This is a genomic window from Shouchella oshimensis, from assembly GCF_002019765.1.
In the GTDB taxonomy this organism is placed as follows: Bacteria; Bacillota; Bacilli; order Bacillales; family Bacillaceae_D; genus Shouchella; species Shouchella oshimensis.
Genome location: NZ_KV917380.1, coordinates 2,328,667 through 2,559,352, shown reverse-complemented (window position 1 = coordinate 2,559,352; position 230,686 = coordinate 2,328,667). Strand labels below are relative to the sequence as shown.

General features: G+C 39.9%; 240 protein-coding genes, 5 tRNA genes, 1 other RNA gene and 2 riboswitches (1 of these 248 cut by a window edge). Of the genes, 181 read left to right on the top strand and 65 right to left on the bottom strand.

What is annotated here, in order from left to right; genetic code table 11:
- From glyQ to BK583_RS12800, 10 genes are all read left to right on the top strand, one after another.
- Positions 1 to 240: the end of a glycine--tRNA ligase subunit alpha gene (glyQ, locus tag BK583_RS12840; protein ID WP_038478935.1), read on the top strand. The gene continues 642 nt to the left of window position 1, outside the view; the window shows 240 of its 882 coding nt (coding positions 643-882); the start codon falls outside the window, past its left edge; it ends in the stop codon at positions 238 to 240.
- On the top strand, positions 240 to 2,327 hold the full coding sequence (gene glyS, locus BK583_RS12835; protein WP_055736025.1) for a glycine--tRNA ligase subunit beta: 2,088 nt from the start codon (positions 240 to 242) through the stop codon (positions 2,325 to 2,327). Before glyQ ends, glyS begins: the two co-directional genes overlap by 1 nt.
- Before the next feature lie 30 nt (positions 2,328 to 2,357).
- A complete protein-coding gene (gene ccpN, locus BK583_RS20485) occupies positions 2,358 to 2,993 on the top strand; it encodes a transcriptional regulator CcpN (protein ID WP_084167413.1) in 636 nt (211 codons plus the stop codon).
- Positions 2,994 to 3,008: 15 nt separating this feature from the next.
- Positions 3,009 to 3,821, top strand: a complete 813-nt coding sequence (locus BK583_RS12830; RefSeq protein ID WP_038478946.1) for a pyruvate, water dikinase regulatory protein — start codon at positions 3,009 to 3,011, stop codon at positions 3,819 to 3,821.
- Positions 3,822 to 4,061: 240 nt separating this feature from the next.
- On the top strand, positions 4,062 to 4,508 hold the full coding sequence (locus BK583_RS12825) for a YaiI/YqxD family protein (RefSeq protein WP_055736024.1): 447 nt from the start codon (positions 4,062 to 4,064) through the stop codon (positions 4,506 to 4,508).
- 19 nt (positions 4,509 to 4,527) lie between these two features.
- The gene (gene dnaG, locus BK583_RS12820; RefSeq protein ID WP_055736023.1) at positions 4,528 to 6,339 is read left to right on the top strand and encodes a DNA primase; all 1,812 of its coding nucleotides are present in this window, start codon (positions 4,528 to 4,530) and stop codon (positions 6,337 to 6,339) included.
- A gap of 31 nt (positions 6,340 to 6,370) precedes the next feature.
- Positions 6,371 to 7,492 carry an RNA polymerase sigma factor RpoD gene (gene rpoD / locus BK583_RS12815; protein WP_038478955.1) on the top strand — a complete coding sequence of 374 codons (1,122 nt, stop codon included), beginning with the start codon at positions 6,371 to 6,373 and terminating at the stop codon, positions 7,490 to 7,492.
- 250 nt (positions 7,493 to 7,742) lie between these two features.
- A complete protein-coding gene (locus BK583_RS12810) occupies positions 7,743 to 8,114 on the top strand; it encodes a c-type cytochrome (RefSeq protein WP_035399030.1) in 372 nt (123 codons plus the stop codon).
- A 50-nt stretch (positions 8,115 to 8,164) separates the two neighbouring features.
- Positions 8,165 to 8,863: a tRNA (adenine(22)-N(1))-methyltransferase gene (locus BK583_RS12805; protein WP_038478960.1), complete on the top strand. Its 699-nt coding sequence runs from the start codon at positions 8,165 to 8,167 to the stop codon at positions 8,861 to 8,863.
- Positions 8,863 to 9,984 carry a Nif3-like dinuclear metal center hexameric protein gene (locus BK583_RS12800; protein ID WP_055736021.1) on the top strand — a complete coding sequence of 374 codons (1,122 nt, stop codon included), beginning with the start codon at positions 8,863 to 8,865 and terminating at the stop codon, positions 9,982 to 9,984. The genes BK583_RS12805 and BK583_RS12800 overlap by 1 nt, the downstream gene beginning before the upstream one ends.
- A gap of 46 nt (positions 9,985 to 10,030) precedes the next feature.
- Here BK583_RS12800 and BK583_RS12795 read toward each other — a convergent pair whose 3' ends face one another.
- The 3 genes from BK583_RS12795 to vrrA all read right to left on the bottom strand — a co-directional run bounded on the left by BK583_RS12795 (position 10,031) and on the right by vrrA (position 12,237).
- Positions 10,031 to 10,975, bottom strand: a complete 945-nt coding sequence (locus BK583_RS12795) for a 4-hydroxy-3-methylbut-2-enyl diphosphate reductase (protein ID WP_038478966.1) — start codon at positions 10,973 to 10,975, stop codon at positions 10,031 to 10,033.
- Positions 10,976 to 11,086: 111 nt separating this feature from the next.
- Entirely contained in the window at positions 11,087 to 11,578 is a 492-nt protein-coding gene (locus BK583_RS12790) for a CarD family transcriptional regulator (protein WP_038478968.1), read from the bottom strand.
- Between the two features lie 104 nt (positions 11,579 to 11,682).
- Positions 11,683 to 12,237 carry a VrrA/YqfQ family protein gene (gene vrrA / locus BK583_RS12785; protein WP_055736020.1) on the bottom strand — a complete coding sequence of 185 codons (555 nt, stop codon included), beginning with the start codon at positions 12,235 to 12,237 and terminating at the stop codon, positions 11,683 to 11,685.
- A 139-nt stretch (positions 12,238 to 12,376) separates the two neighbouring features.
- Here vrrA and BK583_RS12780 point away from each other — a divergent pair, with 139 nt between their 5' ends.
- The gene (locus tag BK583_RS12780) at positions 12,377 to 13,735 is read left to right on the top strand and encodes a DEAD/DEAH box helicase (protein ID WP_055736019.1); all 1,359 of its coding nucleotides are present in this window, start codon (positions 12,377 to 12,379) and stop codon (positions 13,733 to 13,735) included.
- Between the two features lie 15 nt (positions 13,736 to 13,750).
- Positions 13,751 to 14,629, top strand: a complete 879-nt coding sequence (locus BK583_RS12775) for a deoxyribonuclease IV (protein WP_055736018.1) — start codon at positions 13,751 to 13,753, stop codon at positions 14,627 to 14,629.
- Between the two features lie 81 nt (positions 14,630 to 14,710).
- Here the strand turns inward: BK583_RS12775 and BK583_RS12770 are convergent, their stop codons facing one another.
- Positions 14,711 to 14,974, bottom strand: a complete 264-nt coding sequence (locus BK583_RS12770; RefSeq protein WP_038478976.1) for a DUF2624 family protein — start codon at positions 14,972 to 14,974, stop codon at positions 14,711 to 14,713.
- A 223-nt stretch (positions 14,975 to 15,197) separates the two neighbouring features.
- Between BK583_RS12770 and BK583_RS12765 the strand changes: the two genes are divergently transcribed.
- From BK583_RS12765 to BK583_RS12740, 6 genes are all read left to right on the top strand, one after another.
- Positions 15,198 to 16,250: a two-component system sensor histidine kinase NtrB gene (locus BK583_RS12765; protein WP_236702377.1), complete on the top strand. Its 1,053-nt coding sequence runs from the start codon at positions 15,198 to 15,200 to the stop codon at positions 16,248 to 16,250.
- A gap of 139 nt (positions 16,251 to 16,389) precedes the next feature.
- Entirely contained in the window at positions 16,390 to 17,097 is a 708-nt protein-coding gene (locus tag BK583_RS12760; RefSeq protein ID WP_055736017.1) for a lytic transglycosylase domain-containing protein, read from the top strand.
- A gap of 125 nt (positions 17,098 to 17,222) precedes the next feature.
- The gene (locus BK583_RS12755; RefSeq protein WP_038478985.1) at positions 17,223 to 17,993 is read left to right on the top strand and encodes a metal ABC transporter ATP-binding protein; all 771 of its coding nucleotides are present in this window, start codon (positions 17,223 to 17,225) and stop codon (positions 17,991 to 17,993) included.
- Positions 17,986 to 18,870, top strand: coding sequence for a metal ABC transporter permease (locus tag BK583_RS12750; RefSeq protein WP_055736016.1), 885 nt, complete (start codon positions 17,986 to 17,988; stop codon positions 18,868 to 18,870). The genes BK583_RS12755 and BK583_RS12750 overlap by 8 nt, the downstream gene beginning before the upstream one ends.
- A 46-nt stretch (positions 18,871 to 18,916) precedes the next feature.
- Positions 18,917 to 19,333 (top strand): Fur family transcriptional regulator, encoded by a 417-nt coding sequence (locus BK583_RS12745; RefSeq protein ID WP_038478991.1) that lies wholly within the window; start codon positions 18,917 to 18,919, stop codon positions 19,331 to 19,333.
- Positions 19,334 to 19,438: 105 nt separating this feature from the next.
- Positions 19,439 to 19,642: a DUF1540 domain-containing protein gene (locus tag BK583_RS12740; protein ID WP_038478994.1), complete on the top strand. Its 204-nt coding sequence runs from the start codon at positions 19,439 to 19,441 to the stop codon at positions 19,640 to 19,642.
- A gap of 25 nt (positions 19,643 to 19,667) precedes the next feature.
- On the opposite strand, the gene BK583_RS12735 is transcribed toward BK583_RS12740, so the two are convergent.
- Positions 19,668 to 20,243, bottom strand: coding sequence for a 5' nucleotidase, NT5C type (locus BK583_RS12735; protein WP_055736015.1), 576 nt, complete (start codon positions 20,241 to 20,243; stop codon positions 19,668 to 19,670).
- A 78-nt stretch (positions 20,244 to 20,321) separates the two neighbouring features.
- On the opposite strand from BK583_RS12735, the gene BK583_RS12730 reads away from it, so the two are divergent.
- Positions 20,322 to 20,738 carry a hypothetical protein gene (locus tag BK583_RS12730; protein ID WP_055736014.1) on the top strand — a complete coding sequence of 139 codons (417 nt, stop codon included), beginning with the start codon at positions 20,322 to 20,324 and terminating at the stop codon, positions 20,736 to 20,738.
- Positions 20,739 to 20,776: 38 nt separating this feature from the next.
- Here the strand turns inward: BK583_RS12730 and ispG are convergent, their stop codons facing one another.
- Positions 20,777 to 21,880, bottom strand: coding sequence for a flavodoxin-dependent (E)-4-hydroxy-3-methylbut-2-enyl-diphosphate synthase (gene ispG / locus BK583_RS12725; protein ID WP_038479000.1), 1,104 nt, complete (start codon positions 21,878 to 21,880; stop codon positions 20,777 to 20,779).
- Between the two features lie 107 nt (positions 21,881 to 21,987).
- On the bottom strand, positions 21,988 to 22,320 hold the full coding sequence (gene yqfZ / locus BK583_RS12720) for a protein YqfZ (RefSeq protein ID WP_038479003.1): 333 nt from the start codon (positions 22,318 to 22,320) through the stop codon (positions 21,988 to 21,990).
- A 242-nt stretch (positions 22,321 to 22,562) separates the two neighbouring features.
- Between yqfZ and BK583_RS12715 the strand changes: the two genes are divergently transcribed.
- The 13 genes from BK583_RS12715 to BK583_RS12660 all read left to right on the top strand — a co-directional run bounded on the left by BK583_RS12715 (position 22,563) and on the right by BK583_RS12660 (position 31,690).
- Positions 22,563 to 23,444 (top strand): DUF1002 domain-containing protein, encoded by an 882-nt coding sequence (locus BK583_RS12715; RefSeq protein ID WP_055736013.1) that lies wholly within the window; start codon positions 22,563 to 22,565, stop codon positions 23,442 to 23,444.
- Between the two features lie 103 nt (positions 23,445 to 23,547).
- Positions 23,548 to 24,219, top strand: coding sequence for an NfeD family protein (locus BK583_RS12710; protein WP_307188672.1), 672 nt, complete (start codon positions 23,548 to 23,550; stop codon positions 24,217 to 24,219).
- A 241-nt stretch (positions 24,220 to 24,460) separates the two neighbouring features.
- A complete protein-coding gene (locus BK583_RS12705; protein WP_055736012.1) occupies positions 24,461 to 26,086 on the top strand; it encodes a Na/Pi cotransporter family protein in 1,626 nt (541 codons plus the stop codon).
- Between the two features lie 113 nt (positions 26,087 to 26,199).
- Positions 26,200 to 26,274: transfer RNA gene (locus BK583_RS12700), tRNA-Asn, on the top strand.
- 3 nt (positions 26,275 to 26,277) lie between these two features.
- Positions 26,278 to 26,354, top strand: a tRNA-Met gene (locus BK583_RS12695).
- Positions 26,355 to 26,373: 19 nt separating this feature from the next.
- Positions 26,374 to 26,449 (top strand) — tRNA-His (locus BK583_RS12690).
- Positions 26,450 to 26,467: 18 nt separating this feature from the next.
- Positions 26,468 to 26,544, top strand: a tRNA-Ile gene (locus BK583_RS12685).
- Between the two features lie 3 nt (positions 26,545 to 26,547).
- Positions 26,548 to 26,637 (top strand) — tRNA-Ser (locus BK583_RS12680).
- Between the two features lie 174 nt (positions 26,638 to 26,811).
- Complete coding sequence (sodA, locus tag BK583_RS12675) at positions 26,812 to 27,420, top strand: superoxide dismutase SodA (RefSeq protein ID WP_038479012.1); 609 nt, start codon at positions 26,812 to 26,814, stop codon at positions 27,418 to 27,420.
- A 100-nt stretch (positions 27,421 to 27,520) separates the two neighbouring features.
- The gene (locus BK583_RS20745; protein WP_166740312.1) at positions 27,521 to 27,670 is read left to right on the top strand and encodes a hypothetical protein; all 150 of its coding nucleotides are present in this window, start codon (positions 27,521 to 27,523) and stop codon (positions 27,668 to 27,670) included.
- Between the two features lie 353 nt (positions 27,671 to 28,023).
- The gene (locus BK583_RS12670; RefSeq protein ID WP_055736011.1) at positions 28,024 to 29,310 is read left to right on the top strand and encodes an MFS transporter; all 1,287 of its coding nucleotides are present in this window, start codon (positions 28,024 to 28,026) and stop codon (positions 29,308 to 29,310) included.
- A gap of 51 nt (positions 29,311 to 29,361) precedes the next feature.
- Positions 29,362 to 29,543, top strand: a non-coding RNA gene (ssrS, locus tag BK583_RS12665) — 6S RNA.
- A gap of 68 nt (positions 29,544 to 29,611) precedes the next feature.
- Entirely contained in the window at positions 29,612 to 31,690 is a 2,079-nt protein-coding gene (locus BK583_RS12660) for a peptidoglycan D,D-transpeptidase FtsI family protein (protein WP_055736010.1), read from the top strand.
- Positions 31,691 to 31,918: 228 nt separating this feature from the next.
- On the opposite strand, the gene yqgA is transcribed toward BK583_RS12660, so the two are convergent.
- From yqgA to BK583_RS12645, 3 genes are all read right to left on the bottom strand, one after another.
- The gene (gene yqgA / locus BK583_RS12655; protein WP_055736009.1) at positions 31,919 to 32,347 is read right to left on the bottom strand and encodes a cell wall-binding protein YqgA; all 429 of its coding nucleotides are present in this window, start codon (positions 32,345 to 32,347) and stop codon (positions 31,919 to 31,921) included.
- A 200-nt stretch (positions 32,348 to 32,547) separates the two neighbouring features.
- Positions 32,548 to 33,015, bottom strand: coding sequence for an MltG/YceG/YrrL family protein (locus tag BK583_RS12650; RefSeq protein WP_055736008.1), 468 nt, complete (start codon positions 33,013 to 33,015; stop codon positions 32,548 to 32,550).
- On the bottom strand, positions 33,005 to 33,388 hold the full coding sequence (locus BK583_RS12645) for a hypothetical protein (protein ID WP_035398116.1): 384 nt from the start codon (positions 33,386 to 33,388) through the stop codon (positions 33,005 to 33,007). Before BK583_RS12645 ends, BK583_RS12650 begins: the two co-directional genes overlap by 11 nt.
- 308 nt (positions 33,389 to 33,696) lie before the next feature.
- Between BK583_RS12645 and BK583_RS12640 the strand changes: the two genes are divergently transcribed.
- From BK583_RS12640 to BK583_RS12605, 8 genes are all read left to right on the top strand, one after another.
- On the top strand, positions 33,697 to 34,377 hold the full coding sequence (locus BK583_RS12640) for a hypothetical protein (RefSeq protein WP_055736007.1): 681 nt from the start codon (positions 33,697 to 33,699) through the stop codon (positions 34,375 to 34,377).
- Positions 34,378 to 34,463: 86 nt separating this feature from the next.
- A complete protein-coding gene (rpmG, locus tag BK583_RS12635; protein WP_035398113.1) occupies positions 34,464 to 34,613 on the top strand; it encodes a 50S ribosomal protein L33 in 150 nt (49 codons plus the stop codon).
- A 56-nt stretch (positions 34,614 to 34,669) separates the two neighbouring features.
- A complete protein-coding gene (locus BK583_RS12630) occupies positions 34,670 to 35,221 on the top strand; it encodes a 5-formyltetrahydrofolate cyclo-ligase (protein ID WP_055736006.1) in 552 nt (183 codons plus the stop codon).
- Entirely contained in the window at positions 35,215 to 36,006 is a 792-nt protein-coding gene (locus tag BK583_RS12625; RefSeq protein WP_055736005.1) for a DUF92 domain-containing protein, read from the top strand. The genes BK583_RS12630 and BK583_RS12625 overlap by 7 nt, the downstream gene beginning before the upstream one ends.
- 16 nt (positions 36,007 to 36,022) lie before the next feature.
- Positions 36,023 to 37,027: a ThiF family adenylyltransferase gene (locus tag BK583_RS12620; RefSeq protein WP_055736004.1), complete on the top strand. Its 1,005-nt coding sequence runs from the start codon at positions 36,023 to 36,025 to the stop codon at positions 37,025 to 37,027.
- Between the two features lie 70 nt (positions 37,028 to 37,097).
- On the top strand, positions 37,098 to 37,298 hold the full coding sequence (gene yqgO / locus BK583_RS12615) for a protein YqgO (RefSeq protein ID WP_038479034.1): 201 nt from the start codon (positions 37,098 to 37,100) through the stop codon (positions 37,296 to 37,298).
- Between the two features lie 89 nt (positions 37,299 to 37,387).
- Positions 37,388 to 38,956 carry a rhomboid family intramembrane serine protease gene (locus tag BK583_RS12610; protein WP_055736003.1) on the top strand — a complete coding sequence of 523 codons (1,569 nt, stop codon included), beginning with the start codon at positions 37,388 to 37,390 and terminating at the stop codon, positions 38,954 to 38,956.
- A 111-nt stretch (positions 38,957 to 39,067) separates the two neighbouring features.
- On the top strand, positions 39,068 to 40,528 hold the full coding sequence (locus BK583_RS12605; protein WP_055736002.1) for a spore germination protein: 1,461 nt from the start codon (positions 39,068 to 39,070) through the stop codon (positions 40,526 to 40,528).
- A gap of 16 nt (positions 40,529 to 40,544) precedes the next feature.
- Here BK583_RS12605 and BK583_RS12600 read toward each other — a convergent pair whose 3' ends face one another.
- The gene (locus BK583_RS12600) at positions 40,545 to 40,940 is read right to left on the bottom strand and encodes a YueI family protein (protein WP_055736001.1); all 396 of its coding nucleotides are present in this window, start codon (positions 40,938 to 40,940) and stop codon (positions 40,545 to 40,547) included.
- A gap of 113 nt (positions 40,941 to 41,053) precedes the next feature.
- Between BK583_RS12600 and BK583_RS12595 the strand changes: the two genes are divergently transcribed.
- The 12 genes from BK583_RS12595 to BK583_RS20475 all read left to right on the top strand — a co-directional run bounded on the left by BK583_RS12595 (position 41,054) and on the right by BK583_RS20475 (position 49,571).
- Positions 41,054 to 41,563: a hypothetical protein gene (locus BK583_RS12595; RefSeq protein WP_038479042.1), complete on the top strand. Its 510-nt coding sequence runs from the start codon at positions 41,054 to 41,056 to the stop codon at positions 41,561 to 41,563.
- A gap of 19 nt (positions 41,564 to 41,582) precedes the next feature.
- On the top strand, positions 41,583 to 41,786 hold the full coding sequence (locus BK583_RS12590; protein WP_055736000.1) for a YqgQ family protein: 204 nt from the start codon (positions 41,583 to 41,585) through the stop codon (positions 41,784 to 41,786).
- On the top strand, positions 41,786 to 42,742 hold the full coding sequence (locus BK583_RS12585) for an ROK family glucokinase (protein ID WP_055735999.1): 957 nt from the start codon (positions 41,786 to 41,788) through the stop codon (positions 42,740 to 42,742). The genes BK583_RS12590 and BK583_RS12585 overlap by 1 nt, the downstream gene beginning before the upstream one ends.
- 43 nt (positions 42,743 to 42,785) lie before the next feature.
- Positions 42,786 to 44,201 carry an aspartate ammonia-lyase gene (aspA, locus tag BK583_RS12580; protein ID WP_038479052.1) on the top strand — a complete coding sequence of 472 codons (1,416 nt, stop codon included), beginning with the start codon at positions 42,786 to 42,788 and terminating at the stop codon, positions 44,199 to 44,201.
- 33 nt (positions 44,202 to 44,234) lie between these two features.
- Positions 44,235 to 44,345, top strand: a riboswitch (TPP riboswitch).
- Positions 44,346 to 44,415: 70 nt separating this feature from the next.
- On the top strand, positions 44,416 to 45,045 hold the full coding sequence (thiE, locus tag BK583_RS12575; protein ID WP_055735998.1) for a thiamine phosphate synthase: 630 nt from the start codon (positions 44,416 to 44,418) through the stop codon (positions 45,043 to 45,045).
- Positions 45,042 to 45,239, top strand: a complete 198-nt coding sequence (gene thiS, locus BK583_RS12570) for a sulfur carrier protein ThiS (RefSeq protein ID WP_038479061.1) — start codon at positions 45,042 to 45,044, stop codon at positions 45,237 to 45,239. The genes thiE and thiS overlap by 4 nt, the downstream gene beginning before the upstream one ends.
- Positions 45,240 to 45,241: 2 nt before the next feature.
- Positions 45,242 to 46,009, top strand: coding sequence for a thiazole synthase (locus tag BK583_RS12565; RefSeq protein ID WP_038479064.1), 768 nt, complete (start codon positions 45,242 to 45,244; stop codon positions 46,007 to 46,009).
- Between the two features lie 21 nt (positions 46,010 to 46,030).
- Complete coding sequence (thiO, locus tag BK583_RS12560; RefSeq protein WP_078440173.1) at positions 46,031 to 47,131, top strand: glycine oxidase ThiO; 1,101 nt, start codon at positions 46,031 to 46,033, stop codon at positions 47,129 to 47,131.
- A 9-nt stretch (positions 47,132 to 47,140) separates the two neighbouring features.
- The gene (gene thiD / locus BK583_RS12555) at positions 47,141 to 47,938 is read left to right on the top strand and encodes a bifunctional hydroxymethylpyrimidine kinase/phosphomethylpyrimidine kinase (RefSeq protein ID WP_055735996.1); all 798 of its coding nucleotides are present in this window, start codon (positions 47,141 to 47,143) and stop codon (positions 47,936 to 47,938) included.
- A 12-nt stretch (positions 47,939 to 47,950) separates the two neighbouring features.
- Entirely contained in the window at positions 47,951 to 48,511 is a 561-nt protein-coding gene (locus BK583_RS12550; RefSeq protein WP_055735995.1) for a hypothetical protein, read from the top strand.
- 31 nt (positions 48,512 to 48,542) lie between these two features.
- Positions 48,543 to 49,241 (top strand): DUF1385 domain-containing protein, encoded by a 699-nt coding sequence (locus BK583_RS20480; protein ID WP_160319281.1) that lies wholly within the window; start codon positions 48,543 to 48,545, stop codon positions 49,239 to 49,241.
- Positions 49,242 to 49,244: 3 nt separating this feature from the next.
- On the top strand, positions 49,245 to 49,571 hold the full coding sequence (locus BK583_RS20475) for an MTH1187 family thiamine-binding protein (protein ID WP_055735993.1): 327 nt from the start codon (positions 49,245 to 49,247) through the stop codon (positions 49,569 to 49,571).
- Between the two features lies 1 nt (position 49,572).
- On the opposite strand, the gene BK583_RS12540 is transcribed toward BK583_RS20475, so the two are convergent.
- Genes BK583_RS12540 through BK583_RS12530 form a run of 3 tightly spaced genes read right to left on the bottom strand, consistent with a single transcriptional unit; the run spans position 49,573 to position 51,270 of the window.
- Positions 49,573 to 50,007, bottom strand: a complete 435-nt coding sequence (locus BK583_RS12540) for a GNAT family N-acetyltransferase (RefSeq protein WP_055735992.1) — start codon at positions 50,005 to 50,007, stop codon at positions 49,573 to 49,575.
- Positions 50,004 to 50,528 (bottom strand): 2'-5' RNA ligase family protein, encoded by a 525-nt coding sequence (locus BK583_RS12535; protein WP_038479081.1) that lies wholly within the window; start codon positions 50,526 to 50,528, stop codon positions 50,004 to 50,006. The genes BK583_RS12540 and BK583_RS12535 overlap by 4 nt, the downstream gene beginning before the upstream one ends.
- Before the next feature lie 13 nt (positions 50,529 to 50,541).
- The gene (locus tag BK583_RS12530; protein WP_055735991.1) at positions 50,542 to 51,270 is read right to left on the bottom strand and encodes an alpha/beta hydrolase; all 729 of its coding nucleotides are present in this window, start codon (positions 51,268 to 51,270) and stop codon (positions 50,542 to 50,544) included.
- 160 nt (positions 51,271 to 51,430) lie between these two features.
- On the opposite strand from BK583_RS12530, the gene BK583_RS12525 reads away from it, so the two are divergent.
- Together BK583_RS12525 and BK583_RS12520 are read left to right on the top strand one after the other, a co-directional pair.
- Entirely contained in the window at positions 51,431 to 51,619 is a 189-nt protein-coding gene (locus BK583_RS12525) for a hypothetical protein (protein WP_035394150.1), read from the top strand.
- Between the two features lie 23 nt (positions 51,620 to 51,642).
- The gene (locus BK583_RS12520) at positions 51,643 to 51,861 is read left to right on the top strand and encodes a helix-turn-helix domain-containing protein (protein WP_038479087.1); all 219 of its coding nucleotides are present in this window, start codon (positions 51,643 to 51,645) and stop codon (positions 51,859 to 51,861) included.
- Between the two features lie 39 nt (positions 51,862 to 51,900).
- On the opposite strand, the gene fumC is transcribed toward BK583_RS12520, so the two are convergent.
- The 3 genes from fumC to msrA all read right to left on the bottom strand — a co-directional run bounded on the left by fumC (position 51,901) and on the right by msrA (position 54,517).
- Positions 51,901 to 53,289: a class II fumarate hydratase gene (gene fumC, locus BK583_RS12515; protein WP_038479090.1), complete on the bottom strand. Its 1,389-nt coding sequence runs from the start codon at positions 53,287 to 53,289 to the stop codon at positions 51,901 to 51,903.
- A 260-nt stretch (positions 53,290 to 53,549) separates the two neighbouring features.
- On the bottom strand, positions 53,550 to 53,984 hold the full coding sequence (gene msrB / locus BK583_RS12510) for a peptide-methionine (R)-S-oxide reductase MsrB (protein ID WP_055735990.1): 435 nt from the start codon (positions 53,982 to 53,984) through the stop codon (positions 53,550 to 53,552).
- The gene (msrA, locus tag BK583_RS12505; RefSeq protein WP_038479095.1) at positions 53,981 to 54,517 is read right to left on the bottom strand and encodes a peptide-methionine (S)-S-oxide reductase MsrA; all 537 of its coding nucleotides are present in this window, start codon (positions 54,515 to 54,517) and stop codon (positions 53,981 to 53,983) included. Before msrA ends, msrB begins: the two co-directional genes overlap by 4 nt.
- Positions 54,518 to 54,834: 317 nt before the next feature.
- On the opposite strand from msrA, the gene BK583_RS12500 reads away from it, so the two are divergent.
- Positions 54,835 to 56,496: an ATP-binding protein gene (locus BK583_RS12500; protein ID WP_055735989.1), complete on the top strand. Its 1,662-nt coding sequence runs from the start codon at positions 54,835 to 54,837 to the stop codon at positions 56,494 to 56,496.
- On the opposite strand, the gene BK583_RS12495 is transcribed toward BK583_RS12500, so the two are convergent.
- Entirely contained in the window at positions 56,426 to 57,046 is a 621-nt protein-coding gene (locus tag BK583_RS12495) for a LysE family translocator (protein ID WP_055735988.1), read from the bottom strand. The genes BK583_RS12500 and BK583_RS12495 overlap by 71 nt on opposite strands.
- Positions 57,047 to 57,196: 150 nt before the next feature.
- Between BK583_RS12495 and BK583_RS12490 the strand changes: the two genes are divergently transcribed.
- From BK583_RS12490 to BK583_RS12480, 3 genes are all read left to right on the top strand, one after another.
- Positions 57,197 to 57,919 carry a YqcI/YcgG family protein gene (locus BK583_RS12490; protein WP_038479104.1) on the top strand — a complete coding sequence of 241 codons (723 nt, stop codon included), beginning with the start codon at positions 57,197 to 57,199 and terminating at the stop codon, positions 57,917 to 57,919.
- 67 nt (positions 57,920 to 57,986) lie between these two features.
- The gene (locus BK583_RS12485; protein WP_038479107.1) at positions 57,987 to 58,970 is read left to right on the top strand and encodes an aromatic acid exporter family protein; all 984 of its coding nucleotides are present in this window, start codon (positions 57,987 to 57,989) and stop codon (positions 58,968 to 58,970) included.
- Entirely contained in the window at positions 58,971 to 59,504 is a 534-nt protein-coding gene (locus tag BK583_RS12480; RefSeq protein ID WP_051667474.1) for a L,D-transpeptidase, read from the top strand.
- A 74-nt stretch (positions 59,505 to 59,578) separates the two neighbouring features.
- Here BK583_RS12480 and prli42 read toward each other — a convergent pair whose 3' ends face one another.
- Entirely contained in the window at positions 59,579 to 59,677 is a 99-nt protein-coding gene (gene prli42, locus BK583_RS20740; RefSeq protein ID WP_152980813.1) for a stressosome-associated protein Prli42, read from the bottom strand.
- Positions 59,678 to 59,748: 71 nt separating this feature from the next.
- On the opposite strand from prli42, the gene BK583_RS12475 reads away from it, so the two are divergent.
- Entirely contained in the window at positions 59,749 to 60,156 is a 408-nt protein-coding gene (locus BK583_RS12475; RefSeq protein ID WP_055735987.1) for a VOC family protein, read from the top strand.
- A gap of 61 nt (positions 60,157 to 60,217) precedes the next feature.
- Positions 60,218 to 61,336, top strand: a complete 1,119-nt coding sequence (locus tag BK583_RS12470) for a M20/M25/M40 family metallo-hydrolase (protein ID WP_038479113.1) — start codon at positions 60,218 to 60,220, stop codon at positions 61,334 to 61,336.
- A gap of 31 nt (positions 61,337 to 61,367) precedes the next feature.
- Here BK583_RS12470 and BK583_RS12465 read toward each other — a convergent pair whose 3' ends face one another.
- Complete coding sequence (locus tag BK583_RS12465; protein ID WP_038479116.1) at positions 61,368 to 61,565, bottom strand: hypothetical protein; 198 nt, start codon at positions 61,563 to 61,565, stop codon at positions 61,368 to 61,370.
- A 120-nt stretch (positions 61,566 to 61,685) separates the two neighbouring features.
- Between BK583_RS12465 and BK583_RS12460 the strand changes: the two genes are divergently transcribed.
- Positions 61,686 to 62,126, top strand: a complete 441-nt coding sequence (locus tag BK583_RS12460; RefSeq protein WP_158318515.1) for a DUF327 family protein — start codon at positions 61,686 to 61,688, stop codon at positions 62,124 to 62,126.
- Positions 62,127 to 62,142: 16 nt separating this feature from the next.
- Positions 62,143 to 62,559, top strand: a complete 417-nt coding sequence (locus tag BK583_RS12455) for an SRPBCC family protein (protein ID WP_055735986.1) — start codon at positions 62,143 to 62,145, stop codon at positions 62,557 to 62,559.
- On the opposite strand, the gene cbpB is transcribed toward BK583_RS12455, so the two are convergent.
- The 4 genes from cbpB to BK583_RS12430 form a co-directional block, all read right to left on the bottom strand.
- Positions 62,556 to 62,993 (bottom strand): cyclic-di-AMP-binding protein CbpB, encoded by a 438-nt coding sequence (cbpB, locus tag BK583_RS12450; protein WP_035394123.1) that lies wholly within the window; start codon positions 62,991 to 62,993, stop codon positions 62,556 to 62,558. The two genes, BK583_RS12455 and cbpB, sit on opposite strands and share 4 nt — an antisense overlap.
- A 505-nt stretch (positions 62,994 to 63,498) precedes the next feature.
- Positions 63,499 to 65,268 (bottom strand): S8 family peptidase, encoded by a 1,770-nt coding sequence (locus BK583_RS12440; RefSeq protein ID WP_055735985.1) that lies wholly within the window; start codon positions 65,266 to 65,268, stop codon positions 63,499 to 63,501.
- Between the two features lie 16 nt (positions 65,269 to 65,284).
- Entirely contained in the window at positions 65,285 to 66,070 is a 786-nt protein-coding gene (locus BK583_RS12435) for a divergent polysaccharide deacetylase family protein (RefSeq protein ID WP_055735984.1), read from the bottom strand.
- 114 nt (positions 66,071 to 66,184) lie between these two features.
- Positions 66,185 to 66,487, bottom strand: coding sequence for a MerR family transcriptional regulator (locus BK583_RS12430; RefSeq protein ID WP_035394121.1), 303 nt, complete (start codon positions 66,485 to 66,487; stop codon positions 66,185 to 66,187).
- Positions 66,488 to 66,666: 179 nt separating this feature from the next.
- Between BK583_RS12430 and BK583_RS12425 the strand changes: the two genes are divergently transcribed.
- Together BK583_RS12425 and BK583_RS12420 are read left to right on the top strand one after the other, a co-directional pair.
- A complete protein-coding gene (locus tag BK583_RS12425) occupies positions 66,667 to 66,963 on the top strand; it encodes a hypothetical protein (RefSeq protein ID WP_051667476.1) in 297 nt (98 codons plus the stop codon).
- Positions 66,964 to 67,131: 168 nt separating this feature from the next.
- The gene (locus BK583_RS12420; RefSeq protein WP_055735983.1) at positions 67,132 to 68,502 is read left to right on the top strand and encodes an aspartate kinase; all 1,371 of its coding nucleotides are present in this window, start codon (positions 67,132 to 67,134) and stop codon (positions 68,500 to 68,502) included.
- Between the two features lie 46 nt (positions 68,503 to 68,548).
- Here BK583_RS12420 and BK583_RS12415 read toward each other — a convergent pair whose 3' ends face one another.
- Positions 68,549 to 69,361, bottom strand: coding sequence for an ion transporter (locus BK583_RS12415; protein WP_055735982.1), 813 nt, complete (start codon positions 69,359 to 69,361; stop codon positions 68,549 to 68,551).
- A gap of 115 nt (positions 69,362 to 69,476) precedes the next feature.
- Here BK583_RS12415 and BK583_RS12410 point away from each other — a divergent pair, with 115 nt between their 5' ends.
- Complete coding sequence (locus BK583_RS12410; protein ID WP_055735981.1) at positions 69,477 to 70,229, top strand: SDR family NAD(P)-dependent oxidoreductase; 753 nt, start codon at positions 69,477 to 69,479, stop codon at positions 70,227 to 70,229.
- A gap of 160 nt (positions 70,230 to 70,389) precedes the next feature.
- The gene (gene asnB / locus BK583_RS12405) at positions 70,390 to 72,240 is read left to right on the top strand and encodes an asparagine synthase (glutamine-hydrolyzing) (protein ID WP_055735980.1); all 1,851 of its coding nucleotides are present in this window, start codon (positions 70,390 to 70,392) and stop codon (positions 72,238 to 72,240) included.
- A 38-nt stretch (positions 72,241 to 72,278) separates the two neighbouring features.
- Here asnB and BK583_RS12400 read toward each other — a convergent pair whose 3' ends face one another.
- Positions 72,279 to 72,914, bottom strand: a complete 636-nt coding sequence (locus tag BK583_RS12400) for a TVP38/TMEM64 family protein (RefSeq protein WP_055735979.1) — start codon at positions 72,912 to 72,914, stop codon at positions 72,279 to 72,281.
- A gap of 64 nt (positions 72,915 to 72,978) precedes the next feature.
- Between BK583_RS12400 and BK583_RS12395 the strand changes: the two genes are divergently transcribed.
- The 5 genes from BK583_RS12395 (at position 72,979) to BK583_RS12375 (ending at position 77,969) form a co-directional block, all read left to right on the top strand.
- On the top strand, positions 72,979 to 73,278 hold the full coding sequence (locus tag BK583_RS12395) for an MGMT family protein (protein WP_038479147.1): 300 nt from the start codon (positions 72,979 to 72,981) through the stop codon (positions 73,276 to 73,278).
- 70 nt (positions 73,279 to 73,348) lie between these two features.
- Positions 73,349 to 74,842, top strand: coding sequence for a phytoene desaturase family protein (locus BK583_RS12390; RefSeq protein WP_055735978.1), 1,494 nt, complete (start codon positions 73,349 to 73,351; stop codon positions 74,840 to 74,842).
- Entirely contained in the window at positions 74,839 to 76,290 is a 1,452-nt protein-coding gene (locus BK583_RS12385; RefSeq protein WP_038479153.1) for a phytoene desaturase family protein, read from the top strand. The genes BK583_RS12390 and BK583_RS12385 overlap by 4 nt, the downstream gene beginning before the upstream one ends.
- 17 nt (positions 76,291 to 76,307) lie before the next feature.
- Complete coding sequence (locus BK583_RS12380) at positions 76,308 to 77,144, top strand: phytoene/squalene synthase family protein (RefSeq protein ID WP_055735977.1); 837 nt, start codon at positions 76,308 to 76,310, stop codon at positions 77,142 to 77,144.
- 186 nt (positions 77,145 to 77,330) lie between these two features.
- Positions 77,331 to 77,969 (top strand): sugar O-acetyltransferase, encoded by a 639-nt coding sequence (locus BK583_RS12375; RefSeq protein WP_055735976.1) that lies wholly within the window; start codon positions 77,331 to 77,333, stop codon positions 77,967 to 77,969.
- A 121-nt stretch (positions 77,970 to 78,090) separates the two neighbouring features.
- Here the strand turns inward: BK583_RS12375 and BK583_RS12370 are convergent, their stop codons facing one another.
- Genes BK583_RS12370 through BK583_RS12355 form a run of 4 tightly spaced genes read right to left on the bottom strand, consistent with a single transcriptional unit; the run spans position 78,091 to position 82,150 of the window.
- A complete protein-coding gene (locus BK583_RS12370; RefSeq protein ID WP_055735975.1) occupies positions 78,091 to 79,566 on the bottom strand; it encodes a phytoene desaturase family protein in 1,476 nt (491 codons plus the stop codon).
- A complete protein-coding gene (locus BK583_RS12365; protein ID WP_055735974.1) occupies positions 79,563 to 80,678 on the bottom strand; it encodes a glycosyltransferase family 2 protein in 1,116 nt (371 codons plus the stop codon). The genes BK583_RS12370 and BK583_RS12365 overlap by 4 nt, the downstream gene beginning before the upstream one ends.
- 27 nt (positions 80,679 to 80,705) lie before the next feature.
- On the bottom strand, positions 80,706 to 81,374 hold the full coding sequence (locus BK583_RS12360; protein WP_055735973.1) for a lysophospholipid acyltransferase family protein: 669 nt from the start codon (positions 81,372 to 81,374) through the stop codon (positions 80,706 to 80,708).
- Positions 81,371 to 82,150 carry a carotenoid biosynthesis protein gene (locus BK583_RS12355; RefSeq protein ID WP_055735972.1) on the bottom strand — a complete coding sequence of 260 codons (780 nt, stop codon included), beginning with the start codon at positions 82,148 to 82,150 and terminating at the stop codon, positions 81,371 to 81,373. The genes BK583_RS12360 and BK583_RS12355 overlap by 4 nt, the downstream gene beginning before the upstream one ends.
- A 198-nt stretch (positions 82,151 to 82,348) precedes the next feature.
- On the opposite strand from BK583_RS12355, the gene BK583_RS12350 reads away from it, so the two are divergent.
- From BK583_RS12350 to BK583_RS12340, 3 genes are all read left to right on the top strand, one after another.
- Positions 82,349 to 82,840: a PTS sugar transporter subunit IIA gene (locus BK583_RS12350; protein ID WP_055735971.1), complete on the top strand. Its 492-nt coding sequence runs from the start codon at positions 82,349 to 82,351 to the stop codon at positions 82,838 to 82,840.
- Positions 82,841 to 83,051: 211 nt separating this feature from the next.
- Positions 83,052 to 83,618: a DUF2179 domain-containing protein gene (locus BK583_RS12345; RefSeq protein WP_035394095.1), complete on the top strand. Its 567-nt coding sequence runs from the start codon at positions 83,052 to 83,054 to the stop codon at positions 83,616 to 83,618.
- A gap of 84 nt (positions 83,619 to 83,702) precedes the next feature.
- Positions 83,703 to 84,824, top strand: a complete 1,122-nt coding sequence (locus tag BK583_RS12340) for a 2,3-diketo-5-methylthiopentyl-1-phosphate enolase (RefSeq protein ID WP_038479172.1) — start codon at positions 83,703 to 83,705, stop codon at positions 84,822 to 84,824.
- Between the two features lie 23 nt (positions 84,825 to 84,847).
- On the opposite strand, the gene BK583_RS12335 is transcribed toward BK583_RS12340, so the two are convergent.
- Complete coding sequence (locus BK583_RS12335; protein WP_038479175.1) at positions 84,848 to 85,681, bottom strand: undecaprenyl-diphosphate phosphatase; 834 nt, start codon at positions 85,679 to 85,681, stop codon at positions 84,848 to 84,850.
- A gap of 86 nt (positions 85,682 to 85,767) precedes the next feature.
- On the opposite strand from BK583_RS12335, the gene BK583_RS12330 reads away from it, so the two are divergent.
- Positions 85,768 to 86,289 carry a TlpA family protein disulfide reductase gene (locus BK583_RS12330; RefSeq protein WP_055735970.1) on the top strand — a complete coding sequence of 174 codons (522 nt, stop codon included), beginning with the start codon at positions 85,768 to 85,770 and terminating at the stop codon, positions 86,287 to 86,289.
- A 2-nt stretch (positions 86,290 to 86,291) separates the two neighbouring features.
- On the opposite strand, the gene BK583_RS20735 is transcribed toward BK583_RS12330, so the two are convergent.
- Positions 86,292 to 86,456, bottom strand: a complete 165-nt coding sequence (locus BK583_RS20735; protein ID WP_158318516.1) for a hypothetical protein — start codon at positions 86,454 to 86,456, stop codon at positions 86,292 to 86,294.
- A gap of 75 nt (positions 86,457 to 86,531) precedes the next feature.
- Here BK583_RS20735 and BK583_RS12325 point away from each other — a divergent pair, with 75 nt between their 5' ends.
- From BK583_RS12325 to lhgO, 9 genes are all read left to right on the top strand, one after another.
- The gene (locus BK583_RS12325; RefSeq protein WP_055735969.1) at positions 86,532 to 87,068 is read left to right on the top strand and encodes an NUDIX hydrolase; all 537 of its coding nucleotides are present in this window, start codon (positions 86,532 to 86,534) and stop codon (positions 87,066 to 87,068) included.
- Between the two features lie 56 nt (positions 87,069 to 87,124).
- Positions 87,125 to 87,766, top strand: a complete 642-nt coding sequence (spoIIM, locus tag BK583_RS12320) for a stage II sporulation protein M (RefSeq protein WP_038479181.1) — start codon at positions 87,125 to 87,127, stop codon at positions 87,764 to 87,766.
- Positions 87,767 to 87,883: 117 nt separating this feature from the next.
- Positions 87,884 to 88,369 carry a ferric iron uptake transcriptional regulator gene (gene fur, locus BK583_RS12315; RefSeq protein ID WP_038479184.1) on the top strand — a complete coding sequence of 162 codons (486 nt, stop codon included), beginning with the start codon at positions 87,884 to 87,886 and terminating at the stop codon, positions 88,367 to 88,369.
- A gap of 192 nt (positions 88,370 to 88,561) precedes the next feature.
- On the top strand, positions 88,562 to 89,575 hold the full coding sequence (locus tag BK583_RS12310; RefSeq protein WP_055735968.1) for a TAXI family TRAP transporter solute-binding subunit: 1,014 nt from the start codon (positions 88,562 to 88,564) through the stop codon (positions 89,573 to 89,575).
- Positions 89,572 to 91,536, top strand: coding sequence for a TRAP transporter permease (locus tag BK583_RS12305; RefSeq protein ID WP_055735967.1), 1,965 nt, complete (start codon positions 89,572 to 89,574; stop codon positions 91,534 to 91,536). The genes BK583_RS12310 and BK583_RS12305 overlap by 4 nt, the downstream gene beginning before the upstream one ends.
- A 17-nt stretch (positions 91,537 to 91,553) precedes the next feature.
- On the top strand, positions 91,554 to 92,258 hold the full coding sequence (locus BK583_RS12300) for a FadR/GntR family transcriptional regulator (RefSeq protein ID WP_055735966.1): 705 nt from the start codon (positions 91,554 to 91,556) through the stop codon (positions 92,256 to 92,258).
- Positions 92,259 to 92,311: 53 nt separating this feature from the next.
- Positions 92,312 to 93,718: an FAD-binding oxidoreductase gene (locus BK583_RS12295; RefSeq protein WP_055736072.1), complete on the top strand. Its 1,407-nt coding sequence runs from the start codon at positions 92,312 to 92,314 to the stop codon at positions 93,716 to 93,718.
- Positions 93,711 to 94,982 carry a (Fe-S)-binding protein gene (locus BK583_RS12290; protein ID WP_055735965.1) on the top strand — a complete coding sequence of 424 codons (1,272 nt, stop codon included), beginning with the start codon at positions 93,711 to 93,713 and terminating at the stop codon, positions 94,980 to 94,982. Before BK583_RS12295 ends, BK583_RS12290 begins: the two co-directional genes overlap by 8 nt.
- Positions 94,975 to 96,180 (top strand): L-2-hydroxyglutarate oxidase, encoded by a 1,206-nt coding sequence (gene lhgO, locus BK583_RS12285; RefSeq protein WP_055735964.1) that lies wholly within the window; start codon positions 94,975 to 94,977, stop codon positions 96,178 to 96,180. Before BK583_RS12290 ends, lhgO begins: the two co-directional genes overlap by 8 nt.
- Before the next feature lie 73 nt (positions 96,181 to 96,253).
- Here lhgO and BK583_RS12280 read toward each other — a convergent pair whose 3' ends face one another.
- The 4 genes from BK583_RS12280 to BK583_RS12265 are packed head-to-tail and all read right to left on the bottom strand — an operon-like array spanning position 96,254 to position 99,081.
- Positions 96,254 to 96,730 (bottom strand): thioesterase family protein, encoded by a 477-nt coding sequence (locus BK583_RS12280; protein ID WP_055735963.1) that lies wholly within the window; start codon positions 96,728 to 96,730, stop codon positions 96,254 to 96,256.
- Positions 96,699 to 97,685 carry a 3-hydroxyacyl-CoA dehydrogenase NAD-binding domain-containing protein gene (locus BK583_RS12275; RefSeq protein ID WP_055735962.1) on the bottom strand — a complete coding sequence of 329 codons (987 nt, stop codon included), beginning with the start codon at positions 97,683 to 97,685 and terminating at the stop codon, positions 96,699 to 96,701. The genes BK583_RS12280 and BK583_RS12275 overlap by 32 nt, the downstream gene beginning before the upstream one ends.
- A 15-nt stretch (positions 97,686 to 97,700) precedes the next feature.
- Positions 97,701 to 98,585, bottom strand: a complete 885-nt coding sequence (locus BK583_RS12270) for a beta-keto acid cleavage family enzyme (protein WP_055735961.1) — start codon at positions 98,583 to 98,585, stop codon at positions 97,701 to 97,703.
- A complete protein-coding gene (locus BK583_RS12265; RefSeq protein WP_371836645.1) occupies positions 98,575 to 99,081 on the bottom strand; it encodes a GbsR/MarR family transcriptional regulator in 507 nt (168 codons plus the stop codon). Before BK583_RS12265 ends, BK583_RS12270 begins: the two co-directional genes overlap by 11 nt.
- Positions 99,082 to 99,413: 332 nt before the next feature.
- On the opposite strand from BK583_RS12265, the gene BK583_RS12260 reads away from it, so the two are divergent.
- The 14 genes from BK583_RS12260 to BK583_RS12195 all read left to right on the top strand — a co-directional run bounded on the left by BK583_RS12260 (position 99,414) and on the right by BK583_RS12195 (position 113,725).
- Positions 99,414 to 100,580, top strand: coding sequence for a betaine/proline/choline family ABC transporter ATP-binding protein (locus tag BK583_RS12260; RefSeq protein ID WP_038479204.1), 1,167 nt, complete (start codon positions 99,414 to 99,416; stop codon positions 100,578 to 100,580).
- A gap of 20 nt (positions 100,581 to 100,600) precedes the next feature.
- On the top strand, positions 100,601 to 101,251 hold the full coding sequence (locus BK583_RS12255) for an ABC transporter permease (protein ID WP_236702385.1): 651 nt from the start codon (positions 100,601 to 100,603) through the stop codon (positions 101,249 to 101,251).
- A gap of 14 nt (positions 101,252 to 101,265) precedes the next feature.
- Positions 101,266 to 102,189, top strand: coding sequence for an osmoprotectant ABC transporter substrate-binding protein (locus tag BK583_RS12250; RefSeq protein WP_055735959.1), 924 nt, complete (start codon positions 101,266 to 101,268; stop codon positions 102,187 to 102,189).
- Positions 102,189 to 102,842, top strand: coding sequence for an ABC transporter permease (locus BK583_RS12245; protein WP_055735958.1), 654 nt, complete (start codon positions 102,189 to 102,191; stop codon positions 102,840 to 102,842). Before BK583_RS12250 ends, BK583_RS12245 begins: the two co-directional genes overlap by 1 nt.
- 213 nt (positions 102,843 to 103,055) lie before the next feature.
- Positions 103,056 to 104,843, top strand: a complete 1,788-nt coding sequence (locus BK583_RS12240) for an IucA/IucC family protein (RefSeq protein ID WP_055735957.1) — start codon at positions 103,056 to 103,058, stop codon at positions 104,841 to 104,843.
- Positions 104,827 to 106,569, top strand: a complete 1,743-nt coding sequence (locus BK583_RS12235) for an IucA/IucC family protein (protein WP_055735956.1) — start codon at positions 104,827 to 104,829, stop codon at positions 106,567 to 106,569. Before BK583_RS12240 ends, BK583_RS12235 begins: the two co-directional genes overlap by 17 nt.
- Positions 106,556 to 107,782: an AMP-binding protein gene (locus BK583_RS12230; RefSeq protein WP_055735955.1), complete on the top strand. Its 1,227-nt coding sequence runs from the start codon at positions 106,556 to 106,558 to the stop codon at positions 107,780 to 107,782. The genes BK583_RS12235 and BK583_RS12230 overlap by 14 nt, the downstream gene beginning before the upstream one ends.
- The gene (locus tag BK583_RS12225) at positions 107,779 to 108,048 is read left to right on the top strand and encodes a phosphopantetheine-binding protein (RefSeq protein WP_055735954.1); all 270 of its coding nucleotides are present in this window, start codon (positions 107,779 to 107,781) and stop codon (positions 108,046 to 108,048) included. Before BK583_RS12230 ends, BK583_RS12225 begins: the two co-directional genes overlap by 4 nt.
- Before the next feature lie 31 nt (positions 108,049 to 108,079).
- Complete coding sequence (locus tag BK583_RS12220; protein ID WP_236702375.1) at positions 108,080 to 109,015, top strand: DUF6005 family protein; 936 nt, start codon at positions 108,080 to 108,082, stop codon at positions 109,013 to 109,015.
- Positions 109,016 to 109,028: 13 nt separating this feature from the next.
- Positions 109,029 to 109,853: a sugar phosphate isomerase/epimerase family protein gene (locus BK583_RS12215; protein ID WP_055735952.1), complete on the top strand. Its 825-nt coding sequence runs from the start codon at positions 109,029 to 109,031 to the stop codon at positions 109,851 to 109,853.
- A 179-nt stretch (positions 109,854 to 110,032) separates the two neighbouring features.
- Positions 110,033 to 110,251, top strand: a complete 219-nt coding sequence (locus tag BK583_RS12210; RefSeq protein WP_055735951.1) for a DUF4227 family protein — start codon at positions 110,033 to 110,035, stop codon at positions 110,249 to 110,251.
- Positions 110,252 to 110,274: 23 nt separating this feature from the next.
- Positions 110,275 to 111,165, top strand: coding sequence for a site-specific tyrosine recombinase XerD (gene xerD, locus BK583_RS12205; RefSeq protein WP_371836644.1), 891 nt, complete (start codon positions 110,275 to 110,277; stop codon positions 111,163 to 111,165).
- Positions 111,166 to 111,201: 36 nt separating this feature from the next.
- Positions 111,202 to 112,392: a phosphopentomutase gene (gene deoB, locus BK583_RS12200; RefSeq protein WP_055735949.1), complete on the top strand. Its 1,191-nt coding sequence runs from the start codon at positions 111,202 to 111,204 to the stop codon at positions 112,390 to 112,392.
- A gap of 19 nt (positions 112,393 to 112,411) precedes the next feature.
- Entirely contained in the window at positions 112,412 to 113,725 is a 1,314-nt protein-coding gene (locus BK583_RS12195) for a pyrimidine-nucleoside phosphorylase (protein WP_055735948.1), read from the top strand.
- Positions 113,726 to 113,780: 55 nt separating this feature from the next.
- On the opposite strand, the gene BK583_RS12190 is transcribed toward BK583_RS12195, so the two are convergent.
- Positions 113,781 to 114,206: a pyridoxamine 5'-phosphate oxidase family protein gene (locus BK583_RS12190; RefSeq protein WP_055735947.1), complete on the bottom strand. Its 426-nt coding sequence runs from the start codon at positions 114,204 to 114,206 to the stop codon at positions 113,781 to 113,783.
- 135 nt (positions 114,207 to 114,341) lie between these two features.
- Here BK583_RS12190 and BK583_RS12185 point away from each other — a divergent pair, with 135 nt between their 5' ends.
- From BK583_RS12185 to BK583_RS12115, 15 genes are all read left to right on the top strand, one after another.
- A complete protein-coding gene (locus BK583_RS12185) occupies positions 114,342 to 114,755 on the top strand; it encodes an organic hydroperoxide resistance protein (protein WP_038479246.1) in 414 nt (137 codons plus the stop codon).
- Between the two features lie 15 nt (positions 114,756 to 114,770).
- Entirely contained in the window at positions 114,771 to 115,562 is a 792-nt protein-coding gene (locus BK583_RS12180; protein ID WP_038479249.1) for a VLRF1 family aeRF1-type release factor, read from the top strand.
- A 136-nt stretch (positions 115,563 to 115,698) separates the two neighbouring features.
- Positions 115,699 to 117,087, top strand: coding sequence for an MDR family MFS transporter (locus tag BK583_RS12175; RefSeq protein ID WP_055735946.1), 1,389 nt, complete (start codon positions 115,699 to 115,701; stop codon positions 117,085 to 117,087).
- 79 nt (positions 117,088 to 117,166) lie between these two features.
- Entirely contained in the window at positions 117,167 to 117,364 is a 198-nt protein-coding gene (locus BK583_RS12170) for a DUF2188 domain-containing protein (RefSeq protein ID WP_035394053.1), read from the top strand.
- Positions 117,365 to 117,506: 142 nt separating this feature from the next.
- A complete protein-coding gene (locus BK583_RS12165; protein WP_055735945.1) occupies positions 117,507 to 118,676 on the top strand; it encodes a D-alanyl-D-alanine carboxypeptidase family protein in 1,170 nt (389 codons plus the stop codon).
- A 109-nt stretch (positions 118,677 to 118,785) separates the two neighbouring features.
- Positions 118,786 to 119,130 carry an anti-sigma F factor antagonist gene (gene spoIIAA, locus BK583_RS12160; protein ID WP_055735944.1) on the top strand — a complete coding sequence of 115 codons (345 nt, stop codon included), beginning with the start codon at positions 118,786 to 118,788 and terminating at the stop codon, positions 119,128 to 119,130.
- 3 nt (positions 119,131 to 119,133) lie between these two features.
- Complete coding sequence (gene spoIIAB, locus BK583_RS12155) at positions 119,134 to 119,574, top strand: anti-sigma F factor (protein WP_038479261.1); 441 nt, start codon at positions 119,134 to 119,136, stop codon at positions 119,572 to 119,574.
- A gap of 12 nt (positions 119,575 to 119,586) precedes the next feature.
- Positions 119,587 to 120,345: an RNA polymerase sporulation sigma factor SigF gene (gene sigF, locus BK583_RS12150; protein ID WP_038479264.1), complete on the top strand. Its 759-nt coding sequence runs from the start codon at positions 119,587 to 119,589 to the stop codon at positions 120,343 to 120,345.
- 131 nt (positions 120,346 to 120,476) lie between these two features.
- Positions 120,477 to 120,935 carry a SpoVA/SpoVAEb family sporulation membrane protein gene (locus BK583_RS12145; RefSeq protein ID WP_038479267.1) on the top strand — a complete coding sequence of 153 codons (459 nt, stop codon included), beginning with the start codon at positions 120,477 to 120,479 and terminating at the stop codon, positions 120,933 to 120,935.
- A gap of 15 nt (positions 120,936 to 120,950) precedes the next feature.
- Positions 120,951 to 121,958 carry a stage V sporulation protein AD gene (gene spoVAD / locus BK583_RS12140; RefSeq protein WP_055735943.1) on the top strand — a complete coding sequence of 336 codons (1,008 nt, stop codon included), beginning with the start codon at positions 120,951 to 120,953 and terminating at the stop codon, positions 121,956 to 121,958.
- Entirely contained in the window at positions 121,959 to 122,312 is a 354-nt protein-coding gene (gene spoVAE, locus BK583_RS12135) for a stage V sporulation protein AE (RefSeq protein ID WP_055735942.1), read from the top strand.
- Complete coding sequence (gene spoVAEA, locus BK583_RS12130; protein ID WP_055735941.1) at positions 122,312 to 122,899, top strand: stage V sporulation protein SpoVABEA; 588 nt, start codon at positions 122,312 to 122,314, stop codon at positions 122,897 to 122,899. Before spoVAE ends, spoVAEA begins: the two co-directional genes overlap by 1 nt.
- The gene (locus BK583_RS12125) at positions 122,889 to 124,349 is read left to right on the top strand and encodes a spore germination protein (protein WP_055735940.1); all 1,461 of its coding nucleotides are present in this window, start codon (positions 122,889 to 122,891) and stop codon (positions 124,347 to 124,349) included. Before spoVAEA ends, BK583_RS12125 begins: the two co-directional genes overlap by 11 nt.
- Positions 124,350 to 124,456: 107 nt before the next feature.
- On the top strand, positions 124,457 to 125,788 hold the full coding sequence (gene lysA / locus BK583_RS12120; protein WP_055735939.1) for a diaminopimelate decarboxylase: 1,332 nt from the start codon (positions 124,457 to 124,459) through the stop codon (positions 125,786 to 125,788).
- A 66-nt stretch (positions 125,789 to 125,854) separates the two neighbouring features.
- Complete coding sequence (locus BK583_RS12115) at positions 125,855 to 126,289, top strand: peptidylprolyl isomerase (RefSeq protein ID WP_035394036.1); 435 nt, start codon at positions 125,855 to 125,857, stop codon at positions 126,287 to 126,289.
- A gap of 356 nt (positions 126,290 to 126,645) precedes the next feature.
- Here the strand turns inward: BK583_RS12115 and BK583_RS12110 are convergent, their stop codons facing one another.
- On the bottom strand, positions 126,646 to 127,497 hold the full coding sequence (locus tag BK583_RS12110) for a LysR family transcriptional regulator (RefSeq protein ID WP_055735938.1): 852 nt from the start codon (positions 127,495 to 127,497) through the stop codon (positions 126,646 to 126,648).
- Positions 127,498 to 127,722: 225 nt separating this feature from the next.
- Between BK583_RS12110 and mmgD the strand changes: the two genes are divergently transcribed.
- The 5 genes from mmgD to BK583_RS12085 all read left to right on the top strand — a co-directional run bounded on the left by mmgD (position 127,723) and on the right by BK583_RS12085 (position 133,648).
- Positions 127,723 to 128,838, top strand: a complete 1,116-nt coding sequence (gene mmgD, locus BK583_RS12105) for a citrate synthase (RefSeq protein ID WP_038479290.1) — start codon at positions 127,723 to 127,725, stop codon at positions 128,836 to 128,838.
- A gap of 24 nt (positions 128,839 to 128,862) precedes the next feature.
- Complete coding sequence (locus BK583_RS12100) at positions 128,863 to 130,299, top strand: bifunctional 2-methylcitrate dehydratase/aconitate hydratase (RefSeq protein ID WP_055735937.1); 1,437 nt, start codon at positions 128,863 to 128,865, stop codon at positions 130,297 to 130,299.
- An 18-nt stretch (positions 130,300 to 130,317) separates the two neighbouring features.
- Positions 130,318 to 131,226, top strand: a complete 909-nt coding sequence (prpB, locus tag BK583_RS12095; protein WP_055735936.1) for a methylisocitrate lyase — start codon at positions 130,318 to 130,320, stop codon at positions 131,224 to 131,226.
- A gap of 62 nt (positions 131,227 to 131,288) precedes the next feature.
- Positions 131,289 to 132,194: an NAD(P)-dependent oxidoreductase gene (locus BK583_RS12090; RefSeq protein WP_269083166.1), complete on the top strand. Its 906-nt coding sequence runs from the start codon at positions 131,289 to 131,291 to the stop codon at positions 132,192 to 132,194.
- A complete protein-coding gene (locus BK583_RS12085; protein ID WP_055735934.1) occupies positions 132,191 to 133,648 on the top strand; it encodes a CoA-acylating methylmalonate-semialdehyde dehydrogenase in 1,458 nt (485 codons plus the stop codon). Before BK583_RS12090 ends, BK583_RS12085 begins: the two co-directional genes overlap by 4 nt.
- Before the next feature lie 37 nt (positions 133,649 to 133,685).
- Here the strand turns inward: BK583_RS12085 and BK583_RS12080 are convergent, their stop codons facing one another.
- Together BK583_RS12080 and BK583_RS12075 are read right to left on the bottom strand one after the other, a co-directional pair.
- Complete coding sequence (locus BK583_RS12080; RefSeq protein WP_055735933.1) at positions 133,686 to 135,275, bottom strand: ABC-F family ATP-binding cassette domain-containing protein; 1,590 nt, start codon at positions 135,273 to 135,275, stop codon at positions 133,686 to 133,688.
- Positions 135,276 to 135,452: 177 nt separating this feature from the next.
- Positions 135,453 to 136,277 (bottom strand): aldo/keto reductase, encoded by an 825-nt coding sequence (locus tag BK583_RS12075; RefSeq protein WP_055735932.1) that lies wholly within the window; start codon positions 136,275 to 136,277, stop codon positions 135,453 to 135,455.
- Positions 136,278 to 136,386: 109 nt separating this feature from the next.
- Here BK583_RS12075 and BK583_RS12070 point away from each other — a divergent pair, with 109 nt between their 5' ends.
- From BK583_RS12070 to BK583_RS12060, 3 genes are all read left to right on the top strand, one after another.
- Positions 136,387 to 137,496, top strand: a complete 1,110-nt coding sequence (locus BK583_RS12070) for a PQQ-dependent sugar dehydrogenase (RefSeq protein WP_236702382.1) — start codon at positions 136,387 to 136,389, stop codon at positions 137,494 to 137,496.
- Positions 137,497 to 137,565: 69 nt separating this feature from the next.
- Entirely contained in the window at positions 137,566 to 137,889 is a 324-nt protein-coding gene (gene ytxJ / locus BK583_RS12065; RefSeq protein WP_055735930.1) for a bacillithiol system redox-active protein YtxJ, read from the top strand.
- 336 nt (positions 137,890 to 138,225) lie between these two features.
- A complete protein-coding gene (locus BK583_RS12060) occupies positions 138,226 to 138,447 on the top strand; it encodes a hypothetical protein (RefSeq protein WP_038479314.1) in 222 nt (73 codons plus the stop codon).
- Positions 138,448 to 138,590: 143 nt separating this feature from the next.
- On the opposite strand, the gene sda is transcribed toward BK583_RS12060, so the two are convergent.
- From sda to BK583_RS12035, 5 genes are all read right to left on the bottom strand, one after another.
- Positions 138,591 to 138,731, bottom strand: coding sequence for a sporulation histidine kinase inhibitor Sda (sda, locus tag BK583_RS12055; RefSeq protein ID WP_078440168.1), 141 nt, complete (start codon positions 138,729 to 138,731; stop codon positions 138,591 to 138,593).
- Positions 138,732 to 138,830: 99 nt separating this feature from the next.
- Positions 138,831 to 139,325 (bottom strand): hypothetical protein, encoded by a 495-nt coding sequence (locus BK583_RS12050; protein WP_055735929.1) that lies wholly within the window; start codon positions 139,323 to 139,325, stop codon positions 138,831 to 138,833.
- Between the two features lie 131 nt (positions 139,326 to 139,456).
- On the bottom strand, positions 139,457 to 140,293 hold the full coding sequence (locus BK583_RS12045) for a 5'-3' exonuclease (RefSeq protein ID WP_055735928.1): 837 nt from the start codon (positions 140,291 to 140,293) through the stop codon (positions 139,457 to 139,459).
- Complete coding sequence (bshB2, locus tag BK583_RS12040) at positions 140,290 to 140,973, bottom strand: bacillithiol biosynthesis deacetylase BshB2 (RefSeq protein ID WP_055735927.1); 684 nt, start codon at positions 140,971 to 140,973, stop codon at positions 140,290 to 140,292. The genes BK583_RS12045 and bshB2 overlap by 4 nt, the downstream gene beginning before the upstream one ends.
- Positions 140,974 to 140,995: 22 nt before the next feature.
- The gene (locus BK583_RS12035; RefSeq protein ID WP_038479323.1) at positions 140,996 to 141,343 is read right to left on the bottom strand and encodes a YojF family protein; all 348 of its coding nucleotides are present in this window, start codon (positions 141,341 to 141,343) and stop codon (positions 140,996 to 140,998) included.
- 164 nt (positions 141,344 to 141,507) lie between these two features.
- Between BK583_RS12035 and ytvA the strand changes: the two genes are divergently transcribed.
- Positions 141,508 to 142,305, top strand: a complete 798-nt coding sequence (gene ytvA, locus BK583_RS12030) for a YtvA family blue-light photoreceptor (protein ID WP_038479326.1) — start codon at positions 141,508 to 141,510, stop codon at positions 142,303 to 142,305.
- Positions 142,298 to 143,047, top strand: coding sequence for a S1 family peptidase (locus BK583_RS12025; RefSeq protein WP_055735926.1), 750 nt, complete (start codon positions 142,298 to 142,300; stop codon positions 143,045 to 143,047). Before ytvA ends, BK583_RS12025 begins: the two co-directional genes overlap by 8 nt.
- Here the strand turns inward: BK583_RS12025 and BK583_RS12020 are convergent.
- Positions 143,041 to 143,448, bottom strand: a complete 408-nt coding sequence (locus BK583_RS12020; protein ID WP_038479331.1) for a DUF2188 domain-containing protein — start codon at positions 143,446 to 143,448, stop codon at positions 143,041 to 143,043. The genes BK583_RS12025 and BK583_RS12020 overlap by 7 nt on opposite strands.
- 134 nt (positions 143,449 to 143,582) lie before the next feature.
- On the opposite strand from BK583_RS12020, the gene BK583_RS12015 reads away from it, so the two are divergent.
- The 21 genes from BK583_RS12015 to BK583_RS11920 all read left to right on the top strand — a co-directional run bounded on the left by BK583_RS12015 (position 143,583) and on the right by BK583_RS11920 (position 165,550).
- Positions 143,583 to 144,728 (top strand): acyl-CoA dehydrogenase family protein, encoded by a 1,146-nt coding sequence (locus BK583_RS12015; RefSeq protein ID WP_038479333.1) that lies wholly within the window; start codon positions 143,583 to 143,585, stop codon positions 144,726 to 144,728.
- A 14-nt stretch (positions 144,729 to 144,742) separates the two neighbouring features.
- The gene (locus BK583_RS12010) at positions 144,743 to 145,051 is read left to right on the top strand and encodes an antibiotic biosynthesis monooxygenase family protein (RefSeq protein ID WP_038479336.1); all 309 of its coding nucleotides are present in this window, start codon (positions 144,743 to 144,745) and stop codon (positions 145,049 to 145,051) included.
- On the top strand, positions 145,044 to 145,445 hold the full coding sequence (locus BK583_RS12005; RefSeq protein WP_055735925.1) for a hypothetical protein: 402 nt from the start codon (positions 145,044 to 145,046) through the stop codon (positions 145,443 to 145,445). The genes BK583_RS12010 and BK583_RS12005 overlap by 8 nt, the downstream gene beginning before the upstream one ends.
- A gap of 266 nt (positions 145,446 to 145,711) precedes the next feature.
- Positions 145,712 to 147,223, top strand: a complete 1,512-nt coding sequence (arfA, locus tag BK583_RS12000) for an arabinosylfuranosidase ArfA (protein ID WP_055735924.1) — start codon at positions 145,712 to 145,714, stop codon at positions 147,221 to 147,223.
- 73 nt (positions 147,224 to 147,296) lie between these two features.
- A complete protein-coding gene (locus BK583_RS11995) occupies positions 147,297 to 148,559 on the top strand; it encodes an extracellular solute-binding protein (RefSeq protein ID WP_055735923.1) in 1,263 nt (420 codons plus the stop codon).
- 33 nt (positions 148,560 to 148,592) lie between these two features.
- Positions 148,593 to 149,474, top strand: a complete 882-nt coding sequence (locus BK583_RS11990; RefSeq protein ID WP_038479345.1) for a carbohydrate ABC transporter permease — start codon at positions 148,593 to 148,595, stop codon at positions 149,472 to 149,474.
- Positions 149,471 to 150,313 carry a carbohydrate ABC transporter permease gene (locus BK583_RS11985; RefSeq protein WP_035394021.1) on the top strand — a complete coding sequence of 281 codons (843 nt, stop codon included), beginning with the start codon at positions 149,471 to 149,473 and terminating at the stop codon, positions 150,311 to 150,313. The genes BK583_RS11990 and BK583_RS11985 overlap by 4 nt, the downstream gene beginning before the upstream one ends.
- A 25-nt stretch (positions 150,314 to 150,338) precedes the next feature.
- Complete coding sequence (locus tag BK583_RS11980) at positions 150,339 to 150,986, top strand: YesL family protein (RefSeq protein WP_055735922.1); 648 nt, start codon at positions 150,339 to 150,341, stop codon at positions 150,984 to 150,986.
- On the top strand, positions 150,983 to 152,443 hold the full coding sequence (locus BK583_RS11975) for an alpha-N-arabinofuranosidase (RefSeq protein WP_055735921.1): 1,461 nt from the start codon (positions 150,983 to 150,985) through the stop codon (positions 152,441 to 152,443). The genes BK583_RS11980 and BK583_RS11975 overlap by 4 nt, the downstream gene beginning before the upstream one ends.
- Positions 152,440 to 152,676, top strand: a complete 237-nt coding sequence (locus tag BK583_RS21395; RefSeq protein WP_236702374.1) for a DUF6171 family protein — start codon at positions 152,440 to 152,442, stop codon at positions 152,674 to 152,676. The genes BK583_RS11975 and BK583_RS21395 overlap by 4 nt, the downstream gene beginning before the upstream one ends.
- 76 nt (positions 152,677 to 152,752) lie before the next feature.
- The gene (locus BK583_RS11970; protein WP_055736070.1) at positions 152,753 to 153,658 is read left to right on the top strand and encodes an ArsR/SmtB family transcription factor; all 906 of its coding nucleotides are present in this window, start codon (positions 152,753 to 152,755) and stop codon (positions 153,656 to 153,658) included.
- 50 nt (positions 153,659 to 153,708) lie between these two features.
- Entirely contained in the window at positions 153,709 to 154,602 is an 894-nt protein-coding gene (locus BK583_RS11965; protein ID WP_055735920.1) for a helix-turn-helix domain-containing protein, read from the top strand.
- Between the two features lie 254 nt (positions 154,603 to 154,856).
- Positions 154,857 to 155,075, top strand: coding sequence for a hypothetical protein (locus BK583_RS11960; RefSeq protein ID WP_055735919.1), 219 nt, complete (start codon positions 154,857 to 154,859; stop codon positions 155,073 to 155,075).
- 25 nt (positions 155,076 to 155,100) lie between these two features.
- Positions 155,101 to 156,291, top strand: a complete 1,191-nt coding sequence (locus tag BK583_RS11955) for a sn-glycerol-1-phosphate dehydrogenase (protein WP_055735918.1) — start codon at positions 155,101 to 155,103, stop codon at positions 156,289 to 156,291.
- Complete coding sequence (locus BK583_RS11950; protein WP_055735917.1) at positions 156,260 to 156,955, top strand: L-ribulose-5-phosphate 4-epimerase; 696 nt, start codon at positions 156,260 to 156,262, stop codon at positions 156,953 to 156,955. Before BK583_RS11955 ends, BK583_RS11950 begins: the two co-directional genes overlap by 32 nt.
- Before the next feature lie 6 nt (positions 156,956 to 156,961).
- Positions 156,962 to 158,650: a ribulokinase gene (locus tag BK583_RS11945; protein WP_055735916.1), complete on the top strand. Its 1,689-nt coding sequence runs from the start codon at positions 156,962 to 156,964 to the stop codon at positions 158,648 to 158,650.
- Positions 158,643 to 160,106, top strand: a complete 1,464-nt coding sequence (gene araA, locus BK583_RS11940) for an L-arabinose isomerase (RefSeq protein ID WP_055735915.1) — start codon at positions 158,643 to 158,645, stop codon at positions 160,104 to 160,106. Before BK583_RS11945 ends, araA begins: the two co-directional genes overlap by 8 nt.
- 94 nt (positions 160,107 to 160,200) lie before the next feature.
- The gene (gene chvE, locus BK583_RS11935) at positions 160,201 to 161,283 is read left to right on the top strand and encodes a multiple monosaccharide ABC transporter substrate-binding protein (RefSeq protein WP_055735914.1); all 1,083 of its coding nucleotides are present in this window, start codon (positions 160,201 to 160,203) and stop codon (positions 161,281 to 161,283) included.
- 57 nt (positions 161,284 to 161,340) lie between these two features.
- Positions 161,341 to 162,879, top strand: coding sequence for a multiple monosaccharide ABC transporter ATP-binding protein (gene mmsA / locus BK583_RS11930; RefSeq protein WP_055735913.1), 1,539 nt, complete (start codon positions 161,341 to 161,343; stop codon positions 162,877 to 162,879).
- Positions 162,876 to 164,036, top strand: coding sequence for a multiple monosaccharide ABC transporter permease (gene mmsB, locus BK583_RS11925; RefSeq protein ID WP_038479371.1), 1,161 nt, complete (start codon positions 162,876 to 162,878; stop codon positions 164,034 to 164,036). Before mmsA ends, mmsB begins: the two co-directional genes overlap by 4 nt.
- Positions 164,037 to 164,044: 8 nt before the next feature.
- Entirely contained in the window at positions 164,045 to 165,550 is a 1,506-nt protein-coding gene (locus BK583_RS11920) for an alpha-glucosidase/alpha-galactosidase (protein ID WP_055735912.1), read from the top strand.
- 113 nt (positions 165,551 to 165,663) lie between these two features.
- On the opposite strand, the gene BK583_RS11915 is transcribed toward BK583_RS11920, so the two are convergent.
- From BK583_RS11915 to BK583_RS11905, 3 genes are all read right to left on the bottom strand, one after another.
- The gene (locus tag BK583_RS11915; protein ID WP_038479377.1) at positions 165,664 to 166,506 is read right to left on the bottom strand and encodes an STAS domain-containing protein; all 843 of its coding nucleotides are present in this window, start codon (positions 166,504 to 166,506) and stop codon (positions 165,664 to 165,666) included.
- Positions 166,507 to 166,761: 255 nt separating this feature from the next.
- The gene (locus BK583_RS11910; RefSeq protein ID WP_038479380.1) at positions 166,762 to 167,088 is read right to left on the bottom strand and encodes a hypothetical protein; all 327 of its coding nucleotides are present in this window, start codon (positions 167,086 to 167,088) and stop codon (positions 166,762 to 166,764) included.
- A 102-nt stretch (positions 167,089 to 167,190) separates the two neighbouring features.
- Entirely contained in the window at positions 167,191 to 167,496 is a 306-nt protein-coding gene (locus tag BK583_RS11905; RefSeq protein ID WP_055735911.1) for a hypothetical protein, read from the bottom strand.
- A 309-nt stretch (positions 167,497 to 167,805) separates the two neighbouring features.
- On the opposite strand from BK583_RS11905, the gene zwf reads away from it, so the two are divergent.
- Positions 167,806 to 169,287 carry a glucose-6-phosphate dehydrogenase gene (gene zwf / locus BK583_RS11895; protein WP_055735909.1) on the top strand — a complete coding sequence of 494 codons (1,482 nt, stop codon included), beginning with the start codon at positions 167,806 to 167,808 and terminating at the stop codon, positions 169,285 to 169,287.
- 217 nt (positions 169,288 to 169,504) lie between these two features.
- A complete protein-coding gene (locus BK583_RS21015; RefSeq protein WP_180316897.1) occupies positions 169,505 to 170,272 on the top strand; it encodes a hypothetical protein in 768 nt (255 codons plus the stop codon).
- Positions 170,273 to 170,459: 187 nt separating this feature from the next.
- Here the strand turns inward: BK583_RS21015 and gnd are convergent, their stop codons facing one another.
- Together gnd and BK583_RS11880 are read right to left on the bottom strand one after the other, a co-directional pair.
- Positions 170,460 to 171,866, bottom strand: coding sequence for an NADP-dependent phosphogluconate dehydrogenase (gene gnd / locus BK583_RS11885; protein ID WP_038479392.1), 1,407 nt, complete (start codon positions 171,864 to 171,866; stop codon positions 170,460 to 170,462).
- Between the two features lie 123 nt (positions 171,867 to 171,989).
- A complete protein-coding gene (locus BK583_RS11880; RefSeq protein ID WP_055735908.1) occupies positions 171,990 to 172,715 on the bottom strand; it encodes a class I SAM-dependent methyltransferase in 726 nt (241 codons plus the stop codon).
- Positions 172,716 to 172,893: 178 nt separating this feature from the next.
- Between BK583_RS11880 and BK583_RS11875 the strand changes: the two genes are divergently transcribed.
- Entirely contained in the window at positions 172,894 to 173,973 is a 1,080-nt protein-coding gene (locus BK583_RS11875; protein WP_139366189.1) for a peptidoglycan-binding domain-containing protein, read from the top strand.
- A 41-nt stretch (positions 173,974 to 174,014) separates the two neighbouring features.
- Here the strand turns inward: BK583_RS11875 and BK583_RS11870 are convergent, their stop codons facing one another.
- On the bottom strand, positions 174,015 to 174,887 hold the full coding sequence (locus BK583_RS11870; protein ID WP_055735907.1) for a cation diffusion facilitator family transporter: 873 nt from the start codon (positions 174,885 to 174,887) through the stop codon (positions 174,015 to 174,017).
- A 159-nt stretch (positions 174,888 to 175,046) separates the two neighbouring features.
- Between BK583_RS11870 and BK583_RS11865 the strand changes: the two genes are divergently transcribed.
- The 6 genes from BK583_RS11865 (at position 175,047) to BK583_RS11840 (ending at position 180,549) form a co-directional block, all read left to right on the top strand.
- A complete protein-coding gene (locus BK583_RS11865; protein ID WP_038479401.1) occupies positions 175,047 to 176,129 on the top strand; it encodes a branched-chain amino acid aminotransferase in 1,083 nt (360 codons plus the stop codon).
- Between the two features lie 20 nt (positions 176,130 to 176,149).
- Positions 176,150 to 176,962, top strand: coding sequence for an HAD family hydrolase (locus tag BK583_RS11860; protein ID WP_055736069.1), 813 nt, complete (start codon positions 176,150 to 176,152; stop codon positions 176,960 to 176,962).
- Between the two features lie 24 nt (positions 176,963 to 176,986).
- Positions 176,987 to 177,084, top strand: a riboswitch (TPP riboswitch).
- Positions 177,085 to 177,181: 97 nt separating this feature from the next.
- Positions 177,182 to 177,760: an ECF transporter S component gene (locus tag BK583_RS11855; RefSeq protein ID WP_038479404.1), complete on the top strand. Its 579-nt coding sequence runs from the start codon at positions 177,182 to 177,184 to the stop codon at positions 177,758 to 177,760.
- Positions 177,757 to 179,187: an ABC transporter ATP-binding protein gene (locus BK583_RS11850; protein WP_055735906.1), complete on the top strand. Its 1,431-nt coding sequence runs from the start codon at positions 177,757 to 177,759 to the stop codon at positions 179,185 to 179,187. Before BK583_RS11855 ends, BK583_RS11850 begins: the two co-directional genes overlap by 4 nt.
- Positions 179,171 to 179,959, top strand: a complete 789-nt coding sequence (locus BK583_RS11845; protein WP_236702371.1) for an energy-coupling factor transporter transmembrane component T family protein — start codon at positions 179,171 to 179,173, stop codon at positions 179,957 to 179,959. Before BK583_RS11850 ends, BK583_RS11845 begins: the two co-directional genes overlap by 17 nt.
- 17 nt (positions 179,960 to 179,976) lie before the next feature.
- Positions 179,977 to 180,549 (top strand): DNA-3-methyladenine glycosylase, encoded by a 573-nt coding sequence (locus tag BK583_RS11840; protein WP_055735904.1) that lies wholly within the window; start codon positions 179,977 to 179,979, stop codon positions 180,547 to 180,549.
- A 52-nt stretch (positions 180,550 to 180,601) separates the two neighbouring features.
- On the opposite strand, the gene kynA is transcribed toward BK583_RS11840, so the two are convergent.
- From kynA to kynU, 3 genes are read right to left on the bottom strand one after another with little or no spacing between them, the layout of a single operon-like run.
- The gene (kynA, locus tag BK583_RS11835; RefSeq protein WP_038479415.1) at positions 180,602 to 181,426 is read right to left on the bottom strand and encodes a tryptophan 2,3-dioxygenase; all 825 of its coding nucleotides are present in this window, start codon (positions 181,424 to 181,426) and stop codon (positions 180,602 to 180,604) included.
- 2 nt (positions 181,427 to 181,428) lie between these two features.
- On the bottom strand, positions 181,429 to 182,058 hold the full coding sequence (kynB, locus tag BK583_RS11830; RefSeq protein ID WP_055735903.1) for an arylformamidase: 630 nt from the start codon (positions 182,056 to 182,058) through the stop codon (positions 181,429 to 181,431).
- Positions 182,059 to 183,330, bottom strand: a complete 1,272-nt coding sequence (gene kynU, locus BK583_RS11825) for a kynureninase (RefSeq protein ID WP_055735902.1) — start codon at positions 183,328 to 183,330, stop codon at positions 182,059 to 182,061.
- A 181-nt stretch (positions 183,331 to 183,511) separates the two neighbouring features.
- On the opposite strand from kynU, the gene BK583_RS11820 reads away from it, so the two are divergent.
- Entirely contained in the window at positions 183,512 to 184,849 is a 1,338-nt protein-coding gene (locus tag BK583_RS11820) for a YheC/YheD family endospore coat-associated protein (RefSeq protein WP_055735901.1), read from the top strand.
- A gap of 31 nt (positions 184,850 to 184,880) precedes the next feature.
- Here the strand turns inward: BK583_RS11820 and BK583_RS11815 are convergent, their stop codons facing one another.
- Together BK583_RS11815 and BK583_RS11810 are read right to left on the bottom strand one after the other, a co-directional pair.
- Positions 184,881 to 186,992 (bottom strand): ATP-dependent Clp protease ATP-binding subunit, encoded by a 2,112-nt coding sequence (locus BK583_RS11815; RefSeq protein WP_055735900.1) that lies wholly within the window; start codon positions 186,990 to 186,992, stop codon positions 184,881 to 184,883.
- Positions 186,993 to 187,200: 208 nt separating this feature from the next.
- Positions 187,201 to 188,409: a GNAT family N-acetyltransferase gene (locus tag BK583_RS11810; RefSeq protein WP_038479428.1), complete on the bottom strand. Its 1,209-nt coding sequence runs from the start codon at positions 188,407 to 188,409 to the stop codon at positions 187,201 to 187,203.
- 136 nt (positions 188,410 to 188,545) lie between these two features.
- Here BK583_RS11810 and BK583_RS11805 point away from each other — a divergent pair, with 136 nt between their 5' ends.
- The 7 genes from BK583_RS11805 (at position 188,546) to BK583_RS11780 (ending at position 194,883) form a co-directional block, all read left to right on the top strand.
- A complete protein-coding gene (locus tag BK583_RS11805) occupies positions 188,546 to 189,541 on the top strand; it encodes an LLM class flavin-dependent oxidoreductase (RefSeq protein WP_055735899.1) in 996 nt (331 codons plus the stop codon).
- Positions 189,542 to 189,823: 282 nt separating this feature from the next.
- Positions 189,824 to 190,585: a type II toxin-antitoxin system SpoIISA family toxin gene (locus BK583_RS11800; RefSeq protein WP_055735898.1), complete on the top strand. Its 762-nt coding sequence runs from the start codon at positions 189,824 to 189,826 to the stop codon at positions 190,583 to 190,585.
- Positions 190,586 to 190,632: 47 nt separating this feature from the next.
- Positions 190,633 to 190,785 carry a hypothetical protein gene (locus tag BK583_RS20730; protein ID WP_158318519.1) on the top strand — a complete coding sequence of 51 codons (153 nt, stop codon included), beginning with the start codon at positions 190,633 to 190,635 and terminating at the stop codon, positions 190,783 to 190,785.
- 90 nt (positions 190,786 to 190,875) lie between these two features.
- Positions 190,876 to 191,874, top strand: a complete 999-nt coding sequence (locus tag BK583_RS11795) for an LLM class flavin-dependent oxidoreductase (RefSeq protein ID WP_055735897.1) — start codon at positions 190,876 to 190,878, stop codon at positions 191,872 to 191,874.
- 133 nt (positions 191,875 to 192,007) lie between these two features.
- Positions 192,008 to 192,934, top strand: a complete 927-nt coding sequence (locus tag BK583_RS11790; RefSeq protein WP_038479437.1) for a PLP-dependent cysteine synthase family protein — start codon at positions 192,008 to 192,010, stop codon at positions 192,932 to 192,934.
- On the top strand, positions 192,931 to 194,064 hold the full coding sequence (locus BK583_RS11785) for a bifunctional cystathionine gamma-lyase/homocysteine desulfhydrase (RefSeq protein ID WP_038479440.1): 1,134 nt from the start codon (positions 192,931 to 192,933) through the stop codon (positions 194,062 to 194,064). Before BK583_RS11790 ends, BK583_RS11785 begins: the two co-directional genes overlap by 4 nt.
- Before the next feature lie 54 nt (positions 194,065 to 194,118).
- Positions 194,119 to 194,883, top strand: coding sequence for an exodeoxyribonuclease III (locus BK583_RS11780; RefSeq protein WP_055735896.1), 765 nt, complete (start codon positions 194,119 to 194,121; stop codon positions 194,881 to 194,883).
- Here the strand turns inward: BK583_RS11780 and yxiS are convergent, their stop codons facing one another.
- Positions 194,884 to 195,183, bottom strand: a complete 300-nt coding sequence (yxiS, locus tag BK583_RS11775; RefSeq protein ID WP_055735895.1) for a protein YxiS — start codon at positions 195,181 to 195,183, stop codon at positions 194,884 to 194,886.
- 130 nt (positions 195,184 to 195,313) lie between these two features.
- Between yxiS and BK583_RS11770 the strand changes: the two genes are divergently transcribed.
- Positions 195,314 to 196,036 (top strand): YebC/PmpR family DNA-binding transcriptional regulator, encoded by a 723-nt coding sequence (locus BK583_RS11770; RefSeq protein ID WP_055735894.1) that lies wholly within the window; start codon positions 195,314 to 195,316, stop codon positions 196,034 to 196,036.
- Between the two features lie 425 nt (positions 196,037 to 196,461).
- On the top strand, positions 196,462 to 197,175 hold the full coding sequence (locus BK583_RS11765; protein WP_243839539.1) for a DUF3784 domain-containing protein: 714 nt from the start codon (positions 196,462 to 196,464) through the stop codon (positions 197,173 to 197,175).
- Here the strand turns inward: BK583_RS11765 and BK583_RS11760 are convergent, their stop codons facing one another.
- Positions 197,176 to 197,886: a 5-formyltetrahydrofolate cyclo-ligase gene (locus BK583_RS11760; RefSeq protein ID WP_055735892.1), complete on the bottom strand. Its 711-nt coding sequence runs from the start codon at positions 197,884 to 197,886 to the stop codon at positions 197,176 to 197,178.
- 91 nt (positions 197,887 to 197,977) lie between these two features.
- Between BK583_RS11760 and BK583_RS11755 the strand changes: the two genes are divergently transcribed.
- The 3 genes from BK583_RS11755 to BK583_RS11745 all read left to right on the top strand — a co-directional run bounded on the left by BK583_RS11755 (position 197,978) and on the right by BK583_RS11745 (position 201,117).
- Complete coding sequence (locus BK583_RS11755; RefSeq protein ID WP_055735891.1) at positions 197,978 to 198,916, top strand: ATP-grasp domain-containing protein; 939 nt, start codon at positions 197,978 to 197,980, stop codon at positions 198,914 to 198,916.
- A 187-nt stretch (positions 198,917 to 199,103) separates the two neighbouring features.
- A complete protein-coding gene (locus BK583_RS11750) occupies positions 199,104 to 200,063 on the top strand; it encodes an acetamidase/formamidase family protein (RefSeq protein ID WP_055735890.1) in 960 nt (319 codons plus the stop codon).
- 10 nt (positions 200,064 to 200,073) lie between these two features.
- The gene (locus BK583_RS11745; RefSeq protein ID WP_055735889.1) at positions 200,074 to 201,117 is read left to right on the top strand and encodes a P-loop NTPase family protein; all 1,044 of its coding nucleotides are present in this window, start codon (positions 200,074 to 200,076) and stop codon (positions 201,115 to 201,117) included.
- A gap of 34 nt (positions 201,118 to 201,151) precedes the next feature.
- On the opposite strand, the gene BK583_RS11740 is transcribed toward BK583_RS11745, so the two are convergent.
- Positions 201,152 to 201,487 (bottom strand): metal-sulfur cluster assembly factor, encoded by a 336-nt coding sequence (locus BK583_RS11740; protein ID WP_055735888.1) that lies wholly within the window; start codon positions 201,485 to 201,487, stop codon positions 201,152 to 201,154.
- A gap of 39 nt (positions 201,488 to 201,526) precedes the next feature.
- A complete protein-coding gene (locus BK583_RS11735) occupies positions 201,527 to 202,972 on the bottom strand; it encodes an NAD(P)H-binding protein (RefSeq protein ID WP_055735887.1) in 1,446 nt (481 codons plus the stop codon).
- Positions 202,973 to 203,233: 261 nt separating this feature from the next.
- Between BK583_RS11735 and nhaC the strand changes: the two genes are divergently transcribed.
- Positions 203,234 to 204,607: a Na+/H+ antiporter NhaC gene (gene nhaC, locus BK583_RS11730; RefSeq protein WP_055735886.1), complete on the top strand. Its 1,374-nt coding sequence runs from the start codon at positions 203,234 to 203,236 to the stop codon at positions 204,605 to 204,607.
- 438 nt (positions 204,608 to 205,045) lie between these two features.
- On the opposite strand, the gene katG is transcribed toward nhaC, so the two are convergent.
- Positions 205,046 to 207,271: a catalase/peroxidase HPI gene (gene katG / locus BK583_RS11725; protein ID WP_124741983.1), complete on the bottom strand. Its 2,226-nt coding sequence runs from the start codon at positions 207,269 to 207,271 to the stop codon at positions 205,046 to 205,048.
- A gap of 606 nt (positions 207,272 to 207,877) precedes the next feature.
- Between katG and BK583_RS11720 the strand changes: the two genes are divergently transcribed.
- The 9 genes from BK583_RS11720 to BK583_RS11680 all read left to right on the top strand — a co-directional run bounded on the left by BK583_RS11720 (position 207,878) and on the right by BK583_RS11680 (position 219,363).
- Positions 207,878 to 209,131 (top strand): extracellular solute-binding protein, encoded by a 1,254-nt coding sequence (locus tag BK583_RS11720; protein ID WP_055735885.1) that lies wholly within the window; start codon positions 207,878 to 207,880, stop codon positions 209,129 to 209,131.
- A gap of 57 nt (positions 209,132 to 209,188) precedes the next feature.
- A complete protein-coding gene (locus BK583_RS11715; RefSeq protein ID WP_038479479.1) occupies positions 209,189 to 210,073 on the top strand; it encodes a carbohydrate ABC transporter permease in 885 nt (294 codons plus the stop codon).
- Positions 210,073 to 210,987: a carbohydrate ABC transporter permease gene (locus BK583_RS11710; protein ID WP_236702369.1), complete on the top strand. Its 915-nt coding sequence runs from the start codon at positions 210,073 to 210,075 to the stop codon at positions 210,985 to 210,987. The genes BK583_RS11715 and BK583_RS11710 overlap by 1 nt, the downstream gene beginning before the upstream one ends.
- Positions 210,988 to 211,011: 24 nt before the next feature.
- Positions 211,012 to 212,538 (top strand): beta-N-acetylhexosaminidase, encoded by a 1,527-nt coding sequence (gene nagZ, locus BK583_RS11705; RefSeq protein ID WP_055735884.1) that lies wholly within the window; start codon positions 211,012 to 211,014, stop codon positions 212,536 to 212,538.
- A gap of 26 nt (positions 212,539 to 212,564) precedes the next feature.
- Positions 212,565 to 213,722, top strand: a complete 1,158-nt coding sequence (locus BK583_RS11700) for an ROK family protein (RefSeq protein ID WP_055735883.1) — start codon at positions 212,565 to 212,567, stop codon at positions 213,720 to 213,722.
- A 232-nt stretch (positions 213,723 to 213,954) separates the two neighbouring features.
- A complete protein-coding gene (locus BK583_RS11695; RefSeq protein WP_055735882.1) occupies positions 213,955 to 215,493 on the top strand; it encodes an AbgT family transporter in 1,539 nt (512 codons plus the stop codon).
- Between the two features lie 23 nt (positions 215,494 to 215,516).
- Entirely contained in the window at positions 215,517 to 216,710 is a 1,194-nt protein-coding gene (locus tag BK583_RS11690) for a M20 metallopeptidase family protein (RefSeq protein ID WP_055735881.1), read from the top strand.
- 3 nt (positions 216,711 to 216,713) lie between these two features.
- Complete coding sequence (locus tag BK583_RS11685) at positions 216,714 to 218,006, top strand: amidohydrolase (RefSeq protein ID WP_055735880.1); 1,293 nt, start codon at positions 216,714 to 216,716, stop codon at positions 218,004 to 218,006.
- A gap of 34 nt (positions 218,007 to 218,040) precedes the next feature.
- On the top strand, positions 218,041 to 219,363 hold the full coding sequence (locus BK583_RS11680; RefSeq protein ID WP_055735879.1) for a hypothetical protein: 1,323 nt from the start codon (positions 218,041 to 218,043) through the stop codon (positions 219,361 to 219,363).
- Between the two features lie 27 nt (positions 219,364 to 219,390).
- Here BK583_RS11680 and BK583_RS11675 read toward each other — a convergent pair whose 3' ends face one another.
- The gene (locus tag BK583_RS11675; protein ID WP_055735878.1) at positions 219,391 to 220,317 is read right to left on the bottom strand and encodes an RNPP family C-terminal domain-containing protein; all 927 of its coding nucleotides are present in this window, start codon (positions 220,315 to 220,317) and stop codon (positions 219,391 to 219,393) included.
- A 390-nt stretch (positions 220,318 to 220,707) separates the two neighbouring features.
- On the opposite strand from BK583_RS11675, the gene putP reads away from it, so the two are divergent.
- Both putP and BK583_RS11665 read left to right on the top strand, forming a co-directional pair.
- Positions 220,708 to 222,204 (top strand): sodium/proline symporter PutP, encoded by a 1,497-nt coding sequence (gene putP / locus BK583_RS11670; RefSeq protein ID WP_055736066.1) that lies wholly within the window; start codon positions 220,708 to 220,710, stop codon positions 222,202 to 222,204.
- Between the two features lie 122 nt (positions 222,205 to 222,326).
- Positions 222,327 to 222,725: a hypothetical protein gene (locus BK583_RS11665; RefSeq protein ID WP_055735877.1), complete on the top strand. Its 399-nt coding sequence runs from the start codon at positions 222,327 to 222,329 to the stop codon at positions 222,723 to 222,725.
- A 281-nt stretch (positions 222,726 to 223,006) separates the two neighbouring features.
- Here BK583_RS11665 and BK583_RS11660 read toward each other — a convergent pair whose 3' ends face one another.
- Complete coding sequence (locus BK583_RS11660) at positions 223,007 to 224,242, bottom strand: pyridoxal-phosphate-dependent aminotransferase family protein (RefSeq protein WP_055735876.1); 1,236 nt, start codon at positions 224,240 to 224,242, stop codon at positions 223,007 to 223,009.
- A 12-nt stretch (positions 224,243 to 224,254) separates the two neighbouring features.
- Positions 224,255 to 225,487, bottom strand: coding sequence for an allantoate deiminase (gene allC / locus BK583_RS11655; protein ID WP_055735875.1), 1,233 nt, complete (start codon positions 225,485 to 225,487; stop codon positions 224,255 to 224,257).
- A gap of 146 nt (positions 225,488 to 225,633) precedes the next feature.
- Between allC and BK583_RS11650 the strand changes: the two genes are divergently transcribed.
- The 3 genes from BK583_RS11650 to allB all read left to right on the top strand — a co-directional run bounded on the left by BK583_RS11650 (position 225,634) and on the right by allB (position 230,334).
- A complete protein-coding gene (locus BK583_RS11650; RefSeq protein ID WP_055735874.1) occupies positions 225,634 to 227,259 on the top strand; it encodes a PucR family transcriptional regulator in 1,626 nt (541 codons plus the stop codon).
- A 263-nt stretch (positions 227,260 to 227,522) separates the two neighbouring features.
- Positions 227,523 to 228,962 (top strand): YfcC family protein, encoded by a 1,440-nt coding sequence (locus BK583_RS11645; RefSeq protein ID WP_038479507.1) that lies wholly within the window; start codon positions 227,523 to 227,525, stop codon positions 228,960 to 228,962.
- A gap of 22 nt (positions 228,963 to 228,984) precedes the next feature.
- Positions 228,985 to 230,334, top strand: a complete 1,350-nt coding sequence (gene allB, locus BK583_RS11640; protein ID WP_055735873.1) for an allantoinase AllB — start codon at positions 228,985 to 228,987, stop codon at positions 230,332 to 230,334.
- The last annotated feature ends 352 nt before the right edge of the window (positions 230,335 to 230,686 follow it).

Below are 230,686 nucleotides of genomic sequence, written 5' to 3'. Positions count from 1 at the left end.
ACGTACGAAAAAGAAGCAACCCGTGTGCTCGATCGTAACCTTGTTTTCCCGGCTTATGATTATATTTTAAAGTGTTCTCACGTATTTAATTTGCTTGATGCTCGTGGAGCGATATCCGTAACGGAACGAACAGGCTACATTGGTCGTGTACGTACTCTCGCTCGAAAGGCAGCTAAGCATTATTACGAGGAACGCGAAAAACTTGGATTCCCCATGTTGAAAAAGAAGGAGGCAAACTAATGGATAGTAAACCATTTCTCCTTGAAATAGGATTAGAAGAACTTCCAGCCAGATTTGTAACAGATGCAGTGAAACAACTAGAACAGCATGTGCAGCAGTGGTTAAAAGAGAAAAAGCTTCCGTATAGCCGCACACAAGCTTTTTCAACGCCGAGAAGATTAGCCATTATCATCCATGACCTTGCTTCAAAACAAGAAGATGCATCTAGTAAAGCAAAAGGACCAGCAAAGAAAATTGCAATAGATGACAATGGTGACTGGACAAAAGCAGCTTTAGGTTTTGCACGATCACAAAGTGTGGAACCAGACGCTCTTACTATTGAAGCCCATAAAGGTGTTGAATATGTTTTTGCCACCTCTTTTTCAGAAGGCGTGCAAACTGTCGACATTTTACCAAGCTTAGAGAAAGTCATTATGAGCTTAAATTTTCCAAAGCGTATGAAATGGCATACCTTTGACTTACGCTATGCCCGACCGATACGTTGGTTAATTGCTATGTACGGTCAGCATGTGATTCCGTTTTCCATTGCGCAAGTGAAAACTAGTCAAATAACAAGAGGTCATCGTTTCTTAGGGGATAAAGAAATCACGATAGCAACTCCTGAAAGTTATGAAGCGCGCTTACTGGAGAACTATGTCATTGTTGATGCGGATAAAAGGAAGCAAGCGATCCGTTCTCAACTAAAGGATATGGAAGCAACAAAAGATTGGATTATTCCTGTAAATGAAGATCTTCTTGAAGAAGTAAACAATTTGGTTGAATATCCGACTGCTTTAAGTGGTAGTTTTGAAGAGAAATACCTTCAATTGCCTAAAGAAGTCTTAATTACGACTATGAGAGAACATCAGCGTTATTTCCCTGTTGAATCAACCGAAGGCACATTACTTCCGTTCTTTGTAACCGTAAGAAACGGGAATGAAGAGCATATTGAAAATGTATCAAAAGGGAATGAAAAGGTACTTCGGGGACGGTTTGCTGACGCTGCATTCTTTTATGAAGAAGACCAAAAGCTCTCTATAGAAGAGTGGAATAAAAAACTCGAAACCGTGGTGTTCCATGAATCGATTGGAACGATTGCGGAAAAGGTGAATCGTACAAAAGAGCTTGCGGTATGGTTAGCAAGAGAAGAGCGATTACCTGCTGAAGAAGTATCATTAGTGGAACGTGCTGCAACAATTGCAAAATTTGACCTTGTAACAAATATGGTTGGTGAATTTCCTGAGTTACAAGGACAGATGGGGCAGGATTACGCGTTGAAGTCGAATGAACCTGTTCAAGTGGCGAGAGCGATTTATGAACAATATTTACCGCGATTTTCAAATGATCATCTCCCGCAAACTGCAGTGGGGTCTATGCTATCTCTAGCAGAAAAGCTAGATACCGTATTATCTTGTTTTGCAATTGGATTAATTCCAACAGGTTCTCAAGATCCTTATGCGCTAAGAAGGCAAGCAAACGGTGTAGTCCAAATTTTATTAGAAACTAAATCCGCTCTTTCTCTTGACGTAATCATTGAACATTGGGTGAACACATTAAATAATAAAGGATTTATGACGGCTGGTGTCGAATCTACTAAAGAAGAAGCCATTCAATTCTTTTTAAGTCGTTTTAAGCATCTTATGATGGATTCAGGCTATCGATACGATGTTGTAGAAGCTGTATTAGCGGCTCCAATTGTAGATGTGTATTCCATGTTTGCTAAAGCAGAAGCTGTTAACGAACAGCTTAATGAGCCTGCATTTAAAAAAGCCGTTGAAGCGTTAAGTCGGGTAACCAATTTAGCCCAAAAGGCAGAAACAGATACAACAATTGATGAATCGTTGTTTGAGAATGAATCGGAGACAAAGCTATTAGCAGCAACGGTTGAAGTGGAGATGAGTTTAGTAGAAGCATGGAAGCAACATGATGCTATTTCTGCATACAACATCTTAGAGACGTGTCAAGATGCGATTCACTCATTTTTTGAGCAAACGATGGTTATGGTTGAAGACCCAGACGTTCGATCCAATCGACTAGCGTTATTAAAAAGGTTAGCACGTTCCATTGAATCCTTTGCTGATTTCCAACAAATTGTCTTTTCTTCGTAACTAGTGTTCAGGTTAGAGAGGTGAGTTCAAATCGAACTTTCAATTAGACAGCAACACATTATTGATATTGTCAAAGAAAATGGACCGATTACGGGTGAACATATAGCGGAGCGCTTGTCTTTAACTAGGGCAACCCTCCGCCCTGATTTAGCTATATTAACAATGTCTGGTTTTCTCGACGCCAGACCGAGGGTTGGTTATTTTTATACTGGTAAGACGGATTCACCTGCTTTGTCGGATGAGATTCAAAAGATAAAAGTTCATCATTATCAATCAAGGCCTGTAATTGTTGAGCAATCCACCTCTGTATATGAAGCCATCTGTACCATGTTTTTAGAAGACTGTGGCACATTGTTTATTGTTGATAAACAGACGACCCTCGTAGGCGTTGTATCTCGAAAAGACTTATTACGAGCTAGTATGGGTGGGCAAGCAATTGAAACAACGCCAGTTAGTATTATTATGACGAGAATGCCTAATATTACGATGTGCGAAAAAGAAGACTCAATTATTGAAGTTGCTCATAAGCTCATTTCAAGACAGATTGACGGTTTACCGATTGTGAAAAAAGTGGACGTAGGTTCAGGATATGAAGTAGTTGGGCGTATAACAAAGACGAACATGACTTCTTTATTAGTGGATCTTGCTAAGAATGAAGGAACATAAGGAGGGCTGTTCTTAATGACGCAAACAGAACGCTTAATTGTATACATTGTATCGGATTCAGTTGGAGAAACGGCTGAGCTGGTTGTGAAAGCAGCGGTAAGCCAATTCAACGGATCGAATGTTGACATTCGTCGTATTCCTTATGTAGAGGATAAAGGAACAATTCAAGAAGTGGTTCAAATCGCTAAAAAAGCGAAAGCACTTATTGCCTTCACACTCGTTGTCCCAGAAATTAAAAATTACTTGCTTGAGGCGGCAAAAGAAGCCAAAGTTGAAACAGTTGACATCATTGGACCGGTATTAGGGAAGATAAATCAACTGACGAATGAACAACCTCGCTATGAGCCGGGCTTAATTTATCGTTTAGATGAAGATTATTTTAGAAAAGTCGAAGCCATTGAATTTGCGGTTAAATACGATGACGGACGAGATCCTAGAGGAATTATTTTAGCGGATGTTGTGCTTATTGGTGTGTCAAGAACATCGAAAACACCATTATCTCAATATTTAGCTCATAAGCGTTTGAAGGTAGCGAACGTTCCCTTAGTTCCAGAAGTTGAACCCCCTGAAGAGCTATTTAAAATCTCAAATAAAAAATGCATAGGCTTACGCATTAGTCCAGAAAAGCTTAATAGCATTCGTACAGAACGTTTAAAAGCTCTTGGATTAAAATCAGAAGCAAATTATGCGAACATTAATCGCATTAAACAAGAGCTGGCATATGCGCAAGAAGTTATGGAACGAGTAAACTGCCCTGTAATTGATGTTTCGAATAAAGCAGTAGAAGAAACAGCGAATTTGATTTCTAATATGTTCCAAAAACATTGATTGGAAACTGTTTACTGTTCAAACGCTATGTTTTGAAGTATAATTGCCAATTGGGACTCTAATTTTGCAGATTGTATGTATAAATAGGGTGTAGATCAAATAAATTTAAAAAGTCAAGACTTTTTCTCGTTTTTTTGGTAATGATAGTAAAGAAGATGAAAGAGCAATGGGTTTCGACAGTTTCTTGTTTTTTTCGTCAAATAAGAAGGAGATCAAACCTTACATGTTGAATGATACTGTATGAGTTCAACGGTGTACGTTGATGCAGATTCTTGTCCTGTAAAAGAAGAAATCATTAAACTTTGTGGTCAATACGAAAAAGAATTGGTCTTTGTGTTTTCATATGCACATAATATGGTCTTGCCTGAGCATGTGAAAACCGTACAAGTTGATGTGGATAAAGAAGCAGCAGACCTGTACTTACTGCAAGCTGTTTCTCGTGGTGACGTATGTATCTCTCAAGATCACGCACTTGCTTCTTTATTGCTTATTAAAGGTGTGACTGTCTTATCGCCTCGTGGCCATGTATACATGGAAGAAGAGATGGCGAGCATGTTACAGTCTCGCTATGCAGCACAAAAGGCTAGAAGAGCGGGAAGAAAAACAAAAGGCCCGCGGAAGTTTACTGCCACAGACCGAGAGCAATTTGTGCATGCACTTGAACAAGTTCTTAGCACTGGTAATTGAAGGAATAGGTGAGAGCTGTATGTCTGTGAAAATTCCTGAAGAGAAATTAGCCGAGATAAGGAACGCAAGCGATATAGTTGATGTTATCGGCGACTATGTACAATTAAAGAAAAACGGTAGACAGTATGGTGGTCTATGTCCTTTTCATGATGAGAAAACCCCTTCTTTTTCAGTTTCTGAAGAAAAGCAGGTTTATCATTGTTTTGGCTGTGGTGCCGGTGGGAACGTTTTTACCTTCCTACAGGACTTGGAGGGATGGTCTTTTGCAAAGACCGTAGCTCACTTAGCAGGAAAGGCGAAAATTTCTTTACCTCAAGTCGTTGAATCGAACGAGTATCAGGTTTATGAAGATACGTCAAAAGTTGATGCAATGAAGAAAGCTCACCAGTTAGCCGCTTCAACGTATCACAGTATTTTTATGTTCACGGAAGAAGGTTCTCCAGGGCGCGTTTATGCTCAGGAGCGTTATTTTACTGAAGCTCAAATTGACCATTTCAAAATAGGGTATGCCCTGGATGAGTGGGAGACATTAGCGAAGGTGCTTGAGCAAAATGAGTTTGATTTAACAATAATGGAGGAAGCTGGTCTAGTAGCAAAGCGAAAATCAAGTGGTTACTATGATTTATTCCGCAATCGTTTAATTTTTCCTATATCGGATAATAATGGTGACATTGTTGGTTTTGGAGGAAGGATTGTTGGTGAAGGACAACCAAAGTATTTAAATAGTCCAGAGACACCGATTTATCAAAAAGCAAAAACCCTGTTTCATATGTTTGAAGCACGGCCAATTATTCGCAAAAAAAATAAAGCCTATTTGTTTGAAGGTGCATTGGATGTAATGGCTGCCTGGAAATCGGGAATTGAAAATGCTGTGGCAACATTGGGTACAGCTTTAAGTCAAGATCATGCAAAGCTACTTCGGCGTAATGCTGAAGAGATTATTCTTTGCTATGACGGTGATAGAGCGGGCCGTGAAGCCATTCGAAAGACCATTCCTGTGCTCGAAAATGTTGGTTGCCAGATTCAAGTCTGCTTATTGCCAGATGGCTATGATCCAGATGACTATGTGAAGGAATTTGGCGAAGAAGCCTTAAAAGCTTATTTGGAAAAAGAGCTTTTATCCGTAATGGCTTTTAAAATGTACGATGCGAAACAAACAAAAAACCTTCAAAATGAAGGAGAACGGCTTAAGTATATTGAAGACATGCTTGAAGCTATTGCACAATTAGAATCGATTGAGCAAGAACATTATTTAAAGCAGCTATCTAAGGAATTTAATCTTTCATTCCAAGTTCTTCATCATGAGATGATGCGTAAAGAAAGAAAGGCTGCGCCGGTCCGTCAGCAACAACAGGCAGAACGGTATGGAGACACGGTTAAAGCCCATCATACATTTCAAACAGCTCGTCCAATAGCTGCCCACATTAAAGCAGAACGAATGCTTCTTGGGTATATGCTACAAGACGAAGAGATGATTTGGCGAGTAACAGAGCGTTTGCAAGATGGCTTTAATATAGATGAACACCAGGCGCTGTATGCCTACTTAATCTCCTTTGTTTCGCAACATCCAGAAAAGGGAATAAAGGAATTTATAGAGAGTCTAGAAGATCAAAAGCTTGCAAAACTAGCCGCTTATCTGCTTATGCAAGATGTTAAAGTAGAGTGTACAGATGCAGAGTTAGACGATTATATTAAGAAAATTGAACAATACCCTAAACTATTACAAATTAAAGAACAACAGCAAGCAGCTCGCTTAGAGCAAGATCCAGTTCTTGCTGCGCAGAAACAAATGGAGCTCATACGCAAAAAAAGAGAATTGCTAGGTAAGTAACTCGTCGTTAATTTTGGAAGGAGGGGATCGAGTGGCTGATAAACCGTTACGTCCAGTGACAGAAGGTGATCTATCCATCGATCAAGTAAAAGAACAATTAGTAGAATTAGGTAAAAAGCGTGGGACCTTAACGTATGCCGAAATTACAGAGAAAATGGCTTCGTTTGAACAGGACGCGGATCAAATGGATGAGTTCTATGAGTACCTTGGTGAGCAAGGGGTAGAGCTTGTGAATGAAGCCGATGATGAAGTCCCATCTATGCAGCAAGTTGAAAAGAATGAAGAAGAATTTGATTTAAACGATTTAAGTGTCCCTCCAGGAATAAAAATAAACGATCCAGTTCGTATGTATCTTAAAGAAATTGGTCGTGTACCGCTTTTATCTGCAGAAGAAGAGATCGACTTAGCGAAACGTATTGAGCAAGGTGATGAAGAAGCGAAAAAACGTTTAGCAGAAGCGAACTTGCGTCTTGTTGTGTCCATTGCTAAGCGCTATGTTGGTAGAGGAATGTTGTTCCTTGATTTGATTCAAGAAGGAAACATGGGCTTAATTAAAGCTGTTGAAAAGTTTGATTACGATAAAGGGTTTAAGTTTAGTACCTATGCAACTTGGTGGATTCGTCAAGCAATTACTCGTGCCATTGCTGACCAAGCGAGAACCATTCGTATCCCTGTTCATATGGTAGAAACCATTAATAAACTCATTCGTGTTCAACGTCAACTTTTACAAGACTTTGGTCGTGAGCCAACCCCTGAAGAGGTTGGAAAAGAGATGGAGCTAACGCCTGATAAAGTGCGGGAAATCTTAAAGATTGCTCAAGAGCCAGTTTCTCTTGAAACACCAATTGGTGAAGAAGACGATTCTCATTTAGGTGACTTTATTGAAGACCAAGAAGCTCTTGCACCTTCAGACGCTGCGGCCTATGAGTTATTAAAAGAACAGCTAGAAGATGTGTTAGATACACTAACTGATCGAGAAGAAAATGTTCTTAGACTTCGTTTTGGACTTGATGATGGTCGAACCCGTACTCTTGAAGAAGTAGGTAAAGTCTTCGGTGTTACGCGCGAGCGTATCAGACAAATTGAAGCAAAAGCACTGCGCAAATTACGTCATCCAAGCAGAAGCAAACGATTAAAAGACTTTCTTGATTAATGAGGTGCACACGGATTCAGCATAGACTGATTTCGTGTGCCTTCCTTGTTTCTATTTTACTTCTTCTTAAAACGGAATGCAAATTGTTGTTGTGAATTTTCTTATAAATCAATTTGAATTTTTTGTGCTATTTTGGGGAAATGTAAATTGAAGCCTTTTCATAATGGGCGATTTGAAGTAAACTATAGTAGATTCGTGCTTTTTTATACATATCTAATGGTTAGTTCTAACGAGAAAGGAGAGCACCTATATGAAGGGACGTCCGTTAATTCCGTTTGCTTTTATAGCATTATTAGGAATCGTACTTATCGTTGCAATGTCTGCAATTGGTGTTGATCAACGTGCTAGCATGGATGAAGAAGAAGAAGAGCCTGTTGACATTGGGGATCCGGTTGAATATGGACAAGGTATTGTTGAAAGTTCATGTATAACATGTCATGCAAATGATTTAGGTGGTACTGCTAGTGCGCCAGCGATTAACAATTTAGAGGGACAATTGTCTCATGATGAAATCGTTGACATTGTAACAAACGGTCAAGGAAATATGCCGGCATTCGGTGGTCAGTTACAGCCTGAAGAAATTGATGCGGTAGCTGAGTATTTATTGTCGATGTCAGAGTAGGAGAGCGGGGGGATAACCCTGCTTTTTTCTTTTGGAAGGAGACACAACAAATGAACACAAATCAACTTTCACATAGGCTAGAACGTGTTGCGTCTTATGCAGCAGGTTTTCACATAGTAGCGGATATTGGTTCCGATCATGCTTATTTGCCTTGCTATCTTTGTTTAAAAGATGATTCGTTAAAGGCGATTGCAGGTGAAATTAATGAGGGTCCTTATCAATCGGCATTGAAACAAGTAAGGTTGTCTCAATTGGAGGATCAGATTGATGTACGAAAAGGCAGTGGATTAAATGTCTTGCATCAAGGTGAGGAGATTGATGTACTAACGATTGCTGGAATGGGTGGGCCACTCATTGCTTCGATTTTAGATGAAGGAAAAGACAAACTCATGGGGGTGAAGCGATTGGTGCTTCAGCCAAATGTTGCCTCTCATGCGGTGCGTCAGTGGATCATGGATCATCACTATCGAATTGTAGCAGAAGATATTCTTGAAGAAGACGAAAAGATCTATGAAGTTATTGTTGCTGAACCTTCTGAAGCTAAAGTGGCATATACAGAAACAGAGTTATGGCTTGGTCCTATACTAATGCAGCACCAGACGTCTGTTTTTAAGAAAAAATGGGAGCACGAAAAAACAAGCTGGAAACGTGTATTAAAGCAAGTACAGTTAGGGAATAAATCAGTAGAGCTTGAAGAGAAACAAGCTGACTTAAACCGAAAAATTAAAATGGTTGAGGAGGCCTTATGATGACAAAAGCAGTTACGGCTCAGGATGTAATTAAAGAATTTGAACAGTTTTCTCCACGAACGTACGCAGTTGAAGGAGATCGTAATGGTCTCATGGTGGGAACTCTAAACAAACCGATTCATACTGTAATGATTGCGTTGGATGTTTTAGAGGAGACAATAGATGAAGCGATTGATAAAAACGTTGATCTTATTATCGCACATCATCCATTATTGTTTAGACCCCTTAAACAAATAAATGTGGATACAGCAATGGGGCGAATTGTTGCAAAGGCAATCAAGCATGAAATTACGATATATGCGGCACACACTAATTTGGATGTTACAGAAGGTGGAGTGAATGACTTATTAGCCGAAAAATTAAAGATTCATTCTGCTGATGTGCTTGTGCCAACATATAAAGAGAACATGTGGAAGTTTGTTGGATTTGTTCCTCGAGATCACGCAGAGAGTATACGACAAGCGCTAGGTGAAGCAGGGGCAGGTTTGATTGGAGAGTATAGCCATTGTGCGTTTTCTGTTGTAGGGGAAGGAACGTTTCGACCGACAGATCATGCAAATCCCTATATTGGTGAGTTGAATAAACAGGAAGTGGTAGAAGAGGAACGAATTGAAACGATTGTGCCGAAAAACAGCCTACAGTCAGTCCTTAACGCGTTTCTCGCTGCTCATCCATATGAAGAACCAGCTTACGACCTTATTCCATTAGAGGAGCCTTCGCTCGTTCGTGGACTTGGACGTATTGGTAATTTAGAGCAGCCACAATCATTGCGTGACTATGTGAAGGTGGTAAAAGAGGCACTTGGTTTGGATGGTGTTCGTGTAGTTGGTAACTTAGATAAAAAAATAAAAAAAGTTGCTGTACTTGGCGGCGATGGGAACAAGTATGTGAATCAAGCGCTACACAAAGGAGCAGACGTATTTGTAACTGGAGACCTTTACTATCATGTGGCTCAAGATGCAAAAATGGACGGCCTAACGATTATTGACGCTGGTCATCATATTGAATCAATTATGAAAATAGGCGTTACTGAAGAATTGAATAAGCGAATGAAAGCAATGGGGTATGCTATTTCCGTTTTTCCATCAACGGATAGCACGGATCCCTTTCAATTTATGTAAACAAGCAAACCCCTCTTACAAGCCGTAAGAGGGGTTCTTGTTAGTATTATTTTTTAACACGAACTTTTGGTAAGATTTTTTCAATCGGAACTTTTTTCGTTGTATCCCAAGTCGATTCATTATTTGGATCATAGTTTTCAATAAACGTAATAACTTCCTTTGTAATCGGCGTTGGTGTAGAAGCCCCGGAAGTGACGCCAACTTTAGTTGCGTCTTTAATCCAGTCTAATTCTAGCTGAGAGAGGTCACCAATCCGATAAGCCGGCGTGCCAGCAATTTGTTGTGATACTTGAGCTAAACGATTTGAATTGTTACTTTTTGGATCGCCTACCACGATCACAACATCGCACTGGGAAGCTTGCTCTGCGACAGCCTCTTGACGAACTTGAGTTGCTAAACAAATCTCATTATGAACTTCAGCTTTTGGATAAAGAACCATTGCACGCTTCATGATATCAGATACATCCCACTGACTCATCGTGGTTTGGTTCGTAATAATAATATCACGGTCATCTAACGTTAATGACTCAAGGTCTTCCATTGTTTCAACTAAGTGTACAGCGCCAGGAGCAACACCAATCGCACCTTCTGGTTCCGGGTGACCTTGCTTTCCTATATAAATAAATTGATGCCCTTCAGCTGCTTTATCCCGAATTAAATCATGAGTGCGAGTAACATCAGGGCAAGTAGCATCAATACAGGTTAGCCCTTTTTCTTTTGCTAAACGGCGAACTTCTGGAGAGACGCCGTGTGCAGTAAAAATAACGGTCCCGTGTGTGACTTCCTTGAGGATTTCAAGACGATTGGGGCCGTCAAGAGAGATGATACCATCCTCTTCAAATGCATCTGTAACATGTTGATTGTGAACAATCTGCCCTAGTATATAAAGAGGTCTCGGCAAGTCCAAATTTTGTGCAGCTTGACGTGCCATAACCATCGCGTCAACAACGCCATAACAATAGCCTCTTGGTGAAATTTTTAATACGTCCATAGAAATTAATGGCCTCCTATTAAAAACAGGCCTTCGTTTAGTGAAAGCCGTGTTTTGAATTCATCTTCTATTGTAAAGGAGTTCTGCGCAGGTGACAATCAAGACGCGTTATTAATTTGCTTCTTCTAATAAATTTGTGTCAATAAATTCATAGGCTTGCTCTTCGGAGTATTCTTGAACAACAGCCAACTCGCTTGCAACCATTTGTCTCGCTTTTTGGAGGTGGTGTCGATCTTGAATATGAAGACCGTTCGATCGTTCGGTTTGCTTCTTTGATAAAGAAGAAACGAGGTGAGCAGCATCAATAATACTTCCAGTCTTAAGTAAATTCTCTGTATCTCTAGAAAATTGACTGGAAGATAAAGGTGTCTCAGGGCCCGTTTTTAAAGCATCCGCTACTTGATTAACTTCAGAGGAGGAGATGACCTTTCTAAGCCCGGATTGATCGATACGAGATTCTTGAAGCATGAGGGTAACGTCAACAAGCGGGAAATGCAGAATATAGTATGATTGTGTTTCTCCTAGAACATTCTTTTCTTCAATATCTTGGATCTTTCCGGCCCCATGATAAGGGTAAACAACGTTGTCTCCGACTTTAAACATGGACATTCCTCCAATCGATTTATAAAGATCAGTATAACACATTTGAAGGCAAATATCAAATTATACTATCGTTATAGGAGGCTTGTCAACAACTAAAAATCAATTTATATATAAAGTTTTGGTAGGGACGCGCCTTGTGTTTCTGGTCTTTGCCGGCGTGGAGGTCTCGGATTACTCGCAACAGGTGATGGACTAGGTTGAGCTACATTAGTGGTAGCGGCAGGTTCTGGAACATGTTGCACAGTAGAGGCCCTTTCTTCCGTTATTTCATTAGGCGTTTCATTCATTGGCGTTTGTCGCATGGTACGCATCATTCTCCAGAGAGTCGGTACATTTTTAATAAAAGGACCGTATTGCTGAACCATAGGCGCAACTTGTTGAGTAATACCCATTACTCGTTGCGTATTCTCAAGGATGGTGGCGAAATTAAGACCTCCAGAAGCGGCGGATGTTCCTAAACTAGTCAAGCGCCCTCCTCCCAGTAAACGAGCTAAAATACCTCCTCCTCGTGTTGCTCCTGCTAGATGCTGAATAGGTGCTGAAGCCATGGAAGCAGTAGGCTGCATAAAACTCGAAGCGGTTCCTAATAACCGACTTGAGCCGCTCGATAACGGTTGCATTGGAATAGAACTAGCGGGTGGTCCGTAATAAGGCTGCATAACATTCGCTCCTAATAAAATCTAATAATAATAGCCTATGCAAAGATAGGTGATCGGTGCATATTTAAGCCTTGGACTTAGTATGAAATTATGATAAAATGAACTATTGCACGAAGGAACTGGAAAAGAGGAAATGATTATGAATGCAGAAAATTTTTCAAGACTCGGAATAACGGATAAATTACAACAAGCACTTGTTGATGCCAACATATCTAAACCAACGGAAATACAAGAACGGTTGATCCCAGCAATTTTAAACAAAAAGGATGTTATCGGCCAGTCTCAAACAGGTACAGGAAAAACGTTTGCGTTTCTGTTACCGCTTATTGAACAAATAACGGTTACGGAAACACATTTACAAGCTATTGTGACTGCTCCAACAAGAGAATTAGCTAACCAGCTTTATAATGAAGTGGTAAAGCTACTAAAGCCCTTTGAAGGGGAGATTCAAGCACAGTTATATGTTGGGGGTACAGATCGCCAAAAGCAGATGGATCGTTTGAAGTCAAAACAACCACATCTTGTTGTTGGTACACCAGGAAGAATTAATGATTTAATCCAGCAAAATGCGCTATTAGCACATACAGCCACTACTCTCATTGTAGATGAGGCGGATCAAATGCTCGACATGGGCTTTATTGAGGATGTAGACAAAGTAGCTGGTAAAATGGCGGAAGAGCTACAAATGTTGGTTTTCTCGGCCACTATACCGGAAAAACTTCAGCCATTTTTAAAGAAATATATGTCCCAACCACGTCACGTTCATGTACAGCCTGAAGCATTAGCTGCAAAAGCAGTTAAACATCAGCTTGTTCCAGTGCGACATAAAGATAAAATGACTGTTCTTAAAGATGTTGTGAAGCACATTAATCCATATTTAGCAATTATTTTTGTGAACACAAAAGAGCAAGCGGATTTTGTGGCGGATGAATTGGCAAAAGAATCGTTAAATGTTGAGCGTTTGCACGGAGGCCTTGCATCGAGAGAGCGACGGAAGGTAATGAAAAAAGTTGATGATGCAAGTGTTCAGTTCCTTGTGGCTTCAGATTTAGCTGCTCGAGGGATGGATATCAAGGGTGTCACTCATGTTATTAACTTTGAATTTCCAGCGGATTTAGATTTTTATGTACATCGTGTTGGACGTACAGCTAGAGCTGGTGCAGATGGTATAGCCTTATCGCTATTTGAAAAAACAGATGAATACGCGTGTGGTAAGCTATCAAGTAAAGGCATATCCTTTACATTTGTCGAGTTTAAAGACGGGGAATGGCAACAAGTAAAAGGTCCAATTGGTAGTGGCGGCTTTTCACAACAGAAACCTCAGTCTGGGGAAAAGAAAAAAGCAGATAAAACGGCAACAAAGCCACAAGAGCGAACAGGTGGAAAAGCTAAAGCAAAACCAAAAAAGGTAAAGCCTGCTTATAAAAGAAAAGCACGTGTTGCTCAAGAGAAGCGCAATAAGAGAGATAACAAATTACGTTCCCGTAAAAGTAAGTAAAGGAGAGGTTGAACGATGTCTTTATTAATTGGATCACATGTATCAATGAGTGGAAAAAAGATGTTGCTTCAATCAAGTGAAGAAGCAGCAGCATATGGTGCAAGTACCTTCATGATTTATACAGGTGCACCACAAAATACACGTCGTAAAGCGATTGAAGACTTAAATATTGATGCAGGGAAACAACATATGCAGGAACACGGGATTCGTGATATCGTTGTTCATGCCCCTTATATCATCAATATTGCCAATACCCAAAAGCCAGAAACATTTCAATTAGGCGTTGATTTTCTTCGTTCTGAAATAGAGCGAACGGAAGCTTTAGGCGCAAAGCAAATTGTTCTTCACCCTGGAGCTCATATAGGAGCAGGGCCAGAAGCTGGTATCGCGAAAATTATTGAAGGATTAAATGAAGTACTTACGGAAAAGAGAGATGTTCAAATTGCGCTTGAAACGATGGCTGGTAAAGGATCTGAATGTGGTCGTTCATTTGAAGAACTTGCCAAAATTATTGATGGTGTGACTCATAATGAACGGCTCTCTGTATGTTTTGATACGTGTCATACTCATGACGCTGGCTACGATATTGTGAATGATTTTGATGGGGTGCTCGAATCATTTGACCATATTATTGGTGCAGATCGAATAAAAGTCGTTCATGTTAATGATTCAAAAAATGAAAGACATGCTCAAAAGGATCGTCACGAAAACATCGGGCATGGATTTATTGGCTTAAAGGCTTTAGATTACATTGTTCATCACGATCAATTTAAACACGTGCCAAAAATCTTAGAAACGCCATTTATTGGAGCAGATAAAAAAGATCGTAAACCTCCATATAAACATGAAATTGCGTTACTTCGAAGAGAACATACAGAGCCAATAGAAAAATAAATAAAAAGAGCACCGCTAGTTTTTAAAAACTAGGGTGCTCTTTTTATTATCTAATGGTAAAATAATGGCAAGATCAACTTTTTATAACATATGACTATATTTTTGGAACAATTGTGACACTGTAGTCGAAACATAGGAATCGGTTTCATTCGTCAGTTGATTAATAATGGCTTCCACTTGTTTTTTATTGCCAACGTTTATCGTTTGTTGCCTGAGTATGCGTAAAACGCTATCTGCTTGTTGGCTTGTTAAAGGGTATCCTTGCTTCTCGGCAAGCTGAAGAAATTCCTCTTTACTAATCGAATTAATTTTCTGATTGATGAGCTGTTGCATGATGAAGTTCATGTTGGCACCGCTCCTTAAATAGAAAGTCACTTTTACTATATGATTTAAAAGAAAAAACAGAACAAAAAAAGGAAATAGTGCGCCTTTTCACGAATAAGAGTTAATTATACGGAGATTCGGAAAAAAGTATGATGAGTTGTTATTCTGATTAATGACAAGGGGGGGCGTGAGTACGATGATTCAAAATTTTTTATTAAAAAATGCCCCTAATAGGAGTACTGATATGTTGCACAAAGAGATAAACGGAAAGCATGAGTATCATAACCAAACGATGTTTACACTTATTGAGGAGTTAAACTTGCCGTATCTAAAAGTGGACCAAGCTTTAAATGTACTTTCTTGGAATGAAATGTTTAGTTATTTAACAGATATAAAAGCAGACGAACTTCAACACTCTTCAATTAGTGAGCTCGCCATTACACATAGCATTGCAGAGTTCTTCCAGGATCAAATGGCACTTAGTACGAAGTATGTACAAATTACGAAGAGTGTATATGAGAATGGTGGAAATGTACTTAATGTTACATTCATTCCAGAAGTGGAAGATAATCATGTCTATTATTTTATTATGCTTGAAGATTTATCATTACAAACTAAATATGAGGAATTACTAACGTTCCAACATCAAATGCAAGCTGTCTCGCACATTGCCGCTGGCGTTGCTCACGAACTAAGAAATCCTCTTTCCGTTATAAAAGGGTTTTTGCAACTATCGCATTTAACCTGTGATTTCCAAAAATATTACAATACGATCATTTCAGAGCTAAACCGAATGAATATTATTATTGAAGATTTTTTATCTGTTTCAAGGAAAAAAACAAATCGCAAATGGCAATCCCCCTCTAACTTAATCGAATCTCTAGTTGAATTAATGAAAGCGGAATGTTTACTGCATAGTGTGGAATTACAAGTGGACTTTGATAAATCTTTTTCAATATGCCATATTAATGAATCAATGTTTAAGCAAGTTATGTTAAATTTGTTACGTAATGCAATTGAAGCATTTGATGAAGGAGCGTCATACAAGTATTTAAAAGTTTCAAGTAAAGAAATAGGCGAATATGTACATATTGAACTTATAGATAATGGAAAAGGAATGCCTAAAGACGTACTTGAACAGTTAGGAAAACCATTCTTCACTACGAAAGAAAAAGGCACAGGAGTGGGTATTCCGTTGTGTAAGAAGATTGTTGAAGATCACGGAGGGAAATTTCAAATACTAAGCGAACGAGACGTTGGTACAAAAGTCATCCTTACATTTCCGCTTCTTGTGTAGCGTGACGAAACGAGTTCATTTCTTTTTAGCCTTTTAGAAGGCTTTTTGTTTTCAGTTTGAGCATTGGAAGATGTTAGTTGTTGACGAATGTAAGAAGATCGTCTATCCTACTTTGGAGCTGAAGGAGGAGGACGTTTGTATGAAGCGTAATCAAAAAAAGCTTATTTTATTGAGTATACTAGGTTTACTAATAGGCCTATTTCTATATGCAAACAGGGTAACTAATGGGCAAATGCTCGCTCATGCAGAGAAGCTTGAACGGGATGCCTATTTAGCCGAATATCAGAAAATCGAGAAAGCAACGGCTTTCTTTAAAACCGACGGGCTAGACACATCCTTTAATGTGGAAGGCAACGGTGATACATGGAAAAAAGCAAAGCAAGTTAGTGATGCTTTGTATCAAGATAGTGATGGTCACTTTGAGCAATCGTGGGGTCTCTACTTAGGGTTAATCGCAGATCAAAAAGACGTAGACCCATTTCTTGTCTATGAGCTGCTGAAAGTAGAAAGTGGGACGACTTTTGATGAAAAAGCTGTAGGGCCAGAAACGAAGTATGGACATGCATATGGAATGGCGCAATTTATGACAAACACCGCTCCATGGATTGCGGACATGGCGGAGCTTAAGTACGAACAGGAGTATTTATTTAATCCTTACTATGCTATCCATCTATCTGTACAATATTTACAGTTTTTATATGATCAATATGAGGATTGGGATAAGGCACTTACAGCTTATCACAGAGGAATGGGCGGCTTACAGACGTATCTTGCTGAAAATGGACATGCAAAAAGTGACTATGCAGTAACGATTCAGCAGCAAGCTAGAACCCACGACTCTTTATAAAAACGGCGCTTTTTGCAGCCGTTTTTCTTTTGTTTAAAAAAACAACTCATGACTGGACAAAATAAAAAAAAAGAGTATAATAGTGTGGAGATAAATCGGAATCATTCTGAATGAGGGGGATAGAAATGATTCGCGAAAATTACGTAACGTTAGATCATATTACATTCGCATATGGACGTCGTCCTGTTTTAAGCGATGTATCGTTAACAATAAAACAAGGTGATTTTTTAGGGTTGGTTGGTCCAAATGGCTCTGGCAAATCAACATTAATAAAAATGATGCTCGGTCTATTACAACCAAACGATGGAGCAGTAAGGGTATTTGACGAACCGATTGATTCGTTTCAGCAATGGGATCGGATTGGATACGTCTCTCAAAAAGCCAACAGCTTTAGTAGTGGCTTTCCAGCAACGGTGTATGAAGTTGTATCAATGGGGCTATTTGGAAAAATCGGTTTGTTTCGCTTTATGAAAAAAAAGCATAAAGAAATGGTATATCGTGCCATTGAGCAAGTGGATATGATGGATTACCTATATGAAAACATTGGTGAACTATCTGGCGGTCAACAGCAACGAGTCTTTATCGCCCGAGCACTAGTCAGTGAACCTGATTTATTAATTCTAGATGAGCCGACGGTAGGGATTGACGCAAAAAGCGTTGCTTCTTTTTATGAATTACTACACACCTTAAATCGTGATCTAGGCAAAACGCTTCTGTTAATTTCACATGATATCGGAGCAATGACCGATCACGTTAACAAAGTGGCATGTTTGAACCGTACGATTCACTTTCATGGAAAAACAGAGGAGTTTGCTGCGAAAAAAAATAAGTTGGACTTTTATGGACATGATGTTCATTTGCTAACTCATAGCCATGAAGGAGTGCATCATGCTTAATGCGTTTTTAACTTATGACTTTTTACAATATGCTCTTTTCACTGGCGTAATGATTGGGTTACTTGCTCCTTTACTAGGAGTCTTTTTAGTTGTTAGACGAATGTCTCTCATTGCAGACGCCCTTTCACATATTACGCTATCTGGAATTGCATTTAGTTTATTACTTGGCAGCTACATTCCTTTTATGCAGGGTGTCAACCCGCTTTATATGGGTATGGCTTTCTCTGTCAGTGGATCTTTGTTTATGGAAAAGCTCCGTCAAGTCTATATTCACTATAAAGAAATTGCGATACCGATTATTATGTCAGCAGGAATTGGTTTAGGAGTCGTTTTTATTTCAATGGCAAATGGGTTTAATACCGATTTGTTAAATTATTTATTCGGGTCAGTTATTGCTGTAAATCGAAGTGATTTTATTACAATTACAGTTATTACAGTCATTGTATTAGCTATTTTAGTGACGTTTTATAAAGAATTGTTTTTCTTATCTTTTGATGAGGAGCAAGCAAAGGTATCTGGAATTAATCGACGTCTGGTTCATTTAATCTTTATGGTCATGGTGGCTCTTGTTATTGCCGCTTCTATGAGGGTAGTAGGCATTTTGCTTGTATCAGCTTTAATGACGCTACCAGTTGCAAGTGCTATGCGCTTCGCTAAAGGGTTTAAGCAATTGTTTTTCTACGCGGTACTCTTTGGTGAAGTGGCTGTTATTGGTGGACTTATGCTCGCGTTTCAATTAAACTTAGCACCAGGCGGTGTCATTGTATTACTTGCTGTTCTTATTTTGCTGCTGTCGATTTTATTTGGTCGAAATCGTAAAACAATCGGACGATTTCCTCTTAAAAAAAGAACACATTCCACTAGCCAATCGAGCTGAAATTCGGTACACTGGTAAGCAGAAGTCAAAGAAGAGGGTTGATTGAATGGATGTATCCCATGCACTTAATCGCTTAAAAGAACAAGGATACAAATATACAGGAAAACGTGAAGATATGCTTCGCTTATTTGCGGAGGATTCAAGGTATATGACAGCTAAAGACGTGCTTGAAAGCATGCAGGATCAATATCCGTCTTTAAGTTTTGATACCATATACAGAAACTTATCGTTGTTTGCTGATCTTGAATTGTTGGAAACTACAGAGCTTGATGGTGAAAAACGGTTCCGCTTCAGTTGTCGAACGTCTGAGCATCATCATCACTTAATTTGTTTAGACTGTGGAAAAACAGAGCATTTTCATAATTGCCCTATGGATGAAGAATTGTTTAAACGATTCCCTGATTTTCAAGTAACTGGTCATAAATTTGAAATTTACGGAATGTGTCAAGCTTGTCGACAATAAGACAAAACAGAGGTGACGTCGTCATCTCTGTTTTTTTTATTCCCATCATTTAAGCGTTATGAATAGCTAGGAAAAAGAGAACCCTACTGATAAGGAGGGGAATGCATGACACCAATTGTAATGTGTAATGTATCTAATTGTCGCCATTGGAAAGAGGAAAATCGTTGTGGGGCAGAGGAAATCCTAGTTCAAACCGACAAACTAGAATCAACATTTTCAATGGAAGCGAGTAAGGAATTTGTTTTAGACCAGCTTGGAAAAGTGCGGAAAAGCGAAGAGACATGTTGCCACACGTTTGAACCAAAATAATAACCAAAAAGGCTTTAGGGAGCACCTAAAGCCTTTTTTCTTTTAACCAATTTTCGACCCAGCTCTCGGCTTCTTGCCAATTTGAAACACGAATCACGTCATCAGGTATCGGTAATCGATTGTAAGGGGTATCGAACAAAATGACGGGAATGCCACATTCTTCGGCAATCATAACGGCATTATCATGTTTGTCTTCAAAGAACAGCTCAACCCCTTGCTCTTTTACTGCAGCAAGCTTATTGTGATGGCCAATTAATTCAACATGTTGATAGGGGATATCATGTTGCTTTAACCAATCAACGGTAATCGCCTCGTATTGTTTTTTTCTTGCTGTAATAAAGATTAATTCATGGTCTACGTGCCAACGCTTTAAAATGTGGTCAACTTGTTTAATTAACGGTGCATCCCGATAAATAGTGGGTTCATTAACAAGCATCCATTCCCAAAATTTGCTTTCGTCAATCTTTAATAATTTTGAAAGATCATAATCAGAAATATCGTCTAATGTAAAATTCTTATGGAAGTCTTGGTTAATATATGGAATAAAAGTTGCAGGATCTGTGATGGTTCCGTCAATATCGAACCCTAAACGCCTTTGCATGCTATACACCTCAATATAAATAATAAGAATGATTGCTTCTAATACGAGAAATACTATTCGTATGGAAGGGGATGTCATATGAGTGATCAAAAGAAAGAAAACAAACAACCGTTAACATTAGTGGATAAAGATGATCCTTCATTAACTTTCGTAAATACCCACGTTGATGGCCATGATGGTGAAAAAGGATCTGAATACCTTTATGATGCAAAAGATAAACAAAACTATGATGAAGAGTATGCCTCTGAATTTGCAGCTGATTCACTAGAGGATAGCCAAGACGACTTCGAGAATAGTTCTGGAAAAGGTATTGGGACAATGGGCATTGTATTTGCTATCACGTCTTTATTCTTAGTCCCACTTCTTTTAGGCCCAATAGGGATTATATCAGGCATTATTGCGATTGTAAAAGGGCGAAAAACATTAGGAGTTTGGGCGATTGCTATAGGAGCCATATCCGTTCTTTCAACCCTTATCTTTACTCCGCTCTTATAAAAGATAAAACCGACTCTGGTTGAGAGTCGGTTTTTTAATTAATTCGGCTGAGCTTCACGTTGTTTTGCATAGTGTTCTTCAGCTAATTTATCAATTTCTTTCTTTAGTTCCTCAACCATTGTCTCTTCAGGTACCTTACGAACAATTTCACCTTTCATAAACAATAAACCTTCGCCTCTGGCACCTGCAATACCAATGTCAGCTTCTCTCGCTTCACCAGGGCCGTTAACCGCACAACCAAGTACTGCTACTTTAATTGGCGCTTTAATGCTTGAAATGTATTCTTCGACTTCATTGGCAATGCTAATAAGGTCGATCTCAATTCGTCCACAGGTAGGGCACGAAATTAACGTAGCAGCATTAGCAGCTAACCCAAATGATTTAAGTAATTCACGGGCAACTTTAACCTCTTCTACAGGATCTGCTGACAATGAAATTCGAAGTGTGTTACCAATACCCATGTTTAGAAGAACGCCAATTCCCGCAGCACTCTTAACCGTACCGGCAAATAGTGTTCCAGACTCGGTTATACCTAAGTGGAGCGGATAATCAAATGCTTGACTTGCCTTGTCATAGGCTTCAACAGCTAAATGAACATCTGACGCTTTCATGGAAACGATGATGTCGTGAAAATCAAGATCTTCTAGAATTTTAATATGGTGAAGGGCGCTTTCAACCATTGCGTCCGCAGTTGGATAACCATACTTTTCTAGTAAGTGTCTTTCAAGTGAGCCTGCATTGACACCAATTCGAATCGGAATTCCTTTTTCTTTTGCTGCTTTTACAACAGCTTCTACATTCTCTCGTTTTCCAATATTGCCTGGGTTGATACGAATTTTATCCGCACCACCTTCAATAGCTTTTAAAGCAAATTTATAATTGAAGTGAATGTCTACAACTAAAGGAATGTTAATCCGTTTTTTAATTTCCGCAATCGCTTCAGCAGCACGCATATCAGGGCAAGCTACTCGAACGACTTGACAACCTGCTTCTTCTAATCGTTCAATTTCTGCAACGGTAGCATCAACATCATGTGTCTTTGTTGTTGTCATGCTTTGAATGATTACTTCATCATTACCGCCAATTGTTAAATTTCCCACTTTAACGGGACGAGTATGTTTTCGATGAACTCTTTCGGTCATAGACCATATCGCTCCTTTGAGAGGCTCTTTGCCCGTCTTTTTCTCCAGTCAATGGAGACTCATGCTTATTTTATCAATCACTTGTGCGTTCTGGCAAGGAAATTCACTTACGGATTCTGATAAAGGGGAAACCGATACGTTTTCCCGATTTGGATCGCATTTGGATTCGTTCCATCATTTAGTAAGCTGAAATCTGCCAATATGTCTTCAATTGAGTGATTGACTTGTCCGTCATGTAAATGTTCAACAATAGATAAAACCGTTTGCCCGCTTTCAATAATGACCTCTTGAAAAGGAAGGGGAGGAGGATTTTCTTGTTCACTGTTCATACTTGCTTTCTCATCGGTTGGAAGTTGTGCTGATAAAGTTGAACCTGTTAAATCGTTTTGAATACCAAGAATAACGATGATCCCAATGGCAATGTACAAAAGGCGTTTCACCAGTCACACTCCTTCTTTTATTAAAGAATGGGCACTCTATTTGGTATGACTCCACTTTATGTATTCAAGATAAAAAAGGCATATTCCTGCTTCACAACATTCACGTAAGTTTACTTAATTTATACATAGTTAAGAGAAATCATACACAGGATTAAACAACAAACTAGGTCTTTTGTCGCTTTTCTAAAAAAGAGGAAACGGGTAACGTTTTACGTAGGAACGTTAGGAAGGTGGAGTTTTATTTGAAGCCATTTTTAAAAGTATTCAGTATTTTTCTGACACTATCATTGCTTATGCACCCACTGGGGAATGTGGCTAAGGCAGATGCTGTACCAGGGGATGTTTTTGTTACATTAGGACAAGATTTGAGTGAGTCTCAAAAAAATGAGATGTTGGAGAGAATGGAAGTAGACTCGGATGTGCCAACACTTTATGTTACAAATGAAGAAGAGCATAAATATTTAGGTGACTATATTAGTGCGCAAACAATTGGAAGTAAAGCCTTTTCATCTTCAAAAATAACATTAAGTGAACCAGATACTGGTATTCATGTAACATCTGACCGAATTACATGGGTGACAAATGAAATGTATGCAAACGCGCTTATTACAGCCGGAATAAAAGACGCAGAGGTTTACGTAACAGCCCCATTTAATGTTTCGGGAACTGCTGCTTTAACAGGTTTAATTAAAGCCTATGAGTCCGCAACGGATCAAGTAATCCCAGAAGAACAGAAGAATGTTGCGAATGAAGAAATGGTTCGTACAGCAGAACTTGGAGATGCGATTGGTGAAGAAGAAGCCGCTGAACTTATCACATTAGTGAAAGAAAAAATTGCAACAACGTCCATTGAATCTGAAGAAGAGATGCGTACGACTATCATTCAGCTAGCAGAAGAAATTAATGTTACGTTAACCGACTCCCAAGTAAATGAACTGTCAGCACTGTTTATGAAAATGAAAGATTTGAATATTGATTGGGATACCGTTTCGAATCAGCTTGATAAAGTACGTGACAATTTAAGTGGTTTTTTAGAAAGTGAAGAAGCTCGCTCATTTTTTGATCGAATGATTGAGGGAATTAAAAGCTTTTTCAATTCCATTCGCAGCTTTTTTAGTTCATAATAGGGGGGAAGCCCCCTCTTTTTTATTTTTTGAAACGTTTTAGAGCGATGATACGTAAAAAGGGGAGAGTAGTAGTAAATTTCTATGAATGGAGGTTACTGACTTGATTGACTGGTTAGATTCAGCAACAGTTGGATTCCTTGTTGTTACCCTTGGAACACTATTTTTAATTGGAGAATTACTTGTCCGGGCAAAGGGATTATTTGGTCTACTTGGTCTTGGGTTAATTAGTGTGTACTTCTTGCATCATTTGAATGGTGATGCCAGCACTTGGGTTATTATTTTCTACCTTATTGGCCTAGCACTCATTATTTTTGATGGGAATGTCACGTCTGATGGAACCATTGCCGCAATTGGAATTCTATTTATGATTGTTGGTCTGGCAACGCCTGCTCCAGATCTGATTTATAGTATTTTAGTCGGTATGGGGACTGTTATTGGTGCTGTTGCTTCTTTACTTTTCTTAAAAATTTTCCCGCATCGAAATATGTGGTCGAAAATGACTCTTAAAGAATCTCTTTCATCAGAGGCTGGATACAATTCCATTAATGAAAGCTATAAAAATTTAGTCGGGAAAAAAGGGAAAGCGTTAACAGCTTTTCGACCAACAGGTACCGTGGAAATAGAAGGTGAACCTTATAGTGCTACAAGTGGAAGTACATGGATTGAAGCAGGGACAGAAGTCGATGTTATTTCTGTTGACGGTACAAGGATTTTAATAAGACGTGCAGAAAATGGGCAACAAGAAAATGTAACGACAGAGGAAAATAGCTAAAACCAGCTTGTGTAAACAAGCTGGTTTTTTTGTTGGATAGGAATAGCTAGGTATTAAATCCTATCTTGAAGGAAACGACTGATGAGTAGGACTGTAATTTATTTGTTTTGTAAAAAAAGTGTAAAGATATTTAAATGCATATTTACAAATTCTTTATGATCGTTTAATAATAGATGCGGAACATCATTGTTGAGGTTTGTCGAAAACCTAAAAATGAGTTTTTTATGAAGGGATGAGATGAGTGAGTGAGTTTCAAGTATTGCTGTTTACGTTCCTAGGGGGGATCGGAATCTTCCTATTTTCCGTAAAATATATGGGAGATGGGTTGCAAAAAACAGCAGGAGACGGATTAAGAGGGTTATTAGATAAATACACAACCAATCCTTTTATGGGTCTACTTTCAGGTATTGTTGTAACCATATTGCTTCAGAGCAGTACAGCGACAACGGTTTTGACAATCGGGCTTGTAAACGCCGGATTTATGACGTTGCGCCAAGCAATTGGTGTTATTATGGGTGCGAATATTGGTACGACAACAACGGCGTTTATTATTGGTTTGCCTATTAAAGAATATGCATTACCGATTATGGCGATTGGTGCATTCTTGCTTTTCTTTTTTAAAAAGAAAAGAATCACCGCTATTGGTCAAGTTATCTTTGGTTTCGGAGGATTGTTCTACGGTTTAAACTTAATGGGACAAAGTTTACGTCCGTTGGCAGGCTGGGAGCCATTTGTTGATTTTACGGCACGTATGAGTGATAATCCGCTACTAGGGGTTGTCGTTGGTGTTATTCTCGCGGTTGCTTTACAAAGCTCAACTGCAGCAATTGGGCTCGTCCAGCAATTGTATGAACAAGGTGCCATGGATTTAGCGGCGGCCTTACCTGTTTTAATTGGCGATAATATTGGAACGACTTTAACCGCTGTTTTAGTCGCCATTGGTGCAACGGTATCAGCTCGGCGTGCTGCATTAACCCACGTTGTCTTTAATTTAATTGGTGCCATTTTAATTATGTCTGTTTTTCCTTTTTATGTAATGTTTATAGACTTTTTAGGAAATCAATTTAGTTTAAGTAACACGCTACAGATTGCAGCTGCACACGGGGTGTACAACGTAGCGAATGTTATTGTTCAATTTCCGTTAATTGGTGTACTTGCTTATATTGTAACGAAGCTTGTGCCAGGTCAGGAACTTGATCTAGATTATAAGCCAAAGCATCTTGATCCGATCTTTATTGGAAGCTCACCAGCTATTGCGCTTGGACAAGCTAAACAAGAAGTCATTCACATGGCTGACTACTCGAAAAAAGCTTTAAAACAGGCTATAAAGTATATGGAGACAGGGGAGAAGAAAGATGCTGACCTTGCTCTTCAATATGAACTGGCAATTAATAACCTGGATAAAGAGATTACCGATTACCTTATAAAAGTATCTTCACGCTCTTTGTCAGCATCTGATTCAAACTTGCACTCCACCTTATTCAACGCTGTAAGGGATATTGAGCGTATTGGTGATCATATGGAAAACATTGTCGAGCTAAAAGACTATCAAAAAGCAAATAAAGTAAGCTTATCCGACATTGCCTTGAAAGACTTGAATGAGATGTTCGAATTGACCTATTCAACGTTAGAAGAAGCGATGGAATCATTAGAAAGAGATGATTTGGATAAAGCAAACGATGTCTTGAAGCACGAAGAGTTAATTGATAAAATGGAAAGAAAGCTTCGAAAGCAACACATTAAACGAATGAATGATGGGGAATGCTCTGGAGCTGCTGGAATTATTTTCGTTGACATTGTTTCTAACCTTGAGCGAATTGGTGACCATTCTGTAAATATTGCCGAAGCAGTCATTGATGAGCAATAAATTCAAAAAAGGTCGGACGTTTGTCCGATCTTTTTTGAAAAAAGTATTGCACTATGCAAAAATACATGATAATATAACTCTTGTCCTTAACAGATTGGACAAATGATGATTATTCCACAGTAGCTCAGTGGTAGAGCTATCGGCTGTTAACCGATCGGTCGCAGGTTCGAATCCTGCCTGTGGAGCCATTTGGCGGTGTAGCTCAGCTGGCTAGAGCGTACGGTTCATACCCGTGAGGTCGGGGGTTCGATCCCCTCCGCCGCTACCAACTCTTACATAATATTTTGGCGATCGTGGCGAAGTGGTTAACGCACCGGATTGTGGTTCCGGCATTCGTGGGTTCGATTCCCATCGGTCGCCCCATCATAGTTTTAGATAAGTGGACCCTTAGCTCAGTTGGTTAGAGCACTCGGCTCATAACCGATTGGTCGTAGGTTCGAGTCCTACAGGGTCCACCACTTGGAGGAATACCCAAGTCCGGCTGAAGGGATCGGTCTTGAAAACCGACAGGGGTGTTAAAGCCCGCGGGGGTTCGAATCCCTCTTCCTCCGTTCCGTAACCTTGTTGCAATCAATTGCAACAAGGTTTTTTCATGTTTAATCCTCTTTCTCAAGGGAATAGTAATCAGTAAAACAGATGTGAGCATATTCGTTGCCGTTTGTTTTTTTTAGTGGTAATCTAATTGAGAAGTAAAATCAGTTTAGTATTGAAGGGAGAGCTTTAACATGGCTTACAAATTACCAGAATTACCTTATGCAGCAAATGCGCTAGAACCACACATTGATGAACAGACGATGACGATTCATCACGGTAAACACCACAACACCTATGTTACAAACTTAAACGCTGCTCTAGAAGGTCACGAAGATCTTGCAAGCAAAGACATCGAGGATCTTGTTGCAAACTTAGATTCTGTACCAGAAAACATCCGTACAGCAGTACGCAACAACGGCGGTGGACATGCTAACCATGCATTATTCTGGCAGTTATTAAGCCCAAATGGTGGCGGTGCTCCAACAGGTGCGTTAGCAAATGATATCGATTCTACATTTGGTAGCCTTGACGAATTCAAAACAAAATTTGCTGATGCAGCAAAAGGTCGTTTTGGTTCTGGTTGGGCATGGCTTGTTGTAAACAATGGCAATTTAGAAATCACAAGCACACCAAATCAAGATTCTCCTCTTACTGAAGGGAAAACACCTATTTTAGGATTAGATGTATGGGAGCATGCATACTACTTAAATTACCAAAATCGCCGTCCTGATTACATTTCAGCATTCTGGAATGTGGTAAACTGGGATGAAGTGGCTAAGCGCTACGAAGCAGCAAAATAAGAAAGTATGGTTAAGACTACAAGGGAATTTCCTTGTAGTCTTTTTTGCATAGTTTTTTCCTTTACGGTGGCATACTAGTTAAAAGAATGGGGGGATTGTATTGAGTAACCATGATAAAAAGAAAAACAACCAGTTTAAAGAGAATAAGAATCACGGTGAAAAGCGTACAGGGAGATTAAGTCAATTTAAAAACCACTCAGCTCATGGTGATACGCTTGATGAATATACAACAGCAAAACGCGAGGAATAAACCATTAAGAGGCTGGGACATAACGAAAAGTAGTATTTGAAAAGACGAATAGTCTAAACTATGCTGAGTAGCACCGCTACAGGAGAATCCTTCGCTTTCCGGGGACACGGCCTCAGCCTCATTCGTGGAAAACCGCCACTTCAGAGTCTTCAGACACGTGTTGAACCCCCAGGAGTCTTCGGATTCTCATTCCGCTAATGTTCATATAAAACAAACGACGAACGTTCCTATTTTCAGGAATGTTCGTCATTTTGGTCTGTCTACCTACTTTTGTCCTAGCCTCTTTTTTTATTACAAAAATCTATGCATAGCCCAAAATGAAACAGACACACTACTGGTAAGGTGGTGAGGTCATGCCAAAAAAGTGGATGGACAGTATTTTTGGGCACGTCGTTGCATCAAAAGATTTAAAATTATTATTATCCATTGGCGGACTTTATGCGTTGAGCGTGGCTTTATCGAATACGTTTGTCAATGTTTTCTTATGGAAGCAATCAGGTCAATTTATAGATCTTGCCCTCTACAATTTAATGTCTGTTATTTTTCAACCGCTTGCGTTTTTAATGGCTGGAAAGTTATCGAAGCATATTGATCGCGTTTATGTGCTTCGTATTGGAATCAGTTTGATGTCTTTATTTTATATCGCCGTATTAGTTGTAGGAGAAAATGCGGCTCAACATTTGCTATTACTCGGCTCTCTCATTGGTCTCGGTACCGGTTTCTACTGGCTTGCCTTTAATGTACTAACGTTTGAGGTAACAGAGCCAGAAACAAGAGATTTTTTTAATGGCTTCTTAGGGTTATTAACCTCTTTTGCAGGAATGACAGGTCCTTTAACAGCAGGTTTTATTATTACGAAACGAACAGGCTATCAAGGATACTTCTTTATATTTGCGTTATCCCTAACTTTGTTTTTACTAGCGGTGATTTTAACCATATGGCTAGGAAAACGCCACGCCAAGGGTAATTTTAATATTAGGCATGTGTTAAACGAGCGTAAACGAAATAAAGATTGGAGGAAAGTGACATGGGCGCATGTTACCCAAGGGCTACGTGAGGGGACGTTTGTGTTTGTCATCGTTGTTTGGGTCTTTGTTGTAACGAATAACGAACTTGCTTTGGGGACGTATGGACTAGTGACTTCAGGTACCCAATTTATATTTTATTATTTAACTGCGCGTTTACTTAAAGTGGCGTATCGAAAGCGAGCCATTCTTGTCGGTGGATTGTTGTTATATGGAGCGATTTTTCTACTTTTGTTTCATCTAACGTTTCCTAAATTGATTCTTTACGGAATTATTATATCGGTGGCGTATCCGCTTTTACTCATTCCTTATGTATCGTTAACATACGATGTTATTGGCAAAGCGAGTAGAGCAGCTGAGTTACGAGTGGAATATATTATTGTCAGGGAATGGTTTTTAAATATTGGTCGAATTGCATCGATTCTCTTCTTTATTGCAATCATCTCCATTTTTCCTGAAGAACACGCCATTCCATATGTACTGTTAATTGTAGGGTCAGGGCATTTATGGATTTATTTTTTTGTTAAACGCATTCAGCCCCCGGATGCTCATTCGGATGTAATGCCAAATGTGAATGAATCAGAAGGGCAGAGTAGTCCTGATAAAACTGTGTAAAATCTCTACATGCTTTGACAGGATTCTTGTTCTATTTTATAATAACAAGTGTATTACCTGCCGTGTTCGTAAGCTTTTTTATGCTTTGAACCTTGAATGTTAAAAGGGAGTTTTAAATGAGTAAAGCAACGCTAAGCTAGCAAGTACTAGACAGCGAACCTTTAACTGCGAACACCCACCTACCGATGTAGGTTCATAAAGCATTCACTTGCAACGGCACAAGCGGGTATGACTACTTTAATTAAAGGCATCCGGAGTACGGGTGTCTTTTTACCTGTAATAGAGTCAGGGAGGTTGTCTAATGGGCGAATCGAAAAGCAATAAGAAGCATCACGTCTCATTGCGATTAAATATTTTATTTCTTGCTGTGTTTTTACTTTTTTCTGCATTAATTTTGCGGCTTGGTCTTGTGCAAATTGTAAACGGTGAGGAATATGAAGAAGAGTTAAAGCATGTATCAAACCAAACAGCTCTTATTGATGCACCACGAGGGATCTTTACAGATCGCTATGGGTATCCTGTCGTAGAAAATAGCTTAGAACTATCGGTTACATATACGAACCCAGGAAATCAAAGCGGTGGAGATATGATTGAAATTGCCGAAGAAGTGGCTAAATTTATTACGGTAGACACCGAAAATTTACGTGACCGTGATAAAAGAGAATATTATTACACAAAATTGGAACCTCAAGAACGTAGAGCTCTCATTGAAGATATTGATTACAGCGACGAAGATGAAACAACGGAGTATCAGCGTATGATTGACGCTATTTCCGATGAGATGATTGCGAATTATTCAGAGGAAGAAGAGCAAGTTATTGCTATTTTTTCTCATATGCTAAGAGGGACAAACGGCTCCCCACAGCGAATTAAGCAAGGACTAACGGATGAAGAAGCGCCTAAGCTTGCTGAGCATTTAGACCGTTTACCGAACATTAATATTCAGCGGGATTCTGTTCGAGAATACGTGTATGGTGATACGCTAAAAAATATCTATGGAAGAGTAGGATCAATCCAAACAGAATCCGTTGATGATTATTTAGCAAGAGGCTATATGCGCTCAGACTTAGTAGGTAATAGTTTTTTGGAAAAACAGTATGAGGATGTACTACGCGGCCAAAAAGCGGAAGTCGTTCGAACGAATACCCGTGAAGGCAGTGGCCCAATGGAACAGCTTATTGAAGAAACGCCAGGAAGCCGAGGCAATGACCTTGTGTTAAGCATTGATATGGAATATCAGCAAATCCTTGATGACATTGTGGAAAGCCGCGTTCTTCAAAACCAAGGAATCTTTGTACAGGATGCGTCTTCTTATGCAGTTGTAATGGACCCAAAAACTGGGGATATTTTAGCGATGAGTGGCTTCCAGAAAGAACGTGGGGAGGAAGGATTTAGCAACCCAACAGGCGTCTTTCAAAACGCCTATATGCCAGGTTCAGTTGTAAAAGGTGCCTCTGTACTAGCTGGTCTAGAAGAAGGTGTTATCACTCCAAGCACGGTTATTCATGACAGACGACTTGAATTTAGCGATGGTACAAGAAAAGCTTCGTTAAGTACATCTATAGGCCATGTTGCCCTTCGTGAAGCAATGGCACGCTCGTCCAACGTCTATATGTTTGAAATTGCCATGCGGATGGCAGATTTTAATTATAGTCCTCGCGCAAGTATCTTCAGTCACACTAAAGCAAATGAAGTTTTGGATCAAGTGAAGTATTATTTTCATCAATTTGGTCTTGGAGGAGAAACAGGCATAGACCTGCCAAATGAAGCGACAGGCTTTGCTTCGGAAGGTGTTCAGGAATCAGGTAATTTACTTGATTTTATGATTGGCCAGTACGATACGTATACGACCCTTCAGCTTGCGCAGTATGTTAGCACAATTGCCAACGATGGCGTACGGATGCGTCCTCGCCTCGTTACAGAAATTGTAGAAGCGAACCCGAATGGTGATGGTGATGGTGCTGTTGTTCGCACAAATACCCCAGAAGTGTTAAATACCGTTGATATGAGCCAAAGCGATATTGCAGCAGTACAAGATTCATTCCGAGCCGTTGTAACGAATGCAAATGGTACAGCGAGTGGTGTATCAAATAATTTAAATATCGCTGCAAAAACCGGTACAGCTCAGTCATTCTTAAATGGTAGACCGACGAACAATTTAAGCTTTGTTGGTTACGCTCCTTACGATGATCCGGAAATTGCGTTTGCAATTATGACGCCAGATACGAATGTTCCTCCTTCAGGAACATCCGGTAATAAAATCTCTGAAAAAATCGCAACAGATTTAACCGAAGCTTACTACGACTTGCAAGATGAACGGAACGGTCCAGAAGAAGTGGATTCTGTTGTCGAAGAAGTCGATTTGTTTGAAGAGCAATAAAAGTTATTAAGCATGACTGAATTTCAAACAAAATAATTTTATCTTTATACAATAAAACACAAAAAAACACCTTAACAAAATAAAATTTGAAGGTGTTTTTTTGTGTGCAATTTTCATTAGAAAAAAACAGGTTATCATCACACGAGTGAAGAATGCTTGATAATAGCCTAAAGATCTTTTTTTTAAGTTAGTTAGATAAGTCTTTTAAATATAAAGCTTTATTAAGAATTAATATCTAAATGTAAGCACATTGCCCTTATTATAATCGGCATAAATTTTTCCCTTTGTTAATCTCGCAACTAACGTTCCTTTTTCTGTAACTCCGGTGACACCGCTAAAAATTCTAGATTTTTTAACAGGAGTACGGTTTGCAAAGCTCCCTGTTTCTAAAGATGAAATAGCGTTCCAGTAGCTCCCCTCTACACCGGCAGAATAACTTAATGTTCCGCAGTTACCCCTTTGTTCTAAAAAGAAATCTACTGTAGTTGCTGTTCTTCCATAAGACAAGTAGTCCGTCCATGCTCTAACTTCACATGTACTTCCAAACTCTTTAAATTTCTGCCACGGATGGTAAGCGGCATCTGCTTTTTCCGTAATAGAAAAACTAATTAAAAGGAATAGTGCAGTAAGAAAACTTGAAATAATAATTTTTTTCATATTATATGTAACCTCCTTGTTATATATTGTAATAATAATGGTTTAATATGGTAATGTCAATATTATAATAATCAATCGAGAAGCTTAAATAGAAAAAGCTCGGCTATCGCCGAACTTCCGATAAATGATTCGTAGAACATGTAGATTTTTGTATTTTTTTAAAGGATATATATGCTATCTGTCGAATAGAAGTTGTAAGCTTAGAAAAATTCATCTACAACTTCGCTTAAGCTCATCTCACTCGTTAACTCTCCTGTAACTTGCGGACGTAAGTCATTGGATAACCCACGATTGTCAACTTCTTCATAAAAATCATAGGCACTATCTACAATACCAGCTTCTTCTAACATTTCACCTACGTCAATACTTGTCATTCCTGGTACAACGTGAAGAATTGTTCTATACGCAATTTCTCCTTCATTGTTATCAGAGGGTTCTTCTTCAGCATCAGTGTTTTGCGCTTCAGCAAGTTGTGCCTCTAACTCATCCCAAGCAGCCTGTGTCTCAACGGCGTAACCATTTTCCTGTAAGTGAGCGACCATTTCTTCTTCTGTAAAATCCGAACTAGAAGCAGCCTCTTGATCGTTTCCAATAAAGTATGTGATCCCCAAGACACCAGAAGCAATCAATAATCCACCAGCAAAGCTACGAATAGTTTTACGCGTCATTGGCAACTTTCGTCCTTTCTTCTACTTGTCCGTCGAGGTAAGGGGATAAGAGACGATCGACTTCATGTGGTTCAAGGGACGTTTCCAACGCAATACCCTCTACAGAATAGCCACGCTTGTGCAAATCTAGAATCTCTCTTAATAGCTGTTGATGTGAATTGGAGCGATTTTGCTGCTGTGCATCTTTGGCTGCAATCTCCGCATCTAATTCAATATCTCTCAATTGATTCTTCACTTGATGAAGCTCTTGCATAAAGGAAATTGATAAATGTTCGATTTGATCTTCTATTTTTGAACCTTTGTCCTCTTTAACAAAAGAAACAATGAGCAGAACAATAGCTGTTCCTAGCAAGAGCGCTAACATCCATTCCATGTGTTGTTCCCTCCTATGGATTGTTTTCGCAATCTCCATTATACATGAAATTACGTACGTTTCATCAGCTTAATGAAAATTTATCAATTCATGCGTCATTTTTTGACAGCTTTAGTCATAATCTCTATCGACCAAGTTGTTTTTAAGCGATTAGGAGGTGAGAACAGTTGATGTAACGATAAAAAGAACGATTACAAAAACATACAATTTGCACTCATTGTGGAAATGGCGAGAAGCCAGTATGCTTAATAGACAGAGAATCGATGGAAAGTAAAAAGAACCAACATTTTACTAGAAGGAGTGAAAATATGAATACAAACAATCATATATCAAACATTTTTTATGCTATTGGGACAAAGCCGGTTTTTACGGTTGATATCCATTTGCGCTTACGGTCTACTCTGCATTCTCAGCATTTATCTAAAATTGGCCTCTGGTATGATGGGAAAACAACGTGGATTGGCGAAGAAGGCTGGATTGTCAATGCGGCTTTTTCTAGTACAAACACAGTTATTGTAAGTCAGGCATACCATAAAGGCTTAAATATAAAATTAACGATCCGTGATGAGTCATTAGAAGATGAACTCGGTGTTAAACGAATGATTTCGATGAAAAATGAAGGAGCTTCCGACACTAATGTCAAATTATTAGCCCAGCAAGTCACGTACACACAAGAAGGGCTTTCGTTTTATTCGCCAGCAGAGAAAGCACTTATTCATTATTCAGATGAGAAATATTCTTTATTTTCTATACAAATGCCAAAGGCTCAATCTATTCAGTATGGTGTTGGCTTAGTGAACCAAATTTGGAATGACCCGTTAGGCAAATTGTTTTTTGCGCCGTTTTCTGCAACGAAAACCGAAAGTCTTATGGTATGCACTTGTTTAATACAGTCTAACGAAACGGTTAACGCATCTCTAATACAAATGAGTAGTGAAAATATGGTTCATTTAAAACGATCGAACTATTTAGCGCAACAGACTGTTTGATAACGTTCGTTAATTAAGTCTTGATTTTACGGTTAGCTTTTGCTATTCTATGTAGGTATGTAAGAGAGAGTTTGGAGGGATAGCACATGCGTGTTCAAGTTACTTTAGCTTGTACTGAAAACGGTGACCGTAATTATATTACAACAAAAAACAAGCGCACAAACCCAGAGCGTATTGAACTTAAGAAATATAATCCGCGTTTAAAGCGCCATACACTTCATCGTGAAACAAAGTAAGCAGACGGTTTACCGCTGCTTCTTTTTATTGACTTTTTTAGTGAGGAGCTGAGGTGTTGAAACAACAATTACGACAACGTTTGCAAAAACAGCTCGAACAAATGAATAAGACAGAGTATTTAGAACGATCACAAGGGCTGGCAAACCAGCTTTATCAAACAGAAGAATGGAAACAAGCTGGCACAATCGGATTAACGTACGCGCGTTTCCCAGAAGTGGCGACATTGTCAATAATGGAGTATGCTCGCGAGCAAGGAAAGAAAGTGGCATTACCACGTACTAATATGAAAGCACGCGAAATGCATTTCTACGTTATTCAAGACTTAGACCAGATTGAGCTCCGCCCCTACAATTTGTATGAGCCAAAAGAAAACCCACGTTTTTATGTAAGCCCAAAAGAGCTAGATTTGCTTATTGTACCAGGGCTTGCTTTTTCAAAAGACGGATCACGGCTCGGGATGGGTGGCGGTTTTTACGATCGGTATCTACCTTTCTTTAAAGGAGAGACGGTATCGTTATGTTTTAAAGAGCAACTCATTGAATCCATTCCTGTTGAAGCTCATGACATGAGGATCGACCTCGTTCTTAGTGAGAAATCGACATGTTAATCGGATGGCTTAGCTTTATTTTATTAGTATGTGTGTCATTATTTATGTTACAGAAGCTAACGATTTCTGGGGCGGTTGCCGCTTTTGTAGTCGGTACAGTAACGGTTATTGGTGTAGGCCCTGCTGGTTTACTCTTATTTGCAGTTTTCTTTGGAAGTTCTATTATATTGGGCAAATTAAAAGGGGCACATGTTGATCATGAAGTCGTTGAAAAGCATGGCAAGCGTGATGCATTTCAAGTGATAGCCAATGGAGGTTACGCAGCCATTTGTTCACTCTGTTTAGTGATTTTTCCTTCGCTGGCTACTCTTTTTATAGCTGGTTTTGTAGGGTGTCTAGCAACAGCCATGGCTGATACGTGGGCATCAGAGATTGGCAAACTTAGCCAAGACAAGCCGTTTGATTTATTCTCAGGAAAAAAGGTCGAAAAGGGCGTATCTGGAGGCATCACAAGCTTAGGGATGGCAGCTGCGTTTGCTGGTAGCTTTTTGTTAGCAGGTACAGCTATCGTCATCTGGTGGAATGAGACAAGCGTTAGCTATCTTTGGTTGTTTTTCTTTACACTAATTGGTTTTTTAGGAAATGTATTAGACAGTGTACTAGGCTCGACGGTACAAGGCCTATATCGTTGCCCGTCTTGTGGTTTAGAGACAGAAAAAACGTACCATTGTGTAAAAACGGTACGGATAAAAGGGTTATCGGTTGTCACGAACGATGTCGTTAACTTATGCTGTACAGGAGCAGGTGCACTAATGGGTGTCATTGGTGCGGTTATCTTTTTTTAAAGGAGAACGGTAGGTCATGGAACGCTATTCACGACAAGTATTATTTAATGGTATTGGTGAAGAGGGACAAACGAAATTACTACATAGTAGCGTACTCATAGTCGGTCTTGGTGCGCTTGGTACAGTTATTGCTAATCATTTAGCAAGAGCAGGGGTTGGCTCTCTTCGTTTAGTAGACCGTGATTTTGTTGAAATGAGTAATTTGCAGCGACAAATGCTCTTTACTGAAGAGGACGCACATCAACTTGTACCTAAGGCAATTGCAGCAAAACGTGCACTTGAAAAAGTGAATTCTGACATTCAAATTGAAGCATTTGTAGAAGATGTATCGGTGGAATCGATAGAACGGCTTATGGATGGTATTGATGTAGTGTTAGACGGGACGGATAATTTTGAGACGCGCTTTCTTTTAAATGATGCATGTTTTAAATGGAAGGTTCCTTTTAGCTATGGTGGGGCTGTTCGTACGAGAGGCATGGGTGCATTCTTTATTCCAGATGAAACGCCATGTCTTCGCTGTTTTATTGAAAGTGGTGGTACAGCAGGAGAGACTTGTGATACCGTTGGTGTTCTTGCGCCAATCATTGATATAGTGGCGTCACTACAAGTGATTGAAGCGATGAAATATTTGGTAGGAGCAGGTGAAAAACAACGATCAACGTTAGAGTCATTTGATATTTGGGCGAACACACATCAATCGATCAGGTTTTCTCAAAATCGACCTAATTGCCCAACGTGCGAAAAAGCAGAGTTTCCTGCTTTAAATGAACGTTCTCATTCTCAAACAACCCTTTGTGGGCGTGAATCGATCCAAATTACTGCATCTGCCCCTTTTGATCTTAATCACATGGCGAAGCAGTTAGAAGCAGTTGCACAAGTAAAAGTAACACCTTTCCTTATACGTGCCGCTATCAATGAAACGGAAACGATCGTTGTATTTCCAGACGGACGTGTTCTCATTCAAGGAGTGGACGATCATACACGTGCGAAGACGATTTATAGTAAGTACATTGGAAACTAATTCATAGTACTCTTTAAGGATGAAATAAGTTTGTCCGTCACATCCTATATTAATATATGGAGGTGTTGATATGAAACAAGCCTGTTCCATTCTTTCCATTCTTGTCATTGGAATAAGCATTTATAAATATCGTTATAAAATCGTAAATGGAATGATGAGACAACCAGGATTAAGAAGAGTGCTCATTCGGTTTGCACTTCGAATCCCATTTGTCCGTCAAAAGTTGATGGGCTCATTATTCTCTTTTCCACACACGACGGAGAAGCTCTGACAATTGAATCAGAGCTTTTTTTGTAAGCAAGAAAGATTCTTATTCTGTAAGAATTTGCTATAATGACAGTCAGGAAGGAGGGGATAAAGGTGAACGAAATAGCCCACCGTTATCTATATTGGCAATTAATCGAACATTATGTGCTACATAAACAGTTTCGTTTGCTTGCTCTTCATGATACACAAGCTTGGTTGGAAGACGATTCTGTAAAACCGAGAAGAATTATACGTCTTGTCTATTCAGAAGTGGATTGGTCCAATCGTTTAAAGCGTGATATATCCCATGCAAAACAACAATTTGAATCTATTTATAAGCAGCTTGGTATATGGAAGATGCAAGGTGAAAATATTTATGTAATGAGTCAGCCTCCAATTGACTCTTGGGAGGATGCCCTTACGCCGTTTGAGGTCAAAGGGAGCAAAGGAACAATTCGTAACCTTGCGTTGCATTCAAGCGTGGAGGAGTACCAAACGGTGCTAGATCAGGAATTAGCAAATGATGGTGTTCCTCCATTACGCATATTGTCATCAGAGGAAGACATGATGCAAGCCATTGAACGAATTCGGGGACAGGTAAAACAAATCAACAGCACACGCCGCCAAAATGAAGAAAAAATGCTCCAATTTGGTAAACCGCGTTTTATTTATGCCCTACTGCTCTCTTTTGTCGTGATGTTTTTTCTTTTAGAGACCAATGGTGGAAGTACCAATATCCAAGTGCTCATTGATTATGGTGCTAAATATAATCCATTGATTGTAGAAGGAGAGTGGTGGCGATTGGTCACCTCTATGTTCTTACATATCGGATTAATGCACTTAGCTTTTAACGCAATGGCGCTGTTTTTTCTTGGGACAGCAGTAGAGCAGCTTTTTGGTTCATTCCGGTTTTTAATCATTTATTTTGCGGCGGGTTTGTTTGGCTCCATTGTTAGCTTTGCCTTTAATGATTACGTCTCCGCTGGTGCATCAGGTGCGCTTTTTGGCTGTTTTGGGGCACTTCTCTATTTTGGCAAAAAGCACCCAACATTGTTTTTTCGCACGTTAGGAAAAAATATTTTATTGCTTCTCGGATTTAATCTTGTGCTAGGCTTTATCGTTCCGGGAATTGATAATGGGGCGCACATAGGTGGTCTAATAGGAGGTTTTCTTATGGCCGCTTTAGTGAAGATGCCGAAAGAAAAAAAGAAAACGCCTTTCTACCTTTCTATGAGTGCCCTCATACTATATGTTATCGCTTCTCTGACGCTTGTTTATTTCGGACAACAACAAGCGAATGCTTCGCCTGAATTAGCGGTATTAGAAGGTCAACGTTTGCTTGAAGCAGGGCAATATGAAGAGGCGCAAGTGTTTATTACGAATGGGTTAGAAATAGATGGTCGGCAGCCTCAACTTTTGTTTATGCAAGCGTATCTTGATATTCAGCAAGAACGGGTTCAGGAGGCAAAAGAACATTTGGAAAAAGCGCTTCAAGAGCAGCAAGCATTTCCAGAAGCTTGGTTTAATTTAACGCTTATTCATATTGAACAAGAAAACTATGAGCAAGCGAAAGAAACAATCCAGCAAGCAATCCAATATGGAGAAGACAGTCAAATTCCAGATATGGATTATTATTATGAGATTGAACAACAGATTAATGAACAACTCGCCTCTTCTTCGTAGGCATGACAATCTGGCATGATGTATGACAAGACTGCCTTTCTTTTCGATTCCCATCTTACATAGATTTTGACATGAACGAGCAACCTATCTGAAGAGAATAGGGGGTTCAAGATGAGTAGTGAAGATAAAGGAGTAACAAGTCATTCATCTTATGGAGATAAGCTCGTTTATGTAAAAGAAGAACTGGCTGTTGATAAGAACTTTGATATTATCTGTTTGGAAATGGTTCACGCAAACCGAAAAATGGCGCTTTTTCTTGTGGATGGATTCGGGAAAGATAGTGCACTCACACAAATTCAACGTGAACTTTCACATACAACGGAGGAAGAAGTAGACGAATCCTACGACGCTCTCATAAAAAGTCGGATTCCCTATGCAGAAATTGAACAAGAAGAAGATCTTGATACTGCTATAGATCAAGTCTTATCCGGGCCTGCGATCCTTCTTGTAGAAGGTCTTGCTTACTGCATTATTATTGATACTAGAGAATATCCTGTTCGCGGTCCCGAGGAGCCGGATACGGAAAAGGTTGTTCGTGGCTCAAGAGATGGTTTAGTAGAAACATTAGTTATGAGCGCAGCTTTGATTCGGAGACGTATTCGAGATCGAACATTCCGTGTAGAATATCAGCAAATTGGGCGTCGTTCTAAAACGGATACCGCTTTGCTTTACATTGCGGATATTGCCGATCCGGATTATGTCCATCAGATTCGAGAATCCATTAAAGCAATTGATACCGACGGATTGCCTATGGCCGATAAGACGATTGAAGAGTATGTATTTAAAGAAGGTGGAAATCCATACCCACTTGTACGATACAGTGAGCGACCCGATGTATGTGCAACACATTTATATGAAGGTCACGTCATCTTGCTAGTTGATGGCTCTCCAAGTGCGATGATTACGCCAACAACATTTTGGAATTTGCTTCAACATGCAGAGGAATACCGACAAAAACCTGTAATAGGAGCGTTACTTCGGATTGTGCGCTTTTCTGCAGTGTTCATCTCACTCTTCTTATTACCTATCTGGTACATGTTAGCAACTCATCAAGAGTTGGTTCCAGAAGCGTTTTCTTTTATCGGAACGCAAGAAGAGGGCAGTATCCCTCTTTTTATTCAATTTTTGATAGCCGAAGCTGGGATAGAGATGCTAAGAATGGCATCCATTCATACACCTAATGCGGTAGCCGAAGCACTAGGGTTAGTGGCGGCGCTTCTAATTGGTGATATTGCGATTCAAGTAGGCATGTTTTCACCTGAGGTTATTTTATACTTAGCTATTGCTGCAGTAGGAACATTTGCAACACCAAGTTATGAACTTTCGTTGGCAAATCGCTTTATGCGACTGTTATTTTTAATTGCAACTGCAGCGTTTGGACCAGTTGGCTTCGTTAGTAGTGCGACCATATGGTTTATCGCTTTAGTGCGACTACGAGGGCTTCGTGTTCCATATATGTGGCCGTTTATTCCTTTTAACATGAAAGCGTTGCGAGATGTCTTCTTCCGAATTCCAATGCCTCTAAAAAATCGTAGACCTGCTATCAACCATCCGCAAGATCCGGATAGGTAGCAGGTCTACCTTTTTTTTAATAACGTTCAATATCTTGCTTGTGTATATCATCTTCTATATACGGATGACTTGTTTCGACAGGCATATTCTGATTTGCAATCACAAGGCCAAACGGAGTGTCTGTTGTTGCAGAAACAACTGTATAGGGGATGTTGTTTATCATCGCAAGCTTTACATACTCGTTGTAATCGGAATAGGCTAATTGCCCGTTTATAAACATTTGTATGTTTGGCTTTGCTTTTAGGACACGCTCTACTTCTGAATAAATTACGTTAGAACGAACTTGATTTATGGTTAAAGCGAGATGAAGACGCTCAGCGATGGTTGTTAAGAAAATACGTCTTTCTGCAGGCTTTGTCTCCAAACCACCTCGAATAGCATGCTCTAGTACTTCATTTACATCTCTTGCCATATTGATGCCACCTCTTTCCTAATCAATCTCCTCTATCATCGCAAACCTGTCCTGAAATCTCAAATAAAAACATAGGATGGTAGAAACGAGAAATTAGCACAGGGGTTGATGAGATGTGGATTTGGTTTGTCATTGTATTTTTTGTTTTAGCAATTGGGCTGACGTTAGGAGGGCTATCAACGTTTATGCGTGGACTTCCGCCCATTGTTGTACTCATTGTCCTAAGCTTTTACTTTTTATTCTTTAGCTATATTGGCATGTTTGTCGCCCTCGTTAGTTTTTCCTGGTTCGGCTTTCGTTTTTTTGATATTGTGATTGTGATTTGTTCCTTTTTGTTTATTATCGCCATGATACGTTCATACCATCCTGCTTTTGGCTATCAACTTTTTTATAAACCAATCGCCTGGATTTTGGCCAGTTTGTTTTTCTTTATGGGTTTACAGTGGGGAACGCTCGGTTATGGAACTTTTTTTACGATTACAATGACTTTTTTCTTCACGTTAGCGGTTTTTATCGGCATTTTGCTGTATAATTCTATGTTGATGTGGGTAAAAAACGCATACGTCGCTGCCGTTATTCCACTTGCTTCATTCCTTTTAGTTACAGTTATAAAGCTGTTATAATGGGATGTGAGGTGTATAGATGGAAACGATCGTAGACATTAGAGACTTATTAAAGCAATATGGTTCTTTTATTTATACAAGAGACCGCGGAATGGATTTGCAGCTTATGCAAAAGGAAATAAAAGATTTATATCAATATGGAATGATTTCTAGCCAATTGTATCAAAGCGCACTGTTGATTTTAAAACAAGAGAAAGCAAAACTGGGAAATGGGGGATTCTAATGGGGAATGAGCTTTTTGCAGGAATTGACATAGGGGGAACGTCCGTTAAGCTTGCGTTTATTACAAATGAAGGCGATTTATTGAAAAAATGGGAAATTCCTACTGACACAACTAATAATGGAATGAACATTGTTAACGACATTTCGGAGACGGTTAAAGCAAATTTAGAGGTTCATCAGACGTTAATGGGTGCAGGAGTAGGAGCACCTGGTTTTATCGAGATGGAAACTGGCTTTATCTATCATGCTGTTAATATTGGCTGGCGTGATTACCCGTTAAAAGACGAATTAGAAAAAGCTTTAGGCGTTGTTGTAAGAGTGGATAATGATGCGAACTTAGCAGCTCTTGGAGAAAAATGGCAAGGTGCTGGCGATGGCGCTAATGAACAATTGTTTGTTACGCTAGGAACAGGTGTTGGTGGTGGAATTATTACGCGAGGCAAAATTCTCCATGGCGTAGGTGGTATGGGTGGAGAAATCGGTCATATTACTTCTGTTAAAGAAGGAGGATCTCTTTGTAACTGTGGAAAAACAGGGTGTTTGGAAACCGTGTCTTCTGCCACAGGTATGGTCCGTTTAGCGAAAGAAAAACTTGAAGCAGGAAGAGCATCAACTCTATCTCAGAGTGATTCTTTAATCTTAACAACAAAAGAAATTTTTGAATCAGCGAAAGCTGGAGATCTAGTAGCGGCAGAAGTGATTATGGAAGCGATTGATCACTTAGGCTATGCCATCGCTAATTTAGCAAATACGTTAAATCCTGCCAAGATTGTTATTGGTGGAGGCGTTTCAAAAGCTGGAGAAGATCTTTTAGCTCCTCTCCGTGTTGTATTTGACCAGTATGCTCTGCCACGAGTAGTGGAGCAAGCGGAAATAAAGCTGGCTCATTTAGGAAATGATGCAGGTATTTATGGTGCCGTGTGGTTAGCGATACAAGCTGTTAAAGCAAACAAATAAGAAATAAAAGCAATTAAGAATTGAAAGTTGAGGTTAACATCAGATGGTGGATTACCGTATTGAGCGAGACTTACTAGGAGATAAACAAGTACCAAGGGATGCGTATTATGGCATTCAATCGTTGCGAGCAAAAGACAATTTTCCTATTACAGGCTATCCGCCGCACCCGGAACTTATTCGTGCGTTCGGCTATGTAAAGAAAGCAGCAGCAATGGCGAATCGTGATGTAGGGGTTCTGCGTCCACATATTGCTGATGCGATTATTAAAGCGAGTGATGATGTCATTAATGGGCAATTAAACGAACAGTTTATTGTTGATTCCATCCAAGGTGGTGCAGGAACTTCCTTTAACATGAATGCAAATGAAGTTATTGCCAATCGAGCTATTGAGATTCTAGGCGGGGAAAAAGGCGATTATTTAAAAGTTAGTCCGAATACACATGTTAACATGGCTCAATCGACAAACGACGCGTTTCCGACTGCCATTCACATCGCTGCTCTGCATATGACTCAAGGCTTAACAGATGAATTAAGAAATCTGATTGCGGAAATGCAAGGGAAAGCAGACGAATTTGATGACGTTCTTAAAATGGGGCGCACCCATTTACAAGACGCTGTACCAATTCGATTAGGACAAGAATTCGGTTCCTATCGAAAAGTATTGGTGCGCGATTTAAAGCGAATTAGTCGATCTGCTGATCACTTGCATGAAGTGAATATGGGTGCTACTGCTGTTGGTACTGGATTAAATGCTAAGCCTGAGTACATTGAAAAAGTATCTACTCATCTAGCTACCGTCACAAATTTACCATTCAAAACGGCAGAAGATCTTGTTGACGCGACTCAAAATACAGATGCTTATACAGAGCTATCTAGCTCCTTAAAAATATTAGCGATTAATTTATCTAAAATAGCAAATGATTTACGCTTAATGAGTTCAGGGCCTCGTACAGGGTTAAACGAAATTAATTTACCAGCACGACAGCCTGGTTCTTCTATCATGCCAGGTAAAGTGAATCCGGTTATGTGCGAAGTCATTAATCAGCTGTCTTTCCAAGTAATCGGAAACGATCACACAATTAGTCTTGCGTCTGAAGCTGGTCAGTTAGAGTTAAATGTGATGGAGCCAGTACTGGTATTTAATTTATTACAATCCCTTACCATTCTTGAAAATGGGATGCGAGTGTTCCGTGAATACGCGATTTCTGGCATTACAGCCAATATTGAACGGTGTAAAGAGCTTGTGGAAAATAGTGTAGGGATTGTGACTGCCATAAATCCGCATGTTGGGTATGAAGTGGCTACAAGAATCGCGAAAGAGGCATTAGAAACAGAGCGCCCCGTTCGAGAGATTTGCTTGGAGCGAGGCATCTTATCTGAAGAGGAATTAAATGAGATCCTTGATCCAAAAGAAATGACCAAGCCTGGTATCGCTGGATCTCGATTCTTACCACTTTAAAAATAAAATCACTTATGTCATACTAAACTAAATAGCAAAGGCTAGGGGTGCCCGATGAAGTTGGGCTGAGAATAAGAACGTATTTCTTTTACTCTTTAACCTGATCTGGATTACACCAGCGGAGGGAAGTCGGCATACACAGAGTAAACAATGTAGCGTGTAAACCGTAACCCTTTTGGTTACGGTTTTTTTTGCGAAAGGGAGTGTAGTAAAGATGAAAGACTTTCAATTATACGTGATAACAGGAGAAGCATTTCATAAGGGCAAAGAGCTTGTGACGGTAATGGAGGATGCGATAAAGGGAGGTGCTGATTTCATTCAACTTCGCGATAAAACAAGCAGCAGAAAAGAAGTGTTTGAAAAAGCTAAGCAACTTAAAGAACTTTGTCAGTCATATGAAGTTCCGTTTATTGTAAATGATTATATCGATATTGCTATGGCGGTTGATGCAGATGGCGTTCATGTCGGACAAGATGATATGCCTCTCGCTCATGTTCGCAAGCTAGTTGGCGACGATAAAATCATTGGTGTTTCCACCCATAAGATTGAAGAAGCGTTAGAGGCGGAGCAAGGTGGTGCGGATTATATTGGTGTCGGTCCCATTTTTAAAACCAATAGTAAAGAAGATGTTGTCGATCCGGTTACAACCTCATATATTAAAGAAATTAAAGCTACTATTTCTATTCCGTTTGTGGCAATTGGCGGAATTAAAACTCATAATGTTCGCGAAGTGATTGAAGCAGGAGCGGATGCGGTTTGTGTGATTACAGAGGTAGTGGCAGCTGACGATGTTCAGGCAGCTGCCATGCGGATGACAGAAGCGATTAATGAGGCGAAAGCATGAAACTATTAATAAATGGAAAAGAACGTGCTGTAGAAAGTAAGACATTGCTTGATTTGATGACGGAGTTAAATGTAAATGGACAGCTTGTCGTTGTGGAATTAGCTGGGGACATCATTCCAAGAGAGCAATGGAGTGAAACCGAGCTCGACGAACAAAAGCCTGTTGAATTAGTTCATTTTGTTGGAGGAGGTTGAAAATGAAAAAAGAAGCATTAACGATTAATGGAAAGACGCTCCAATCACGTTTTTTTCTAGGAACAGGTCGTTACCCAAATCCGTTTGTGCAAAACGAAGCCATAAAAGCATCAGGGGCTGAGGTACTAACTTTTGCGTTGAGACGTGTTAACTTGGAAGCACCAATGGAAGATTCCATATTGCAACATTTACACGGTGAAGCTTTTCACTATTTACCTAATACGTCCGGTGCTTCCACTGCAGAGGAAGCTATTCGAATTGCCCGGCTCGCAAAAGCATCTGGTTTAAGCGATTGGATCAAAATTGAGATTAGTGCTTCTGAAAAAACATTGTTACCTGATCCAATTGAAACGTTAAAAGCAACCGAGGTTCTTGTATCAGAAGGATTTACGGTTCTACCGTATACATCGGATGATCCTATTCTCTGTAAACGACTAGAGGAAGCAGGTGCACATGCGGTTATGCCAGGTGCAGCACCAATTGGAACAGGCTTAGGTATATTGAACGAATACAATCTCGGTTTAATTGTAGAAGATGCGAAAGTACCGATTATTGTGGACGCTGGTCTTGGCACAGCTAGCGATGTGACAAGAGCGATGGAACTTGGTGTGGATGGAATTTTAATGAATACACCAGTTGCAAAAGCAAAAGACCCTGTAAAAATGGCAATGTCCATGCGCTTAGCGATTGAAGCTGGTGAACTCGCGTATGAGGCGGGTAGAATGGCAAAAAAACCATATGCAAGTGCAAGTAGCCCAACAAGTTATTAGATGAACGAGTGAGGTTTTATTATGCAGAAAGTCGTGATTGTTGGCGGAGGTATTATCGGCTTATCGATTGCCTTAAGGCTTGCAACTAGAGATGTACAGGTAACCATTTTAGAAAAAAATAAGTGTGGTGGACAAGCTTCAGGTGCAGCAGCAGGTATGCTAGCACCTTTTTCTGAAATTGGTGAAGATCAAGATGTGTTTTTTGATTTTAGCTTGGCTAGTCTTAGAATGTACCCGGAATGGCAAGCGTTTGTTCGAGAAACATCTGGAGTAGAGTTTGAATTTTCTTCATCTGGAACACTTCACTGTGTATATCATGAAGCCGATTTGTTACCTTTATCGTCAAGGATATCTTGGCAAAGTGAATACAATGAAGACATGCGCATTTTATCGCAAGAACAAGTATTAGAACGTGAACCCCATCTATCAAAAGACATAAAAGGGGCTATTTATTACCCGAACGAAGCACATATTTATGCACCTGACTTTGTTAAGGCATTAATTGCAGCGTGTAGGAATTTAAACGTAGAGATTTATGAGCAAATAGGTGAAGTAGAGATTGTAGAAGGTTCGACTGTTCGTCTGAAGACCGATACGATGGAATGGGAAGCAGATCAAGTCGTTATTGCAACAGGAGCGTGGGCGATGAAACAAGGAGAAGCCCTCGGTCTGCAATTGCCAGTCTACCCTATTCGAGGCCAAATTTGTGCCTATTTACCAGAGAAACCGTTAGTAAGTCATATAATTTATACTAGTCAAGGCTACCTCGTGCCAAAAGCAAATGGTACAATTGTTAACGGAGCTTCTGAAGACATAGCCGGATTTGAAACAACAGTTACAGCAAAAGGAATCGATCGCTTAAAGCGTTGGAACAAAAAAATGGTGCCAGCCCTTGAAGAAGTAACCCCTTTTCATGAGTGGGCAGGCTTGCGTCCTGCCACTCAAGACGGGTTCCCGTTTATAGGACGCTTAACCAATCATCCCTCTGTGTATATAGCATGTGGACATTACCGAAACGGGATTTTATTAAGTGCCATAACTGCCAAGGTCGTAGCGGAAGATCTTTTAGGCGAGGTGGTTTCATTTCCACTTCAAGCGTTTCATCCTGAACGATTTTCATAGGAGGAAAACATGACAATTCCAAAGATACTGTCCGTCGCTGGATCTGATTCTGGTGGAGGGGCTGGTATTCAAGCAGATATTAAGACAAGTCAAGAGTTAGGCGTCTTTTCTACCACAGCTATTACGGCGCTAACTGCGCAAAATACAATGGGTGTACAAGAGGTTTTTCCTGTTAGTACGGAGTTTTTAAAGGCGCAGCTTAAAGCAGTGCTTAGTGATATTGGAACCGATGTCTTGAAAACAGGTATGCTTGTTAGTGAAGGTCACATTCAAGTTGTTTGTGATGCTATAGACACCTATTCCATTAAAAGAGTTGTTGTTGATCCGGTCATAGCTTCTACGAGTGGGTCGGACTTATTAAATGAAGCAGGTGTTAAAGCATTAAAAGAAACGTTACTCCCGCGAACAACCATCTTTACACCAAATATTCCAGAGGCGCTACGATTGACTGAAACTCATGAACCAGTAACCGTTGCAGATCTTAAGAAACTCGCGGTACAATTGTATCAGTTTGGTCCTACTATTGTTGTTTTAAAAGGCGGTCACTTTAACGGAGACGCAGTGGATGTATTTTACGATGGGACAAGATTAGAATTGTTAACTGAGGAGCGAATGCAACGTACAAATACCCATGGAACAGGTTGTACATTTGCTTCGGCTATTGCAGCTGAACTTGCTAAAGGGTCGATCCCGTTTGAAGCAGTAAAGCTAGCAAAAGCTTTTATAACAGAAGCGATCCGCTATGGTTTACCGATCGGAAAAGGGAACGGGCCTACGAATCACGCCGCTTACAAGCAAAGCAGATAAGGAGTAAGAATAGTGAAAAGGCACTGGATTGTATTTATTCTACCGGCTATTTTAATGGTATTTATCGCGGTAGGTGGTTTTATTTATTTATCACAAGACGATACGCTGAGTAACGAGGAGCTGCAACAAGAAATAGCATTTACCGCATCCATCCATCAGCAAATCACAACAATCGAATGGATATGGCCACAACTACCAACAGAAGGCATTTATGGCACAGATTATATCGGGTTATCGTTTGAAACAGAATCCTATGTCGAGCCAGGGCAAGTCACCCTTCCAGTGGAACCAGAACAAACTTATGACGGTTTCGTCGTTGAGAATGGGGTTATTTTTTCATTCCCAACAGAAATGCAAGAGCATCAAAGTGTCGGCACAAGAGGTCAGCTTATCCAAGCACTACCATCAGAAGTGGAGATTGAAGATGTTCAGGTGACATTGTTACATACTTGGACAAACCATGAAGACTTAGTACTTGAGGACGCAACGTTTGCAGATCCCCAATTCGGACAAGCAAAAAATGTACAGCATTGGGTAAAGACGTATTTATTGGAGGACTTACTTGAGAATTAGTGGGATGTCGTTTGAAAAAGGTGTATTTTTCATGACCAATCAAACACTTGCTTGTAGTTTTCATGATCGAGAAGGCGTACTTCGTTCATGGAGTAAGCCGCTAAATGCAAAGACACTTGGTTATGCAACACTTCTCGTGTGGCGGTCAAGTTCTTTCTGGTTTAAAGCGATATGTGGGCTAGTTATTCTTTTTATTGTTGTACCTAAGCTACTGCCGATATCGTGGCAAGGATTCCCCTTCTATAGCTTTTTTTACTTGTTATTTGGTACACATTTCTTTTTTCCAAGGGGTTTAAAACAATACCATGCGGCAGAGCATAAAGTATTCAGCGCAAGAGGAAAAGTCAATCATCAAGAGCTGAAAAAAGTGGCGCAAGCGTCTGTCCTTAACCGTGGATGTTCAACTGGTCTTGTTGTTGCTTACTTTCTTAGTGTCATTATATGTACTCTGCTTGGTGCGGGCTTTTTTTCAGTAATGACAAGCTTAATGGTTAGCTCCTATATTTCTTTATTGTTTGTAGGATTCTATTTTAGATTTAATCGTCACTCTATCTTTAAAGGGGTTGTAGCCGTTGTGCTGCCTCTTTCTTATTGGTTACAAGAACGAGTTACGACCAAAACGCCAACCCAACAGCATCTCGAATGTGCAATTGAAAGCTATATGCAACTAGGAAAAGTCGCATTTTCTAAATCACTATATAAGAAAAGAATCGAAGAGGAGGGGGAATGAATCATGGCAATAGTCGATGTCACCATTATTCCAATTGGAACGGAAACTCCTAGTGTCAGTAGCTATGTGGCTACGATTCAAGAAGTGTTAGAAGACATGACGAAAACTCATGATATTACGTACCAATTAACACCTATGAGTACGTTAATTGAAGGGGATGTATCTACTTTACTAGATGTAGTTAAAAAAATTCATGAAGTTCCTTTTGAACAGGGAATCGACCGAGTTGCGACAAATATTCGAATTGATGATCGTCGTGACCAAACATCTACATTACAAAGTAAAATCAAGTCAGTCGCAGTAAAGATGAAGAAGGAAGATGACCAATAAATCATCTTCCTTTCTTCATTGAGAAATGGGGAATACCCGCTTCAAAAAATCGCTCCGACGTCTTTACGTAGCCTAGCCGTAAATAGAAAGCAAGAGCAGGTTCTTGAGCATTTAGCACTAATTCATCGACGCCTTCTTCATAACCTGCTTCTTCTATTTTCTTCATCAATGTTGCCCCATATCCTTTATTTCGATAAGGTTCTAAAATACACACTCGCTCAATTTTGCCTGCCTTGCCTACAATTCGAATACGAGCAGCACCAATGGCTTGCTGATTTGCTGTAAGTAAAAGGTGGGTCGCCGTTTGATCATGCTCGTCTCTTTCTAAATGCGCGGCCACCCCTTGCTCCTTAATAAACACGTCTGTTCGAATCTCAAAGCACTGTGCTTGTAGTAAGTCACTAGTGGCAACCTGTACATCAAGATGTTCGATCATGTAGACTGACCTTGCAACAGAAATGTTTCATAAACAGTCCACGATTCGTTATCAAGTTGGTAGAGAAGTTGAATACGATCAATGGTTTCTTGATGAGACACGTCAATCATTTTCAGTTGACCTACAATATCATCATGCTCTGCTTGCTGTAGCTTTTGTGCAATCGTAATGTGCGGGATAAAGACTGAGTGCGCGCGATCAGTCGGGAACGGTTCTTGGTAAAGCTTCTCGTTTAACCAAGAAAGCTGTTTGTTTTCTTTTAACTTGTAAAAAATGGTCGTTGATTGTGGGAAGAACGTATCTACCTTGTACACATGAATATCAATTGGTGGACATTGACGAGCAATGTCTCGTAATACATGAATCATTTCTGGTAATTCCTCATTGCTTATTGAGAAACTTTCTTTTAACGTAATATGAGGTGGGATGTTCGCGTAATGTGCATCATACCGCCGCCTTAATCCGTTAGCCGTGTCTTGAAAAGGTTTTGATGGAAAAAGAACAATTCCGTAATTAAGCATACTCATACCTCCTTTATAATGGAAACAACGTTTTTAATCCAGTGGCAAGATAGTTTTGCCAATACGTCCACGTATGATCACCATCAAACTCCTCGTACGTGTAATCAAAAGATGTGTTTGTCAATACTTCTTTCATTTGTCTGTTAGGCGTTAAGAAATCTTCTTTTTTTCCATCTGTCGTCTTAACAACATCTTCTTTTTTGCCAATAATATGATAAATGGATAAGATGTCAGGTTTCTCGAATTGTTTTACCTTATCCTCAACCACTTGATTAACATAAGGGGAGAATAATAGAACCTTCTTAAATAATGTAGGATATTCTAAAGCAGTTAGCAAGGAAATCGTTGCTGCCAATGAATCACCCGCTAACATTCGAGCTTCTGCCAATGGTTCAACACTGTAGTTTTTTTCTATATAAGGAAGTAGTTCGCATGCTAGAAATCGTGTATAGGCTACATGGGTCTCGTTATTCGGGTGATACCAAGTACGTCTCGTTTCTACACTTGGATATGGAACACCAACAACGATAAGCTCTTCAATATCTAACTCGTCTATTAATGAATCCACCTGTCGATGCACACGTCCAAAGCGAAAGAAATCTTGTCCGTCTTGACAAATCATTAACCGATAAGATTTTAATGGTGTATAATTTGCTGGTAGATAAACAGATAATGAAATGGTGCATTGTAATTGTTCACTTTCAATGGTTGCTTCTGTTATACTGCCTTCGATGTTCGCCATGAATAACTTCCTTTCTAAGGTCTTCTCATACATTAGTTTACCATATTTTTGTGAAAGTGAGGGAGTCCCCGTTTTTTTGGCAGTTCTATGATAAAATGAATGATTAAGGATAAACTATTTTTACCAATATCCATCATGAGTGGTTAATGGAGGAGTCCGTATGAAATCTAAAAGACCTCATTGGATTTATTATCGAGAGGTATTCCGATCAAAATTTCAAGCAAAGTGCATACAAGCGAAATTAGAAGACAATTGGGAGAATGGCTATGAAATAGGGCCTCTTGTAGAAGTGAAGCGTTTGAAAACGAATAAATATATTGTGCGTTATACGTACGATGAAGTGATGTGACTATAGAAAGCGAGGGAAAGAGAATGGGTGAGAGTCGACTAAGAATGTTGCGCATTCAAAAAGGCTTTAGCTTAGAAGAAGTATCAAAACAAGTAGGAATCTCTGCCGGATACTTATCGCAAATAGAATCAGGCAAAAGACAAGTCAATGCATTAATCTCGGAAAAAATTGCGCAATTTTTCAATGTGTCGTTAGACGATTTATTCGAAGCTACTCGATATAAAGCCGTATGGGATCATTAATAGGAAAAACGCCCCCTATTAAGAGGGAGCGTCTACTCATTATTTAGGAGAAATCATATTTCCTGGTACCACATATTCGTTAAACTGCTCTTCAGTTAATAAGCCGCTACTTATAGCCGCTTCTTTTAATGTCGTATTCTCAGCATGAGCTTTCTTCGCGATTTTCGCAGCATTTTCATAACCAATATGGGGATTTAATGCAGTAACGAGCATAAGGGATTCATTTAGGAGTTGATCCATTTTTGCTTTATCTGCTTCTAGTCCAATAAGACACTTATCATGGAAATTAGTTAAGCCGTCTGATAACAGTCGCATGGATTGGAGAACATTGTAAATAATAACGGGTTTAAAGACATTTAATTGAAAATGTCCTTGGCTTGCTGCAAAACCAATAGCGGCATCGTTTCCAAGTACTTGTGCTGCAACCATTGTTAATGCTTCACTTTGAGTTGGATTGACTTTACCTGGCATAATGGAACTACCTGGCTCATTTGCAGGAATAATGACTTCACCAATACCGCAACGTGGGCCGCTTGCTAAAAGACGGATATCATTTGCAATTTTAAAAGCGTCAGCTGCGAGTGCTTTAAGTGCTCCATGGAAATAGACAAGTTCATCATGGCTTGTTAGTCCGTGGAAATGGTTTTCAGACGCTTTAAAAGCGTAGCCTATCTGTTCGCTTAGCTGTGCGGAAACCTCTTCACTAAAGCCTATTGGTGCGTTTAAGCCCGTACCAACTGCTGTTCCACCGATTGTAAGTGCGCGAACATGATCAAGAGACTGTTCAATCATCGTTGAGCAAGTCGTCAGCATATGTTTCCACCCGCTAATTTCTTGACCAAACGTTAAAGGTGTCGCATCTTGTAAGTGGGTACGGCCAATCTTAACGATATCGGAGAATTCGTTTTCTTTTGCTTCAAGGGTTTGTTTAAATTGTTTTAATGCTGGGATTAATTCAGTTTCTGCGAAAATAACTGTTGCGACATGCATCGCAGTCGGAAATGTATCGTTAGAACTTTGAGAATGGTTCACATCATCATTTGGGTGAACGGTCACATCGTTGTAGCCTTGCTCAGTTAAATACGTGTTTGCTAAATAAGCAATGACTTCATTCATATTCATGTTTGACTGCGTACCGCTTCCTGTTTGCCAAACAACAAGGGGGAAATGATCCTCTAACCCACCAGCGATAATTTGATCAGCAGCATATGTAATGGCTTCAACCTTTTGCGGGTGTAGTCCTTTTAACTTACCGTTTACAATTGCCGCTGCTTTTTTTAATTCTGCGAAAGCACGGACAACTTCAAACGGGATTTTTTCCGTACCAATTTTAAAGTTTTCCAAACTTCTTTGTGTTTGTGCACCCCAGTATTTATCAGCAGGAACTTGAATTTCTCCAATTGTATCTCTTTCTGTACGCGTTTTCATTTTCACCATTCCTTTATCCAAAATTCATAACCCATATCCATCATACCAAAAAACGACAAGAAACTTAACGAAAACATCTAAAAAGATTGGTAGGGCTGATTGAAAATACCACTGTTTTGAAACTGTGGGGAAGGAAGTCTAATTGAAAAAAAAAGGAACGAACGACCAAAAAAACGTGAACAACCATACATGTCCAATGTTATCTCAGGACATGTACGCGTCCACGTTCTCAATACGTGTAGTAAGAGAAGTATCTCGTTTTATGAAAATAATTTTTTGTAAAGACTGTAGCCTTCATCATCTAGTCGATCCTTCGGAATAAACCGAAGTGCCGCTGAATTGATACAATAACGAAGCCCATTAGGACCAGGGCCATCTGGAAAAACATGACCAAGGTGAGAATCAGCCTCTTTACTACGAACCTCAGTCCGTACCATAAAATGGCTTCGGTCTTCTTTTTCCAGAATCTCTTCTTCTTCAATTGGTTTTGTAAAGCTTGGCCATCCGCACCCTGCGTCGTATTTATCATTTGAAGAAAATAATGGCTTACCAGAGACAATATCAACATAAATGCCATCTTCTTCGTGATCATAAAAGTCATTTTTAAACGGTGGCTCTGTTCCATTCTCTTGTGTAACGTGATATTGCATAGGCGTTAGCTTCTTTTTTAACTCTTCGTTTGAATGGTTTGTCATGATGATTCTCCTTTCCAATGTCGGTCAATAAAGTCTGCTCTTCCAGAACCTTTTCGATAAAGTTGGTAATGAAATGCATTCTTCTGATAGTAATCTTGGTGATACTCTTCAGCAGGGTAGAATGGTTTGGCTGGTAGTATGAGTGTTGCAATGGGTTTTGAAAATTTTCCACTGGTACTTAAGTCTTGCTTTGATTGTTCAGCCATCATTTTTTGCTCTTCGCTATGATAAAAAATCGCTGTTCGATATGAGTCGCCGCGATCGTGGAATTGTCCACCTGGATCTGTTGGATCAATTTGTTGCCAAAACAAAGAAAGAATGGTCTCGTACGAAATTAGAGCAGGATCAAAGGTTATTTGAACAGCTTCAAAATGTCCAGTCGTTTCGCTACAAACTTCTTTGTAAGTGGGATTTTCTGTATGACCGCCAGTATAACCAGAAATAACAGACTCCACACCTTCATATTGATCAAATGGTTTGACCATACACCAAAAACAGCCGCCAGCAAACGTTGCTTTCTCTAACTGACTCATGTCCTCACTCCCATTTCTTTAGATAGTGTTAGTGTACCATACCTACTCTTAGTTCAATAAACAAACGGCTTAAACAATAAGTCTTTACCTTCCACAGAATAAGACCAAAAAAGAAGGTGAAAACAAAAATAATAAAGAACTGTAGCGAAAAGAACGGTCTTTTGTCGTTCTTTTTCTCTTTTTGTCAACAAGTTCTGTTTGTAAAATTTGTTATTTAGGAGGATTTTAAAAAGAAAAAAAGAATCAATTGTTGGAATATGTCAAGAAGGAAGAGGGGGTTTTATGTCGATGAGGTAAAAACACGCATCGACGGTACTATGAAAGCGATGATTAAAGAATTACTGAATCAATCGAACGCTCCGCAATGTGTTATTTATGAAGATACAATCATTATGCGAAATGGAGCTTTTAATTCATTAGCTCAACTTCATAATCACAATGGTAATATCCCGTTGTCAACCATTTTAAGTTATCAATCAATGGAACAATGGGTTCTAGAAACAACTCATTCTCCTATCCATTTAACGATTAAGCACGCGGTACTAGACCAAGATTATATGCTCTATACATTTGAGGCGGGTAACAAGACTGAAGACATCCGACTAAGTTTAGTGACAACGGACTATAAGAAGAAATTAAGATGGCTTACAGACGAGAATGGGAAAATCATCGATGGAAGTGCTGTTGGTCGTGAATTTTTAGATATACAAGATTCGATCTGGAGTTTTGTTCCACGAGAGTTAATGAATAAACATGTGAAAAAGCAAGTGATTACATTTTATTACCAGTATACAGAATATGAAGTTCGAATTATTACGTATTATGGCTATATTTTATTTGATGTTATTCAAGCAAAACAACGTGTAGAGCAATTAATTGCGCGCAATGAACTGATTAATATACTAGAGCTATCAAATGAATGCTATCTATTGCATGATGAGATGACCATTCATTATGCAAACAAAGCAGCTCACCTTTATTTAGGAGTAGAGGGAGAAGAGCATATTCTAACTGGTAGACCTTTACGCCATCATATCCAAACAAGGGAACTAAAACTTATTAAGGAATCCATTCGTAATCAACAAGAGGAAATTTTATTTCGGCCAGTTAAATTGATAAACGGCAAAGGCAATCTACTTTATACAATGTGTGCGATCCTCCCTGTTCATATCGAGGGAAAAAAGCTATATATTTCAGTATTAAAACAATCACATCGTTTATCAAAGAAACGAGAAGAAGCAATGAAAGTGGCGTCTCGTTTATCGGCGAGTATGGCACATGAAATTAGAAATCCACTGACCACAATCAAAGGATTTATGCAACTATATAAGGAAATGAAAATAGTACCTGAAAGTCAGCTGACCGTTATTAATAAAGAGCTTGAGCAAATGGAGAAGATTATTAATGATTATGTTTTTCTTGCACAGCAAAAAGGAATGAAACAAAGCGAAACCATTGAAATCAATGATTATGTACAAGCGTTTATGAAAAAAGACGAGATAAAAGCGTTAACCCAAGATAACCCAGTCGCTTTTTCATGCTCAGAAAATTTTTACTTTAACGGCTATAAGGAAGAATTAGATCTACTGTTTTTAAATTTAGTTGAAAATGCTGTTGATGCTAGTGAAAAAACATCAACTATTGAAATACGAGTGACGTCGGAGCAAAGTCAACTTTGTGTTCAAATTATTGATAAAGGCGTAGGTATTTCACCAAATCGTCTTTATTTATTAGGACAGCCGTTTTTTTCATCGAAAGAAAAAGGGACTGGTTTAGGTTTAATGATTTGCCACAAAATTGCTGAACTTCACGGGGGGCGCATGGAAATAAAAACAAAAGCTGGCGCAGGAACAATTGTTCATATTTATCTTCCTCTCAAAATTTCACCAGTTGTTGAAGAAAAAGTGACTAGAATAGAACCTCTGCAAGCTTTAAAGCGAAGTGAAAGCCAAAAAGTAACAAGCATAAGCCAGCAATAACATTTAAGATTGGTAATAGCGACTGACTAAGGAACTGTCCAAAAAAAGAAGCGAGAAACGAGAGGCTAATGTTCCATACAAGTATGCCAGTAAATAAAAAAACGATGTAAACCATAACTGACCCTGATTGCTCAGTCATGAACTCGACTAGAGTGGAACCAAAAATGCCAAACCAAAACATTAAATTAATAGGGTTGAACAAAGCAATGGATAACCCTGTCCAAAAGGAAGCCAAAATAGATGAAGAAAGGCTGCTTGAACGTTGAAGAGCAGTCTTTCGCTTATTAATTGATTCAATTCCAAGGTACATTAAAAGACCAGATCCAAATACATAAAGAATGACTTGTACAGAAGGTATAAAAATAAACTGCGCCATACCAAAATAAATCAGGATCATAAAAAGAAGATCAGCAAGAATGGCGCCAATACCGATAAATAAGGCAGGAAGAAAACCGTGAGAAACGCCTTTTTTGAGAATAGCTAAACAGATCGGGCCAACAGGAACAGCCAACGATAATCCTAGAATAAACGCCGAGAGAAAAGCGGGCATCCAATAACACTCTCCTTACACAACAGACATGCTTTATTCTTATAATAATGTGGGCGTAGACGATTTTAGACATGCTTTATTTGTAAAAAAGTGTCTAGATTCTGTTAGGGCTTCATAAGATGAAAAGGAATGGTAAAGGAGGGGTTCTATATGAAAGCATCACGCTTATTAACGACTGAAGAAATGCGTTCGGATGCTGTACCTACCTGGGTAAACAAAAGTTACGAACAATATAGTCATGTTGTGACGGATCAAACGTTTCCATGTTTCTTTGGACAAAAAGGAGAACGTAAGGGAGAGTTACGCTATTCCTTTTTGTCCCATGCTGATTGGACGTCACTTCCGAGTACATTACGAGCGTTTCAATCATTAATGGCGAAACGCCCGCTTATTCGGCGTGGACTTTTTGTGTTTATTGAGCCTGAAGAACAGGAGCAAACGTTGGATTATTACCGGCGCTATTTTTGGGATATCTTGCAATACTTAAACGATAAAGATGAAAGTGTATGGCCAACTCATACACCGAGTGATCCGAATCATCATTTATGGTCCTTTTGTTTTAATGGTCAATCCATGTTTGCTTTTGCCAATACACCTGCATACAAGCAGCGTATTACACGAGATTTAGGGCAAAGTATGGTTATCGGTTTTCAACCTCGAGAAATTTTTCAAGGTTTAGAAGGGACTGAGCCTAAAGGGCATAATTCTCGAGAAGCTGTTCGGAAAAGGGTAGAGGCGTGGGATCAAATACCAAAACATCCGGATATAAGCCATTATGGTGATGTTGAACATCGGGAATGGAAGCAGTTTTTTATTGGAGATGATTGCGTACCGATTACAGGCGCCTGCCCGTTTCATGCAAAAAATGATTGATTCAAAATAGATTTTTAATCTTCTAACGTGATAAACTAAGCGTACTACTTATAGAAATAGGGGTATCATGAAATTTAGAATTGGCTATCGAACTTTAAAAACGGCAATCGGTGTATTGATTTCACTTTCCATAGCGCAGTTACTTGAATTAAACTTTGCTTCTTCTGCGGCAATCATTACCATTCTTTGTATTTCGGTTACCCGTAGAAACTCCCTTCTAGTGTCATGGGCGCGCTTTATTGCTTGTATCATCGGATTAATTATGAGTTCAGTTCTGTTTGAATTACTCGGGTACACCCCTGTTGCCGCTGCGCTCTTTATTTTACTTTTTATCCCAGTTGTCTTACTCGTAAAAGCAAGCGATGGAATTGTAACGAGTTCCGTTATTGTTATGCACTTATATGTTGTTGGTGAAACATCTATTGGCTTTTATTGGAACGAGCTACAGCTTATTTTTATTGGAATTGGAACAGCGCTTGTAATGAATTTATATATGCCTTCCAAAGATAAACTATTAAGACAGCGGCGTATGGAAGTAGAGGAGTTGCTTAAATCAACGCTGAAGCATCTTTCCATTTATATTCGTGCAGGAGAAAGCAGCTGGGATGGAAATGAACTTCCTCAGTTAGATAAAGTGTTAAAGGAAAGTAAAAAAGTCGCCTTTGTTACGATGCAAAATCATCTCTTGACAGAAGAAAATCACTACTATCATTATTTTTCAATGCGTGAGAAGCAACTTGAAATTATTGAACGGTTAATGCCACATTTAACAAGAATTAATGGATCAGTACCTCAGCAAGAAAAAGTCGCTAATTTCTTAGAAGAGCTGTCACGCGCAGTTAGTCCTACAAATTCAGTCGCGTATTTTCTTTTACAGCTTGAAGAAATGCGCACAGAATTTCGAAACATGCCGCTTCCAAAAACGAGAGAAGAGTTTGAAAGTCGGTCTTCCCTTCTTTTAATTGTGTTTGAATTTGAACAATATTTAAAAACGAAAGATGCGCTTTGGGTGCAAAAATCGGATAAAAAGAGGTCATTGAGCAAACCCTAAATGGAGTTCAACTTCATAGGGGTGACAAATGTGAAATGGTCTTTTTTTCTGTTTACTTTCGTTCTGCTATCAACGTTACTTCCTGATCCGTTTCCAGTGGAGAAAGCAGCGGTTATTGTAAATGTCCAAACAAATGAGATGGCAATAATTGAAGCGAATCGTATAAGCGATGTGTTTCCAGTTGCAAGTGGGAAAAAGGGAGAAGAAACACCTCTTGGTGAATTCACTGTGCTTGTGAAAGCAAAGCAACCTTACTACCGCAAGAAGAATATAGCTGGAGGGGATAAACGAAATCCGCTTGGCAGCAGGTGGATTGGATTTGATGCGAATGGAACGAATGGGCGTACATATGGATTACACGGCACAAATCAACCTCATTCCATAGGTTATCACGCTTCTTTAGGCTGTGTTCGTTTAGAAAATACCTCTGTAGAGTACGTATATGAGAGAGTAGAAATTGGAAGTAAAGTAATTGTAGTGAAAGAAACCAAAAGCTTTGCGGCGTTAGGAAAGCAATATAAGCTGTTAAAGTAATCAGGTATGGATTAACAGGCTACAGGCGGAAATCGCATATGACCCCGCCTGGCTTGTCTACTTTAAAGGTAGAATTAAAACATGCCTAAACCGGCAGCTGCGGTAAACACGCCCCCTAATACGAGTGTTGCAATCATAATATAAATAATTAATCGTTGAAATTTTCGTGGCATAGTCTTCACCCCACTCACACTATTCTACTGTTAGTGTAACTGATTGCCTAGAAAGCAACAAGAGGTGTTTTATGCTTGATATTAAATTAGATCATATTGCATATGTTGTAAAATCCAAAGAAGAGATCGCGCGTTTTTTTTCTCTTTTTGCTGCAACAGAAGGAAAGCAAGAAAGGATACAAGAACAGCAAGTAACGGTTTATCATGTGCAAGTCGGATCCTTTTCCATTGAGTTGCTTTTACCATTTCCAGAGAATCATTCCTTGCAACGATACGTAGCGAGACATCCTTCTCCGTGCTTTCACCATTTAGCACTGCTAAGCTCTGATTTACAAATGCTACAAGACGTGTTAGAACAGAATGGTTATGAATTTATTTATGAAAAGGCGAAGATAGGAAGTAAGGGGAAACGAATTAATTTTATAAAGCCGGCGTGTACAAACGATGTGTTAATTGAATTATGTGAGCACCAAACATGAAAAGTGCAGCAATATTCGTTATGATAAAAGGGATTATAGTTAAATGGAGTGAAGAAAAACAATGACAGAAAGAATCGTGAATGAATTTATTGAATTGGTTAAGGTTAGTTCTGAAACGAAACATGAAGCAGAAATAGCAGTTTTATTAAAAAAGAAATTTTCCGAATTAGGTTTGAAGGTGGAAGAAGATCAAGCACAAGAAAAAACGGGTCATGGTGCAAACAATTTAGTTTGTACATTACCTGGGACAAGCACGAAAGCGATTAAAACCATTTATTTCACATCGCATATGGATACGGTGGTTCCGGGGAAGAACATTCAACCAATCGTTGAAGACGGATACATACGAACAGATGGAACAACCATTCTTGGTGCAGACGATAAGGCTGGTATTGCCGCAATGCTAGAAGCCATTCGAGTCTTAAAAGAGCATGAAGTTGAGCATGGTGACATCCAATTTATTATTACTGTGGGGGAAGAATCAGGTTTGGTTGGGGCAAAAGCGCTTGACCAGAATTTGGTGCGTGCGGTTTATGGTTATGCACTAGATAGCGATGGGGAAGTGGGTGGCATGATAACGGCAGCACCTTCTCAAGCGAAACTTGTAACGAAAGTGTTTGGAAAGACGGCCCACGCAGGTGTTGAGCCGGAAAAAGGCATTTCAGCCATTTCAGTAGCATCAAAAGCTGTCGCGCAGATGCCACTTGGTCGAATTGATAATGAAACAACTGCAAACATTGGTCGATTTGAAGGTGGTTCGCAAACGAATATTGTGTGTGACTATGTTGAAATTACTGCTGAAGCCCGTTCGTTAGAGAAAGCCAAACTTGAAAAGCAAGTGGAGGCAATGAAGCACGCATTTGAAAATGCCGCAAAAGAAATGGGCACATCATGTGAGGTTCACATTAATTATTCCTACCCAGGGTATAAAGAGACAAAGGATGCTGAAGTTGTTCGTATTGCACATGAAGCAATTCAAGCCCTTGGCTTAACACCGTCCATGCGGGCCAGTGGAGGCGGAAGTGATGCAAATGTTATTTCTGGTTTCGGAATTCCGACCATTAATTTATCCGTTGGTTACGAAAAAATCCACACGACAAACGAACGAATTGCTGTTCATTCCCTAGCGAAAATCGCTCAAGTTATTATAGAGATTGTGAAAACAACCGCAAAACACTAATGAAAACAAGCCGTTCACATATGTGGACGGCTTAAATCAAGTAATGGGCTTCATTCGCAAACTCCATGCACTCTAATATCTCTTCTTCCGGTATTCCAGTTGCGAGAGACAAATCGTTTATCGTAGGTGCACAATCATGCTTTACCCGATAATCGTGTAAATAGTGATTGATTTTGCTCATGTTTTCTTCATAATAGTATTTAGATGTTAAGTGTGTGTAAAAAAGCATTCTGACACCTCCAGTTGGTAGGAGGTCTTGCGAATGAATACTCCATTTTACCATTCTTTTAAAGAAAAGTATATAGATTGTCCCAAAAGGATAGATTTGAGAACGATTGGGGAGAAATTCATGTTCGAACTTAAGCATATTAATAAAAGTACAAGCTCTTTACCTGCTAGGCATGCACAAACAAAAAGCAACGGATCAGTGAGTCAGAAGGAACGCTTCCAAGAACAATTAAAGCAACAAAGTCTTAGTAACTTATTTGAAAAGATTGACCATTTAAAGACACAAGGAATGGATTTAGTTAATCAGCGTTCTTATGGAGCTTTGGCATCTTTTCGACGATCATTAGAAGACTGTTTAAAGCATGTATTAAATGATAGTTACCATGTGTCGGTAAGAACAAGTCATCAATTTGGTCAGTTTAAACAGCATCAACTCGTACACGTGGTAAATCAAGAAATGGATCTTTTGACAAAAGAATTATTTGATGAGCAAAAAACGAGTATGGATTTATTAAAAAGGGTAGGAAAGTTAGAGGGCATCTTGCTCGAAATTTATGTATAACGATGAGGAGGATGAAATGGAGCGTTATCTTTTCACGTATAAAACCTACCTTCCTGTTTCCTTAGAAGAGGCATGGGCGTTTTTTTCGGAGCCAGACAATTTAGCGCGTATACAAACTTTCCCGCCTGTACATGTATCACAAGAAGGAGGTTCCATTCTGGTTCGAGTTCCTTACACAGGAGGACGTATTCAGTTTAAAACGACTATTCTTTCAGAGGATGCGCCACATGAGTTTAAAGATAAAATGGAAAATCCGCCGTTTCCTTTTTCGTATTGGGAGCATACTCATCAATTTAGTAAAGGAAAAGACGGAACAATTATGATGGATCACATTTGGTTTTCGTCGGTAGTACCAGCTAGTTTAGCGGTAAAAGGGCTAAAATGGATGTTTAAAAGCCGAGAGAAGCAACTAACGAACTTTTTTAAGTCTTAGTGTTGGTGCATGTATTTGCTAATTAATTTTAAAATGGAACGTCTTGTTAATATTCCTGTAAATGCTTTTTGATCATCGACGACGCATAAAAAAGGATGATTAATCGATAGCGAGAGCGCTTTAGAGAATGTTGCTTCAGGACGGATGCACGGAACATCTTGATTCATACAATCGCCAACGGTTAACGTTGATAACCGATCAAGTTCAAAGTCATGTTCGCCTAATAAAGAATCCAATATTAATGATTTGCTAATCATGCCTCTTAAGTGAAAAGAAGAATCTAAAACGGGAATCGCTGTGTAGCCAGATTTGATCAGAACAAGTAATGCGTGTTGCAAAGGGTTGTTTAATTGGACATGTGCTACCTTGTCGGCAGATATAATTAATGGAGCAATTTCATTGTCTGTTAATAAACGATCTCTTAATGTTTGCATACATGTATCACTTCTTTGTGTTAGATTTTCATGTGCTCCTTATAATCGTAAACGCTCTTTTCGAGTCCGTCAAGATTAGTATCCTCTGAATGAGTGTAAAAATCCTTGGGTACAATAAAAAGAAAAAGGAGCGCGACCTTGCGATATGCACTCAAAACAAACAGTAAAGTATATTTGTGAGCAATACACGTCTGGATCGGTTTATTATTTTAAAATGGAATACATTACCCATGACAAGTGGAGTAATCTTCATTCTATTGAATGGTCTGCCCCAAGACCTATTCGGCGGGAAACATTTCTAAAGAGAAAAAGACAAGGGTACTTGTGCGAAATTCATCAGCGATCATCAGCGAAAGTGGTTCCTTTTCAGAAAAGATGAAAAGAAATTCGTTTAACGTAAATAGAGTGGAAAAAGAAAAAGCGCATTCAATGAAGACGTTACGATGCCGTGAAACGGTACGTTGCTTCATGAATAGCGCTTTTTACTTATCCTTTAGAGGCGACTTTAGTCAATCGATGTGAGAGTATCGTTAACATCAATTTCTCCATAACCATAATAAACATTAAAATCTCCGTCTCCTAACTGATTGGCATGACCTAAAATAAGGTTCCCAATTTCCTCATTTGTTAATGAGGGATTAGTGGAATGCACGAGTGCCGCTAGACCAGCAACATGTGGAGCGGCCATAGAAGTACCAGACAGTAAAATATATTGGTTTTCAAGGTACGTACTTGGGATATGCTCACCAGGTGCCGAAACATCTACATAATCCCCGTAATTCGAGAAAAAAGAGCGGTTTTTATCTTGATTAACAGAAGCAACCGTGATGACCTGTGGATAGGCAGCAGGGTACATTTGATCATCTGTATTTTCATTACCGGAAGCGCTAATCAGTGTAACGCCTTGATCATAGGCATATTCAATGGCATCATACAAAACATCAGAGTGATAATAATCACCTAAACTCATATTAATCACATCAGCTCCATGATCGACCGCCCAATAGATACCTCTAGCGACAGAAAAAGAAGAACCTTCTCCATCCGTATTCAATACTTTAATAGGCATAATTTTACTCTGCCAAGAGACACCGGCAATTCCTTCAACATTGTTTGTTAATGCAGCAGCGATACCAGCAACATGCGTGCCATGTCCATTATCATCAATAGCGTTGGATGTATCATCAATTGCATTGTAGCCCTCCACTAATTTTCCTTGAAGGTCTGGGTGCTCTGGATCGACACCTGAATCGATTATTGCAATTGTCGTATCAGAACCATTGGCATAATTCCAACCCTCTTCAATGTCAATTTGTTCTAAATTCCACTGATAGGGTTTAAAAAATTCATCATTTGGTTCTACTTTCGTTTCTTGAATAACGGCTTTATTTACAAAAGAATAATTGTGCTCAGCAAAGATGACGGCTTCGTCGTTCCTTAGCTTTTGAATATAGGCATCTTCTTCAATGGTTGATTGTAATACAACGTAAGGATGGTTTTCTTTTAGAACAGTATGATCGTTTTTACTGGCCCATTGTTCAACATTTGTATGAGGTGCTAGTTTGACAATGACTTCTTCAGCGACAATAGGGTTATCTTGACTCTTTGTGTGTGAATTAACGTAAATATTCCAATTTAAGCCTGGAACGGTTGTTGCTTGTTGGCCGTCTGGTAAGCTTGTTTGTTGATTGAAATCGACTTGAGCGTTTTCACCAGACATAAAGAGTGTTCCTTCACTATCAGCGATCATAGCATGCTTTGATAAAAAAGATTGAATAAATGCAAGATTGATTTCGCTAATAACGGTGTTGCCAGATGTTAATGCCTTCTTTACCATAATGTAGGATTGATCTTCTTTTTGATAAGGCAGAGAATACTGAATGGCATTATAGGTGGTAGTAAAAACAGGTAGCTCGTCAAGATGTAAAGGAGAGCCTGCTTTTTCAATAACTTGACTTGTCCCATCAACAAGTGCAATTCCTTCAATAAAAGGATGCTGTTCAACTTCTTCTTCTAACTTTCTGTCAAGCTGTTCTCTCGTTGTCCATTCTTCTAAGCTTGTTGTAAACGAATGAAACATCATATTGGTGGTAAGGGCAAGATCTTCTGCTTGTAGGTGGTCAATTGCTTCTTGTGAAACAGAAGCATTTAAACGGTCAGTAGATTGTTGATGGATGGATGCTCGGTGCATGTTTGGTGCTGGCTTAATGATTAACATGCTAATAATAAGCGCACTTACTAGCGCAATGGCCCATTTTTCAGAACGTCGTAACATAATGATTCTCCTTCTTTTAGTGTAGTTGCTTAAATTCTTTTTCGACTTGCGGTGTTATCCATTGAGATGGATAAACAAGGGCAATGTTTGCTGCCGTGAATAGGTTCTTAGACTCCTCTAGTGCTCTATATGTTTCATTCCCTTTAACCCCAACATGTCCAATTGCAATGGGGTATTCATGACGATCGGCGGTCTTAATAAAGGTGAGAAGCTGTTTTTTTACATAAAAGTAAGAGGACATAGAGTCATCAATGAAAAGGGTGCGTTTAAAGCAAGGCACATGATGTTGAGCTGCAATTTCTGGCATCAGTGATTTTGGTGTTGTTCCACTATCAAGCAAATAAAGTCCATTTCGTTGTGCAAACTGAACGATTAGCGTCACAATTCTTTTGTCTTCCATACCTTTTGAACCCATGTGATTATTTATTCCCTTTGCATGAGGAACATGTTCCAATGCTTGTTTCAATCGATGGTTAATGTCGTCATCACTTAAATCAGACGTGATGGCATTTGGTCCTAACCACGATTTTTTACCTACTTTTGGCTCTAGAGGTAAATGAATGATAACTTCTAACCCATGTTCAAATGCTACTTTATCTTGTTTTTGGGCTTGATCTAAAAAAGGCATAATAGCGGCAGTAATAGGGATCTCACCAGTTAAAAAATGTTCTACTCCTTTTACTTCTCCTCCGAAATCATCAATGATGATGGCGACTTGTTTGTCAGACGCTAATACAGGAGTTGCGCTGATAAGAAACGCCATAGTAAGCATGAAACAAGTTGAAAAAAAAGATTTGACCATTTCACTACTCCTTTTTGCTAATAGTTTGGCGCAAAAGCAGGTGCTTTCATGTTAGGAAGTAATAGGAAATTCACAAAAAAAACAACTAGGGTTAAAAACCCGTAGTTGTTTTTGTTATTTTCGAATATTAAAGGCAGCGTTAAGCTGTCCTCGTAGCATCTTTTCTCTAACTTCTTGTTTGCGGATTGCTTTTTGTTCCATACGTCGGATCTCGAATGTTTGCATACCATCTTCCATTTTGTTTGCAATATCAACTAATCGTTCAACGTCTAAAAAAGAATATTTTCGTGTGCCACCTTTGGATCGTTCTGGGAAAAGCAGTTTTCTTTCCTCATAATAACGAATTTTTCTCTCTGTTAAACCAGTTAGTTCACTAACCATCCCTATGGTAATGACCTTTTTATCTTTGTATGACAACCCTCTCCACCTCACAGTTGAGTTTACCCACGATTGTTGTGTAATAATATATCATAGCTAAGGGAATGGTGTGAATAAAATTGTAAGATTTTCTTACATAGTCCATCGATGAATTAATAATTGCCGATTTCAGGGAAAGTGTGTAGACTTAACTATATACAGATTTAGGGGGAAGTATGGTGAGGAAGCATAGATGGTTCATTGGCGTCATAGCAAGCATCTTAATTATTATTCTTGGTTTTGTTATTCAAGTTGAATACGGAGCGGATGAGTCTGAACGTGTCATCGTGGACTATACGCTGAATTTATACAGCGCGCCAGAATGTTATAATGAGGCTGGCTTTACAAATGATATAAGTGAAGCAACGTACGGAGAAGTTGAAGAAAGTGGCGAGTTTTTACCTGAATCTTCATGCACTGCTGTTGCATTCCAAACGTCACGCGGTCCATTATGGTTCGCTTGGTTTATGAGTTAGTATTGTGTGTGTCAAAACAGTACATAAACACAACGGTTAAGGCGACTTTTCTCTTCAAATAGGAGAAGAAGGTCGCTTTTTCATTTGGTTAGCTGTGGCTTAACAAAAAGGATTATGATAATATGAGTAATTAAAACAGAGAGAAAAGTGGAGAGTGAGGAACGTAACGTGAAAGTAGCAAAATTTGGTGGCTCTTCAGTTGCCAACGCTGAACAAATTCGAAAAGTGGCCGCGATTATTCAAGCGGATGAAGACAGAAAGATTGTTGTTGTTTCTGCACCAGGAAAACGTAATAAAGAAGATGTCAAAACAACAGATTTATTGATTGAATTGGCGCAATATTGCATGGATGGAAATGAAGCTAAACAGGAACAATGGCTCGAAAAAGTTGTTGATCGTTACGCACAGATGGTTTCTGATTTAGGACTTGATGAAGCCACCACAATTGAGATTCGCAATGACTTAGTCAATCGTATTCAAGCACCATATAAAAGTGCTCATCAATTACTAGACTCACTAAAAGCAAGTGGGGAAGACAATAACGCAAAATTAATTGCTGCTTATTTTTATTCCATTGGCATGAAGGCGTCTTATGTAAATCCAAAAGATGCTGGATTACTTGTCAGTGATGAGCCAGGGAATGCTCAAGTACTACCCGTTGCCTATGAACGCTTACATCAGTTAAAAGAGCAAGAAGGTATTATTGTTTTTCCTGGATTTTTTGGCTTTTCTGAGAATGGTACACTCGTGACCTTTCCACGAGGCGGTTCCGATATTACCGGTGCTATCTTAGCGGCTGCTGTGAATGCTGATCTTTATGAAAATTTTACAGATGTTGATTCTGTATACGCAGCTAATCCAACGATTGTGGAAGACCCGTTTGAGATTAAGAAGATGACCTACCGAGAAATGCGTGAACTGTCTTATGCTGGTTTTAGTGTCTTTCATGACGAGGCTCTTATTCCAGCGTTTAGAAATGGCATTCCTGTTTGTGTTAAGAATACAAACAATCCTAAAAGTGAAGGCACGTTGATTGTGGCAGAGCGAGAAGTGTATGATAACCCTGTTATCGGTATTGCTGCAGATGAAGGGTTTGCGACCATTTATGTGCGTAAGTATTTAATGAACCGCGAAGTAGGATTTGGAAGACGATTATTAGAAATATTAGAGGATAGCTCGATTTCGTTTGAACATATTCCGACTGGCATTGATGATACGAGTGTTATTATTCGTGAAAGTCAACTGACAGAAGATGTAGAAAAACAAATAATTGACCGTATTAAAACAGAATTACAGGTGGATGATGTCCATATCGAACGCGGCTTTGCAATGGTGATGCTTGTTGGAGAGGGCATGCACAATTCAATTGGTGTTATTTCAAGAGCATCAGGTGCATTATCGAGAAGAAATGTGAACATAGAAATGATCAACCAAGGTTCTTCAGAAACAAGTCTAGTATTTGGCATTCATCAAGAAGATGCGAAAACGGCTGTTCAAGAGCTTTATCAAGAATTTTTTAGCACACGCGTTCTTGCCTAATAAAAAAGCGCTCTAAACGGAGACATTCGTTTAGAGCGCTTTTGTGTTATTCTTTCGAAGGTTGATGAAGCTTTTTGAGTTCTGTCTGAATGATTTCAAGTTGTTGTTCTAATCGTTTCATGTCTTCTACTGTAGCTGGTGCTTGATTTGTTTCTTTACCTTCATCTTCCTCTGAGTCATTCGCCTTATCGACGTTATTAACGATAACGCCAATAAAAAGATTGAAGATAATAAACGTACCTACAAGTACAAAGGAAACAAAATAAATCCAAATCCATTGATTGTACGCCATTAAGGGACGCATGATACCACTTGACCAAGAATCTAACGTGACGATTTGGAACAACGTGAGAATGGTCCTTTGTAAATTTCCAAAGTATTCAGGTGCAATTCCACTGAATAACATCGTTCCGATGACTGCAAAGATGTATAGAAAGATCCCCATTAAAAACAGGATATTTCCAAGTGACGGAATGGTCATAACAAGAGCATCCACTAATCGACGAAGAGAAGGAATAACCGAGATGGCGCGTAACACCCGTAACACTCGAAGGACTCGAAGAACGGTAACGAAATGGCCACCAGTAAACAAATGTCCAGCTAAAATAATGATGGTGTCAAACCAATTCCAGCCATTCTTAAAGAACGAACGGACAGAAGTTGAAAAAAAACGCAGCACAATTTCAATAGTAAAGAGCCACAATAAAAAACGATCGGCAAGATAAAAAAAGAATGAATAGTTTTCGTAGATGGAGTCGTATGTTTCGATTCCAACTAATATAGCATTTGCAATAATTAAAATAATAACAGTTGCTTGAAATGCTTTATGGTTTACGATGGTATGTAATCTCTTTCTCAAACGAAATGCCCCTCTCCATTTCCTTCAACTATCATAGCAAGAAAAAAGTTGAAGGAAAAGAAGAATCCATTGTAAGCTATAGCATACAAAAGAAGAAAAGGAATTGTGGTAGTAAATGAAAACAATATGGATTACAGGTGCTTCAAGTGGATTAGGTGAAGCAGTGGTCAATCAATTAAAGAAAAATCATGTTCAGGTTGTTAAACTGGCAAGTCGTTATCAGAACTTAACAGAAACGGAACCGAACGTGTTTGAATGCAAACTTGATTTAAGCGACATTTCGTCTATTCATCATGCTGTTACTCAACTTGAAGAGGCAAATCTCATTCCAGATACCGTCATAAATAATGCTGGTATTGGACAGTTTGCTGAATCGTGGAAGATTGCCGATGAAGACGTACAGCGGGTTTTCCAAGTCAATATTGTTGGTCTAATACAGTTTACGAACCAATTCATTCCTTTAATGATCGCAAATGGGAACGGTCACATCGTTCAAATTGCTTCTCAAGCAGGGAAAGTGGCAACTGCGAAAGCGAGTGTATATGCAGCGACAAAACATGCGTTAATTGGCTACTCCAATGGGCTAAGACTTGAATTAAAGTCGTATGGAATTGATCTATCTGTTATAAACCCAGGACCTATTCAAACACCCTTTTTGCAAAGTGCTGATAAAAGCGGTACGTATGGTGAAAAGATGAGCGCTCATTTATTGCAACCAGAGGAAGTAGCTAAACGAATCGTGAAAATGCTGAATACAAAAGAAAGGGAAATCGATTTGCCAAAGTATATGACAGTAATAGCGAAAGTCTATCAACTCGCACCGGCTATAGTAGAAAAATTAGGCAAACGTTTTTTTTATAAAAAATAATAAAATACTGTTTAAGTAAGAAAAATGAGAACATCTTTTAAAACGTCCAGTTCCTTCAAAAAGAGGCACTTTTGGCTTTTTCAATGAATAGCATAGGTTAGGAGTGAGGAAATGTAAGGTTGTATAGGGCCGTTACATTCCAGAAGGAGCTGGTATTCAGATGTGCGGGATTACAGGGTGGATTGATTGGCGGCGAGATTTAAGACGCGAGAAAAAAGAAATAGAGCAAATGGCAGCGACGTTAAACCGAAGAGGGCCTGATGCATTAGAGTCATGGACGGAGAAACAAGTGGCATTTGGTCATGCGCGCTTAATTGTTGTTGATCCTGCAGGTGGCATACAGCCAATGACGCGGACAGTTGCAGGCAAAACGTATACGATTGTCTATAACGGCGAACTGTACAATACAGAAGATATCCGAACAGAGTTACAACAATACAATCATACGTTTTTAGGGCATTCAGATACAGAAGTGTTATTAAAATCATATATACAATGGAAAGAAGCATGCTTACAAAAATTTAACGGTATTTTTGCCTTTGCCATTTGGGAACATGATACACAAACCTTATTTATGGCACGAGATCGAGTGGGTGTTAAGCCGCTATTTTATACGGTAAAAGACGGGTTTTTAGTGTTTGGCTCAGAATTAAAAAGTATATTGGCTCATCGAGACATTAAGCCGATTGTAGATCGTACGGGCTTGGCAGATATAATGGGGTTAGCGCCATCGCGATCGCCAGGAAATGGTATTTTTAAACATGTTCATGAGTTAAAACCAGCTCATTTTTTAGTTTATACAAAAGATGAGCTACGCTTGCGTCGTTATTGGCAACTCAAAAGTGAACAACATACCCATAATGTCAAAGAAACCGCCGCACATATCCGACAGCTGTTGGAAGATAGTGTTTCTAGACAGCTTTTTGCTGATGTTCCGGTTGGGATGTTTCTGTCAGGTGGGATTGATTCGAGTGCGTTAACAGCGATTGCTGCAAATCATTATAAACAGGAAGGAAAAGGGGCGATTGCCTCCTATTCTGTTGATTATGAAGAAAACGATAAATATTTTAAAGCAAGTGCCTTTCAGCCTAACGCAGATGGAGAATGGATTAAGAAAGTATCGAGTCACTGCCAAACGAATCATCGAAACTGTGTCATTCAGAACATCCAGCTTGCTGAGTTATTAAAAGAAGCCGTACTCGTTCGCGATACCCCAGGAATGGCAGATGTTGATTCTTCTTTGCTATGGTTTTGTAAAGAAATTAAAAAAGATGTAACGGTAGGCTTATCAGGTGAATGCGCCGATGAGATTTTTGGTGGGTATCCATGGTTTCATAAACCAGAGGTAATGAATATAGATGGGTTCCCATGGATGAGATCCATAGACGAGCGTAATATGTTATTAAAAGATGATTGGAAGAAGAAGCTTGATTTAAAGAACTACGTCTATGAACGGTATAAAGAGACGATTAACGAGACGCCGAGGTTTTCAAACGATACAAAGGAAGAAGCAAGAAGACGTGAAATTTCGTATTTAAATATGATTTGGTTTATGACAAACTTACTCGATCGAAAAGATCGTATGAGTATGGGGGCATCGTTAGAAGTGCGAGTTCCCTTTTCTGATCACCGCTTAATTGAATATGTCTGGAATATTCCATGGGAGATGAAAATACATGGAGGTAGGGAAAAAGGCATTTTACGAAAAGCATTAGAAGGATTGTTGCCTGATGACGTGCTTTACCGTAAGAAAAGCCCGTATCCTAAAACACATCATCCAGATTATACAAATGCTGTAACGAAGGAAATTCAAGCGATTGCAGCTCAATCTGACTCGCCTTTATTTGATTTTATTGAACGTAAGGAATTAAAAAATATTGCCGATTCGGGTGGTTTTGATACAGGAAAGCCATATTTCGGTCAATTGATGGCAGGTCCACAGTTATTAGCACATTTCATCCAAATGGATTTCTGGCTTAAACACTACCAAATTAAAATTGAGGATGCGTAATAGAGAGGACCAGGAGTGTTTAAAAACCCCTGGTCTTGTTATAGTTCTTTTTTCAATCGATTTGCCCGTAACCAGAGTCGATAACCGCCATAGACGAATAAAAGAAAGGCTAAGTAATAAAAAATGACAATCACTAATTGTTGAGGATCATTAAATAGTGTGTACCCAACTGTGGCAAATAAAATCATCGAAGGAACCTTACCTAACGAAGAAGCCACAATATAATGCATTGGTGGAACTCTGCTTAGAGCAGAATAGGTATTAACAAGAATGGAAGGGATTATGGGAATTAATCTCGTAATAAATATAGTCATAAACGCGTTTTTCTCAAATAAACTAGTTATTTTCGATGTAAGTTGGTAACGATGCATCATCTTAAGCCCTATGTCTTGATAACCGTACCGAATAAAGGTAAAAAAGAGTATAGAGGCAATGGAAGAGCCTAACCAAGTAACCAGACTACCAAGATACGGTCCGTATGCTGCTCCAATTAGTCCACCAATGAGTGGGTACGGAATAACAGGAAATAAAGAGAGTAAAGTGGCAATTAATGTAGTTAGAATAATGGATTGATCACCTAGCGTCTCAATGGCACTGAGAAAGTGATTTTGATACATTAAAACAAGTGTGCCTAATCCCACTAAGAAGATGGATACGATGATTTTCTTTTTCATGCTTCACCTCATAGATTGATTCGTTCTTAGTGTAACAAAAGATAAGCTATAAAAGGAGATAGAGATGCGTTTAATTTTTGACACTATCTATGAAACTGTTAAACAGATTCCCGCCGGAGAAGTTGCTTCATACGGTCAAATTGCCCGATTAATTGATGCTCCCCGAAGCGCCCGGGTTGTTGGTTGGGCGATGCAAAAGGCACCAAAAGGAGTACCGGCACACCGTGTTGTGAAAAAAGATGGCAGTGTAAACGAAGGTATTTTATTTCAAGGCTCTTTTACCCAAAGAGAGCTTTTAGAAAGAGAAGGAGTCCGTTTTTACAAAGACGGTAGAGTTGTGATGGTATCACATAGTTGGAAATAACTAGGTGTTTTGAAATCTATAAATTTGGGTATGTAGAACAAGAAAACGTAAATTGAATTAGGGTGGATGAATGAAAAAAATTACAATCATAGGTGCTGGACCTGGTGGTTTAGCAACAGCATTATTACTAGCAGGTAAAGGGTATGAAGTAAAAGTTGTCGAAAAAGAAGCATATGTTGGGGGACGTACATCAAGCTTTGAGCAGAATGGCTTTACGTTTGATCGTGGGCCAACATTTTTTAGTATGCCGCACCTCTTAGAAGACATGTTTGCTCAAGTAGGTCGAAAACTATCTGATTATTTAACGCTCAAAGAAGTAGATCCTTTATACAAGTTACAATTTGATGATGTAGCGTTTGTTCCGCATCGGGACGAGGAACAAACGTATCGTGACATTGAACAGTTGTTTCCATCAAATGGAGCTGGGTATAGTCGCTTTATGAAAGAAACACGAAAGAAAATGAATGCACTCATGCCACTCTTACAAAATAAGCATAACTCTCTCTTTGACTATACAAGATTACGAGCATTAAAAGCTTTGCCTAGCTTGTCGTTAGGAAAAACGCTTTACGATGAATTAAGTAAGTATTTTACAGATGAACGCTTAAAGCTATCGTTTACGTTTCAGTCCAAGTATTTAGGGATGTCTCCATGGGAATGCCCTGGAGCATTTAGTATATTGTCGTTTATGGAACATGAGTATGGAATTTACCATCCAATAGGTGGAGTCAACCAAATTACAAAAGCTCTCGCAAGAGCTTTTACGGAACTAGGTGGGACAATTGAATTAAATCGCCCAGTCAAAACTATTATCGTTAAAGAGGGGCGCATTCACGGCATAACCTATGAAGATGGTGAGAAGGAACAGACAGATGAACTTGTGATTAACGCTGATTTTGCTTACGCCATGAGTGAGCTGGTGGAAGAAAAGCATTTAAAAAAATATACGCGAAAAAAGCTTGAAAAGAAAAACTACTCTTGCTCTACGTTTATGATTTACGCCAATGTGGAAAAAGTGTATGAGGAGCATCATCATACGGTTTTATTTGCGAGTGATTATCGGAAAAATGTTGAAGAAATAACGGGGTCAAAAACATTATCAGCTGATCCATCTATTTATATCCATAACCCAATTGTGACAGATCCAACACTTGCACCGGAAGGGAAATCACCCCTTTATTTGTTAGCGCCAGTACCAAATAACTTTAGTAAGCTTGATTGGGAAGAGAAAAAGGATGCGTTTGCAGAGCTGGTGTTTGATCAAATTGAGAAAAAATCTGGTTTTAAAGATTTAAGACGTCATATTTCGTCCTACTCAATACTAACACCGAATGATTGGGAGCAACGTTTTAATGTGTACAAAGGCGCAACGTTTAACCTTTCTCATAACTTAGGGCAAATGATGTATTTTAGACCACACAATCAATTTGAAGAAATAGAGAATTGTTGGTTAACAGGCGGTGGCACTCACCCAGGAAGTGGACTACCTACGATTTTAGCGTCAGCAACCATTACAGCAGATGGTATTTTCAAAAAGGATAAGAAAGGAATTCTCATACAATGAAATCAATCGTTGTTGGCAGTGGAATAGGTGGTTTAGTATCGGCTTTATATTTAAGTCAGGATGGAGATGATGTGATTGTTCTTGAGAAGAATGATTATATTGGGGGGCGATTAACGTTTCATACTCATGGATCATTTAAAGTAGATCAAGGTCCAACCATTGTTCTTTTACCGGAGATGATTACGTCTATTTTAGAAGAGGCAGGTATGGATACCCAAGGGCTAGATTTTATTGACATCGACCCCCTTTATAAGATGAGTTTTCCTGACGGGACAGATTTCTGGAAATACCGTGACCTTAAAAAGCAAGAAGAAGAAATAAAACAAGTATTTCCTGGTGAAGAGGGGCAATTTCCTCAGTTTATGAAGTCGATGGAACATCACTTTACAAAAGGAAAAGCTGCATTCTTAGATAAGAGCTTTAATCGAAAAAAAGATTTCTACACGGTGACGAACTTAAAAACGCTATACGAGTTAAAAGCCTATCAATCTGTAGACAAAATGATTCGTCAGTTTTTTACACATAAACGGCTACAAAATGCATACAAGCTTCAATCTCTTTATATAGGTGGGAACCCTACTAATTCGTCTGCCCTATATTCACTTGTATCTTATAGTGAGCACGCCCACGGGATTTGGTATTTACGAGGTGGTTATGCTTCTTTAATAGAGGAAATAGTGGAAGAGCTTAACAACCGAGGAGTTGAATTCGTATTAAATGCCGAGGTAAATGAAGTGCTTTACGAAGGTAGTGTTGTTAAAGGAGTTAAAGTTGACGAGACGGTTTATCAAGGTGATCGTTTTATTATGAACATGGATTTCCCTATAGCAGAAGCTCTCGTTGAACGAAAACCGGTTAAGAAGAAGTATGTTCCCTCTTCAGGTTGTTTGCTTCTCTATGTAGGCTTAAAGAAAATATATAAAGAAAACCCTATGCATCAATTTTTAATGTCTGACGATTTTGATCAGCATATGAACGATGTTTTTTATTCACGGGAATTGTCGACACTGCCGTCGATTTATGCTTTTCACCCATCGGTTCTCGATGAATCATTAGCTCCAGCAGGAAAAGGCGTCCTTTATGCGTTAGTACCTGTACCAGCAAAAATGACAGATGACCAGTGCAACGAATTGGTAGACATTGTGCTAAATGAACTAGAGCAGCGTGCGTTTCCAGAGCTGAGAAGCCAAATGGAATGGCTTGATATTCGTACTCCTCATGATGCGAAAAAAGCTGGTCTATTCGAAGGAGGAAGCTTTGGACTTGCACCAACTGTTACACAATCAGCTGTATTTAGGCCGCAATACCAACCATTTAAAGCAAAAAACATCTACGCTGTTGGTGCTTCTACCCATCCAGGGGGTGGCATACCCATTGTTATGCAAGGAGCAAAATTGTTAGCGAATGAACTTCTTCAAACGCCAATAAAGGCTATGACGAGTAGATGAGATATGGAGGAGATGCTATGAATACAAAGGATGCTTATGAAATATGCCATACCATTATTAAACAGCATTCTAAAACATTTGCTAAAGCCTTTAGTACGTTACCTCAGAAAAAAAGGCAAGCTGTGTGGGCGATTTACGCTTTTTGTCGGACAGTTGATGATATAGTTGATGAAGGGCAATCCCCTTCAAGTGAACTGGAGCAATTCGAAGATCAATTCAACCGGTTTATACGAAAGGAACTACCTTTAACAGACCCTAAATGGATTGCATTAGACGACGTTTTTCAACGGTTTGACATGGATGCAACCCCTTTCTTTGATATGATCAAGGGACAGCGAATGGATTTATATGTAAAACGGTACGAAACGTTAGAGGAAGTAGAACAATACTCGTATCACGTTGCGAGTACAGTTGGGTTGATGCTTTTACCTGTTCTAGCTCCTAGCAACCATCAGCAATTGCATAATAGTGCGATTGCGTTAGGGAAAGCGATGCAGCTTACAAATATACTTCGAGATATTGGCGAAGATTTAAACCGGGATCGTGTATATTTACCGAAAGCTATAATGGATGCATACGGTGTAGCAGAAAAAGATCTACTGATTGGAGAGCAAGGAACAGCGTTTATTAACATGTGGGAGCACATTGCTGCGCGGGCGGAAAATCTTTATCAAGAGGCATTTAACGATATGCATCTCTATCCAGTTGACGCAAGACTTCCTGTTCAGGGAGCAGGGATGATGTACCGTGCAATCTTAAAAGCGGTACGGTTAAATCAGTATAATGTGTTCTCTCAAAAATCATTTGTCACAAAAGGTGAAAAAGAAATGATTTTAAATGAGCTAAAAGCGTAAGCGATTCTGTAAGACTATAGAGGTAAGACAAACCGTGGTATTCTCCCTTCAAAGTGGGCACTTTGTTAACACGCAACTACTTTGGAGGGACTTTATGTTTCGAAACATTCGTTCTGTAAAAGGTAGTTCCAGTTTGCGAAAAGAAGTTTTAAAAGTGTGAATAATGAGGAAGGAAAGTGAATGTAGATGAAAGAAGAAGAACGAATATTAAAGGGTCAATTATTTTCTCCAGCAAACGAAGAGTTACAAGCAATTAAATTACGTTCTCACAAGCTCAGTAATAGGTATACTCAATTGCCAGAAGAAAATCGAGAAGAACGAAATAAGATTTTAAATGAACTAGTAGGGAGTATAGGGGAGAATAGCTTCATTTTAGGTCCTGTATTTTTTCATTATGGTATCCACACCACTATTGGGAAGCATTTTTTTGGTAACTATAATTTGACGATACAAGATGATGCGCTTGTAACAATTGGTGATTACGTCAGTTTTGGACCAAACGTAACAATTGTTACGCCTATTCATCCACTAATTGCTTCAGAGCGTAGGCAAATGATTGACGCTAATGGAGAGTCAAAAGCTTTGTGCTATGCAAAGCCTGTTTCGGTTGAGAATGATGTTTGGTTGGGGGCAAATGTGACTGTCTGCGGTGGCGTCACTATTGGAGAAGGTTCTGTGATTGGAGCTGGTAGTGTTGTGACGGGGGATATTCCTGCTCACTCACTTGCGGCTGGTGTTCCATGCAAAGTGATTCGTACGATAACGGATGCAGATAGTATGATGTATAAGCCTGAAATTCTTGGTGGCTGTCAGGTGCTGAAATAAGACCTGGTTCGGTTTGATCATGTTTCTATAAGGCGTAGTACATGAAAAGGTTGTGTAACGACCCAATGAAAGAGCCTGCCAACTGTCTTAATACGTTGGCAGGCTACATGAGCTTAAATCGTTATTTTAGGTTTTTTTTCATGAGGTTAGCTGCATTTCGTCCACTTTGTACAACCATTGGTGACCCTCCGCCTGGATGAGTAGAACCACCAGCAAAGTATAAATTTTTTATATCTTTTCCTTTCGTAGCAGGACGGTTAAACGCTTGCGAAAGAGAATGAGAGGTGTAACCGTACAGTCCACCAAAATAAGAGTGGAATTCTTCGGAAAGTTGTAGAGGTGTAATAACAAGGTCGTCAATAACAAACTTTTTAATAAAAACACCTTTTTTCTCTAACTGCTTATACACCCAATTTTTTAAGTCTTCTTTATCAACGTATCGGTTCTCGTTTGTTAACGACGGGGCGTTGACAAGAATAAATAGATTATCCCCTCCAGTATTGGCGACTGCAGTCGTATCTACTGTAGAAGAGTTACTTATGTATATGGTTGGGTCCTTTGGGTACGACTTGTTGGAAAAGAGATCTTCGAATTCCTTTTCGTAATCATTGCTAAAGTAAACTTGATGGTAATGATTTGCGGCGGTTTTCCGGTTCGTAGCAGCTAAAATGACAAATGCAGAACTAGTAGGTTCTTTTACGTGTCGGTCCTCTGTAAACAAAGGGCGATAAGCTTTGGCGACAAGCCTAGGATAAACCGTTAAGTAATCACCATTTAACAAATAGCTATCATAGTGTAGCTTCCCATAGCTTTTAGTCGATAAAGACGTGATCGTTTGCTTTTCATTAACATGTAGCTGTGTTACTTCTTCGTTAAAATGAAAAGTTACGCCTAATTCCTGCGCTCGTTTGTGAAATGCTTCGGCTATTGTCGGATTGCCGCCTGGAACGTAGTACACACCGTCCACATATTCCAAATACCCAATCATCGCGAATGTAGCCGGCGTTAAATACGGCGAGGAACCAATGTATGTAGCATAGCGATCAAGCATTTGGACGATCCGTTTATCTGTAAAAAAGGATTGATGAAAGTCGTGCATCGTTGTTAGTGGCTTTACAGCTGAGATTGAGCGAAGCAGTCGAAGTGAAGCGTACTCCTGCAGGCTAGAGAACGTTCGCGGAAAAAATTCATTCACAGCATGTGTATATAACTTCGTGATACTCTTCACGTAGGTATCATAGTGGTTCGCACGAATGCCAAATGTAGCAAGCTGTGCAACCATACTTTCGCGATCACTTGAAGAGAGGAAAGTAGAACCATCAGCAAAATAATTCATCGTATGGCTTTCTAATTTCTTAAATTGAACATAGTCGTCTGGATTTGCTCCGCTTACGGTAAAGATTTCTTTGAACACATCTGGCATTGTTAGCGTGTTTGGTCCGAAATCAAACCGAGCGCCTCCAACGTGATAACGTTTCATCTTTCCTCCAGGGTAAGAGTGTTTTTCAAACACATCCACTTTATATCCATAGGAGGCAAGTAGAACAGCAGCAGCAAGCCCCCCTAATCCAGAGCCGATAATAGCAATTGACTTCATTTATACACTCTCCCTTTCCATGTATAGCCAGCTCGTTTTGAACGTATCATTGAATAAAGCAATAGACTCATAAGACTTAAAGCAGAGAACGGTACGAGCAAGCTTATGACGAGTCGTTGTTTGGCTTGAGCGTTTATCCAAATCATTATTAAGACCGTAAGCACGTACGGAAAAATAAACTGGAATTGCAAGGTTAACAGACCGTATAGTGCTAAAAAGAACGGTGTGACAAAAGCAATGAGATAAAATAGTAGTAAACAATAACCCAAGATGTAAGAACGACCAATACCAGGGAAGCTATTCTTCGAAAACCCTTCCCACACCTCGCTATTCGTTTCATACATTACACATGATGCCACTCCTGTATTGTTGACGAGCCGCGTAGGGAAACCTGCTTCCTTACAGTTGCGCATGAGCTGAATATCTTCTATCAAAGAATGATAAATTTCTTTGTGTCCACCTATCGCTTCATAACAAGCACGTGAAAAAAACAAGAAAGATCCATGTGCAGCCGACGCCATAGGCATACGAGTATAATTTGCTAAAAAAAGCGGGAGATGCAAATAAATAATGACATGCTGCATTGGTACAAGAAGCTGACATAACCAAGCCGTTCCTTTAACAGGGAATTTAGGGAATCCCGAAACAAGGCCAAGCTGTTTTGGACGAGCTTGCTGAAGTAAAGCTTCAATTGTATGTGGTTGAATCATAATATCTGCATCTAAAAAGAAAAAATAATGCCCGTGTGCATGACAACTCAATTGGTGGCAAGCATGTACTTTTCCAACCCACTTAGCAGGTAGTTCTTTGCCTTCTATTATGGAAGCATTTGGTAAGAGATGAATCTTTTCCTCTAAACGCAAGCGTGTGTCATCCGTAGATTGGTCATTTAGGAAGAGAAACTCTACGTGTTGGTAAGTAAGCTGAGATAGGCTATGGATAAGCGGTGCCACATTCTTTTCTTCATTCCGCATCGGGATAAGAATGGAGACAAGGTCTTGTTCTTGTGCGTTCTCCTCCACAGGTCTCTGTCGTAATCGAGGCATAAAAAAAGAGTTAACAAGCACCCAAACAAGGATGAAACCTAAGCCAACGTTAAGAATATTGATCATATTTGTCGCCTCTTTGTTTAAACAAATTTAATGAAGTACTGTATAACGGGAGTAATCGTTTTGAATAATTGCCTCCCGCTGTTTGTCGAGTTGAGAAGTAAGTAGTTTTTCCACTTGTATCGTTTTCTCCTGTTTTGAGCCTTGAAAGCTTGTTACTGGCTGACTAGAGCCGATGTGAATGAACACATTAGGTTTACGCTTATTTGCAAAAAAATACGAAAGGGTGACAGGTATGATGACTGTTTGTGAAGATGCATGTTCACTAAGCCAGCCAATGCCATTTAAAAAGTCTAGCGGCCGTTTTTCTAATGCTTGCTCTTCTCCTTGAGGAAAGAGCCAAACGGCATGACCATTCTGTAATTGCTCCTTTGCATAGTGCAGTGAAGTCATCATTTCTTTAGGTTTTGAAGGGTTGATTGAAAATGCTCCAAAGTAACGAAAAAATGAGTATGTCTTTAGACCTTTTTCTGACATCATCATATAAAGGGGTTGCGTGATCTGTTTCTTTGTAAGAAGAAGTGCAAGCATTCCGTCCCACCAACTAGAGTGATTAGCAATAATTAAACTAGGCTGATTGGGAGAGATCTCTTGATCCACTCGAACATAGATGTTTGCAAAAGACCGTTTTGCTAAAAACACGCGTACATAAAAACGAAAAAGGGTAAGGGCAACTGTGTTTCGCTTTGCTCTAATCATTGACTCCTCCTAGTGCGTTTATACACCCATACTAACGCACTCATTAACACGATCGTAAGGAGAGGTGCAAAAAAGATGTTGTTGATTAAGGCAATGATGCTAAACATAGCGATCATTAAGATGTAGAGCAGCACCATCCGTGAGTGCCAATAAGGATGATAGCTCTTAGTGCGTTTTAAATACCGTACACCAATCCATAGCAATGCATGTAATGTGAGGGCAATAAAAAACCATCCGACGAAATTTGAGAAAGGAATACCGTAGTACAAACCATCTCCGTGCCACACCCAATACTGCTTAACGTTCGCGGCAACAGGATCAAGTATTAAGTCCATGATCACCGCGGCAAGTGCGCCAACAATGGCGTAGATTATCCATTGGAAAAAAGGCTGCTTCACTACAAGAGCCATTGGCTTTATTAATGCGTGTGTGGTTGCAATGACCATTAGCCAGGCGGTGCCTATAGTTAATGGTATGTCTGCTATGTATAGACCGAAATCTGGGTTATAAAAATAATGACCAAAGAAAAGCCCGTATTGGACACCTAAATATTCAACTAGAATGGTAGAAAAGAATACAAAAAAGCTAAACAAAAGTCCGAAAATCTTATACTCACGGTAGAAATAAAAACCACCCAAAACGCCAGCTGCAATCAAAAAGACAGCATTTGCCCATTCTAGCCATGAAGGCAACAAATTAAATCCAACTAAAAGAACACCACAACTATACCAAAGAATAAAAAAACGAAACAGAATACGATCTACAATAAAAATCAACCTCCAACGATATAATTGGTTTACCTTAGTGTATTCCCGTACCACTAGAATTACAAACGTGAAGCAATGTCGCTTTCTTGAGCCGGTTGTTTAATGTAGCAAAAACCGGGAATAGTATAGATTGACATAACTGCTTAAATCAACGTAAAATACGATTTTATGAGGGTGAAAGCCCCATTGATAAAGGGAGTGGAATGAATGTTAAAGAAACTTTTTGGAAAGAAACAGGTTGAACCGGAAACACTAGTAGCACCAATGAATGGAACTGCTGTTGCGATAGAGGAGGTCCCAGATCCAACTTTTGGTGAAAAAATGATTGGTGATGGTTTAGCAATACAGCCGACAGAAGGCAAAGTCGTCGCGCCAATAGGGGGTAAAGTGGTACAAGTCTTTCCTACAAAGCACGCATTTGGAATCGAAACAGAGAATGGAGCAGAACTACTCGTCCATATCGGTCTTGAAACAGTCGCAATGAATGGAGAGGGTTTTACAGCTCATGTTCAAGAAGGTGACAAAGTAAAAGCTGGCGATGTGCTAATTGAATTTGATCTTGAACTTGTTAAAGAAAAAGCTTCAAACACCATTACACCAATTGTTGTAACAAACCATGATCAGTTTACGATTGAAAAAATTGCAGAAGGCACTGTTGTGGCAAATGAAAGCCCATTTTTAAAACTAACAAAGAAGTAAAACTGTAAGAGATGGTGTTGCCGTCTCTTACAGTTTTTTTCAAGTGGAGTGGATTCTTCACCTGTCCAACGGATTGTTTTTCTATCGTGTTAAAACAAAAAAAGTTGTTCACTAAACTTTTTCTAGCGTAATGAGAATGAACCTGTTAAACTACGGAAAGATTGGGTTCATATCGAGTCCAATAGATACTGTTGTATTGGAGTGAAGTGCTTTGCTAGTAACGGCTTTAATAATCTTTTTTGCGCAATTGATCTATGTTCCGATTTTGACATTACGAACAATTATGATGGTAAAAGGATTGAAACACCGTGCTGCTGGAATGGGCATTTTGGAAGGTGCTATATATGTCGTTGCGATCGCTATTATCTTTAATGATTTATCAAATTATTGGAATATGGCGGCATATGCATTAGGCTTTGGTATTGGACTATTCTTAGGTGCTTTAATAGAAGAAAAATTAGCAATTGGCTATGTGAGTATAGAAGTTAATATTCCAGAAAAAAATCAACCTCTAATTGATCGTTTACGAGAACTTGGATTCAGTGTATCGAGTTCGTATGTAGAGGGAATGAATTCAAATCGTTGTCAACTTGATTGCACAGCAAGAAGAGACCGTGAAAAAGAATTTATCGAAGTTGTGTCATCTTATGAGCCTGCTGCGTTTATTGTTTCATTTGAACCGCGTAATTTTAAAGGTGGCTATATTACAAAAGCGATGAAACGAAGAAGAGAGCGTTATTTAAAGCGGAAACAAAAGGCTGAGAATTCAGTTAATTAAGTGGTGTAGGCGTTTAATCTTGACAGTTTGCCTGATTTTCTAGATGATTAGGCTAATCTTTTGGTTAGAGGGAGGATAAGGAAATTGGCGCATATAGAGGCAGTTTACTACGTTACAGAAGAGAAAGAGCATATTGAATTAAAAGCTGAAAGAATGGCAACAGGTTTGACTGCAAAGCCTTGGCAGGAAATGCCCGAATCGGAGAAAGAACAGAGTTTAGCGTATAAGGGAAAAGTGGTATCAATAAAAGAAGATGAGGCGTATGGACCAGGTTTTATCGTTACTATATCATTCCCAGTCGCGTATGAAGTTCCCGATTTTCCTTCTATTTTGACGACAACGTACGGAAGGCTTTCATATGAACCAAATGTCAAGTTAATAGATCTTCAATTTTCAAACGATCTTGTGCGTTTGTTCCCAGGACCTCGACTTGGAATTGAGGGCATAAGGGACCTAGTTGATGTACATAATCGGCCATTAGCCATGAGTGTAGCGAAAGGCGCCATTGGTCGTTCCGTTGATTCATTTCACGAACAAGTACTTAGTCATTGTTACGGTGGAATTGATATCATTCAAGATGATGAGCGTTTGTTTGAACATGATTGGACGCCACTTGAACAACGGGTGCCGGTTGGTTTAGCGGCGATTGCTGAAGCAGCAGAAAAAACAGGGAGAACACCTCTTTATGTGGTAAATGTGACAGGTAAGACGTTTGAGCTTAAAGAGAGAGTAAAAGAAGCCATTGGACTTGGTGCTCCTGCCATTTTGCTAAATGTGTTTGCCTATGGTATCGATGTCCTTCAAGGATTACGGGAGGATGAAGAAATAGACGTACCGATCTTCGCTCATTCCTCTTTGGCAGGAATGATGATTCGCTCTAAACAACACGGAATTTCTTCACGACTTTTGTTGGGCAAATTAATGCGTATGGCTGGAGCTGATGCCGTCCTATTTCCTTCCCCGTATGGACGCATGGGTATTAATCATGAAGAAGCACAGCACGTAAAAGAACAACTAACACAAGACTTAACAATGAAAGCAACGTTTCCGATTCCGTCAGCGGGAATTGACTTCAATACAATTGAAAATGTTAAGAATGATTTTGGAAAAGAAGTTATTGTTAATTTAGGTGGTAGCGTTCATCGGTATACAGGCGGTATAGAGGAAGGTGGAAAAGCGTTTATTCGTGCCATTGGTTCAAATTAAAAAAAGCGGCGTAAGCCGCTTTTTTATATGTCTGTTGTGCCTAATGAATCACGGAAGATAAATACGAGGATTGCAACGACAAAACAGTAAACAGCGAAATAGACAAGCTTGCTTTTTCGGACTAAATTAATGAAAAAGACGATCCCAATCCAAGAAGCAACAAATGTAACGAGAAAAGAGAGTCCTAAAGCTGTAACAGTCGTTTGTTCCAATAATTCTCCAGATGTTAAATCACGAATGGCTAGAACTGACGAACCTAAAATAACAGGAATGGATAAAAGGAATGAAAATCGAACTGCTGTTTCTTTTGAAAGCCCGGCAAACATTCCAACAATGAGCGTTGTACCTGAACGCGATAAGCCTGGAATTAAGGCAAGACATTGACCAAGACCAACAAAGATCGAATCCCAAATGGTCATTTCTTTCTCTGTCCGGTTCCCTAGTTTGACAAAACGCTCTATAATGATAAGAAATAGACCCGTAATCGCTAACGCAAGGGCAATAAAAATCGGTGCTCGAAAGGTTTCGCCTATGTAGTCTTCAAACAAAATACCGGCAATACCAGTAATACCTGTCGCGACAATCAGGTAAACCGCAAACATAAACATGGAGCGATTTTGGGGCGTCCGGTTAGTGAAAAATGCAAAGAATCCTCTAATAATCTCATAAATATCTTTACGGTAATAAAGAATAACGGCTAATACAGAAGCCAAATGCAGTAAAATTTCAAAGCTGAGCCCTTCAAATGTCATGTTAAACATGGATTGAACAAGAATAAGGTGAGCAGAACTTGAAATCGGTAAAAATTCCGTTATTCCTTGTACTAGACCTAATATGATTGCCTCTAGTAAAGTCATTTCACAATTCCCTTCTAAATAAAGTAAGCTTGTGCGACACTTGCTTATTTTAGCAGACTTTCTAGAACTCGAAAAGAGGTGTCCGTATGAAATATAAACGAATTATAACGCTTATTGTGGTATTGCTTGCTATAGCCGCAACGGCGTATGTGCTCATTGATCGTCAATCAACATCTGGGCCATTACAAACTGGTGATCGAATGCCTAATATAAGTATGAAAAATGACGGTGGAGACGTTGTTTCGTTAGCAGATTTTCAAAATGATGTCATTGTCCTCAATGTATGGGCGTCATGGTGTGAGCCTTGTGTAAGAGAAATGCCTGAATTAATGGCGTTTAATGATACAAACGATACAGTTGACGTTGTGACGGTTAATATGCTCACGAAAGAGTATCGAGCATCGGATCCAGTGGAATTTATAGAAGAAATAGGGTTGACACTACCAGTTCTGTTTGATGAAGATGGTGCTTTTATACGAGAAGTAGAGCCATCTCGTTTACCGATGACCTACCTTTTAGATTCAAATTATCATATTCAAGATGTTATAATTGGAGAGATCACACAAGATTTATTAATGGAGCGCATTTCTACTGCGTTTGCAAGCTAGTGTTATTTAATTCGCTTGACTCCTTTTTTTATGTGACGGTATCCATGTTCAAGTCGAATCCATTCATGTACAAACGTATAATGCAATGCTGCTTTTTTAAGTTCTAATAATACATCGTTTTTCGAGCCGGATAGATAAACTTGCTTAGATTGAATGTGTTTTTTCAAGACTAATCACCTCCATATCATTTTAGGAAAACAATAATCTGCTTATACATAGGACATGTTAGGAGAATGCATTTCATGACAACTTTTTCTGAAAGAACAATTAAGAGTGAATCAATTTATAAAGGAAAAATTATTGATGTTTCGATAGCGACGATAGAAAGAGAAGATGGGGAACGAGCGAAAAGAGAGCTCGTTAAACATCCAGGAGCTGTAGCGATTATAGCAGTTACAGATGAGAACAAACTTGTCCTCGTCGAACAGTATCGAAAGGCACTTGAGAAACCGATTATTGAAATTCCTGCTGGGAAAATTGAAGTAGGAGAAGAGCCGATAAAAACAGCTTATCGTGAACTGAAAGAGGAGACGGGTTATAGTACAGCGAGATTAACGGAAATTGCTTCATTTTATACGTCGCCAGGGTTTGCGGACGAAATTGTCTATCTTTATGAAGCGTCGAGCTTAGAGGAAGGCGAACAGCAGCTTGATGACGGAGAGTATGTTCATGTGGTGACGAAATCATTAGCTGAGTGTGAAGAATTAATAAAAGAGCAGCGCATACACGATGCGAAAACGATGTATGCTATTCAATATTTAAAGTTAAAAGAAAACTAAACAATAGACATAGCCATCCTTCCTTCAACATATAGTGGAAAAAGGAGGGACAGGCTATGAAACGTATTGAATTGCTTCAACAATTAATGAATCATATGAAACAAAGGAAATCGGTTTATTTGTTTGTTAGTATTTTGTTTTTAATGGGGATTATCTTTGGAGCATTTCTTGTTAATAGCATTAGTCTAACTCAGCGGCACGATTTATTTTTGCATTTAAGCCAGTTCTTTCATGAGATGAATAACGGACACATTGAAGCAACTGCAAATGAATTGTTTGTTAATAGCATTGTGCATTATAGTAAATACATTGGTCTTCTTTGGATATTAGGAATTTCTATGATTGGTTTACCTATTATTTTCATCTTGTTGTTTATGAAAGGAATTGTCATTGGATTTACCGTTGGGTTCCTCGTTAATCAAATGGGCGCTCAAGGATTTGTTATTGCGTTTGTTACGGTCTTTCCGCAAAACATCATTTTAATTCCTGTTTTCATAGCTGTTGGTTGTTTAAGCGTTCGTTTTTGTATTCGATTGTTTAAACATACGTTTATGAAAGGAATTCATGAACCTATTTTCCCTCATTTTCTCAGTTACACCGTAACGATTGTGTGCTTATTAGCCGTAACCTTTATTGCAGCACTTTTTGAATCATATGTGGCGCCATCATTGTTGAAATGGACACTATCACTATTTTAGATCAATTCTAAAATAGTAATTAATATTCATTTTCAATTTATAATAATTATCAATTGACAACGGTTTTCTTCCATTTTATAATAAAGAAACTAGATCGCTTGGACGGAGGAGGCTGTTATGGAAAATCGATTAGAGCGCATTAAGAAGCAACTACATGCTCAAAGCTATAAATTAACGCCCCAGCGGGAAGCGACTGTGATGGTTTTACTGGAGCATGAAGAGGATCATTTGAGTGCTGAGGATGTTTATTTACTTGTAAAAGAAAAAGCTCCCGAAATTGGGTTAGCTACTGTTTATCGTACCTTAGAATTATTAACTGAATTAAAAGTAGTCGATAAAATCAACTTTGGAGACGGTGTTTCACGGTTTGATTTACGAAAAGAAGGCGTTAACCACTCCCACCATCACCTTGTTTGTATTGAATGTGGTGCTGTTGATGAAATACAAGAAGATTTGTTAAGTGAAGTAGAAAAGATTGTAGAAAAAGATTTTCACTTTAAAGTAAAAGATCATCGTCTTACTTTTCATGGAATATGCCATCGATGTCATGGACAATCTGCTGTTAAAGAAGAAGCAGATCCGTCTTTAGCGGGGAATATCTAACTGCAATATAAGCGGTTTTTCATTTTTATTCAATTGAGAATGATTATTTATTAAATAGTAGACAGTGACCATAATTAATAGATGGTCACTGTTTTTTTTGTAATAAAAAAAGGGCTTGATTTTGTATTTTTATAAGTTGTATACTTGCCTTACAACTTTTTTAAAGCGCTTTCATAAAAGGGGAGATGTATAATGGGCAAAAAAAGTCTTTTTGGGTTGGCACTTGCAACGACTGCGGTCGTATTATCAGCTTGCGGAAACGAAGACAATCATTATTATTCCATTGCAACAGCATCCACAGGTGGAACCTATTACCCAATCGGTGTAGGAATGGGAAATCTATGGACAGAAGAATTGATTGATCAAGGCATACGCGCAACAGGGCAATCGTCAGCAGGATCGGTTGAAAACATTGATTTACTTCGTAAAGAAGAAGCGCAATTTGGCATTTTGCAAGGTCTTATCGCAGATCAAGCTTATCGAGGTACGGGGATTTATGAAGGAAGTGCATATGAAGATTTGCGAACCGTTACGATGCTTTGGTCAAACGTGGAGCACTTTGTTTTAATGAACAATAAAATTGAAAGCGGTACCATTTCAGATGTTGAAGGAACTTCTTTTTCAATTGGTCCACAAGCTAGTGGGACAGAGCAATCAACAAGAGCTTTAATTAATGGGATTGGTTTAAGTGTGGAGGATGTATCACCAGATTATCTTGGGTACGATGATACAATATCATCCATGCGAGATGGGCGCTTAGATGGCGGCTCTTTACCAGCAGGTGTGCCAGTGACTGCCATTACAGACATGTATGCCAGTGGGGTTCGTGCCACGGTTTTAGATGTAACCGATGAACAATTGGATTCCATTAATGAACTGTATCCTGTTTTCTTTCGTTATGAAATTGATGCAGGCACGTATCCACGACAAGAGGAACCAATTTATACAATCGCTCAATCAAATGTATTAGGCGTTGACAAGCAGCAAGATGCGGATCGAATCTACTTACTAACGAAAATTTTATTTGAAAATTTAGAGACTATGTATGAAGTACATAATTCAGCTCGAGAGATGACGCTTGAAACCGCATTAGTTGGTGTATCGGTTCCGCTTCATCTTGGAGCATATCGCTATTTTGTTGAACAAGGTATTGATATTCCAAACGAACTCATTCCACCAGAGGCAGAGGAGGACGAGCAAGAATGACGATGAAAGAAGACGTGTTAGATGAAAGAACAAGGGAGCAGGCTGGGATTGGTAGACAATTAAGCGGTTGGCAATATTGCATGATGTCTGTATTTGCCATTCTCTTATCTGCATTTGCTATTTATGTGAACAGCTTTATGAATATTCAAGAGATTTATCGAAATATTATCTTCTTACTATTACTTCTTATTCTTGCATTCTTGCTTTATCCTGCGACGAAAAAAAATTCGCACAAGAGATTCACAATTTTAGACATCACGTTAGCGGGTATGGGTGTTATTGGAACTGGTTATTTGTTGCTTTTTTATACAACGATCCACGTTGACCGAATGTCTCAAGCAGTGACACTTGATTATGTATTTGCTATTTTAACTGTTCTATTGTTACTTGAAGCAACAAGAAGAACGCTCGGTACATTTATACCAATTTTAGCCGCAGTTGCGATGCTTTATGCTGTATTCGGTCCTTATTTTCCAGGAATGTTTGGCCATGCAGGGTTTTCCTTTGAAAGACTACTTTATCGTGTATACATGACCACAGAAGGGGTTTTTGGAATTACATTGTCCATTGCCTCAACGTATATTGTTATATTTATTTTGTTTGGTGCATTTCTAAGTGTCAGTGGCGCTTCAAAACTATTCAATGATTTAGCGATAGCGGTTGCTGGTCAACGAAGAGGTGGTCCTGCGCAAGTGGCTGTCATTTCTAGTGCACTTACAGGCTCATTAAACGGTAGTGCTGTGGCAAACGTCGCCACAACTGGCGCATTTACAATCCCACTTATGAAACAAGTTGGCTTAAAGAAAAATTATGCCGCTGCAGTTGAAGCGACAGCATCGACAGGTGGTATGATGATGCCACCAATCATGGGAGCTGCGGCGTTTATCATGGCTGGTTTTCTGGGCGTGCCTTATTCAACCATTGTCTTTGCAGCGTTAATTCCAACATTTCTATACTTTGTTGCACTTGTTATTGCGATTGACTTAGAAGCAAAGAAACAAGGCCTGAAAGGTATGAGTAAAGAATCAATTCCACAAGTCTGGGATGTTTTAAAAGAGCGGGGATTGCTCTTACTACCAATTCTTGTTGTTATCGGAACGTTATTAGCTGGCTACACGCCATTGTTTGCAGGATTTGCTGGCATTCTTATCGTCATTGTCGCAAGCTGGCTTACTAAAAGTAAAGAAACACGAGTGACGTTTAAAAAGGTTAAGACAGCCTTTGTTGAAGGTGCAAAGAGTACAATTCAAGTTGGGTTAGCTTGTGCATCCATTGGTATTATCATTGCTGTCGTGACAATGACAGGTCTTGGATCGGCAATTGCGTATAACGTTTTAAATGCCGCTGATGGCGTCTTATGGATTGCACTCGTTCTTGTTATGGCTACATGTATCGTCTTAAGCATGGGCCTTCCATCAACGGCACTTTATATTGTTGTTGCTGTTACGGCAGCACCAGCATTAGTTGAAATTGGCGTAAATCCTATTGCTGCTCATTTCTTTGTATTTTGGTTTGGTGCTTTATCCAACATTACGCCACCAGTGGCACTTGCTTCGTACACAGCAGCTGGAATAGCAGGTGCTGATGCGATGAAGACATCCTGGACATCGGTGAAATTAGCACTTCCCGGATTTATTATTCCATTTATGATTGCCTATAATCCGGCGATGGTGTTACAAGCAACAGAAGGAAGTTCATTATCTGTTGTCACCGTTATTGTGACCCTTGCAACGTCAGTAATGGGGGTATTTGCAATTGCTGTCTCGTTAAGTGGATTCTTATCTGTGCCTTTACGAATCTATGAACGCATGATTTTCTTTATTGGCTCTTTGTTGTTAATTACACCAGGTATGGTTTCCGACGCTATTGGTTTAGCGGTGCTACTAGCTGTAACCATTTTACACTTCATACGTTCAAAAAAGGTTGAAGGAACGAACCAAGTAGTACCACCTATTTCATAAACAGAAAGGTGAGTTCGATGAGTGGGCTTATTGAGCGAAAAAAAGTATCGCTGCAGGTTTTAGACTATTTAAAAGAAATGATCCAGCAGGAACCTTATGTCAATGGTGAAAAGCTTCCATCTGAAATGGAATTGGTAGAACGGTTTCAAGTTAGTCGAGCTCCCATACGAGAGGCTTTAACGGTACTAACGGCAATGGATGTGATTGAGTCAAAACAAGGTGGTGGAAGATGGGTAAAAGATCACACATTACTTTCAATGATGGAGCACATTAAACTTGGAATGGTAACCATTGATGAAGTGCACAGCTTACTTGAAATGCGTCATATTATTGAGACGGAGGCGGCTGCACTTGCAGCGAGTCGAGCTACTCCTGATGAGATTCTCGCTTTAGAGCAAGCGCTAATCGCTTTTTCTGAAACCGTTGTTTCAAAAGAGACGATCGGGAACGAAGCTGATTCTCATTTTCATTTCATTCTCGTAAAAGCAGCAAAAAACCCATTTTTAACGGCAACGCTAGAAAATATGAAAGAGCTTCTTGACCACGCTATTGAGTTTTCGCTACGACTTAACATGGGGAAAGTAGAAAAACGAAGAAACGTATATGAAGAACATAAGGCGATCTATGAAGCTATTGCCGCAAAAAACGCTACAGCGGCTAGAGAAGCTATGAATACCCATCTTGTCAATGTAAGAAAAAAGTTAGGAGACTCACGTATTTAACAAAGGGGGGAGGAACCATGCCGAAAAAGAAAGACAGACAGACAAAAAAAGACATGCTTTTTCTGCAAGATTTAACACAACGAATACCCATTGATGCAAAGCGAATCTTGACCTCACCAGCGGATTGTGCAAGTTATGGCTACGATGCTTCTTTTGGTGCCTATATGCCAGATCTCGTTATTCAGCCTCAGTCAAAAGAAGAAGTCGTAGAGATTATGAAAGTAGCAAACGAGCACCATATCCCTGTTTATCCACGGGGACAAGGAACGAGTTTAAGTGGCGGACCGTTACCAGTTCAAGGAGGAATTGTACTTGATTGTTCGCAATGGCGAGATAAACTGGTGATTGAGCCGGATGATATGGTAGCGATTGTGTCACCAGGAGTGCTAACTGCTGCCATTAACGAAAAAGCAAGCGAGTACGGATTTATGTATCCACCTGACCCAAGTAGTGCACATGTTTCAACAATTGGTGGTAATTTAGCTGAAAATGCTGGTGGCCCAAGAGGGTTAAAATACGGTGTGACAAAAGATTATGTACTTGGTCTAGAAGTTGTGACGCCAGAGGGCAAGATTGTCAAAACCGGAGGCCGAACCGTGAAAAATGTGACAGGCTATGATGTAACTAAGTTAATTGTTGGTTCTGAGGGGACTCTCGCCATTATTACAGAAGCCACCTTGAAGTTAGTACCAAAACCAAAAGCGAGTAAAACATTGTTAGCACTCTTTGAAGACATTGTCGATGCAGGAAAAGCCATTTCCGCTTTACTGAAAAACGGTATTGTCCCAGCAAAATTAGAATTAATGGATCAAGCGTCCATTGTCGCTGTAGAAGCGTATGAATCAATTGGTTTACCAACGGATGTGGATGCACTGTTACTGATTGAATTAGACGGTCATCCTGCCGCGATCGAAGAAGAAATTTTAGAAGTAGAACAGTGGTGCCTAGAGATGAACGCCCGGGAAGTAACTGTCGCACAAACAAGTGAAGCGGCGGCCGAACTGTGGAAAGCGAGAAAGCTAGTTTCTCCCGCCATTGTAAGGCTAAAGCCGACTAAAATTTCCGAAGATGCCACAGTACCTCGGAGCAAAATACCAGACATGTTCGCTGCTTTAAAAGAAATTAAAGAGACGTATCAGATTGATTTAGTTGTTTTTGGCCATGCTGGAGACGGAAATTTACATCCGAACATCATTGCAGATGTTCGAGACCGAGAAGAAATGAAACGAGTTGAACAAGCCGTTGCGGCCATTTTTAAAGCTGCTGTGGATCTTGGTGGAACGCTTTCAGGAGAGCATGGCATCGGCACAATGAAAGCGCCATTTATGGAGATGGAGGTAGGAAAAGACGGGCTTGATTTAATGAAGCGAATTAAACAAAGCTGGGATCCAAATAACATTTTAAATCCGGGAAAGATTTTCCCTGAGAAAGATCAAAAGTTGGTGTTATCAAATGGCTAAACTTGCTTATGAGGAAACCTTTGATTGTGTGCAATGTGGCTATTGTTTACCGGCTTGTCCAACCTATCAGACAATGGAGAAAGAAACACACTCCCCACGTGGGCGTATTAATCTCGTAAAAATGGCGGCAGAAGGTAAAATTAGTACAGATGAGCTGAAAGAACCGATTGACCTTTGCTTAGGCTGTCGCGCTTGTGAGACTGCTTGCCCAACCAATGTTCAATATGGACGTATTCTTGAATCGGCAAAAGAGGTACTGGCCGAATCTCACCAACCATCTTTTGCCCAAAGGTTGGTTGAAAAGACGGTCTTTAAAGGCTTGCTTCCATCAGATAAAATGTTGCGTGTGCTCGAGTTTGGCTTACAAACATATCAAAAGTCGGGTGCGCAAACACTGGTACAAAAAAGTGGAATCTTACCGAAGTTACTCCCACAGGGAATGGCTGAATTTGAAGCAATGATGCCTGCCATTAAAAGGCGTAAGCGAAAAAAACAGATCACGCCTACATCGACTAAGGATAGAGTCGCTTATTTTACAGGATGTTTAATGGATACGATGTTTGGTAGCATTAATGAACAAGCCATCGCCTTATTAGAGCGAGTCGGTTGCGACGTTCACGTCATTCCTAGTCAAAGCTGTTGTGGTGCTTTACAGCATCATGCTGGAGACATTGAAACAGCCAAGATGCTGGCGAAAAAGAACATCGACGCGTTTGAAGAAGAGCAGTATGATTACATCGTTTCTAGTATTGGTGGGTGTGGGGCAATGCTCATGGAGTATGGTGAATTGTTGCGACAGGAGAGCGAATGGCATGAGCGAGCTGAACAGTTTGCAAATAAACATGTTGATGTTTCCATCATCTTAGAGAAAAACGGCCTACCATTTAGTGGAACATTGAATAAAACTGCGGTTTATCAACATTCTTGTCATATGACTCATGTCCAAAAAAATACTTCCGCGCCTTTAGCGCTCATCCAAGGAATTCCAGGGTTAACGTATGTCGAAATAGATAAACAGGAGATGTGCTGTGGGTCTGCAGGCATCTATAATTTGCTTCATTATGAAGAAGCAACCGCTATACTAGATAAGAAAATGCCTTATGTCCAAAAGGCAAAGCCTGATTTACTTATTACAACAAATCCAGGTTGTCATTTGCAAATGAAACTGGGAATTCAACGGGCTGGTTTAGCCGAAAAAATTGAAGTTAAGCACCTAGTCGAGGTCCTTGCAGAGGTAACGGAAGGGGTAAGGAATGATGTTTGATTACAGCATTATAGGTGGCGGTATTGTGGGTCTTTCTGTCGCGTATACGTTACAACAAAAACAACCTGAAGCGCGCATTCAAATTATTGAAAAAGAAAGGGGAGTAGCCTGCCATCAAACAGGAAACAATAGTGGCGTCATTCATTCAGGAATTTATTACAAACCGGGTAGTTTTAAAGCTCGTTTTGCAAAAGCAGGTAGTGAATCGATGCGAAAGTTTTGTTTGGAACACAATCTAGCTATTGATATTTGTGGAAAAGTTATTGTGGCGACGGAAGAAAAAGAACTGGAACAGCTGCATACACTTTATCAACGTGGACTTGACAATGGTCTCCACGTTGAACTGTTATCAAAACAAGAATTAGTTGAAATTGAACCTCATGTTAACGGCATAGCTGGTATCCGTGTACCGACTGCCGGCATTGTGAATTACAAACAAGTGTCAGAAACGTTAGCAGCATTGTTTATGCAAAAAGGGGGAACGTTGACGCTTTCAGAAGAGGTTCGATCCATCGAGGAGCGCCACGATCATGTTAGTGTTTCAACAGATAAGAAAACCTATTCTACTCAATTCGTCATTAATTGTGCTGGCCTACATAGTGATCGAATTGCCAACCTAGCTGGCTACCATCTAGACATGAAAATCATTCCGTTTCGTGGAGAGTATTACAAATTAAAGCCGGAAAAACGATATTTAGTAAACCATTTAATTTACCCTGTGCCTGATCCAAATTTTCCTTTTTTAGGTGTTCATTTCACTCGTATGACAAATGGGGAAATAGATGCAGGACCCAATGCTGTGCTATCGTTTAAGCGAGAAGGCTATAAAAAAACCGATTTAAATGTAAGAGATTTAGCAGAAACCTTAGGTTATAGAGGGTTTTGGAAGATTGCGAGTAAATACATGCAAAAAGGTATGGAAGAAATGCACCGTTCCTACAGTAAGAAAGTATTTGTCAAAAGCCTGCAAAAGCTAATTCCGGCTGTGAGAGAAGATGACTTAATACCAGCTTCTAGCGGGGTTCGTGCTCAAGGTTTAACGGTGAATGGAGAGCTTGTAGATGACTTTCATATTGTTACAGGGAAGCGAAGTCTACACATCTGCAATGCTCCTTCACCAGCAGCAACTGCCGCATTAGAAATTGGAAAAGAGGTAGGGGAACGAATGGAGCGACTAGCACGGGCAAACGTTCTTTAGAAGGTACGTATAGAGGAAGCAATGACGAATAAGCCTATATTATAGGCTTATTCGTTCAATCCTAACAAAGCCGTTATTGATTTTTCCTACGGATGCCAATGAGAGTATTGGAACCTTTTGGCCATTGGTTGAATGAAGCGTGTGGCATGTTTGCTAGCTTTTCTTCGACGATAAGCGGGAAAGGTGCTGGACGGCGCGTCTCGTTGCTCATTCCCATGATCATTTGTTCGCTCGTTGCAAGAAGCTGGTTAGAGTCATCTTTTAATTCAACCCATAGATGAACGCGCTTCGCATCACGATCAAGAATAAGAATGGATGCTTGAAGTGGTGCCCCCTGATGAGCTTCTGCCAAGTACTTAATGTGATTTTCCAATGTGAAAAGGGTGTATTGGTGGTGTTGACGACCTGCTTCGTCTAATTCAATGTGTTCCATCAATGCGTCAACTGCATTACTAAAAACACGTGCATATTCCGCATCATTCATATGGCCGTTATAATCAACCCATTCAGGCAACACATTACCGCTCCACAGCGTCAATGTTTCGTTCATAAGCAAGTACCCTTTCTGATGGCCAAAAGCCTTCTTCTTCTAATAAGCCCATTAGTTTAATTAAAAAGCGATCACGACGATGTTCCATGTCTGCTATGGAGATTTCTCCACACTGAGCAGAAGTACCATCAATGACTTTTTTCTTTAAATCTTCTGTTAGCTCAGGCGCAATCAGACGAGTCCACGGCAACTTAAGCGCTGGTCCAAACTGTTCTAACATATGTTTCATACCTTCGTTTCCACCAGCAAGATGCAATGTTAGGAACGGTCCCATTAATGCCCAACGTAAACCAGGGCCATACACGATCGCTTTATCAACTTCTTCTGTTGTTGCAACACCGTCATTTACAATATGCAGCGCCTCTCTCCATAAAGCCTCCATTAAACGATCACCGATATGTCCATCAATCTCTCCTGACATAACAAGCGGCTTCATGTTCAATTCGTCATAGATCTGTTTTGCTTCATTAATGGTGGCGATTGCAGTTTGTTTTCCTCCAGCAATTTCTACAAGCGGAATGAGGTAAACAGGGTTAAAAGGGTGGGCCACGATAACCCGTTCAGGGTTCTTAACACAAGCTTCCTGCAAAACAGACGGCATATAACCAGATGTAGAGGAAGCAATAATAGCATCCGGCTTTGCATGATGATCAATAGAGGCGAGCACTTGTTTTTTTAATGTTTCACGTTCTGGAACGTTTTCTTGAATTAAGTCTGCATGTGCTACGGCATCTTCTAGGTTTTGCACAAATGTGAGGTTATCTTTAGATGCATCTTTGTGTATACCATATTGCACTAATGTTGACCAACTATCATCTAACATACGTCTCGTATTTGCTTCGGCTTCTGGAGCCGGGTCATAAGCAAACACACGGTGTCCGTTAGCAAGGAACCGGGCAATCCAACCGTTACCAATGACACCTGTACCAACAACAGCCATTGTCCGTTGTGACATTGAAATCTACCTCCTTTAGTGTGCTCGTTTCGTTAATCCCAGATAGTTACGTGCTTCATCTGGCGTTGCGGGTTCTAAGTTTTCTTTTTGAAGCGCTTGGACAGCTTTATCGACGAGTTGTTCATTTGTACCAAGTACACCCTTCTCTAAATAAAGGTTATCTTCTAAACCAACTCGAACATTACCGCCTAATTTGGCTGCTTCTAGCAAAATTGGAAGCTGCTGCCGACCGATTCCGAAAGCAGACCATGTAGCACCTTCCACAATTCGACCGCGCATATATTCAATTGTTTCACGATCCGCATCTGCTCCCCAAGGAATACCGAGGCAAAATTGATACATTGGTGTTCCTTCAATGTAACCGTCTGCGATTAATTGATTGGCGAGACGAATATGACCCGTATCAAAAACCTCTAATTCCGGCTTTACACCACTCTCTTTAATAAGTAAGGCATGTTCACGAAGCCACGCTTCAGGGCCAAGATAGACTTGATCACCAAAGTTTAAGCTACCACAGTCTAAAGTGCATAGTTCTGGGAGTAGTTCGCCAACCGGTTCATGTCGTTCCTGAGGCGTCTGAATGTCTGTACCTGGGCCACCCCGTGTAGGATCGTCTAAATTAGGAATAAAATCCCCGCCACCACCGGCAGTAATATTAATAATGACATCGGTATCAGCTTCTCTTATCCGTTGTACAGTCTCGCGGAAAAGAGCTATATCGTGGCTAAGCTTTCCTGTTTTAGGGTCACGAACGTGAATATGAGCAATGGCAGCACCTGCTTTTGCAGATTCAATCGCAGATGCAGCAATTTCTTTCGGTGTAATTGGTACATGAGAGCTTTTTTTTGTAGTATCGCCAGCACCTGTCAGTGCTGCCGTAATAATACGTTTAGATGTCATCTTTTTTTGCCTCCTTTGAGTATGGGTGAATTGGTACGTATTGAAAAATCTCGCCTGTTTCAAAAAAGTCAACAAGGCGGTCAATCCAATTATAATAATTCGTCCAATCATCTAGTTCTTTTTCCATCATTTGATGCTTTTTCAGGATTTCGGCTGATGCATGCTGTTCCATGTCTTCCTCAATCGCACTTAATTTGTCCCGCAAGCGCCGTTCAAGGGCCATGTTTCGTGTGATTACTTCTTTCCAACTAGTGGTGAAAAGGGAGATAAAGGTTTGTACATAATCACTTTCCACATTGTAATACTCTTTACGGCTTCCTTTTACAAATTCTTTTTCAGCAATATTTAAAGAAATCATTTGACGCATAACTTGACTCATTCTGGTCTTGCTCATTCCTGTTTTAGCAGCTAATTCATCAAGGGTCATTGCCTGTCGATTCATATAAATAATGCCAAGTAACCGACCAACGGTAGACGAAACGCCAAAGGTTTCCATGTTATTTGCAACACGATCAGAAATTAAATTTTCACATGCTTGCAGTTCATTAAGAAGCTCTTGATCTTTAGACTCTGACACAGCCCAACCTCCTCCTATCAAATCAGATACAACTGTACCATAGTCAAACGAAAAGTTAAAAAGACAAGTGATAGAGCATTTGGGAGAAAAAACGAGTTATTGTAAGATAGATCCCTTTGTAAACTTTGTGCAATTTAAATTGCACAAAGTTTACGTTGTTTTTCACTATTATGGGATTTTCTTTTTTATTTGCACCTTGCCTATAATTTAGAAGTGCGCAACTAGAGCGGAAATAGATGGAGGTATGGAACGTGTTAGAATTCAAAGACGTTGTTAAGAAATATAACGATAATGGAAAACCTGCAGTACAAAACATGAATTTAAAAGTTGAAAAAGGCGAGTTTGTTGTGTTTATTGGACCGAGTGGATGCGGTAAAACAACAACAATGAAAATGATTAATCGGCTACAAGAGCCATCTGAAGGCAAAATCTTTTTAAATGGAAAGAATGTGTTAGATCAAGATCCGGTGCATCTCCGTCGTTCAATCGGGTATGTCATTCAACAGATTGGGCTCATACCTCATATGACAGTAGGCGAAAATATCTCCCTTGTTGGCTCTCTACTAAAATGGGATAAAAAACGGCAACAAGCGAGAGCAGAAGAGCTAATTAAAATCGTAGACTTGCCAGAAAGCTTTCTGCAGCGCTATCCCCATGAGCTTAGTGGAGGACAGCAGCAGCGAATTGGTGTTTTAAGAGCATTAGCTGTGGACCCTCCCCTCATTTTGATGGACGAGCCGTTTGGTGCACTTGATCCGATTACAAGAGATGCGCTACAAGATGAATTTAAAAAGCTCCAAAAAGAAATGGATAAAACCATTGTTTTTGTTACCCATGATATGGACGAAGCGATTAAGCTTGCTGACAAAATTGTGATTATGAACCAAGGAGAAATTGTTCAAGTTGGAACGCCAGATGACATTTTAAGAAATCCAGTAAATCAATTCGTTGAAGACTTTATTGGTAAGGATCGTTTACTACAGAGTCGACCTGATGTAACTAGAGTAGAACAAATTATTAATGAACATCCCGTTACGGTAACAGAAGATACAACACTGAAGGATGCCATTCAAAAAATGCGCGAGTCACGTGTCGATTCTGTATTAGTTGTTGACGGTTCCTATCGTTTAAAAGGCTATGTGGATATTGAGATGATTGACGCGAGCTTTAGAAAGAAAACGTACGTATCAGAGGCAATGGAAAGTGACATCTATTCGGTGATGAAAGGTAGCTTACTACGTGACACAATGCGGAGAATGTTACGACGGGGAAGTAAATATGTACCAGTAATAGCAGATGACCAGACTTTAGTTGGCATCGTTACACGCGCTACACTAGCCGATATGGTCTATGACACGATTTGGGGTGAAGGTTCGAATTTAGACACATCACCGGATCACACTGAAACCGTACTTTAAGGGAGGCAGAATAGAACATGATTGACGCAATCACATCAACCCTGTCTTCTTACGGTTGGGAATTACTTGAGAAAACAGGCGAACATATTTATATTTCATTTTTTGCAATTCTACTAGGCGTTATGGCTGCCGTGCCAGCTGGAGTTTTGTTAACGCGAATTCCTAAAGTGGCGGATCGAATCATTTCGTTTGTCGGGATTTTACAAACAATTCCTAGTTTGGCTATTTTAGCTTTTCTTATGCCTTTTCTTGGCGTCGGAACAGCACCTGCTATTGTCGCTTTGTTTATCTATTCTGTTTTGCCAATTTTACGGAATACGTATACGGGTGTGAAAGAGGTTGATTCAAAGCTAGTAGAGGCTGGAAGAGGAATGGGAATGAACAACTTGGAGCTAATACGAAAAATTGAACTTCCAATTGCTCTACCTGTCATTATGTCTGGAATCCGTTTTGCAACAGTTTACTTAATTGGTTGGGCAACGTTAGCGGCCTTTATTGGTGGTGGCGGTTTAGGTGATTTGATTTTTGATGGCTTAAACCTTTACAAACCGGAGCTTATTATTTTAGGAACGGTTCCTGCCACGATTTTAGCATTGCTTGCTAGCTGGGGACTGTCTGCTTTAGAAAAAAAACTAACACCAAAAGCATACCGAGAAAAAGAAACTGCTTGAGAGGAGAACGCAAGATGAAGAAGCATAGAGTCTCTTTGTTCCTTGCCCCGCTACTCGTCTTTTCAGGTTGTTCCTTACCAGGATTAAGTGGACCTTCTGAAAATACGATACGGATTGGAACAATAAATACAGTGGAATCAGAAATATGGGGGCATGTTGTTTCGCAAATGATTGAGCACTATACCGATCTTGAAACAGAATTAATTACAAACTTAGGATCATCCATTGTGCAACACCAAGCTATGTTACAAGAGGAAGTGGATATTACGGCAACACGCTATACAGGAACAGATATAGCTGGTGCCCTTAACATGCCAGATATTACAGATCCTGATGAAGCAATGGAAATTGTCCAAAGAGAATTTCAGGAACAATTTAACCAGACGTGGGGCGACTCCTACGGTTTCGAAAACAGCTATACCATTTCCATCACTGGTGATTTTGCGGAAGAGCATGGCATTGAGCATGTAGAAGATTTACGACCATTTGCGGCGGAAATGAATTTCGGTGTCGACAATTCATGGGTGAATCGTCAAGGAGATGGCTACCAAGCTTTTACCGAAACTCATTTTGAATTTGGAAATGTGTATCCGATGTCAGTAGGACTCGTTTATGATGCAGCTGCATCAGGTAACATGGATGCCGTACTTGCGTATTCTTCTGATGGACGAATTGCGGCTTACGATTTAGTTGTATTAGAAGATGATTTTTTTCCACCGTATGATGCGTCTCCTGTTATTCGTAATGAAGTTATAGAAGATCACCCAGAACTATTAACGATTCTAGACAAGTTAGCAACTATTGTTACAACGGAAGATATGCAGGAAATGAACTATTTAGCAGATGTTGAACTGATTGGTCCTGCAACAATTGCGAAGGATTTATTAGAAGAAAACAACTATTACGAAGACAAAGCAGTTCAAGAGGAGGGTGCGTGATGGCGTTTTTTGACCAGTTGGTTACGTATATTTCTCAAAATGGTTTTTATATTTGGGAGGAATTTTATCGTCACTTCTTAATGGCTGCTTATGGTGTTTTGTTTGCTGCGATCGTAGCAATACCTGTCGGCATTCTCATTGCGAAGTATGGTAGGATTAGCGGCTGGGTGCTATCGTTTGGTAGTATTATTCAAACGATTCCAGTATTAGGGTTCATGGCCATTACAATGGTGGTTATGGGGCTTGGGACGACAACAGTAATTACAACCGTTTTCTTTTATTCGTTGCTACCGATTATTCAAAATACGTATGTTGGAATTAGAGGGGTAGATAAAAGTGTGATTGAAGCGGCTTATGCATCGGGAATGACCAAATTTCAATTACTAGGGAAAGTAGAATTTCCTCTCGCCATAAGTGTTATCATGGCAGGAATACGAACAGCGCTTGTCATTGGTATTGGCATTGTAGCTGTGGGTACATTCGTAGGGGCAGGAGGGCTTGGAGCTATTATTGTCCGTGGTACAAATGCAACGGATGGTACAGCTATCATTCTTGCAGGTGCTATTCCCACAGCTGTGATGGCTATATTGGCTGATATTGTATTAGGTTCAATTGAGCGTCGCTTAAATCCTGCCAATCGTTCTTCCGCATAAATCAGTAAGAGAACTGCCCATAGATCGGGTGGTTCTCTTTTTATATCGTTACATAGAAATAGGGATATGGAAGGATATTCAAAAAAATATTGATAATGAGAATCATTTTCATTATAATGGAACTAAATAGATCGCTTGAACATTATATGCGATCATTATTTTTGAAATTAATTGAGAATCAATTTCAATTAATTAGAGAGGAAGGAAACCTTCATGCAGCATTCTGCAAAGCGTATCGCTGAAAATGCCTCTTTGAAAGCTTTTGTAAACAGTTATATTAAGGAAACGTCAAGTGGGGAGCTTTTGCCGGTTTCCAAAAATGGCCAATCAAGGCACAGGACGAAATTACAAACTGAACAGATGCTAGAAATTAATCTTCCCCACCAGCGTGTTAGTTTACGAATGGAGATTCTGTATCGTTCGTTCGTAGGGCGCCACTCGTTTGGAACAATTTTGAAGGGGGATGATGAGACCGGATGGGATCAAGAAGAGCCGCTGTCTGTTTTAATCCTCCTTATTCAAGAGCTACATTTGCAAGCGGTTCATAGTGGAGAGTCAAAAAGATCTTGTTTCGATGAGTGCCTCGTTCGCATGCTAGAAAGTTATCACTCGATGTGTACATATTTAGAAGAACGGCTCGCAACAGGTGAGGACGTTCATGATCCAAATCAAACATTTATCGATGCGGAGCAGTCGCTATTATTTGGTCATTGGCTACACCCAACGCCTAAAAGTAGACAAGGAATGGCTTATTGGCAGCATGCTGCTTATGCACCTGAGTTAAAAGGTCGCTTTCAACTGTATTACTTTTATGTGCATCATACGATTATGCAATATGAGTCCATTTTAGATAAAAGTGTATGGGACATTGTCTATGAAGAAACAGATGTGCAAAGGATTGATGAAAAATGGTTTCCTTTTCCGATGCATCCATTACAAGCACACTATTTATTAGAACAGCCTCATATTCGTAAAGCAATCCAAACGGGTCTTATTCAAGACAAAGGACCTTGTGGTAAATGGTACACTGCTACATCTTCAATCAGAACGGTGTTTAACGAAGAAAGTAACTGGATGTTTAAATTCTCTATACCAGTAAAAGTAACCAACTCTCTTAGAGTGAATAAGCAGCATGAACTACGAGCAGGTCTTATTGTTGGAAAAGTACTACAAAAAGCAAGATGGAAAAGCAAGACATGCCGATTTATTCATGATCCAGCATACTTAGCCGTTCGTCTGCCAGGAGTGAAAGAATCAGGATTTGAAACCATTGTTCGCTCTAATCCTTTTCAAAATGGTGGTAGGGGCGTTACGACGATCGCGGCACTTGTTCAAGATCCTTTACCAGGAAGTGATTCAAAATTAGCAACAATCATTAAGGAACTTGCTTTAAAAGAACGATCCTCTTACCGCATGATAAGTGAGAAATGGTTTCGAGCTTATGTTGAAAGGGCCATTTTTCCACTCATTTCGCTGTATGACGAACTTGGAATTGCCCTAGAAGCTCATCAGCAAAATAGTTTGCTTGATATCCACAATGGCTACCCAACAATGTATTATTACCGGGACAATCAAGGCTATTACTTAGCAGAATCATATAGACAAAGCTTACTTTCGCTAGTACCAGAGTTGCAAAAAACAGAAGGGCTCTTTTATGACGATGAGGTTATTCAAAATCGATTTACGTATTACTTGATCATGAATCAAGCATTTGCCGTGATCCACCGTTTTGGTGCGGATGGCTTAATGTGTGAGAGACAGCTCTTAAAGGTGCTAAAAGAGGCATTGAAACAATGTTGTCAGAGATGTTCCGGTGCTGGACGCTTATTTATAGAAGTTTTACTCGTAAAAACAGAGCTTGCATTTAAAGCAAATTTACTTACTCGTTTTCATGATGTGGATGAATTGGCAGAAGAACTAGAACAAGCTGTTTATGTGAAAGTTCAGAATCCGTTTCAAGCGGTGACGAGTTTGGAGGTACAACATGCAGAAACCATCTAATCTACCAAGTAAGGCGGAACAACGTGTTATTCGGCAATGCTTTGAAGCCATTTTGTTCGAGCAGTTGTTACCTTATGACGAAAGACCGGCACAAAATGGATGGAAGATCTTTACGATTAGAGGAAAAAAGCATATGTATCAATGTCTTGGAAAACGTTCTGCCTTTGAGCGAGTCAGAATACAGGGAATGCCGCTTTTGTCCGCCCGTTCTGGTAGACAAGCGTTTCCTAGAATAAAGGATATTGTCGAAGATGCAGCATTATCAGTTGAAAAAAGTCAGGCCCTCTATGCTGAATTATCACAAACCGTCTTCCTATCAAATTGGAATGAGGAATACATAAGAGGGACACCCTCAAGACGAATGCTTACATATGAACAGTTGGAAGAGGCTATTGGAGAAGGTCACCCTTATCACCCTTGTTTTAAAGCTAGAACAGGATTTTCCCTTGAAGACCATCAAGCGTTTGGAAATGAAGCAGGAGCCGTCTTTTCTCTTGTATGGTTAGGCGTAAAAAAAGAAGATGTGCACACGTATTATCCAGAGGAAGAGCAGAGTTTTCTCCAAAAAGAATTCGGCTCTGACACATGGAAGAAAGTTGTAGAAGCGTTGTGTCAAGCAGGAGGACAGTTGTATGACTATCGTATACTTCCAGTACATCCATGGCAATGGGAGACACTACAAAACAATGAGTTAAAAGAAGCAATTGAAACAAAAGATGTTCTTTATCTTGGTGCTTTCGGTGACTGTTATGGTGCATCACAATCCATTCGAACGGTGATGAACAAAGACAATCCGTTCCAAGCTCAGTTGAAATTACCCTTGCAAATGATCAATACCTCTTCGTTGCGAACGGTTCAGCCAGAAAGTGTTGCAGCTGCTACCCATTTATCGCGATGGCTTCAAGAAGTTGTTGCACAAGATCCTTTTCTACACAAACAACACGATGTCCGTTTGTTAAAAGAATACGCTGGCGCTTCGTATGAGCCAAGTGATTATCCGTCGATAATGGGGAATGTCAATGTGATTTTTCGAGAATCTGTTCAAAGTCAGTTGCAAAGTGGCGAGCGTGCTGTCCCATTAAATGCACTTTCTCTAAAAGAGAAAGACGGCTCTTTATTTATCGCTCCTTTTCTTAAGGATTTCGGGATAGAAGCTTGGCTAAAGCAGCTTATTGAGGTAGTCGTTACTCCTGTTGTTCACCTCTGTTTAATACATGGTATTGCAGTAGAAGCTCATGGGCAAAACATGATTCTGATTCTTTCCGATACAAATTGGCCGATTGGTGTGCTCTTAAGAGACTTCCATGAGAGTTTGGAATATTACGAACCTTATGTGAAAGAGAAAAAGTCTATACCTCATTTCCACGAAATTCATTCAAGCTTTAAGGAAGGTGCAGTGGACGATTATTATTGGATGTCTTCTCCAGAAGCGCTTCGTGAACTCATAGTCGACACACTATTTGTTTACAACCTAACTGAATTGTCGTGGCAGTTAGAGTGTGAGCTTGATTTTAAAGAGGACCGGTTTTGGAACTTTGTTACTGTATCACTGATGCGCTATTTGCAAAGAGAGAACGAAATGAATGAACGCTTACATGCTTTTCATCTCCATAAGGAAAAGATGGCAACAGAATCACTTTTTAAAAAGAAATGGACTGGGGAGAAAGAGTGCAGGCATTTGATAAGAAATCCTATTCAGTTGGAGGGTATGTATGCTTATCGTTGACGATCAATCGTACACAGGAGAAGATTTTAACCGTTTTAAACAACATCTTAATGACCACCCCATTTGGCGAAAAGCGGATAGGTGGCGTATTGCAATATGCCCAGAAGACTTAGGTAAGTGGGTCATGCTTCTTTACTATGTCAAAGAAAAACAAGCGAGTATTGTACCAATTCACCCATCTACACCTGTTGAGGCAGCAAAACGGATTGCTAATGAAGCGGGCTGTTTTTACTTGTTCTATCAATCTCTTGAATCTCCACTCACGTTAAGTCAAGCCGAATTAAGTAGTGAAGGGGGCCTCATTCAATTCAGTTCTGGAACAACAGGAAAACCAAAACGAATTGTACGTAGTTGGACCTCTATCGACGATGAATTACGTGCTTACCGTGAAATGTGGCATTCCATTGACGCCAATACAGTCATTGTTGCCTGCCCAATAACGCATTCATACGGTTTAATTAGTGGCGTCATGGCAGGTATCGATCAAGGAAAAACAGTTGTAGTTGTGACCGCGCAAAATCCAAACTATGTCTTAAGCAAGACGAAGGCATATCCACAACATGTGCTGTATGCCTCTCCGCCATTACTCTATTATTTAGCAAAACGAACAAATCAAAAATTGTATGGCGTAATGACCTCAGGAACGCGGCTACCTGATAAATGGTTTAAAGAAATTAAAGATGCCAGTACGTTTGTGATGCAGCAGTACGGCTGCTCAGAAGTAGGGTGTATTAGTATAGCGACATCCATAAGCGAATCGAATGACTTAGGAAAACCTTTAACGCATCATGGTGTTAAAGCCGGCGTAGTTTCGGCTCCGGCGGCTGTTTATGTTGAATCAACTGAAGGCTACTGTTATACAGGTGATCTTGGTTATTTCGGAAAAGACGGTAACTTATACTTTGTTGAACGAGTAGACGACGTTATTAACGTAGCCGGAATTCATGTATTGCCCCACGAAGTTGAACAGATTTTACTCCAACATCAAGATATAGAAGATGCAGTTGTATATAAAAGAGAAGATTCATTTTCAGGCGAACGGGTCTGTGCCCAGATTGTAGGGACAGGTTTAGATATAAGCACTCTTCGAGGATGGTGTACATCTTATCTTGCACCTTATCAAATACCAAAAGAAGTTTATTTCGTTGAAAAAATTGAAAAAGGAGCCAATGGAAAAGTAAATAGAAAACAGATTGGAGATGTTCCTGTATGACGTATGAACATGCTGTAAACATTCTTTACACAATTATGAAAGAAGATCTAGCTTTACAAACAATGGACGCCTTTCATCCCCATGCAAGGCTAAATGAAGAGTTAGCTATTGATTCAGTTATGATCTTGCACATCTTGCTAGAACTAGAAACAAAATATGAGATTGCGATCCCGGACGAGTCTATTGATTCGGCCATATTTGAGACCGTTGATCGCTTAGCTCAGTTTATTCAGCGTCAAGAAAAGACAACCGTTACCTATGATTAAAGTGCATTGCTTTGTTAGTTGTGTGTGTGAGGTGTTAAAGAAAAATGGCATTGACCACCGTCCTTATTATTTTGGTGTATGGGATGCGGATTTTTTTCTAGATGAACATGATCGATTGACTTACCATAAGGAAAACGTTGATCATACGTTCTTTAAAAACTGGTACGAAACTCTTTACGGCATTACATTAACTGAATGGTATAAAAATACAGCTAGTAAAGAGGAAAATGTAGAGAGTCTCATTCAGTTAATCGAAGAAAAAGATGACGATATGCATGTTATTGTCATGCTTGATCTTGCATTGCTTCCTGAGCGAGAAAATAAATTTCATCATGCGCCTTTTCCTCATTATGTCATGCTGGAGAAAACACAAGATAACGACGTTTGGATGATGTATGATCCGGATTTTCGTTGGGAAGGGGAAATGGATAAGGCTCAAATTCTGAATGCAGTTCGTTCCCATGAAGTGGCAGGAGGCTATCGTTTTAATGGAAAAACCATTCAGCCTCCTTCTGATGACACGATAAAAGCCTATTTTCGAACCTGTATGAAAGGTCGTGAAAACCCATTAACAGAAACGCTTCAATCACTTGTAGAAACGTTTTGGTCTGGAAGTCAGCGCCATCGACTTAATGAGCTTGGACTTGTGGTGAAACAACTACCTGTTCTAGCTATTCGGAAATATGCCTATGAGCATGCTTTTGCGTTTTTTTGGAAGGCACTCCAATTTAGTGAAAATACGTTTGAGCAGTGGTGCGATGAAATTGAGACGTTAGAGAAAGGCTTTAAAATCGTTCAGTATCAGGCGATGAAAGTGGCGAAAACGAAAAAAGAAGCGGACTATGAGCAATTGTGCAACCAACTTAAACGCCAAAATGAACGAGAACGGAGAATTAAAGCACAACTGATTTTGTACTTTAACGAATGGCTTCTAATAGAAAAGCCACTTGTTCTACACCAACGTTAAGGGGGATTTGAATGTGAATGTTTCTGTATGTACCATTTCATTTCGACATGGTTTGCAGTCCATTGAACACATTGCGAAATGGGCTACAACGCATGGTTTCGATGGTATTGAGCTTTGGGGTACCCATGCACGTCATCTGAAGCCACATGCCCACGTAAATGGAGAATGGTTACAAACACACGGTTTAACGGTATCGATGCTAAGCGACTACTTACCGTTACATGAAGAATGGACAAAAATCCAGTCTGTTGCCAATAATATGCTTCACCTTGCAGATCGTTGGAATACATCAAAAGTTCGAGTATTCGCTGGGGAATTAGGTAGTCAACTGATTCAAAAGGAGGAACGTCTGCACCTCGTTAACCAACTTAGAGAAGTGTGTAAGATGGCAATGGAAAAAAATAAACAAATACTAGTTGAAATTCATCCGCGCACTCTTTGTGATACAGTTTCTTCTACATTGCAGCTGCTGTCTGAAGTGAATCATCCTTCGCTAAGAGTAAATTTTGATGTGCTTCATGCATGGGAAAGCGGTGCGAATGTCGATGAAGCATTTAAGCAGCTACAGCCATTTATAGAGCATCTTCATCTGAAAAACGTACTTGATCGTGAGCATTTACATGTATTCCATCCTGAAAACGTTTTTCATGCTTCTGCATCAAGACAAGGGATGACAAGTTTGTTTACAGGGCAGATTGATTATCATCAATTTCTTTCAAATCATGATTTAAGCTCCTTTCATGCTTCCCTTGAATGGTTCGGTCACCATCCGTTTGCAGTATTAGAAAAGGATAAGCAAAAACTAGTTGCCTACCAAAAACAAACGCTCTATCATTAATCTACCTGTTTTGGAAACCATCTGTTCTTACTCAATAAGAATAGGTGGTTTTAGCCTTTTTCGAATGCCACTGTTACCTCGCAATAGAAAAACAAGGATTCTCGCTATTTCATGTATAGACTTGCACGAACTTGGCATAGTGTAGAAGATAGAGTGAAAAAAGAGAGCGAGGGAATAGAATGAAAATTCTCTTTCATACAATGAAAGCAGCAATTTTGTTTGTAGCATGCACAGCGATCTTCTACTATGGTATTCTATGGGTGACGGATGAATTAAGTGAGTTCCATCGCTATGACGTGCCAGAAGGAAATGCATTAAAAGCGTCATCTGTTGCTGTTAGTGACGAAGATCGAAGTTTGCTACAGCGGTTAACGTTGTTTTTATTAGATGGCGAATAAGAAGTAAGGAGTACAACATGGGTTTGCAAAAGGATGTTCATCAATTTGTCCACTTTATTAAAGTTGAGAAAGGTTTATCGCCTAATACATTAGAATCGTATGGAAGAGATTTAAAACAGTATGTCCATTATTTGCAACAGGAGAATGTGGAGGCGTTTTCAGATGTCACGCACCATACGATTCAATCATTTTTGTACGAGCTAAAGCTACAAGATAAATCAGCCGCAACATTGGCACGAATTCTCACATCGGTTCGCTCACTGCATGGTTTCTTATATAGGGAACAATTCACTTCGAGTGACCCTTCTTCTCTAATTGAATCACCAAAAAAAGAAAAACGATTACCTGATTTTCTAAGTGCAGATGAAGTAGAGCTCTTATTGCAGCATCAAACAATAGGAAGCGTACCCTTAGAGCTTCGAAATACAGCGATGCTTGAGTTGCTCTATGCTTCAGGTTTACGTGTAACCGAGTTAACGTCATTAGAACTGGATCATGTTCACTTAGCAATGGGATTTTTGCGAGTAATTGGCAAAGGGAATAAAGAACGAATTGTTCCTTTAGGATCACAAGCGTCAAAAGCATTGACGGCGTACTTAGAAAGTGGAAGACAACAGTTGCTAAAAAAACAGCGCCATGCTTATCTTTTTGTCAATCATTATGGGAGACCCTTAACAAGACAAGGGTTTTGGAAAATTTTAAAACAGCGTGCTAAACAAGTAAATATAAAAAAAAGCTTTAGTCCACATACGCTGCGCCATTCTTTTGCAACACATCTTCTAGAAAACGGGGCTGACCTGCGTTCTGTTCAGGAGATGCTTGGGCACGCTGATATTTCCACAACACAGATTTATACCCATGTGACGAAAACGCGTATGAAAGATGTTTATTTGAAACACCATCCACGCGCATAACTAGCATGTACGAACAAGAATGAGGAGGAAACAAACGTGACACAAGCATTTAAACGAGTCGTTGTTATTGTAATGGACTCTGTAGGAATTGGTGAAGCACCAGATGCAGAGGCTTTTGGAGATAAAGGAACAAATACCCTTGGCTCCATTGCTGAACAGTATGATGCACTGCATATTCCAGAGCTAGAAAGATTAGGTATTGGAAGAATCGCTCCCCTTAAAGGGATTGAGCCCGTTGCGAATCCAAGTGCGAGCTATGGCATCATGCAAGAAGCATCAGTAGGAAAAGATACAATGACTGGTCATTGGGAAATTATGGGCCTTCGAATTGATGAGCCATTTCGGGTTTTTCCAAACGGATTTCCTGATGATTTACTACGAGCGCTTGAGGAAAAAACAGGTCGTGGCATCATTGGAAATAAAGTAGCATCAGGTACAGAAATCCTCGATGAACTAGGAAGCGAACATGTTGAAACAGGGAAATTAATTGTTTACACTTCTGCCGATTCTGTTCTACAAATTGCAGCCCATGAAGACGTTGTTCCAGTGGACGAGCTTTATCGTATTTGTGAGATTGCACGTGAGTTAACGCTGGACCCAGCATATATGGTCGGACGCATTATTGCGCGGCCGTTTATAGGGGATGCCTCAGGTTGGAAACGAACGTCCAATCGTCATGATTATGCGTTAAAACCTTTTGGAAAGACGGTTATGAATACGCTTGAAGATGCAGGGCTTGATTCGATTGCATTAGGGAAAATTTCTGACATCTATGATGGTGAAGGAGTAACGGCTTCCATTCGAACAGTTTCAAATGAAGATGGTATGAATAAGCTGATTAAACAAATGGACGAAGCCTTCACGGGTCTATGTTTCTTGAATTTAGTTGATTTTGATGCACTGTTTGGTCATCGTCGCGACGTCATAGGGTATGGTCAGTCCTTAAATGAATTTGATGCGCAACTAAAAGAACTTTTGCCAAAGTTAACTGATGACGATTTGTTAATCATTACAGCCGATCACGGAAACGACCCGACTCATATAGGCACTGATCATACGAGAGAGCTTGTCCCTCTACTGGTTTACGGTAAAACATTGGAACCTGTTCACTTAGGTCATCGTGAGACGTTTGCGGATATTGGCGCAACCATCGCTGACAATTTTAATGTAACGGCTCCAGAATACGGAAAAAGCTTTTTAAACGAGCTCACACCAAAGAATTTGTAATCATAGAGGAGGAAAAACAATGAGAATGGTTGACATTATTGAGAAAAAAAGAGACGGCTTAAGCTTAACGAAAGAAGAAATTCGCTGGTTCATTGGTGAATATACTGCTAATCGTATTCCGGATTACCAAGTATCAGCTCTGGCTATGGCCATTTACTTTCAAGATATGGACCAACTGGAGCGTGCCGAACTCACCTTGGCTATGGCTGAATCAGGAGACCAAATTGACTTAACATCCATTAATGGCATTAAAGTAGACAAGCATTCAACAGGTGGTGTTGGCGATAAGACCACTATTGCACTCGTTCCATTAGTAGCGGCTGCAGGCGTACCAGTTGCAAAAATGTCAGGTCGTGGTCTAGGTCATACAGGGGGAACCATTGATAAACTGGAGGCAATTCCAGGGTTTTCATGTGATATGGAGACGACAGACTTTTTACATCAAGTGCAATCAAAAGGCCTAGCCGTTGCTGGACAAACAGGTAATTTAACACCAGCGGATAAACAACTGTACGGTTTAAGAGATGTGACTGGAACTGTTAACTCAATGGCGCTTATTGCAAGCTCTATTATGAGTAAAAAAATCGCTTCCGGTTCCGACGCCATTGTGCTCGATGTGAAAACAGGTTCTGGAGCATTTATGAAAACTCTTGATGATTCAACAGGGCTTGCTAAAGCAATGGTTGATATTGGTGCAAACGTTGGTCGAAAAACGATGGCGGTTATTTCAGACATGAATCAGCCTTTAGGTGAAGGCGTTGGAAACGCTATTGAAATTCAAGAAGCGATTGACGTCTTGAAAGGAAATGGACCAGAAGATGTGCTTGAGCTGTGTCTAGTCTTAGGCAGTCACATGGTTTACTTAGCGGAAAAAGCAAGCAGTGTTGAAGAGGCGCGCAAACAGCTAGAAGAAGTGATTGAAAATGGAAAAGCAGTCGAAATGATGAAAGTCTTTATTGAGAGTCAAGGTGGAAATCCAGCTGTAATAGACGATGAGACATTATTTCCACAAGCTAGCTATCAAATTGATGTTCCAGCAGTAGAAGCAGGCTATGTGTACGAAATTGCGACAGATAAAATAGGTGTTGCCGCTATGCAATTAGGTGCAGGTCGAGCAACAAAAGAGGATCAAATCGACCTTGCTGTTGGGTTAAAGTTGAAGAAAAAAATTGGGGATCGCGTCGACGTCGGGGATATCCTCGTTACGCTATATGCAAACCGAGAAGAAGTAGAAGATATTAAAGACCTCGTTCAAAAGAGTTACCATATGCAAGAAGGAGAACCAGCTCCAACGACGCTTATTTATAAGGAAATTTATCCTGAAAAAGCTTAAAAGAGACCAGTTGCCTTTACGGCAACTGGTCTTTTTTTCATCCTAATGAATAAACTCAATCAAACGAAATCTCATAAGGTGTGTGATCACCTTTATTCATAAGGCGAATGGTTTTTGGTTTTAATTCTAGCAAAATATATGAAGGGTCTGTGGCACTGTCAAAATAATGGGTAAGGGTGTCATGCCAAAATTCGTTTTTCGTTTCTTGATCATCCCGAATCGTAGCTGTTCCTTGAAATTCAATAAATGCGTCATCATAGCCCTCACCTGTATAACCTAGGAGAACGTGTACATGCGGATTTTCTTCGACTTCTTTAGCCTTATACGTATCGATATCCGTTGGTGTATACAGCGTGAAGTCTTTGTGATAAAACGTCATGTAACGAGAATGGGGGCGATTTTCTTTTACAGTTGATAGAGATCCAATCTTATGATCTTCCATCACAGCTAAAATTTGTTGTTTTACTTTCGAATGATCCATAAGTAACACTTCCTTTTTATGAGCTATACGTAGTATTCCTCACTGTAAAAAAATAAAACCACTTTTCATGTTTACTTCATAGAGAAAACGTCTATATAGTCAATGTAAGAAGTTTTTATAGAGGAGTGTTTGATTATGGCAGATATCGTCTATACATCGCATGCAACGGCACAAGGTGGAAGAGAAGGTCAAGTAACTTCAGATGACCAATTTCTTGATTTGAATTTAGTTAAACCAGGTTCAAAGAAGGAAGGGACAAATCCAGAGCAGTTATTTGCTGCAGGTTATGCTTCCTGTTTTGATGGTGCATTAAATTTAATGGCGGCAAACGACAAAAAAGAGATTGAGTCAAAAACAACAGCACATGTCTCTCTTGTTAAAGACCCATCGGACAATGGCTTCCAAATTGGAGCAGAATTAGTCGTCGAAATTAATGGTGTATCACAAGAGGATGCTGAAGAATTAGTTGAAAAGGCACATCAATTTTGCCCGTATTCAAAAGCCACTAGAGGAAATATTCAAGTGAAGTTAACGGCGAAAGCACAATAATAAGGAGGGTGTACATTGTCACTAGCAAAACATTTGGAACGCTTTAAGCAAATTCAATGTGAGAACGGCTGTTTAACAATCTATTTGCAGACTGGTAAAACGAGCACGGATCAACAAAAAGGAGAATGGAAAATTCGCCTTAAGAATGGGCTAAAGAAGCTTGAAGAATACTTAGAGGTTAGTGATAATCAAACCGAGTTTCAGGCATTTAAAAAACTGAAAAAACAGGCGGAGCAACAGATTTTGGCCTTATCAACCAATATGCCAAAAAGCCTTGTATTCATTGGTTCCTCTAACGGGGACATTCATTTACAGAAGTTACAAGTCCCAGTGGAGAATGAATTTCGGTGGGAAAAGCACCCTGTTATTGATCAACTTGAAACATTAGAAGAGAAGTATCCGTTATCAGGGATCGTAATGATTAAAAAAACCGATGTACATACGGTTGAAACGAGTCTTGGTGAAGTTATTGAAGAAAAGCAATATAGTTGGGACGTTGAGTCTGAGGATTGGAAAGAGTATGTAGGTGCAAGGCCACAAGGGGAGACAGGAGCCGCGTTACACCGTGAACAGTATGCAGATCGATTTGATGCGAATCAACAGCGGTGGTTTAAGAAAATTGCACAAAAGATTGAAAAAGAATCAAAGCAAAAGCAGTGGTCAACGTTGCATCTAGTCGGCTCACCTGATCAAACGAGTGAATTTGCTAAACAATTGTCAACCCACGATCCTAAAATTTCAAAGCGTAACTTGGCAAAACTAAAATCACATGAAATTATAAAAGAGCTAAACGAAGAAGTCGTTTAACTCCTTCTAGAAAGCGTCTCGAACCCCATTCGAGGCGCTTTTCATTGATGGATAACTAGGCAACAATTTTGACAAATGAAAAAATAGATCGCTATAATGATAAGATATACATAGATGGCGAAAAGAAGGTTATGCAATGAGTGAGGAAAAAGAGGAACTGCCTCAATTTAATAAAAAACCATTGGTTGCCGTTCTGCTAATTGGAGCGTTTGTAGCAATATTAAATCAAACGTTGCTAACAACAGCTTTGCCGCATTTAATGGCTGACTTAGACATTAATGAAAATGCTGCCCAATGGGTTACCACGATTTTTATGCTAGTTAATGGGATAATGATTCCTATAACGGCTTTTTTAATTGAAAAATTTAAAGCGCGATCACTTTTTTTGACGGCAATGACGCTGTTTGGTTTAGGTACATTGCTTTGTGCAGTGTCTCCCAATTTTAGCATGCTGCTTGTAGGTCGAATCATTCAGGCTTCGGGTGCAGGAATTATGATGCCCCTTATGCAAACAGTTTTTCTTCTTATTTTTCCTAAAGAAAGACGTGGACAGGCGATGGGAATGGTCGGGCTTGTTATTTCGTTTGCGCCTGCCATTGGACCTACCCTATCTGGTTGGTTAGTAGAATCTTATCACTGGAGTATTTTATTCTGGATTCTTATGCCAATTGTTGTCATTGATATTGTTGCGGCGATCTTTGTTATGCGGAATGTTACAACGTTGCGTCATCCTAAACTAGATCTTCAGTCTATCATTCTTTCCACCTTTGGTTTCGGTGGTTTATTGTTTGCATTTTCGAATGCAGGGCAAGCAAGCTGGGGTAGTCCCCTTGTTTATGTGCCATTACTAATTGGCGTTGTTACACTCTATCTTTTTGTGACACGGCAATTAAAGCTCAGTCACCCGATTTTAGAGTTTCGTGTGTTTACGTATCCTGTTTTTACATTAACAACGGTGATGGGGATGCTTGTATTCGTATCTCTCGTTGGACCAGCTACAATCCTGCCAATTTATATGCAAAACATGCAAGGCTACTCTGCCTTTGAAACGGGGTTAACCATTTTACCTGGAGCCGTGTTAATGGGAATCATGTCGCCAATAACAGGGAGGATTTTTGACAAATTCGGAGCAAGGACATTGGCGATTATAGGCTTAACTTTAATTTTCTTGTCTTCGTTATTTTATACTAATTTAACAGTAGACACATCGTTAACATATCTAACCATTGTTTATGCGGTCCGGATGTTCGGGTTATCGCTTGTATTAATGCCAGTAACCACTGCTGGTTTAAATGTATTACCAAGAGAACTCATTCCCCATGGAACGGCAATGAATAATACAATGAGGCAAGTGTCAGGTTCGATTGGAACGGCAATCCTTGTTTCTGTTATGACCGCGTCTGCTTCAGTTGAACAAAGTGAATCAATGATACAAGGGGTAAACAATGCTTTTATTGTTGCCACGGTTATAGCGTTTATTAGTTTTATCATGGCGTTTTTTATAAAGAAAACCCCTCAACGGTAAAGTATTCTTGAAAAGACGTTTTCTCTCTTTTTCATTCGGGTATTTAAAGAGTAGAACAGATAGAGAAGGAGAGATCGAGATGAAGGAATATACAGTGACGCCAAATAAAGATGCAACAACGTGGTTTGTAAAAGTAGAAGATGTTGCGCCATTAGAAGAATACGATAAACAATCGAAAGCCATTGAAGCAGGCGAGAAGCTAGCACAAGAAAACCAGCCAAGTCGACTTATTATTTTCGATGAGTATCACAAGCAACAAGAAATCAAAACGTTTTAAATCAAGTATTAAAGAAAGATGAGTCGTGGGTATTCACGATTCATCTTTTTTTTACGTTGACCTCCTTTCCTTGTGTATAGAAAAATCTGGAATGGAAAGACTAACTGATAGCTTATTACATAAAGGTTATGGAGGGAAATGTATGAAAAAAGGTCTACATTTAATCGTGGTTTGGTTATTATTAGCGCTATTTGCAACACAACCGCTTACGGCAAAGGCAGCGGAGGTAAAAAAACCCCCACTTGGAGAGAAAACCCTTTCTGCTATTGTTATAGAACGGGATACAGGTGAAGTTATTTTTGAGAAAAATAGCGATAAAGCGCTACCCCCAGCAAGTATGACAAAGATCATGACAATGTTGCTCGTAATGGAAGCGATTGATGAAGGAAAGCTGTCGTTTGATGAGCAAGTAACTGTAAGTGAATACGCGGCTTCAATGGGTGGATCGCAAATTTTTCTTGAAGCTGGAGAACAAATGAGTGTAGATGATCTGTTAAAAGGAATTGCCGTAGCATCCGGAAATGACGCAGCAGTAGCGATGGCAGAGCATATAGCTGGTTCTGAAGAGGGATTCGTCAAAATGATGAATGAAAAGGCGAGTGAACTAAATTTAGAACAGACGTCGTTTAAAAATACGAATGGACTGCCAATAGAAAACCATTATTCATCTGCTCATGATTTGGCAATGATTGCAAAAGAGCTGTTAAAGTACGAAAACATAACAGAATACACTGGTATTTATGAAGACTATTTACGCAAAGGGACAGATAAAGAGTTTTGGCTAGTCAATACGAATAAATTAGTACGATTTTATCCCGGTGTGGATGGGTTAAAAACAGGGTTCACTCAAGAGGCGAAATACGGATTAACCGCTACTGCTGAAAAAGACGGGATGCGTGTGATAACTGTTGTTATGGGATCACCGACATCGAAGGAACGAAATGCAGAGGTCACATCGTTATTAGATCATGCATTTAACAATTACTCTACTAAAACACTTTATAAAAAGGGTGATGTTTTAGGTGCAGCAACCGTTGTAAAAGGATCGGAAAAAACAATAGAAGCAATAACAGAGGACCAAGTATCAATCTTATTAAAGAAAGGCGAAGATTCAAAAGAGCCTGTTGTGAATACGTCCTTTGATGAGTCCGTTGCTGCGCCAATTCAAAAAGGTGATGTAGTCGGTAGTTTAACTGTTGAAATAGACGGAAAGACAGTTGTCTCGACAGATTTAGTCGCTTCCGAAACGATTGATACGGCTTCGTGGTGGCAATTGTTTAAACGAACCTTGTCTACTTTTGCAGGGAAATAAAGAATGAGTAGAACTTTTCGCTAATACGCACTACTTTTGTCAGTAACAAGGATTTCATCAGATTGGTATGGAATGATAGCATGGAGTAAGTTTAGATGGAGGTGTTTTCATGACATTACAAATTCAAATGGAACAAAAACACAATGTGTTACTTGTAAGACTGGCAGGAGAATTAGATCATCATGCAGCTAAAACATTAAGAGCGGAAGTAGAAGCTCATTTACCGAACACAAAGCATATTTTGTTAAATCTTGAAGGGTTATCATTTATGGATAGTTCGGGTCTTGGTGTGATTTTAGGGCGATATAAACAAATTACATCCGCAGGAGGAGAAATGGTCGTTTGCGCTATTTCTCCAGCGGTAGGCCGTTTATTTGAAATGTCAGGGATGTTTAAGATCATTCGTTTTGAAGAAAATGAAGATTTTGCTTTGCAAAAGTTAGGGGTGGCTTAAGCAATGGAAAATAAAATGGATCTTTCATTCAGTGCAAAAAGTGAAAATGAATCATTTGCAAGAGTAACTGTAGGCGCATTTTTAGCTCAACTTGATCCAACTATGGAAGAATTAACGGAGATTAAAACCGTTGTTTCAGAAGCAGTGACAAATGCAATCATTCATGGCTATGACAATGATGAGAGTGGTATGGTATACATCTCAGCCGTATTGCGTGATAACGAAATTGAAATTGTCATTCGCGATGAAGGGAATGGCATTCTTGATATCGATGAAGCGCGCGAACCATTATTTACTTCAAAACCTGAACTTGAGCGCTCGGGGATGGGTTTTACCATAATGGAAAACTTCTGTCATGAGATGAAAGTCGTCTCTGAACCGTTATTAGGAACAACGGTATATCTAAAAAAGCAATTAACAAAATCAAAGGCCATATGCAGATAAGGGGTCTTGCTAATGAGCGCTGAGCTAAAGAAAACAACTAAAAAGATGTTGACTGATCAAGAATTAAAAGACTTAATCGCGAAAAGTCAGCAAGGTGATACAGAAGCTCGCGATTTAATTGTTAACAAGAACACTCGTCTCGTATGGTCGGTTGTCCAGCGATTTATGAATCGAGGCTATGAAGCAGAAGATTTGTTTCAAATAGGATGTATTGGCTTAATTAAATCAGTTGATAAGTTCGATTTATCCTATGATGTGAAGTTTTCGACTTATGCGGTGCCGATGATAATTGGTGAGATTCAGCGGTTTTTAAGAGATGATGGCACCGTAAAAGTAAGTCGGTCTATTAAAGAATTGAGCAACAAAATTCGAAAAGCTAAAGATGATCTTACAAAAGAGTACCGGCGCACACCGACTGTGAATGAAATTGCTATACACTTAGGCGTTACGCCAGAAGAAGTCGTCTTTGCTGGAGATGCGAATCGAAGTTTAACGTCCATTCATGAAACTGTTTATGAAAATGATGGGGACCCGATTACGCTAATGGATCAAATTGCAGATACTAGCCAAGTAAAATGGTTTGACAAGATTGCATTAAAAGAGGCAATACGAGATTTGGAAGAGCGCGAACGATTAATCGTTTATTTACGCTATTATAAAGACCAGACACAGTCGGAAGTAGCAGAGCGGTTAGGGATTTCTCAAGTTCAAGTCTCTCGTCTAGAAAAGAAAATTCTCGATCAAATGAAAGAAATCATGTCAGAAACATAGTTTTTGATTAGCAAAAATGAAGATAAATGGAGCCGGACTTTTTACCAATAGGTAGGAAGTCTTTTTTTTGTGCGAATTGAATGGAACTCATTGCAGCATACTACTACCAAATCGCAGTAAAAGGAGGACGTATGTTAAAAAAAGAGGAAAGAGAAAATTATAAAGAAAACATTCGTCTGTTTACAGCGAAAACCCGTTTTCTTAAACACGGTACACTTGCATTCCTAGCAGGCGGTTTTATAAGTGTAGCTGGTCAATTGATCTATGACGGACTAAGGCTCTTTTTTTCATTAAATCCGCAAATGGCAACAAGCTATATGATTGTCATTTTGCTTACAATTTCGGCGTTTGGTACAGGCTTCGGAATCTATAAAAAAGGAGCACAGTTGTTTGGCGCGGGATTGATTGTGCCGATTACTGGATTTGCTAATGCTATGACAGCAACAGCACTTGATCATCGCTCAGAGGGCTTTCTTTCAGGGATAGGCGTTCATTTGTTTCGCATCGTGGGTCCAATCTTTATAGTTGGCATCACTGCTGCTTATCTCGTTAGTTTTTCACGTTTGTTCATTCATATGATCCTGAAATAAGGAGAGGCGGAAGGTATGGTAAATCAAAAGAGGGTCATTCAGTTTAAGACGCCAGTATATGTAGAAGAACGAGGTACAGCTGTTGGTCCAAAAGAAGGAAGTGGCCCTCTCGGTCATGGATTTGACTATGTATTTCCTAGCTTATTATGTGGTGAGAAGGATTGGCAGACAGCGGAAAAAAAGATGACAGAAAAAGCAATTACCTATTGTCTACATAAACAGAGGCTAAAAGACAATCACTTAGATTTATTTATTGCTGGTGATTTAACAAATCAAAGTACAGTATCAAGCCAGATTGCGCGAAATTTACACGTTCCTTTTATTGGGAGCTACTCTGCGTGTGCAACAGCGATCGAAAATTGTATTGTTGCAGGAATGTGGATTAATGGTGGCGGAGCTCGACATGTATTGTGTGCATCAAGTAGTCATATTGGAGGATGTGAGAAGCAGTTTCGCTTTCCTATAGAGTTTGCACAACAAAAGCCAGATACAGCACAGACCACCGTTACTGGTGCAGGTGCCATCATTCTCGGGAGACATCAATCGATGATTCAAATGACAGAAGGGCTTATCGGTAAAGTGATTGATTTGGGGATTAACAATCCTTATGAACTCGGTGCAGCAATGGCCCCAGCTGCCGCAGATACATTACTTACGTACTTACAGGAAACAGAACAAAAACCATCTGACTTTGACCTTATTTTGACAGGAGATCTTGCAAGGTCTGGTAGCGAGATTTTTAAAAAACTCTTACGTGAACATGGTGTGATTGTAAGCGAGAATTACGACGATTGTGGCGTCATGATGTACGGAACGAATCAACAAGTGTTAGCGGGGGGCAGTGGGGCAGGTTGTTGCGCGACTGTCGTCTTTGGACACATTTTCAATGAAATACTTGCTAATCGACTAAAGCGAGTGCTCGTAATCGCCACTGGGGCGTTGCATAGTGCGAACACCGTTCAACAGCATAAAACGATTCCTTGTATTGCCCATGCAGTTGTGTTTGAGAGGAGAGGGAATTAAATGATTTATTTATGGGCGTTTGTTATTGGAGGAAGCATTTGCTTATTTGGACAGTTTCTTTTAGATATTGTCAAGCTTACTTCCATTCAAATGTTAGTAACTCTCGTACTGATTGGCATTATATTGGATGGGTTTGGTTTATATGAACAGCTCATTGATTTTGCAGGAGCGGGGGCAACGGTTCCCATTACAGGTTTTGGCTATTCTCTTGTACATGGTGCCATGTTAAATGGGGAAAACGGGCTATTTTATATTAGCGATGGAGTATTTGAACTTGCGTCTACTACCATTGTTTTCTCCATTCTCTTGAGCCTGATTGTAGCGGCTATTTTTAAGCCAAAAGGGGTGACGTGATGAAAAAAGTCATTTTTGTTACAGATGGTGATTTGGCTAGTAAAAAAGCACTTGAACACATTGCTCAAGACTTACAATGTACCGTTCTTAGTGCATCTCATGGGAATCCAACAACTATTGACCCTGAAGAATTAGTCGATCTTATTAAACTGGAAAAAGAAGATATCCCCATTATCATCATGTTCGATGATTGTGGCATTCGCGATGTAGGTTTTGGTGAAACAGCCATGCATTATATCGTCAGTCAAGAGGATATTGAGGTTATTGGTGCAGTAGCTGTTGCTTCGCAAACACATGCAAAAGAATGGACTCATGTGGACGTAAGCGTTGATCGATTTGGTCATTTATCCGAATACGGTGTAGATAAAGAAGGCTTAATTGATATGGAAATTGGCAGAATTAATGGGGATACAGTCTCCATATTAGATGATTTGAACTTACCCTGTGTTGTCGGTATAGGAGATATTGGAAAAATGGCGCGCTTTGATGATGTTAAAAAAGGTGCGCCAATTACGAGAAAAGCAATTGAGATTATATTAGAAAGGAGTGGCTATAGTGAACCCAACTTCGAAGCCGATGATATTTAGAAAAAGCATTGCAGAAAATGACCATATTATGAATGAACGTTTAGGAATAGGCGAATCCTTCGATGTCGGCGTTAGGAAGCTCAATGTATTCGGTAAAGATGTCTATATTTATTATTTAACTGGATTAGTTGATAACTTATATATTATTGATATCTTGCGCGAGCTTATGGATACCGAGAGTCGTATGCGGCGAGCGGAACATCCTTTTCAATCTGTGAAAAATCATTTAGCGCATATTCAAGTTGAAGAAACCGAGTCCATTGATCATGCGATTACCCAAGTGTTATCAGGATTAATTTGTGTTGTGGTCGATGGTGAGGCAAACAGTTTAATTGTAGATGTTCGATCGTATCCTGGTCGGGGACCGGAAGAACCAGATACAGAGCGTGTGGTACGTGGTTCACGAGACGGGTACACAGAGAACATTATCTTTAATACCGGCTTAACGAGGAGACGAATACGAGATGAACGATTACGCCAAGAAATTATGCAAGTGGGCGTGCGTTCTAAAACCGATGTATGTTTATGCTATATAGAAGGGATTGTCGACCCTAAGCTGGTTGACATTATTAAGAAAGAGCTTAAAGCTATCAATATTGATGGACTAACAATGTCGGATAAAGTGGTGGAAGAATACATTGTGAAACAAGGCATTAATCCATTTCCACTCGTGCGTTATACAGAGCGTCCAGACGTTGCCGCCACTCATATTCTAGAAGGTCATATTGTTTTAATTATTGATACATCACCATCGGTTGTGATTACACCAGCAACACTGTTTCACCATGTTCAACATGCTGAGGAGTATCGACAAGCTGCTGCAGTTGGTACATTCTTAAGATGGATGCGGTTTGTCGGTATTCTCTTTTCATTATTAATTGTCCCGTTTTGGCTATTACTTGCAACACATCAAGAATTACTGCCGCCAGCTTTGGATTTTGTCGGTGTAGAAGAAAATAACAATATCCCAATTGCGGTTCAAATTGTTTTTGCGGAAGCTGGTATCGAACTGTTGCGGATGGCCGCTATACACACCCCGTCACCATTGGCAACAGCTCTTGGTCTCGTAGCCGCTCTTTTAATTGGGGAGATGGCTATCGATGTAGGCTATTTCACAACAGAAGTCATTCTTTATGTGGCGCTTGGTTCGATTGGGATGTTTGCTACACCAAGTTATGAGTTAGGTGTGGCGCTAAGGATGAGCCGCTATCTTATCATTCTTGCGGTTGCACTTTTTGGACCAGTAGGGTTTGTTGTATCGTTGTTTTTACTACTTATTTCGCTTATTCGGCTGTCTCCACTTGCAAAGCCTTATCTATGGCCGTTTTTACCTTTTGATCCACCAGCGATGTATCAAATTCTTGTTCGTACATCTGTTCCAAGCGTTCGTTGGAGACCAAGTATTGTTCACCCTGTTGATAAAATTAAGCAATCACCAAAAAGTGAATAGTAGTCAAACGTTTTAACTTCTGATAAACTAGATAGCAATTGCGGAAAGTAGCTTTATGGCTTCGCCTGAAGCTGCTTTTCTTTTGTTATTAAAGGAGTGAGAGTGGCGTGTATTTGCATGGAACAATGGAAATCAATGCAAGTGGACATTTAGAGATTGGTGGTGTAGATACCGTTGAGCTAGCTAACGTTTATCGTACCCCTCTATTTGTTTACGATGTTGCACTTATAAAAGAGAGAATGAATGCATTTAAAGACGCGTTTGAAAAGAAGCAAGTATCTTACCAAGTAGCTTATGCTAGTAAAGCATTTAGCACAGTAGGAATGTATCAACTGGCCCATTCAGCTGGTTTAAGTATTGATGTGGTATCTGGCGGTGAGTTATTTACAGCTCTAAAAGCAGGTGTACCGGCATCTACAATCCATTTTCACGGTAACAACAAAAGCATCGACGAATTAAAGATGGCCTTAGATGAACAAATTGGATGCATTGTTGTCGATAATTTCTACGAATTAAAAACGATTCAGACTTTAGCGGAAGAACGTGGACAAACAGTTCCTGTTCTATTAAGACTAACGCCAAATGTCGAGGCTCATACCCATGAGTATATTACAACAGGTCAAGAGGATTCTAAATTTGGCTTTGATCTAGCAAGTGGTCAAGCTACAAAAGCAATAGGCATTTGCATAGCCGATGAATATCTTCATTTGTTAGGCGTTCACAGTCACATTGGATCACAAATTTTTGAAACAGATGGTTTCGTACTTGCAATAGAAAAAGTATTTGAAAATCTCGCACTCTGGAAACAAACGTTTAACTATGAGCCTGCCGTGCTTAACTTCGGTGGTGGGTTTGGCATTCGTTATGTTGATGGAGATACGCCACTTCATCCGAGTGTGTATGTAGAGAAAATTGTTGAGGAAACGATAAAGCATACAACCAAATTAGAAATGAATATGCCTGAGATTTGGATTGAACCAGGACGCTCCATTGTTGGGGATGCTGGTACAACCCTTTATACTATTGGTTCGCAAAAAGATATTCCGAATGTACGCCGCTACCTTTCTGTCGATGGAGGGATGGGTGATAACTTACGTCCTGCTCTATACGAAGCAAAGTATGAAGGAATGTTAGCAAATCGTGCAAATGACAAGCCAGAGGATACGTTCTCTGTGGCTGGAAAATGTTGCGAAAGCGGCGATATGTTAATTTGGGATTTGCCCTTACCTGATGTTACGGCAAACGACATATTAGCGATTTCGTGCACAGGTGCGTATGGCTATTCAATGGCAAATAACTATAATCGTATTCCTCGCCCTGCTATTGTGTTTGTTGAAGACGGTGAAGCGCAGCTTGTTGTAAAACGAGAAACCTATGAAGACTTAGTGAAGCTTGATTTGCCCTATCAGCAAAAAGCAGTCGCACCATTTGAGAATTAATGACAATGTGTGTACAATAGATGAAGTGCGGAAGCGCAATTACGAGTAGTGAGAGGACGGATAAAGATGAAAAAAGGTAGCATCACGTTTGAAAACGGCGAAAAAATCGTTATCGATTTCTTTGAGAACGAGGCACCAGGAACAGTTGAAAACTTTGAAACATTAGCGAAAAAAGGTTTTTATGATGGACTAACATTCCACCGCGTTATCCCTGGTTTCGTTGCACAAGGCGGCGACCCGAACGGTAACGGTACAGGAGGCCCTGGCTACACAATCAAATGTGAAACGGCTGGTAACCCACATAAGCACGTAGCTGGTACATTATCTATGGCCCACGCTGGTAAAGATACAGGCGGCAGCCAATTCTTTATCGTACATGAGCCACAACCACATCTTGATGGCGTTCATACTGTATTCGGACAAGTTGTTGAAGGTCTTGACAGCGTTTATCGCATTAACCAAGGCGACGTTATGCAAGAAGTAAAAGTTTGGGAAGAATAAAATAAACAAAAAAAGTATGCATGAGTGAAAAGCTCTGCATGCTTTTTTTGCATTGGAAGTCGTGAAAATGAGTTTTGTCAAATGATCAAGTCTTCAACGATTAAAAAGAGGAGTATACTCAAAGGGGGAAGTAAGTTGTATAAAAATCTTTGTTTAGCAATGGTTCTGCATGATCCTTATTCGTTTTTGTATGATGAAAGTAGTTTGCATACTTAATTGTTTAAGCAAGCAATATTCTTTTAAAAATGAAAAAGGCAAGTACAGTGTTTCAGTTTCTTGCTATATACAAAGCAATCAGACAGTGAAGGTCATTTAGTTGCACATGATTGAAGCTGAACAGTTTCTTAGGGCGTGAACTAATGAGAAAGTGATTTTTCATGAAGCAATGCTAAAAACGCTTTTACTTGAGGAAGAGAGGCGTTTTTTTCGTTATAATACGTCCATGTATCTCGTCGTAGTTCGTTTCCATTCATATGTAAGCGTGTAAAACGGCATGTCATTTCGTCAAGGTCTTGAGTAGCAATTTCAGGTAAAATACAGGCACCAATGCCGTTTAACATTAGCTGTTTGCAAGTCTCAATTTGGTCGACCTTAATCGTTTGTTTCGGTAAAGGGAACGGTTCAGTAAGAAACCATTTATCAAGTGTTGCATGAAAAGTAGCATCACTTTGGAATTCAATTAAAGTATTCGTGTCTTCATATTGCTTGTTGGCAACATAGTAGAGGTTTTCAGAGAATAATTTCTGTTTTACATCTTCTCCTTCAAGCTCTCCTCGTAAGATGCTTACGTGCACATTGTGGCGTTGAGCATACATAGCAGTGGTGAAGCCAGTTTGTAGGTCAATTTTCACTTGAGGGTATTGCTCCATATAGTTCTTTAAGAGTGGGGGAAGATAGTATTGGGCGATAACAGATGATACAGCGAGAGAAAGGGTACCACGAACATGACCTGTTAACGTATTTAACCGATTCATAAATTCTTTTTCTTCGCGAATACGTGTTTTTGCAAATAGAATTACTTCTTCTCCAACTGGTGTGGGGATGAGTGATTTATGAGTGCGAATAAATAGCGCTTCACCCCATTTTTCTTCAATTTGTTTAAGTCGTTGACTCAATGCTGGTTGTGATAAGTATAGTTGTTTGGCGGCGCCCCGAATCGTACCAGCAGCATCTAAAGCAACAATTAATTCATCATCGTCAAGTCTCATTGCAATCATCCTTTTTACGAATCTATCTTTACATTGTAATCGTTCTCAATCTCTATCACAAGGTTGAATAGACAGAATAAATCAACATTGGCACCAATTACGAAATTATGGTAATCTAAAAAAGAAGTGAATTCACAGTATATGCTCTTGTAGGAATATGCTGAAATTTGTAAGCGCTTTATCTTTAGTATGCATGTTTTACACTACGAGTAACGGAGGGATGAAATGGCAATTGAACAAAGCTACTACCCTGGTCTTGATGGCGTTATTGCAGCAGAAACAGATTTATCATTTCTTGATACAGAACAAGGAGAAATTGTGATTCATGGATACGATTTAATTGAACTATCAAAATCACACGGATACTTAGACATTGTCCACTTGCTTTTGCAAGGCACATTGCCTACGTCAACTGAACGAACGGACTTGGCAAAGCGACTAAGTGATTCGTACGATGTACCAGAAGTGATTCTTGATGTGTTTAAGCTCTTACCTGCTTCGACTCATCCAATGGATGCATTGCGCACAGGTATTTCTGTATTAGCAAGCTATGATCACGACTTGTTAAACCGAGATCCAGAAGTAAATCGAGAAAGAGGGTATCAGTTACTTGCGAAGTTACCAACCATCGTCGCAAATAGCTATCGCGTCCTAGAAGGAAAAGACGTTATGCGTCCAAAAGAATCTCTTTCTTATAGCGCGAATTTCTTGTATATGATTACTGGAAAAGAACCGACGGAACTTGAAGAACGGGTTTTTGATCAGTCACTCGTTCTATATTCTGAACATGAAATGCCAAATTCGACATTTACCGCGCGCGTTATTGCTTCTACATTATCGGATATGTATGGTGCATTAACAGGAGCAGTCGCGTCTCTAAAAGGGCATCTTCATGGTGGGGCAAATGAAGCTGTCATGTATATGCTTCTTGATGCGAATACCCCAGAAGAATTCGAAACACTCCTTGCGAACAAGTTGAAGCAAAAAGAGAAAATTATGGGCTTCGGTCATCGGGTTTACATGAAAAAAATGGATCCTCGGGCTCAAATTATGAAAGAAGCATTGGCTGAGTTATCCGTTGCAGCAGGAGACGACCGCCTTTTGCGGATGTGTGAAGCAGGAGAAGCATTGATAGCAAAGGAAAAAGGGCTTTATCCGAACCTTGATTACTATGCAGCCCCTGTTTATTGGATGCTTGGTATTCCAATTGGCCTATATACACCTATTTTTCTTTCATCCAGAACGGTTGGTTTGAGCGCCCATGTAATTGAACAACATGAGAACAATAAATTATTCCGCCCAAGAGTGAAATATACTGGACCAAGACATACAATCAAATAATAGTGACTATGGAGGGTTACGCTTATGTTAACAACAGATACAAGAAAAACAGATCAATTGCTAGAGGATATTGCAGATTATGTCCTAGATAAAGAAATTACAAGTGAGGAAGCGCTAACGACAGCTGCTCATGTTCTTATTGATACTTTAGGTTGTGGTGTATTGGCACTTCGCTATCCTGAATGTGTCAAAATGCTGGGACCAGTAGTGCCAGGTACAACCGTTCCAAATGGCGTGAAAGTACCAGGAACCTCACATGTATTAGACCCAATTCGTGGTGCGTTTAACATTGGTACGATGATTCGCTGGCTTGATTACAACGACACGTGGCTCGCTGCTGAGTGGGGACATCCTTCAGATAACTTAGGCGGTATTTTAGCAACAGCAGACTATATCAGTCGTACAAATATTGCTGAAGGTAAAGAACCATTAACCGTTAAAGATGTATTAGTTGCGATGGTAAAAGCTCATGAAATTCAAGGGGTGCTCGCTTTAGATAATAGTTTTAATCGAGTTGGCTTAGATCACGTTTTACTTGTTAAAGTGGCTTCTACTGCTGTTGTTGCAGGGATGCTAGGAGGCACAAGAGAAGAAATCATTAATGCTGTTTCTCATGCATGGATTGATAATTCAGCATTGCGAACGTATCGTCATGCACCGAATACAGGCTCAAGAAAATCATGGGCAGCTGGTGATGCAACGAGCAGAGGTGTATTTCTTGCAATGACAGCACTTAAAGGAGAAATGGGATACAAAACAGCACTAACAGCTCCAGGTTGGGGTTTTCAAGATGTGCTGTTCAATAATCAAGAACTAACACTAGCAAGAGACCTTGATGCATATGTAATGGAAAATATTTTATTCAAAGTATCGTATCCAGCAGAATTTCATGCTCAAACAGCTGCAGAATGTGCTGTTACTTTACACGAATCCATTAAAGATCGTTTAGACGAGATTGATCGAATTGAAGTGAGTACACATGAGTCAGCCATTCGGATCATTGATAAAAAAGGACCTCTTTACAATCCAGCTGATCGTGATCATTGTTTACAGTACATTATTGCTATAGGGTTATTGAAAGGTGACATTGTTGCTGACGACTATGAAGATGATATGGCGAATGATCCAAGAGTGGACGCGTTAAGAGAGTTAATGGTTGTTAGTGAAAACAAGCAGTATTCAAAAGACTATTTAGATCCGAACAAGCGCTCAATCGCCAATGCTATTCAGATTTTCTTTAAAGATGGATCATCGACAGATCAAATTGCAGTGGAGTATCCACTTGGTCATCGTTTTAGAAGAGAAGAAGCCGTTCCAGCAATCCAACAAAAATTTACAGACAATCTAGCAACTCATTACGCTAGTAAGCAGCATCAAGCGATTCTAGACATGACGAATGATTATAAAGAACTAGAAAAAGTTCCAGTACCTGCATTTACAGACTTGTTTGCACAGGAATAAAGAAAGGAGCGTGTGAAGATGCCTTGGATTGTTGATCAACCATTGTCACAAAAAGAACTGGCACAACAGTTTCTTAAGCAAGTAAAGGAAAAAGGGATTTTGCAAATTCCCGGCGCTCATGACGCCATGGCAGGTTTAATGGCGAAACAAGCAGGTTTTACAAGCCTCTATCTTTCAGGTGCTGCTTTTACAGCAAGTCTTGGGTTGCCGGATCTTGGAATTGTGAATTCAAAAGAAGTAGCGGATCGGGCTAAAGAAATTATTCGTGCTACAAATCTACCTATTTTAGTTGACATCGACACAGGATTTGGCGGTGTTCTAAATGTAGCGCGTACAGCTGTTGAAATGGTCGAAGCGGGTGTTGCAGCAGTACAAATGGAGGATCAAGATTTGCCGAAAAAATGTGGTCATTTAAACGGCAAGAAGCTTGTTACTACAGAGGAAATGGTGCAAAAGATTGCGGCACTTAAAAAAGCAGCTCCGTCACTCTTGCTCGTTGCGCGGACTGACGCAAGAGGCGTAGAAGGACTGGATGAAGCCATTGACCGGGCCAAAGCTTATGTAGAGGCTGGAGCAGATGCTATTTTTCCAGAAGCGCTTCAAGGCGAGGAAGAGTTTAGAACGTTTGCGAGTGCAATTGAAGCACCACTCCTTGCTAATATGACCGAATTTGGTAAAACACCGTATTACCAAGCCATTGAATTTGAAGATATGGGGTATGATATGGTGATCTATCCCGTGACGTCTTTACGGGTTGCTGCAAAAGCATATGAGCGTGTTTTTCAAGATATACTAGAGAATGGAACACAAAAAGCTAGCCTCGACCATATGCAGAAACGAAGTGAGCTTTACGAAACCATCTCTTATCAAGATTTTGAAGACCTAGATCAATCAGTAGCAAAAACGGTGCTATCAAAACATCAATAAAAAGCATCATCATGCCTGTACTTTTACCAAAGTGCAGGCTCTTCTCTAAAGGAGGGCTAACAGTGAAAATAGGATTTATTGGTCTTGGAAATATGGGAAAACCGATGTCTCTTAATCTGCTAGAATCTGGGTATGACGTAATAGGGTATGATATAAATGAAAGCGCATTACGAACGCTTGAAAAGAATGGCGGAAAAGCCGCTTTGACTGTTGATGATGTTGTTGATTACGCTGAATTAATTTTTACAAGCTTACCCTCTTCTGAAACATGTGAAAATGTATATTTAGGTGAAAATGGTTTGATACGTAAAGTACCTACTGGGCTTGTCTTAGTCGATACGAGCACCGTTTCACCAGAGCTTGAACGTCGAATTGGTGAAGAAGCAGAAAAGCGAGACGTGTCCTTTCTCGCAGCACCAGTTAGTGGGGGCGTTATTGGTGCAGAGAATCGTACGTTAACATTTATGGTTGGTGGACCAAAAGCATTGCTAGAAGAGGTTCACAGTCATTTGGCGATCCTTGGAAGCAATATTTTCCACATAAGCGAGCAATACGATAGTGGTACGAATGCAAAATTGATTAACAATTTATTAATTGGCTTCTATACAGCTGGAGTGGCAGAAGCGTTAAAACTAGCGGAAAAAAGTGGTCTAAACCTTGATTTCCTCTTTAATGTTCTGAATGTTTCGTATGGTCAAAGTCGTATTTATGAGCGAAACTATAAATCTTTTATGGTAGACGACAATTACGAACCTGGCTTTGCGTTAAAACTTTTAAATAAAGATTTACGCTTTGCTATGGATTTAGCAAAAGAGCACGGTCTTGAGTTACCTATTAGTCAGGCACTTGTAGACTTATATGAGGATGCAGAAAAGTCTGGCTTAGGTGAGAAAGATATGTCGGTACTGTTTAAGCGTGTTGGAAATCAAACGATCACTTTTAAAGCAGAAGGGGTGTCAGAAGCATGACGACAACAGTGAAAACGGTAAAAAATTGGATTGATGGTAGTTGGGTAGATTCAAGGGCAACAACGCAAGAGACTGTACCGAATCCAGCGACAGGTGAAACCATTGCGACAGTACCTCTTTCAACAGTAGAAGATGTTCATGATGCAGTGGTAGCGGCAAAGCGTGCGTATGAAGAGTGGAAGGTTGTTCCAGTTCCTGAACGAGCACGTTACATGTTCGTTTATTTAGAAAAATTAAAAGAACATCGAGAAGAATTAGCTCAACTTATAACGAAAGAAAATGGTAAGACAATTAAAGATGCACGTGGTGAAGTACAGCGGGGCATAGAATGTGTGGAGCTTGCAACGTCTACACCGTCCATGATGATGGGGGATGCACTTCCGAATATTGCAGGTGGAATTGACGGGTCAATATGGCGTTATCCATTAGGGGTTGTAGCTGGAATTACGCCATTTAATTTTCCGATGATGGTGCCCTTATGGATGTTCCCATTAGCAATTGCTGCTGGTAATACGTTTGTTTTAAAAACGTCGGAGCGAACGCCACTTTTAGCTGAACGACTTGTTGAAATCATGCACGAGACCGGTTTGCCAAATGGTGTTTTAAATTTAATTCATGGTGGAAAAGACGTCGTTAATGGTTTGCTTGAGCATAGAAATGTGGAAGCCATTTCGTTTGTTGGTTCAGAACCTGTTGCAAGACACGTCTATCAAACAGGTACAGCAAATGGAAAGCGAGTCCAAGCATTAGCAGGGGCAAAAAATCACGCTGTGGTTCTGGCGGATTGTGAGATGGAAAAAACCGTACAAGGTGTTATTGGCGCAGCTTTTGCTTCGAGCGGAGAACGTTGCATGGCTTGTTCCGTTGTTGCAGTTGAAGAGTCGTGTGCGGATCAGTTTATGAGTATATTAACACGTGAAACCGAAAAATTAACCGCTGGAAACGGTAGTAAAGATGAACATTTTGTTGGACCACTCATTCGACAGAGTCACAAAGATCGAGTCGTTCGTTTCATTGAAAAAGGTGTAGAAGAAGGAGCGAACCTTGTTATTGATGGCCGTGATCCAGTCGTTGAAGAGGATGGTTATTATCTTGGTGCAACCCTATTTGACAACGTCACACCAGATATGACCATTTGGCAGGAAGAGCTTTTTGCGCCTGTTTTAAGTGTGGTTCGAGTGAAGGATTTAGACGAAGGGATTGCGCTAACGAATCAATCTCGTTTCGCAAATGGTGCTGTTCTGTATACATCAAGTGGTAGAGCGGCACAGTATTTTAGGAATTCAATTGATGCTGGCATGATTGGTATCAATGTAAATGTACCGGCACCGATGGCATTCTTTTCATTCGCTGGAAATAAAGCATCTTTCTTCGGTGATTTAGGGACAAATGGCAAAGACGGCATTCAATTTTACACGCGGAAAAAAGTTGTAACGGAACGTTGGTTTAACTAACACAAAAAAAGAGTGGTCGATTTTCGACCACTCTTTTTTATTTAACAGCTGCTTTTAAATAATCTTCATAAGAATCTTTATCAATCATGCCTTCCTGCGTTAGCTCAATCACTCGATTTGAGATCGTACGAATGAACTGTTGGTCATGTGAGCTAAAGATCATTGAACCTTTGAAGTTAATGAGTCCATTATTCAGTGCAGTAATGGATTCGAGGTCAAGGTGGTTCGTTGGTTCGTCTAGTAATAAAACGTTAGCACCACTTAACATCATTTTTGAGAGCATGCAACGAACTTTCTCTCCACCAGAAAGAACACTTGCATTCTTTAATACTTCTTCACCAGAGAAAAGCATCCGTCCTAGGAAACCGCGTAGGAACGATTCGCTGTCGTCTTCAGGTGAGAATTGACGTAGCCAGTCAACAAGGTTTAGGTCACAGCCTTCAAAAAATTCTGCGTTGTCTTTCGGGAAATACGATTGACTTGTTGTAATGCCCCACTTGAACGAGCCACTATCGGCTTCTAACTCGCCTGTTAAAATTTTAAATAGCGTTGTTTTGGCAAGATCATTTGAACCAACTAACGCAATTTTATCGTCTTTGCTCATGCGGAACGAAACATTGTTTAACACTTTTTCCCCATCAATGGTTTTTGTTAAACCTTCAACTAACAACAAATCATTCCCGATTTCACGATCAGGGGTGAAATGAATATAGGGGTATTTACGAGATGATGGTTTAATGTCATCAAGTGTAATCTTTTCTAATTGTTTTTTACGGGAAGTGGCTTGCTTTGATTTCGATGCGTTCGCACTAAATCGTGCAACGAAACTTTCAAGCTCTTTAATTTTTTCTTCTTTTTTCTTATTTTGATCTTGTGCCATTTTTAATGCTAATTGACTAGACTCATACCAGAAATCATAGTTTCCAACGTAAAGCTGAATCTTTCCAAAATCAAGATCCGCAATGTGAGTACAAACATTATTTAAGAAATGACGATCGTGGGATACAACAATGACCGTATTTTCAAAGTTAATTAAGAAGTCTTCTAACCATTGAATGGCTTTTAAGTCGAGGCCGTTTGTTGGCTCGTCTAGAAGAAGCACGTCAGGTTGACCAAATAGTGCCTGTGAAAGCAACACTTTTACTTTTTCTGACTCAGATAGTTCTGCAAGTGTTTTATAATGAGCGTCTTCACCAATACCGAGCCCTTTTAAAAGAACAGCAGCATCCGATTCTGCTTCCCAACCGTTTAGTTCAGCAAATTCTCCTTCAAGTTCGGCTGCTTTCATGCCGTCTTCATCAGAGAAATCTTCTTTCATATAAATTGCGTCTTTTTCTTGCATAACTTGGTAGAGACGAGCGTGACCCATAATAACTGTTTGCAGTACTTGCTCATTTTCATATTCAAAGTGATTTTGCTTTAATACAGCCATACGGGATCCTGGTTTCATTGAAACATGACCTTGCTGCGAATCAATCTCTCCAGATAGGATTTTTAGAAAAGTCGATTTACCAGCACCATTTGCGCCAATTAAGCCGTAGCAGTTTCCAGGGTTAAATTGTATATTTACGTCTTCAAATAGTTTACGTCCGCCGAACTGTAAACCGACGTTAGAAACAGTAATCATCGTGTAACCTCCTAAGAGTCGTAACAAATGTTCGATTTTTAATCCACTCTCTAGTTTACCTCCAAAGTGTAGAGGTGTAAACGGCAAAAGATAAATTCTTTCGCCAAATTAGGTTTTTCCTTGCTTACAACAAAAAAAACGCTCGTCCGCATTCTGCGTTAACGAGCGTCTGTTTCATTAGCGAGCATGCATCTCGTTCGGATCTGCGCCTCGACGTTGGTTTCGGTCAAGCTGATTGATTGCGTTCATTTGTTCATCAGTGAGCTCAAAATCGAATACATTGAAATTCTCTTCAATTCGACTTGGTGTGACGGACTTTGGAATGACAATGGTTTCACGTTGAAGGTGCCATCTTAAAACGACTTGAGCAGGTGTTTTTTGATGTGCTTCCGCTATCTGTACAATTACGTCATCCTGCAAGAGCTCTTGTCCTTGGTCAAGAGGGCTCCAAGCTTCCAAATAAATATTGTGCTTTTCACAAAAAGCTCTGAGCTCATTTTGAGCTAGGTATGGATGACATTCAACTTGGTTCAGCACTGGAGGAACATCACATTCATTTAACAAGCGCTCTAAATGCTCAATATGAAAATTACAGACACCGATGGCACGAACGCGACCATCTTTGTATAGTTTTTCTAATGCTTTGTACGTATCAATGTATTGATCAAAGTCGGGTGTTGGCCAGTGGACTAAATACAAGTCTACGTAATCAAGACCAAGCTTCTTTATGCTCGTTTCAAAAGCAGCAAGTGTTTGGTCATACCCTTGATCGGAATTCCATACTTTTGTTGTGATAAAGAGTTTTTCTCGGTCAATAGTCGACTCTGCAATGGCTTTTCCCACGCCTGCTTCATTTTGATAAATCATTGCAGTATCAATTGATGTATAGCCGGTTTCTAGTGCTTTTGAAACGGCTGGTTGTGCCTCTTCATCTTTCACTTTCCATACACCAAATCCAAGTTGCGGCATTCCGACGCCATTGTTTAATGTAACCATTTTCATTTTTATCACTCCTTTTTCAACTTGATTATACGCTAAATGAAGGCTTATGGAAAAGCAGAAGGTTTTAACAAAGTGAAAATCGTTTATACAAAGGGTAGAATGGATGGAGGTGTCTCAATTGAAGAAGATCATGATGACACTTGGAGGAAGTTTTCTCTTAGTGGCTTGTAATACGGTAGACGATGAAGAAATGACTGATATAACAGGTGATGCCTCAGACGATAACGATAGGACTGAAAGCGTCGTAGAAGTAGAAGAGACGGTTATGGCAGAGAATCTTCAAAGTCCATGGACCATCGTAAAGGATGAAAGTCGTTTCTTTATTCCTAAGCGAGAAGGAACCATTTATCGAATAGACGAGAATGAAGAGATTACCGAAGAAACGGTACAACTAAATGAAGAGGTTATTCAGGAAGCGGAGTCTGGTTTACTTGGTATGGTGTTAGATCCCGATTTTACCTCGAATGGCTACGCGTATGCGTATCATTCTTATGAAGGTGCTGGCACAGCGATTGAGAATCGAATTGTGCGACTGGAATGGAATGAAGCTGAAGATGAGTGGACAGAAAACGCGGTTTTGTTAGACGGGATTCCTGGTGCCCCAACGCATAATGGAGGTAGGCTAGCGATTGGACCAGATGGATATTTATATGCCACAACAGGTGATGCGGAAGAAGTAGACTTGGCACAGGATCAAGAGAGCTTGGCAGGGTCTATTTTACGTATGGAGTTAGATGGTGCTATTCCTGAAGACAATCCGTTTGATGGTTCACTTGTCTATTCATATGGCCATCGAAATCCGCAAGGGCTAACATGGTTACAGGATGGGACAATGTATAGTTCGGAACACGGAGCTTCGGGTCATGATGAACTTAACGTTATTGAAGCCGGCAATAATTACGGTTGGCCTGTGATTGAAGGCGATGAAGAAGAAGAAGGAATGGAGACACCTATTATCCATTCTGGCCAAGATACGTGGGCGCCTTCAGGAATCACAACAGATGAAGACGTGATTTATACGGCAGGTTTGAGAGGGGAAGCTGTTTATTTGTTTAACCCTGAAGAACCAACAGAATGGACAGAATATGTATCAGATTATGGTCGTGTTCGAGATGTGATGATTGAAGGAAACGATCTTTATTTTATCACGAATAATACTGACGGTAGAGGAAATCCAGAAAGTGAAGATGATCGTCTCATTCACATGGAATTAAATTAAGAATTGGCTTAAATCGTTTTGAGCGCATATGTTACACTAGGAATGAGAAGAATAAATGAGGTGACAATAATGGAAGAATTAAAAACCGTTCAAGAGTGGGAAACGTTTAAAGAGAAAGCTACTGAACAAACCGTATTAGTTTTTAAACATAGCACACAGTGTCCTGTCAGTGCAGAGGCGTTTGAGGAATTTCAAGCGTTTACAAGCGATAACCCTACTTATGCAACGGCGTTTGTAAAAGTAATTGAATCACGACCTGTTTCAAACCAAATTGCGGAGGATTTAGACACCGTTCATAAATCTCCTCAGCTGTTTGTATTAAAAAATGGCCAAGTTCATTGGACTGAATCTCACTGGAACATTAAGAACAAGGCGATTGCAGAACAAGTCTGATTAAACGAAAACGAACGATTCTGCGCTTGCGCTATCGTTCGTTTTTTTGTTTTGCTTGTTGATCTTGCTTAAAAATGCAGCGATAAGTAAATAAAACAAGTAGTATAACGAGAATGGATGCGCTACGCTGTATGATTTCAAACCAAGTCACTATCATCACCTCATACGATTACTATTCTCAACGTATCTATTGTTTATACGTGAAATGCCTAAAAGAAGAAGGCTTCTCTATTAATAAAAAGCAACTAGTACATTACTCTATTTTTATAGCCTTCAGGCAAACAAACAAGAATGTCATGCGGGCATTGCATAACGTAGAAGCATGGAGGTGATTCTGTGAATCTAGCAGTTTATGCGATAAGCTTGTTTGTATCAATCTTAGTCGGTTTAACAAGCGTATTTGGAGCAGTGTTCTCGCTGCTTTCTGGATTGGGAAGTGCTTATTTTTTATCGTGGCTAGGTGTAGCTGCTTTTTCTTTTCTAGTGATTTATGTTATTGAGTTAAGTGCGCGTGTAGCAGCCATTGAAGCAAGACTTGATGAAGAGGAAGAGGAATAGAGAGTAAGAAGATTTTCACTACTATACTGAATGGGCGGTTGTGGATTTACCGCCCATTTGGCTTAGCTATGTGCTTAAGATAAACTATCTAAACATGTCTGTAGGATTATAATGTGGAAAATAAGAGAGGTTTATGAGTAGAATTACATAGTTGATTTATTTATATGTATGTCGCGTCTCACTAACTCTTTTTCTAAAATAGCAAGAAAATCTTCTTCTAATTGAATTTGTTTTGCTTTGTTATACGCTTCTAGTAATACGGAATCAGACAATTGTTCAATCATTCATAACGCTCCTTCTACATATAAATCGTTTCTATAACGTTCCCGTACCCATATAAAAATAGATATAAACAAAAAAAATACGACAAAAACCTAGTTTACTTAAAAACTAGGTTCGTCACCGCACCATTGAATTTTTCCGTTTTTTTCCTCTTTATTAAGCGTAATAGAGAAAGAATGTTTTTTATAGAAGTGAGTAAGTCGGTCAACGTGATCCCAGTCGCGTTGAACAATATGTCCTTGTATATCACAGTTTTCTTTCCACGCAATCTCTTTGAGATAATGCATACAGATAGAGCCATAACCTCTGCATGGCTCTCCTTTTATATCATCAATAAAAAGCGTATTGGCCTTTTTGTATTCGGCTTCTAAAACGAAATCCCATTTACCGTCGTAAGGTTGACTGCAATCATTGATCATCACTTGAAACGCATCATTGTAATAAGACTTTGAGACAATGACCCATTCTTCTTCATCTATTTGCTCAATGCCTATAACTTCCTTCTTGTCTTCTTTTGCAATTTCTTTCACCTGTTGTTGCATACGAATTAATTGAATATCTCGTTTATCTGCCTTTGGTAGAGTAGAGACTGACATCTAAACACTCCTTCTCGTCCTTAGGAAATCCGTGATCCATTATAGAAGAAGCGAACGTAATTTGCAATGGAAATGAATAGAAGAAAAAAATCAATGCTGAGCACAACGTGCAAGCATTGATTGTAAGTGCTTTATAGAAGACTAACTTGAGAACGCTCGAATGAAGAAATGGCTGGTAACGACTCGATGTCGCATTTAATGGCTGAAAGCTCTTTTGATAACAGTGTCATTTCTTTGCCTGTAGCTAGCTTCTTTTTCACACGATTAAAACGGGGGTCGAGATCATCTAGTTGATGAAACAACAGTTCAAGTGTGGTGTATGCTTGGATAAGAGGCAAAGCGGTTTTTTCACCTACACCAGGGCATCCGGGTATATTATCACTTGAATCACCAAGCAAGGCTTTAACATCAACCCATTGTTCAGGTTTCACTTCGTATGTTTGGATAAATCGTTCATAATCCATTACAATGTCTTGTTTTTTAGCAGCAATGATTTGAGATACTTGCTTATCAATTAGTTGAAACAAGTCTTTATCATTTGAATAAATATAAGCAGGTGCTTGGGGGGTTTCCTCTGTCCATTTTTTACTAATACTTCCCATTAAGTCGTCTGCCTCATACGGTGAAAGTGTTAATTGTGCAATGGATAAGGAATCCAACTCTTTCTTTACTAATTCATATTGCTGAATGAGCGGTTCTGGTAATTCATTTCTCGTTTGTTTATAAGGTGGATAGAGTTGACGCCTAAAGGTTTCTTCTCGCGGAATATCCCATGTTACAACACAATGAGTAGCATTGTATTGGCTTAGTAATGAATGAAGCTTTCTTAAGAAGACATTCATTCCATTAACGGGTATGCCGTTTTCGTTTTTTTCTAATGATTCGACAGGTCGATTGTAACTTGTGGCAAAATAGGCTCGGCTAAGTAAGTTAAAGCCATCAATAATGAGTAGGCATTTCTCTGTCATGAAGAGTGACTCGCTTTAAGTGGATAGGTCCAGAATCGCTCAATGGTTAAACGTTCTACCGCTTCTTTGTTCCCTTCGTGGTAGGCCTTCTCTAAGCTCGGTAATGTCCAAGCAAGCTGAGAGGCATGAGCACGCAGTGTATCCAGTTTTATTTGAGCGTAGGGACGAACATCATTCAAAATATCCGGTTTCCCAATCGCTTCCTCATGCCCATTTGAAAAGGCAATGGCATGGAATGTTGGTCGATCTTTCTCAGGCAACGATTCCAACGCCGCAACTACTGCCTCTCCAGTAGCATCGTGGTCAGGATGAACGGCATAGCCAGGGTAAAACGAAATGATAAGGGTTGGCTTTAATTCTGTTATCAAGTCTAAAATATCTTGTTTGAGTTTACCGGGTGCTTCGAATTCAATCGTTTTGTCGCGATAACCAAGCATTCTTAAATCAGAAATTCCCATCTCTATTGCGGCTTGTTGCAATTCTTGTTTCCGAATGTCGGGCAGTGATTCTCTTGTAGTAAAAGGCGGATTTCCTAAATTACGTCCCATCTCTCCTAATGTAAGACATGCATAAGTGACAGGGATGTCATGGCGAATGTAATTGGCAATTGTTCCAGAAACGCCGAATGCCTCATCATCAGGATGAGGAAAAACAACGAGTACATGACTTTGTTTGTTCATAATAGTTCACTCCTAATGAATTTTAGCGGAAAGGGGTTTTCGATAGCTCCATAGCGATAGCTAACTTTCCGTCTTGTCCGTGACCAGCAAGCAACAGTCTACCTTCGTCATCGAGTTCAAAATGAGTTAAGCCTTCTCCATAAACCCAGCCAATATCAAGTTTTAAGCCAACACGATAGGGGCCATCACCAGCAATTTTTCCATTTTCATACGTGATTTTTGCGTTTCGAATATAGGCGCTCGCCGAGAAGAAAGATTCATCAAAGTGAGAAGCGTAAGCACCATTTGTTGTTTCTAAATGTAAGTAAACCTCTTGTGTTGCAAATTCGTTTATATGCAGTTGGACGGTTTCTTTATTTATTCGTTCCATAAGTAGCCTCCATAGTAAAGTAACAGCGACATGCTATCGTTCATTATAATCCCATCACGCTTTTGCTTCAACGAAGGTGACTTAAAAGTGTTGAATAAATGTTATAAAAAGAATTTCATATTGATAAATGGTATACTAGCGGTAACGTATGCGTTGTAGGAGGCATGAAGAACATGTTGGAAGAGGTTGCTAAACAAGCGGAACTATTAGTAAAGGTTTTAGACTATACACGAGTAGGGATTTTAATTACAGACCCAGATCTAGAGGACAATCCTATTGTCTATGTAAGTGAGGGTTTTACGAAAATGACTGGTTATGAAGTAGAAGAAGTTTTGGGAACGAACTGCCGTTTCTTACAAGGCGAAGACACTGATCGTAACAAGATTGATTTACTGCGTGAAGCGATTAAAGATAGAAAACCAGTCTTAATTGAAGTAGCCAATTATACGAAAGACGGAACGTTATTCTGGAATGAACTAACGATTGATCCAGTTTATATAGAAGACCAAGACAAGCTTTATTTTGTAGGTGTGCAAAGGGATATTACGGAACAAGTTATGGCTAAAAAAGAATATGAGCGTTCCGTACAACGGATTCAGTCTATTTCAACACCTATTGTACCATTATTGGATGGATTAGCAGTTCTTCCTCTTATCGGCGAGATGAATAAAGAACGATTTGATCTAATGTTTGATACGGTCACACAAGAAACCGTTCGCTTAGGCATAAAAAAACTCGTCATTGATCTATCTGGACTAACGCATTATGATGCATTTGTTGTTGAAGGAATTTTTCAATTGAGAGATGTTTTAAAGCTTATTGGAGCTGAACTTGTTTTATGTGGAATGGCGCCTGGTCTGGCCATTCAATCGGTTCTCAAAGGAGGAAACCAATTGGAAACCATTCAAACAGCTAGCTCAGTTAAGCAAATATTAAAAGAAGCGTTTGAGCAATTTGAGTAACGACTCTTTTAACTATGATGAAGAGCCGCCGTTAAGTGATTTTTTAGAGGATGAACCGAAAAAGGAAAAGAAAGGGAGAAGGCGTTTCTTTCAAATAATGGCTTTGTTAGTCGCCTTAGCATTATTTGTTCAAACAGTATCCTTTTTGTTTGAACACTATTCTTTAAACGCTTGGCAATTTATACAAGAAAGCGATTCTCTATTTAAGGATGAAGCAATTGAAGCTTGGCAAAGCAGCGTGGTCGTCGTTGAAACCAATTCAGGTCACGGAACGGGTTTTTTTGTGAGTGAAAAAGGTGAGGTGTTAACGAATCATCATGTTAGTGACGAGCAAGGTCCCTTATGGGTTGTGACGGCAGATGGGAAAAGATATTCAGCACAATCAATAAAACACGACACTGAAAAAGATCTCGCACTCGTTCGTGTTGACGCTGAAAATGAATCGTTTCAACCGTTAAGGCTTGCTGAACCAACATCCTTTTTAAATGAACGGGTGATTGTCATCGGTCATCCGCAGACTCACTCCTTTATTGCAAATGAAGGGCACGTGTCTGAAGAAATAGGCAGTTACCAACGATTGTCGATAACCAATGATGTCTATCCTGGGCATAGCGGTTCGCCAGTTCTCTCTCAAGAAGGAGAAGTCATTGGTATCATTTATGCTCGCTCTTTAGAGGAGAGAACTCATGGAGAAGGACTTGCTATCCCAATTCAGCAAGTCCTCCCATTTCTTGATCATTGAACTTTAACGTCTGTGCCTTTATTTTTAGCTATTTCTTTTGCACGCTGAACAGCTTCTTTTTTTGTCTTATATACGTGGCTAGGTTTTTGTGCACCTTCCGCTTGTACAGCCCAGCCATCCGTTCGTTCTTTAACAAGCTGGTTGCGTTCATTTAACGTTGGAGAGGATTGTTTTTCCCTGTTTTTGGATGGTTTCATTTGACCGTGTTTGTAAAACTGTTCAATATCTTTCTTCGGTGTATCCTCGTACCAGCTTTTTGCCTGTGAAATTGCGATGGGTATAGCGTCATGCTCTTTATATCCGTCGTCTAGCATGGCATTTCCAATTTCGATTGCTTTTTTCTTAATAGGTGCTTCTAACTGTTTAAAAGCAGATGGGTATTGTTTCATGTCCCAAGGCATTTTCTTCACACTCCTTTTAGTGATCATAGCCGAGGATGGAGAGGATCAAACATCATTCGATCATTTTTTTCTTAACAGTAGATGGATGTTTGTAAAACGAAGTTGCTAATAGAGTAGAAAAGGGGGGTACAGGAGTGGATTTATTAAACACGACGTCAGCTGTTGAAAGAGAGAGACGATTGTTAAAGCTGATAAAACCGTTTCATAAAATAGGTGCGCAGCATGATCGAACGCAAACGGTACCGATTGAAAACATACAAGTTTTGCGAGACTCTGGCTATGCTGCTTTAGCGGTAGAGAGAGAATTTGGTGGCTTAGAAGTACCGCTATCGGAATGGCTTCGTCTCCAAGAGCTGATTGCTAGAGAAGATGGTCCGACGGCCCTAAGCATAGGCTGGCATATGGGAACGATGTATCAAGAAGCGCAAGAAAAAAGCTGGCCGAAAAGCCATCGTCTGCACGTTCTTAAAGCTGTTGTGAACAAGGGCATGCTATTAAATACTGCCGCAACTGAAAAAGCTACAGGAAGCCCAACGAGAGGCGGCGTTTTTCAAACATCAGCTAAGAAAACGACTGAAGGCTGGATGATCAATGGTGAAAAAACGTTCTACACACTTGCTGAGCATCTGGATTATTATCTTGTACTTGCAACCATCGAAGAGGATGGAACAACAGGGTTATTTCTCATAGAAAAAGGCACAGAGGGTGTAAGAGTCAATCCAACTTGGGATATGATGGCAATGGGCTCAACAGGAAGTCACGATTTAGTATTGGATCGTGTGAAGGTGCGAGAAGATGCGCTTTTAAAAGTCCAAATGCGGCAGGAGTTGCCCCAAGCATGGCTGTTGCACATTCCGGCATGCTACCTAGGCATTGGTTACGCAGCCATTCAAGAGGCTGCTACGTACGCACGTACGTATGCACCAAATAGTATAGGGAAGCCAATTGCGACGATTCCAACTGTTCGCCAACGATTAGGTGAAGCAATGCTACTTTACCAACAAAGTCAAAGCATTCTCTATGGTGTTTCAAAGCAGTGGGATGAAGCATCTAAAGACGAACGAAAAACGATGCGTTTGCCTTTTATGATGACGAAGAAAAGTGTTGTTCAACATGCGATTAACATGGTAGATCTTTCGATGAAAGTAGTTGGCGCACAAAGTTTAGCCCATGCCTCACCGCTTTCAAGGTACTATCGCAATGTTCGTGCTGGCTTACACAATCCACCAATGGACGATCAAACAATTGAGTTTGCTGCAAAGACATTATTAAATGAGTAAAAGGAGAATTTAACATGTACGTTGTTCATTCTACTTTCAAAGCACCAGATAATAAGGCAGATGAAGTCATTGCTATCTACCGCAATCGTTCTAGAAAAGTGGATACTGCTAAGGGGTTTGTTTCCTTCCGTCTGCTACAGCATCATAAGCGACAAGGAGAGCTAACGGTAGAGCTGCAATTTGAAACGAAAGAAGATTATCTTCAATGGGTGCGGAGTCAAGAGTTTAAAGATATTCATGATTTGGAAAAGAAATACCCAGATCAAGAGCTAGCTAGCATTGTTCCAACAGTGCGTCAGTTTGAGGTGATTATCAATGAATGAGCGCCTGCCTCACTATTATGAGCCGATCGTTCAAACGATTGCACAATCTATTTATGATGATTTTCCAAGCTTAGTGGAGCGCTATGGTGAAAAGGGATGGAAGCATACGCTTGAAGACAATGAACATCATTTTCGTCATTTAGAAGCAGCGTATGCGATTCGTGATGCGCAAGTGTTTATTGATTATGCTAGATGGTTAAATGGTATTTTAACCAAACACGGCATGACGACGTACTTACTCATAGATAATTTTGAGCGGATTCCAGCTGCTATAGAAAAGCAACTAGGTCAAGATAAAGAGCAACAGTTCACTAACTATATTTCAGCCGCAGTTCAAGCCTTAAAAGCGACTGATGAATACGGTAAAAAGGAACGAGTTCCTTTTCAAGAGTAAGCAAAGCAACAACAAACGGAACGCAGTGCAATAGAAAATGGACTAGGTGTGTTTCGCAACGAAACGAGCTTTTTTAAAAAGAAATAAAGTATTCTTGGTAATTGGCGTGCTCTATACGGGCATGCTTTTTTTGGTTTATAGAGATAGAATAGTTCGAAAAATTAAACATGAATGAGTTGACTGAATAATCACACCGAAGTATAATCCTCTATAAGTAATGTATCTATTCTTAATTAACAAAAAAGTTAACTATAAGGAGTGTGCATATGGGAACAAAAAAAGCCAACATGACAATCGATCCTTCATTTGTTGTAGGGAAGATTGATCCAAGGATTTATGGCTCATTTATTGAACATTTAGGTCGTGCTGTATACGGAGGTGTTTATGAGCCTGATCATGCCTCTGCAACGAAAGAAGGCTTTCGCCAGGATGTATTGGATTTAGTAAAAGAATTAAATGTACCGATTGTCAGGTATCCAGGTGGAAATATGGTTTCAGGCTACAACTGGGAAGACGGTGTTGGACCACTTGAAAATCGACCAAAAAAGCTGGAGCTTGCCTGGCGTGTGCTTGAGCCGAATTATGTAGGTACGAATGAATTCGCCACGTGGGCAAAGCAAGCTAATGCTGAGGTTATGATGGCTGTAAATCTTGGAACACGAGGCGTTGATGCCGCACGTAATTTGCTTGAATATTGCAATCATCCTGAAGGAAGTTATTACAGTGATCTCCGTATAAGTCATGGATACAAGCAACCTCACGCAATTAAAACATGGTGTTTAGGAAACGAAATGGATGGACCTTGGCAAATTGGTCATAAAACAGCAGAAGAGTATGGTAGGCTCGCAAATGAAACAGCAAAGGCAATGAGACTGGTTGATCCGTCAATTGAATTGGTTGCATGTGGTAGCTCAAATGTCGATATGCCAACGTTCCCGGAGTGGGAAGCAACAACCCTTGCACATACGTACGAAGAAGTCGACTATATTTCTTTACATCAATATTATGGTAATCCAACTGACGATTCCGCCAGTTACCTAGCAAAAACCCTGGAAATGGATCGCTTTATTGAAACGGTTATTGCTACATGTGACTATATAAAAGCGAAGAAGCGTAGCAAAAAAACAATGTATCTCAGCTTTGATGAATGGAATGTTTGGTACCATTCACGTGAGGCAGACAGCAAAATGGAACCTTGGTCAGTCGCTCCGCCACAGTTGGAAGATGTCTACAATTTTGAAGACGCATTGTTAGTAGGTTCAATGTTAATGAGCTTTTTAAAACGGGCAGATCGAGTCAAAATGGCTTGCTTGGCTCAGCTCGTCAATGTTATCGCGCCCATTATGACAGAAAACGGCGGACCGGCATGGCGTCAAACCATTTTTTATCCATACATGCATGTATCTGTATTTGGCAGAGGTGTTTCCCTTCAGCCAGTTGTGAAGACGCCATATTATGATACAAAAGCGTATACGGATGTTCCGCAGCTTGATACAGCCGTTGTGTATAACGAAGAGAGTGACCAACTAACCATTTTTGGCTTGAACCGCCAGTTAGAGGATGCTCTAACTGTGACGATTGATATTCGCGGATTTGAATCCTATCAGATTAAAGAGCATATTGTACTTGAAAACAATGATGTAAAAGCAGTCAATACGAAAGATGATGATCGAGTGAAGCCTCATACGAACGGAAACGCTAAAGTTGATCAAGGCAAGGTCACCGCTCATTTCTCTTCTGCTTCGTGGCATGTGATACGTCTAGAAAAAAGGTCATAAGTAGCAGCTCGTTCGCATTTCTTTAATTGTAAGCGCTATCTTTTTTAAATGATGAAGAAAAGAGGTCGTTTCAATGAAGCATTCCAAGTACTGGATCGGTGCAGCATGTGCGGTTGTCCTGTTGAGCGGGTGTACACGCTCAGCAGACACAATGGCAGATGGAAGAATGAAGCTGGATTATTGGGTGTTCCTGTCAGGCGGGGATTTGTCCTACATGGAAGCGATTGTTGACGAGTATAACAGCAGTCAAGATGAAGTCTATGTTGACATCATCTTACAGGATTGGGATGACTATTACACCAAGATTGTGACGAGCGTAGCAGCTGATCGTGGACCGGATATTGGCATTTCCCATGCGGCTTCCTTGCCACAGTTAATGAATCAAGGACTGTTGCAGCCGGTTGAGGATATGATGACGGGAGCTGGGTTAGATTTTAATCGATTCCCTGAAAATATTCGTGATGCCGTTGAAGTAGAGGATGAACTCTATGCTGTTCCAATTGATACGCACCCGTTTATACTCTATATCAACACGGATCTAGCAGAAGAAGCGGGCTTGCTAAATGAGCAAGGACTGCCGGAGATCGATTCGACTCCGACGGGGTTAACGGATTATTTTGCAGCAGCAAAAGAAGCGCTGCCTGATAAGACGCCACTAGCCATATCTACAGGTGGTGTTGATACGTATCGATGGTGGTGGACAGTCTACTTCCAAATGGGGGGAACACCAATCTTCTCAGATGATTTGCGTGAACCGGAAATTACGTTAGATCGAGACATAGCGATTCAAGCTGCGGAATACATTCATAATTTCTTCGGAGATGTTATCCCGATGCATATTGGTGATTTCTATGAAACCTTTCAGGCTGGAAACGCCGTTGGAATGATGACTGGTGTATGGGCAACGGGCATCTGGGAAGCTGCCGATCTAAATTTTACGGCGATGCCGATTCCGCAATCATTTGATGTTGAAGCTGCCCAAGGTGACGCACATACCTTGATTGTTCCGATTAAAGAAGAACAATCTTCTGAGCGAAAAGAAGCGATTGCTGAGTTTATTGCGTTCGTTAGCGATGAAGGGGCTGAGTGGGCGAAGGCAGGTCATATACCTGCTCGAACCGATGTGGTAGAGTCACCTGAATTCCAAGACCAGCCGTTCCGTGCAGATTATGCCGAGGTCGCATCAAAGGTTGTGTTTACAAACAAAACCATTTATCAAAATCCTGCTGAAACGGACATGATTCGTGCGCTAGATGAGATTATGAGCAATCGCCTTACGCCAGAAGCTGGAATTGATCAAATGCTAAAGGCTCTTGCTGTGACGACAAGACAATAAGCTGTAGCAAGTACCCGCTGAGGAGGGCATGACATGAAAAAGTTAACGTGGAAAGACGATCTTCGTCCCGTTCCGTTTTTGCTTGCTTTCTTTGTTGCTTATGTGCTTTTTACGATTTACCCAATCTTTAAAGGAATGCAGATGAGCTTCTTTAATTGGACGTTGATTGAACAGCAAGAGTTTATTGGTCTCACCCATTACATCAATGTGTTAAGTGATCCAAACTTCTGGGAAGCGTTTGGCAACACCTCCTTATTCGTTCTGTTATCAACGCCGACAATGGTCATTCTTGCTTTAGGGCTAGCGTTGATGGCGAATTTAAATACGCGGTTGCAAACCTTTTTAAGAGGCTCCTTCTTTATCCCGAGCATTTTGAGCGTATCGGTTATCTCGTTTGTCGCGATCTTCATGCTTCAGCCTTACACTGGCGTTGTCAATAATCTCTTGCAGGCCGTCGGTCTCAATGCTGAACCGTTTTGGCTAGCAACACCTTCACTTGCTTGGGTCAGTATTATCGCTGTCACGCTTTGGTGGACGGTCGGCTTTAATATGATTTTATTTTTAACGGCGCTCCAAGGGATTCCTGATGAACTATATGAAGCTGCTGAAGTTGACGGGGCAACAAGACAGCAGATGTTTTGGCAGATTACACTGCCACAGCTTCTGCCAATTGGTCGCTTAATTTTATTGCTCCAGGTTCTCGCTTCGTTTAAAGTTTTTGCACAAATTCTTTTGATTACCGATGGAGGACCCGGGACAACAACACGGCCAATCATCTTGTACATCTATGAAATGGGCTTCCAACGTTATGATCTAGGATACGCAGCAGCGATGTCTTATCTGTTGTTTATGGTGTTGTTGGTGCTGTCTGTTATTCAATTGCGCTTAGGCGGAAAAGAGGGGAGAATGCTATGAGCCAGTCTGTGCTTACAACAAAACGTGATCCGTTTCGCTGGTTAAAGGTGTCTATTGCTTTTCTGTCTGCGCTTGCCTTCTTATTCCCTATCGTTTGGATGTTTTTTGTGTCAATGAAGCCAGAGGGAACGGCAGCAAGCTCAGCCATTGATTGGTTTTTGCCACCTTATACATTTAGCAACTACGTCAACATCATCGCCGGGAGTGACGTGTTTTTATGGATTTGGAACAGCTTCTTTGTTGGCGCGGTCACGACCTTACTGACGCTTGTATTAACATCAATGGCAGCATTCGCTTTTTCGAAAATGCGCTTTCGCTATCGAAAAGCACTTTATCTATTCTTTCTTGCTGGGCTAATGGTGCCGGGAGAAGCAATGATTATCCCCCTTTATGAAATAGTCGGATCAATGGGTTTGCTTGATACGTATGCGGGCTTAATTCTTCCTGGTATTGCTGCTCCTCTAGGTGTCATTATCTTAAAGAGCTTCTTTGACGGAGTTCCAAACGAGCTAATTGAAAGTGCTAGGCTAGATGGCTGTAGCGATTTTCGCCTATATTGGAGTATTGTATTGCCCCTTGCAAAAGCAGCGGTGGCGGCAGTAGGAATTTTAACCTTTATCGGTTCATGGAACAATTTTCTCTGGCCATATTTAGCGATTATTTCTGAGGCTCTTTACACGCTACCAGTCGGTATACCAATGTTTAACTCAAATTATTCAGAAACGTATATTTTGCCGATGACTGTTAACGCCATTGCATCACTACCTGTCATTATTGCATTCCTCTTTTTTGAGAAGCAGATTGTAAAAGGGGTAAGTTTCTCAGGAATAAAAGGGTGAAATCAAAGAAAGAGGGTGATGGTTTATGGAGGATGGTGGTTTAAGAGGAATTGCCTTGCGTATTTGCGACTGGATTGTGCGCTTAGCTTATGTAAATGGTCTCTGGCTTGGTTTTTCCTTACTAGGTGGCGTGATTTTAGGTTTTTTTCCAGCGCTGCGAGCGATGTTTGTGGTCATGAGAAAATGGTGCATGAATGAGGAAGATTTTTCACTTATTCCTTTGTTTTTCACAGAATGGAAGCGCTTTTTTTGGCAGGCGAACAAACTTGGCTACACGGTTTTAAGCATAGGAGCTGTTCTTGTTCTCGATTATGTTATCGTAATGCAGCTGGCGTTTACCGGCTCTCAAGCAGTAGCGGCATTTTTTATTTTGTGCCTAATTGTGTACGGATTAATGTTGCTGTTTATCGGTCCTGCTTTCGTCCATTACCCTAGACAATCGCTCTATCCATTTTTAAAAAATGTCATGCTGTACGCCGTCGCTTCGCTGTCATATGCGCTTATAATGGGACTTTTTTTAAGCGTATGTTTGATTTTATTCATACTTGTTCCACCAGCAGCAGTATGCTTTGGTGGTAGTCTATTCGCTTGGATTACAACACACGTGAGCTTACGCGCATTTGAACGTACAAATCAATTAATCGATACAACGGAGGAGGCTGAAACAATATGACAAACAGTGTAAGAGCTACAATTGATTTAGAGAAAGCTGGAGCTGAGATTAATCCGGCTATTTACGGGCATTTTGCTGAGCATTTGGGGAGATGTATATACGAGGGGATTTGGGTTGGAGAAGGCTCTCCTATTCCGAATAAAAAGGGACTGCGAACGGATGTATTAACAGCGTTGAAAGAACTAAAAATCCCGGTTTTACGCTGGCCGGGAGGGTGTTTTGCTGATGAGTATCATTGGAAAGATGGCATTGGTCCCTATGCCAAAAGAAAGAAAATGGTCAATACCCATTGGGGCGGAACAGTGGAAACGAACGAATTTGGCACGCATGAATTTATGCTGTTATGTGAAGAGATTGGAGCAGCCCCTTATATTAATGGAAATGTTGGTAGCGGCGAAGTGCTTGAGATGCAGGAATGGGTGGAATACATAACTGCTTCAGCGGGAAGCCCGATGGCAGACGAGCGGGCAAAGAATGGCCGAGCTGAACCGTGGGAGCTCTCTTACTTCGGTGTCGGTAATGAAAGCTGGGGTTGTGGTGGTCAGATGCGTCCAGAGTATTATGCTGATTTATTCAGACGTTATCAAACCTATGTGCGAAAATACGGTGATTACTCAATTTATAAAATTGCCTGTGGTGCAAATGTCGATGATTACAACTGGACAGAGGTGTTAATGAAACAAGCAGCAGCGTACATGGACGGACTGACTTTACACTATTATACGGTGCCTGGCACATGGCAGAACAAAGGAGCTGCCACAGGATTCAGTGAAGAAGAATGGGATGAGACGATTCAGAAAGCACTACATATGGACGAATTAATTACAAAACATAGCGCGATAATGGACGAATACGATTCAGAAAAACGTGTTGGTTTAATCGTAGACGAGTGGGGCACTTGGTACGATGTGGAACCGGGAACAAATCCGGGTTTCTTGTTCCAGCAAAACAGTATTCGCGATGCGCTTGTTGCAGGTGTGACCTTGAATATTTTTAATCACCATGCAGACCGTGTCCATATGGCTAATTTAGCACAAACGATAAACGTGCTTCAGTCGATTGTTTTAACAGAAGGCGACAAGATGCTTAAAACGCCTACTTACCATGTGTTTGATCTTTATAAAGTCCATCAAGGTGGAAAGGTCATACCTATTGAGCTAATCGGGGAAGGATTACATCTATCGGCATCTTCTGATCACTTAGGCAAGACACATATTAGTGTCTGTAATCTCTCTCAATGGGATTCTGTGTCGCTAGAACTAGCCATTAATGGAGAGGTAGATTTAGGACAGCAGTGGCAAGCAACGATTTTAACCGGTGACAGACGAGATGCTCATAATACGTTTGAACAGCCTGATCGAGTCAGTCCTGAACCGTTTACAGACTTTCAGATGGAAAATAATCAGCTTTTTGCAGCAATGCCACCCATGTCAGTTGCTATCTTTTCACTCGTATGAGCTGCCATAGATGCCCAGAAAAACGGGGTAAAACCGAGATCCAGCAGCAAATTGCTGAACAAATAGCACTTGAAACCAATGTAGTGAGTGAGGAAGTAGCCGCAAGTCGATTAGCGATCTGTGAAAGCTGTGAGCAGTTGATTGATGACGAAACATGTGGGTTGTGCGGATGTTACATTCATTTTCGAGCAAGGTTGGCAGGTAAAAATTGTCCTGCAAACAAGGGCTTGTAATGCGCTAGGGTTGTTGCGTCTAGGTCCATTCATTATACTGAGACTAATGAGCAGATAGTAGAGAATGGGTGGAGAAATGGAATTAGAATTAGATTTAACAGAACAATCGCTTCCTGTCTATGAAGCGCTAGCAAGTCGAGTGCGCTTAAACGTATTATGTCTGCTGGCGGAACGAGCAATGAATATTCGTGAGCTCGCTGAATCACAGCAAGTGAGTAGCGCAATTATGACGAAACATGTACAAAAACTAGAAAAAGCAGGATTAATTCAAACCGAGCAAATGCGCGGAAGAGCTGGCATGCAGAAGGTGTGTAAACTTCGGGTGAAACATGCAGGGATCCTATTTCCAGAGGGCGGCGCCTCTGTCCGTTCTTATCATGAAAGCCATGTATCCGTTGGTCACTTCACTGATTTTCAAGTAGAACCAACATGTGGACTAGCGACTGGTGAAGCGATTATTGGGGAGTTTGACGAGCCGAGGTATTTCCTTGACCCAATGAGGGTAAATGCACAAATCTTGTGGTTTTATAAAGGATTTGTTGAATACAAGCTGTCTAACTTTATACATGCTGGGGAAAATCCAAAAGAGTTACAAATCTCATTAGAGCTGTCGTCAGAGGCACCTTTTACGAATGAAAATTGGCCGTCTGATATTTCGTTTTATTTAAATGAGACAAATCTCGGTCAATGGAGAAGCCCTGGAGATTTTGGCGACCAACCAGGTAAGTATACACCCGCATGGTGGCCGCGGACAATTAATCAATATGGTTTATTGAAAGTGATCCGAATCACTGAAGCAGGGACCTTTATTGATGGCAAACAGCTGTCAAGGGTGACAATTAATGATGTGGCTATCCGTAACAAAGTATGGACATTTAAAGTGGCGGTAGAGGACGGCGGAAAAATTGGTGGCGTCACTTTATTTGGTTCCTCATTTGGCAACTACAATCAAGACATGGTTTTTCGTTTGTACTATGAGTAACAAGTCGTAGCGGAGGCGTTTTGCCTCCGCTTAAACTGAAAGGAGTTCAGATGAGTTTTTATGACAATGACCTAAGAAGCGAGCCTTATTATCCAGTCGTGAAATTCTATTACTACAAAGAGTGGAGTCAATTCGAAATGAAGCCTCACGCACATGAAGCAATTGAATTGATGCATGTGCTATCAGGCAGTTGTAAAGTTGAAACAAAAACCGATAGCTATCAGCTTAAAAAAGGACAAATCATTTTCTTAGATGCAAATACAAGTCATCGGCTTATTGTTCAAGAAAAATGCAGAATGTTTAACATTGAAATTTCCTTTCAACAGGGTAGAACAGCTTTCCCTCCGTTTTGCGAGGTTTATAAAGAAAATGAAGCCTTGCGACTCATGATCGATAACAAGAAACCACATATGCTTCTACACGATTCTGATGATACCTATCAATGCTTACGAAGACTTATTATGGAAGTAGACAAAAAAAGCCAACAAACTGATTTTATGGTGCAACTATTGCTAAGTGAGTATATTATTCGTGTTGCAGGTTTGGCAGAAATTAACTACACAGAGACGGATCAACAGTATACGAGTAGGGTCATTTCTTATATCCATCAGAATTATGATAGGGAAGTGAGTGTAGCAGAGATTGCGGATGCCGTTCATCTACACCCTGGTTATTTACAGCGCGTCTTTAAAGTATCGACAGGCACATCGATTCATGAATTCCTCGTCTCCTATCGAATGAAGAAAGCAAAAGTAATGCTGGCGGAAACAGACATCAGCATTACGGATATCCCCCACTATATCGGCATGAATTCTCAACAGTATTTCAGTACAACGTTTAAGAAATATGAGCAATGTACGCCTAGTGCATATCGAAAAACGCATCAATATAACGATAAATTGAGAAGAAAAAGTGAGGATATTAAACATTCAATTGAAAGATAAGTTCGATTATTGAAAGCGCTTTTATATGGTCAGATGTATGATAAAACCACTTAAACGATCCTATCAATAGCAGTCTGAGGTGTTGAAAATAGACACTCAGTAGAGAAATGAGGTGAGGATTCTAAATCCTTAAAGATATTGAAGCCATCCTGTTTGATATCGACGGAACCATCTTTCAGAGTGATCAATGGATAGGGAAGCGAAGGAAAAAGTAAAGCACTTCAGACAGCTGGAAAAAAAGCAAACGTTAAAATGTGTCGCAGCAAGAAGACCGTCATAAATTAGCGTCCCATGGAATGGTAGAAGAGCCATCATCATTTATTTTTTCATCAACGGTCACTGCTTTCTTCATAAAAACACAAGGGTTAGGAGAGGACGTTCTCCTAACCAAAATATCGGAAGAAACAGATTTTGTTGTCATCACGACCCATGATGAGATGACGTACAGCGAGCTAAAGATTCTATACACGTAAGTATTGCTGAGCTAAGGAGGTACGTATGAATGTACGATCAATAGAAGAGCGCATTAGTCGAACAGAAGAAAAGCTCAATCCTTTACCGCTTGAAACAATCGTTGTGGAAAAGAATGCAATAAAAAAAGCCGCAGCATATGTTGCGAGTCGGGCCAAACGAAGAATTCTGCTGGTTGCTGATCGCCAGACGTACGCGGCAGCAGGGAAACAATTAACCGATTTGCTACAGGAAGAAGCGATTACTTTTGTTGATATTCATCTCGTTAAGCCGAATAAAAATGGCGATGTGCTTGCTGATGAACAATCATTAATTGATGTTTTTTTAAGCGTTAATGAAGAAACCGAGCTACTTTTAGCAGTCGGCTCAGGCACAATTCATGATCTTGTTCGCTTTATAAGCGGGAAGACAGGAAAATCATTCATCTCCATACCTACTGCTCCATCAGTCGATGGCTTTACATCGCTCGGAGCACCTATTGTTGTGAGAGGGCAGAAAAAGACGTACCAACTTGTGGCTCCGGTTGCTTTGTTTGCTGACATAACCATATTGCAAAAGGCGCCACCTGCTTTAATTGCCGCGGGTTTCGGGGATATGATTGGCAAATATACGTCGCTTTTAGATTGGCACGTTGGCTCCATTGTTGCTAATGAACCATATTCAGCTTTTGTTGCTGAACGTACAAAAGAAGCGCTCGATGCTTGTCTTGACCATGTTGGGAAAATTGAAGCAAGAACAGAAGAGGGCGTACAGCGCTTGATGGAGGCATTGTTGCTGTCCGGGCTGGCAATGGCTCTTTTTGGTCAATCTCACCCCGCCTCAGGAGCTGAGCATCATCTGTCTCATTATTGGGAGATGAAGGCGCTGGAGAATGAGGAGAAACAGCTTCTGCATGGTGCCAAAGTTGGTTTATCCACCTTAGTGATTACCCAGTTCTATAAAGAAACGATTATGCCAGAACTACACAGTTTAATGAGCGGGGAAGAAGCAAAACAGATTCGCCAACTGATTGAAGCATTGCCGAGCATAGAATTCATTCAATCACAACTTGAACAAGTAGGCTGGACAAAGGAGCTTGTGCCTATTCCACAAAGCGTGATTGAGCAGAGCTTAAAGGAAGCTCATTTGCTAAGAGATCGTTACACGCTTTTACGCTTGTACAACGACTACAGGGGAGGAAGAAGCAATGCTTACCGAACTAAAACAGCAAGTATATGATGCGAATATGGCTTTACCAGAGCACGGACTTGTAACAATGACATGGGGGAATGCGAGCGGTATTGATAGAAGTCGAAATATTGTTGCGATTAAACCTAGTGGACTGGATTATGCAGACATGCGTCCTGACGATATGGTGCTCGTTTCGCTTGATGGAGAACAAATAGAAGGTTCTCTCCGCCCCTCCTCCGATCTGCAAACACATTTGGTCCTTTACCGTGCTTTTGCTGAAATTGGAGGAATTGTTCACACGCATTCAACTTGGGCGACAGGTTGGGCTCAGGCTGGAAAAGGGATACCTGCTTTTGGTACAACACATGCCGATTATTTTTATGGTGACATCCCTTGTACAAGGGAAATGAAGGAAGCAGAAATTCGCGGAAGCTATGAGAGGGAAACGGGAAACGTAATCGCGGAAACGTTCGAGTTAGGAAATCCGATGCAGATGCCAGCCGTGCTTGTTCACGGGCATGCTCCTTTTACATGGGGAGGCACTCCGAAAGAAGCCGTTTATCATGCAGTTGTCTTGGAAGAGGTAGCAAAAATGGCCTCTAATACAATCGGCTTAAACCCTCAAGCATCTGGAATTTCACAAACGCTACTCGATCGTCATTACTTGCGAAAGCATGGAGAACACGCCTATTACGGTCAAGAAGGGAAGTGATATAGAATGAGCAAGCGCTATACAATTGGAATCGATTATGGAACAGAGTCAGGCAGAGCGGTATTAATTGATTTAGCAGATGGAGCAGAAGTTGCTGAGCATGTTACGCCTTACGCCCATGGTGTAATGGCTAAGCAATTGCCAAAAGGAGGGGTGATGCTGGAGCCTGAATGGGCCCTTCAACATCCTCGAGATTATATCGAGGTGCTGGAGAAATCTGTTCCTAAAGTGCTGGCAGAGGCGGGGGTTCATCCAAGCGATGTAATCGGCATTGGCATCGATTTTACCGCATGTACAATGCTGCCAATTGATGAGGATGGGGAGCCCCTTTGCTTCCACACAGCTTTTGCAAACCGTCCCCATGCATGGGTGAAATTATGGAAACACCATGCAGCTCAGGATGAAGCAAATGAGATCAATCGAATCGGCGCAGAAAGAGGAGAAGCATTTCTTCAGCGCTATGGGGGCAAGTATTCATCAGAGTGGATGATCGCAAAGGTATGGCAAATTTTTAATGAGGACCGGCAATTATTTGATGAAGCGGATGCATTTCTTGAAGGCACCGACTGGGTGACCTCACAGATGACCGGAACGATTGTACGGAATAGCTGCACCGCGGGTTATAAAGCGATGTGGCACAAGCAGGACGGCTATCCTGAGGATGTCTTTTTTGAAGCGTTGCATCCTGATTTAAAGAGACTAACAGCAACAAAGTTACGAGGTGATATTCGTGCTCCAGGTGAGGCAGCGGGCAATTTGACGAAAGAAATGGCTGAGCGAATGGGACTCTTGCCCGGTATCGCTGTTGCTGTTGGCAATGTTGATGCACATGTTTCCGTACCGGCAACAGGGGTTGTAACTCCAGGAAAGCTTGTGATGGCGATGGGGACGTCCATTTGTCATCTCGTTCTTGCAGAAGAAGAGAAAGAAGTAGAGGGAATGTGTGGCGTAGTTGAAGACGGAATTGTCCCTGGCTACTTCGGCTATGAAGCAGGGCAATCGGCAGTTGGTGACATTTTTGCCTGGTTTATGGAGCATGGCGTCACGTCCGATCTAGTTGAGGAGGCGAAGCAGAAAAACATTCCGCTTCATGCGTTATTAGAAGAAAAAGCGGCTGCTTATCAGCCAGGTGAAACCGGTTTGCTCGCATTAGATTGGTGGAACGGAAACCGCTCAACATTGGTTGATACAAACTTATCAGGGATCATACTTGGAATGACGCTGCAAACAAAGTCAGAAGAAATTTACCGAACGTTGCTTGAAGCTACGGCATTTGGAACAAAGAAAATCATCGAGGCGTTTACGAAAGCGGGTGTTGAAATCAATGAACTAGTCGCCTGCGGTGGTTTACCGCAGAAAAACAACTTGTTAATGCAAATTTTTGCTGATATCACGAATCTAGAAATAAAAGTGGCAGCATCCAAACAAACGCCAGCGCTTGGAGCAGCCATGTATGCAAGCGTCGCAGCAGGTGAAGCAGCGGGTGGCTATGCAACGATTTTTGCAGCGGCAGAAAAGATGGCGCGTGTACAGGAAAGGTCCTACAAACCTAATGCGGAACGGGCGCAAGTCTACAAAGAAATTTACAAGGAATACAGTAAACTTCATGATTATTTTGGAAAAGGAGAAAACGATGTGATGAAAACACTTCGTTGCGTGAGAGATAAAACAAAAGGAGGGGTTGTTCATGCTTAAACAAAAAACGTCACACTATTGGTTTATTGCTGGTAGTCAACCCTTATACGGGCAAAAAACGATTGATCAAGTCGCTGCTCATGCAGAAGAGATCGTCAATGGCATGAATGAGTTGTTGCCAGAACAGCTTATCTTAAAACCGGTGGCAACTTCGCCTGAACGTATTACTGCACTCTTGCGGGAAGCGAGTATGGATGAAAACTGTGCAGGAATTATTACGTGGATGCACACGTTTTCGCCGGCAAAGATGTGGATTGCGGGACTAAAAGAATTGACGAAACCGATGCTCCACTTACACACCCAGTACAATCGTGACATTCCGTGGTCAACGATTGATATGGATTTTATGAATTTAAATCAGTCGGCTCACGGTGATCGTGAATTTGGCTTTATGGTTTCAAGAATGGGAATAAACCGTAAGGTAATAGCGGGACACTGGCAGGATCCGAATGTCGCCAATCGAGTCGGTGATTGGATGAAAACCGTTCGCGCCTATCAAGAAAGCAAGCAATTAAAGGTTGCTCGTTTCGGTGACAATATGCGAGAGGTAGCGGTGACAGAAGGAGATAAGGTTGAGGCGCAAATTCAACTTGGCTGGTCTGTTTCCGGTTACGGTATCGGTGATTTAGTCGAAACGATTAAAGCCGTTAACGATCAAGCGATCGCCACGTTAATGGAAGAGTATCGTAGCCTGTACACTTTCCATCCAGATGCGGACGTTCGAGCGATTGAAGAACAGGCACGAATTGAGCTTGGGCTTGAAACCTTTCTTGCACGAGGAAATTATCGCGCTTTTTCAACGACTTTCGAAGATTTACATGGAATGAGCCAGCTACCAGGACTGGCGGCACAGCGGCTAATGGCAAAAGGATATGGTTTTTCTGGAGAAGGGGATTGGAAAACGGCCGCATTTTTGCGGGTACTTAAAGTGATGGCAGGTAACAGTGGAACGTCGTTTATGGAGGATTACACAAATCATTTAGAGCAAGGGAATGAACTGATCTTAGGCTCGCATATGCTGGAAGTATGCCCGACGATCGCAGCTGAAAAGCCGACGATTGTCGTAGAACCCCTTTCCATGGGCAACAAAGCGGACCCGGCAAGGCTTGTTTTCAAAGGCAAAGCAGGACGCGCCCTGAATGCAGCAATAATGGATGTCGGTTCTCGTTTTCGAATTGTCGCAAACGAAGTGGAAGCGGTGGAGAATCAGCAGGAGATGCCACTGCTTCCTGTAGCAAGTGTCTTGTGGAGACCACTTCCTTCGTTTTCAGAAGCAACAGAGGCATGGATCTATGCTGGCGGGGCACATCACACAGTGTTGTCATACGAGATTACGAAAGAACAACTGGCTGATTGGTCAAGTCTAATGGGTGTGGAATGCCTTGTAATTGGAAAAGAGTCGAGTACAGAGCAAATACGCAAAGAGTTGTTCTGGAACGAGAAGTCTTATCGTTAAAGAGAACAATAGGAACGGAAGAATCGGTAAAAGAGGTAATAAAGTATCTACATCAATATGAAAACGCTTACTGATAAAATGAGGAGGGAATAGTATGAAAAAATACATTGGGAGTTTCGTCGTACTTGGTTGTGTTGTTTTTACAGGAGCATGTTCTGAGGAAGGATCAGGAGGAGGGTCAGGGGAAGACAAAGGAACGATTGGAATTGCCATGCCAACTCAATCCTCTGAACGCTGGATTGCTGATGGCAATCACATGGTCTCGTATTTTGAAGACCTAGGCTATGAAACGGATCTACAATATGCTGAGGATGTCGTAGAAAATCAAGTTTCCCAGATTGAAAATATGATCACACGTGGTGTAGATGCACTTGTTATCGCTTCTGTTGACGGAGAAGCCTTAACAACAGTATTAGAATCAGCAAATGCACAAGAAATTCCGGTCATCTCCTATGACCGTCTCATTATGAATTCAGAGTTTGTCGATTACTATGCGACTTTCGATAATTTTGAAGTAGGTGTTCTGCAAGGTCAATACATTGTTGACGAGTTAGACCTAGAGAATGAAGAAGGACCATTTAACATTGAGTTATTTGGTGGCTCACCAGATGACAACAATGCCCATTTCTTCTTTAATGGAGCGATGTCTATCCTTCAACCCTATCTAGATGAAGGTAAATTAAATGTGCAAAGTGGTCAAACCGATTTTAATCAAATTGCCATTCTTCGTTGGGACGGTGCAGCTGCTCAGAGTAGAATGGATAATTTGTTAAGTTCTAACTATGGTGGTGGCGAAGACCTTGATGCTGTATTAGCACCAGCGGATTTATTAAGTATTGGTATTCTAGCATCACTAAAAAACTCTGGATTTACAGCCGATGATATGCCAATTTTGACAGGGCAAGATGCAGATATCCCTTCAGTGAATGCGATTATTGCAGGAGAACAAGCGATGACTGTTTTTAAAGATACACGAGTTCTTGCAGAGAAAGCTGTTGAAATGACAGAGGCGGTTCTGCAAGGTGATGAGCCTGATGTAAATGATACAGAAACATATGACAATAATTCCAAAGTGGTTCCTTCATTCCTGGAGACTCCCGTTGTTGTGACGAGCGATAACTATGAAGAAATCTTAATAGACAGTGGCTATTACGAGGCGGATCAGTTAAATCAATAAGGGCTATTGCGGTTTTCTCATGAGAGAGAACCGCCTTTATATAGGAGGTGACCGCAAATGGCGGACGTTCTTTTGGAAATGAAACAAATAACAAAGGAATTCCCTGGTGTTAAAGCGTTGGATCATGTGAATTTGATCGTAAAACAAGGGGAGATTCATGCTTTATGTGGAGAAAATGGAGCTGGTAAATCGACATTAATGAAAGTGTTAAGTGGTGTTTATCCGTTTGGTACATATAACGGTGAGATCTTTTTGAATAAAGAAACGTGTCAATTCAAAGATTTGAAGCAAAGTGAAGCGGAAGGAATTGTCATTATTCACCAGGAGCTTGCCTTAATTCCTGAGTTAAGCATTGCGGAAAATATCTTCCTAGGAAATGAGCGAAAGAAGTTTGGAGTCATTGATTGGGATGCGACTGCCAAAGAAACAAAATCCTTACTGAATAAAGTGAATTTAGAGGAGCCACATGATTCGCTTATTAAGCACATTGGCGTAGGGAAGCAGCAATTAGTAGAAATTGCGAAAGCATTGGCAAAAAAAGTAAAGTTACTCATCTTAGATGAACCAACTGCTTCATTAAATGAAACCGATAGTGAAAACCTTCTAAATCTACTTGTAGAATTAAAAGAACAAGGTATTACTTCTATTATTATTTCTCACAAACTGAATGAGATTAGACAAGTTGCCGATGCTGTCACGATTTTACGCGATGGCAAGACAATTGAAACGTATGATCTAGAAGAAAAAGAGATTAGTGAAGATGACATTATTAAAGGAATGGTTGGTAGAAGTCTAACGAATCGCTATCCTCCGAGCCAATCAGAGATTGGTAGTACTGTATTTTCAGTCGAAAAATGGAATGTGTATCATCCGGTTCAGCGAGAAAGACAGATTATCATCGACGCTACTTTTCATGTAAGGCGAGGAGAAATCGTTGGTATCGCTGGTCTAATGGGTGCTGGTCGAACGGAATTTGCCATGAGCATATTCGGCAAGGCTTACGGGACACAAATTACTGGAACGATTAAGAAAGACGGGAAAGTAATAGACATTCAGTCGGTCAGTGAAGCAATTAAGCAGGGTTTGGCATATGCAACGGAAGATCGGAAATCATACGGGCTCGTTTTGATGAACGACATTAAAGAAAACATCTCGTTGGCTAGTTTAAATAAGCTATCTTCACGCGCCATCATTGATGAGCAGAATGAAGTAAGGGTTGCTGAAGAATTTAAACGGAAATTGCATATAAAGACGCCAACAATTTTGCAAGAGACTGGTAAATTAAGCGGAGGAAATCAACAAAAGGTTGTCTTAAGTAAGTGGATTTTTTCTGATCCAGATGTTTTGTTTTTAGATGAACCTACTAGAGGGATTGATGTTGGAGCCAAATATGAAATCTATACGATTATCAGAGAGCTAGCAGCGACAGGGAAAGCGATCGTCCTTATATCTTCAGAACTACCAGAATTGATGGGGATGTGTGATCGTGTATATGCGATGAATAAAGGTCAGATTACAGGCGAGCTCGATAAAGATGAGCTCTCACAAGAAAGATTAATGAAATTAATGACGAAAACAAGAGAGGTTTCCCCATGAAAGCGCTATTGAACGTCATCCAAAATAATGTACGTCAATACAGTATGACATTTGCGTTGTTGCTTATTATGATTTTATTCCAACTCTTAACAGATGGCATTTTACTACAGCCATTAAATATCACAAATTTGATCTTACAAAACAGTTATATTCTTATACTTGCTATCGGTATGGTGCTTATTATTATTACAGGTCATATTGATTTATCAGTAGGGTCGATTGCTGCTTTTATTGGAGCACTATCTGCTATCCTAATGATACAAATGAATCTTGACCCCATTTTATCTGTGTTAATTTGCTTATTGGTTGGTGCGTTAGTTGGTGCATGGCAAGGGTTTTGGGTTGCTTATGTGAAAATTCCTGCGTTTATTGTGACGCTTGCTGGAATGCTGATCTTCAGAGGAATCACGTTAATCATGTTGCAAGGGCAATCAATTGCACCATACCCTCCATCCTTTCAACGATTAAGTTCTGGTTTTCTTCCAGATGTGTTTAATGGATCTTCTTTGCACCTGTTATCTTTGTTAATTGGTGTGTTGCTTTGTGCCATTCTCATTTTTATTGAGTTGCGCGGGCGGAAGAGAAAACAAAACAACGGTACGGATGTGCTAAACCCGACATTATTCATTTTGAAGCTTGTTGGTATCGCAGCCGTTATTTTAGGCTTTACGTATATCTTGGCCAGCTATCGTGGAATTCCTTATATCCTCATCTTGTTAATTGCGTTAATTGCTTTTTACGCTTTTCTAACGAAGAAGACGGTCTTTGGTCGTCACATCTATGCAGTAGGTGGAAATGAAAAAGCCGCAGCTCTTTCCGGCATTAAAACGAAGCGCGTAACCTTTATGGTGTTTGTGAACATGGGTGTGCTCGCAGCCTTGTCCGGCTTGATCTTTGCTGCTCGATTAAATGCGGCAACACCACGTGCGGGAAATTTATTTGAACTAGACGCGATTGCTGCTGCTTTTATTGGTGGGGCATCTGCTTACGGAGGCGTTGGAACCGTCATTGGTGCGGTTGTTGGTGGACTTGTTATGGGTGTAATGAACAACGGGATGTCAATCTTAGGGCTTGGAATTGATTGGCAGCAAGCGATTAAGGGCCTTGTTCTCCTTGCTGCTGTTGCGTTTGACATAATGAATAAAAAGCGAGGGTGAAACAAACCATGTCATTTAAAGTTGCCTTTATCGGAGCGGGAAGCATTGGTTTTACTAGAACACTGTTACGGGATTTGCTCTCCGTTCCAGAATTCAAAGGGATTGAAATTGCCTTCACTGACATCAATGCCGAGAACTTAAAGATGGTAACGGCACTTTGTCAGCGAGATCTCAAAGGAAACGGCTTAAATATTGGAATCAAAGCAACCCTTGATCGTAGAGAGGCCCTGACGAACGCTCGTTATATCTTTTCAGTAGTGCGAATTGGTGGACTAGAAGCATTTGAACAGGACATTTCAATACCGCTAAATTATGGAATTGATCAGTGCGTTGGCGATACTTTAAGTGCTGGTGGAATTATGTACGGTCAAAGAGGTATTCAAGAAATGCTGGCGATCTGTAAAGATATTCGTGACGTAGCTGAGCCCAACTGTCTCTTATTGAATTATGCCAATCCGATGGCCATGTTAACTTGGGCGTGTCAAACATACGGAGGCGTAAATACTGTTGGCCTTTGTCACGGTGTACAAGGCGGACATAGGCAAATTGCAACGGTGTTCGATTTAGATAAAAAAGATGTCGATATTGTCTGTGCCGGAATTAACCATCAGACATGGTATGTTCAAATTAAACACGAAGGAAAGGATTTAACGACTTCGCTACTAGGAGCATTTGAACAGCACCCCGAATACCAGCACACAGAAAAAGTAAGAATCGATATGCTTAAGCGATTTGGTTACTACAGCACTGAATCCAACGGACATCTGAGTGAATACGTGCCGTGGTATCGCAAACGTTCGGATGAGATCATTGATTGGATTGATTTAGGATCATGGATAAATGGAGAGACAGGTGGTTATCTGCGAGTTTGTACCGAGGGGCGAGACTGGTTTAAAGAAGATTTTCCTAACTGGATGAAGGAGCCTGCCCTTGAATATGGGAACGATCAGCGCGGCGAGGAGCACGGCTCTTACATTATTGAAGCACTTGAAACAGGGCGTATCTACCGTGGTCATTTTAATCGGATGAACAATGGTGTGATTACCAACCTCCCAGATGACTGTGTGATTGAAGCGCCAGGCTATGTTGATCGCAATGGAATCAATATGACCATTGTCGGGGATTTACCCCTCGGTTGCGCCGCTGTCTGCAGCGCAAGCGTTCAAGTTCAACGCTTAGCTGTCAAAGCAGCTATAACAGGAGACGACCAGCTTTTACGGCAAGCCTTCATGATGGACCCGCTGACAGGAGCCGTCTGTACACCACCGGAAATTTGGCAGCTTGTTGACGATCTATTAATCGCCCAAGAGAGATGGCTACCACAATACGAAGAAAGTATTGTAGCTGCAAAACAAAGACAACAAACTGAGCCTAGAATTCAAACAAAAGGATCAACTGGAGCAGCAAGATTTACGCCGAAAACGATTGAAGAATTAATGCTAAACCGGGTAGAAGCAGTGAGAAATGCACAAGCGGCTGATAAAGCGATCAATCGCTCGCAAGGTTCGAATTGAGCATGATCCGACAATAGAACGAAAAAGTAGAAGTAAAATCGCAAACGTCGATTTTACTTCTTTTTTTGGATTAAATGAATGGGAATGATAGCAATTAGCAGGCACATTTACTTTTAGAAAATCAGTTGTTTTCGTTCAAGAGCCTGAGCCAAAGTAGAATGGATCGTAACGTCGGAGAAGGAAATGCCAAGCTGAACAGCTGTTTGTGCTATTTCTGGGCGTAACCCTGATAAAGACGTTTGAACACCAATAAGCTTTAACCCTTTAATAAGCTGGAATATTTGCTGTGCCACCATCGTATCTATAATGGGTACACCTGATAAGTCAATAAATAAGGTATCAATATATTGCTCCGAGCAATGTTGAAGTGTATGATCAAACATTACCTTTGCCCGGTGGGTATCAATTTCTCCTACAAGTGGCAATAAAGCTGTTTTTGGCGCCAGTTGAATAATAGGTGAACTTAATTCATCAATCATCTGCTTCTGAGCATTTAATTGATAGTCTGATTGTTTTTTGTTTTGCCTAGAGAACTCTAAAATGACCTCGTTAATTCCTTGTACGACAATTTCGTTCCAGCGATAAACATCTTTAAGTGAAACATATTCTTGTTTCATTGATTCGGCATAAGATAATATTAAATTCATATACTGTTGCTGTGTTCTAAAAAACTCACTCAAAATATTGTTAAAAGGCGTTCGTTGATGAGCGCGATCATTCGCAATTGATTCAATCCATTCTAAAAATTCGTCATCGTGAATACCGGCTTTACTCGGATTGAATAATTCAGTAAAAAGAGCGTGAAAAGCTCGATTTTGGTCCTTGAGCAATTCAATTTGTTGAGGATCAGAAGTGCTGTACACACCGTCTTGTGATTTGTCTAAAGACTTGTACCATTCTTCGGTTAGATCATTGGTTTTTGATTTTATATATGAATACAGTCCATCTGTTGGCAAAGGAAAGCCCCCTAAAGAGTAAGAAATTAATTCTAATCTCTATACCCACTTTCTATGAACAGTAAACCTATTTTTATGAAAATAAGAATAGGCGATGAAGTTTTATTAGAAAGAGGACCGTATGGGCAATATCGCTTCAGCCGGTCACTCCATCTAGCTACTCAGATTTCAACTATGTTGATAAAGATGAAGAATGGTTGCCTTTAGTATAAAATCGTAATGATAGAGAAATAAGTATAGGAATAACCAATTCAATTAATTCGATACGTTTTTTCGAATTCCTACTTTATCTCTTAAACGGCTTAACTCCATGAACCACTGCTTGTCCTTAGTGAGTAGTGCTAGTTCTTGTAAAGCTCTTATATCAGATTCTTTTAAACGAGCCTTGCTCGTTTGCAAATCGTCTTCATTTGCAAGAAGTGGTTGTTTGCCATTTAATACTCGTTGCTTTGTGTAGAATTGATACATCGTTTTAATCGGTTCATTTGAAGAGCTTGACGCAATGACTTTGGCTTCACTAATCCAACCTAATATACTCGTGCGACCGGCTTTATAAATCACCCATTCCCCATTTCCGAACATTCTATCAACTCCTTTAAATCATCGTATTCAAGTCTGAAGTTGAATATGTATTGCGAGCGTAAAAAAGTCGAGCTCGATTTCTTGAGCTCGACTTTTGCACTGTTAGCTGATTGTACAAATTTGAGATAGTGTAAATGTTCGTGTCTGTACACCATCTGTAAACACAACCGTACCATTCGCAAGGTTAAACCCAATAAATATTCCTGTGAATGTGCTCGTAGCTGTTGTAATTGTTACTGGTGTGTTAGCTGGTAAAGCTAGGACGGTATTTGCAATTGCCACTAAAGATTGACAGTTGGAACCTCTCGAAATTGGAAACGGAAAGAAGGGAAACCGACATGGATTTTGACACTGACAGTCACAATCATTTCGCTTTTCATTCTTTTTCTCATCGTGTGAACGAGACAAGTAATCCACCACCTTTTTGTAGGATACTGTAGACTATTCGCAGAAGTCGAAATAAGGTTGGATGATTCACCGAGACCAATCGCCCTTTTTCGTTTACCTCACTAAATTGAATGAACAACATGAAAAAGATGTACGTGGAAATAGGATAGCGATTACAAAAAGCGGTTACAATGAAAAACAGATACAAACCAATGGATTCAAAGTTCAAACTGTAGCTAAAACAATGATAAACTGGTATTATGAAAAGCACTAACCTTAGTATAAGGATAGAAAATGATCAGCGTTGTGAACTAGAAAGAGGGTATACTCATGGAAGATAATAGACAGTCAGAGGCTGTTTTTGTTATATTTGGGTCAACTGGAGATCTTGCAAAACGAAAATTGTTTCCATCTTTATACAATTTGTATGTAAAGGGCTTGCTATCAAATAAATTTGCTGTCATTGGACTAGGAAGAAGAGAGTGGAACGATGAAACACTAAGAGGTGTCGTTCAAGAGGCGCTGGAAGAATCCAATCAACAACTGGATAAGGTAGACTCCTTTCTTACTCATTTTTCTTACTTGTCGTTCGATGTAACGAACAAAGATTCTTATAAAGGCTTAAAGCAAGAAATCGAGAACAAAGAAAATAATTTCCAATTACCTGGAAACCGCATTTTTTACATGGCAATGGCGCCAGAATTTTTTGGTCAAATTGCTCAATCGATACATAATTATGGTTTAAAGGAAACAAATGGGTGGACAAGACTTGTCATCGAAAAGCCATTTGGAACAGATTTACAAACTGCCAAAGTGCTTAATAATGAAATTCGTGAAGCGTTTGCTGAAGATGAAATCTATCGAATTGATCATTATTTAGGAAAAGAAATGGTTCAAAATATACAAGTCATACGATTCGCAAATGCTATGTTTGCCCCGCTTTGGAATAACCGTCATATTGCTAATGTGCAAATAACTTCTAGTGAAAAGCTTGGTGTGGAGGGCCGTGGTGGTTATTATGAAAAATCCGGTGCTTTACGCGACATGGTACAAAACCATATGCTCCAAATGGTTTCCTTATTGGCTATGGACGTACCGTTACAATTAACAACAGACGAAATAAGAAGTGAAAAAATAAAGGTGCTCCGTGCACTGCGACTTATTACAAATGACAATATTGATGATACTGTTGTTCGCGCGCAGTATGACGAAGGTACCATTAATGGTCAACAGGTACCGGGTTATGTGGAGGAAGACAATGTCGATCCTCAATCTCATACAGAAACCTATGTAGCAGCTAAACTAATGATTGATAACCACGTATGGGCAGGTGTTCCTTTTTATATTCGAACAGGGAAACGAATGGCTGTAAAATCAACAAAAATCGTTGTTGAATTTAAAGAGATGCCCCTTAATCTTTATGCAAAGGAACATAAAGCAACAGGGCCGAACTTGCTTATTATTCACATTCAGCCAGACGAAGGCATTACGATTGTTTTGAATGGAAAAAAGATTGGCTCTGCCGACACAACGCCTGTTCATTTGGAATATCGTCATGATAGTGAAGACCGTATTAACACACCGGAAGCATATGAACGTTTGCTCTATGATTGCATGATGGGTGATGCAACAAACTTTGCTCACTGGGATGAAGTAAGTTTATCTTGGTCACTCGTCGACGCTATTTCAAATGCATGGAAAGAGTCTGCTCGTAAACCGGTGAATTATCGAGCAGGAACAATGGGTCCAAAAGAAGCAGATCAATTACTTGCAGGTGAAAATCACGCATGGTGGCCTGTTGAAGAAATGTAGGCAAATAAGCAAAATGGTGAGAAGGGGACGATAAGCCCCTTCTCTTTTTGTGGTTACGATTATCCGTAATACAAGCGGCTAAATATGGAATAGAACTGAGAATATTATCCTGATTTTGCTTCCTCTTTAATAAATCGGTTGTAATTTTTTTTCTATTCCTGTAGCATTGTCCATCCGTCATTTTATACAACTAAAAAAATAGTAAGAAGTAGATAAATTGAAATGGAATAAGAAAGGAGATCATTTGTTTAGTCCAACTGATTGGTTACGCTTGTTTATGGCAGCTCTGTTTATCCTTCCGATTGTCACGGTTATACGTGAATCGGGTTATTATTTGGCTGCTTCGCTCCTTAGAGGTGAAAATAAAAAACTGATTATTGGTAGTGGTCCTACGTTAATTAAGCTAAGAACGGTAGAGGTTAGACGTTATTTCTTTATGTACAGCTGGATGGAATACGATGAATTAAAGCCAGGGAACCGCTTTTGGCATGGTTTTATCTATGCTGCACCTATTATTACGACGGGAACGTTTGCGTTCCTTGTAAATTCCCTCGTTCTTAGTAGCGTTTTACCACCTAATATCTTTTGGACAACCTTTATTTTTTATTGCTTCTACTACATGCTTTTTGATGTTATTCCTGTTTATCTTCCAGATGGACAACCTACAAATGGCCGTGCAATATTTGACCTTATTTGGCACGGTGAGCGGTCAGATTTCAAAAAACTCAGAGAAGAAAACGAGTTGAAGACGGAAGAAAACAATGAACGAAGCAATACAGAGGCTCAAGAAGAAACGATGGAAAATCGAGATCGAGACGATGAAGAAAGAGACGATCATACAAATCCTGAATCAAGTGGAACAAGGGACAATACCGATTCAGACTCCAATAATGAGCGTAGTTTTACAGAATCCCAGGAACAAACGAAAGAGAATCGTGACCGAGATGAACGCGCAAGAGGAAATTATGTAGAACCAGATGCGTAACACTCTTGACAGATAAATCAGTATGCAGCAGTAGAGCAAAAAAAGCGCCGACCTCGGCGCTTTTTTGCTTGAATCGTAATGGACAGAACGAAATGGTCATTCTTGGAGAAAAGATGTTGGCGATATGCTTCATGTATAAGTGAAAACCACAGTGGACACATTCAACCTCCAAGGCTTACTTCGTTGATTATACCCAGTTTGTATGGAAAATGCCGTCTTTATCAATACGCTTATACGTGTGAGCGCCAAAATAATCACGTTGTGCCTGTAGCAAATTAGCTGGCAAACGTTCACTTCGGTAACTATCATAATACGCAATAGCGCTTGAAAAACTAGGGACAGGAACGCCATTTTCAACCGCAAGAGAAATGACTTTTCTTAATGAGCTTTGGTATGAAGAAGCAACGTTTTCAAAGTAAGGATCAAGCAGTAAATTTGCTAATTCTGGATTATTTGAGAAAGCTTCCGTAATTTTATGAAGGAACGCAGCACGAATAATACAGCCTCCCCGGAAAATACGAGCAACTTCTCCATATTGAATATTCCAATCTTGCTCATCTGACATAGCTTTTAATTGAGCAAAACCTTGTGCATAGGAAAGCACTTTACTAAAGAAAAGAGCTTTTCGAATCTCTTCAATGATCTCTTGTTTGTCGCCTGAATAAGGCGTTGTTTTAGGTCCAGAAAGCACTTTACTCGCTTGAATACGCTCTTCTTTTATCGCTGATAAGAAGCGGGCGAAAACCGATTCAGTAATGATAGATAAAGGAACACCTAGATCTAAGGCACTTTTGCTTGTCCACTTTCCGGTCCCTTTTTGACCTGCCGAATCAAGAATAACGTCAACGAGTGCTTGTCCTGTTTCTTCATCTTGTTTGGTGAAGATGTCTGCGGTTATTTCAATTAGATAGCTGTCAAGTTCGCCTTCGTTCCATTCTTTAAAGACGTGATGAAGTTCATCATTTGAAAGGCCAACAATCTCTTTTAATAGCGCATAGGATTCAGAAATGAGCTGCATATCTCCGTATTCGATTCCGTTATGCACCATTTTTACATAATGACCAGCACCGTTAGGTCCAATATATGTTGTACATGGTTCACCGTTTACTTTGGCAGAAATATCTTCAAACAGTGGACGAACGAGTTCATAGGCTTGTTTTTGCCCGCCTGGCATAATAGATGGTCCTTTTAGTGCGCCTTCCTCGCCACCTGATACACCAGCACCGATGAAATGAACACCACGCGCTTCGACGCGTTCAGATCGACGAATGGTATCCGTATAATACGTGTTACCTCCGTCAATTAAAATGTCTTTTTCATCAAGTAAAGGAAGCAATGAATCAATGACAGAATCTGTTACTTCGCCAGCTTGAACCATGAGCATAATTTTGCGTGGCGTCTCTAATGAAGCAACAAGTTCCTCGAGGGAATAAGTCCCTACTAAATTTTTCTTTTTCTCTAAAGAAATAATTTGGTTTATTCGTTCTTCGGAAACATCGTATAAAGATACGCGATACCCTTTACTTTCAAAGTTAAGGGCTAAACTTCTTCCCATAACGCCAACACCAATAACACCGATATTTTGCTTCGTCATTTCGTACGTCCTTTCTCTATTGCTTACCTGTAGTCAAGGCATGATTCTCAAAAAAAAGCGATCATGCTCGAAGATTCGCTATGACCATACCACATGAAAGCGATTTCGAGCAAGCAGGGATTCTTACATTGCCGTTTTTGATGCTTTTATAATAATGTGACCAATTTTATCTTTATAGTTTGCCATCAATGACTGGTGTTGATGCATTTTTTCATAGAAGTGGGAGTGAATCGATTCGGACGGTCGCATATCGTTTCCTTTATCTGTTTCATCATTCTGCATTGATTCTGCTGTGTACATCTCCATTGTTTCAATAGTGCTAAAACCCGCTTTTGTTAATCGATCTATCCATTGATCCTGTGAAAAGAGTGAAGTAAACCCATAGGCGTTTTGCAGTACCAATCGCTCATCAGCTGATAAAGGGGCGAAACAAACGAGTTCATTCAGGTAAAGTTTGCCGCTTTTTTTTAATACGCGATATAGTTCGGCTAAAGCATGATTACTAGAGACAAAGCTTAATACGGATTCTGTTAGTGCGTAATCAACGTAGCTTGGCTTTAATGGAATCGCTTCTATAGAGGCTTGATGTAAATCAATAGATAAAAGGCTGTCAGTAAACCGTTGTTGTGCTTTTTTAATCATTAGAGGATGGCATTCAAGTGCAATCATCTCGCAATCAAATTGTTGTTTAATGTAGGCAGAAGTTTGACCAGTTCCACACCCGCAATCAAGAACAATCGATCTTTCATCAATGTTCATATCCATAATCATAGCGATCGATTTTTTAAAACCACCAGGGTGGGCGCTACCAATTCCAAAGGCGGCGAGCATATCGGTGTAGTTGGTCATACGAATCCTCCTCTTGTTTTTTATATCGTATGAACCGGTAGTGGTTTCGTGCTCTTTATGACCGTTATATTGTTACAAATACGTTACAAAAAGATTAAATGGACTGTAATAGGTATTAATTTAGGACAACAACGAGTAGGTATGGAACAGATTACAAGAAGGAGGCGTTCATTTGTTTATGAAGACTTCAGAGGCTTTTCGCCACCGAAACAAAAGTGGATTAATGGAAAATAAGGAAAAAGCAAATAAGGAGAGGTTCGTAATGAAATATATGATTAGTATGATTGCTACATTCCTAATGGGGGTACTATTTTTACTGCCAGAACATACATATGCAACAGCTGTGCAAACGTTTGAATCATATGAAGAAAGTGAACGAGTAGAGTGGCTACAAAACCAATTAGTTGAGCAAGATTTTTTAAAAGAAGAGCATATCTCCTCCATTTTAGATGAGGCAACTGTTGAAGCGGTGAAAGCCTATCAAGAAGAGCATGGCTTAAGTGTAGACGGCATTGTTGGTAAGCAAACGCTAGGTGCTTTAGAAGTATTGCAAGAGGGGAGCGAGGGATCGCTGGTGGAAGCTTTGCAAAAAAAGCTACAAGAGTTAAATTATTATAGTAGTTCAATTGATGGTCAGTTCGGCCCTCTTACCACACAAGCAGTGATTGCTTTCCAGCAAGCAAATCATTTACTTGTAGACGGCATCGCAGGACCAGAAACACATGCGCATCTTTATTACAATCAAACAAAGATAGCCAATGTTGTTGAATCACCGCCGACTTCTAAGGGGCAGAAAGAACAAATTGCACAAGCAGAACAAAATGAAGATACGACTAGTAGTGAGGACGAACAAGTAGAAGTTACAACGGAAGCAGAAGTAAACCATCAAGAGCAAGAAACTGCGAATGTAGAAGAAGAGACAACGACTGTGGAGGAAGAAGTGACTACGTCTGTCAACGAGTCTGCAGGTCAAACTATGACCATGGAAGCGACAGCATATACAGCTTATTGTGAAGGATGTTCAGGTGTTACGAGAACAGGTATTGATTTACGGGCGAATCCAAACCAAAAAGTAGTTGCTGTTGACCCCAATGTTATTCCTCTCGGTAGCAGGGTTTATGTAGAAGGCTATGGTGAGGCTATTGCAGGAGACACAGGCGGAGCGATAAAAGGTCATAAGATTGATTTATACGTGCAAACGAAAGATGAAGCCTTTCAATTTGGACGTCAAAACGTACAGGTGACCGTCTTAAATTAAACAAGTAAGAAGCTGCAGAAACGACTGCAGCTTCTTTTGATTTACATTGCAGCTGGTTCAACATGAACAGTTGTTTCTGTTACATCATGATGATCTCGAAGCGTTTTTTCAATAAGGTCGGCAATGTCATGGCTAGTGCGAACGGTCATAGATGGCATAACGGAAATCGTTACATCAACGTAAATGGTTGAACCAACTTGTCTTGCTTTAATGTTCAATACATCTTCCACACCGTCAATCGTTAAAACGGTTGATGTAAAGGGTTGGAGTGCTTCTTCACTAAATCCATCTGTCAACGAGTGACTTGCTTCTTTAAAAATGGACCAGGCCGTATAACAAATAATAAGACCAATTAAAAAAGCCATTAAAGGATCAATCCAGCTCAAATGAAGATGAGACCCTACAATTCCAATGACAACACCAATACTGACTAGGGCATCATTCTTATTATCTTGTGAAGCCGCTTTTAATGCTTGGCTATTAATTTTATCTGCTAACTTCCGGTTATAGCGATAGACAAAAAGCATAACAATTGCACTAAAGCCAGCTACCCAGGCAGTAATCAAACTAGGTGCTTCAACTCGTTCATTTGCAAACAGCGTTGTACCGGCACTTAGTAAGACTTGTAAACCGATAACCGCCATAATAAACGAAGCTAGGAGTGCTGCGATATGTTCAGCTCGGAAATGACCATATGGGTGGTCATGATCAGGTGGCTTCTGGGAGATACGCAAACCAACTAATACAGCTACGGAAACAATAATGTCAGCAGCATTGTTGTAGCCGTCTGCCACGAGGGCTTGTGACAAAAAGAGGTAACCAATGATTAGTTTTAAGCTAGCCAAGAAAAGGTATGTGCCAATACTTAACCATGCCCCACCCTCACCTTTACGCAATTCCTCGTATCGTCTCATGTTTCATCCCTTCTTTAGTGCATACTTAGTGTTTGTTTGTAATGTTTAAACTGTTTGAAAATACAAATTCATGTTATAGTTATATGATAAAAAATCCTATTTTGATTTAGTATGGACAAAGATACTTATTTTATAAGGAGTAAGAAAGGGAGCTTTTTTATGTCAGAACATACGCTAGAAGTTATGAAATGTACCCACGAAAAGCAAAAACCAGATCCAGATTCTCTTGTTTTCGGAACTGTTTTTACAGATCATATGTTTATTATGGATTACTCTGAAGAGAAGGGGTGGTATAGCCCACGTATTATTCCATACCAGCCTTTAACCCTTGATCCAGCTTCAATGGTATTTCATTATGGACAAACTGTTTTTGAAGGCTTAAAAGCGTATCGTTCGAAAGAAGACGGAACCATTCGTTTATTTCGACCGGATATGAATATTAAACGTCTTAATCGTTCTAGTGAAAGGTTAACGATTCCACCTGTTGATGAAGAACAATTATTAAGTTATTTAAAAGAATTGTTGATCATTGATAAAAAGTGGATTCCTGAAAAAGAAGGGACTTCTCTTTATATCCGTCCATTTATTATTTCAACAGAACCGAATTTAAGTGTGGCTCCTTCTCAGTCGTATAAACTAATGGTGATTTTATCCCCAGTAGGTGCTTATTACAAAGAAGGGATGTCACCAGTTAGTATTTTAGTCGAGGAACGCTATACTCGTGCTGCACCTGGAGGAACGGGTACAGCAAAAACAGCCGGCAACTACTCCTCTGCATATAAAGCCCAGGAGCGCGCGACAGCTAAGCAAAAGGCGCAAGTATTATGGCTAGATGCAAGTGAAAAGAAGTACGTCGAAGAAGTCGGAAGCATGAATGTATTCTTTAAAATTAATGGCGAGATTGTGACTCCTAAGTTAAACGATAGTATTCTTGATGGTGTCACGCGAAATAGTGTCATTCAGGTGCTAAAAGACTGGGGATTAACTGTAAAAGAACAGCAAGTTGAAATAGAAGAAATCTTTCGAGCTCATCGAGATGGGATCTTAGAAGAAGTGTTTGGAACCGGAACTGCTGCGGTTATTTCTCCAGTTGGACAATTAGAATGGAACGATGAAAACATTACCATCCATCATAATAAAACGGGTCCTTTAGCTCAAAAACTATACAATTACTTAACAGATCTACACGTTGGAAAAGAAGAAGATCGTTTCGGGTGGATTGTTGAAATTGATAACGATTAATGGGTAAAGCGAGGGAACCAATGATAAAAGCTGTATTTCTGGATTTAGACGATACCTTGCTTTGGGATAAAAAAAGTATCGCCTTAGCATTTAAGCAAACGTGTTTACAAGCAGCTATTGAAAAAGAACTCGATCCAAACGAACTCGAGGTGTGGGTAAGGGAAGAAGCAAGAAGACTTTATCAGTCCTATGAAACGTATCCTTTCACAGTGAACATTGGGATTAATCCATTTGAAGGATTATGGGGCAGCTTTCGTGATGAAGAGGAAGGCTTTAAAGCGTTAAGAGAGATTGCACCGGTTTATCAAAAAGCAGCATGGCATGAAGGGTTGAAAAAAGTGGGCATTGACAACGAAGCGTTTGCCCAACATCTAGCAAATGTATTTCCGGTGGAGCGTCGTAAACACCCGGTTGTCTATGACGACACGTTTTCAACATTAAATGCTTTGAAGGATAAAGTTCATCTTGTGTTACTGACTAATGGCTCACCAGATTTACAAAATACAAAGCTAGAATTAACACCTGAGCTTGTGCCCTATTTTGATCATATTCTTATATCTGGGTCATTTGGAAGAGGGAAACCTGACGTTCTAATGTTTGAGGAAGCCTTACATCGACTGGAGCTAGAACCCCACGAAGCCATTATGGTTGGTGATAACCTTCATACAGATATTAAAGGTGCAAATGCAAGTGGCATTCCATCTGTGTGGCTGAATCGAGAGAACCAAGCAAATGAAACGAGTATCCATGCTACCTATATGATTGAATCGCTGGAAGAGTTAGTTCGTTTAGAGAAAGTGAAACATTCCCTTGATAAAGCTTCACGAATATGATCTAATTAGCTTAACAAAAATTATAAAATCCACTAGGGGTGCGAAAAGCTGAGAGAGGATAAATCCTTAACCCTTTACCTGATCTAGATAATGCTAGCGAAGGGAAGTGCGATATGTAAACCAATTGGTTGTTAAAAGTCTAGCCAGTTTATTTGCATGCGTCGTTCCGTCGTTTAGATGGAACGTTTTTTGTGTTCATAGTGGTGGATAGGAGTCAAAATGAAAAAGAAGAATAGGCTGACGTTAGTTGATATTATTGTGACAGTTATGATTGCCACAGTGTTTGCGGTTGTTTACCGATTATGGAGTCCTGTTACAGACGTTGTTGGATTATTTGGTTTACAACTGGAGCAGCTTATCTATGGGATGTGGTTTATTGCAGGGACAATAGCGGCTTTAATTATTAAAAAACCGTTTGTAGCTTTAATTGCTGAAACGGCTGCGGCATCTGGAGAATTTATCGCAGGCTCTCCGTATGGTGGCATATTGCTTATATATGGCATTCTCCAAGGAATCGGTATGGAGTTAGCCTTTGCACTCTTCCGTTATAAAGTGTACTCCATTTGGACTGCCATGCTAGGTGGTGTGTTTGCAAGTTTTGCTTCAATTGGATTAGATTTCTTATATGCCAACATTGGTCAACTGACAACGTGGGCGCTCGTTGTGCGAATAAGTTTACGAACGATTGGTGCCATTCTCATTACAGGTGTTTTAGCTGCTAAACTGGTACAAGCATTGCAAAAGACAGGGGTTCTGGATTCGTTTGGATCACATCATAAAGGAAGGCCGTTTTCATGAATGCGCATCAACCAATTGTATTAAAGGAGCTCACTGTACGAGATCAACAGAGTGGGAAACTCATTTTAGATCGAGTTTCCTGCACAATTAAACCAGGTGAAAAAGTCTTAATTGTAGGGCCAAGTGGTGCAGGGAAATCGACTTTGTTACAAGTAATTGCTAAACTTCTCGAGACAACGAACCAGTTTGAAGTAAACGCTGATTTGTATCAAGTCCCACCGTGCAGCTACGTCTTTCAAGATCCGGACTCACAGTTTTGTATGCCTTATGTAGATGAAGAGCTTGCATTTATGTTGGAAAATCAGCAAGTCGCTTCAGAGGACATGCTCGCCATTATAAAAAGAATGCTCACAACGGTTGGTTTACAAAAGGATCAGCCTCATACAGCGATCCAAACATTATCTATGGGAATGAAGCAACGATTGGCTTTAGCTTCAGCCATGCTCCATGATAAAGAATGTATGTTGTTAGACGAGCCTTCTGCTTTGCTTGATCCTGATGGGGCAGTTCAATTATGGAATGAAGTGGCGAAACATGCTGAAGGAAAGACCGTTGTAGCCGTTGAGCACCGAATTACAGAGGCACTCCCACATATGGATCGAGTTCTACTCTTTAATCATCGAGGGCAGCTAGTAGCGGATTCAAAGGCTAGTGTTTTCTTTAACGAGTATCGAAAAGAAGTAATAGCTGCTGGGATCTGGCATCCACATTCGTGGGAGGACTACGCAAGAGAAAAAACGGTTACTCGCCGTTTCAAACAGCCAAAAGAGGTGCTAGCACTTAACGATTGGCAGCTTTTAAGACGAAAAAAACCACTTGTTACCGTTAAGGAAGCGACTGTATATGAGAACGATTGGATTTGTATAACTGGGGTGAATGGTGCAGGCAAATCATCGCTGCTTTATGGATTAATGAATTTACTTCACCATAAAGGTCAATACACATTAAACGGTGAACTCGTACATCGGAAAGAACATGTATCAGATCGAATTAACTTTGTATTTCAACATCCAGAATTTCAATTTGTTACAACCAATGTGGAAGAAGAATTGCTCTTTTCAGCAACGAATGCCGACGAAAAAGCCCTAGTAAAGACAATTCTACAGCGGTTCGGGCTTTCTGAATACTGTACTGTTCATCCATACAGGCTTTCTGTTGGTCAAAAAAGACGACTAAGCGTAGCGACAGCGTTTGTTCATTCAAAACCATTTCTTTTTCTTGATGAACCTACGTTTGGTCAGGATGCGTACCATACGTTTGCGTTGCTCGATTTAATGGAGGACTTTCGTCAATCAGGTGGCACAATCGTGATGGTTACACATGATAAAACGCTTGTTCGTCTGTTTGCGACACAAGAATGGCATGTAAAAAATGGAGCACTTATTCCGAGTGAAAGGAGGCAACTTGAAGGTGTACTCGCTACATGATACATTTCTCACAAGCATTAATCCAACAGTTAAACTTCTTTGTTTGCTTGCGCTGTTTTTTGTCATTGTGCTCATTCACAATCCAAATGTATTATTCTTTATGGTTGTATGTGCCCTTCTCGTTACAGTCTTTTTTTCAGGGCACCCTAAACGATATGTACTTTTATATGTTGCATCATTTGTTCTTTTATTTGTCTCTGCTTCAACAACAATGATGTTCTTTGGACAAGGTGAAACCACTTGGGTAAAATGGGGACTACTTCATATTACAGAGGAAAGCTTCTATACAGGTCTTCATCTAGGCATACGAGCAACTTTATTTGCAACTCTTGGTTTACTATTTCTTCTAACGACAAAGCCTGTACTCTTATTTTATTCTCTGATGCAGCAGCTTAAGCTACCACCAACGTTTGCTTATGCCTTTTTAGCGGCGGTGCGAATGCTACCGATTATGGTAGGGGAGTTCCAAACGCTTCGTCATGCTTATCAAATTAGAAATGCAAAACAAAAGCCAGGAGGAAAACGTCTGTATCGAGCGGTATCCTTTTATGTTATACCGTTACTAACTCAGGCGATTCGACGAGCACAGAAACTAGCGGTGGCGATGGAAGCAAAGCAGTTTACCCAAGAAAAACGAACATTTTATTATCCTATGTCGTACCGTTGGGTCGATGGGCAATTTCTTTTGTTGTTGGTCGTCTTCATTGGTGTGAGTTATACGCTAGGTCAATTGCTACCAATTGTCCCAACATCAGACATTCGACTTAGTTAATAGGAAAGGAAGGTTTTATGTCTGTTGAAAGAATGCCAGCCCATTTTTATGCTCAGTCAACAATCGATTTAGCAAAAGCACTTATCGGAAATTATTTAGTTCATTTTCTTAATGGAGAGCTTCTAGTGGGTAGAATTACCGAAACAGAAGCATATTTAGGTGTTTTGGATCGAGCCTGTCATAGTTACGGCAGAAAACAAACCAAACGTACTCGTATTTTGTACGAGGACCCGGGACATGTTTATACGTATACGATGCATACGCATTGTCTATTAAATGTCGTTGCAGAAAGAAGTGGTCAGCCTGAAGCCGTGCTCATTCGAGGCATTGAGCCTGTATGCGGAATTGAAAAAATGGAATCTTTAAGAGGGAAATCTGCTCAGGACAAACAGTTTGCAAATGGACCAGGAAAATTAACACAAGCAATGGGTATTTCAATGAACGCCTATGGAGAGTCGTTTATAGATGGTCCGCTTTATATTGGTTATAACGGGCAAAAAAATGGAGTACCAGTAGCGACGAAGCGAATTGGGATTGAGAACACAGGACAAGCAAAGTACTTCCCTTTTCGCTTTATCGAAAACAAATAAAAAAACGTACAAGCTTTGCATAAAAATGGAGCTTGTACGTTTTTTAATGGTTTTAAATGGTTGTGCGTAATTCCCAAAGCTCTGGAAAGAAGTAGTCGTCGAGAACAGCTTTTAAATAATGAACGCCTGCGGAGCCTCCTGTACCTGACTTCATTCCAATAATTCGCTCGACGGTTTTTAAATGTCGAAATCGCCATTGCTGATGCCAGTCTTCGAGATCAACGAGCTTTTCGGCGAGCTGGTAAAGATTCCAATAGCGGTTCGATTGTTGATAAACGATTTGCCATGCGTCTCTAACCGAATCCGTTGACTGATGGCTTTTTGTTACATCTCTTTCTAGTATGGTTTTATCTGAAAATAACCCTGCCCGTGCAAGGGCTTGAATGGCCTCATCGTAAAGAGTAGGCTTCTCGTAATCTGCTTGTAACCCTGCTAAGATGGTCGGCTCATTTTCATAGATTTTTAAGATATGTGGCGTTTTTTTGCCTAATAGGAACTCGAGTTGACGGTGTTGATAGGATTGAAAGCCAGACGCTTGTCCTAGACTATCTCGAAATTCAACATATTCACTTGGTGTCAATGTAGCGAGAACATCCCACGCTTGAATAATTTGTGCTTGGGTTTTTGAAACGCGAGCAAGCTGTTTAAAGGCAGGTTGAAATTGATCTTGTTGCAAGGAGGTAATCGCACCACGTATTTCGTGGAGCATTAGTTTCATCCACAATTCACTTACTTGATGAATCACTATAAACAACATTTCATCGTGATGATCAGACAGTCGCTTTTGACTATTTAAAATCGGTTCAAGCTGCAAATAATCACTGTAGGTCATTTTATCTTTAAAGTCTGTATAAGCAGATTGGCTATTGTTTGTCATGGTCAATCACTCTCCAAAGGTTTAATAATGGCACGTACTGGGCTGCCATCACCGCCAACAATGCGAAGAGGTAGGGCAATAAATTCATATAAGCCAGCCTCCACATGATCAAGCATCAGGTTTTCAATAATGGCGATATTGGCTTTGCCGAGACTATGATGGCCGACTAAGTCTTTACTGGTTAATGGGTCAACACTCGGGACATCCACACCTAATAAAGAAACACCTTTCTTCAGTAAATAATTTGCTCCATCTTCTGTAACGTATGGAATATCTGTTGGAAAAACAGTTGAATCCGTTTTCGTTTTTGTTTTAATAAGTAGGCGTCTGACACCGGTTAAATCATACGTTTCAAGTAAAGCTTGATTAATGGTTTGTACCCCAATAGCAGTAATTATAAGAGCTGGTCCTACATACGTCTCTAACGGTAGTGCATCAATGGTTGCCCCTGTCTCGTGATAATGAAACGGTGCATCAGCATGAGTACCTGTGTGAGTACTAGTCGTAATTTCACCTATATTCACCGACCCTGTTTCTTCCATAGGTGCCGATAATGTGTAGGAGAAAGGTGTGTCGCCTGGCCAATGAGCAATACCGTTATGTAGTGGCATTGTAATATCAATCCAACCCATCTATGCAATCACTCCTCGTTTGTTTTCAAATTGTAGATACGTTTTATTTTTCATGATGGCTGCAAGGGTTTGTGCAGTCTTATAAACATCTGTAAATGAATTATAGAGGGCAACAGGTGCAATGCGGACACCGTTCGGACTGCGGAAATCAGGAATAATACCATGGGATTTAAGTGCTTTACATATGCGTGCAGCTTCTGGATGCTCGAGAAGAAGATGCCCTCCGCGCTCCTTATCATGCACAGGTGTCGAAATTGTAAACGACTGAGTGTCTGGTAGCTGGTTTAATAGATAACGTAAATAATGGGTGAGTGCCAAGGATTTCTTTCGAATGGCCTCTATGCCAACTTCAGTAAACATGTCTAACGAGCCAATGAGTGGTGCCATGGATAAAAGGTGAGGCGTTCCCAGCTGGTACGATCCTACAGATGCACTTTTATGAAACAGCGGGCTCATATCGAATTGTTTTGACTTATCAGAACCAAACCAGCCTCTAAGGCCAGGCAATGCGGTGTGATGCTTTTCATGAACAAATAAACCGCCAACACTACCGGGCCCGCCATTTAAATGCTTATACGTGCACCAGAAAGCAAAATCAACATCCCATTGCTTGAGTTGATGAGGGACAGAGCCAATAGAATGGCAAAGATCAAAGCCAATTAAAATTCCGTTATCATGGGCTGCCTTTGTTAATCGTTCAAGAGATAATAGCTGTCCGCTTCGATAGAGTACACTTGAAAGAATAACTACTGCAACGTCATTATCAAATGAGGCAATGATCTCTTCCTCAGATAATGTATGACCGTCTTGACTCTCAATTAAACGGAGTCCTTCCTTATGAGAGATGCTATGAAGATCAAGATGTGAATGAATGGCGTAAAGATCTGTCGGAAAGCTAAGGGCTTCACTCACAATAACGTAACGGTCAGCTGTTGGTTGATAAAACGTTGCAAGTAATTGATGAAGATTGACCGTTGTTGAGCCCATTGCTAACACTTCTTCTGCTGATGCACCAATCAATGGAGCCATTGACGAACCTAATTTCTCAGAAAGAGTGAACCAAGGGTATTGACCATCTGTCCATCCATCAATTCCATATGTTTTCCAATCTTCAAGCACTTGTAGAACCGTCTGCTCAGCTCTCTTGCTTAGTAGCCCTAATGAATTGCCATCCATATAGATGGTGTCTTTATTAAGATAAAACTCTTTTTGATAAGGAGCTAGGGCATCAGTTGCATCGAGTCTCGCTGCATACTGCTTTGAAGTGTCCATCTATTCACGTCCTTGTTCACAAAATGTATAACTCTAGTTAAACGTATCAAAATCCTATTCAATTGAACAGTAGTAATTAGCGGAGAACGTTAAATATGTGCGTTTCCTGCGCTCCTTACGTCTAATCGAATTCTATCCACCTCACATAGAGTAGTTACATAGAATGTATGGAGGTGAAGAAATGATGTCAACCACATTCTCTGTGGTGTTTCGTTCAAAAATAAAACAAAAGGAAGAAACGATTCTAGTACCGTCTTTTTTGAAAAAATGGTTCAGTCATAACCAAGTACAGCTAACATATGGACTCGCGTCTCGTAATCTCACAATCTCTTATTTTGATGAGAGAGAAAATGATTCGCCTTCCATCTACGTTCATAAAAATGTACAAAAAGAATTAGCTCTTCATAAAAAAGAGCGTTATCAAGTGAGGGTGAAGCAGGGCGAACTAACCATTGGTCCCTATATTGGATTATTACTAGGCGATCAACCATTGAATTATACCGCTGCATTCATGAAAGAACATTATGAAGAAAGAATGAAATTACAAACTCAACTCGGCGTAAGAGTAGCTGCTTTTTCAATCAAATGGGTCAACCTAGAACAAGCGAAAACAAAGGCACTAACGTACTGTGTAGAAACAAAAAAATGGAAAGAAGAAGTAGTACCAATTCCTAAGATTATTTATAGACGTCATTTGCGACAAGAGGAATTTCATTCATTCAAAGAGACTATAAGACAAAAAGGTGGAACGATCTTTAATTCAAATCGACCAGATAAATGGGAACTTCATGCCCACTTTAATGAAGATAGCACGTTAAAGCGTGTTTTGCCTAAGACAGAAAAGTGGACAAAGGAAGATCAGTTAGAACGTTGGTTACAGGAAAAGCCGAAATTTGTATTAAAGCCAATTTTAAATTCCCAAGGTCGGGGTATTTATATGATTTCGAAATTAAAACAGGGGAACCAGTATCTCGTTTATGATTACGCCAAGACCGATCAAGCAATTAAACGAAAGCTAACCAAAAAAGCACTAATACGATTTTTTCATAAGCGCAAATTACGTTCAAAAGACTATATCATACAGGAATGGATTGCTTTAAAGAGATGGGAGTCACGACCATTTGATGTCAGGGTATTTTTACAAAAAGAAACGGCTAATTGGCAAGTGAATGGAATTGAGTGTCGACAAGCTCAAGCGAAGCAGCTTATTACCAATTTTTCAAAAGGGGGGAGAGTTCTTCCGCTTAGCGACATTTTTGGTGGACACACAAAAGCAATGGAAGCAGAAATTGAACAATTGTGTATAGAAATAGCGGATAAGATTGAATCGATTTATCGGAATGATCATTTTGCTGAATTAGGAATTGACCTTGCTTTTGATGTAAAGCAAAAGCGTTTTGTTCTTATCGAGGTCAACTTTCGGCCAGGATACAAAGGGCTTAAACTGTTTGATGAAGATGCTTATTATCGAGTTGCATGGTCACCGTTTAAGTATGCCGCAAAAATGGAAGGGTTTTAAGCAAAATAAACTCTGGGGAATTCCCCAGAGTTTATTCATGTGTAGCATTTACTTGTAACATTCCTTCTTTCAGTATCACGTCTATATGCGTAATGTCGCCATCTTCAATAAGAAGTTCGGTAATATCGTCTTCAATTGTATCCTGAATAACGCGGCGTAATGGTCTTGCGCCAAAAGAAGGGTGATAGCCTTTTTTCGCTAGTTCTCGTTTTGCGTCATCACTTACATGAATCGTCATGTTTAGCTCATCTAAGCGACTACGAAGGTCATCTAACATGACATCAACAATTTGAATTAAATCGTTTTCTGTTAGTTGATTAAACTCAATCAATGCATCAAAACGGTTTAGGAATTCTGGCTTAAAGTAGTCATGCAGACTCTCAAGAATGCCAATCGTTTTACTTTGTTCAGCGTTAAAGCCAAGTGAACGAGAAGGGGACCCAACGCCTGCATTGGATGTCATAATGACCATAGTATCTTTAAACGAAACGACTCGACCTTGACTGTCTGTTAAACGACCATCCTCCATAATTTGCAAGAACATATGTTGCACATCAGGATGGGCCTTTTCAATTTCGTCTAACAAGATGATACTGTACGGATTGCGGCGAACTTGCTCCGTTAATTGACCACCTTCTTCATGTCCTACATAACCTGGAGGTGAGCCGATTAATTTAGAGACTGCGTGTTTTTCCATAAACTCACTCATATCAAGGCGAATCATATTTTCTTTATTTCCATATACTTCTTCGGCTAATTGCTTCGTTAACTCGGTTTTACCAACTCCAGTAGGTCCAACGAAGAGAAAGCTAATAGGGCGATTGCCTTGCTTCAAACCAGCGCGACTACGTTTGACCGCTTTCGCTGTTTTTGAAACTGCATCTTCCTGTCCAATGACTTTACTAGCGAGACGGCTTGTTAAATCACGCATTTTTTGCTGCTCATCTTTTTGGAGTTTCTGAACAGGGATACCTGTTTGTTTTTCAATTAATGCTTGAATGTCTTCGATTTTAACGCTAATCGGTGTTAAGTTTGATTCCGTTTCTTTCAATTTCTCTTTAATGGCATTTTCCTCATCACGTAACGTAGCTGCTTGTTCGTATTGTTCATTTTTAGTAGCGGCGTGTTTACGTGTGCGAACATCATTTAAGCGCTTTTCAAGTGACGCTTTATCTTCATGTTCAATAGAAAGGGACAAGCGAGATCCAACTTCATCAAGTAAGTCAATTGCTTTATCCGGCAAGAAACGATCTTGAATATAGCGGTTTGAAAGACTTACTGTTGCACGTAATACCTCGTCTGAATAGGCTACACCATGATACGCTTCGTAGACTGATTTCAAGCCTTTTAAAATCTCGTATGCTTGCTCTTCTGTCGGCTCTTTAACAGTTACTGGTTGGAAGCGACGTTCAAGGGCGGCATCCTTTTCAATCTTACGGTATTCATTTAATGTTGTAGCACCGATTAACTGCATTTGCCCACGTGCAAGTGCTGGTTTTAATAGGTTGCTTGCATCCATATTTCCTTCACCAGAAGCACCAGCACCAACAAGCATATGAAGCTCATCAATAAATAGAATGATCTCTTCACGTTGAGATACTTCATCAATTAATTGCTGCATGCGTTCTTCAAATTGACCTCGATAGCTTGTTCCAGCAACGAGAGAAGCAAAATCTAAAGAAAAGATTTGTTTATTTAGCAATTTGGCAGGTGCATTTCCTTTTGAGATTCGTAGTGCTAAGCCTTCAGCAATTGCTGTTTTCCCAACACCGGCTTCACCGATTAGTACTGGATTGTTTTTAGTTCGGCGACTGAGAACTTGAATGACTCGTTCTACTTCTTGGTCCCGCCCGATAACAGGGTCAATGTTTCCGTTCTCTGCTTCATAGGTTAGGTTGTGTCCAAATTGAGTTAAAAAGCTATCTTTCTCATGTTGTTGTTCTTTTATTTGTGTATGATGAGGCTGTTGTTCTTGCCCGTCCATAAATGATTGAAAAAAGGATTGCGTTGGGGCAGCCTGACCATGTACTTGTCGTAACTCTTGTAAACACGTTTCACATAAGATCATCTGTTTTTTGTGTTGATTTACAACAAGATTTAATGATACTGTGGCATCATTTGTTTGACAGTGTTGACATTTCATCTTCCATTACCCCCATTTTTAATATTTTTGACTTTGACTATATTTGACCATTTGGTGTATAAGAAACAGCTATCGCAAAGGAGTAGCTGTTTTATATAGACTTATTATAACTGATCAAACGATATTGTTCAACCATTATCGACTTTTTAGGTCAAATATGATCAGTAAATATACTTTATCATTCGATCATATTCGTGTCAATCATTGATTAAAAATAGTCAGAGAACCAAGGTTGATTGTCTGGAATTAACTCTTCTAAATAACTAATTGTTGCATTCGTTGCTTCGATACGCCCGATTTCTTTCAAGTCTTTCGCTCGCTTGTAGTTAAGCAAAAGGGTGACGAGGGTCTGAATATCAAGAGATGCATCAACAGGTGTATCCTCACTCACTCGTTCCACTTTTTGACCATTTTCAAACGTCAGTTTAAATACGTCTTGATTCCATTCAAGCATAGGATCGTTAACCTTTAAAACAATCGCTTGCTTTGCATAAGAAGTAAAGGGAAAACCACGTAAAAATTCTTCAACATCAACAATTCGCGCCATATAATAGGGAGAGATTTTTTCTTCAATTTCTCCGTCTTCAAGAAAGAATGAGAGTGGTTCATTGGCAAAAATCTTTCCTTTTACATAATAAACCATCGAAAAATGAGCACCAATAAAGTTCCATAGTCCACGACGAGCTTCTTCATTGTTAAAAATCATTTCTTGAACGAAAAAGGTTTCATTTTCGACCTTATAGTACATATAACCTGTTGGCTGTTCTTTTGCATCGTAGTAAACACAAGCGATTAGATCATCTCGTTCCCACTTGAAATGTTCATCCCAAGCAAGCTCATTACGAATCATAGCTCCATTTTCTTTTTTTGAAAATTGTTCGTAAGCTTTACGAATATCTTTATCATGAAATGAAACTCGCTCAATACGTCCAGGTACATCATAAGGCTTCGGAATTTGTGTATCACGCACTGTGTAGGTAATGACATCCGATATAATTTCCCAGCCTTTTTTTCGATAATAAGGGATCGAGTAGGGGAACAAATAAGAGATAGTTTGTCCTTTTTCCCGCATTAACGTTAAGCTTTCTTTCATTAAATCATTCATGAGTCCAAGTCCTGCATATTCAGGATACGTTCCAACTCCGGTCACACCACCCATTTTATAGGCACGACCGTGAATGTTAACTGAAAAAGGGTACACAACCATTTGTGAAATCAACTTGTTTTTAGAAAACCATCCTAAAATCGAACTTTGTTCAAAGATTGGTTTTTTCCAGAGAGCCATTTGCGACTCGCCAATTTGGGAAACGTCTTGATTCGTTACTTGAAACACGTAGTTCAACAAATCAAGAGAATCTTGCGTATGTTCTTTTGTAACAACCTTCAGTTCTAAGTCATCTTTTCGATTCTGACTCATGTGATTTCGACCTCTTTCATTAAAATGACTGATTATCATTCATTCTAGTAAAATCAATGCAAACAGTCAAATCGTTTGATTTGAAACAAGTGGAAAGAATCGCTACACTAACGAAAGTAAGAAAGGTGGCTTTAGAATGACAAAGCAAATCAAACTTTCAGCATTAAATTTAGCACCAGTTCGAAAAGGAAAAACAGTAAGAGAAGCATTACAACATACAATTCGTAGCGCAAAAGCTGTTGAATCATTTGGCTATCATCGTTTTTGGGTTGCTGAACATCATAATATGGAAGGTGTTGCAAGCTCAGCAACAGCTGTATTAATTGGACAACTTGCTCAGGAAACAACACAGATCCGTGTCGGTTCAGGAGGCATAATGCTACCAAACCATGCGCCATTAATTATTGCAGAACAGTTTGGCACCCTTGCAGCTCTTCATCCAAATCGGATTGATTTAGGGCTTGGCCGAGCACCAGGAACAGACCAATTAACAGCGCAAGCATTAAGACGACATGGACAAAAGGCAGAAGATTTTCCTAGTCTTGTGGAAGAATTACGTCATTACTTTAAACCAGTATCGTCAAGACCTCATGTACGAGCGATACCAGGTGAAGGAGAAGAGGTTCCTATTTGGCTTCTTGGCTCAAGTGGTTACAGTGCGCAAATGGCCGGTGAATTAGGCTTACCATTTGCGTTTGCTGGTCACTTTTCACCAAAACAAATTGTACCAGCATTGAACCTTTATTATGATACGTTTAAACCTTCTTCGGTGTTAAGTGAACCGTACAGCATGATAGCCGTGAATGCTATCGCTGCCGAGACTGAGGAAGAAGCCCACGTACTTGCTAGCTCTCTTTACCAACAGTTTCTTTCAATGATTCGAAACCAACGAGGAACATTACAACCTGCAGTTGAAAACATGGACGATATTTGGACACCTCATGAAGAACAGCTTGTGATGGAACAATTAAGTGGATCCTTTATTGGTGAAGCCAATAAAGTCGCCCAACAGCTTAATGATTTCGCTGTGAAACTGCATGTAAATGAAATCATGTTACAAACGACTATTTTTGATGAAGAGAAGCAAATCGATTCTTACAATCGTATAATGAGTGCTTGGCAAGCACTTTAAAAAAATTAGCGCTGTATGATAAGGTCGTTTTTCATTTAAACCTTTCTTCATACAGCGTTTTTGAATCCGAAAGCCTTATTCTAGTATACGAATGGTATTAAAAGAAGTGATAAGGGTGCTGCTGACAAACGGATCGGGTTATTGTATATGAGCGATTCGTTTACAGCAGATGATGGCATTGTGAAAATTTGTTCGCCTTTTTGTATTTTCCCAACAAAAAAGATCTCTTTTTATTGCTTATGCGACATATTCATACAGAAAAAGGAAAAGGGGGCAGTTCGCATGCTGTTACTTTATCAAATTCTTGTATGGGTTAGCGTAAGTGGACTAGCTTTTTACGTGTTTGCTTCTTGGAAATGGGAAGATGCAACAAAAAGAAAACTTCCTTTTATACGAAAAATTTGGTACTCCTTATTCACAGTCGGTGCAGCTTTATCTTGGACATTATTCCCAACTAGCTTATTCGAAAACTGGCTACACTACCTTATCGTTGCTTGTTTGTTTGTTGTCATTGACGCTTTTGTTTTTTTAAGTGCATACGTACAACGATTTGGGTCGAATCTATTGACAATCGATACGGGACAACTGATTGAAACAAATCAAGAAGTCTTGCAGCTACAGGAAAAACGATTAAAAGCTTTCTTTCGCCTTTTAAAAAGTGACACAATTAACGTCTATTTTGGTGGGCATGATGCATATATTACAGGTGTGCGAGAAATTTTAATGAAGTTCGCAGAGAAAACCGATATTGAAGCGAATCTTTTTCCTTTCATGACAAAGGCTGAAAAAGATCACCTTTTGTTTCATTTTTCTAATCGAACGGTTGTCAGTGCAACGCTTGAAAGGCAAGATGTGTATTACGGTGAAAAAGATCGTTTAATTTTTATCCCAGTTATATTAAAAGGAGAGCACTATGTTATTAAGTTGTCGTCAGAGGAACGAATTATTGAATACGATGCGTTATTATTTGCTTCTCTTGTTGCTATTTATGATTTGCTTTCCTTCAATGAAGATGATGAGAACAAGGCTCACCAATTGATGTAAAGTAGAATATCGTAAAGTATACAAACTTGTTTAAGTGGGTGATGCAAGTGAAGAAAACAGCAAAAAAGTCAACAGAGAGTATTTTACCGGCGTTTTTCTCGTCTCCTTTTACAATGAATTTACAAAAAAAGAATAAAGAAGCCATCCAATTATTCAATAAATGGAAAAAGGATGTAAAAGAAGACCGAGGTTCTGTATGAATTGTGGTTTGTGAGGGGATATTAGTTGCTAAATTCGACTAATTTCGATACGGTATATACTAAGCTATGTTAGAAAGAAGGTTCCATTGGATGAAACTTAGTATCCTCGATCAAGTACCACGTTCATCTGAATCAACTAATGAGATTGCGCTAAAAGAAACAGCTGATTTAGCATTAGCCGCTGAAAACCTTGGCTATCACCGCTATTGGATCGCTGAACATCATGATTTAGATGCGCTCCTGTCGCCATCGCCTGAGATTTTAATTGCTTACATCGGTGCAAAAACCTATTCCATCCGATTAGGCGCTGGAGCGATATTATTACCGCATTATAAACCGTATAAAGTTGCTGAAAATTTCAATATGCTTGCTAATTTGTTTCCAGGCAGAATTGATTTAGGCCTAGGACGTTCGCCTGGTGGATCAGCGGAAGCATCAGAAGCATTGTCTGAAAATTTCATTGAAAATGTTCATCAAATGGATGAAAAGACAGAAACGTTAATGCACTTTTTAAGACGTGATTTTCCTGAAGCACATCGCTTTTCTACATTAAAAGCAGCACCTGTGCCTTATGAGAAGCCACAGGTCTTTATGCTAGGCACGTCTGAAAAGAGCGCACACTTAGCAAGTAAACATAATCTTAATTATGTTTACGGTCATTTTATGAATAATGAAAATGGAAAGCATGTGTTAAACGCTTATCGGAATAAGAAAGAAGATGGACAAGCATTTGCTTGCGTATCCGTTCTATGTGCGGATACCCAAGAAGAAGCCGAATTGTTGCATCGTTCCGTACGAGTATGGCAAGCATTTCACTCAATGAACCAGCCTATTGGGGCTATTCCAACTAAAAGTGAAGCGGCTTATTTGTTAAACCAGCTAGATACGAAAACACGAGAACAAATAGAGAAAAGCGATTCAACGACAATTGTTGGGGACAAGACTACAGTCAAAGCAAAGCTTGATGAACTTTCAGAGGCCTTACAATTAGAAGAATTAATGGTCGTAACACACGCTCCAGAGCTTCGAGATCGCCTGCACTCTTATCGCTTACTTACAGAAATTTATCCACAACTTGTCTCATTGTAAAACATTTGTCTAGAAGGCAAGTGTTCTTTTTAATGAAATTAATAATTTCACGTACCGAATTAAATTGAAAAAATAGGCACATACACAGACAACCAACATACGATACAGTATCAAGAGCGAATGAGGTGAGAGGATGGAAGTTCATTTTCATATTCACGAACTTATTGGAAAAACACCGATTGTTGAATTACGTTCGTTTCCTATTCCTCAAAACGTGCGTTTGTTTGCTAAATTAGAAAGCTATAATCCTGGTGGAAGTATTAAAGATCGCTTAGGCAAACAATTGCTGAATGCTGCTTTGGAGAGCAAGAAGATTAGTCCAAAAGGAACCATTATTGAACCAACTGCAGGGAATACAGGCATCGCATTAGCTTTAGCAGCAATTGGAACAGAAGTAAATGTAATAGCGGTCATCCCAACATCCTTTAGTCTAGAGAAGCAACAACTTATTCGCGGCTTAGGTGCAACTGTCATTAACACACCTAGCGAAGAAGGAATAAAAGGAGCTATAAAAAAAGCGAAAGAATTAGAAGCAACAATAAGCGATTCCTATTGCCCGCTTCAATTCCAAAATCCAGAAAACCCGTTAACGTACTATAAAACACTTGGTCCAGAATTGTATGCTCAACTAAATGGTCAAATTGACGTCTTTCTTGCAGGTGCAGGGTCATGTGGAACGTTTCAAGGAACAGCAGCATATTTAAAAGAACAGAACCCAGACATTGATACAGTTGTTGTTCAGCCAGAGGGATCAATTCTTGATGGCGGCACAATCGGACCCCATCGAACAGAAGGAATTGGGATGGAATTTATTCCACACTATGTGGTTCCAGCATTATTTGATCGTATTCATACGATTCCAGATGACCGAGCATTTCTTCGCGTCCGTGAATTAGCAAAACAAGAAGGGATTTTAGTAGGAAGTTCATCAGGTGCTGTTTTTGAAGCTGCGTTAAAAGAGGCGAGAGAAGCGAAAACTCCGAAAAATATTGTGATGATCTTTGCTGATGGCTCAGATCGATACTTAAGTAGAGGGATTTATGAGGAGGATACGACTTGAGACAGAAAACAAAACTGATCCACGGTGGTAAAGGAATTGATCAAGCAACTGGTGCTGTTAATCAAGCGATTCAACTTTCTAGCACGTTTAAGCAAACACAAATCGGAACATTTCACTACGAGTATGGAAGAACAGGCAATCCAACCAGGGAAGCACTTGAACAATTACTAGCGGATATCGAGGAAGGCGACCATGGTTTTGCATTTGCATCAGGTATGGCAGCGATTACGGCGGTCATGAAGTTATTCTCACCTGGCGATCATATCATTATTACGGACGATGTCTATGGCGGTACGTATCGTTTTTTTACGCAGTTTCTTGAAAAAGAAACGATCTCCATTACGTTCGTTGATACAAGTGACGTGACGGCAGTAGAAGAAGCAATACGAAAGGAAACAAAAGCCGTCTTTATTGAGACACCAACAAATCCTTTGCTTAAAATTACAGACCTTAGTAAAATAGGTCAAGTAGCAAACGAACATGACCTGCTTTTTATCATTGATAATACGTTTGCAACGCCTTATTTTCAAAATCCGTTACGCTACGGAGCGGATCTTGTTATTCATAGCGCGACAAAGTATTTAGGTGGTCATAGCGATGTGATTGCAGGTGCAGTGGTTGTGAAAGAGGATACCCTTGCAGCAAAACTTGCGTACATTCAAAATGCCACTGGAGCTGTTCTTGGACCTCATGATGCGTATCTCTTAATGAGAGGTATTAAGACATTAGGTGTGCGTATGGAGGAAATTGAAACGAATACACGCCAGCTAGTGAAATTTCTTCAACGTCATCCGAATGTGGATGAGATTTATTATCCTGGATTAGTAAACCATCCGGGGCATGCAACCCATGCCTTACAATCTCGAGGGTTTGGTGGGATTGTGTCGTTCACAACAACATCTAATGAGCTTGCTTTACAGACGGTCGAGCGTACACGTTATTTTACGTTGGCAGAAAGTTTAGGTGCGGTGGAAAGCTTAATTTCAATTCCTGCAAAAATGACCCATGCGTCTATTCCGAAAGAACGGCGACAAGAGTTAGGTATTAAAGATTCTCTTATTCGATTGTCAATCGGATTAGAGGATGTAGAAGACTTGGCAGAGGATTTGGAAATTGCATTAACAGAATAAAATGGCTGCTAATAAAGCAGTCTTTTTTACATAGAAGAGGAGAGGCGTTAAGGAATGAAGTTTATTTCATGGAATGTGAATGGTATTCGCGCATGTGTAAAAAAAGGGTTTCTCGATTTTTTTCATCATGCGGATGCGGATTTCTTTTGTTTACAAGAAATTAAAATGCAAGAAGGACAGTTAGAGCTTGACCTACCGGGCTATGAACAGTACTGGAATTACGCTGAGAGAAAAGGGTATTCTGGCACTGCTATCTTTACAAAGCACAAACCCTTAAAGGTTCACTACGGATTAGGGGAGAATTTCCAAGACGATGAAGGGCGCGTTATTACTCTTGAATATGAGCAATTTTACTTAATAACCATGTATACGCCAAACGCAAAACGGGATTTAAGCCGGCTTTCTTATCGAATGGAATGGGAAGAAGAGGTAAATGCCTATATTGATCAACTGCAGAAGCAGAAGCCCGTGATCTTGTGCGGCGACCTAAACGTTGCTAGAGAAGGAATTGATGTAAAAAATAATCGTGCCAACATTGGAAACGCAGGTTTTACAACGGAAGAGCGTGGCAAGCTAGAAGAACTAATAAGTCACGGATTTATTGATTCCTATCGCTATTTCTACCCAACAGATGATGAATCGTTTACATGGTGGTCGTATATGGCAAAAGTGAGAGAGCGGAATATTGGGTGGCGGATTGATTATTTTTTAATCAATGAAACCCTCGCTCCACAATTAAAGGATGCTGTTATTTACTCACAAATCATGGGTAGTGATCATTGTCCAGTCGGATTAGAATTAAAAGAAGGAAGCAACTAATTAGCTTCCTTTTTCACTATAAGTTTGGACGAGATAAGCAAGGTCTTCATTGCCAAAAACCTGTAGAAGATTGATTACTGTTTCTGTTGCGATAGGGCTTGATTCCTCTTTTGATACAGTTAAAGCCAGTGCTTGTTTCAGTTCGTGGTTGTTTCCTTGCTCTGGATAAGCCTCACTATAAAGGGCAGCCGGATCGTAGTCATTATTTATACACCACTGAGAGAAAACTAGAATCATCATCTGCTCATCTTGCTGATAACTTTTAATAATATGATTGGCTGTTTGTGACTGATCATGCATGTTCTCGCCTCCATTTATCTTCTTAAAGTGATTATAGAGGATAAAAAGGGAGGAAGAAAGCAATCTACGCACAATTCTACTTTTGCGTTATAATAAAAAGGAACTTTAAGAAGAAAGAGAGTGACAGGTCATGGGTCGTAAATGGAATAACATTAAGGAAAAAAAAGCGTCAAAAGATGCCAATACGAGTAAAGTTTATGCAAAGTTTGGACGCGAAATTTATGTTGTCGCAAAGCAAGGAGAGCCAGATCCTGAAGCCAATCAAGCGTTAAAAGTTGTACTTGAACGAGCTAAAACCTATAATGTTCCGAAAGCAATAATCGAGCGAGCGCTAGAAAAAGCAAAAGGTGGCGCTGATGAAAATTATGATCAGTTGAGATATGAAGGCTTTGGTCCAAATGGCTCGATGCTAATCGTTGACGCATTAACAAATAATGTAAACCGTACAGCTTCTGATGTACGTGCTGCTTTTGGGAAAAATGGAGGAAATATGGGCGTTAGCGGTTCGGTTTCCTATATGTTTGACCATACAGCAGTCATAGCATTTGAAGGCAAAACAGCAGATGAAACACTGGAACTTTTACTTGAGGCAGACCTAGACGCGAGAGATATTATAGAAGAGGACAATCTTATTATCATTTATGCTGAACCAGATCAACTTCAAGCTGTTCAAGAAGCGTTAAAACAAGCAGGTGTGAATGAATTTAACCTCGTTGAGACTTCTATGCTACCACAAACAGAATTATCTTTAGAGGAAGAAGACGAGAAACAGCTCGAAAAATTAATTGATGCATTAGATGATTTAGAAGATGTTCAGCAAGTCTATCATAACGTCGCTTTACGTGAAGACTAAGCCATTTACTAATGATAAAAAAACTCGTGTAACCGAAGTGTTCACGAGTTTTTTCTTATGGCTACTGGCACACAAATGTAAAAACAAAGATGGTTATGGTAGAACGAGCATGATAAAGCCAGTTCTTATTAAGAGGAAAACATCGTTTCCTTTCACAATAAATAATTGAAGTGTAAAGAGGATGAGCAATCTTAGTAGTAAAGAGAATTGAATCCAAAGCTTCTGTGAAAAATTTCGAGAATCGTCGACACACAAAACTAGGAAGGATCATTCCCCATCTTACGGTCAACGCGTTTCATTCTATTTTAAACAGTTTTGATTATGTCTTATCTTAAGTGTGTTGTTCCCTTCGTAAAACACTTTTGAAACAAATTAGCCTATTCGTTCGTAGAAGACGTTTAAAAAGAGGGGTGAGAAGGTTGGTAGTGTATGGAACGATTATGGGTGTTGTTGGAATCCTAATGATTGTTTTTAGTATCGTTTTACTAAAAACAAAAAAATATCAGTATTTATCAAGCTTTGGAACGAGAAGTAAAGAAGATCAGGAGAAATTGTTAGAAAACGGTTTGCCGCGAAAGCAAGTCATTCTCGTGCTATGGACGAGTGTACTGCTTCTGCTCTTACTCATTCCTGTTTTGCTATCTGTTCCAGGAGCGTTCCCATTCCAATTGCTTATTTATTTAGTGTCTCTCCTTGGTGGATTAACTTATTTGTCACGATATGAAGTGGAAGAAAAGCGTAAGCGTGCTTTTTTAATAAATGGTGGGATCACAACGGTCACGATGATCATTGCCGGGAGCGTCTTTTTCATAGGAGCACAAACGCATGATTTACTCATACATGACGATTCAATTGAAATTACTGGTCCCTACGGTTCAGAATGGCCAATTACTGAGCTTGTCAGTGTTGAAAAAATAAAAGAGCGCCCATCTATGACAAGATTAAATGGTATCGGTACACTAGATGTGTCGAAAGGCCATTTTCGACGACAACATGACAGAGAACGAGTATTAGTCTTTAAAGAAGGAACAGAGTCAGACTACTTACACTTGCAGTTTCAAGATCAAGAAATTTACGTTAATGCACCGTCAAATAAACAATTAGATGAGTGGTATGAAGCATTAAACAGCCGACGATAGTCAGCTGTTTTTTAGCGTCTTTAATTCTTGTAGAATAGGCATATCGGATAAATCAGAATCAGGTACTTGATCCCATAAGATACCAGTCGGCTTAGGATGAGTGCTGTGGATTGGAATAAGTTCTTTTTCTGTGGCGATGTAGTCCATCGTAACATCATATGGATTGAGTGGGAGGTCCGATTCTATTAACTGTGAGGAATGAATCGTTGTAAAAACAGGCATTTCTTTTTGACCAAGTTCTCTTAGGATAGCATATTCTCGATCTGCATATCCGGCACCTTTGCCAATGCGACGTCCTTTTCGATCAACAGCAACAGAGCCCATTACCATCAAGTCGATTTGGGGTAAATCCTTGAGGGGAATGACTTTTCCATACGATTTTATATGCGTTAAACTAGCTGCTTTTCGGTATTCATTTGGTGGAACCCATTCTGGTTTCACTTGAATAAAGCCATCTTTTAATCGTGGTGTGGGCACAAATAAGATCTTCCCATCAGCCAAAATGGCTGCTCTTAATGGTAGTTGGGGAGAATCAGGATTAACTTTAATAATGGATGCTTGTTTATAAAGATCGGTTTGACGGATCCACTCTGCAGCAGATTCAGCGCCTTTAAAGTTTGGAATACGTCCTTTAATAGGAAAAGGAAAACGTGCTACTTTTTCATCCATCATTTGTTCCCAAACTTGTTCTCTAATTTCTTGTTTATTCATCGGAATACAGCACCTTTTTATTGTCACGTTTAGTTGTAATTGCTATCATAACTGTATACAAACTAAACCTGAATAGCAAGGGGACTACTAGATGAAGATTTATGTCATTCATGAAAATGAAGAATGGTCAGCGCCATTGTTTAATCGGCTAGAAGAATTAGGTGCCCCATACGAGAACTGGAACTTATCTTCTGGTTCCATTAACCTGCAAGAGGAACCACCTGAAGGGATTTTCTATAATCGTATGAGCGCATCGTCCCATACACGAGGTCATCGATTTGCACCAGAACTAACTAGCGCTGTACTCGTCTGGCTAGAGCAGTATGGTCGAACGGTCATTAACGATTCGCGTGCATTGCGATTAGAATTAAGTAAAGTTGTTCAGTATGTAGAATTAGAGAAGGAAGGCATAAAAACACCAAAAACAATTGTGGCAGTAGGAAAAGAACCGTTATTTGAAGCAAGCAAAGCATTTGAAAATGAGCCCTTTATTACAAAGCACAATCGAGCTGGAAAAGGACTTGGTGTGCAGTTGTTTCAATCAAGAGCAGCATTAAGAACGTATCTTGATAGTGATGGATTTGAAGAACCTGTTGATGGCATCACATTGTTGCAGCAATATATTGAATCAGAAGAGCCGTATATTACTAGATGTGAATTTGTTGGTGGTGAATTCATTTATGCTGTGAAAGTGAACACGTCTGACGGCTTTGAACTATGTCCAGCCGATGCATGCTCTATTGAAAATCTTTACTGTCCAGTGGGAGAAGAGCCAAGTTCAAAATTTGTGATCGATCCAACTTTTTCTGAACCTTTTATTAAAGATTATAAACGCGTTCTTCAGCGTAATGGCATCCAAATAGCAGGGATTGAATGCATCAAAGATAAAGATGGTGTTTTCTATACGTATGACATTAATACTAATACGAACTACAATGGAGAAGCCGAGGAGCGAGCAGACCAATATGGGATGTTAGAAATAGCGAAGTTTTTACAAAAAACAGTAACACATGCTAAATCATGCACGTAAACGACTAGCTTGTTAGTAGAATCTCTCATTAGAGGTTTTATTAACAAGTTTTTTTGATGCTTATTTAATAATAAATGGTAATCGATTAAGAGATCAAGCAAAAAACGTAATGAAAACTTATTATTTTCAGAAAATATTTGACTTTATAAGTAATTAAAATTACTCTATAAAGTAAAAGGAGGTTATTATGACTGTTCATTATGTAAACCCGAGTAAAGAATCACTTCATAATGCATTTAATCGCGATTTGGAAACAGTGCTGTCGATTCAATCAGGTGACCAGATAGTTTTTAAAACATTAGACTCTGGTTGGGGAAAAGAAAAGCGTAAATCAGCTGGAGATGCAAGGAAACGCTGGACAGACTTACTACCAGAAAAACAAGCACCTTTTTTTGGACATGCATTGACTGGTCCAGTATGGATTGAAGGTGCGAAGCCTGGGGATGTGCTTGAACTGGAAATTATTGAGTTAAAACCATCTGATTGGGGATGGGCTTCAGCAGGGGGCTTTAAAAGTGAATGGAATAAACGTTTAGCTATTGAGGATCAAAAAGAAGTTTTATATGACTTTCACTTAGATCTTGATAAAATGATAGCTAAAAGCCAATTCGGGTTATTCGATAGGGCTATTTCCATTTCTCCTTTCATAGGTATTATTGGAATGCCCCCTAAAGAAAAAGGATTTCACTCTACCTTTATTCCTAGAGAAACCGGAGGAAACATTGATTGTAAAGAATTAGGAAAAGGAAGTACGTTATATTTGCCAATTGAAGTAGAAGGTGGACTTTTATCTGTTGGAGATGGTCATGCAGTTCAAGGTAATGGTGAAATTAGTGGACCGGCACTAGAGTGTCCTATGGACAAGATTCACCTTCAAATAAATGTACTAAAAAGCCAATCTTTAAAAAGACCTAGGATAGTAACGAAAGACGAGTATATCACATTAGCATTTCACGAAGACCTAGAAGAAGCGATGTGGTTAGCATTGAATGATATGTTAGAATGGATGCAAGAACTATATTCGATGACAAAAGTTGAAGCAAGTTTGTGGGGATCTTTAGCCGTTAATTTGAGCATTACACAAATTGTAAACGGCAAAAAAGGTGTTCACGCATCGTTAATAAAGGAAAAGTTGAGGAAGGTATAAAACTGAGAATATGAATTTGCGTTTAAATGTTGCATTATTGCGAAAAAAAGTACCGAATTTAACAGTTGCTGCAAAAGAAGTCGGTTTACGGCCTGCCACGGTATCTAACTTATGTACTGGAAAAATTCCTCTTGAAAAAGCGGAAGTTCAGACCCTTGTAAAGTTAGCAAGTTTGGCAAACTGTCTTCTAGATGATTTAGTACTATCTGATGATAAATTAAATTTGGTGGAAACTGGAATAAAAGCTATTGATTTTTTTGCTCCTCTAAAAAAAGGGAGTGTAATAGGGCTTTTAGCTCGTAAAGAGATGGGGCAGCTTATCTTAGTGGCGGAAGTTTTTCTACGTTTAAAAAAGCAAGGATTTAAGACGATGCTTTTACATTCCTCCGATAATGTTCCTGGGTTAATGGAAGTTCAAAATGAATCTGAAATGTTAGCATCTTCTAAAGAAAGTGCGGTTGAATTAATAGATAAAAATCTTGTTGATGAAGATCTTATTATTCTTATGGATCGAGCACATGTCCTTGCTGGTGATTTAACTTACATTAAAGAACATGACACAGCTAAAAATTTAAAAAGTTTAACGGTTGTGTTAGTGGATTTAAGAGGAGAAGCGGTTGATGAAGATTTGCCATTTGGACCATTAGATATGATATGGAGTTTTGATATGGAGCTAGTTGCAAAAAAATATTATCCAGCTATCCATCCACTATTTTCATTTTCCGATGAGAGTTTAAATGAGTCAAAAGATTTAAGTGTTCAAAAGCAAGTTCAAAAATACATACGCCGATACCGAGAGATGCGTATCTTATATTCACAAAAAGGGTTCGAGTTTTTACCTAAGGAAGAAGAGAGTAATTTTAAGAAAGGTGAACGACTGGAGGCTTTCTTTACTCAACCGTTTTATATTGCTGAGCTTTATACAAAAAAAGAAGGAGAGACGGTACCTCATTCGACTGCGATGAAAGATATAAAAGAAATTCTTGCAGGAAGATGGAATCATCTTCCTCTCTCGCATTTTACAAATAGAGGTTCTTTAGAAGGGGATAAATAGCAAGCGTAGTCGAATGGAGACTACGCTTGTTCGGTTAGTCGGTAACGCCTAATGCAATCTTCGCATATCGAGACATTTTATCCTTTGTCCAAGGTGGGCTCCAAACAATGTTGACTTCAACGTCGCCAAGCTCACCTAATTCTTGAAGTTCTTTAAGAGAGTTTTTAACATCTGATACAATCGTTCCTGCTAAGGGACAGCCCATAGCCGTTAGCGTCATCTCAATTTCAGCATTAACGTGTTCATCTAAATGAACATCGTATACAAGACCTAAATTGACGATATCAATGCCGAGTTCAGGGTCGATGACGTTTTCGAGCTCAGCCATCACACGATCTTTTGTTTCTCTTAACTCTTGTTCTGTCGGCATAAAAACACCTCCGAAATCAGTATACTTCTAGTATAGCAATCATTTAGGACGATTTAAAAGAAACTGCTCATGTGTTTCTGAAAGGAGTAGATTTGTTCTAATCATCCGTTGTAAATGCCGTTTAAATAAAAACATGACCCATATATGCATTTTCGCCTGTGTTAATGTATAAAGGATCCACGGGAGTGAAGGTTGGTATTCATGAATAGCAATCATACATTCATTTTTATATGGAATTTTGCGAAATTCCATTCGACCTCTACCGGGTTCAGCATTAACATTAGCGAAGGCGCCTCCTGTTATATAATAAAGGGCGCGTTGTTTATGGCTTCGTTCTTTAGCATAAGTGAACTCAAGCAGTTTTTTATTCAGTAAATAAATGGATGTTTTGTCGGGCTGGTCACTTTTGGCGCTGAGAAAAGGGCGGCCTTGTTTTTCTAGCCATTGTAAATAATAACGACCTAACCACTCAGCACTATGGTCTTCTGGAAGCGGTACACGTTGAATGGATCGGACGTCGGCAATCGTTTTGGCTTCTTTTTTCTTTCTCGTAGTAGGCTTTTTTGATTGTTTATTTTCTTCTTCAATTGCAGCGAGAGCAGCATCGCGAAAAGTTGTTTTACCGTAACTAAGATCTGGATGCATACGTGACGCTTCAGCAACCATTGGATGAACTAGACTTTCAATTAACGGGTACACCATTTCTTTTGGCGTTCCTGTTGTTACTGATACCCATAATCTTGATAGCTTAACAGACATAAAAGGAACATTTAGCATAGAGCGTTTTTTACCCATTACATCAGCCGTTTCGATCATCATCTCTCGGTACGTCATTACTTCAGGACCAGCAACGTCAAACGAACGTCCAGAAACGTCTTCGTTACCAATGGATCCATCTAAAGCATGGAGAACATCTGGTAACGCAACTGGCTGTGTTTTTTGTCTTGTCCATTTTGGAAGCGCCATAAACGGAAGCCGTTTCACCAATTTCTTCACAATTGGAAATGAGGAGCCACTAGGTCCAACGATGAGGCCAGCACGTACGGTCGTAACAGGGACATTATAAGCATTAAGAACCATTTCTACTTCACGACGACTTTCTAAATGTCGTGAAAGCTCTTTTTCGTTTTCAGGTAGAATGCCACTTAAATAAATAATTTGTTTGACATTATTTTTCGAAGCAGCTTGAGCGAAATTGTCAGCAAGGATAAAATCCATATCTTCAAATTTTGCTTGTGTTAAACGTGCGGATGGCAACATGGAATGTACAAGATAGACAGCGTAATCCACTCCTTCTAAAGCAGATTCTGCATCGCCAAGAGAAAATAAGTCGGCTTGTCTCCATGTGAGATCATTAGTATTTTCCTTGTGTTCTATGGAGCGAGACAAAGCGATAATATGGGCCTTATCTTTCAATTGATTCATTAAGTTCTTTCCAATATAGCCACTAGCTCCACTTATCGCAATGACCGGTTTGTTTGCCATATTCGTTTCCTCCTTACATGTGCTAACGATTGTTATACCCTCTGTCCTTTATATTTAATCGGATTAGGCTCTATTGAGTAAGAGAATCTTAGATTATTATAAAGGAAAAGCAGGGATTTCTTTCTTTTTGCGGAAAACTGTACCGAAGAAAGGCTATTGACGAATGGAAAAAGGTTCGTTAAGATAAACACTTAGTAACTTTATTGCATAAAAGCATAAAAGCGATAAAGTGTTTATAGGGAAGTAGGAGGAATACAATAGATGGAAAAGAAGTTATCGATTGGCTCATCTGTTTTGTTACTAGCGTTGATGATGGCGCTTATCATTACAAGCATGACAGCTTTTCAAGCTGAGCCACATATTCCGCTATTAATCTGTCTCGTTGTTGTAAGTATTATTGGTCTTTTTCTTAATATTAAATGGGATCAACTTGAAAAAGCCATGATAAAAGGCGTGACAGACGGAACAAAAGCGATTATTATTTTGTCGTTAGTCGGGATTGTCATTGCTGTTTGGATGATGAGTGGAACGGTTCCAACTATTTTGTTTTATGGACTTACATTTATAACACCAGAATGGTTTGCTGTGAGTGCGCTTATGATTTGCATGATCGTATCAAGCTTTACTGGCAGTTCTTTTACAACGATCGGTTCAGTTGGCGTAGCGATGATGGGAATTGGTTTAGCGTTAGGAGTAAACCCAGCCATGGCTGCAGGTGCTATCATTTGTGGTGCTTGTTTCGGAGATAAAATGTCGCCTTTATCAGATACAACAAATCTGGCGTCTGGCGTAACAGGGGTAGACCTCTTTGTTCACATTCGTCATCTGATGTGGACAACAATTCCAAGTTTCATCATTACCTTAATTATTTTCTTTTTTATTGGTCGTTCTTACTCAACGACTACTATAGAAGGGATTCAAGAAATGCTAACAACACTTGATGCGTCTTTTTCCATTAGTTTTTTAACGCTTTTATCTCCACTAATTGTTGTGATTCTCGCGTTCATTCGCTTTCCGACAGTGCCAGCTCTTGTGGTAGGGATTTTAACCGGTTTGTTAACGGTAGGTCTTGTTCAAGGAAATTGGCTTATTAGTGAATGGTTCACTGTTGTACAGCATGGCTTCATCTTAGAAACAGGAAACGATGCAATTAATGCGATTGTAGATGCTGGTGGTTTACAATCAATGATGTGGTCCATTTCCCTCGTCATCATTGCACTTTTGCTTGGTAGTCTAATTCAACGAATCGGATTAATTGATGGGTTATTGGAGTTCTTTCGTTCATTTCTATCAAATAGAGGAAATCTTATCGGTGCAACGGCGGCCTCTTCCATTAGTGTAAATGCGTTAACTGGCGAGCAATACCTATCTATTTTGCTACCTAGTAAAGCATTTGAAATGCATTATGAACGCTTGAATATCGCAAAAAAGAATTTATCAAGAACCCTTGAAGATGCAGGTACACTTGTTAATCCACTTATACCGTGGGGAGTTAGTGGTGCTTTCTTTGCGTCTACATTAGGTGTAGCGGTTATGGATTACATTCCTTTTGCTTTTTTTCTCTTTTTATCGCCAATCTTAACCGTTCTTTTCGGCTATCTTGGAATAGGCGTTGGAAAGTCAACAGAATCGTAAGCGAATGATAGAGGTTGGGACAAAAGTAGATAGACAGACCAAAACGACGAACATTCCTGAAAATAGGAACGTTCGTCGTTTGTTTTATAGGAACATGAGCGGAAGGAGAATCCAAAGACTCCTGGGGGATCAGCACGTGTCTGAAGACTCTGGAGTGGCGGTTTTCCACGGAGGAGGCTGAGGCCGTGTCCCCGGAAAGCGAAGGATTCTTCTGTAGCGGTACTACTCAGCATCTTTTAGACTATTCGTCTTTTCAAATACTACTTTTCGTTACGTCCCAGCCTCTTTTGCTGAAAACAATAAGGGAAAAGAGGAGCACTCATGTTGTATGTTCATTTGCACGTTTGTAGGCTGAAAGTGAAGATACGTGGCAAAATAAAAAGCTGAACCCATGTACAGTCTAAATGACTCTATGGGACAGCTTTTTTTCTCTTATTTTTATTTTGTTAAAGCAGGTTGTTTTGCTTTCACATCAAACCGATCATTATTCATTACTTTTGTCCAAGCTGCAACAAAGTCTTGCACAAATTTTCCTTTATTATCGTCTTGAGCATACACTTCTGAAATCGCACGTAGAATAGAGTTCGAACCGAAAACAAGGTCTACACGGGTTGCTGTTCGTACAACTTCTCCTGACGTTCGATCACGTCCTTCATATACGTTACCTTTAACAGGCTTCCACTCGATCCCAATATCAAGTAAATTTGTGAAGAAATCATTTGTTAAAGCCCCAACATGTTCAGTGAAAACGCCATGCTTGCTGCCATCGTGATTCGTACCAAGAACACGCATGCCGCCAATTAATACGGTCATTTCTGGTGCGGTTAAATTTAATAGATGGGCCTTATCAACGAGCAATTCTTCCTCTGACACACTGAATTTTTGTTTTTGATAATTACGGAATCCATCAGAAGTAACCTCTAATACGTCGATATTCTCAACATCTGTTTGTTCTTCTGTTACATCTCCACGACCAGGGGTGAAAGGAACAGTAATGTCGAAGCCAGCTTCTTTAGCGGCTTTTTCAATAGCAGCACTTCCTCCAAGTACAATAAGGTCCGCAACACTTACACTCACATCAACTTGTTGCTGTAATTGTTCAAGAGTAGCAAGAACATGGGTAATGGATTCATTCTGGAACACATCCCAATCTTTTTGCGGAGCCAGACGAATACGAGCGCCATTTGCACCACCACGGTTATCTGAACCACGGAATGTGCTAGCAGAAGCCCAAGCTGTTGCAACAAGGTCAGACACACTTAAGTCAGTCGCTAAAATGCGTTGTTTTAACGCTTCAATATCTTGATCAGATAAGTCGTAGTTTCCAGCTGGAATAGGATCTTGCCATAATAAAATCTCTTCCGGTACTTCTGGTCCTAAATAACGATCACGAGGGCCCATGTCACGGTGTAATAACTTGAACCAAGCACGAGCGAATGCGTCAGCAAATGCATCAGGGTGTTCGTGAAAATGACGAGAAATCTTTTCATAAGCAGGGTCCATACGTAATGCCATGTCTGCTGTTGTCATAATCGTTTTTACTCGTATAGAAGCATCCTCCGCATCTGGAGCTAGATCTTTTTCTTCTACATTAACAGGTGTCCACTGGTGTGCACCTGCAGGAGATTTCGTTAACTCCCACTCATAGCCAAATAAAAGATCAAAGAAGCCATTATCCCACTGAGTAGGGTTTTGTGTCCAAGCGCCTTCAATGCCACTTGTAATCGTATCTCGACCTTTTCCACTACCATGAGAGCTTAACCACCCTAAACCTTGCGCTTCAATCGGAGCTGCTTCTGGTTCTGGACCAACGTGACTTTCAGCTTCTCCTGCACCGTGAGCTTTTCCAAATGTATGTCCTCCTGCAACAAGTGCAACGGTTTCTTCATCATTCATTCCCATACGGGCAAATGTTTCACGAATGTCGCGTCCACTTTGTACAGGGTCAGGATTACCATTAGGACCCTCTGGATTTACATAAATTAATCCCATTTGTACAGCTGCAAGAGGATTCTCTAATTCACGATCACCGGAGTAACGGTTATCCCCAAGCATTTCCGTTTCATTTCCCCAATAAATATCTTCTTCAGGATGCCATACGTCGGCACGACCACCGCCAAAACCGAATGTTTTTCCACCCATTGATTCAATGGCTACATTACCAGTTAACAACAATAAGTCAGCCCATGAAATTTTATTTCCGTACTTTTGCTTTATTGGCCATAAAAGGCGACGTGCTTTATCAATGTTCGCATTGTCTGCCCAGCTGTTTAAAGGGGCAAAACGTTGCGCGCCAGCAGAACCACCACCACGCCCATCTCCTGTACGATATGTACCAGCAGAGTGCCAAGCCATTCGAATAAACATTGGACCGTAGTGACCGTAATCTGCTGGCCACCAATCTTGGCTATCGGTCATTAAGGCATGCAGATCTTGTTTTAATGCATGATAATCCAATTTATTGAATTCTTCTGTATAATCAAAGTCTTCGTTCATTGGATTGGATTTCGTATCATGCTGACGAAGAATAGAAAGATTCAGTTGATTTGGCCACCATTCACGTTCTGGTGTACCAGAAACCGTTGTATTTGTTGTACTGCCATGAAAAAATGGACATTTTCCACCTGAGTGATTTGCTTCAGAAATAATGTTGTTCTCGCTCATAATCAGTCTCCTTTTCGTGAAAGAATAATTAAATAACTGTAATCACCTAAAATCAACTATTAGGTAATAATTATTATTATGTAATCATTATAATAAATTTTGCTGTGTTTGAAAAGGATTATCTTTTATCCCTGTAAATCTTTTGTCGTAAAGCCCCATTTGAGTGTAGGAAAACAGGATGAAAGAAGAATGGAGGTGTTTCAATTAAACAAAGTAATGGATAGAAGAATAAAGTAAGTGAGAGACATAATTGATAAAAGAAGGGTACTATTGATAGACTATCGTTTTCGTAAAAGACAATAAGAAAGGTGACATTCTTTCAAATGGTTCTCTATCTATTAAAGGCGAATCGAGTAGGTCTATTAAAATTGAAAATAAAGAGAGGAATGAGGTTTTATATGTTTGATTTCTAGTATATCAAAAAGTCGGAAAACAATAAATACAAGAATCCACTTGGAAGCGATTGATATTAGAAAATAAAAATTTAATTGACAATTAAAAACGAATCAACTACAATTACGTCATCTTCTACTGGACAAACGGCTTAGTCTTCCTACATTTAATTAATACGTCCATTGGAAAAATTAATTAGGGGGAATTAATAGGATGAAGAAATATCTAAAATATGCGGCGATGTTTGGTAGTTTAACCATGATGCTTACTGCATGTAATAGTGGAAGTGAAGAAGGAAGCACGACTAGTGGCGATGAAGACATTACACTTGATTTTTGGTTTTTTACTGGTGAGGATGATCCGAACGGCGAGAACACCATCAATCCAGTAATTGACTCATTTATTGAAGAGAACCCAAACATTCAAGTTAACCTACGTCAATTGACTTGGGATAACGGTCTTGAACAAATTACTACTGCATTTGCAGGAAACTCGGTACCGGATGTCATTGAACTTGGAGATACATGGTTTGCCAATTTTGTAGAAGAGGGTGTACTTGCCAACGTATCTGACTTAGTAGAGCCGATTTACAACAATCACGTCAACTGGGATACCGTTACATACCAAGATGAAGTGTACGGCATGCCGTGGCTAATGTCGTCACGAGCTATGTATATAAATACAGATTTATTTGAAGAGGCAGGATTGGACCCTAACCGTCCACCTGAAAACTGGGATGAAATGCTCGAATACGCGAAGCAAATAGAAGAAAATACAGATGCTTCTGGATTTGGTATTCATGCCGGTGAACCAGAAGCAACATGGCATTATTTTATGGCTACAGCATGGAGTAATGGAGCGGACGTCTTAAATGAAGATCAAACGGCCAGCACGATTAATTCTCCAGAAATGATTGAAGCGCTTGAATTTTATAAAGAAATGAGCAACTACTCACTTGTTTCTCAAAGTGAAGTTATTGATAGTGAATTCCGAGCTGGTAATATCGGCATGTCTTTTTCTGGAGCTTGGGGTGTATTCTCCATTCCGAGAGATGCCCCGGAGCTGAACTTTGACGTTGCACCAATTCCTGATGGCGCGCAGTCTACAGCTTCTAGTTTTGCTGGAGGTGAGATCTTAGTTATTCCAGAAGGATCGGATCATAAGGAAGAAGCGTTTAAATTGATGCAACACGTGGCTTCTGAAGAGCAAGCTCTTGATCATATGCAGCGGATTGGTTCAATGTTTGCAGCCGTTCCAGGAGTAGAAGAACATGCGTTTTTTGATGAACATCCACAGCTTTCTGTTTTTGCTGGTCAGTTAGAAAGTGCGAAGTCATCTCCAGCGATTACCGAATGGCAGTCAATTAGTCGACATGTCGTTGAAGCAGTTGAACAGACATTACTCAATGATGTTGATCCAGAAAAATCTTTAAATCAAGCACATGACAAGATTGAAAATGAGCTGTAACAAAAGTGAAATCCCTCGTACTAAGCGAGGGATGCCCTTTTTCATGGAGGTGTAGCGATGCAAACTTGGACAGAAATGAAGCGTAACAAGATGGCTTATGTCTTTTTGTTGCCTTGGTTCTTATTATTTGCTGTATTTAGTGTCTATCCATTAATACAATCCTTTATTTATAGTTTTCATGATGTAAAAATTTTGCGAGGCGAGATGGACTTTGTTGGGTTAGAAAACTATCGTAATTTACTACAAGACCCGGTTTTTGGAAGGGCGCTCTTGAATACATTCATTTATGTTGTAGGAACGATCCCATTTACCGTCTCCATTGCACTCGTATTAGCGCTTGCTGTCAATCAACGAATTCCATTTAAAAACTTTTTCCGAGTAGGCTTTTTTTTACCAACGGTTACGTCTATTATCGTTGTCTCAATGATGTTTAATTTTATGTATTCCCCGTCTGGTTTTCTCAATATGGTATTAAACCTCTTTCAGTTACCAACGATGAATTGGTTAATGGATACAAGAACCGCCCTCGCATCGTTAATGGGCTTGTCCGTATGGATGTCTTGCGGTTTTTACATGTTAATCTTCTTAGCGGGATTACAGTCCATACCGAAAGATTTATACGAAGCTGCAACAGTTGATGGGGCTTCAAGGTGGAAACAGTTCTGGCATGTGACCCTTCCGCACATTCGTCAAATTGCGATTGTCGTTATTGTCATTAATACGATCAACACGTTTCAAGTATTTCCAGAAGTATATACGTTGACAAGTGGAGGGCCATTAAATGCGACGACTACAATTGTATTCTATTTATATGAAGAAGCGTTTAAACAATTCCAATTTGGTCCAGCGTCAGCCACTGCCTATGTGCTGTTCGTTATTATTATGGGTATTTCACTTTTAATGCTAAAAATAATGGGTATTAATAAGGGGGTTGGAGATTAATGAATCAGCCATCTCACCAGCCGAAAGCACCGCTGCTTATGAAGGAACAGGTCGCGCCTATTCCGCCAAGTAAGAAGCGTAAAAGAAAGGCATTTGATTACAAACCAAGAGAACTATTACTATTCATTCTTTTGTTCATTCCATTAAGTGTTATGCTAATCCCGTTTTTGTATATGGTCAGTATTTCCATTAAAACGGATGGCGTTGTTTTAAGAACACTTGCAGATATTCTGCCAAGAAACCCTTCATTTGATAATTATGCCGCTGTTCTTGCAAACGGAAATTTTGCACGATACCTAGGGAATAGTTTATTTGTTTCTTCTTCAATCGTAATCGGAAATGTGTTTTTTTGTACAATGGTAGGTTATACATTTGCAAAAATGACGTTTCCAGGAAAAAACTTGATCTTCATATTGGTTCTTACAAGCTTTATGATTCCGTTTCAGGTAACCATGATTCCCGTTTTTCAATTAATGCAAAATATTGGCTGGATTGATACGTATAAAGCCCTTATTGTACCAACTCTTGTGACGCCGTTTGGGATTTTCTTAATGCGCCAATACATTTCAGGATTACCTGATGAATTAATTTACGCGGCAAAAGTAGATGGGGCTTCTGAATTTCGAATCGTTTGGCAAATTATTTTTCCGTTAGCGAAACCGATTGTTGCTGTATTAGTTATTATGACATTTTTGAATTCATGGAATGACTTCCTCTCACCACTTATTTTAACAACGTCACCAGAAATGAGGACCATTCCCCTTGGTCTAGCAGAATTTAGTTTCTTAAACAATACGAATTGGGGGCATTTAATGGCGGCTTCGGTCGTATCCTTATTACCAGTGTTTATTATTTTTGTGTTTTTCCAAAAGCAAATTATATCTGGCCTTGTGTCAGGCGCTATTAAAACCTAAAATGCTTGAAAAGAGGGAGTAGATATGGAGACGAGAGTAGTGAAACGTTTAACGATACGTGAAAAGGTAGGTATGTTGTTCTCAATGGGTGCTCCAAGTAATACCATTGATCAAACGTTTCATCAGCGTTTTGATGAATTGCCGTTTGGGGGTATGAGTATTTACCCCTATAATATTGAGCATAAAGAGCAGTTACTAGCACTCTTTCGCGATGTGCAGCATTTTTACAAACAGAAAGGGTACGAACATCCATTTCTAATGGCGCTTGATGAAGAAGGGGGAACCCTGTCTACCCTAGATCGATTCTACCCCTCAGTACCAGGAAATCGTGCTCTAGGGTTAAAACATAATCCTGAACTTGCATATAAAAATGGCAAGTTATTAGGTAGCATGATGAATGCATGTGGCATTGCCATTGATTGGGCGCCTATTTTAGATGTGAATACGAATCGTAAGAATTCTGTTATCGGTGTTCGAAGCTACGGTGAGGATACGGAGCTTGTTAGTGAATATGGAGCTAAGTACATACAAGGAATACATGAAGCTGGGGTAGCGGCAACAGCTAAACATTTTCCAGGTCATGGAGAGACAGAGGCAGATTCTCATCTAGGTTCTGTTGTCTGTAGTTTAAGTGAGGAAGATCTGTTCAATAAGTTAATCCCGCCATTTGAACGAGCCATTAAAGCAGGTGTCGATGCCGTTATGGTTAGCCATGTTATTTATGATCAAATTCCCCAGTCCAACGGCTTGCCAGCAACAATGTCCCATTATTGGATGACAGACATTCTTCGTAATAAGCTTGGTTTTAAAGGGGTTATTTGTACAGACGACATGGAGATGAGTGCAATTAAAGATCATTTTCCTGCAAAAGATATTGGCGTACTTGCGATTGAAGCTGGGGTAGACCAGCTCTTAATTTGTCACTCTCCATCGTTCCAGCAAGAAGTGTTTAATGGGCTAGTAGAAGCGGTAGAAACAGGTAGAATTCAAGAGGAACGAATAGATGAGTCTCTTGCACGATTAACTTCATTAAAGAAGGCTATTCAAACGTACCGCAAGAAGGCAGTACCAATACCAGAACATCTGTGGAAAGAAAAAGCCATTGAGCTTTCAAAAGAAAGCCTTCATCTTGATCGTGATCCAAAAAAGCTGCTTCCTTTAAAAAAAGATCTCTCTTATGCTCTAATTTTACCTAATCTTGAAGCACTAACACCTGCAGATTCAACCGAAGGGAAACGAGTGACATTAGAAAATAAACTCGTTGATTTACAAGTAGAAACCTTTTCGCTATCATTAAGACCAACGAATCAAGAGATTGATCAAATCGTAAAGAAAGTCGATGCGAAAGATGTTGTCATCATAGGCACCGTTAATGCTCATTTATTTCATGAACAGCAAACGCTCTTGCATCGGTTACACCATAAAGACTGTATCGTACTTGTATTGCGTGATCCGTATGATCTAGATGTCATTCCTAATGAACAAACAGTTATGCTCATTTGTTCAACAGGGGATTCTAGTATGGAGGCTTTTTCGCTTAGATACAGTTAGAACGGTAAGGAATGGAGTGGAGTTAGATGCAAGCGAGGCAAGGGAATCAAAAATTGTTAAAACAGTTTAATAAATCAAAACTATTAAATCTGATTAATCATCTTGCGCCAATTTCCAGAACAGACCTTGTTCAAAAAACAGGCCTAAGCCCTACAACGGTTTCTTCATTAATAGAAGAGAGCTTACTTGACGGAACCTTAGTTGAAACAGGTTCTGTTGGAGAAGGGGTAGGAAGAAAGGCAACTTTACTGGAAATTAACGCGTACGGTGGTGTCGTCATAGGGGTAGATCTTAGTTTCGCAACTGAATTAACATTGCTAAATTTACGTGGTGAATTGTTGACGACGGAGCGAATGAACGAATTGTCAGGTGAGGGGCTATCGGATCTACCTCATTTATTGGAAGCATTTATTACAAAACATCAAATTGAACGGGATCACATAAAAGGGATAGGCTTATCATTGCCTGGAATACTTGATGAAGAGCGTAAAAAAATTGTCTTTTCCTATAACTTGAATGTGAGAAATTACCCATTATTTGATCTTGTGACGAATGCCTTTAAAGTCCCGGTTCATCTTGTCAATGATGTTAATGCAGCTGCATTTGCAGAACAATATAGCGGGCAAGCAGTTGGGTGTCATAGTTTAGTGTATACCTTACTTAGTCAAGGTGTCGGCACCGGTATTATCTTGCGAAATGAAATTTATAATACTGGAGAAACGGGTAACTCTATTTTGGCAAGTGATTTTTCAGAAGAAGAATCGATTTTTCACCCTCTTAATATGTATTCCATTCACAACCTATCAAAAGGTATCCGAGACCGTCATTCTAAGGAGTGTGCTCATATCCTAGAAAATGATGCTGTCATCGATCACTTTTTTCATCGAGCTTTTGTAGACATGGAGGAACCCTTTCACAGTGAAGCAAAGCGAATGGCCCATGACATTGTTACGTTGCTCTGCAACTATGCTTTGTTGCTTCAGCCAGAAAAGGTACTAGTGAATGGTTGGGTTGCAAAGCAAGATCAATTTTTCCAATATATGCTGAAAGTCTTAAATGAGCTGGAGAAAACAACAAATGTGCCAATCCAGTTAGAGAAATCGTATTGGAAAGAAAAAGGCCCATCCCTTGGGGCTGCAAGACTTGCGTTGCATCATATTTTTAAAGAAATGCAATTTTCATAGAGAGAGTTTTAGTAGGCGCTTCTACAGAGGAGGCGTCTTTTTAGTTCAGGTTGTTTAAGTACTACAAGTAAGAACAGCAACATGCTCTATTTTTTCCTTCATTAATCAGACTTTTTATATTCTATGGAAGATTTTCTGATTTTTTTAAAGACATATTCGACAAAAAGTGCTATATTCAATTTTAAGATTTAAGGAATATAAAAAGACATGTCCGAAAATGGTGGTGTAAAAAATGAATGATTTAAGACAGAACAAAACGTTTGGCTCAAGATTGCTTGATACAGTAGAGCGAGTCGGAAATAAGCTACCACATCCGTTTATGTTATTCTTATACTTAGCGGTAGCTGTAATTCTTTTTTCGTGGTTCATTGCAAGTCTAGGTGTTTCGTTTATTCATCCTGGAACAGGTGAGGAAACGACGGTTAATAGTCTTGTGTCAGCAGATGGATTTATGTACATACTAGATTCGATGATTTCAAACTTTATTGGCTTTACGCCACTAGGGCTCGTGCTGACAATGATGCTTGGAATCGGTCTTGCGCAACAAGTCGGACTAGTCGAAACGTTTATTAAAAGCACCATTTTAAAGGCACCAGCAAAGTTGGTAACAGTTGCTGTTGTGACAACTGGGATTATAGGAAACATCGCCTCAGATGCGGCATATGTACTTGTTCCACCCCTTGGTGCGATGATCTTTTATGCGATCGGTCGACATCCTTTAGCGGGTATGGCTGCAGGTTTTGCTGGAGTAGGCGCAGGCTTTACGGCAAACTTCCTTCCTGCAGGCACGGATGTCCTTTTATCTGGTATTTCCACAGAAGTCGTTCAAACCATGGATCCTAATATGGTCGTTCATATGACCGATAACTACTTCTTTATGTTTATTTCATCCATTATGCTTATAATCATCTGTACACTTATTACAGAAAGAGTCATCGAACCAAGGCTTGGAAAATTCAATCCTGCATTCGGAGCGAAAGAATACGTTGATCAAGAACTAGAAAAAGTAGGTCCAAAAGAAACGAAAGCATTGCTTATCGCTGTTTTTACCGGATTTGTGTATTTAGCGTTGGTCTCATTCTTAATTGTTCCAGAAAGTGGTATTCTCCGAGGTGAGGGAGGAAGCATTGTTCCTTCGCCATTTATTAGCAACATTGTTCCTATTATTTTGTTCTTATTTTTAACCGTGTCGATTGCTTATGGGGTGGCAGCTGGCGTGATTAAGTCCACTCGTGATGTGCCAGAAATGATGGCGGAGGCGATTAAAAGTATGGCAGGTTATATTGTCTTAATTTTTGCAGCAGCTCAATTTATTGCTTATTTTGATTGGAGCAATATTGGCGTCTGGATTGCTGTAAGTGGTGCGGAATTTTTAGAAAGCATCAATATGACCGGTATAGGCGTACTCGTTGCTTTTATCTTTTTAACAACATTATTGAATTTATTTATTTTTAGTGGGTCGGCTCAATGGGCGCTCATGGCTCCTGTTTTCATACCGATGTTTATGCTATTAGACTACCATCCTGCGCTTGTTCAGTTAGCCTACCGGATTGGTGATTCATCAACGAGTGTTATTACGCCAATGAATCCTTATGTGCCAATGGTTCTTGCGTTTATGAAAAAGTATGATTCACGTTCAGGCTTCGGGACATTATTTTCGATTATGCTTCCATATACGCTTGTTATTTTGGGGCTTTGGATCGTGCTGTTCCTCGTTTGGACATGGTTTGGGTTGCCAATTGGACCTGGTGTAACAGACTATAAAGGATAGCGCATGAAAAGAGGAGAGAAGAGATGTTCTACAAATCAGCGACAGCTATTCAAGAGCAAGTTATTGAGTGGCGACGTCACCTTCATCAATATCCTGAATTAAGTCATGAAGAGAAAGAGACACGGGCATTTGTTTGCCGTGTCTTGGACGATGCAGGAATTGCCTATGAATCCATGAAAGCAAGTTATGGGGTTATTGGTATTATTAAAGGAGAGAAACCAGGCAAGACGGTTGCTCTTCGCGCAGATATGGATGCCCTTCCAATTCGTGAAACAAACGACGTTCCCTATCGATCAACGAAAGAGCGAGTCATGCACGCATGTGGTCATGATGCTCATACAGCGATGTTATTAGGAACGGGAATCACTCTGCAAGAGAATAAAAGGGAAATAGAAGGAACCGTTTTATTATTGTTTCAACCGGCAGAGGAAGATGCTCCTATTGGTGGTGCGCAAGCAATGATGGAAGATCCAGCGTTTCTACAGTGGAAGCCAGATGCTATCTTCGGCCAGCATGTTTGGCCAGATTTACCTGTTGGCCAGATTGGTGTACGAGATGGAGCAATGATGGGTAACTCTGATCGGTTTACAATTGTCATTAATGGTAAAGCTGGACACGCCAGTATGCCACATCAAACCGTTGATGCTATTGTTGTAGCCAATCAATTGATGTCGAGCTTACAAACGATCGTAAGCCGGAACGTAAATCCCCTTGATTCCGCTGTTATTACAATCGGCAAAATGACTGGTGGAGATCGGTACAATGTGATTGCAAGAGAAGTGGTGTTAGAAGGAACCGTTCGAACGCTGTCATTGTCCGTGCGTGAACAGGTTGAAAAACGATTAGTGAGCCTTGTTGAACAGGTCGCAGCAGGTCTCGGTGCGAAAGCGTCAGTAACCTATCAGAAAGGGTATGTCTCAACTATTAATACAAGTAAATGGGCTAATCACGTTAGAGAACAAGCAAGACAGTTATTCGGCGAGGCAGCAGCACCAGATGTAGATCCGAGCCTTGCAGGTGAAGATTTTGGCCGTTTTTTACAAACATACCCAGGTGCGTATTTCTGGTTAGGGACTGCCATTAAGGAGAGACCTGTTCAAAGTCCGCTTCACGATGCGTCTTTTGACATCGATGAAGAAGCACTTGTATATGGTGTTAATTTAATGGCTACAACGGCAGTTACGGCTTTAGAGCAACTCAAAGGAGAGGAGAGCTAGCAGATGAGAAACGAGATTGATCAATGGGTAAAACAAAATGAATTAGACATTAAAACATGGCGCCAAGAGATGCATAAGATCGCCGAAGTCGGTTTCTGTGAGTACGAAACCACTTATTACATTTTCCGAAAGTTGGAAGGGCTTGGCTTTACGCTTCATACTGGTCGAGCAGTAATGAACGAGGAAGCACGCTTTGGAGTTCCGAGTGAAAAAGAATTGGCACAACATGAAGAACGAGCGTTAAAAAATGGAGTACCAACGGCTTTTCTTGAAACAATGAAAAACGGTTTTACAGGTGTCGTTGCTGTACTCGAAACAGAAAAAGATGGTCCTCATACAGCCATGCGATTTGATATTGATGCGCTACCGATTGAAGAAGAGGTATCACATGCACATATCCCTGCGAATAACGGCTTTCGCTCCCGTAACGATGGTATGATGCACGCGTGCGGCCATGACGGGCATGCAGCGATTGGTCTAGGAATAGCAACGTTTCTATCAACGTTGAAAGAGCGTTTATCAGGAACGTATACCCTTATTTTTCAACCAGCTGAAGAAGGTAGCAGAGGCGCGAAAGCAGTTGTTGAAAACGGTTGGCTAAACGGTGTAGATTTTTTCCTAAGTGGACATCTTGGTATACGTTCTCAGCCTGTTGGGACGCTGGTCTCTGGTGCAACCAATATATTAGCGACAACAAAAATTGACGCTCGTTTCACTGGAAAAACGGCTCACGCCGGAATGGAACCTCATAAAGGGAAAAATGCAATGCTCGCAGCAGCAGCAGCCGTTCTAAACTTGCATGGTATTGCGCCACATGGTGAAGGAGAAACTCGTTTAAATGTAGGACGCTTTGATGCAGGCAGTGGAAGAAATATCGTTCCAGGTGAAGCGTTCTTACAGCTTGAAACGAGAGGGAAGTCTTCTATTGAAAATGCGTATATGAAAGAGGAAGCCATTCGTCGTTTAGAAGGTGCGGCTCATATGTACGATGTAGCGCTAGAGTATGCTATTGTTGGAGAAGGGCTTGCAGCGGAAACAGATAAGTATTTTCTTGATAAAATTCCGAATGTGACTCAATCCAGTCAGTTTATTAACGAAGTAAAAGATCGGATGCCTTTAAATGGTTCAGAGGATGTAACGTATATGATGCGTCATGTTCAGGAACAAGGTGGATCTGCATGCTATATGATTTTTGGGACACCGCTTGCTGCGGGGCACCATCATAAGCAATTTGATTTTGACGAGGATGCCTTACTCGTTGCGGTTAGTGCGCTTGCTCATCTAGTCGTTGAATAGGTTGGATAAGCCTTAATGTGAAAGAAGGAATGGTATGACAACGCAGATTGGTTTAGTTGGGCCAAAAGATTCTGTACAACAAATGCAACGGATTATTAAAGAATACCCAAATTTTACTGCTGTCCCAATTATTTATAAAGAGCTCGAAGAAGCCCCGACTTGCTTAAATCAGACCACTGTCACAATTGATCAATGGTTATTTTCTGGACAAGCTCCTTTTTCCTTATGTTTACAAAAAGGATTGATTATAAAAGAAAACGCATGGTTCGTTCCCCACGAGGGATCGAGCCTATTAGGGACATTTTTGAAAGCTTTTTACCACACAGAACAAAATCATACTCATGTCAGCTTAGACACTGTCTCACCTGAATATACAAACTGGTTAATAGAAGAGTTTTCCTTATCTCATTTGTCGATTACGCTATTTGATTATCCTGATTATGTAGAAGAGGACAAATTGATTGCCTTTCATAAAGAAGCCTTTATCACTGGAAAAGCCACCCTCGCTTTAACGTGTTTAAGAGGGGTCTATCGTGCACTAAAGCAGTTAGGAATTCCGTGTTATCGGATTAAGCCTGCTGAACCAGTGACACGAAATATTTTAGGCAGGATTCAAGAACGGGTAAATTTTTTACATGTAAAAAAAGCTCAAATTGCAGTTGTAGGTGTCCTTGTTTCATTTTCCCAAACAGAGCAGAAGGAAATTGCTTATTCGTATAAATTAAAGCATCAGGAGCTACTCGTCAGAAAAAGACTGCTAGACTATGCAGAGTCTTTACAAGGGTCCTTCTTAGAGCTTGGAAATGGCTATTTTGAAATATTTACAACCCGTGGTGAGATTGAAAACCAAGGGTGGCCATATGAAATCATTGAGGATATTAAACAGGCGGCCAAACTCACGGTTTATTTGGGTGTTGGCTATGGTCGAACTGCTCTTGCTGCATCTAAGCACGTGCAAGTTGCGATTGATTACAGTAAGCAAGCAGAAGATGAGATGATTGTGTTAGTTGATGAAGAAAAGCATGTATCAGAGGCGAAACGAAATGAAGAAACTCTTCATTATCAGCAAGTTCAACTCGGTCAAGATGTCTCAAACATCGCCGTTAGCCCTGCAACTATTTCTCGTCTCTATGCAAAAGTCTCTCAACAAACCTATACGTATTTTTCGTCACAGGATGTGGCGTCTTGGCTGAATAGTACGGAGCGAAATGCCAGACGCATTCTACATGCATTGGAAAAAGGTGACGTCATTGAGCAGGCAGGGGAGGAGCAATCTGGAAGACGAGGAAGACCTAGAAGAGTTTATCAATTTAAAAAAGCATCTGTTTCTAATCAAGCCACCCATGTTCAAAAGTAAACTGGGTGGCTTATTCATGTTACGTAGTTAATCTAATGTTATCGATGTATGGGGCTTCAATTTTGCTAACGTATTTTCAATAATGGATACGAGCTTTTGATTATCCAGCAAGGTAACAATGACAAGTGATTTTTCAATATAATCAATACCTAACTGTGTATTTCCTATTAAGGAGTTGGTGTAGCCGATTTGATAGAGAGCATCACCTAATAAGGTAAGAGTATTGCTCGACACTGATAGATCTAATGCGGCTTCAGCATGACGCAATGCTTTCTCATATTCTTCTTTTCGGTTGTAAATATTTGATAAGTTAAAGTGAATTTTTGTCATGACTTCATAGACGGAAGAATCTGTTTCTAATTCTTGTATGTTTTCTAAGCATGCGAGTAACATGTATTCGCTTTCACTATAATGATTTTCTTCGTAATAAATACTGCCTAAGCTTAATTCAATCTCTACACGCTGGACTAAATCTGCTTTTTTCTTTGTCGTTTGTAAATCAAGAGCGCGTGTAAATAGGCTAATCGCTTCATCAACACTTTTTCTTTCATAATAGCTACAAACAGCTTCATGCCATAATAAATATTGCTTTTCAGCATTTGATAATTGGGAGGACTTGTTCTTTTCATTTTCTATAATATAGTTGAGTGCAGCATAATCGCGCCTTGCTTTTAGATTTTTAATAATTTTGCTAACTTCTGACTGGCGAATATCCTTAGACGTTACAAAAGAAGCACTTTCTTCTTGTCCATATAAATAACTCATTGTTACACCTAAGCGCTCGCTTAATTGAAAAAGGATGCTTGATGAGGGGTTCTCTTTCCCGTTTTTTCCCTCAATATTGCTAATTACACCTTGTGTACAAATTCCTTTCGCTAATTCACTTTGCGTATAGCCTCTCATTTTTCGAATGGTTCTCAATCTTTCACCTAATACAAGTGTTTGTTTTTGCATCAGATTCTCCTTATAAAGAATTTACTAATAATTATAACATAATATTGAACGAAGAGAATATTAACGTTTTGATAAAAAAGTCGTTTTTTAGACAGCAATCTCAACATTTAAAGGCGTATAAGAACGAATAAAGAAGGAATTTGAAGCTTTTAATAGAATCATAGAGCTGAGGTGTTGTATGTAAGAGAGGTTCATTCTAATTCTAGATAATGTGCGTTCAAACTGTTCGATTTCTATGTTGGAGGGATGCTATGATAATGCAGTGCTTCTAGGGAAAAGTTAACAGACCAATGGACAGCTGACGCACAGCAAAAAGTAATCTTGTTAGAGCGAACCTTTTGCGAATAAGGTGGTTTCTTTTTTTCAGAAAGGATGTTGATTCACATTTCAATGCAAATAATTGCGGCTATTATTATTTATTTACTGATTATGATTTTAATAGGATGGTATGGGTACAAAAAAACAGCTAGTCACTCAGATTATACATTAGGCGGGAGAGGGCTCTCTCCTGGTGTTGCTGCTCTAAGTGCAGGGGCATCTGATATGAGTGGTTGGTTGATGCTAGCATTACCTGGTTCAATGTACTTAACAGGTTTAGGTGCAGGTTGGTTAGCGTTAGGTCTTATTATTGGCGCATACTTAAACTGGATTTTCTTAGCCCCGCGGCTCCGAACCTATACAGAAACAGCTAATAACTCTATCACCATTCCTGCCTTTCTAGAAAATCGTTTTATTGATTCAACTAAATTGCTACGAATTTTATCAGGACTCATTATTATTTTCTTCTTTACCATTTATGTTTCTTCTGGAATGGTATCAGGTGGTCGTGTATTTGATTCTTTGCTTGGTATTGACTATCACATAAGCTTATTAATTGTGGCTGGAGTTACGATTCTTTACACACTGTTTGGTGGTTTTCTAGCGGTTAGTTGGACGGATGTTGTCCAAGGTGGTACCATGATGCTTGCTTTATTACTCGTGCCTATTTTTGCCTTAGCTGAGGTAGGTGGTGTCACCACTACATTTGATCAAGTTCGGAGCATAGACCCACAATTACTAGATATTTTTAGAGGCGTCACAGTTGTTACGATCATTGGTTCTCTTGCATGGGGACTTGGTTATTTTGGTCAGCCTCATATTATCGTGCGCTTTATGGCGCTTCGCACAGCGAGAGAAGCAAAGCCGGCACGCCGAATTGGGATGGCGTGGATGATTTTATCCATTGTCGGCGCCATGATGACAGGCTTAGTTGGAAGAGCTTATTTAAATAACGAAGGAATTTTTCTTAACCCTGATAACGAAAGTCAGCACGAAACTGTTTTTGTCGTTCTTGGTGAAATGCTGTTCCATCCATTTATCATTGGCTTTATTTTTAGTGCGATCTTAGCGGCAGTGATGAGTACGATTTCGTCTCAATTACTTGTCACGTCGAGCTCTTTAACCGAAGATCTGTATAAGACGTTTTTAAAACGCAAACCAGGAGATCGAGAACTAATCTTCCTTGGTAGAGGGGCTGTTCTCGTTGTCGCTTTGATTGCGTTAGCTCTCTCTTGGAACCCGGATAGTTCAATTTTAGAACTTGTTAGCTACGCATGGGCGGGCTTTGGTGCCGCATTTGGTCCTGTTATGCTTCTGAGTTTATATTGGAAAGGGATGACAAGATGGGGCGCGTTGGCAGGAATGCTTTCAGGTGCTGTTATGGTCATTGTCTGGGCAAATACAAACTTGTATCAACTACTTGGTATGAATGAACGTGTCTATGAATTATTACCAGGCTTTATGATTGCTGCACTAATGATTGTTATTGTCAGTAAGTTTACGAAAAATGACCAACGTGTCGATCAAGGATTTAAAGAGTTTAAAGAAGAATTAAAAGCGATTAAATAACGATAATCCCTCCAATAGGTACTTATTGGAGGGGTTTTATAGTGTTTAAATGATTGGTTGTTTGACTTTAGCTCGAATGGGTAAAAATAGGATGGAGCTTAAAAGGAAAGGAATTAATCAGCATGAAGATTTGGACATCAATGAGCGTGACACTTGTGACGGTAGTCGCAATAACAGCTTGTAACACAACGAATGAAGAAGAGCCTGTTAATCAAAATGAGGAAATGGTAAATGAAAATCAACCGTTGGATGGGGAGGATCATACGAACACGATTGAAGGATCTAATGAGGAGTGGACAGAAGTTGCGATTGTTCAAGAAGAAGTAGATGACACCATTACTCGTGTTGATATGCAAAATGATCGTGGTGGCAGTCGGGTCATCCTTTATTTCACTGATGAAGAAGAGCCTCGTTATAAATCAATCCTTATTAAAGAGGAAAGCCGTTTAAAGATTATTTCGATTAATGAGGATGGTGAAGGGGAAGTTTTCAATGAAGTAGTGGAAGATCAGTTAAATTAAAAAGGGAAGATGAGGCTTGAACAAAAGTAGATCAACAGACCAAAATGACGAACATTCCTGAAAATAGGAACGTTCGTCATTTGTTTTATATGAAAAGAGAATTCGAAGACTCCTGGGGGATCAGCATGTGTCTGAAGACTCTGGAGTGGCGGTTTTCCACGGAGAAGGCTGAGGCCGTGTCCCCGGAAAGCGGAGGATTCTCCTGTAGCGGTGCTACTCAGCATCTTTTAGACTATTCGTCTTTTCAAATACTACTTTTAGTGATGTCCCAGCCTCATTTTTTATGAATGAACGTTTGCTACGGCTGTTTCATAGTAAGCGAGTGCTGCTTGAACGGCTTTACCACTATGAACAGGTACTTCTTTATAGAGGAGTGCTGCTTCAAGAGCTGAGAGCGCAAAAAGGACATTTTCTTTTCGACAACTATACCCCATTGAACCAATACGCCAGATTTTCCCATGCAATGGACCAAATGAGCTTGCTATTTCGACTCCGAAATGAGTGAGCATAAATGAACGAACAGCGTCAGCATCTACGCCATTTGGAACGGCTATACAGGTAACGACAGGCAATTTATATTCGTGTTCCACAAAAAGATCAAGACCCATCGCTTTTATTCCAGCCATTAGCGCTTTTTCATGGAAAATGTGCCGTTCAAATCGATTCTCTAACCCTTCATCGAGTAAAATACGAAGCCCTTCATGCAGCCCATAAATCATCGATGTTGCCTCTGTATGATGATTTAATCGCCTTGGGCTCCAGTAATCTTGTAGTTGACTAAGGTCAAAATAGTTACTTCGAATAACAGAACCTGAGAATGGTGTGGTTTGATCTTGATCTGTAGCAATGCCACGTTCAACTTTTTTTCGCTTGGAAATAATCGCTTCGGCACGACTGTTATACGTGATAGGTGCCATACCCGATGGTACTGATAGGCATTTTTGTGTTCCACCAATGGCCGCGTCAATTAACCAGTCATCGACTTTAAACTCAACCCCGCCAATAGTAGCGACAGCGTCAACGACGAACAAGCAATCTTCTTCGCGACACGTCTTCCCAATGTTTTGTAGGGGCATCACACAGCCAGTAGATGTTTCTCCATGTACACAGGCAACGATTTTTGGTTTTACTTTTCTAATCTCTTCTATAACATCATTTTCATCAAAAACGGTGCCCCATTCGCATTCCATTGTGTGAACGGATGCATCCAACCGTTCGCAAATTTCAACAAGTAAGTGACCGAAGCGACCATATATAGGAACAAATACACGATCACCAGGCTCAATCAAACTCGTTAAAACCGCCTCAAGTCCAGAGCGTGAAGTACCATCAATAGGGAAGGCCCATTGATTTTTTGTTTGGAACAAGTCCCGTAACATGTCCATTGTTTCGTTCATCATTTCGGTAAATGCAGGATCGAATTGACCTAATATTGGAGCACTCATGGCTCTTAATACACGTGGCTCAGCTTCTACCGGGCCAGGCGTCATAATGGTTCGCTTCGCTAATTGACTCATCGTGTTCTCTCCTTAATTGTAAGCCAGTTGATAGATGATATGCTTTAATGCTTTTACACCAACGTGCAAGTCGTTTTCGTTGGTAAACTCATAAGGGGAGTGACTAATTCCCTTTACACTTGGTACAAACAGCAAGCAAGTAGGTACCTTAGCTCCAAGTATTTGAGCATCGTGACCAGCGCCGCTATACATATAGCGATAGCTTAACTGTTGATGCTGTGCGTAGTCGTGAGCAATTGCTTGTAAGGACTCTTCCATATCGACTGGAACGACGTCTGAATATTGTTGAACCGATATAGCGACATCAGAGCCTGACAGTTCATCTACGAACGTATTCAATTGTTTATGGTACACATCCAGCGTTGCTGAACGATGGTGCCGAATATCAAGGGTAAAAGTCACTTTTCCGGGAATAACATTAGGTGTATTAGGAGTGACAGTCATTTGACCAACCGTCGCTACGAAATGCTCATCCATCTCATGCCCTGTTTGGATGAGTTTATGTACGAGTTGACTCGCAATATTCATAGCATCTTTCCGCTTATTCATAGGAGTAGTACCAGCATGATTGCTTTCACCAGTCACAGTAAAAATAAAGCGTCTTTGCCCAACGATGCTTTTAACAATGCCGAGGGATTCGCCTGCATCTTCTAAAATAGCTCCTTGCTCAATATGCAGTTCAACAAAACATGCTAAATCCTGCCTTAACGGCTCTTGAAAATGACCAAGTCCAAACCCTTTCCCATGCATGGCATCGAGAAACGATTTGCCTTGAATATCTTGCACGTTATGATAGTCTTTACCCTCGTGAATACCTGTTAATTTTCCAGAACCCCAAAAGTTTAGAGGGAAGCGGCTACCTTCTTCTTCACAAAAAGAAATCACATCGATTGTTCGATTTGGCTGACCGTGCTCTTTTACTAACTCAGAAACAGCAACTAAGCTAGCAAGAACGCCATAGGCACCGTCATACTTTCCGCCGTTGACAACGGTATCAATATGAGAGCCTGTTAAGACAACAGGTTCCTCTTTATTTGTTCCTTCTACACGCCCATATACATTACCAATATCATCAAAAAAAGGTGTTAGTCCTCTTTCTCCAAACCAATTCTTAATCGTTTGTTGAGCTTGAAACCACTCGTCTGTGTAAAGTAAACGCGTGACGCCACCGTCATCGGTTTGACCGATCTTGGCTAAATCTTCAATCATCGTCGTTAACGATACTGTCAGTTGCCCTGTATCCATGATAGTCGCCTCACTTTGCTTAAATTAAAAAATGATTGAATCGTTGTACAATTGAGTGTACTGTTAAGTTACTTATAAAGCATTGGAATATTTGCTATTTATATTGAAATCCATTGTGCATGTTAACTAAAGAATGGAGAGTGGAAATGAATATAGATCTGTTTGTTCAATTACCAGAATTAAAACAGGCGCGAATTGTAGCAGGGATGCAAGGGAAGACGCGAATCATAAGCAATGTAAAAATGATGGATGCGCCTGATATTATTCATTATTTAACACATGGGGATTTGCTTGTTACTACTGCTTATCACTATGCAGGAAAACCTGAACGGTTATTAGAACTTGTAAAAGCGATGAATGAAAAAGGTTGTGCTGGTCTTGGCATAAAACAAGAACGTTTTCTCGGCAAGATTCCAGCAGTTGTATTGGATTATGCAAATGAAACAAATTTCTCCATTATTGCGTTACCAGAACAAATAGGATTAAGTTCTGTTGCTAATCAAGTGCTAAGTGCCATTTTAGATCAACGTACAAACGAACTAAAGACAGCACTTGATACACATCGAACGTTTTCAAATCACATTGTGAGTGGGAAAGGGTTACCTCATTTACTAGAAAATGTCGCTCAGCTGGTTGGTTCCCCTGTTTTGCTCATGAATGAACGGTGTCAACTATTATCGTCTTCGAACACTTCCAGTCCCGTTGTAAACGGTATGGAATATTTACATCGTATGGGCTATGCATTTTTTACAGAGGGGAGCCGATATTCTAGCTTCACATTGTTAATGAATCATCCGAAGACGGTAACTGTATTTCCAGTTTACACCGATAAAGCAAAAAAAGGAATTCTCGTCATTCTAAGCTCTTTCTCACATGAAGAGAGTCAGTCGGTATTACTTGTGGAGCAAGCGACGAATGTCATTGCATTTGAGTTAATGAAGGAAAACGCATTAAAGCAATATACGAAACGAGCAAAAAATGAATTTTTTCTCCACTATTTAAATGGTCAATATGCATCAAAAGAAGAGGTCATTAATCGTGCAAAAGAATTTGGGCTCTACAACGATCGTCCATATAAATGTGTTGCTGGAAGATTGGATCAAGAGGAATTAAATTTAGGTTTTAAAGACAACCATATTGAGAGCGAGAAAGTATTCGACTTCGTTGAAGAAGAATTATCGATTTTTCCATTTCAATCTCACTTATTCATTAAAGGAGAGATGTGCTTTATTTTATTAGAGGGGGAGGAGGGAGATACAACAGGTGAATCATTGCAGTCAATTGAGTTTGCGTTGGAAATGATTCAAGATCGTGTCACTCTTCATTTTAAACGATCCATTTCATTTGGCTACAGTCATCTATGTCGCCAATTTTGGGACGTACAAGAAGCACATAAAGAAGCGTTAAATGCCCTTCATTCTGGCCGATTATCTGGGAATCGCCAATTCGTTCAAGGGTATCAGGCAAAAGATCTTCAGAAACTTCTACGAATGATCCCCCAAGAGGATTTAGTTGAATTTTGTGACTTTAATTTAAAGAAATTAACTGAACCTGGTGTGACAGAGATGGCTCTCATTCAAACATTGGCTGTTTATCTTGAAACACATTGTCAAATTTCTGAAACGGCAAAACGTCTATATGTACATCGAAACACCATTATTTATCGACTTGAGAAAATTGAAGAATTGTTAGGGAAAAGTTTAAAAGATCCAGATACAACGTTGCATCTCCGACTGGCACTTCGCATTCAGCATACACTTGAAACGTCATAAACCGTGTGCGTGCTGAACTGAAAGTATGAAGCGTTGTACCTAGAACTATGACGTTTCTATTTCGTTTATGGTAAGAGGTTGTAAGAAAATCTAACAAATAAGCCTGTATTTTTTTACAACCTCTTCTTTATTTTTTGAAGTGAACTGTACAAGGTATCTAATTTGATATTTTGTTTTTAGCTACTATAACCAATGACCTTTCTTTAGTGCGTCAGTATGATGGTGAAATAAAACTGAAGCGAGTAAAGTGAGGGGATAACTTGATGGAACAACCAAAAAGTCAGAATATACATAAGCCAAGTCCATTAGAGAAGAAAAAAGATCGGATGCCTCATATCTATGTGCTGCTGTTTATTATTAGCGGGTTAGCAGCGTTGCTTACTTATCTTATTCCAGCTGGTTCATTTGAACGTGTGCCAGGACCAAATGGACGTGAGTCCATTGATCCGAATTCCTTTACGACAGTAGATGCGTCTCCTGTTTCATTTATGGATTTTATGTTAGCAATTCCTGTTGGTATGGCTAGTGCAAGTGAAATTATTTTCTTTACCTTTATCATCGGTGGAATGTTTATGGTGCTGCGAAGAACGGAAATTATTGAAATCGGTGTCGATCGATTAGCCAGAAAATTTCAACATAAAAGCATTGCAGTGATTCCGGTATTGTTGACACTCTTTGCAGTCGTTGCAACAACCATTGGCACTCCTGAGCTGTCTCTTGTCTATATTCCCGTGTTAATTCCGCTTTTTATTTCACTTGGCTATGATTCAATGACAGCCGCAGGGATTGCGCTAATTTCAACAGCGCTAGGGTTTACAGCAGGTGTGATGAACCCAGGAACTGTTGGCATCTCCCAACAAATTTCGGGACTCGAGACTTACTCAGGTTTTGGATTGCGAGTGGTTGTGTTAGTCGTTATTGTCCTTATCGGAAGTTTGTATATCATGCGATATGCGAAGAAAATAAAGCAGGATCCATCAAAAAGCTATACACATGAGGAAGATGAAATAAAGCGAGTCAAATATAAAGATGCCTTAAAGCAACCTGCCAAACGTGCAACGAAGCGGCAATTGGTTGCGATTTCAACATTACCGATTTTCTTTGGTATACTTGTATATGGTGTAACGCAACTCGGTTGGTTTATGCTTGAAATGTCTGGTTTGTTTATTTTTATGGGCATTCTGGTAGGAATTATTTCAGGATTATCCCTTACAAAAGTGTGTGAAGCTTTTACAGAGGGTTTCAGAGAAGTGTTAATGGGCGCCATCATTATAGGGATTGCTAGATCGGTTGCAATTGTACTAGAAGAAGGACAAATAATGGATACGATTGTATATGGTCTAGGTAATCTCGTTGGTCATTTACCAAGTACGCTAAGTGCAATCGGTATGATGACGGTTCAACTATTCATCAATTTCTTCATACCGTCTGGAAGTGGTCAAGCACTGGTGACCATGCCTATTATGGCGCCTCTTGCAGATATGCTTGGGGTAACACGCCAAACGGCGATTTTAGCGTTTCAATTTGGTGATGGCTTTGCTCATATTTTGTTCCCAACATCAGGTTACTTTATGGCAGCTTTAGTCATTGCTGGTATCGGCTGGACTAAGTGGGTGAAATTCTTTAGCCCGTTATTCTTTATCTTCATGGGTGTGGGAATTGTATTTTTAATTTATGCACAATTAACAGGGTGGACTGGTTAAGTGTTGAAGGAAGGTAAATAAAATGGTTGATCTACGAATCTGTGGTGGTCGAGTTGTTTTACACGACCGCATTTTAGAAACGGATATTGGAATGACAAATGGTGTAATCGAAACGATTGGTGTTGTCCATTCAGCAGCTAAAACAATAGATGCAAAAGGGCAGCTTGTTTTTCCTGGTGGCATTGATACGCATGTTCACTTTTCAGAGCCAGGTCGAACAGAATGGGAAGGGTTTAAAACAGGTAGTCAAGCATTAGCGGCTGGTGGAGTCACAACGTATGTGGAGATGCCTCTTAATGCACTGCCAGCAACAACGAATATTGACAATTTACAGCTTAAATTAAATCGAGCTAAAACGAAAAATTTAGTCGACTACAGCTTTTATGGTGGCTTAACGTCAGAAAATCTTGCTGACATTGAGGCGCTGGCTGATCGAGAGGTCATAGCGTTTAAGTGTTTCCTCTCAACGTGTGGGTCAGGTCAGCCAGGTGATTTTTCCAATGTAGATGATGCAACCCTTAAAAAAGGGATGGAGATTTTAGCACGAAAAGGAAAAATTCTTTGCTTACATGCGGAAGATGCATCGCTAACAGATCGACTTGAAATGGAATTGATTTCTGAAGGTAAAAAGGATGCGCAAGCATTCTTAGCTTCTAGACCAATTGAAGCGGAGGTACTTGCTGTAAAGAAAGCGATTGCGTATTCAAGAGAGACAGGTTGTGCCATTCATTTCGTTCATATCTCGTCAGCTGAAGCCATTGCTGAAATTCAACAAGCAAAAAGAGAAGGGCTTGATGTAACCGTTGAGTCATGCCCGCATTATTTCGTATTCTCTGCAGAAGAATTGCCCAAATTAGGAACGCTAGCGAAGTGCCAGCCACCGCTTAGGAAAAAGGAAGACGTGTCAAAATTATGGGATTGTCTGCTACGAGGAGAAATTGATTGGTTAACATCTGATCACTCTCCATGTACAATCGATTTAAAAGAGGGAGACTTTTTTACAGCGTGGGGAGGCATTACTGGCTGTCAGAATACAATTGACATCATGTATGACGAGGCTGTGAAAAAAAGGGGGATGTCAGCCTCAGCTTTTGCTAAACTAATTGCTACGACACCAGCTAAGCGATTTAACCTTGAGCAAAAAGGGGAACTGGCAGTGGGGAAAGATGCCGATTTATTCTTTCTCGATGATACGACGTCTTATACGCTTCAACAAGAAGACTTGTACTATAAAAACCCTTATTCTCCTTATGTTGGTCGAACCATCGCTTGTCGAGTGACAAAAACGATTGTAAGAGGACAAGTAGTGTATGATGTAGAAACAGGGTGCAGGAAAGAAACAGTCGGAAAGTTAGTGAAAGTGCTAAACTAAGAAATTTACCTAATAAAAAACCAAAACATACTAAGATTAGTGGGTAAGATCATCGACGGATGAATCTTACCCACTATTTTTCGTTTAGGCGTATAGTGAGAGGTGAAAGAAAGCTCGACCTAAGCCTCAAGGATCTAGAATCCGTATTAAAAACCGAGCTTCTTCACTTTCATTACTGAATCAGGTTTAAGTATGTTGGGGCCATTGAGCTCGTGTAGAGGAAATTAGAATCGGAATGATTAAGTGAAGACCTTTCAATGCTAAATGAAAAGAGGAACAATGATGGAGTTTGTAGTCGCTTTAGATGTATCAATGGGGAAAAGTTACTCGGTCATTTATCAAGACCAAAGAT

What these genes read in the sequence shown, in the direction of transcription:
- arfA (WP_055735924.1), top strand. Translation starts at nt 145,712, where the DNA reads ATGGGAACAAAAAAAGCCAACATGACAATCGATCCTTCATTTGTTGTA.
- BK583_RS12270 (WP_055735961.1), bottom strand. Translation starts at nt 98,585, where the DNA reads ATGACATCTAAACGTATTATTACGGCAGCACTGACAGGTGCTGGCGAT.
- BK583_RS12780 (WP_055736019.1), top strand. Translation starts at nt 12,377, where the DNA reads ATGAATGCAGAAAATTTTTCAAGACTCGGAATAACGGATAAATTACAA.
- BK583_RS12370 (WP_055735975.1), bottom strand. Translation starts at nt 79,566, where the DNA reads ATGAAGTCAATTGCTATTATCGGCTCTGGATTAGGGGGGCTTGCTGCT.
- BK583_RS12595 (WP_038479042.1), top strand. Translation starts at nt 41,054, where the DNA reads ATGTGGATTTGGTTTGTCATTGTATTTTTTGTTTTAGCAATTGGGCTG.
- ytvA (WP_038479326.1), top strand. Translation starts at nt 141,508, where the DNA reads ATGAAGAACATGTTGGAAGAGGTTGCTAAACAAGCGGAACTATTAGTA.
- BK583_RS11840 (WP_055735904.1), top strand. Translation starts at nt 179,977, where the DNA reads ATGTCTGTTGAAAGAATGCCAGCCCATTTTTATGCTCAGTCAACAATC.
- BK583_RS12360 (WP_055735973.1), bottom strand. Translation starts at nt 81,374, where the DNA reads ATGATTAGAGCAAAGCGAAACACAGTTGCCCTTACCCTTTTTCGTTTT.
- BK583_RS11875 (WP_139366189.1), top strand. Translation starts at nt 172,894, where the DNA reads ATGAAGACTTCAGAGGCTTTTCGCCACCGAAACAAAAGTGGATTAATG.
- BK583_RS11865 (WP_038479401.1), top strand. Translation starts at nt 175,047, where the DNA reads ATGTCAGAACATACGCTAGAAGTTATGAAATGTACCCACGAAAAGCAA.
- allC (WP_055735875.1), bottom strand. Translation starts at nt 225,487, where the DNA reads ATGGATACAGGGCAACTGACAGTATCGTTAACGACGATGATTGAAGAT.
- BK583_RS12755 (WP_038478985.1), top strand. Translation starts at nt 17,223, where the DNA reads ATGATTCGCGAAAATTACGTAACGTTAGATCATATTACATTCGCATAT.
- BK583_RS11975 (WP_055735921.1), top strand. Translation starts at nt 150,983, where the DNA reads ATGACAAACAGTGTAAGAGCTACAATTGATTTAGAGAAAGCTGGAGCT.
- sigF (WP_038479264.1), top strand. Translation starts at nt 119,587, where the DNA reads ATGAGCGCTGAGCTAAAGAAAACAACTAAAAAGATGTTGACTGATCAA.
- BK583_RS11685 (WP_055735880.1), top strand. Translation starts at nt 216,714, where the DNA reads ATGAGAAACGAGATTGATCAATGGGTAAAACAAAATGAATTAGACATT.
- BK583_RS12455 (WP_055735986.1), top strand. Translation starts at nt 62,143, where the DNA reads ATGGAGCGTTATCTTTTCACGTATAAAACCTACCTTCCTGTTTCCTTA.
- BK583_RS12225 (WP_055735954.1), top strand. Translation starts at nt 107,779, where the DNA reads ATGACGTATGAACATGCTGTAAACATTCTTTACACAATTATGAAAGAA.
- BK583_RS11870 (WP_055735907.1), bottom strand. Translation starts at nt 174,887, where the DNA reads ATGAGACGATACGAGGAATTGCGTAAAGGTGAGGGTGGGGCATGGTTA.
- BK583_RS11780 (WP_055735896.1), top strand. Translation starts at nt 194,119, where the DNA reads ATGAAGTTTATTTCATGGAATGTGAATGGTATTCGCGCATGTGTAAAA.
- BK583_RS12010 (WP_038479336.1), top strand. Translation starts at nt 144,743, where the DNA reads ATGTACGTTGTTCATTCTACTTTCAAAGCACCAGATAATAAGGCAGAT.
- rpmG (WP_035398113.1), top strand. Translation starts at nt 34,464, where the DNA reads ATGCGTGTTCAAGTTACTTTAGCTTGTACTGAAAACGGTGACCGTAAT.
- BK583_RS12565 (WP_038479064.1), top strand. Translation starts at nt 45,242, where the DNA reads ATGAAAAAAGAAGCATTAACGATTAATGGAAAGACGCTCCAATCACGT.
- vrrA (WP_055736020.1), bottom strand. Translation starts at nt 12,237, where the DNA reads ATGCAGCCTTATTACGGACCACCCGCTAGTTCTATTCCAATGCAACCG.
- BK583_RS12460 (WP_158318515.1), top strand. Translation starts at nt 61,686, where the DNA reads ATGTTCGAACTTAAGCATATTAATAAAAGTACAAGCTCTTTACCTGCT.
- yxiS (WP_055735895.1), bottom strand. Translation starts at nt 195,183, where the DNA reads ATGCATGATCAGTCACAAACAGCCAATCATATTATTAAAAGTTATCAG.
- BK583_RS12525 (WP_035394150.1), top strand. Translation starts at nt 51,431, where the DNA reads ATGAAATCTAAAAGACCTCATTGGATTTATTATCGAGAGGTATTCCGA.
- BK583_RS11660 (WP_055735876.1), bottom strand. Translation starts at nt 224,242, where the DNA reads ATGAGTCAATTAGCGAAGCGAACCATTATGACGCCTGGCCCGGTAGAA.
- BK583_RS12480 (WP_051667474.1), top strand. Translation starts at nt 58,971, where the DNA reads ATGGAGTTCAACTTCATAGGGGTGACAAATGTGAAATGGTCTTTTTTT.
- BK583_RS12390 (WP_055735978.1), top strand. Translation starts at nt 73,349, where the DNA reads ATGAAAAAAATTACAATCATAGGTGCTGGACCTGGTGGTTTAGCAACA.
- BK583_RS11740 (WP_055735888.1), bottom strand. Translation starts at nt 201,487, where the DNA reads ATGCCGACAGAACAAGAGTTAAGAGAAACAAAAGATCGTGTGATGGCT.
- BK583_RS11750 (WP_055735890.1), top strand. Translation starts at nt 199,104, where the DNA reads ATGACTGTTCATTATGTAAACCCGAGTAAAGAATCACTTCATAATGCA.
- BK583_RS12535 (WP_038479081.1), bottom strand. Translation starts at nt 50,528, where the DNA reads ATGCTTAATTACGGAATTGTTCTTTTTCCATCAAAACCTTTTCAAGAC.
- BK583_RS12020 (WP_038479331.1), bottom strand. Translation starts at nt 143,448, where the DNA reads ATGCCTTGGGACATGAAACAATACCCATCTGCTTTTAAACAGTTAGAA.
- BK583_RS11645 (WP_038479507.1), top strand. Translation starts at nt 227,523, where the DNA reads ATGGAACAACCAAAAAGTCAGAATATACATAAGCCAAGTCCATTAGAG.
- ytxJ (WP_055735930.1), top strand. Translation starts at nt 137,566, where the DNA reads ATGGAAGAATTAAAAACCGTTCAAGAGTGGGAAACGTTTAAAGAGAAA.
- BK583_RS11880 (WP_055735908.1), bottom strand. Translation starts at nt 172,715, where the DNA reads ATGACCAACTACACCGATATGCTCGCCGCCTTTGGAATTGGTAGCGCC.
- BK583_RS11850 (WP_055735906.1), top strand. Translation starts at nt 177,757, where the DNA reads ATGAATGCGCATCAACCAATTGTATTAAAGGAGCTCACTGTACGAGAT.
- BK583_RS12110 (WP_055735938.1), bottom strand. Translation starts at nt 127,497, where the DNA reads ATGAGACTTGACGATGATGAATTAATTGTTGCTTTAGATGCTGCTGGT.
- BK583_RS12330 (WP_055735970.1), top strand. Translation starts at nt 85,768, where the DNA reads ATGAAATATAAACGAATTATAACGCTTATTGTGGTATTGCTTGCTATA.
- BK583_RS12045 (WP_055735928.1), bottom strand. Translation starts at nt 140,293, where the DNA reads ATGACAGAGAAATGCCTACTCATTATTGATGGCTTTAACTTACTTAGC.
- yqgO (WP_038479034.1), top strand. Translation starts at nt 37,098, where the DNA reads ATGAAACAAGCCTGTTCCATTCTTTCCATTCTTGTCATTGGAATAAGC.
- BK583_RS12765 (WP_236702377.1), top strand. Translation starts at nt 15,198, where the DNA reads ATGTTGCACAAAGAGATAAACGGAAAGCATGAGTATCATAACCAAACG.
- BK583_RS12195 (WP_055735948.1), top strand. Translation starts at nt 112,412, where the DNA reads ATGAGAATGGTTGACATTATTGAGAAAAAAAGAGACGGCTTAAGCTTA.
- BK583_RS12750 (WP_055736016.1), top strand. Translation starts at nt 17,986, where the DNA reads ATGCTTAATGCGTTTTTAACTTATGACTTTTTACAATATGCTCTTTTC.
- spoVAD (WP_055735943.1), top strand. Translation starts at nt 120,951, where the DNA reads ATGGTAAATCAAAAGAGGGTCATTCAGTTTAAGACGCCAGTATATGTA.
- BK583_RS12520 (WP_038479087.1), top strand. Translation starts at nt 51,643, where the DNA reads ATGGGTGAGAGTCGACTAAGAATGTTGCGCATTCAAAAAGGCTTTAGC.
- fur (WP_038479184.1), top strand. Translation starts at nt 87,884, where the DNA reads ATGGAAAATCGATTAGAGCGCATTAAGAAGCAACTACATGCTCAAAGC.
- BK583_RS12350 (WP_055735971.1), top strand. Translation starts at nt 82,349, where the DNA reads ATGTTAAAGAAACTTTTTGGAAAGAAACAGGTTGAACCGGAAACACTA.
- BK583_RS12380 (WP_055735977.1), top strand. Translation starts at nt 76,308, where the DNA reads ATGAATACAAAGGATGCTTATGAAATATGCCATACCATTATTAAACAG.
- BK583_RS12305 (WP_055735967.1), top strand. Translation starts at nt 89,572, where the DNA reads ATGACGATGAAAGAAGACGTGTTAGATGAAAGAACAAGGGAGCAGGCT.
- msrA (WP_038479095.1), bottom strand. Translation starts at nt 54,517, where the DNA reads ATGAGTCAGTTAGAGAAAGCAACGTTTGCTGGCGGCTGTTTTTGGTGT.
- thiO (WP_078440173.1), top strand. Translation starts at nt 46,031, where the DNA reads ATGCAGAAAGTCGTGATTGTTGGCGGAGGTATTATCGGCTTATCGATT.
- BK583_RS12085 (WP_055735934.1), top strand. Translation starts at nt 132,191, where the DNA reads ATGACGACAACAGTGAAAACGGTAAAAAATTGGATTGATGGTAGTTGG.
- BK583_RS11700 (WP_055735883.1), top strand. Translation starts at nt 212,565, where the DNA reads ATGCAAGCGAGGCAAGGGAATCAAAAATTGTTAAAACAGTTTAATAAA.
- BK583_RS12670 (WP_055736011.1), top strand. Translation starts at nt 28,024, where the DNA reads ATGCCAAAAAAGTGGATGGACAGTATTTTTGGGCACGTCGTTGCATCA.
- BK583_RS12660 (WP_055736010.1), top strand. Translation starts at nt 29,612, where the DNA reads ATGGGCGAATCGAAAAGCAATAAGAAGCATCACGTCTCATTGCGATTA.
- BK583_RS12145 (WP_038479267.1), top strand. Translation starts at nt 120,477, where the DNA reads ATGTTAAAAAAAGAGGAAAGAGAAAATTATAAAGAAAACATTCGTCTG.
- BK583_RS12250 (WP_055735959.1), top strand. Translation starts at nt 101,266, where the DNA reads ATGAAGAAGCATAGAGTCTCTTTGTTCCTTGCCCCGCTACTCGTCTTT.
- BK583_RS12465 (WP_038479116.1), bottom strand. Translation starts at nt 61,565, where the DNA reads ATGCTTTTTTACACACACTTAACATCTAAATACTATTATGAAGAAAAC.
- BK583_RS11690 (WP_055735881.1), top strand. Translation starts at nt 215,517, where the DNA reads ATGTTCTACAAATCAGCGACAGCTATTCAAGAGCAAGTTATTGAGTGG.
- BK583_RS12585 (WP_055735999.1), top strand. Translation starts at nt 41,786, where the DNA reads ATGGGGAATGAGCTTTTTGCAGGAATTGACATAGGGGGAACGTCCGTT.
- bshB2 (WP_055735927.1), bottom strand. Translation starts at nt 140,973, where the DNA reads ATGAACAAACAAAGTCATGTACTCGTTGTTTTTCCTCATCCTGATGAT.
- sda (WP_078440168.1), bottom strand. Translation starts at nt 138,731, where the DNA reads ATGATTGAACAATTGTCTGATTCCGTATTACTAGAAGCGTATAACAAA.
- thiS (WP_038479061.1), top strand. Translation starts at nt 45,042, where the DNA reads ATGAAACTATTAATAAATGGAAAAGAACGTGCTGTAGAAAGTAAGACA.
- thiE (WP_055735998.1), top strand. Translation starts at nt 44,416, where the DNA reads ATGAAAGACTTTCAATTATACGTGATAACAGGAGAAGCATTTCATAAG.
- BK583_RS11650 (WP_055735874.1), top strand. Translation starts at nt 225,634, where the DNA reads ATGAATATAGATCTGTTTGTTCAATTACCAGAATTAAAACAGGCGCGA.
- BK583_RS12620 (WP_055736004.1), top strand. Translation starts at nt 36,023, where the DNA reads ATGGAACGCTATTCACGACAAGTATTATTTAATGGTATTGGTGAAGAG.
- nhaC (WP_055735886.1), top strand. Translation starts at nt 203,234, where the DNA reads ATGGAAAAGAAGTTATCGATTGGCTCATCTGTTTTGTTACTAGCGTTG.
- BK583_RS12645 (WP_035398116.1), bottom strand. Translation starts at nt 33,388, where the DNA reads ATGGAATGGATGTTAGCGCTCTTGCTAGGAACAGCTATTGTTCTGCTC.
- BK583_RS11715 (WP_038479479.1), top strand. Translation starts at nt 209,189, where the DNA reads ATGCAAACTTGGACAGAAATGAAGCGTAACAAGATGGCTTATGTCTTT.
- BK583_RS11695 (WP_055735882.1), top strand. Translation starts at nt 213,955, where the DNA reads ATGAATGATTTAAGACAGAACAAAACGTTTGGCTCAAGATTGCTTGAT.
- BK583_RS11720 (WP_055735885.1), top strand. Translation starts at nt 207,878, where the DNA reads ATGAAGAAATATCTAAAATATGCGGCGATGTTTGGTAGTTTAACCATG.
- BK583_RS12735 (WP_055736015.1), bottom strand. Translation starts at nt 20,243, where the DNA reads ATGCAAAGGCGTTTAGGGTTCGATATTGACGGAACCATCACAGATCCT.
- BK583_RS12185 (WP_038479246.1), top strand. Translation starts at nt 114,342, where the DNA reads ATGGCAGATATCGTCTATACATCGCATGCAACGGCACAAGGTGGAAGA.
- BK583_RS12300 (WP_055735966.1), top strand. Translation starts at nt 91,554, where the DNA reads ATGAGTGGGCTTATTGAGCGAAAAAAAGTATCGCTGCAGGTTTTAGAC.
- thiD (WP_055735996.1), top strand. Translation starts at nt 47,141, where the DNA reads ATGACAATTCCAAAGATACTGTCCGTCGCTGGATCTGATTCTGGTGGA.
- BK583_RS11980 (WP_055735922.1), top strand. Translation starts at nt 150,339, where the DNA reads ATGGAGGATGGTGGTTTAAGAGGAATTGCCTTGCGTATTTGCGACTGG.
- BK583_RS12210 (WP_055735951.1), top strand. Translation starts at nt 110,033, where the DNA reads ATGAAAATTCTCTTTCATACAATGAAAGCAGCAATTTTGTTTGTAGCA.
- BK583_RS11855 (WP_038479404.1), top strand. Translation starts at nt 177,182, where the DNA reads ATGAAAAAGAAGAATAGGCTGACGTTAGTTGATATTATTGTGACAGTT.
- BK583_RS11710 (WP_236702369.1), top strand. Translation starts at nt 210,073, where the DNA reads ATGAATCAGCCATCTCACCAGCCGAAAGCACCGCTGCTTATGAAGGAA.
- chvE (WP_055735914.1), top strand. Translation starts at nt 160,201, where the DNA reads ATGAAAAAATACATTGGGAGTTTCGTCGTACTTGGTTGTGTTGTTTTT.
- mmsB (WP_038479371.1), top strand. Translation starts at nt 162,876, where the DNA reads ATGAAAGCGCTATTGAACGTCATCCAAAATAATGTACGTCAATACAGT.
- sodA (WP_038479012.1), top strand. Translation starts at nt 26,812, where the DNA reads ATGGCTTACAAATTACCAGAATTACCTTATGCAGCAAATGCGCTAGAA.
- BK583_RS12760 (WP_055736017.1), top strand. Translation starts at nt 16,390, where the DNA reads ATGAAGCGTAATCAAAAAAAGCTTATTTTATTGAGTATACTAGGTTTA.
- BK583_RS12770 (WP_038478976.1), bottom strand. Translation starts at nt 14,974, where the DNA reads ATGAACTTCATCATGCAACAGCTCATCAATCAGAAAATTAATTCGATT.
- ispG (WP_038479000.1), bottom strand. Translation starts at nt 21,880, where the DNA reads ATGACCGAAAGAGTTCATCGAAAACATACTCGTCCCGTTAAAGTGGGA.
- kynU (WP_055735902.1), bottom strand. Translation starts at nt 183,330, where the DNA reads ATGGACACTTCAAAGCAGTATGCAGCGAGACTCGATGCAACTGATGCC.
- BK583_RS12485 (WP_038479107.1), top strand. Translation starts at nt 57,987, where the DNA reads ATGAAATTTAGAATTGGCTATCGAACTTTAAAAACGGCAATCGGTGTA.
- BK583_RS12240 (WP_055735957.1), top strand. Translation starts at nt 103,056, where the DNA reads ATGCAGCATTCTGCAAAGCGTATCGCTGAAAATGCCTCTTTGAAAGCT.
- fumC (WP_038479090.1), bottom strand. Translation starts at nt 53,289, where the DNA reads ATGAAAACGCGTACAGAAAGAGATACAATTGGAGAAATTCAAGTTCCT.
- BK583_RS12115 (WP_035394036.1), top strand. Translation starts at nt 125,855, where the DNA reads ATGAAAAAAGGTAGCATCACGTTTGAAAACGGCGAAAAAATCGTTATC.
- BK583_RS12530 (WP_055735991.1), bottom strand. Translation starts at nt 51,270, where the DNA reads ATGGCGAACATCGAAGGCAGTATAACAGAAGCAACCATTGAAAGTGAA.
- BK583_RS12500 (WP_055735989.1), top strand. Translation starts at nt 54,835, where the DNA reads ATGAAAGCGATGATTAAAGAATTACTGAATCAATCGAACGCTCCGCAA.
- prpB (WP_055735936.1), top strand. Translation starts at nt 130,318, where the DNA reads ATGCCTTGGATTGTTGATCAACCATTGTCACAAAAAGAACTGGCACAA.
- BK583_RS12080 (WP_055735933.1), bottom strand. Translation starts at nt 135,275, where the DNA reads ATGATTACTGTTTCTAACGTCGGTTTACAGTTCGGCGGACGTAAACTA.
- BK583_RS11790 (WP_038479437.1), top strand. Translation starts at nt 192,008, where the DNA reads ATGGAAGTTCATTTTCATATTCACGAACTTATTGGAAAAACACCGATT.
- BK583_RS11815 (WP_055735900.1), bottom strand. Translation starts at nt 186,992, where the DNA reads ATGAAATGTCAACACTGTCAAACAAATGATGCCACAGTATCATTAAAT.
- BK583_RS12810 (WP_035399030.1), top strand. Translation starts at nt 7,743, where the DNA reads ATGAAGGGACGTCCGTTAATTCCGTTTGCTTTTATAGCATTATTAGGA.
- BK583_RS11995 (WP_055735923.1), top strand. Translation starts at nt 147,297, where the DNA reads ATGAAGCATTCCAAGTACTGGATCGGTGCAGCATGTGCGGTTGTCCTG.
- BK583_RS11955 (WP_055735918.1), top strand. Translation starts at nt 155,101, where the DNA reads ATGAATGTACGATCAATAGAAGAGCGCATTAGTCGAACAGAAGAAAAG.
- BK583_RS12075 (WP_055735932.1), bottom strand. Translation starts at nt 136,277, where the DNA reads ATGAAAATGGTTACATTAAACAATGGCGTCGGAATGCCGCAACTTGGA.
- BK583_RS12775 (WP_055736018.1), top strand. Translation starts at nt 13,751, where the DNA reads ATGTCTTTATTAATTGGATCACATGTATCAATGAGTGGAAAAAAGATG.
- BK583_RS12035 (WP_038479323.1), bottom strand. Translation starts at nt 141,343, where the DNA reads ATGGAACGAATAAATAAAGAAACCGTCCAACTGCATATAAACGAATTT.
- BK583_RS11985 (WP_035394021.1), top strand. Translation starts at nt 149,471, where the DNA reads ATGAGCCAGTCTGTGCTTACAACAAAACGTGATCCGTTTCGCTGGTTA.
- BK583_RS11735 (WP_055735887.1), bottom strand. Translation starts at nt 202,972, where the DNA reads ATGGCAAACAAACCGGTCATTGCGATAAGTGGAGCTAGTGGCTATATT.
- BK583_RS12310 (WP_055735968.1), top strand. Translation starts at nt 88,562, where the DNA reads ATGGGCAAAAAAAGTCTTTTTGGGTTGGCACTTGCAACGACTGCGGTC.
- BK583_RS11755 (WP_055735891.1), top strand. Translation starts at nt 197,978, where the DNA reads ATGAAGATTTATGTCATTCATGAAAATGAAGAATGGTCAGCGCCATTG.
- BK583_RS12625 (WP_055736005.1), top strand. Translation starts at nt 35,215, where the DNA reads ATGTTAATCGGATGGCTTAGCTTTATTTTATTAGTATGTGTGTCATTA.
- BK583_RS12170 (WP_035394053.1), top strand. Translation starts at nt 117,167, where the DNA reads ATGAAGGAATATACAGTGACGCCAAATAAAGATGCAACAACGTGGTTT.
- BK583_RS11920 (WP_055735912.1), top strand. Translation starts at nt 164,045, where the DNA reads ATGTCATTTAAAGTTGCCTTTATCGGAGCGGGAAGCATTGGTTTTACT.
- BK583_RS12640 (WP_055736007.1), top strand. Translation starts at nt 33,697, where the DNA reads ATGAATACAAACAATCATATATCAAACATTTTTTATGCTATTGGGACA.
- BK583_RS11945 (WP_055735916.1), top strand. Translation starts at nt 156,962, where the DNA reads ATGAGCAAGCGCTATACAATTGGAATCGATTATGGAACAGAGTCAGGC.
- BK583_RS11950 (WP_055735917.1), top strand. Translation starts at nt 156,260, where the DNA reads ATGCTTACCGAACTAAAACAGCAAGTATATGATGCGAATATGGCTTTA.
- BK583_RS11665 (WP_055735877.1), top strand. Translation starts at nt 222,327, where the DNA reads ATGAAGATTTGGACATCAATGAGCGTGACACTTGTGACGGTAGTCGCA.
- BK583_RS11860 (WP_055736069.1), top strand. Translation starts at nt 176,150, where the DNA reads ATGATAAAAGCTGTATTTCTGGATTTAGACGATACCTTGCTTTGGGAT.
- BK583_RS21395 (WP_236702374.1), top strand. Translation starts at nt 152,440, where the DNA reads ATGAGCTGCCATAGATGCCCAGAAAAACGGGGTAAAACCGAGATCCAG.
- kynA (WP_038479415.1), bottom strand. Translation starts at nt 181,426, where the DNA reads ATGACAAACAATAGCCAATCTGCTTATACAGACTTTAAAGATAAAATG.
- BK583_RS11910 (WP_038479380.1), bottom strand. Translation starts at nt 167,088, where the DNA reads ATGTTCGGAAATGGGGAATGGGTGATTTATAAAGCCGGTCGCACGAGT.
- BK583_RS12790 (WP_038478968.1), bottom strand. Translation starts at nt 11,578, where the DNA reads ATGTTTAAAGTCGGAGACAACGTTGTTTACCCTTATCATGGGGCCGGA.
- araA (WP_055735915.1), top strand. Translation starts at nt 158,643, where the DNA reads ATGCTTAAACAAAAAACGTCACACTATTGGTTTATTGCTGGTAGTCAA.
- BK583_RS12600 (WP_055736001.1), bottom strand. Translation starts at nt 40,940, where the DNA reads ATGGCAAGAGATGTAAATGAAGTACTAGAGCATGCTATTCGAGGTGGT.
- BK583_RS12245 (WP_055735958.1), top strand. Translation starts at nt 102,189, where the DNA reads ATGGCGTTTTTTGACCAGTTGGTTACGTATATTTCTCAAAATGGTTTT.
- BK583_RS11965 (WP_055735920.1), top strand. Translation starts at nt 153,709, where the DNA reads ATGAGTTTTTATGACAATGACCTAAGAAGCGAGCCTTATTATCCAGTC.
- glyS (WP_055736025.1), top strand. Translation starts at nt 240, where the DNA reads ATGGATAGTAAACCATTTCTCCTTGAAATAGGATTAGAAGAACTTCCA.
- BK583_RS12100 (WP_055735937.1), top strand. Translation starts at nt 128,863, where the DNA reads ATGTTAACAACAGATACAAGAAAAACAGATCAATTGCTAGAGGATATT.
- BK583_RS12410 (WP_055735981.1), top strand. Translation starts at nt 69,477, where the DNA reads ATGAAAACAATATGGATTACAGGTGCTTCAAGTGGATTAGGTGAAGCA.
- BK583_RS12590 (WP_055736000.1), top strand. Translation starts at nt 41,583, where the DNA reads ATGGAAACGATCGTAGACATTAGAGACTTATTAAAGCAATATGGTTCT.
- BK583_RS12005 (WP_055735925.1), top strand. Translation starts at nt 145,044, where the DNA reads ATGAATGAGCGCCTGCCTCACTATTATGAGCCGATCGTTCAAACGATT.
- BK583_RS11970 (WP_055736070.1), top strand. Translation starts at nt 152,753, where the DNA reads ATGGAATTAGAATTAGATTTAACAGAACAATCGCTTCCTGTCTATGAA.
- BK583_RS12365 (WP_055735974.1), bottom strand. Translation starts at nt 80,678, where the DNA reads ATGATCAATATTCTTAACGTTGGCTTAGGTTTCATCCTTGTTTGGGTG.
- zwf (WP_055735909.1), top strand. Translation starts at nt 167,806, where the DNA reads ATGGAAGATAATAGACAGTCAGAGGCTGTTTTTGTTATATTTGGGTCA.
- BK583_RS11745 (WP_055735889.1), top strand. Translation starts at nt 200,074, where the DNA reads ATGAATTTGCGTTTAAATGTTGCATTATTGCGAAAAAAAGTACCGAAT.
- BK583_RS12495 (WP_055735988.1), bottom strand. Translation starts at nt 57,046, where the DNA reads ATGCCCGCTTTTCTCTCGGCGTTTATTCTAGGATTATCGTTGGCTGTT.
- BK583_RS12470 (WP_038479113.1), top strand. Translation starts at nt 60,218, where the DNA reads ATGACAGAAAGAATCGTGAATGAATTTATTGAATTGGTTAAGGTTAGT.
- BK583_RS12385 (WP_038479153.1), top strand. Translation starts at nt 74,839, where the DNA reads ATGAAATCAATCGTTGTTGGCAGTGGAATAGGTGGTTTAGTATCGGCT.
- BK583_RS12825 (WP_055736024.1), top strand. Translation starts at nt 4,062, where the DNA reads ATGAGTTCAACGGTGTACGTTGATGCAGATTCTTGTCCTGTAAAAGAA.
- BK583_RS12540 (WP_055735992.1), bottom strand. Translation starts at nt 50,007, where the DNA reads ATGATCGAACATCTTGATGTACAGGTTGCCACTAGTGACTTACTACAA.
- BK583_RS11760 (WP_055735892.1), bottom strand. Translation starts at nt 197,886, where the DNA reads ATGAATAAACAAGAAATTAGAGAACAAGTTTGGGAACAAATGATGGAT.
- BK583_RS11820 (WP_055735901.1), top strand. Translation starts at nt 183,512, where the DNA reads ATGATGTCAACCACATTCTCTGTGGTGTTTCGTTCAAAAATAAAACAA.
- prli42 (WP_152980813.1), bottom strand. Translation starts at nt 59,677, where the DNA reads ATGCCACGAAAATTTCAACGATTAATTATTTATATTATGATTGCAACA.
- BK583_RS12295 (WP_055736072.1), top strand. Translation starts at nt 92,312, where the DNA reads ATGCTTTTTCTGCAAGATTTAACACAACGAATACCCATTGATGCAAAG.
- BK583_RS11990 (WP_038479345.1), top strand. Translation starts at nt 148,593, where the DNA reads ATGAAAAAGTTAACGTGGAAAGACGATCTTCGTCCCGTTCCGTTTTTG.
- spoIIM (WP_038479181.1), top strand. Translation starts at nt 87,125, where the DNA reads ATGAAACGTATTGAATTGCTTCAACAATTAATGAATCATATGAAACAA.
- BK583_RS12605 (WP_055736002.1), top strand. Translation starts at nt 39,068, where the DNA reads ATGAGTAGTGAAGATAAAGGAGTAACAAGTCATTCATCTTATGGAGAT.
- BK583_RS12435 (WP_055735984.1), bottom strand. Translation starts at nt 66,070, where the DNA reads ATGGTCAAATCTTTTTTTTCAACTTGTTTCATGCTTACTATGGCGTTT.
- allB (WP_055735873.1), top strand. Translation starts at nt 228,985, where the DNA reads ATGGTTGATCTACGAATCTGTGGTGGTCGAGTTGTTTTACACGACCGC.
- BK583_RS12265 (WP_371836645.1), bottom strand. Translation starts at nt 99,081, where the DNA reads ATGGAAACCTTTGGCGTTTCGTCTACCGTTGGTCGGTTACTTGGCATT.
- BK583_RS12280 (WP_055735963.1), bottom strand. Translation starts at nt 96,730, where the DNA reads ATGAACGAAACATTGACGCTGTGGAGCGGTAATGTGTTGCCTGAATGG.
- katG (WP_124741983.1), bottom strand. Translation starts at nt 207,271, where the DNA reads ATGAGCGAGAACAACATTATTTCTGAAGCAAATCACTCAGGTGGAAAA.
- putP (WP_055736066.1), top strand. Translation starts at nt 220,708, where the DNA reads ATGCAAATAATTGCGGCTATTATTATTTATTTACTGATTATGATTTTA.
- BK583_RS20480 (WP_160319281.1), top strand. Translation starts at nt 48,543, where the DNA reads ATGACCAATCAAACACTTGCTTGTAGTTTTCATGATCGAGAAGGCGTA.
- BK583_RS12475 (WP_055735987.1), top strand. Translation starts at nt 59,749, where the DNA reads ATGCTTGATATTAAATTAGATCATATTGCATATGTTGTAAAATCCAAA.
- BK583_RS12805 (WP_038478960.1), top strand. Translation starts at nt 8,165, where the DNA reads ATGAACACAAATCAACTTTCACATAGGCTAGAACGTGTTGCGTCTTAT.
- gnd (WP_038479392.1), bottom strand. Translation starts at nt 171,866, where the DNA reads ATGACGAAGCAAAATATCGGTGTTATTGGTGTTGGCGTTATGGGAAGA.
- BK583_RS12490 (WP_038479104.1), top strand. Translation starts at nt 57,197, where the DNA reads ATGAAAGCATCACGCTTATTAACGACTGAAGAAATGCGTTCGGATGCT.
- BK583_RS12290 (WP_055735965.1), top strand. Translation starts at nt 93,711, where the DNA reads ATGGCTAAACTTGCTTATGAGGAAACCTTTGATTGTGTGCAATGTGGC.
- lhgO (WP_055735964.1), top strand. Translation starts at nt 94,975, where the DNA reads ATGTTTGATTACAGCATTATAGGTGGCGGTATTGTGGGTCTTTCTGTC.
- spoIIAB (WP_038479261.1), top strand. Translation starts at nt 119,134, where the DNA reads ATGGAAAATAAAATGGATCTTTCATTCAGTGCAAAAAGTGAAAATGAA.
- BK583_RS11805 (WP_055735899.1), top strand. Translation starts at nt 188,546, where the DNA reads ATGACAAAGCAAATCAAACTTTCAGCATTAAATTTAGCACCAGTTCGA.
- BK583_RS11770 (WP_055735894.1), top strand. Translation starts at nt 195,314, where the DNA reads ATGGGTCGTAAATGGAATAACATTAAGGAAAAAAAAGCGTCAAAAGAT.
- BK583_RS12740 (WP_038478994.1), top strand. Translation starts at nt 19,439, where the DNA reads ATGACACCAATTGTAATGTGTAATGTATCTAATTGTCGCCATTGGAAA.
- spoVAE (WP_055735942.1), top strand. Translation starts at nt 121,959, where the DNA reads ATGATTTATTTATGGGCGTTTGTTATTGGAGGAAGCATTTGCTTATTT.
- BK583_RS12830 (WP_038478946.1), top strand. Translation starts at nt 3,009, where the DNA reads ATGACGCAAACAGAACGCTTAATTGTATACATTGTATCGGATTCAGTT.
- BK583_RS11810 (WP_038479428.1), bottom strand. Translation starts at nt 188,409, where the DNA reads ATGAGTCAGAATCGAAAAGATGACTTAGAACTGAAGGTTGTTACAAAA.
- BK583_RS12325 (WP_055735969.1), top strand. Translation starts at nt 86,532, where the DNA reads ATGACAACTTTTTCTGAAAGAACAATTAAGAGTGAATCAATTTATAAA.
- BK583_RS12235 (WP_055735956.1), top strand. Translation starts at nt 104,827, where the DNA reads ATGCAGAAACCATCTAATCTACCAAGTAAGGCGGAACAACGTGTTATT.
- BK583_RS12440 (WP_055735985.1), bottom strand. Translation starts at nt 65,268, where the DNA reads ATGTTACGACGTTCTGAAAAATGGGCCATTGCGCTAGTAAGTGCGCTT.
- aspA (WP_038479052.1), top strand. Translation starts at nt 42,786, where the DNA reads ATGGTGGATTACCGTATTGAGCGAGACTTACTAGGAGATAAACAAGTA.
- kynB (WP_055735903.1), bottom strand. Translation starts at nt 182,058, where the DNA reads ATGGGTTGGATTGATATTACAATGCCACTACATAACGGTATTGCTCAT.
- yqgA (WP_055736009.1), bottom strand. Translation starts at nt 32,347, where the DNA reads ATGAAAAAAATTATTATTTCAAGTTTTCTTACTGCACTATTCCTTTTA.
- BK583_RS12375 (WP_055735976.1), top strand. Translation starts at nt 77,331, where the DNA reads ATGAAAGAAGAAGAACGAATATTAAAGGGTCAATTATTTTCTCCAGCA.
- BK583_RS12175 (WP_055735946.1), top strand. Translation starts at nt 115,699, where the DNA reads ATGAGTGAGGAAAAAGAGGAACTGCCTCAATTTAATAAAAAACCATTG.
- BK583_RS11800 (WP_055735898.1), top strand. Translation starts at nt 189,824, where the DNA reads ATGCTGTTACTTTATCAAATTCTTGTATGGGTTAGCGTAAGTGGACTA.
- BK583_RS12795 (WP_038478966.1), bottom strand. Translation starts at nt 10,975, where the DNA reads ATGGACGTATTAAAAATTTCACCAAGAGGCTATTGTTATGGCGTTGTT.
- BK583_RS12800 (WP_055736021.1), top strand. Translation starts at nt 8,863, where the DNA reads ATGACAAAAGCAGTTACGGCTCAGGATGTAATTAAAGAATTTGAACAG.
- BK583_RS11675 (WP_055735878.1), bottom strand. Translation starts at nt 220,317, where the DNA reads ATGCAAAAACAAACACTTGTATTAGGTGAAAGATTGAGAACCATTCGA.
- BK583_RS12050 (WP_055735929.1), bottom strand. Translation starts at nt 139,325, where the DNA reads ATGTCAGTCTCTACTCTACCAAAGGCAGATAAACGAGATATTCAATTA.
- asnB (WP_055735980.1), top strand. Translation starts at nt 70,390, where the DNA reads ATGTGCGGGATTACAGGGTGGATTGATTGGCGGCGAGATTTAAGACGC.
- BK583_RS11795 (WP_055735897.1), top strand. Translation starts at nt 190,876, where the DNA reads ATGAAACTTAGTATCCTCGATCAAGTACCACGTTCATCTGAATCAACT.
- nagZ (WP_055735884.1), top strand. Translation starts at nt 211,012, where the DNA reads ATGGAGACGAGAGTAGTGAAACGTTTAACGATACGTGAAAAGGTAGGT.
- spoVAEA (WP_055735941.1), top strand. Translation starts at nt 122,312, where the DNA reads ATGAAAAAAGTCATTTTTGTTACAGATGGTGATTTGGCTAGTAAAAAA.
- mmsA (WP_055735913.1), top strand. Translation starts at nt 161,341, where the DNA reads ATGGCGGACGTTCTTTTGGAAATGAAACAAATAACAAAGGAATTCCCT.
- BK583_RS12165 (WP_055735945.1), top strand. Translation starts at nt 117,507, where the DNA reads ATGAAAAAAGGTCTACATTTAATCGTGGTTTGGTTATTATTAGCGCTA.
- BK583_RS12730 (WP_055736014.1), top strand. Translation starts at nt 20,322, where the DNA reads ATGAGTGATCAAAAGAAAGAAAACAAACAACCGTTAACATTAGTGGAT.
- BK583_RS12395 (WP_038479147.1), top strand. Translation starts at nt 72,979, where the DNA reads ATGCGTTTAATTTTTGACACTATCTATGAAACTGTTAAACAGATTCCC.
- BK583_RS12230 (WP_055735955.1), top strand. Translation starts at nt 106,556, where the DNA reads ATGCTTATCGTTGACGATCAATCGTACACAGGAGAAGATTTTAACCGT.
- BK583_RS12335 (WP_038479175.1), bottom strand. Translation starts at nt 85,681, where the DNA reads ATGACTTTACTAGAGGCAATCATATTAGGTCTAGTACAAGGAATAACG.
- spoIIAA (WP_055735944.1), top strand. Translation starts at nt 118,786, where the DNA reads ATGACATTACAAATTCAAATGGAACAAAAACACAATGTGTTACTTGTA.
- BK583_RS12745 (WP_038478991.1), top strand. Translation starts at nt 18,917, where the DNA reads ATGGATGTATCCCATGCACTTAATCGCTTAAAAGAACAAGGATACAAA.
- BK583_RS12275 (WP_055735962.1), bottom strand. Translation starts at nt 97,685, where the DNA reads ATGTCACAACGGACAATGGCTGTTGTTGGTACAGGTGTCATTGGTAAC.
- msrB (WP_055735990.1), bottom strand. Translation starts at nt 53,984, where the DNA reads ATGACAAACCATTCAAACGAAGAGTTAAAAAAGAAGCTAACGCCTATG.
- BK583_RS12190 (WP_055735947.1), bottom strand. Translation starts at nt 114,206, where the DNA reads ATGGATCATTCGAAAGTAAAACAACAAATTTTAGCTGTGATGGAAGAT.
- mmgD (WP_038479290.1), top strand. Translation starts at nt 127,723, where the DNA reads ATGGCAATTGAACAAAGCTACTACCCTGGTCTTGATGGCGTTATTGCA.
- BK583_RS20475 (WP_055735993.1), top strand. Translation starts at nt 49,245, where the DNA reads ATGGCAATAGTCGATGTCACCATTATTCCAATTGGAACGGAAACTCCT.
- BK583_RS12400 (WP_055735979.1), bottom strand. Translation starts at nt 72,914, where the DNA reads ATGAAAAAGAAAATCATCGTATCCATCTTCTTAGTGGGATTAGGCACA.
- BK583_RS12650 (WP_055736008.1), bottom strand. Translation starts at nt 33,015, where the DNA reads ATGACGCGTAAAACTATTCGTAGCTTTGCTGGTGGATTATTGATTGCT.
- BK583_RS11680 (WP_055735879.1), top strand. Translation starts at nt 218,041, where the DNA reads ATGACAACGCAGATTGGTTTAGTTGGGCCAAAAGATTCTGTACAACAA.
- cbpB (WP_035394123.1), bottom strand. Translation starts at nt 62,993, where the DNA reads ATGCAAACATTAAGAGATCGTTTATTAACAGACAATGAAATTGCTCCA.
- dnaG (WP_055736023.1), top strand. Translation starts at nt 4,528, where the DNA reads ATGTCTGTGAAAATTCCTGAAGAGAAATTAGCCGAGATAAGGAACGCA.
- BK583_RS12125 (WP_055735940.1), top strand. Translation starts at nt 122,889, where the DNA reads ATGATATTTAGAAAAAGCATTGCAGAAAATGACCATATTATGAATGAA.